Below are 221,257 nucleotides of genomic sequence, written 5' to 3'. Positions count from 1 at the left end.
TCGAGCACCTGGCCGCCGAAACGCTCGGCCACGACACCGGTGCGGATGCCCTTGCGCGCGGCATAGATGGCCGCCGAGGCGCCGGCTGGGCCACCGCCGACCACCAGCACATCGAAGGCTTGCTTGGCGTTGATCTTCTCGGCCTGGCGGCTGCCGGCGCTGGTGTCGATCTTGCCGAGGATTTCCTCCAGGCCCATGCGCCCCTGGCCGAACACTTCGCCGTTGAGGTAGATGCTCGGCACGGCCATGATCTTGCGCGACTCGACCTCGGCCTGGAACAGCGCGCCGTCGATCGCCACATGGCGCACGTTGGGGTTGAGCACCGCCATCAGGTTCAATGCCTGGACCACGTCCGGGCAGTTCTGGCACGACAGCGAGAAATAGGTCTCGAAGACGAATTCACCTTCCAGCGCCCGGATCTGCTCGATCACTTCGACACTGGCCTTGGAGGGATGGCCGCCGACCTGCAGCAGCGCCAGCACCAGGGAGGTGAACTCATGGCCCATGGGGATGCCGGCGAAACGCAGGCTGATGTGTTCCCCAGGGCGATTGAGCGAGAACGAAGGACGACGGGTATCGTCACCGTCCGCGCGCAGGGTGATCAGGTTCGACAGGCTGGCGATATCTACCAGCAAGTCATGCAACTCGCGGGATTTCGCACCGTCGTCGAGGGATGCAACGATCTCGATCGGCTGGGTGACCCGCTCCAGGTAGGCTTTGAGTTGCGATTTAAGCGTGGCGTCCAACATACGGGGCGATTCCTTCTTTCAAACGCTGTAAACGAAAACGCCCAGGCAGGTTCGCCCGGGCGTTCTGACGGGGCGGTGACAACTTCAGGTGTGGCGGCTGCTCACCGCCCAGATCTGGCGCACGGTCTTAGATCTTGCCGACCAGGTCCAGCGACGGAGCCAAGGTAGCCTCGCCTTCCTGCCACTTGGCCGGGCAGACTTCGCCTGGGTGGGCAGCGACGTACTGGGCAGCCTTGACCTTGCGCAGCAGCTCGCTGGCGTCACGGCCTACGCCACCGTCGTTGATCTCGACGATCTTGATCTGGCCTTCCGGGTTGATCACGAAGGTACCGCGATCGGCCAGGCCAGCGTCTTCGATCAGCACGTCGAAGTTGCGAGCGATCTGGTGAGTCGGGTCACCGATCAGCGGGTACTTGATCTTGCCGATGGTTTCCGAGGTGTCGTGCCAGGCCTTGTGGGTGAAGTGGGTGTCGGTGGACACGCCGTAGATCTCCACGCCCAGCTTCTGGAATTCGGCGTAGTTGTCGGCCAGGTCGCCCAGCTCGGTCGGGCAGACGAAGGTGAAGTCGGCCGGGTAGAAGAAAACGACGGACCACTTGCCCTTGAGATCGGCTTCGCTCAGCTGAACGAATTCGCCATTGTGGTAGGCGGTTGCGTTGAACGGTTTGACCTGGCTGTTGATGATAGGCATGCGAGACGCTCCTTCATGGGTTGAAAATCGTTGACGGGAGCAATCCTACCCCAGCATCAGCCCGGTGGCTCATTGGCAAAGCTGATGCCAATGATTGGTTTTGGCTATAGCAGAGGTTATTCCTAGAAACTTTTTGAATGAGTGACTGAGGGTCGATTTCGGTTGCAGGCTCGATTGCGAGCGGCCTCTGGTTCCATCCGTCCGGTGGACCCGTGAATCCATCATGCCCTATCAATGTTTGGCGCCAGCTGCCGATAGCCATCTTGCCAGGCCGTGTCCTCGCGCCGGCTACCGGCAAGCTCTTCCCTCCTCATCTGGCCCAAGGTCTGGAAGCATGAACCTGAAGTTTCGCCACAAGATTCTCCTGAGTGCCTGCGGCGTCGTCGTTCTGGCGTTCGCCTTGTTCACGCTCTACAACGACTACCTGCAGCGCAACACCATCGCCCAGAGCCTGGAATCCTCGCTACGCCAGTCCGGCGCGCTCACTGCCAGTAGCGTACAGAACTGGATGAGCGGGAAAATCCTGGCGCTGGAAAACCTGGCCGAAGATGTCGCGCGCCAAGGCACCGGCAATGTCGCCGGCCTGGTGGATCAGCCCTCCCTGACCAACAACTTTCTCTTCACCTACCTAGGGCAGGCCGATGGTGTCTTTACCCAGCGCCCCGACGTGCAGATGCCGGCAGGCTATGATCCACGCCAGCGCCCCTGGTACGCCGCCGCCAGGGGCGCTGGACAGACGGTGCTGACGCCTCCGTATCAGGGCGCCGTGGGTGGGCTGGTGGTAACGATAGCCGTTCCGGTGAAGCGCCAAGGTGGTGGCGAGCTGCTTGGAGTGATCGGCGGCGATCTGTCCCTGGACAGCCTGGTCCCGATCATCAACGCCGTGGATTTCGGTGGTATCGGCCACGCCTTCTTGGTCGATCGCCAGGGCCAGATGATCGTGAGTCCCGACAAGGGCCAGCTGATGAAGAACCTCAAGGACCTGTATCCGGGTAGCGCTCTGCGTGTCGAACCGGGCATGCAGGAGGCGACCCTCGATGGAGAGCAACGGATCATCGCCTTCGCGCCGGTCAATGGCCTGCCTTCGGCGCAGTGGTACATTGGCCTGTCGATCGACAAGGACAAGGCCTACGCTCCGCTCGGCCAGTTCCGGATATCGGCGATCATCGCCATGCTGGTCGCGGTGCTCGCCATCGCTGGCCTGCTGAGTCTGCTGATCCCGCTGCTGATGCGCCCGCTGACCACCATGGGCCGGGCCATGCGCGACATCGCCGAGGGCGAAGGCGACCTGACCCGACGCCTGGGTGTGGCCCACAAGGACGAATTCGGCGAACTGGCCGGCTCGTTCAACCGCTTCGTCGAGCGTATTCATGCCTCGATCACCGAGGTCTCCTCAGCCACTCGCCTGGTGCATGACCTGTCCGAACGCGTGATGAGCGCATCCAATGCCTCGATCAGCGGCTCCGAGGAGCAGAGCCTGCGCACCAGCAGCGTGGCAGCAGCGATCAACCAGCTGGGCGCCGCGACTCAGGAAATCGCCCGCAACGCCGCCGATGCCTCGCAGCAGGCCAGCGGCGCCAGCGAGCAGGCGCACGACGGACGCAAGGTCGTGGAGCAAAGCATCGAGGCCATGACTGCCCTGTCGCAGAAGATCAGCGAGTCGTGCCAGCGGATCGAAGCGCTCAACGCTAGCACCGACGATATCGGCAAGATCCTCGACGTGATCAAGGGTATCTCGCAGCAGACCAACCTGCTGGCGCTCAACGCGGCCATCGAGGCGGCCCGCGCCGGCGAAGCCGGCCGCGGCTTCGCCGTGGTAGCCGACGAGGTGCGCAACCTGGCCCATCGCACCCAGGAATCGGCCGAGGAGATCCATCGCATGATCACGGGCCTACAGGTCGGTTCACGCGAGGCGGTGCATACCATGAACAGCAGCCAGGTCGCCAGCGAGCAGAGTGTGCAGGTAGCCAACCAGGCCGGCGAACGGCTCAACAGCGTGACCCTGCGCATCGGCGAGATCGATGGCATGAACCAGTCGGTGGCGGCGGCGACCGAGGAGCAGACCGCCGTGGTGGAAAGCCTCAACCTGGACATCACGCAGATCAACAGCCTGAACCAGCAAGGCATGGAGAACCTCAACGAGACGCTGCATCATTGCGATGCGCTGGCGCAGCAGGCAGGTCGGTTGAAGCAGCTGGTAGGCAGCTTCCGGATCTGAACCAAGCCGCTCGAGCCGCGCTCCGCGGGGTGATCTGGCGGCTCTCTGCTGGGTCACTGCAAGCCTGCGACTGCCGCCTGGCAGCGCAGGCTTGCGGGTGCTTCATAAAAACTGATGGGTATAAACTAATAACCAACAAGTCTATTTAGCTATAAAAATTTCTATATGCTGGCTGCCATCCGATCACGGGCATGGCTGGGCAACGAGTAGCATATGGATGTAGGTTCTTTTGGTTTCACGGTTGCGGGATTGGTGGTTGGTTTCATCGTCGGCATGACAGGGGTCGGGGGCGGCTCGCTGATGACGCCGATCCTGCTATGGTTCGGCATCAATCCAGCCACGGCCGTCGGCACCGACCTGCTTTATGCGGCGGTGACCAAGGCCAGCGGCGTCTGGGTCCACAGCCGCAACAGGAACATCGACTGGAAGATCACCGGGCTGCTGAGCCTGGGCAGCGTGCCCGCCGCGGCGCTGACTTTGTGGTTCCTCGGCACCCTGCATGCCGACACCTCGGCGCTCAACGCGGTCATCAAGCAGGGGCTGGCGGTGGTGCTGATCATCACGGCGTTGGCGATCCTGTTTCGCTCTCGCTTGCAAGCTTTCGCCAATCGCCATGCCGGTGACCACTATCATTTGAGCGAGCGCACCCTCAACGTGCTCACCGTGCTGACCGGTACGGTGCTCGGCGTGATGGTCACTCTGACCTCGATCGGTGCCGGCGCGCTGGGCACGGTCGCGCTGTTCCTGCTCTACCCGTTCCTGGTCACCCGTCGGCTGGTGGGCACCGAGATCGCCCACGCGGTACCCTTGACCCTGGTTGCCGGCCTTGGCCATGCAAGCATGGGCAACCTTGACTGGGCGCTGCTGGGCTACCTGTTGCTCGGTTCACTGCCGGGCATCTACCTGGGGAGCCACCTGGCCGGACGCATCTCCGATCGCATCCTGCGCCCATGTCTGGCTGGCATGCTGCTGTTGATCGGCTACAAGCTGGCCTTCTAGGCTTTGTACCAGAAGTGCCTGCGCGACGATCAGGCCACGTTGAAAACAGGCTCGGAATGCTCATTTACAACCCGTAAAGTCGAGCGCGACCCCGGCCGTTCCTCGCCTGTTTTCGCCTTGCCTGATCGCCGCTCGGCGACTTTTGGTACATAGCCTAATCAGGTCGGCGTGCGCCGCCAGACTGAGCGAGTGCACGGCGGCGTCCTCCGACGGCAAGCGCCGGCCTTGCGCATGGGTGCGCGCGTGGCAGAGCAAAGCCAAGCGCACCGGTTTCATGCATGCTCTGCTGGCTGCGCGGCACGGCTTGCAAGCGATTTGCCAGCCCTCGAAAAACCAACGGGTTTTCCGCTTGTCTTCCTGTAGGATGGCACCTTGCCAACCAGGAAGGCGTCTGCCGTATCTGTCCACCTGCTCACGAGAGATCGCTCGATGCCTCTGGCTCCAACGCTCCCCCGTCTGTTTCGTTTCGTGCCCCTCGAGGCTTGCTGCCTGAAAGCCGCGCCAGTTTCTCGCGACCTCGTTGCCCAGGGGGTCGCCTGTGAAGGGCCTCGATGACGCCGCGTTCGAACGGTTGCTGGCCAACTGTGCCAGCGAACCGATCCAATACCCAGGTGCCATCCAGCCCCATGGCGTACTGATGACCCTGAGCGAACCGGCGCTGGACATCCTGCAGATCAGCGCCAATGTCGGGACCTTGTTGGGGATCGAAGCTTCCCAAGTGCTGGGCAAGCCGCTGCCCGCGCTGGTCGGCACGGGCCTGGCCAAGCAGGTATGCAAACTGGTCGAACAGGACCTTGCCGAGGATCTGCAGCCGCTCGCCGTCAAGCTCGACGGTATCGCCTTCGAAGGCTTCCTGCACCGCCATGACGGCCTGCTGATCTTCGAGCTCGAACTGCTCGCGTCCAGCGCCAGCGACCCGCACAGCCACCTCAACCGAATGCTGCAGCGCCTGCAGGCTGCACAAGATCTCGACACCTTGCATGATCTGGTCGTGCGGGAGGTACAGGCGCTGACCGGCTACGATCGCGTGCTTGTCTACCGATTCGAGGAGGAAGGCCACGGCCAGGTGGTCGCGGAGGCTTCATCACCGGGCATGGAGCGGTTCAAGGGCCTGTACTTCCCCGCCTCGGACATTCCGGCCCAGGCTCGCCAGCTCTACCTGAGCAACTGGTTGCGCATCATCCCGGATGCCGCCTACACGCCGGTGCCGATCGTGCCGGCGATGCGCCCCCAGGACGAGCAGCCGCTGGACCTCAGCTTCGCCACCTTGCGCAGCGTGTCGCCGATCCACTGCCAGTACATGCGCAACATGGGCGTGCTGTCGTCGATGAGCATCTCGCTGGTCTGCGAAGGTCGGCTCTGGGGCTTGATCACTTGCGGCAACCGTACACCCTTGCATGTTCCGAGCAACCTGCGCAGTGCATGCAAGACCATTGGCCAAGTGCTGTCGCTGCAGATCAGTGCCATGCAGGCGTTGCAACTGGCCGCCGAGCGTGAGGCCAAGATCGATAGCTTGGCACGCTTCGAGCAGGCCATGCGGGAAAGCGCCGCAAGCGTATTCGACGGCTTGGCCGCCTCTGTCGGGCAACTGCTGGAGCTGGTCGATGCCAGTGGCGTGGCGATCATCGACGGGGATCAGTTGCGCACTGCCGGCGCTTGCCCGACACCAGCGCAGATCCACGCGCTGCATCACTGGATCGAGCAGCAGCGCATGCCGGTATTCGCCTCGCATGAGCTGGGCAGCGTGTACCCGCCTGCGAACGAATATCGCTTGCTCGCCAGCGGTGTGCTGACCCTGTCCCTGCCCAAGCCGGTTACCAACGGCATCATCTGGTTCCGCCCGGAAGTCAAGGAAACCCTGTCCTGGAGCGGAGATCCACGCAAACCGATGCACCTGGATCCTTCGGGCGACGAATTGCGGCTGCGACCACGCTCTTCGTTCGAGCAGTGGAAAGTGGAGATGGAAGGCATCTCGCGCAAGTGGAGCCATGGCGACCGTTTCGCCGCCAATGACCTGCGCCGCTGCGCCCTGGAAATCGACCTGTCGCGCCAGGTGCTCAGGGAGCAGGCTGCCGTGCGTGCGCGCGACGAGCTGATGGCAGTCGTCTCCCATGACCTGCGCAGCCCCATGACGGTGATTGCCATGCTCTGCGGCATGATGCAGAAAACTTTCAGCAGTGATGCGGTCAACGCCTCTCGGCGCGTCACCTCGGCCATCAGCACCATGCAACAGGCGACCAGTCGCATGAATGCGTTGCTCGATGATTTGCTCGATACCTCCAAGATCGAAGCCGGACGCTACGTGATCGCGCCAAGACCACTGGATGTCAGCCTGATGCTCGAAGAAGCCCAAGCCTTGCTCGCCCCTCTGGCCCAGACCAAGCTGGTGCGGCTGGTGCTCGAAGCCCAGCCAGGCCTGCACATCAATGCCGATCCCGAGCGCCTGTTCCAGGTGCTGTCGAACCTGGTGGGCAACGCCGTCAAGTTCACCGACGCGCATGGCACGGTTGCGGTAAGCGCCCGGGCCGATGGCGCCAGCGTGGCCTTCACCGTGCGCGACACCGGCCGTGGCATCGCGCCCGAGCAATTGCCGCATGTGTTCGAACGCTACTGGACGGCGCGCGAAGGCAACCCGGACGGCACCGGACTGGGGCTATACATCACTCGGGGAATCATCAAGGCGCACGGCGGCGAGATCAGTGCCAACAGCGAGCCGGGCCAAGGCAGCACGTTCCGCTTCAGCGTGCCGCGGATCGAGACGAGCGGTATCTCGCTGGGCAGCGGGTGACCCGCAACTGCCTGCACCGTTGAAGGACCTGCCGCACGGGTGGCGGCGGGTGCGTCAACGGTGCAAAACCCTTTGCCGTGGATGGATAAGGCGCCTGGCTCGACCCTGTCATGGACTCGCTGGCGACGCGGGTACCAGCCCTGTCAAGACGTACCCGTCATTCACTGACGGGCCTGGACCCGGCCTGTGACTGCTCACCCGCCTCGGCTGCCCATCAGCGAGTTGGCGTACGCAGCGTGACGAACTCTTCCGCGGCAGTGGGATGTACCCCGATGGTCTCATCGAACTGCTGCTTGGTCGCGCCAGCCTTGAGCGCCACGCCAAGCCCTTGGATGATCTCGCCGGCGTCCGGGCCGACCATGTGACAACCGAGCACGCGATCGGTCTGGGCGTCGACCACCAGCTTGATCAGGGTCTTCTCCTGGACGTCCGTCAGGGTCAGCTTCATTGGCCGGAAGCGACTTTCGAAGATCTTCACCTCGTGTCCAGCTTCCAAGGCCTGCTCCTCGCTCAGGCCGACCGTACCGATCGGCGGCTGGCTGAACACTGCGGTGGGAATATTGCGATAGTCGACGGGGCGGTACTGGTCCTGCTTGAACAGGCGCCGGGCCACCGCCATGCCTTCGGCCAGCGCCACCGGGGTCAGTTGGACACGACCGATCACGTCGCCAATGGCCAGGATCGACGGCTCGGTGGTCTGGTACTGCTCGTCGACGCGGATGTAGCCACGCTCGTCCAGCTCGACGCCAGTGTTCTCCAGCCCGAGGTCGTCGAGCATCGGGCGTCGGCCGGTGGCGTAGAGGATGCAGTCGGCGAACAGTTCGCGTCCATCCTCGAGGGTCGCCTTGAGGCTGCCATCGGCTTGCTGGTCGATGCGCTTGATATCACTGTTGAACTGCAGGTGCAGCCCGCGCTTCTCCAGCTCGTCCTTCAGGTGCTGGCGCACCGAGCCGTCGAAGCCACGCAGGAACAGGTCGCCGCGGTAGACCAGGCTGGTTTCGGCACCCAGCCCCTGGAAGATGCCAGCGAACTCGACGGCGATATAGCCTCCACCGACGATCAGAACCCGCCGGGGCAGCGTCTTGAGGTAGAACGCCTCGTTGGAGGTGATCGCCAGATCCTTGCCGGGAATGTCCGGCACGAACGGCCAGCCGCCGGTGGCGATGAGGATGCGCTGGGCCGTGTAGCGACGACCGTCGACTTCCACTTCGTTGCTTCCGATCAGGCGGGCATGCCCTTGCAGCAAGGTCACTGCGCTGTTGACCAGCAGGTTGCGATAGATGCCGTTGAGGCGTTCGATCTCGCGATTCTTGTTGGCGATCAAGGTAGCCCAGTCGAAATGGCCCTCTTCCAGCGTCCAGCCATAGCCGGATGCCTGTTCGAGTTCGTCGGCGACGTGTGCACCGTAGACCAGCAGCTTCTTTGGCACGCAGCCTACATTGACGCAGGTGCCCCCCAGGTAGCGGCTCTCGGCCACGGCCACCTTCGCACCGAAACCGGCGGCGAAGCGCGCCGCGCGCACGCCACCGGAACCGGCACCAATCACGAACAGATCAAAATCGTAGGCCACTTGCGGCTCCTCAATGAAAAAAGCCACCCGAGGGTGGCTTTTTTTGGCACAAGGCGCAAGAGGCGTCGACCGCCCTCGGCGCGAGGCTCAGTGAGCCTTGCCGGTCTTGTAGTAGTTCTCGAAGCAGAAGTTGGTCGCGTCGATGTAACCTTCGGCGCCACCGCAGTCGAAACGACGGCCCTTGAACTTGTAGGCCAGGACACAGCCATTCCTGGCCTGTTGCATCAGGGCGTCGGTGATCTGGATCTCACCGCCCTTGCCCGGCTCGGTATTCTTGATGATGTCGAAGATGTCCGGAGTCAGGATGTAGCGGCCGATGATCGCCAGGTTGGACGGCGCGTCTTCCGGCTTGGGTTTCTCGACCATGTTGGTCACGCGGAAGATATCTTCGCGGATCATGTCTCCGGCGATCACGCCATACTTGTTGGTCTCCTGCGGATCGACTTCCTGGATGGCGACAATCGAGCAGCGGAACTGATTGTACAACTTGACCATTTGCGACAGCACGCCATCGCCGTCGGGGTTGACGCACAGGTCGTCGGCCAGCACCACGGCGAACGGCTCGTCGCCGATCAGTGGACGGCCGGTCAGGATGGCGTGGCCCAGGCCTTTCATTTCGGTCTGGCGGGTATAAGAGAACGAGCATTCGTCGAGCAGGCGACGAATACCGACCAGGTACTTCTCCTTGTCGGTGCCCTTGATCTGGGTCTCGAGCTCGTAGCTGATATCGAAGTGATCTTCCAATGCGCGCTTGCCACGCCCGGTGACGATGGAGATTTCATTCAAGCCTGCATCCAGCGCTTCCTCGACGCCGTACTGGATCAACGGCTTGTTGACCACCGGCAGCATTTCCTTGGGCATGGCTTTGGTAGCAGGCAGGAAGCGAGTACCGTAACCGGCAGCCGGGAACAAGCATTTCTTGATCATAAACGTCCTTAACAAGGGCTTGGCGGGGGTAGAATCGGGCGCAGTCTAATCAGGCGATAGTTACCTTACAACGCCTGATCGGACCGAGCGATCCCATGATAGAGATGACCCCAGTGTAGTTAGTTCAACGGGATCGTAAATATGCTGCACGGCAAATATTATCGCTGGGCAGGATGATGCAATACCGATCCGGTCGATTGAGCTGGCGCTGCCGTCAACTACCGGAGATGCACTCGGTCGCCGCCGTGCGCACATCGCCCGGGCGCAAGGGAAAATTGTTCAAGCGCTCATGCACCTTGATGCTGCTGCCATCGCCGCGCTTCTCGATATCGACCAAGGCGGCCGGGCCGGCGCCAGCGGCAAGTTTCTGCGGCACGATCAGGCGCAGGCCATCACCCCTGGCCTGTTCCTGCAAAGGTCCTCGCGAATCGGCCAGTTGGCTCTTCACGCAATCGGCATATTCACGCGGCGTCTTGCCGGACATGACATCCATAGTTTCGCGGGACTGTTCGAGTTCCGAGACACTTGCACAGCCCCCCAATGCCACCGCCAAGGCAGCCAGCGCCAATTTCATCTGCATCGATCCTCCTTCGGAAAACCCTTCAGACAACAGGCGGGCGGTTTTGCTCCCTGAGCTGGCGCAAATGCCCGGTCTTTTGCCAGCGCTCACGCGACGCACAGCGACATCGTGATATCTTTCGCCGTGCAGAACCTTTACCTTGCGGAGCCCTACATGAAATTCGTCCACCAGCGCGAGCACCTCAACGAAGACGACATCGTCGTGATCGAGTGTTCCCAGCGCTGCAATATTCGCCTGATGAACGATGCCAACTTCCGCAGTTTCAAGAATGGCGGACGGCACACCTACCATGGTGGCGCATTCGACCGTTTCCCGGCGAAGATCACCGTGCCGAGCACAGGCTTCTGGAACATCACCATCGACACCGTCAGCGCACGACCGATTTCCGTGACCCGCAAGCCAACCTTCTCCCACAAGATCAAGATCGTTCGTCGCTCCGCGTCGCACCTGAGATAAGCCCATGACCCAGACCATCAAATACGTGATCAAGTACAAGCTCGACGGCCAGCGCCGCTGGGACTTCGCGCAGCTGTCCGAGGCCTCGCTCGAGCAGGCCCGGCAGGCCTTGCGCAAGATTCATGGCGACGATGCCGAGAAGATCAGTGACATCCAGGTCAGCAAGGCTCTTTGAATCCTTTTCGCATCTCGGAGGAACCTGTCGATGACCCGTTGGCCAGACCGTCGCATTCTCGATCTGCTGGACATCGAGCAGCCCATTCTGCAGGCACCGATGGCCGGCGCGACCGGATCGGCCATGGCCATCGCGGTGGCCAATGCCGGCGGGCTGGGCGCCCTGCCCTGCGCCATGCTCGGCCTCGATGAAGTACGCGCCGAAGTCGAACGTTTTCGCCATGCTTGCCAGGCACCGTTGAACCTCAACTTCTTCTGCCACCAGCCGCCACCGGCCGACCCGGCCGCGCAGCAGCGCTGGAAGCTGGCACTCAAGCCGTACTACGAGGAACTGGGTGCCGATTTCGACGCGCCTACACCCAAGTCCGAGCGCGCGCCGTTCGATCACCAGGCTTGCCAGCTGGTGGAGACGCTGCGTCCGGAGGTGGTGAGCTTCCACTTCGGCCTGCCGCCGGAGCCGCTCGTACAGCGGGTCAAGGCTACCGGCGCGAAAGTGCTCGGCAGTGCCACCACGGTCGAAGAAGCGATATGGCTGCAAACGCATGGCTGTGACGCCATCATTGCCATGGGCTATGAGGCGGGTGGACATCGCGGCATGTTCCTCAGCGAGGACATTGGCACGCAGATCGGTACCCTGGCCCTGGTGCCTCAGGTCGTGGATGCGGTCGACGTCCCGGTGATCGCCGCTGGCGGTATCGCCGATCATCGCGGCCTACTGGCCGCACTGGCGCTGGGCGCTTCAGCCGTGCAGATCGGCACGGCCTACCTGTTCTGCCCGCAGGCCAAGGTCTCGCCAGCGCATCGCCGCGCCTTGGATGAAGCCTCGGCCAGCGACACGGCATTGACCAACCTGTTCACCGGACGGCCAGCCCGCGGCATCAACAATCGGCTCATGCGCGAGCTGGGGCCGATGAGCCCGTTGGCGCCGCACTTTCCCCTGGCTGGCGGCGCGCTCGTGCCGCTGCGCAAGATCGGCGAGGCGCGAGGCGACAGCGATTTCGGCAACCTGTGGGCAGGCCAGGCGTTGCGCCTGGGGCAGCATCGCTCGGCCGGCGACCTGACCAGGGACATTGCATTCAATGCATTGGCAGCGATGGGCCGGCAAGGCCGGGTCGACGACAAGCCCGAGGAAGGATAGCGACATCGGCAGCCGGCTCGGGCGAACCGGCTGCGTCGGATGGCATTCATTTCTCTTCGAGAACGGCTTTGCCCTTGACGGCTTTCGGACCCATGATCGCCCAGAAGATTAGGCCGGGAAGCGGTGCCCAGACCACGAACACGATCCACAGCATCTTGCGCTCGGCACGGCGCTCACTGCCGATGATGTGCCAGATCGCGAGGATCTGCAGCAGGATGACAACCACGGCGAGGATGATCCACATCGTTCCGATTTCCATGAGCTTTTCTCCGGTGTGCTGGTACCTCTTTTGTTTCCCGCACACGTCGAGGGTTCATTAAAATCTGGTCCGATCGGCAAATCCCGCGCCCTTCGACCGGCTGACCCGCAAGCACCAGCAACGCCGATTCCGCGCCAGCCGGCCGCCTGCAGGTGCCGTGGACAACCGCCGGACGAGCCCGCGATGCCCGGTCGCCAGCGACCTCAGTAGTAGGCGTTTTCCTTGATCGAGTGATCGGTCACGTCACGCACGCCCTTGAGCTCGGGAATACGCTCGAGCAAGGTCCGCTCGATGCCTTCCTTGAGCGTGACGTCCGCCTGGCCGCAGCCCTGGCAACCGCCACCAAACTGCAGTACCGCGATGTTGTCCTCGACCACGTCGATCAGGCTCACCAACCCGCCATGACTGGCCAGCCCCGGATTGATCTCGGTTTGCAGGTAGTAATTGATGCGCTCGTTGATCGGGCTGTTCTCGTCGACCATCGGCACCTTGGCGTTCGGCGCCTTGATGGTCAGCTGGCCACCCATGCGATCGGTGGCGTAGTCGACCAGGGCATCCTCGAGGAACGGCTCGCTGATCGAATCGATGTAGGCGGTGAAGCTCTTCAGGCCGACCGCGACGTCATCGGGCTTTTCCTCGCCAGGCTTGCAGTAGGCGATGCAGGTTTCGGCGTACTGGGTGCCCGGCTGGGTGATGAAGATACGGATGCCGATGCCTGGAGCGTTCTGCTTGGACAGCAGATCGGCCAGGTAGTCATGGGCGGCGTCGGTAATGGTTATAGCGCTCATGTAAGTTCCTCACAGACTTGCCGGCCAGTGTACGCCAAGCCGAGCCTCTAACAAAGTCCTAGTATTTGACTCGGGTTAGCGCCAGGGCCGGCGCCTGCTGCAGTCGTGCCTCGCACCAGGCCTTGCCGTGGTGATAGAACCCGCGCTCCAGCCACTGGTAGCTCAGCCAGGAAGCCGCGCCGATCAGCGGCACGCAGAAGGCGAATACCCCATAGGGATCGAGGCCGAAGCGCTGGCTGACGAACCAGCCGGACCAGAGCACCAGGACATGGACCAGGTAGACCGAGTAGGAACAATCGCCCATGGCCTTGAGAACCTGGTTACCCTTGAAGTAGCGCTCCAGGGCGATGAAGGCCAGCACCACCATGGCGCTGGGCAACCCCCAGTGCAGCAGCCGCAGGGAGTTGTCCAGTTGGTAGATGGCATAGCCGGCCGCCGCCAGCAAGGCCAGCGGCAGCCACAACCCCTCGCGTATCAGGCCGCGGCGATAGAGCACGCCGATGCCGATACCCAGGAGGAATTCGTAGATGATGCCGTTGTTGTAGAACCGGCTGAGCAGGCCGAACCGCCCTAGCACCTCGCTGGCGAGCAACAATGCCGCGGTGACCAGCAGCAGGTGATGACGCTGGCGTACCAGGAAGGCTAGCGAGAACAGCAAGTAGAAGAACATTTCGAAGTTCAGCGTCCAGCCGACGTTGAGAGTCGGGTACAGCCCATAGCCACCCGGGTTTTCCGCCGGGATGAACAGCAATGACAACAGCAAGTGCTGCCATTCGAACACCTGGTGCGGCATCCAGCGGCTGGCAGCCAGCAACAGCAGGCCCATCAGCAGCGAATAGAACCAGTAGGCCGGGACGATGCGCAGCAACCGGTGCAGCATGAAGCGTTGCGGCGCGATCTGCTTGTCGCGGGTCGAGAGGTAGATGACCAGCCCGCTGATGACGAAAAAGATGTCCACGCCGACCGCGCCCCGCTCGGTGAGAAAGCGACCGACAGGACCGTCGGCATGGAAGTCGAAGAAGATCTGCATGAAATGATGGCATACCACCACCCAGGCAGCGAACGCCCTGAGAGCTTGAAGCGAATACAGCATGAACAGTCCCGAGATTGCCGGTGCATTCAGGTTTCCCTCTCTAGAGCTCCAAGCTCCAAGCGCCGCGCTCTGCTCCTGGCTCGCGGCTTGCAGCTCCAGAGGGGAAGCCGCCCGGTGCTGGGACCGCGCGATCCCGCTAAAGCTCCCCTGCGCTGGTCAAAGATTCTGATAGCGGTTCATGTCCAGCACGCCGGCTTCGAGCGGATCGGTCTGCTCGATGTAGCGGCTCAGGTCATGGAAGTACTCCCAGAACCGCGGATGGCTACGCCGTATCCCCCAGCGCTCGACGATACGCTCGAAGCGCTCGTGATCGTCGCGCGCGGCTTGCATGGCTTCGACGAACTGCGCGACCTGCCCCGTTGGAATGTCGAACATGAAATTGGGATAGCTGCTTAGCACGCCTGGATACAGGGTCAAGGTGTCCAGGCCCGGCTGGTAGCGATAGGCCTCGCCCAGCAGGAAGGCCACATTGCTGTGGGCGCGGTTGCGCAGAAGGCTGTAGACCTGGCGCTGGCCATCCGGCGCTTCGATGCGCAGCATCGTCGCCTCAGGCAGCTGGCCGATGACCTTGAGTCCGGCCGCAGGACGCGAAACCAGGCGGCTCAAGGCCTGCTCGGCATCGGCGAAGGCCTCGTCGAGGCCCATTCGCGAGCAGTAGGCACCCAGGCAGCGATTGATCGGGTCGGGCGAAGCATCGATGGCGGCGCTGCGCTGCAGCAGCTTGCTGGCGAAGTCCCGGCGCGCATCGCCCTTGGCCAGGTGCAGGCCGCTCGGGGTCTTGGTGTCGATATCCTGGTAGTCGAGCCACATCTTCACCTTGCCACTGTTGCGGTACCAGTCGCCAAGCATGTCTGCGCGCTGCTGGGCAGGCATCAGCCGCAGAAAGTTGACCTCCGCGCCGTTGCGGATCAGGTCGAAGTACAGCCTCGTCTGCAACTGGTGCGAGACATTGCCGAACACATCGAAATTGACCGCCAGCTGATAGTAGGTGCGCTCGAGCAACGGATAGTCGAACAGCCAGAACGTCAGTGGCACGTCGCCAATCAGGCCCTTGGTCACCGAGGCGCTGTCGAAATGCCGGAAGATGCTCAGCAAGGCATTGTCGTTACCGGCCCAGAGCGAGTCCCAGCCAGGCGCCGGCGAACCGGCATAGGTGTCGCGCCGCAGCGCCTCGTAGGCGTTGCGCTTGTCCCGGTAGGCATGCCAGAGCGACAGCACGCTGCCGACATCGTCGATCTGTCCGGGCATGGCCAGCAGCGGCGTGGCCTCGCCACGGTAGCGCGCATCGGTGATGTAGCGGTCGTGCGAAGGGTCCTGGAACAATACCCAGAAATTGTCGCGGATCACGTCGGTGGCGATCTGCCCCCGGCACACCGGCCCACGGATGAAGGTGCGCACGAAGTACTCGGCATTGTCCAGCATGAACCGATAGCGCGCCTGGGCCGGAATCGCGGCGAAGGTCTCGAAGGGATTGGCGCGCCGCTGCGGACCGTAGCCTGGCACGCTGTCCACATGCCAGTCACCGCGGTAGAACAACTGCCTGACCCGCTCCAGCTTGCCCGGCCCTGCGGGGTAGGTGATGTGGGTCTTGTGCACGATCACGCCTTCGACCGGCCTCAAGCGATAGTAGAACGCGGTGCCCGGAGAATCGTTCGGCCGGCGTGTGGCGATCACATCGACCGGCTGGCCGCTGGGCGTGCGCGAACGCACCCATTGGAAGAAATGTCCCGGCTCGCCACCCTCGAAATGGACATGGGCGAGGAACAGGTGTTCGTAGAGCCAGCGCGCCACCAGCGTCTCGGACGGGCCGGCGCGATTGAGCAGCGCCTCCCATTCAGCGATCTGCCGCGCCTCGACGGGGCTGGGACGAAGAGCCTGGTGATCGATCGGCGCGCCGGCTGCCAGCCAACGCTGCAGGGTCTGGTACTGCGCCTCGGTCAGGCCGGTGACGGCCAGGGGCATGCCTTGGCCAGGATGACTGGCGACATATCCGTCGAACTCGGCGGGTAACGGACACATGTTCTGTCGATCCAGGCCCAGCACGATGCCTTCGGGAATCCGCGCATTGGGCGTGAGCGGCGTATGCTGGCCAAGCTCGAGCATGCGTGCCATCAGGGCCGCCTGGCTGCCTTGCGCCTCGAGCACGGAATAGAACCCCTTGCGCCGCCAGGCCTCTTCGCCATGGGCGTCCTCGAACAGCCGGGTGGTGGCCACGGCCTGGCGGCGCTCGCCCTGGTAGACCGGCACCTTGGACGCGCCGCGCTCGACACCTTCGGCGCTGCCGAGGTTGAGCTGGCAGGCGGCATCGTTGCAGGCATGACAGGCAACGCATTTCTCGGTGAAGATCGGCTGGATGTCACGGGTGTAGGAGATGGCCGAGCTGGCCTGGGGGGCTTGCCCGAGCGCCGTGCTGCTGACCAGCAGGGCGAAGACGGCGGCAAGTGAACGTTGCAGCATGTACGGGTTTCCTGGTTGCTTGGAGACTGTCGCGGGGCCTGGTTGATCGGGGGGTGTTGAACATGAGGGAAATTCATGAAAAAGGTACGAGCGCCTAAAAACCGCGCAGCTTTGCTATGATCCGCACCTTCTGATATTTGCCCGACCAGGTAGTTTCTATGTCCGATCGCAGCGCTCGTCTACAAGCACTCCAGCACGCACTCAAGGAGCGCATACTGATCCTCGACGGCGGCATGGGCACGATGATCCAGAGCTACCGCCTCGAAGAGCATGACTATCGTGGCACGCGCTTCGCCGATTGGCCAAGCGATGTCAAAGGCAACAACGATCTGCTGCTGCTCACCCAGCCAGACGTCATCGCCGCGATCGAGAAGGCCTACCTGGATGCCGGTGCCGATATTCTCGAGACCAACACCTTCAACGCCACGCAGATCTCCCAGGCCGACTACGGCATGGAGTCGCTGGTCTACGAACTCAACGTCGCCGGCGCGCGCATCGCGCGCCAGGTGGCCGACGCCAAGACCCTCGAAACGCCGGATCGGCCACGCTTCGTCGCCGGCGTGCTCGGCCCGACCAGCCGCACCTGCTCGATCTCGCCGGACGTCAACGACCCTGGCTATCGCAACGTCACCTTCGACGAACTGGTCGAGAACTACATCGAGGCCACCCGCGGGTTGATCGAGGGCGGCGCCGATCTGATCCTGATCGAGACCATCTTCGACACCCTCAACGCCAAGGCGGCGATCTTCGCCGTGCAGCAAGTGTTCGAGGATGACGGCATCGAGCTGCCGATCATGATTTCCGGCACCATCACCGATGCCTCTGGGCGTACCTTGTCCGGGCAGACCACCGAAGCCTTCTGGAACTCGGTACGCCACGCCAAGCCAATCTCCGTCGGCCTGAACTGCGCGCTGGGCGCCAAGGACCTGCGTCCGTACCTGGAGGAGCTGTCGACCAAGGCCGACACCTACGTCTCGGCCCACCCCAACGCCGGCCTGCCCAACGCCTTCGGCGAGTACGACGAAAGCCCCGCGGAAATGGCCAGGGTGGTCGAGGAGTTCGCCGCCAGCGGTTTCCTCAACATCATCGGCGGCTGCTGCGGGACCACGCCTGCGCATATCCAGGCGATCGCCGAGGCCGTGGCCAAGTATCCGCCTCGCATCATCCCGGACATCCCCAAGGCCTGCCGGCTTTCCGGCCTGGAACCATTCACCATCGATCGGCAGTCGCTGTTCGTCAACGTCGGCGAGCGCACCAACATCACCGGTTCAGCCAAGTTCGCCCGGCTGATCCGCGAGGAAAACTACACCGAGGCCCTGGAAGTCGCCTTGCAGCAAGTCGAGGCCGGAGCCCAGGTAATCGACATCAACATGGACGAAGGGATGCTCGACTCCCAGGCAGCCATGGTGCGTTTCCTCAACCTGATCGCCGGCGAGCCGGACATTTCCCGCGTGCCGATCATGATCGACTCGTCCAAGTGGGAAGTGATCGAGGCGGGCCTCAAGTGCATCCAGGGCAAGGGCATCGTCAACTCGATCTCGATGAAAGAAGGCGTCGAGCAGTTCAAGCACCACGCCCGCCTGTGCAAGCGCTACGGCGCCGCGGTGGTGGTGATGGCGTTCGACGAGGTCGGCCAGGCCGACACCGCCGCGCGCAAGAAGGAGATCTGCCAGCGCAGCTACGACATCCTGGTCGACGAGGTGGGCTTCGCGCCGGAAGACATCATCTTCGACCCGAACATCTTCGCGGTCGCCACCGGCATCGAGGAACACAACAACTATGCCGTGGACTTCATCGAAGCCTGCGCCTACATCCGCGACCACCTCCCCCATGCCCTGTCGTCGGGCGGGGTATCTAACGTGTCGTTCTCGTTCCGCGGCAACAATCCGGTGCGCGAGGCGATCCATTCGGTCTTCCTCTACCATGCGATCCAGAACGGCCTGACCATGGGCATCGTCAACGCCGGACAGCTGGAGATCTACGACGAGATCCCGCCGGCGCTGCGCGAAAAGGTCGAGGACGTGGTGCTCAATCGCACCCCCGAGGGTACCGATGCGCTGCTGGCGATCGCCGACGACTACAAGGGCGGCGGCGCGGCCAAGGAGGTCGAGAACGAACAGTGGCGCGCGTTGCCGGTCGACAAGCGTCTAGAGCATGCGCTGGTCAAGGGCATCACCGCCTACATCGTCGAGGATACCGAAGAGTGCCGGCAACAGTGCGCTCGCCCGATCGAGGTGATCGAAGGCCCGCTGATGAGCGGCATGAACGTGGTTGGCGACCTGTTCGGCGCCGGCAAGATGTTCCTGCCGCAGGTGGTCAAGTCGGCCCGGGTCATGAAGCAGGCCGTGGCCCACCTGATCCCGTTCATCGAGGCCGAGAAAGGCGATACGCCCGAAGCCAAGGGCAAGATCCTCATGGCCACGGTCAAGGGCGACGTGCACGACATTGGCAAGAACATCGTCGGCGTGGTGCTGGGCTGCAATGGCTATGACATCGTCGACTTGGGCGTCATGGTGCCGGCCGAAAAGATCCTGCAGACAGCCCGCGAACAGAAATGCGACATCATCGGTCTCTCCGGCCTGATCACCCCGTCGCTGGACGAAATGGTCCATGTGGCCCGCGAGATGCAGCGCCAGGACTTCCAGCTGCCGTTGATGATCGGTGGCGCGACCACGTCCAAGGCCCATACGGCGGTGAAGATCGAGCCCAGGTATACCAACGACGCGGTGGTCTATGTCACCGATGCGTCCCGCGCTGTCGGCGTGGCGACCCAGTTGCTCTCCAAGGAGCTCAAGCCCGCCTTCGTCGAGAAGACCCGCCAGGAATACCAGCAAGTGCGCGAGCGCACCGCCAACCGCGGCGCGCGTACCGAGCGCCTGGCCTACGACCAGGCGATTGCCCGCAAGCCGCAGTTCGACTGGGCGGCCTATGCACCCGTCGCGCCAACCTTCACTGGCGTGAAGGTGCTCGAGGACATCGACCTGCGGGTCCTGGTCGAGTACATCGACTGGACACCGTTCTTCATTTCCTGGGACCTGGCTGGCAAGTTCCCGCGCATCCTCGGCGATGAAGTGGTCGGCGAGGCGGCGACCGCGCTGTACCAGGATGCCCGCGAGATGCTCGACAAGCTGATCGACGAGAAACTGATCGGTGCCCGCGCAGTGTTCGGCTTCTGGCCGGCCAACCAGGTCGCTGACGACGATATCGAGGTCTACGCGCCGGACGGCCAGCCACTGGCCATGCTGCATCACCTGCGCCAGCAGACCATCAAGCCCGACGGCAAGCCGAACCTGTCGCTGGCCGACTTCGTCGCACCCAAGGCCAGCGGGATCACCGATTATATCGGCGGGTTCATCACCACCGCCGGCATCGGCGCGGAGGAGGTGGCCAAGGCTTACCAGGACAAGGGCGACGACTACAACTCGATCATGGTCAAGGCCCTCGCCGACCGCCTGGCCGAAGCCTGCGCCGAGTGGCTCCATGAACGTGTGCGCAAGGAGCACTGGGGCTACGCCCGGGACGAACAGCTCGACAACGAGGCCTTGATCAAGGAACAGTACAGCGGCATCCGCCCTGCCCCCGGCTACCCGGCCTGCCCCGATCACACCGAGAAGCGCACCCTGTTCCGCCTGCTCGACGGCACCGACATCGGCGAAACCGGCCCCAGCGGCGTGTTTCTCACCGAGCACTTCGCCATGTTCCCGACCGCAGCCGTGAGTGGCTGGTACTTCGCCCACCCGCAGGCCCAGTATTTCGCCGTGGGCAAGGTCGACAAGGACCAGATCGACAGCTACAGCGCGCGCAAGGGCCAGGATGCGAGCGTCAGCGAACGTTGGCTGGCCCCCAACCTGGGCTACGAGGGGTAGCTGGAAGCTGGTAGCTGGTAGCTGGAAGCTGGAAGCTGGAAGCTGGAAGCTGGAAGCTGGAAGCTGGAGCATGCGCCGATACCAGCGTATACGCCAGCTTGCAGCTTGCGGCGCCTACTGCTGGCTGACCCAGAACACGGCAGCGGTGACCGCCAGCACGATCAGGCAGAGGATCGCCCAGGCATCGACGGTACTGTCGGACTTGCGGCCCTTGCTTGGATGGCTCATGGCATCGCCTCTTGTAGTGATTGTCGGAATGCACTTCACCCCTGGCAGTTAAGCGCAGTGAAGCCCACAACTCAAGCAAGGGCTTTCAGTCGACGATGGGCTGTGTCAGAAACGGGTAACGATACCCAGGCGGGCGCCCTTCGGCGCTGTAGCGTCGAAAGTCGATGGCTGCCGCACCGCGCTCGGGCAGGGCCAGCCAGCGCCGAGCTCGATCCTGGTCGATCAGCCGCAGTACTGGCAGTTGGTAGTCTCGCTGACCGTCGCGGTCGATGGGGAGGCCGAGCGCGTCATCGTGCAGCATTACCATGGCCCAGCCGCCAAGCATGAACTGACCGCCCATCAGCACGCTGAGGCGACCGTCGATACGCGCGCGCAATGCTTCGGGCGAGCTGTTCACGGCGCTGAAGATCACGTCATGACCAGGTGTACGCCCCGCCTGTGCGAAAGCACGCATGGCGCCAAAGGCCATCTCGTCGTTCGCCGACCATACCAGGCGCGTATCGGGGTAGCGTTGCAGCAGGATCTGCGCCTGTTCATAGGCACGCTGCCGATCCCATCCGCCATATACCACCTGGCGCAGGCGAACCTGTGGAAAATCGGCCAGCGCCCGACGCATGCCCTGCTCACGCAACTGCGAAGCGGGCGTGGTCTTGATTCCGGCGAAGGCCAGCAGGTCGATCGGCCCCTCGAGCCTGGGCAGCTTGTCGAGCATGGCATGCAGCATCAGGTAGCCGGCCTGTTCGTCGTTGCCGGTCAGGGTAGCGAGCAGTGGCGCGAAGGTTTCCGGCTGGGCATCCACCGCGCGTGCCTGGGACTGGGTAAGCCCATTGCTCACCAGCACCAGCTTGACCCCAGTGCCATGGGCCAAGCGCATGATCGCCGGGGCCACGTATTGCTCGTTGACCAGCACCAGATAGTCAGGTCGCCGCGGCCCCAGCAGCAGAACGCGAGCCGTCGACAAGGCGCTGCTGGCGTCGCGCCCGATGTAATGCACCTGCAATTGCAAGCCGAGATCGTCGGCCGCGCATTGCATGAAGCGGGAATAGCTTCGCCAGAACACTTCCTCGGGATGTCCCGGATTGAGAAACGCCACCGAGGCGGCATGGGCACTGCCGAGCAATGACAAGCCCACCAGGCAAAGGCCGCGGCACAGGGTGCCACTGAGTGATCGGCAAAGCGCCAGGAGCATGCGAGGTGGTTCCTTCGAAACGAATGACAGTCTAAACCCGACCGCCCGGTGATCAAAATGCCAGGCAGTCTCACTTAGTCCAAATGCTTCTTTTCATATGCAAAAACATCACTTTAGCGCATAAACACAATCTGCTAACGTGCTCCGGCTCCGAACCGGAGTGCGCGGCCGTGCGCGCGATTAGCTGCATGCAGCCTGAGACAGGACTTTTATGTACGTATACGACGAGTACGATCAGCGGATCATCGAGGACCGCGTCAAGCAGTTCCGTGATCAGACCCGCCGCTACCTGGCCGGTGAGCTGAGCGAAGAAGAATTCCGCCCTCTGCGTCTGCAGAACGGCCTCTACATCCAACGTTTCGCGCCGATGCTGCGCGTCGCCGTGCCGTACGGCCAGCTGAACGCGACCCAGGTGCGGATGCTGGCGAAGATCGCCCGCGACTACGACAAGGGCTATGCCCATATCAGCACACGGCAGAATGTGCAGTTCAACTGGCCTGCCCTGGAAGACATCCCGGACATTCTCGCCGAACTGGCCACGGTGCAGATGCATGCCATTCAGACCAGCGGCAACTGTCTGCGCAACACCACCACCGACCAGTTCGCCGGCGTTGCCGCGGACGAAGTGATCGATCCGCGCCCCTGGTGCGAAATCGTTCGTCAGTGGACGACCTTCCACCCCGAGTTCGCTTTCCTGCCGCGCAAGTTCAAGATCGCGATCAACGGCTCGAAGCAAGACCGCGCCGCCATCGAGGTCCACGACATCGGCCTGGAGCCGATTTACAACGAAGCGGGCGAGCTTGGCTTCCGGGTGCTGGTCGGCGGCGGCCTGGGCCGCACCCCCGTGGTCGGCTCGTTCATCAATGAGTTCCTGCCCTGGCAAGACCTGATCAGCTACCTCGATGCCATCCTGCGCGTGTACAACCGCTACGGTCGCCGTGACAACAAGTACAAGGCGCGCATCAAGATTCTGGTCAAGGCCCTCACGCCGGAAGTGTTCGCCGAGAAGGTCGAGGCCGAGATGGTCCATCTGCGCGGCGGCCCCACCACCCTGACCGAAGCCGAGGTGCAGCGCGTTTCCCGCCACTTCGTCGATCCGGACTACCAGGCCCTGGAGGACGTCGACTACGCCGCCCTCGACCAGGACTACCCAGGCTTCGCCCGCTGGCGCTCGCGCAATACGCGCGCGCACAAGAAACCCGGCTACGTGGCCGTGACCGTGTCGCTCAAGCCTACCGGCGTCGCGCCGGGCGACATCACCGACAAGCAGCTCGATGCGGTCGCCGAGCTGGCCGAGCGTTACAGCTTCGGCTTCCTGCGCACCTCGCACGAGCAGAACATCATCCTCGCCGACGTCGAACAGCGCCAGCTACACGCGCTCTGGCTGGAGCTGCGCGAGCAAGGTTTCGCCACGCCGAACGTCGGCCTGCTGACCGACATCATCTGCTGCCCCGGCGGCGACTTCTGCTCGCTGGCCAATGCCAAGTCGATTCCGATCGCCGAGTCGATCCAGCGCCGCTTCGACGACCTGGACTACCTGTTCGACATCGGCGAGCTCGACCTGAACATCTCCGGCTGCATGAACGCCTGCGGCCACCACCACGTCGGCCATATCGGCATTCTTGGAGTGGACAAGAAAGGCGAAGAGTTCTACCAGGTCTCGCTCGGCGGCAATGCCGCGCGCGGCGCCAGCCTGGGCAAGATCCTCGGCCCGTCCTTCGCCCAGGAAGAAATGGCCGATGTGATCGAGAAGCTGATCGACGTCTACGTCGAGCACCGCACCGAAGACGAGCGTTTTATCGACACCTACCAGCGTATCGGCATCGACCCCTTCAAGGAGCGCGTCTATGCAGCGAATCATTAAGAACAACCAGATCGTCGACGAAACCTGGCACTTGCTGCCCAAGGACGTCTCGTTCGACGAATTGACCAACTGCGACGACTACATCGTGCCGCTGCAGCTGTGGCGTGACCACGCCCATGCACTGAAGGCCCGTGACGGCGGCCTGGGCGTGTGGCTCGATAGCGACGAGCAAGCCGAGGAGATCGGTGAGGACGTGGCCAGCTTCCAGGTCATCGCGCTGAACTTCCCGGCCTTCACCGATGGCCGCAGCTACTCCAATGCGCGCCTGCTGCGTGATCGCTACAAGTACACCGGCGAGCTTCGTGCGATTGGCGATGTACTGCGTGACCAGCTGTTCTACATGGCACGCTGCGGATTCGATGCCTTCGCGATCCGCGCCGACAAGGATCCCGAAGCAGCGCTGGAAGGCCTGAAGGACTTTTCGGTGACCTACCAGAGCGCCACCGACGAACCGCTGCCGCTGTTCCGACGTCGCTGAGCGACGAACCTGTACTCGACCGGCCCGCCAATTGGCGGGCCGGTCCGTTTTCAAGGCACCGAAAACCGCAAGGGCCTTGCTCGCGTCAATGGCGCCCCTGTCACTTGGCAGCCTTCGGTTCGAACAGGGCCACCCCCTGGCGCCACCGGCCTGGGCAGCAAGCCTTCGCGATGGAAGCATCGGCGATCTGCTGCCGTTCGTTCAGATTGTCCAGCCTCACCGACTGCACATCGTAGCTGCGCCGGGCATTGGCCTGCTGCACCATGGCGCTGCCAGCCGCCCCACAACGGCCCGAACAGCCGCGCCGTCGCAACCAGAGCGCAATAAATATGATTCATGAATAACTGGGATGGAAATTATAAGCTCGCGTCGACTTGAGTCTCGACGCGAGGTTCGCCAGCTCGCGCCTACAGACGCTCGAGCTCGGCCAGTGTCAGTTGCAGCAGCAGTGCACGTTCGGCCTGTTCACGCTCGGCGGCCAGCCGCTCGACTCTTTCCAGGTAGGCTTGCTCGCTGACCACCACGCCCCATCCGTCCAGCGCTTCCAGGCGCTCATGGAACGACGTGTTCATTCGTTCGAAGCGTTCGGGGAAACGTGCTCGCAGATGCTCGGCCCAAAATTCGCGACTGGCCAGGGACTTGGCCAGCGCTTGCGGGGTTTCGCCAGCAAGCACGGCATTGCGGGCGCCGTTGATGTGCTGCGGGAACACCCGGCTGTAGCGCTCGAAGTACATGTAGGCTGGTTGTTCCGGCAGCCCAAGAGGCCTGGCCAGATTGACCCGATAGGCCATGACCACTTCGATATCGTCCACCGGCATGTTGGGATTTTCCGTGCGCATGCGCTGGATATGTTCGGCTGCGATGCGATCGACCTGATCCAGGCGATACAACGACCGCCCCAGGCGCAGCAAAGTACGCGTGGCTTGGTAGCTGGTCTGACCGGCGCTCTGTTCGGCGATCAGCACACGGACTTCCAGGTCGCTGAGCACCAGCAGGAGCCGATCCGAACAGGAACGCGGACCGGAGGCCTGCAGGAAAATGGCCTGGCGTACTTCGTCACTACCTTCACATGCGCGCAGGATTCGCCAGACGCGTTCGCGCAGGTTGCGCGGCTGACGCAGGTATTCGTTGGAATCGGACAGGTCGGCCAGAAAGCGCAGCAAATCTTCGCTGCCAGGTTCGGCCGTCAGGCGGTTCCACAGAGACCGGCGTTGTTCGTACTCCTCGGACGGCCCGCCGAGCAGCCAGCGATCGCGCACGTTATCGTCGGCAACGGCATGAATGCGGGCCACGCTTTGCCGGGACGATTCCGGCTGCTCCACGCCTTGCGCCTCATTCACCTCCCTGACGCTCTCGCTGTCCAACGGGTTGTCGTGCAGCGTCAACTGCCGCAACGAGCGCCGCGCCACCGGCGTACCGCTTGGATTGAGGCGGCTTACCCGATTGTCACGCATGTCGACTTGCTCGATGAACGGGCGGTGCTGCAAATTCGAAGGCAAGGTTTCCAACAGCGTGCCGCGCAGAGAAATCTGGCGCAGGCTGCGCATGGGACGCAAATCCGGTTGCATGCGTAATGGATTGCCAGACAAGTCGAGGTAATGCAGGTGTGTCAGTTGCGCAAGCCGCTGGTTGGCGGCCGCGTCGAGACTGATGCGATTGCCGCTAAGGCGCAGGTCGATCAGCTGCGCAAGATGCTCGATACCAGGGGGAAGACGGGTCAAGCTGTTGCCGTGCAGGTCGAGGACACGCAGGTTGGGGAAGCGGCGCAGGAACTGTTCGGGCATCTCGGTCAGCCGCATGTCACGCAGGACCAGTTCTTGAACATGACTGAACTCGACGTTCTCCGGCAGGGTTGGCAGGCTTGCCACGTGCTCGCCCTCGATCACCAGGCGATGCTCGCCTGCTCGACCGTCAGGCTTGCGCCGCCAGCTACGACGAATGGCTGCGGCGACCTTGCGCCGCCTGGCTGCCTGGAGCACCCCGGATGATTCCAATCGCCAGGCCTCCAAGGCAGTGCGTAGGTCCGCCAACTGGCGATGCAGTTCATGCAGATGATTCCAGGGATCGACGTGCCGATCCCTCAGGCCATTGAGGTACTCCTCCAGCTCGGCGTCGGAGAGGGTCGGATAGACCTGGCGCAAGCCACGACGAAACGCTTCGCGGCTGCTTTCGCCGCGTCCGCTGAGCGGATAGCCCAAGCGCCCATTGCCCAGGCGCACCGGAGGCCGGAATCGGCCACCTTTCGGCGACAGACCGATCAGGCGTGCCGCCTCTTCCCGGTGCGTGCTGGCTCGTTCGGCAAGCCGAATGGCCAGCTCCTCGGCGCTCAGACCAGGCTTGCCGAGCAGAGTCTTTTGCAGCTCATCGAGCTGCGGCAACAGGGCCTCGGTCAAGGTGCCGGCCGATGCGCTGCCGGCAAGCGGCTGACCTTGCCCATCCAGGCACCGATAATGGCCCTCGCTGGCCAAGATCAGGCGCACTTGCGTGGCTTGCTCGGAGGTCGACCGCGCCCGCACCGGGCCTTCGATCGAGCCCTCGCGCACTTCGATTCGCACACTCTGCTGCCAGGGCGCCAGGGTATCGATCAGACCAAGGGCCAATGTTTCGGTATCGCGTATACAGGCCGCTGGCTGTCGCAGACCGGCACAAGCCCGGTTCAGGCGACTTTCGCGCAACCTCCAGCGCGCCTGCTGCGCCAATGCCATGGGCACGCGCTGCCCGTGCAGCAGGCTTTCCAGTTGGACCTGGTTCGCCTGTTCGACCAGTTCGTTGGCACAACGCGCCGTCAGCCCAGGAAAATCGCGCTTGAGCACCTGTGCGCCAGGTACCAGAGCAGGCTCGGCTGCGCGCACCTGGGCTTCGAACGCCTCGCCACGCAGGAGCGGGAACGTTTCATGCAAGCGGTGACGAGCCAGCGCGTCACGTAATAGCGCAGGCGCCGGGGCATTCTCCAGGTGCAACCTGCGCAGCGCAGCGGCGCTCATACCGCTTGCCTGCAGGACGCTGGCAGCCATTTCGTCGGTTGCGTCGGTGGTTTCCTGGTCGAGACGACGCAACAGCTCGCCGGTATCCTGCCAGTGATGTGGATGTTCGAGCGCGTGCCGGCGCCCGCCGACCAGGTTGTCTTCGACGTAAGGCGAGCAGGCCTGCGCTCGAGATGGATGAACAACGCGCCAATCGGCTCCCGCGCGAGTACGCTGCAAGCGCAGATCGCCGCGCGCAGAGCGCAGCAGGGCACTACGCTCGCCCTCCTCCAGCACCTGCCCGGCCTGCCAGGCATAGCCTGGCAGGCGTGGGTCACACAGGCGCAGCGCCCCCGAGCTGCTCAGCACTGGTGTCAAGTCATCGACGAACGCGACGCGTTGGGCGAGCCTGGCCAGCGCGACGGGCGCCCCGGCGATCAATGCATTGCCAGCGACGGCCTGGGCCACCTCAAACAGATGCTCCATGGCCGCTTCCCGGTCGCCGAGCAGCCAATCCTGGTACCCTTCGTAGACGGCCTCGCCCAGTTGCAGCGCAGCGATGCCAAGCATGGCTACCCCCAGGCCGGGTACGAAGAAACTCGCCAGCCCAAGCAGATCCAACCCCGCGTCGGCATAGAAAGCCAGCCGGGCCAGGCGTGCCTTGCGGTCCTCTTCGTCAGTGGGCACCGCCAGTACGCTGGCGTCGGCAAGCATCTTTTCCACCTGGCGGCGCCGCAGATGCGCGAACAGATCGCCCTCTATGGCCGCATGGCGGCCGTCGAGCTCGATCGGGGCGGTACCGTCGCTTTCCTGCTGCAATCGATCCAGGACACGATTGAACTCGACACGGTCTTTTTCCGCGATGAACCGCTGGAAGAAGGCCTTGTAGCCTGGCACGGCGAAGCGTCCGGCCATGGCGATGGACACGGACCGCCAGGATGGGTGCAGGGTCAAGGTTCGCACTGGGTCGTCGGGAATCCAGGTCACGATGCCTTCGAGCGAGGCTTGCGCCGAGTCATCCGAGAAAATCTCGATGGCCAACGCTCCCACGACCCGCTTGCCCAGCAACAGCAACTCGTGCCCCTTGAGCACGGTCCTGTCCGAAGGCACGACCGGCACGGGCGCGGCGACCCGTAACAGGCGCTGGCAACTGGTAGCGTCCAGGGTACCTTGCAGCCGCGCCAGGCTGATGTCGGCGGCCAATGCCGAACGGCACGCCTCTTCGAGCACTTGCTCGACCCTGTGTGCCGCCGTGCCCGTAGGGGACAGTACGGACTTCATCCGCGCCTGGTACTGGCCACCGATATCGAGCGTCCGGCAGAGCGCGGCGAAACGCTCTGGCTTCAGCGCGACGGGCCGGCCCTGCTCGTCGCGCAGCATGCTGCCAGCAGCAAAGGCTTCGGCACGCATATCGTTCGCGGCGAAATTGTGCAACGCCGCGGCCAACAGGCTTTGCGTGGATTCATGGCGGCTGTAGGCGACCGGCAAACTCGCGCTCACCGACGGCAAAGGGATGCGCATGACGGTGGTCAGCTGGCTGCGTCGCACATCCAGCCGCCGCCCGGTCAGCCCTTCGACGGCCTCGACCAGCAGCGGCTCGGCGAACTCGGGCAACGCCGGTATCGAACGCAACAGTCGGTGCGCGCGATCCTGGGCACGCTGCTGCCGAGACAGATGGGCGCGCAGCTGGGCGAGCTGGTCATGCGGTGCCTCGAGCAACCAGCGCGGCAATTGTCGGGCAATGAGGCAGTCGACGGAGTCGGCTGGCGAGAGATGATCGTTCATGGCTTGGTCCTTGCTGTGATGAAGCGGCCAAGCTCGCCTGAATCGATGCAGGCAAGGCGGTAGGTATGTCTGTCTCGGCCTCCTGCGCGTGCTGCGCCGACGAGCAGCGCCCTGGGGACAGAACTGCACGTCGAGCACGACGCTGTCGGTGCAGGCGCCGGCTGGCGGGGTGGGTTGGTCGGTGTAGATCCTGACGTTGTAGCTGAAGACCTGGCTGCCGGTGCCGCGACCTGGATTGACGTTGGCGTCGCTGCTGGTGCGTCGAGCGCTGCCGACTGCGCCCCAGACAGCGCCCGATCAGGCTGACGCCAGCACGATAGTGCCAGCTCCAGTTGATCGTCAGGGTTTACGGGTACAAGCCGGCTGCGACGTTGCTGCCGATGCTGGTTCGCAGGTACAGCGGGACGGACTTGGGCGTGGTGCCTTTCAACAGGCCGAGCCGGTCGAGCACGCCGCCAGCTTGACCATTCTTCTTGCCCACGTCGTCCTGCAAGCAAGCGTAGCAGCCAGCACGGGGGCCAAGTCCGACAGGCAGCGGAGCAAAGGGAACGTTCTTGCGAGACCGACCAGCAATTTCTACCGGGGTGGCCTTTTAGCGGCATTCACACAGGGTTTCTGATACCGTGATCGGCCATGTCCTGTGCCGACCTTGTCAGCGAGGCGCTGGCCCTACCAGGAGATTATCTTGACCACCGTCGACCAAGCCCTCGAACAGGCCATCGAACGCTGCGCCCAGGAGCCGATCCACATTCCCGGCAGCATCCAGCCGCACGGTTTCCTGCTGGTACTCGATCAAGACGACCTGAGCATCCTGCAAGCCAGCGAAAACGTCCAGAACTGGCTAGGGACGCCAGCGCTGGAGCTGATCGGCAAAAGCGCCACGCAACTGTTCGACCCAGGCTGCGACCTGCGCAGCCAGCTGGACAGGCTCCCGAGCGAGGAAGCCTTGCCGTTCCATCTCGGGGACGTGCGCCTGCGGGCCGGCGTGCTGCGTGATGACCTGCTGCAGCTGCTGGCCCATCGTCGCGACCAGGTGCTGGTGCTCGAACTGGAGCCATCCATCAGCCTGGTCAGCCAGAGCAGCTACTATTCGCTGGTTCGCGCCTTCGTCGGCAGCCTCAACCAGCTCGGCGAGATCGAGGACCTCCTGTCGCGTTCGGTCCAGGAGATCAAGCGCATGACCGGTTTCGGCCGGGTCAAGGCTTACCGGTTCGACGAAGACGGCACGGGCCTGGTGCTGGCCGAGCAAGCCGACCCCGGTTACCCGCGTTACCTGGGGCTGTGCTTTCCGGCAAGCGACATTCCAAGCCAGGCGCGTGAACTCTATCGCAGCAACCGCATTCGCCTGATCTGCGATGCCAACTACCAGCCTTCACGCATCGTGCCGCAAGACAATCCGCGCACGGGCCAACCGCTGGACCTGAGCTTCGCTTCGTTGCGCAGCGTCTCGCCGGTCCACCTGCAATACATGCGCAACATGGGCACGCTGGCGTCGATGTCGCTGTCGATCGTGGTCGATGGCAAGCTCTGGGGGCTGATTTCCTGCCATCACGAAGCACCGTGTTCGGTCGACTTCCAGACCCGCACAGCCTGCGAGCTGCTCGCTGGCGTGCTGTCGTTGCAGATCGAGTCGCGCGAGTCGCATGGCAAGACCAACAAACTGCTCGAACTGCGTCGCCATATCGTGCAGATGCTCTCGGCGATGGCTGACCACGACCACGTCAACCAGGGCCTGCTGGAGCTGCCGCAGGTGTTGCTGGCGTTTGCCGAGGCATCGGGTGCCGCCATCATCAGCGCCGAACGATGCGACCTGATCGGCACGACGCCGCCGGCCTCGCAGGTCACGGCCCTGGTCCACTGGCTGTCGCGGCGGGCTGACGAAACGATCTACCACACCGACAACGTACGCCGTGACATCGAGGACCTGCCCGAGCTTGCCGAGCACACCGCAGGCATCCTGGCGATAGCCATCTCGCAGATCCACTCGCACTACCTGGTCTGGTTCCGCCCCGAGCAGACGCGCCTGATCGAATGGGCCGGCCGCCCGGACAAGCAGGTGGATGCGCAGGGCGGCCTGCATCCACGGCACAGTTTCGAGCGTTGGCGCGAAGAAGTGCGCGGCTTCAGTCGCCCATGGGACCCATTGATCCTCGAAGGGGGATTGGAGCTACGCAACGCAGTGCTTGGCATCGTCCTGCGCAAGGCCGAGGAACTGGCGCAACTGGCCAGCGAACTGAAACGCTCGAACAAGGAGCTCGAAGCATTTTCCTATAGCGTGTCTCACGACCTGCGGGCACCCTTGCGGCACATCGCCGGTTATACGGAACTGCTTGGCGAAGGCGAGGCCCAGCGGCTGAGCGAGCGTGGCCAGCGTTTCCTCAAGCATATCGAGGAAGCTTCACGCTTCGCCGGCACCCTGGTCGACAACCTGCTCAACTTCTCGCAGATGGGCCGCGCCGCGCTGCGCCTGTCGGACGTCGACCTCAATGCCCTGGTCGAGTCCATCCGCCTCGAGCTGGCACCGGACTATCAGGGCAGGCAGATCGTCTGGGAAGTGGCCCAGTTGCCGAAGGTCATCGCCGACCCGGCATTCATCAACATGGCCTTGCACAACCTCATCGCCAACGCTATCAAGTATACTCGCGGCCGCGATCCGGCGCGCATCCAGATCGGCGCCAGGCAGAACGCCGAATTCACCGAATTGTTCATTCGCGACAATGGTGTAGGTTTCGACATGGCCTATGCTGGCAAGCTGTTCGGGGTGTTCCAGCGCCTGCATCGCATGGAGGATTTCGAAGGCACAGGCATAGGCCTGGCCAGCGTTCGTCGCATCATCGAGCGTCACGATGGCCAGGTCTGGGCCGAAGGCGACCTCGACAAGGGGGCGACGTTCCATTTTTCCCTGCCCCGTCACCCCGCGCACAGTTGAGGACACTGCCCTATCATGCTCAAACCTATCCTGTTGGTCGAGGACAACCCCAGGGACCTGGAGTTGACGCTACTGGCGCTCGAGCGCAGCCAGTTGGCCAACGAGGTCATCGTGATCCGCGATGGAGCCGACGCCCTCGACTATCTGCTGCGTCGCAACGCCTATGCCACGCGTGACGACGGCAACCCCGCGGTGATGCTGCTGGACCTGAAGCTGCCCAAGGTCGATGGCCTCGAAGTGTTGAAGACCGTGCGCGACACCCCGGAGCTGCGAAGCATCCCGACCGTCATGCTGACCTCCTCACGCGAGGAGCCGGACCTGCTGCGAGCCTACGAGCTGGGCGTCAATGCCTACGTGGTCAAGCCAGTGGACTTCAAGGAGTTCGTCGCGGCGATATCCGACCTGGGCATTTTCTGGGCGGTGCTAAACGAGCCACCACCGGGCTCGCTGCGCCTGAATCGCCGAGGCCAGGCCTGAGTTCCGCGAACATGTTGCCTACCCCGCTCAAGTTGCTGATGGTCGAAGACAGCTCGCTGGATGCCGAGCTGACGCTGTTGCGCCTGGAGCGCAACGGGCTGCAGGTACAGGCGCGTCAGGTCCACGATCATCTCGGGGCCGAGCAAGCCTTGCAGCATGAAACGTTCGACCTGATCCTGTGCGACTGCGTGCTCCCTAGCTCCTCCGGCACGCAGGTGCTGGCCACGGCCCAGCGTCTGGCTCCGGATGTGCCGTTCATTTTCCTCTCGGGCATCTATGGCGAGGAACATGCCGTGGAGATGATCCGCCTGGGCGCCACCGACTACATTCTCAAGAAGAACCTCTCGCTGCTGCCAAAGGCGGTCAGGCGCGCCTTGACCGAGGTGCAGGAGCGCCAGCGGCGCCGGCGTGCCGAAGAAGCCTTGGCGGATGTCGAAGCCCGCGCGCGCATCGCCCTCGACGCCGCTGGCATGGGCACCTGGGACTTGCGCCCGGAGCAGGCGCTGCTGCTCTGGGACGATCGCTGCAAGGCGCTGTTCGGCCTGCCGAGCACCACGGAACTGAGCCTGGAACTGTTCTTCTCGTGCATCCATGCTGAGGACAGGCCCCTGGTGAGGGCTGCCGTCGACCAGGCCATGCAGCCCTCTGGCGACGGCCATTACCGCATCGAATTCCGCGTGCTGCGGCCTGCCGAGCAGGAACCTCGCTGGTTGTTGAGCACCGGCCAGGCACAGTTCGTCGAAGATCGCTGCGTAAGATTCTCCGGCGTGCTGCAGGACATTCACCAGCAGCGCCTGGCGACCCAGGCGCTCAAGCAACTCAACGAGATGCTGGGAGAGCGGGTCGAGATCCGGACTCGCGAACGCGACCGTGCCTGGGACTTGTCGCAGGATCTGCTTGCCGTCCTCAACGCCGACCTGACACCGGTGGCGCTCAATCCGGCCTGGGAGGCCACGCTTGGCTTCACCCGCAATTACCTGTCGCGCAGTTCGCTGCTGCAATTGCTCCCCGAGCACGCCCAGGCGGCTTTCCGCACGGAGCTCGCCGCCCTGGAGAACGGCCTGGGCAGTGCCCGCTTCGTTGGCCAGGTACGGCACGCCAGTGGCCAGCAACGCTGGCTGTCCTGGGTCATCGTGCCGGAAGGCAGCCTGCTCTACCTGGTGGCCCGTGACATCACCAGCGAACGCGAAGCCACGCTGGAACTGGCCGAGGCCAACGCCCGCCTGCGCGAACAGATCGCCGAGCGCGAGCGCATCGAGGCAACCCTGCAGCAGATGCAACGCCTGGAAGCAGTTGGCCAGTTGACCGCCGGGGTCGCACACGACTTCAACAACCTGCTCACGGTCATCCTCACTGGCGCCGGTTTCCTCGAGCGGGATCTGGCCAAGCCGAACCTGGACAAGGCGCGAGTCCGCCTCAGGCATATTCGCGAGGCAGGGGAGCGTGGCGCCAAGCTGACCTCACAGTTGCTGGCTTTCTCGCGGCGCCAGCGCCTGGAGCCGGTCCCGCTCGAGCTCAACAGCACCCTTGGCGGCCTGGTGGAACTGTTGCGCCGCACCCTTGGCGGTAGCATCTCGGTGCGCCTGGACCTGGAAAAGGATCTCTGGCAAGCCCTGACCGACCCGACCCAGACCGAGATGATCATCCTGAACCTGGCGATCAATGCACGAGATGCCATGCCGGAGGGTGGCCAACTGGTCCTGTCGACCCGCAACAGCCTGATCGAGGCACGCCCACGTCGGCCCGAGGACCCCGAGCCAGGCGAGTACGTCTGCCTGTCGATCCGCGATACCGGTTGCGGCATGAGCGAGGAAGTGCTGGGCAAGGTCTTCGAGCCTTTCTTCACCACCAAGGATATCGGCAAGGGCTCCGGGCTCGGCCTGGCCCAGGTGTTCGGCTTCGCCAAGCAGTCCGGCGGCGGGGTGAGGATCCAGACACGCCCGGGGCATGGCACCGAAGTCAGCGTCTATCTGCCGGCCGTCAAGCGCACCCTGGCCACACCTTCCAGCGAGCCGCTCACGGCCCTGCCCCGCGCGCCAGCCTCGCCCGTCGGCGCCACGCAGCGCACGCTGCTGCTGGTCGATGACGATCATCTGGTCCGTGATCTGGTCGGCGAAGTATTGCGCCAGTACGGCTACCAGGTGCGCGAAGCGCATAGCGGCGAGCAGGCCCTGGCGCTGCTCGACGGCAAGGTCGACCTGTTGCTGACGGACTTCGCCATGCCTGAGTTCAACGGCGCGCAACTGGCCCATGCGGCGCGCAAGCGCTTCGCACGCTTGCCAGTGGTTTTCCTTACCGGCTATGCCGAACTCGAGGGCTTGGACCTGCCTGGCAGCCTGGTGGTGCAAAAGCCAGTGCAGCCACAGGTCCTGGCCGACGCACTCAACGAGCTGCTCGGAGCGGCCAACTGACGATAGAGGCCGCTTCGGCGGCACCTGGGACTGCAGCTGCAGGAGAACGGGCAAGGCTGAACAGGCAGGCCGTCTTGCCGGATGGTCGATCACCGGCGCAAGCCGGAAACAGGCCCCGAGCGAACCAGGCGACACGGATGGGATACGGATAACAAGAAAAATGGCAGGGGCGGCTGGATTCGAACCAACGCATGGCAGGATCAAAACCTGCTGCCTTACCGCTTGGCGACGCCCCTGTATCGACACGATCAGCATGATGCGCTGTCGCTGGTGGAATTCCCGACCATCAGAACCTGGCTGGCTCTGCAGGAATGGGCGCCAGTCTAACGAGTCCGCTGCATCCTGTGAAGCCCTCCAGCAAAAAAAATTTTGCAAAACAGCAAGTTAGTTTCAAACCAGGCCGGTCTGGCAGGGTGTGTGGGCAGGCGACGGCCGGAATCTTCCTGGCGAGTGCCTGCCAGCGGCCACTGTGCGACGCGACATCTCTACTCCTGCACGGCCCTGCTACCGTCCGTCGACCGACCGTGAGGCGATGCTCAACTTGGCGCCTGGCAGCCAATCGAAGAGGTATCAAGCCACTAGAAAGGAAATCGCCATGCCCGTTTCACATGACCTGTACCAGGACCTGCACTACCCCCGTGAAATCGTCCAGCAACGTCGCCAGGTCGACAAGGAGCTGGACCGGTTGCTGGACAGCTATACCGATATCGACAACCAGGTGCTGGCCGCCGAATCGATCTCGGCCGGCAACTATGAGGACGATGACATGCGTCGCCTGAAGGAGCGCCGCCTGGCGATCAAGTACATGATCGAGCGTCAGCTCGAGCGCAAGGCCTGAGCTGGCTCAGCGCCGCACCAGGCCTAGCGTGGCCTTGTCTGGCTCGCCATCGAAGAACTGCTCCAGCGCCAGTTGCCAAAGGGGATTGGCCGGATCGACCTGGCCGAACAAGGTGAGACAGGAACGCAGCTTGAGGTCGTCGGGCGTGCCCAGGATCTGGCGCGCGCTCTTGTCGGCATGCTGGAGCAGCACGCTGACGCAGCGCTCCAGACGATTGCCAAGCACCGCATGCGCCAGGTAGGCACGCCCTTCCTCGAGCCCGGAAAGCCCATAGCGCTGCGCCATTTCGCTATGCCCCAGGCCACGCAGCTGGGGGAAGACGAACCACATCCAGTGACTGGTCTTGCGGCCGGCCTGAAGCTCCTGGAAGGCCCGGACGTAGACAGGCCCTTGGGCCTCGACGAAACGAGCGAGGTTATAGGGATCCGACATGGCGACTGCTCTTTTCCGATCGTTCACCCGAGCCTACTGCAAAGCTCTGCGCACCGCCATCGCTGGTCAACGCGGCGAAGGCGATCGAGGTATCGAATTTTGCGATCCTCGCCTGCGAGTTTGTGAATTGCTCTAACCGCAACGCTTGCGTCAAGCTGCGCCACTGCTGTCACTATCGAGGAGCTGCATGTGCCCACCTGGTTACCCTCCCCCCTGCGTCAACAGCAACGACGCCTAAGCGACTCACCCGGTCAAGACCGGTTCATCGCGTCCTTCGAAACCCAGGCGCATGCTCGCGGCTATCGCTTGAGCGAGGGGCAGCGCCAGGTGGTCCGCTGCATGGCCGAGCAATTGGCAGCGCTCGAGCAAGGCCGGGGGCGCAGCCTTTATCTGCACGGCCCGGTGGGGCGCGGCAAGAGCTGGCTGCTCGATGGCTTCTTCCAGGTGGTCGAGGATCCAGCCAAGCGTCGCCTGCATTTCCACGATTTCTTCGCGCGCCTGCACCAGGGCATGTTTCGTCATCGAGCCAGCAAGGATGCCTTGGGAACTGCCTTGGACGAGCTGCTGGAAGATTGCCGGGTCTTGTGCTTCGACGAGTTCCATGTGCATGACATTGGCGATGCCATGCTGCTTACACGGCTGTTCGAAGCCCTGTTCGGCCGAGGCATCTTCTTGCTGGTCACATCCAACTACCCGCCCGAAGGCTTGCTGCCCAACCCGCTTTATCACGAACGCTTCCTGCCGGTGATCCGGCTGATCAACAGCCGCATGCAGGTGCTGGAGGTGACCGGCGAAGTCGACTTTCGCAGTCTGCCAGCCAATCGCCAGCACCAGCGTTTCGCCCAAGGACACTATGTCTGGCCAGGCAACGCGGTGCAGCGGGAACGCCTGGGAGTGCCCGCGCCACGCCCGATCGACCTGCGGATCAACAACCGCACCCTGCGAGCCCAGGCCAGCGAAGGCCGCCTGGTCATGTTCAGCTTCGATGACTTGTGCGAAGGACCGACGGCGGTCATCGACTACCTCGAGCTGGCCCCCCACCACGACCAGTGGTTCATCGATGGGCTCGACGACCTGGCGCAATGCTCGCTGGCCGCACAACAGCGCTTCGTCAACCTGATCGACGTCCTCTACGACCAGGACAAACAGCTGGTGGTCATCGGCAGGCATCCACTGGCACAAAGCCTTGGCGGGGCGATCACCGACCTGATGCGCACCCGCAGCCGGCTAGGGCAGTTGCGGCAAATGGGGCCGGAGCCGGACTGACGCGCTTGGCGCCCATGGCCGGGTTGCCGTTATCATCGCAGCTTCGCTCGCAATCTCGGCGCCGATTCTGCCATGCATGACCTCGAAGACCTCAAAGCTGGCCGCCTGCGCGGCATTACACGCCTGGACCTCAACCAGGGCCTGGAACACTTCCCGCCAGAGATCTTCACCCTGGCCGACAGCCTCGAAGTACTGAACCTGTCCGGCAATGCCCTGCACTCCTTGCCGGACGAGTTGCGTCGGCTGACTCGGCTCAAGGTCCTGTTCTGCTCCGACAACCGTTTCACCCATGTGCCGCGGGGCGTGGGCCGCTGCCCGAACCTGGAAACGGTCGGTTTCAGGAACAACCGCATCACCGAGCTGGATGCGCAAGCCCTGCCACCGAAACTGCGCGCGCTCATCCTGACCCAGAATCACCTGGAGAGCTTGCCCGAAGGTCTGGGCGATTGCCTTGCCCTGGAAAAGCTGATGCTCTCGGGCAATCGCCTGACGCACCTGCCGGCCAGCCTGGCCCGTTATCATAGACTCGAATTGCTGCGAATCGCCAGCAATCGGCTGAGCCACCTTCCTGACTGGCTGCTGCAGATGCCAGCCCTGGCCTGGCTGGCCTTTTCCGGCAACCCGCTGGCGACCCTCGAACCTTGTGGCAGGGTCACCAGCAGTTGCCCCAGCATCGACTGGAACGAAATCGAGCTGGGACAGGAACTTGGGCGCGGGGCGTCAGGCATCATTCACCTGGCGCACTGGAAGGCGCAGCCACTACCCGTGGCGATCAAGGTGTTCAAGGGCGCGATCACCAGCGATGGTTCGCCACTGGCGGAGATGGATGCCTGCATCGCTGCCGGAGAACATCCGGCACTGGTCGGCGTGATCGGTCGCATCGACAACCACCCGCAGGGGCTTCCAGCCCTGGTGATGCCACGGATAGCACCGCACTGGTCCAACCTTGCCGGCCCACCCAGCCTGGGCAGCTGCACACGCGACCAGTATCGTCCTGGGCGGTGGCTGACATCGGTCGCCATGCGCCGCCTGGCAGCGAGCATCGCCTCGGTATGCGCCCATCTGCATGCCCAGGGCATCTGCCATGGCGACCTGTATGCACATAATGTCCTTTGCGACGCCGAAGGCAATGCCTTGCTTGGCGACTTTGGCGCAGCGGCATTCTACCCGGCGCAGGACAGCCAGGCAGGGGTTGCGTTGGAGCGGTTGGAGGTGCGCGCGTTCGGCATTCTCTTGCAAGAGTTGCTGCAGCACTGCCCTGATGAGGATCCGCTGGTGCTCGCACTGGCCAGGCGCTGCATGCAGCCGCAGGCAGCGATTCGCCCTGGCTTCGCCGAGCTGGCCGCCTCGCTGGCCGCTTGAGCTGACGGTCTGCGTCACGGCCAGCGGAGCAACACGGGCTGGCGTCGAGCGCTGCGGACGGGGCAACCGCCCTATTTCAGCGCCAAGGCTCTAGAATGGCGCTTCCTCCTCAGCGAGCATCGTCATGGACATCGATCAGGCCCGGACCTTCCTGGAAATCGTACGCTGCGGCAGCCTGGTGGCCGCGGCGCAGAAACTGTGCGTGTCGCAGACAGCCATTACCGCCCGCGTCCAGCGCCTGGAGCAGCAGCTAGGCTGCCAGCTGTTCGTGCGCAGCCGCAACGGTGCCAGCATGACACCTGACGGCGAAGCCTTCGTCGTCTACGCCAACCAGCTGGTGGAGACCTGGGACGCAGCGCGTCGCGACCTACCGCTGCCCCAAGGCTATCGCCAGGTGTTGCACCTGGGTGGCGAAGTCAGCCTGGGCAACCCGATGATGCTTGACTGGATCAGCGCCTTGCATCGAGAACTGCCCAGCCATGCCATTCGCAGCGAGGTCGGCGAAGGACAGTCATTGTTGCGCAAGGTGGAAATGGGCTTGCTCGATGCCGCATTGGTCTATCAGCCACACTACGGGCCTGGGCTGCAAGTCGAACAGTTGATGGAAGAAAAGCTGGTGAGGATCCGTCGAGTCGGACGTCCCGAGCCGTACATCTACATCGATTGGGGCGAAGCATTCCGGCGCCAGCACGATGCCGCCCTGCCAGACTGCGCCAGCGCCGCGCTGGGGTTCAACCTCGGGCCGCTGGCACTGCAGTTCATCCTCGACCAGGGTGGCAGTGGCTATTTCCGAACCCGCGTGGTGCAAGCCTACCTGGACAGCGGTGCGTTCGAGCGGGTAGCGCATGCGCCGGAATTCACCTACCCCACCTTTCTCGTGCATGCCCGCGAGAATGACAGCCAGGCGCTGCAGCAGGCCTTGGTGATCCTGCGCAGGTTGGTGGCCGAAGGTTCCAGCGACTGGTCACAGCGCTGGGACCCGCTGGCTTGAGCGACGCGTGGCGCTGGTCAGCAGCTGGCGCTCGAGCCCGGCGATCAGGTCGGTCTGAGTCACGACGCCGACCAGCTTGTCGCCCTCGAGCACCGGCAGGCAGTGCAGGCCTTGCTCGCACAGCAGCGGCAACAAGCTTTCCAGCGGATGCTGGCTACTGACGCTGACCACTCGACGACTCATCACCTGTTCCAGGCGCACTGTCTTGCGCCTGAACAGGCCACGCCAGCTGAAGCGCCCCCGCGCCATGGCTGGGCCAACCAGGTCGCTGAGGCTGACGATGCCTGCCAGGCGGCCCTGATCGAGCACCGGCAGGGTCTTGAGGTGATGGCTGGCCAGCATTTCCCAGGCTTGCTCGAGAGTCGTGCCGGGCGTGGCGAACTGCACATCGCGGGACATGACCGACGCCGCGGTGATACCGCCAAGGCTACGCTGCAAGGCGTGTTGCTCGGTAGCCAGGATGATCCGCTCGAGCTCCTCACGAGTGACGTCGACGAACTCACCCAGCTCTTCGAGTGCCTGGTCCAGATCGTCCGCATTGATCCCGACACGTTCGGTCGGCAGCGGGTCATGGGTATGATGCAAGTCCTTGCGCGGTGCGACGCCCTTGGGGTAGCGCACCCCGGTCAAACGATTGTAGACCACGGCCGTGGTGACCAGGATCAAGGCATTGAGCAGGATTGGCTCGAGCAAGCGATCACCTAGTGCGAACAGCCCTGGGTCAGCCAGCACGACACTGGCGGCGACACCTCCGCCTGGTGGATGCAGGCAGCGCAACAGGCACATCACCACGATGGACAAGCCGAGCGCAGCGGCTGCCACCCACAGCTCCTGGCCGAAGCCATGACGCATCGCCAGGCCGACGATACCCGCCATGGCATAACTTCCCACCACGGGCCAAGGCTGCGCCAGCGGGCCGGAGTGAACGGCGAATACCAGCACTGCCGAGGCGGCCAGCGGGCCAAGCAGATGCAAGGCAACCGACCCCCCGAAGACCATGCCGCACAACCAGCCGGCGAGAAACAGGCCCAGCAGCGCGCCAATCCCGGCCCGCAACCATTCGCGAGGCGAGGTGTTCAAGGGCGCGGGCAGCAGGCGTTGCAACAACGATTGGGAAGAAGAAGACATCAAGCAGTGACTTACCTGGTGGAAAAAAGAAAGCCCAGCCGAAATGGCCTGGGCCCTGTATTGCCAGCGGCAATAGCCAATGGGCTCCGTCCATGGAGATGGAAACCTCGAGCGGCTTCATGGAGCGAGATTGTGCCTGCCAGGCGGCGGTAGCGACCAATTCAAAAAAATGCTCTTGGGGTGCAGTTTTTTTGAAGCCATCAACTGCATGCAAAAGCAAATCGTGCAGCCTTCGCGGTCTGCTCTTGCTAGCAGCTTGTGGCATGGGGCTATCGGCGGGGCAACTCGATGCTGACGCGCAGGCCGCCCAAGGGGCTTTCCAGCAAGCTCAAACTGCCGCCCCAGGCTTCGACGATGTCGCGCACGATAGCCAGGCCCAGCCCATGCCCATCGACCTGTTCGTCCAGGCGCAGGCCGCGCTCGAGCACGTTCTGGCGGTCGGCCTGCGCGATCCCCGGCCCGTCGTCGTCCACCAGGATTCGATAGCCGTCGACGTTCGGCTCGATGCTCAGGAGCACTTCGCCGTCGGCCCATTTGCAAGCGTTGTCCAGCAGGTTGCCGAGCAATTCCAGCAGGTCCTCTCGGTCCCAGGGCAGCAGCAGCCCTGGCGGGCTCTCCCGCCGCAGCAGCAGATCCTGGCCATGGATCATGCCCAGGGTCTGCAACAGGCCTGGCAGCTCGGCATCGCAGTCGAACAGCGCACCGGGCAGTGCGTCGCCAGCCAGGCGGGCGCGGTTGAGTTCTCGCGCCAGGCGTTGCTGGATCTGCTCCAGTTGCTCGTGCAACTGAGCCCGCACTTGCGGCAGGCCGGTCAGGCGCTCGCTCGCGGCCAGGCTGAGCAATACCGCCAATGGGGTCTTGAGTGCGTGGCCCAAGTTGCCCAGGGCGTTGCGTGATCGACGCAGGCTGTCTTCGGTATGGGCCAGCAGGTGGTTGATCTGTGTGACCAGCGGTTCCAGTTCGCTGGGCACCTGGTCGTCGAGCTGGGAACGCCGGCCTTGCTGCAACTGGGCGATTTGCTGGCGAGCCCGCTCCAGGGGGCGCAATGAACGCGTGACGGTGACGCGTTGCAGGATCAGGATGAGCAGCAGTGCCACCAGCCCGAGCCCCAATCCGATCATCTCCAGGCGTCGGAAGCCGTCGCGCACGGGTGAATAGTCCTGGGCCACACTGATCGAGATATCCTGTCCCAATCTGCGGTAATCACCCCTGAAGGCCAGCAACTGCTGGCCTTCAGGGCCTAGTTCGTAGCCGCTTTCGAGGCCTGGCCTGGCTGGCTTGGGCATATCCAGATCCCATAGCGAGCGTGAACGCCAAGTGCCCTGCTCGAAGTCGATGCGAAAGTAATACCCGGAAAAAGGTCGCTGGTATGCCGCGGAAACCCGGCGCTCGTCCAGTTGCAGCCCGGATGGCCCGCGCACCAGCGCCACCAGCAGGTTTTCACTCTCCTTGCGCAGACCGGCTTCCAGGTAGCGCTGCAGGCTGATCTCGGACAGCCACAGAATCAGGTGCGCCAGCGCGAGACCAATGATGACCAGGACCGCCACCAGCCCGACGCTCAGCCGCGCCTGTATCGATCTCACCCAGCATGCCCCGCATAGCGATAGCCCTGCCCACGCCGGGTCTCGATGACGCTGCGGCCCAGCTTGCGACGCAGATGATTGACATGCACCTCCAGCACGTTGGAGTCGCGCTCGGTCTCGCCATCGTACAGGTGCTCGGCCAGGTGACTCTTGGAGAGGATCTGCTGCGGGTGCAGCATGAAGTAGCGCAGCAGGCTGAACTCGGCAGCCGTGAGCTGGATATCGACACCATCGCGCGTCACGCACTGGCGCCCTTCGTCCAGGTGCAGGCCGGCAGCCTCGAGACGAGGCTGGTTGGCCAGGCCGCGGGCGCGCCGCAGCAGGGCCTGGAGACGCAGCAGCAGCTCCTGCGGATGGAACGGCTTGCTCAAGTAGTCGTCGGCACCGGCCTTGAGCCCTTCGATGCGCTCGGCCCAGGAGCCACGCGCGGTCAGGATCAGCACGGGCGTGGCCAGCCCCGCCGCGCGCCACTGACCAAGTACCTGCAGGCCGCCAAGCCCCGGCAGGCCCAGGTCGAGAATGATCAGGTCATAGGGTTCGCTCTGGCCCTGGTAGACCGCATCCCGGCCATCGGCCAGCCAGTCCACTGCGTAGCCCTGGCGTTGCAGGCTCGCGGTCAGTTCATCGGCCAGAGGCACATTGTCCTCCACGATCAACAGGCGCATTCAGTCGTCTTCCTCGTCTTTGAGCAAGGCGCCGGTACGAGCATCGAGCTTGATTTCGCGAACCACGCCCTGGGGCGTCAGCAGTTCGACTTCGTACTCGTAGCGTCCGTCGTCCTTTTCCAGTTCGGCCTCCAGTAGGCGCGCACCAGGGTAGCGCGCCATCGCGGACTCGAGCAGCCGTTCCAACGGCAGGATGATGCCCTCACGCCGCAGCTCGAGCGCTTCATCCTGATCCAGGTCGCGGGCCACGGCCAGCGAACAGCAAGCTGACAGCGCCAGTACCAGGCCGCGTGCCGTCCGCGAAAGATCCTTCATCAGCTATCCCGTTCATCCTTCAGCACTTCGCCGGTCCTGGCATCCATGTCGACGTCCCATTCGACGCCTTGGGCATCGCGCAACTCGACCTTGTAGATGTAGCGGCCGTATTCGTTCTCCAGTTCCGAGTCGGTGGCAGTCGAGCCAGGATGCCTGGCGACGGCGGTGGCCTTCAGTTCGTCCAGCGACTTGATGGTCTTGGCATTGGCCAGCTTGACCACTTCGTCGGGCTGGACATCCTTGGCCAGGGCGACGTTGGCACCCACGGCAAGCGCGGCGGCGGTGAACAGGGCAGTCAAGGTTTTCATGGGCATCTCCATCGGTTGCAAGTTGTCTACGCAGCCAAGATTATCGCCTGCGGCTTAATTCAACCTGAACAGACTGGCGCCATGATAGCGCAGCCGCTCGGCACCGGCTGCCCTATAATGGCCGGCCCGTCCATCGAGAGGCCCGGCATGAGCGCCATCCACATCAAGTATCCGGCCTTGACCTTCAAGGCCGGCCAACGCGCATTCAGGCAGGTTCGCGAGCATGGCCTGCAAGCGGCGCAGGTCGGCATCGTGCCGGGCGCCGCGGGCGGTCCAAAGCCGCTGGGTATTCAGGGGCTGGACCTGGCCCTGTTCGGAGAATGGCTGCCATCGGCGCCACGCCCGCGCGCCTTGATCGGCGCCTCGATTGGTGCCTGGCGCTTCGCCAGCGCCTGCCTGGCCGACCCGCTCGACGGCCTGCGACGCCTGGGCGAGCTGTATACCGAGCTCGACTTTCCCAAAGGCACCAAGGTCGACGACGTCAGCCGCAGTTGCAGGCGCATGCTCGACGACTTGCTGCAGGGACGTGATGCGCAGATTCTCGCCAGCACCGGCTATCGGCTGAATGTCCTGGTGGTGAAAAGTCATGGCTTGCTCGCGGATGATCATCGCGGCCGGTTGGGCATGGGGCTGTCCTCGGTGGTCGCCAACAACCTGCTCGGTCGCTCGCGACTGTCCCGGCACTTCGAGCGGGTCATCTTGCATGACAGCCGTGCCGCGCCACCGCTTGGCTCGCTGGAGGATTTCCCTTCGCGCTGCCTGCCACTCGATCTGGCCAACCTGCGCCAGGCCTTGCTCGCGTCAGGATCGATCCCCATGGTCATGGAGGGTGTACGGGACATTCCGGGCACCGGTGGTGGCACCTACCGGGATGGCGGCCTGCTCGACTATCACCTGGACCTGCCGTACGAGGGCAATGACCTGGTGCTGTACCCGCATTTCACCGACCGAATCGTACCGGGCTGGTTCGACAAGGCACTGCCCTGGCGCAGAGGAGACGCTACGCGCCTGCGCAACGTGCTGCTGCTCGTCCCCTCCCCTCAATACCTGGCGAGCCTGCCCTACGGCAAGCTGCCAGACCGCGGCGACTTCAAGCGCTTCATGAACGATGCACAGGGCCGCAAGCGCTACTGGTACAAGGCCATGGCCGAAAGCCGGCGCCTGGGCGATGAATTTCTCGAACTGGTCGCCACCGGGCGACTGCAGGAACGGCTGCAACCCTTGTAGCGGCCTTGCTGGTAGACTGTCTGGCAGCATCGTTCGCCACAGAGTCTGAAAGCTTGGAAATCTTCAAAGAGTTCACCTTCGAATCCGCCCACCGCCTGCCCAACGTGCCCGCCGGCCACAAGTGCGGCCGCCTGCACGGTCACTCGTTCAAGGTGGCCCTGTACCTGACCGGGCCGCTCGACCCGCATACCGGCTGGATCCGTGACTTCTCCGAGATCAAGGCGGTGTTCAAGCCGATCTACGACCGCCTGGACCACAACTACCTCAACGACATACCTGGCCTGGAGAACCCCACCAGCGAAGTCATCGCCAAATGGATCTGGGAACAGGTCAAGCCATTGCTGCCTGAACTGTCCAAGGTCCGCATCCATGAAACCTGCACCAGCGGTTGCGAATATACCGGCCACTGAGCCGGCGCAGGCCTCGCCTCAGCGCCGGGGGTCGCGATGCCTGGCTGCCGGATGCGGGGGCACGGGCGATTGCAGGACCTGGATGCCCAGATGGCCGCGCTTGCCGGTACGGTCGTTGAGATAGGCGCGACCGTTCTCGACCAGCCTCCTGACCACCCGGCCGCTCGGCCCGTACAACTGCAAGCCGGTACGGATGTCGCCTGAGGCCAGGCCGGCCGGTTCCAGGCCTTCGATGGTCCATATCGGCGAAGACAGGCTCTTGCGGTAGCGGAACAGCAAGCCTTCCGCTTCCAGCGGGGGATCGGTGGGCAGGTCGATACGCGTCTCGGGCACCGGATCGGGCATGTCCACTTCCAGCGACGCAGGCCTGGCCAGCGGCGAGCTGCCTGCCGGGTTGTCGGTTGGATACATGCCAAGATAGCCGCCACGGCTCACATCCAGGACGTACTCCAGTTCCGGCCAGCGCGCCGTGTTGGCCCCGGCGTAGGCTGGCCGCACTTCGTAGGCATGCAAGTCGCCGATCCGGTAGACACCGAACCACAAGTACTCGCAGTAGATCCGCTGGCGCGGCCCGAACAGCGGCAGGTGGTCATGCAGGAACGACTGGAGTTCCTGCGGGCTGTAGTCGCGACCGGACATGAGCCAGCCGTCGTCACCGTTCCAGTCGTTGAATTCCACCCAGATCGGCTTGGCCAGGTCGCCTCGTGCGCCAAGCAGATCTGCCTGGGACAGCGCACCCTCGGCGAATTGCCAGTAGCACCTGGCGACGAAAGACAACTGGGGTTCGAATACGTACTCGCTCATGCTTACATCGCTGCTCTCGATTCAATGGAGCAGCCACGCTAGGCCCTGGCGAGGTTCCAGCGCAGCGGGAAAGTCTGTCAGGGTTCGTACTGCGACTGCGCCAACCGCCTGCGACGTCGCCGTGCCGATGCTCGTCGCGCCCGCAGGCAGGCCAGCCGGTCATTCGGCCAGAGTCGAGGCTTGGCCGGTACGCGACTGCCCGGCATCGCTTGCTCTCCCTGGGTCGTCCTACCGTCCGGCGTGCTTGCCAGCCAACCGCCGAGATCATCCAGCAGCCGGCGATGTCCAAGGCTTGTTCTACATTCATTCAAACGGCGGGAGGCTTCTGCATGATGGCAGGACTGAAACTATATGACTTGGCAGGCGCTGACGACAGCTGGCGCTTTAGCCCCTATTGCTGGCGCGTGCGTCTGGCCTTGGCACATAAAGGACTGGCAGTAGAGACTATCCCGTGGCGGTTCGATGAAAAGGAGGCGATCGCCTTTTCGGGCCAGGGGAAGGTCCCCGTCTTGATCGATGGCGAGCGGTGCGTGACGGATAGCTGGGCCATCGCCGAGTACCTTGATCAGCGTTATCCAGAGCGACCTTCGCTCATGGGCGCCCCCTCGGCAATGGCGCTTACGCGCTTCATGAACCAATGGGCCAACGAAGTGCTACATGCAGCTTTGGCGCGCCTCATCCTCCCCGATGTCTTTGCGATTCTGCATGAAAAGGACAAGTCCTATTTCCGTCGTACCCGCGAGGCGGCGCTTGGCGTTTCCCTGGCAGAGCTGGAGGCTCGGCGCGGCTCTGCCAGGGAGGAACTGTCCAGGGTGATCAAACCATTGCGCAGCACGCTTGCAGGCCAGGATTACCTAGCCGGGGCCGCGCCAGCTTATGCTGACCACATTGCTTTCGCCGCATTCCAATGGGCACGGGTTGTCAGCTCGAAGCGCTTGCTGGAAGAGAGCGACCCCGTCATGACATGGTGCAATCGAATGCTGGATGCATACGATGGCCTGGCGAGAAGCGCTCCATGCGCCCATCCCCTTTGTGCCATCTAGCGCTGGGGCAGCCCCCGACACGCCTGCTGAAAGGCTGCTCGAGGACAGCGCCGCCTGCAATGCCAGTCGTTGCGGCACGACCTCTGGAGCCTAGTGTGGTGTTTCACAAGTACGGGCTTACCGCTTCCCCAGGTAACCCTGCGACTCGCACACATGACTACAAGCGCCATGGAACGACCGTTTCTTACTGCCCTGGATATGGCAACCGGTGAGGTGATCGGCCGACTCAAACGCCAGCATCGCAGTACTGGTTCCTCGCTTTTCCGCGGGAGATCGATGCGTGAGTGCCTGCCGACATGCCGGTTCATCTGATCATGGATAACTACGCGACTCATAAGACTCGGCGTCCTGGCTGAATCTGATTGAGCGGCTTTTCTCAACGCTGAGCGAGAAGTGGATCAAGCGCCAGGTACATGTCAGCGTCAAAGATCTGGAGGCATCGATCGAGTATTACCTGGACACTTACAAGCAAAACCCGAAGCCATTTCGATGACACAAAAAGTCCGAGGATATCCTTGCCCAAGTCGCTCGCGCAGCACGAGCGCTGGGTAAATGATATTCAGCGGTACTTCTGCAACACTACACTAGGACAGCTCGCCCCTGAGGAAGGCCGGGGCGATGTAACGCTGGTAGTGGGCCTCGGAGAGCAGGAAGAATTCCCGGTCGATGGCATCGCGCAGCTGCGGCAGGTCCCAGTCACGGAACTCCGGCAGCAGGGCCATGCCATAAGCCTCCAGGTCGCGAATCAGCCGCGCGCCGCGAGCGATCAGCTGGTAGGCCCAGCAATACTCGGACTGGTTCGGCAGGAAGCGGATCGAGCGTTGCTCGAGCTGCATGCGCAGGCGATCCCTGTCGAACACCTCGAGCTTGGCCATCATGACCTGCACCAGCAGTTTTTCCAGGCGCAGCCAGACCGCCCGCCTGGCCTGGTCATCGTAGCTGTTCCAGTGGATCACCTCATGGTGGAAGCGCTTGCAGCCACGGCATACATGATCGCCGTAGACGGTCGAGCAGAGGCCGACGCAGGGGGTCTTGATTGACTGGCTGGACATTGCGGGACAACGACTTGGCGGCAAAACGGAGGCCCATGTTAGCCCTTTGTCTAACGATGGTCACTGCTTAAAGTGGAACACCGCGCCTTACCTTCCGGCGCTTTTTGCCGTAGAATCCCATCGCCTTTCTAGGCACCGATGTCCGTCGGAAGCTGTTTTCAAAGCGTCACGAGCACAGTCCATCCGGTAGAACGGCGTTGGTCCGGCCTGGTGTTTCGCCAGGCCCGGGCCGGCCCTCATCAGCTCCCGTTCTGCAGGCGTAAAACTTTGAAAGCAGCTTCCGCATGGATGTCCCGCGGCCCTGGCTGGGCGGCCCATGAAGCCGTATTGCGCAGGTTCGCAGGATATCCGGATGAGCGTCCCGGACCCCTATATGGGACCACTGATGAGGGTAATAACTGTGCTTGAAGCCTACCGCAAACACATCCAAGAGCGTGCCGCCCTGGGTATCGTGCCCCAGCCGTTGAACGCCGAGCAGACCGCTGGCCTGGTCGAGCTGCTGAAGAACCCGCCGGCCGGCGAAGAAGCCTTCCTCGTAGACCTGATCACCAATCGCGTACCCCCGGGAGTCGACGAGGCCGCCTACGTCAAGGCCGCCTTCCTCTCCGCCGTGGCCAAGGGCGAAGCCCAGTCCCCGCTGCTCGACAAGAAGCGCGCCACCGAACTGCTGGGCACCATGCAGGGCGGCTACAACATCGCCACGCTGGTCGAACTGCTCGATGACGCCGAACTGGGCGCCGTCGCGGCCGAGCAGCTCAAGCACACCCTGCTGATGTTCGACGCCTTCCATGATGTCGCCGAAAAGGCCAAGGCCGGCAATGCCAACGCCAAGGCCGTGCTCGAGTCCTGGGCTGCGGGCGAATGGTTCACCAAGCGTCCGGCGATTGCCGACAAGTACACGCTGACCGTGTTCAAGGTGCCAGGCGAGACCAACACCGACGACCTGTCGCCGGCTCCCGACGCCTGGTCGCGCCCCGACATCCCGTTGCACGCCCTGGCCATGCTGAAGATGGCTCGCGACGGCATCGAGCCCGAGCAGCCAGGTTCGGTCGGCCCGCTCAAGCAGATCGAGCAGGTCCGCGCCAAGGGCTTCCCGGTCGCCTATGTCGGTGACGTGGTCGGTACCGGCTCCTCCCGCAAGTCGGCCACCAACTCGGTCCTGTGGTTCTTCGGCGACGATATTCCCTACGTGCCGAACAAGCGTGCCGGCGGCTTCTGCTTCGGCACCAAGATCGCCCCGATCTTCTACAACACCATGGAAGACGCAGGTGCCCTGCCGATCGAATTCGACTGCACCGACCTGGCCATGGGCGACGTGATCGACGTCTACCCGTTCAAGGGTGAAGTTCGTCGCCACGACAGCGGTGAGCTGGTCACCACCTTCACGCTCAAGACCGAAGTGCTGCTCGACGAAGTCCGCGCCGGCGGTCGGATCCCGCTGATCGTGGGCCGCGGCCTGACCGAAAAGGCACGCGCCGAGCTGGGCCTGGGCCCGACCGACCTGTTCAAGCTGCCCGAGGCACCGGTCGATACCGGCAAGGGCTACACCCTGGCCCAGAAGATGGTCGGCAAGGCTTGCGGCCTGCCGGAAGGCAAGGGCGTGCGTCCGGGCACCTACTGCGAACCGAAGATGACCACTGTCGGTTCCCAGGACACCACCGGCCCGATGACCCGCGACGAGCTGAAGGACCTGGCCTGCCTGGGCTTCTCCGCCGACCTGGTGATGCAGTCGTTCTGCCACACCGCGGCCTATCCGAAGCCGATCGACGTCACCACCCACCACACCCTGCCGGACTTCATCCGCACCCGTGGCGGCGTGTCCCTGCGTCCTGGCGACGGCATCATCCACAGCTGGCTGAACCGCATGCTGATGCCTGACACCGTAGGTACCGGCGGCGACTCGCACACCCGCTTCCCGATCGGCATCTCGTTCCCCGCAGGTTCCGGCCTGGTGGCCTTCGCCGCCGCGACCGGCGTCATGCCGCTGGACATGCCGGAATCGGTACTGGTGCGCTTCAAGGGCAAGCTGCAGCCAGGCATCACCCTGCGTGACCTGGTCCACGCCATCCCTTACTTCGCCATCCAGAAGGGCTTGCTGACCGTCGAGAAGAAAGGCAAGAAGAACATCTTCTCCGGCCGCATCCTCGAGATCGAAGGCCTGGACGAGCTGACCGTCGAGCAGGCCTTCGAGCTGTCCGACGCTTCGGCCGAGCGCTCCGCCGCCGGCTGCACCATCAAGCTGCCGGAAAAGGCCATCGCCGAGTACCTGCAATCCAACATCACCTTGCTGCGCTGGATGATCAGCGAAGGCTATGGCGATGCCCGTACCCTGGAGCGCCGTGCCCAGGCGATGGAAGCCTGGCTGGCCAACCCGCAGCTGCTGGAAGCGGACCAGGACGCCGAATACGCCGAGGTCATCGAGATCGACCTGGCCACCGTCACCGAGCCGGTGCTTTGCGCTCCGAACGACCCGGACGACGCGCGCCTGCTGTCTTCGGTCCAGGGCGAGAAGATCGACGAAGTGTTCATCGGTTCGTGCATGACCAACATCGGTCACTTCCGCGCGGCCGGCAAGCTGCTGGAAAAGGTCAAGGGCGGTATCCCTACCCGCCTGTGGCTGGCTCCGCCGACCAAGATGGATGCCCACCAACTGACCGAGGAAGGCTACTACGGCATCTACGGCAAGGCCGGCGCACGCATGGAAATGCCAGGCTGCTCGCTGTGCATGGGTAACCAGGCACGCGTGCAGACCGGTTCGACCGTCGTTTCCACCTCGACCCGCAACTTCCCGAACCGCCTGGGTGACGCGACCAACGTCTACCTCGCCTCGGCAGAGCTGGCCGCAGTGGCTTCGATCATCGGCAAGCTGCCAACCGTCGAGGAGTACATGCAGTACGCCAAGGATATCGACAGCATGGCTGCCGACGTCTACCGTTACCTGAGCTTCGACCAGATCGCCGAATTCCGCGAAGCGGCGGCGAGCGCCAATATCCCGGTTGTTCAGGCGTAAGATCAGCTGCAAGCGTCAAGCTTCCAGCTGCAAGAAAAAGCCCCGGCAGTGATGCCGGGGCTTTTTGTCAGTCTGGCTGCTTTTTCTGTCTCCGGTTTTGCCAATGCATCACACCCGCTGCGACGAATGAAGCGAAACTTAGCGTAGAAAAAAATACGATTCCTTCGAGGCATTTCCAGTTTTCCGTTTCGCGCACATATTGCCTGAGAGCAGAGTCATACAATACTTCATCACTTGTCGACAAGCTCCTGACTATTGGACCGGACAATGCATTTTCGACTTCTACAAACAAAGGCGTAGCCGCATTGATATTGGCTGCATCATAATGCGCCTTGCGCACATAAACTCGGCGCCTGGCTACGCGCCCATCTGGATCCTTGTAAGCAATCCAGAATGTATGAATCGACCTGTCGTACTCCCAACTCTCAGGTTTGGATACAAGAGAAGCTGGAACCCGCATCAACGATGCACCGATCGGCTCGGATTTTTTCTCCCAATTCATCAAGAACAAAGGTACGAAAAGAAGAAAAGCACAACCGGCAAAAAGCATGCACCTGACCCGCTTATGCGGCTCTAACGCCTGCATCATCTTAATCCAGGATTTCCAAGTCAACATCAACAAGCCACTCCTGATGGAATTTTACTCAGCGGTACTTATCCTGCTGGGGAGCAGAGCAGCAGGCATATTTGTCCTGACCCCCACCTACCACAGTAGTGAGTGAAGGCATTGGCCCGACTGGCGGCTGCCCGTTGATGCTTTCGATACCCATAGTTATCGCACTACGACCTCCATTGGCAAGAGGTGGCGCTACAGGTAGATTGATCCCGCCATGCGGTGTGGCCGGCGGGCTGATGACATATGACTCCAGCACTCTGGTATCCAACTTTATTTCCATGGTTTCGGGGTGCCATGTGACGACCCGTATCAGCCCACCAAAATGATGTTTTATGGACGCTGGGTCAGTCATAGTGTGGTTGGGTGCGAGTACGGGTGTCGAGACTTCTTTTGCCATATCGTGATTCTTCAGAGAATCGATTATCGGGAAACCGCATCTCTAATATTTTTTGCGAGTCCCGAATGGTATACCCCAAACAATGTTGCGCCTAAAGCTACCACTGTAAAGAAACCTATGAAACCAGGCGCACCCACCAATATTGCGAAACTCGCAACTACACCAGCAACATTACCTACAAGGCTGACAATTTTCCCTGCATTTAGCTTGCGGCCGGGCTTGTACTCGGCAACAATTTTCAAGAAGGTCACTGTGCCCGCAAGGGTATTGGTCACGATATTGATGAATGGTACCGCGCCTGCAGTCATCTGCGTAATCGACAATACAGCCGCGACGGCACTGCCGGTCTGAGCGCCTTGTACCACCAGTGAAAAGCCCTGATTGTCAGTATTGAATTGATCATGCACTGCGGCGGCTGCGCCTGCTTGAAACCCAGGCCTCCCAACCCTGTCCACCATGGCGACAAATATCTCGACCCGATTACTCATGGCGGAAATCCTTATTGACTGTCTTGAATGCAATGGTGATGCGAAGGCGATCGCAATCCATGGTTGGAGATTTGGCACGGCGTGGCATTTCACCATTGAAGATTGCGATCCGACCTGGCTTCGGTAGTACTGCAGCACTTATGTCAGTTTTTGCATCATTGCAGAACAAGAGCTCGCCTCCCCATGTCGTCGCCCAGTAGTCGTTGCAGAAAAGGACTGCGGTCTGCCCCGGCTCGCTTGGCAAGTTGTCGCGGTGAATCGGCTGTCTTGTCCAAAGCTCTGGCCATTCGCATACACTCCAACCAACCTGACGTCATTCATATGTACAGCACACAGACGCCTCCAGATGCCGAGAAGAAATCTCCAACGTTCATTTGCCTCCAACTCTTCCTCACAGCATGCCAACGATTCTCGCTTGCTACCCGCAATGAAGAAGTGCCAACAGGGGCGCGCGAAGGGCGTAGAATTAACCGGCCAGTCATATCTCCAAAGAGCACATGCGAACGCCTCGTTAAGCTTGACTTGCTCTTCGGGCGTAATGGCATTTTCCAAAACCCTCAAGTCCTCAGATGTAAATTCCTTCTTCATCAGCCACGTCTCCACTTGTGCAGATATGCATTGCTTTGCAAGCTGTCAATCAGCTCATGACTAGCTGGTAGACATTAGTGGAACAACGTTGCGCGATCGATAGGATGTGGGAGTTGCTGCTTGAGAAGAACGTCCGAAACAGATGTAGCCCTTCAACTAATTTAAAGTGGGAATATTCCATTCTCCGGGGCATGCCGGTGCAACAAGCTGCACGGGCGTGCAGCAATCCTCTCATGCCTGAAGGAATCGCCCATTGAGGGTGAGGTGTTCGCGTGCGAGATGCTGAAGCGGAATGACGCTGGCGAGGCTACCAAATACCTGCCTCCCGGGAGATGACGCCTATGAAAGCGAGTACTGCCGATCACCTGCCGAACGGTGATACAAGCGAACCACCTGGAAGTGCTCCGCAAGCGAAAGCGGAGGGTGACGTGGGTCTTGGTCAAATTAGGTGTATCGCTTGCCCTGCATCAGGCAACCGCGACGACCAAGCCCGGCATCGAATTCGGCCGAGCTGGTCGAAGAGGAGTCAGGCACCATTTGCTTGCACAGGAGCAGCGACCATCTTCTGTGCGGAGTGCCGAACGTGTCCAAATGCGGTGCGCTTACTCTCACGCCGCCAAACCCTCCATAGGCACGCGCACCCAGCCCTCCATGAGCACCCGAGCGCTGCGACTCATGATCGCCCGGGTGACCGTCCACTTGCCATCCACCTGACGCGCCTCTGCACCGACGCGCAAGGTCCCGGACGGATGGCCGAAGCGCACGGCGCTGCGTTCCCCTCCGCCTGCCGCCAGATTCACCAGCGTCCCCGGAATGGCCGCGGCGGTGCCGATGGCCACCGCCGCGGTCCCCATCATCGCGTGGTGCAGCTTGCCCATCGACAGCGCCCGCACCAGCAGGTCGATGTCCTCGGCCTGCACGGTCTTGCCGCTGGAGGCGGCATAGCCGAGCGGCGGCGCGACGAAGGCCACCTTGGGGGTATGCTGGCGTCCGGCGGCCTCCTCGAGCTTGCCGATTAGCCCCATGCGCACCGCACCGCAGGCGCGGATGGTCTCGAACAGTGCCAGCGCATCGGCGTCGCCATTGATCGCGTCCTGCAGCTCGGTGCCGTCGTAGCCGACCTCGCCCGCATCGACGAAGATGGTCGGGATGCCGGCATTGATGAGGGTGGCCTTGATGGTCCCCAGGCCCGGCACGTCCAGCTCGTCGACCAGATTGCCGGTGGGGAACATGTCGCCTCCCTGGCCATCGTCGTCGGCGGCAGGGTCGAGGAATTCGAGCTGCACCTCGGCTGCCGGGAAGGTCACGCCATCGAGCTCGAAGTCGCCGGTTTCCTGGACCTCGCCCTGGGTCATGGGCACGTGGGCGACGATGGTCTTGCCGATGTTGGCCTGCCAGATGCGCACCGTGGCGATGCCGTCGCTGGGGATGCGCGCGGCATCGACCAGGCCCGCGCTGATGGCGAAGGCCCCGACCGCCGCCGAGAGGTTGCCGCAGTTGCCGCTCCAGTCGACGAAGGCCTGGTCGATCGAGACCTGGCCGAACAGGTAGTCGACGTCATGGTCGGGGACACTGCCGGGCGAGACGATCACCGCCTTGCTGGTGCTGGAAGTAGCCCCTCCCATGCCGTCGATCTGCTTGCCATAGGGGTCGGGACTGCCGATCACCCGCAGCAGCAGGGCGTCGCGCGCGGCGCCGGGCACCTGCGCAAGCTCGGGCAGGTCCTGCAGGCGGAAGAACACGCCCTTGCTGGTACCGCCGCGCATGTAGGTGGCGGGAATCTTCACTTGCGCCGGGTAAGTCATGCTCTGCCCTCCAGGAAATCCTGGGCGAAGCGCTGCAGCACCCCGCCCGCTTCATAGATCGAGACTTCTTCGGCGGTGTCCAGCCGGCAGGTCACGGGGACCTCCAGGCGCTCGCCGGCCTTGCGGGTGATCACCAGGGTCAGCGTCGCCCGCGGCGTACGCTGGCCGAGCACATCGAAGGTCTCGCTGCCGTCGATGCCCAGCGTCTTGCGGTCCACGCCCGGCTTGAACTCCAGCGGCAACACGCCCATGCCCACCAGGTTGGTGCGGTGGATACGCTCGAAGCCTTCGGCGACGATCGCCTCGACCCCGGCCAGCCGTACACCCTTGGCCGCCCAGTCGCGGGAAGAGCCCTGGCCATAGTCGGCACCGGCGACGATGATCAGCGGCTGCTTGCGCTGCATGTAGGTCTCGATTGCCTCCCACATGCGGGTCACCTTGCCCTCGGGCTCGATCCGCGCCAGCGAACCCTGGCGCACGCTGCCGTCGGGCTTGCGCACCATTTCGTTGTACAGCTTGGGGTTGGCGAAGGTGGCGCGCTGCGCGGTGAGGTGGTCGCCGCGGTGGGTGGCATAGGAATTGAAGTCTTCCTCCGGCAGCCCCATGCGCGCCAGGTACTCACCTGCCGCGCTGTCGGCCATGATGGCATTGGATGGCGACAGATGGTCGGTGGTGATGTTGTCGGGCAGCAGCGCCAGCGGGCGCATGCCGCGCAAGGTCCGCTCGCCGGCCAGGGCGCCTTCCCAATAGGGCGGGCGGCGAATGTATGTACTCATCGGCCGCCAGTCGTATAGCGGCGCGACCTTCGGCCCGCTGTGCTCCTCGACGGTGAACATCGGAATGTACACCTGGCGGAACTGCTCGGGCTTGACCGAACCGCGGACCACCTGGTCGATCTCGGCGTCGCTGGGCCAGATGTCCTTGAGGCGGATTTCCCGGCCATCGACCACGCCGAGCACATCTTTCTCGATGTCGAAGCGTATGGTCCCGGCGATGGCATAGGCGACCACCAGCGGCGGCGAGGCCAGGAATGCCTGCCGCGCATAGGGATGGATGCGCCCATCGAAGTTGCGATTGCCCGACAGCACGGCCGTGGCGTACAGGTCGCGGTCGATGATCTCCTGCTGGATCGCCGGATCGAGCGCTCCGGACATGCCGTTGCAAGTGGTGCAGGCGAACGCGACGATGCCGAAGCCGAGCTGCTCCAGCTCGTGCTCGAGGCCGGCCTCGCGCAAATAGAGCTGCACGGTTCTGGATCCGGGGGCCAGGGATGACTTGACCCACGGCTTGCGCTGCAGGCCGAGCCGGTTGGCATTGCGCGCCAGCAGGCCGGCAGCGACGACGTTGCGCGGATTGCTAGTGTTGGTGCAGCTGGTGATGGCTGCGATGATCACCGCGCCGTCGGGCATTTGCCCTGGCACATCGTCCCAGGCCCCGGCGATTCCGCGCGCGGCCAGTTCGCTGGTGGCGACACGGGCATGCGGATTGGACGGCCCGGCCATGTTGCGCACCACGCTCGCCAGGTCGAAGCGCAGCACCCGGTCGTACACCGTTTCCACCAGGGCGTCGGCCCAGAGACCGGCAGCCCTGGCGTAGGTCTCGACCAGGCTGACCTGCGACTCGTCCCGCCCGGTCAGGCGCAGGTAGTCGATGGTCTGCGCATCGATGGCGAACATCGCTGCGGTCGCACCGTATTCCGGGGCCATGTTGGAAATGGTCGCGCGGTCTCCCAGCGTCAGGGCCCTGGCGCCCTCGCCATGGAATTCGAGCCAGGCACCGACCACCTTCTGCCGGCGCAAGAATTCGGTCAGCGCCAGCACCATGTCGGTCGCGGTGATGCCAGGCTGCAAGCGGCCGGCCAGTTCGACACCGATGATTTCCGGCAGACGCATCCAGCAGGCGCGCCCGAGCATCACGCTCTCCGCTTCCAGCCCACCGACACCGATGGCGATCACGCCCAGCGCATCCACATGGGGGGTGTGGCTGTCGGTACCGACGCAGGTGTCCGGATAGGCGATGCCGTGGTCGGCGTGGATCACCGGGGACATCTTCTCCAGGTTGATCTGGTGCATGATGCCGTTGCCCGGTCGGATCACGTCGACGTTGCGGAAGGCTTTGCGAGTCCAGTCGATGAAGTGGAAACGGTCTTCGTTGCGCCGGTCCTCGATCGCACGGTTCTTCTCGAACGCCTGCGGGTCGGCACCGCCGCATTCCACCGCCAACGAGTGGTCGACGATCAGCTGTACCGGTACCACTGGATTGACCTGCGCCGGGTCGCCACCCTTGTCGGCGATGGCATCGCGCAGGCCGGCCAGGTCGACCAGCGCGGTCTGCCCGAGGATATCGTGACAGACCACCCGCGCCGGGTACCAGGGGAAGTCCAGGTCACGCTTGCGCTCGACCAGCTGGGCCAGCGAGGCTTCAAGGGTGACGGGATCGCAGCGGCGCACCAGGTTCTCGGCGAGCACGCGCGAGGTATAGGGCAGCCTGGCGTAGGCGCCAGGGCTGATGGCCTCGATGGCCGCGCGGGCATCGAAGTACTCCAGGCCGGTGCCTGGCAGGGGCTTGCGGTAGGCAGTGTTCATTTTTCTGGCTCGATCACGGTTTCTGTTGTCGACTGGCTGGGCCGGCCCGGCCCCCCTCACCGCTCCCCGATCGGCACGAACGCCCGCTGTGCGACCCCCACATACTCGGCGCTGGGCCGGATGATGCGGTTGTTGGCACGCTGCTCGAAAACGTGCGCGGCCCATCCGGTCAGGCGCGAGCAGACGAAAATCGGGGTGAACAGCTTGGTCGGTATGCCCATGAAGTGGTAGGCCGAGGCATGGTAGAAATCAGCGTTTGGAAACAGCTTCTTCTGTTCCCACATGGTCTTGTCGATGGCTTCGGATACCGGATACAGCAGCGTGTCGCCCACCTGCTCGGCCAAGCGTTTCGACCAGCCCTTGATGACCTCGTTGCGCGGATCCGACTCCTTGTAGATCGCATGGCCAAACCCCATGATCTTGTCCTTGCGCTCGAGCATCGCGAGCAGTTCGGTAGTGGCTTGCTGCGGCGAGGAAAAGCGCTCGATCAGTTCCATCGCCGCCTCGTTCGCCCCGCCATGCAGCGGGCCACGCAAGGTGCCGATGGCGGCGGTGATGCACGAGTACAGGTCGGACAAGGTCGAGGCGCAGACCCGGGCGGTGAAGGTCGAGGCGTTGAATTCGTGCTCGGCATAGAGGATCAGCGAGACGTTCATCACCTTGACGTGCAGATCGTCCGGCGCCTTGCCATGCAACAGGTACAGGAAGTGCCCGGCAAGGGTGTCCTGGTCGCTGTCGCAGTCGATGCGCACGCCATGATGAGTGAAGCGATACCAGTAGCACATGATCGCAGGAAATATCGCCAGCAGGCGATCGGTCCGCTCGTGCTGCAGCTCGAAGGTGTATTCCGGCTCCAGGGTTCCGAGCAGCGAGCACCCGGTACGCATCACATCCATGGGATGGGCATCCTTGGGGATGCGCTCGAGCACTTCCTTGAGCGCCTGTGGCAGGCCACGCAGGCTCCTTAGCTTGTGCTTGTAGTCAGCCAGCTCGCCCGCAGCGGGCAACTCGCCATGCAGGAGCAGATAGGCGACCTCTTCGAACTCGGCCTGGGCGGCCAGCTCCCGGACATCGTAGCCACGGTAGGTCAGGCCGGCGCCGGCCTGGCCAACGGTCGACAGCGCGGTCTGCCCGGCCACCTGGCCACGCAGGCCAGCGCCACTGAGTGCTTTTGCTTCGGCCATGGTGTTTCTCCTTTATTGAACTTGTTATGGGAATGACTGGCTGGACATTCGAAGCGCGGCCGCCTCAGCCTTTCTTCTGGGCGAACAGCGCATCGAGGCTCTGCTCGAAGGCGTGGTAGCCAATGGCTTCGTAGAGCTCCATGCGGGTCTGCATGGTATCGATCACATGTCTTTGCGTGCCGTCACGACGCAGCGCGGCATAGACGTTTTCCGCGGCCTTGTTCATGGCGCGGAAGGCCGAAAGCGGATACAGGGCCAGCGAGACGTCGGCCGAGGCCAGCTCTTGGGTGGTATACAGCGGCGTCGCGCCGAACTCGGTGATGTTGGCCAGTATCGGCACCCCTACCCTGGCGGCGAACGTCCGATACATGTCCAGCTCGGTGATGGCTTCGGGAAAGACCATGTCGGCACCCGCCTCGACACAGGCGGCGGCCCGCTCCAGCGCTGCCTCCAGGCCCTCCACGGCCAGCGCGTCGGTACGCGCCATGATGACGAAGCTGTCATCGGTACGGGCATCGACCGCTGCCTTGACCCGGTCGACCATTTCCTGCAGCGGAACGATTTCTTTGTTGGGCCGATGGCCGCAACGCTTGGCGCCCACCTGGTCTTCGATATGGATCGCAGCCGCGCCGAACTTGATCATCGAGCGCACGGTGCGGGCCACATTGAAGGCCGAGGCGCCAAATCCGGTATCGACGTCGACCAGCAACGGCAGGTCGCAGACATCGGTGATGCGCCGGACATCCGTGAGCACATCGTCCAGGCCGCTGATACCCAGGTCAGGCAACCCCAGCGACCCGGCAGCGACGCCGCCACCGGACAGGTAGATGGCCTTGAACCCGGCGCGCTTGGCCAGCAGCGCATGATTGGCATTGATGGCACCGACCACCTGCAATGGACGTTCGGCGGCGACCGCCTCGCGAAAACGCTGTCCGGGCGTGCTTGTCACAGTCATGACTCACCTCGTGTTGGCATGGGCGCCTTGGTGATGGCGCTCGATGTTGCGGCGCGAAGCACCGATATGGCGGCGCATCAGCAGTTCGGCGAGCTCACCATCGCCATCGGCGATCGCATCGAGGATGCGGTGATGTTCGGCGAAGGCCTGGCGCGGCCGGTTGGGCGTGGCGGAGAACTGGATGCGATACATGCGCACCAGCTGGTAGAGCTCGCCGCACAGCATCTTGACCAGGGTCTGGTTGCCGCTGCCCTGGATGATCCGATAGTGGAAATCGAAATCGCCTTCCTGCTGGTAATAGCCCACACCGGCCTGGAAGGCAGCATCCTGCTCATGGGTCTGGAGCACGCGCCGCAGCTCGTCGATCTCGGCGCGGCTCATGCGCTGGGCAGCCAGACGACAAGCCATGCCCTCCAGCGACTCGCGAATTTCATACAGCTCGACCAGCTCGGCATGACTGAGGGAAACCACCCGGGCCCCGACGTGCGGTACGCGCACCAGCAGCCGCTGGCCTTCGAGCCGGTGGATCGCCTCGCGCAGCGGACCACGGCTGATACCGTAGGTGCGAGCCAGCTCGGGTTCGGAAATCTTGCTCCCCGGTGCGATGTCGCCACTGACGATAGCGGCCTGGATGCGCCGAAACACGTGCTCGGACAGGGTCTCGGTGTCGTCCTGGGGCAGGACCGTGGCGGGCGTTGAGTCAGGCATATTGTCGACAACCTTGAAAGATCATTGCCCTACCCTAGCGATCCATCTAGGCTTGGTCAAAGAAAAAATTTAGATTGTCGACAATAGTCGAAGCCCGAACCAGGACCGCCCTGGCGCTGTCTGATCGCGGCGCGCTGGCGTCAATGAACCAGCATGCTAGAATGCCGCGCCTCCTACGGAGTATGGACAGAGATCTGTCGCCTGATTTCATGCTGTCGACAGATGAACGAGGAAGCTTGCGCAGTACATGCCAGTCGCCTTGCCCCGAACACCGCATAGCACCGCGCCAGGATTATGAGACTTTCGCCCTATCTTTTGCTGTTCTGCCTCGCCTTGCTGCCGGCCCTTGGCCACGCGGCGGAAAAGACCGTCTATGGTCTTAACGAATACGCCCGGCTTGCCGACCTCGACCTGGAGCTGGCCGCCAAACTCGACACCGGCGCCAAGACCGCCTCGCTCAGCGCCCGCGACATCAAGCGCTTCAAGCGCAACGGCGAGAGCTGGGTGCGCTTCTACCTGGCCATCGATTCCGCCCATTCGCATCCGATCGAACGCCCGCTCGCGCGTGTCAGCAAGATCAAGCGTCGCGCCGGTGACTACAATGCCGAAGAAGGCAAGGCCTTCACCGCCCGGCCGGTGATCGAACTGGATGTCTGTATGGGGCGCCAGCGGCGCGCCATCGAAGTCAACCTCACCGACCGCAGCGCCTTCCAGTTCCCCCTGCTGATTGGCTCGGAAGCGCTCAAGCACTTCGATGCCATGGTCGACCCAAGCCTCAAATACGCGGCCGGCAAACCTGCCTGCGCCCCCGTCGCTCACTCCGCAGAGTAATTCCGATGCGCTCTCTTACCCTCCACCTGAAAGTCCTGATCACCGTCCTGGTGCTGCTGGGCGTGCTGATCACGGCCTACCAGATCTTCTTTCTCGGCATACCGGTGACCGAGGACGAGACCGACGACCTGTGGAACATCGATGCCAAGGTCGAATTCGTCGCCAGCGCCAAGGACCCGGTCAAGGTGCAGATGTTCGTGCCTCCGCTCAACCGCGACTATGTCAGCCTCAACGAAAGCTTCATCTCCAACAACTATGGCGTGAGCGTCAATCGGGCCGATGGCAACCGCAAGGTCACCTGGTCGGCACGGCGTGCCAGCGGCAACCAGACCCTCTACTATCGCCTGGTCCTGACCAAGCGCTACAGCACCGAGAAGACTGCGCTCAAGGGACCGACCTTCCGCGACAGCCTGGCAGTCGAAGGCCCGGAGAAAATCGCCGCCGAGGCGCTGATCGCACCGATTCGGCAGCACTCGGCCGACGTCGAGACCTTCGTCAGCGAAACCATCAAGCGTGTCAACAATCTCAACGACGACAACGTCAAGCTGCTGCTGGCCGGCGATACCTCGCCACTGAACAAGGCCAAGGTCATCGACCTGCTGCTGTCCATCGCCCATGTGCCGATGGAAAAGGTGCACACCATACGCTTGCTCGCCGACACCCCGCAGACGCCGGAACTCTGGCTGCGCAGCTTCAACGGCAACGACTGGCTCTACTTCAATCCCGACACCGGCGAGCAGGGCCTGCCCAGCGACCGGCTGCTGTGGTGGACAGGCGACGACAACCTGGTGACCGTCGACGGCGGGCGCAAGGCCAACGTCACCTTCAGCCTGAGCAACAGCGAGATGAACGCCATCCGCCTGGCCAAGCTGACCGACGAGAACACCGACGCGGACTTTCTCGAGTACTCCCTCTACGGCCTGCCACTGCAGACCCAGCAGACCTTCATGATCATGGTCATGATCCCCATCGGCGTGCTGGTGATCCTGGTGCTGCGCAACCTGATCGGCATCCAGACCTTGGGCACCTTCACGCCGGTGCTGATCGCCCTGGCCTTCCGCGAGACCCAGCTGGGCTTCGGCATCATGCTGTTCACCGTGATCACCGCGCTGGGCCTGTCGCTGCGCTCATACCTGGAGCACCTGAAGCTGCAGATGCTGCCGCGCCTGTCCGTGGTGCTGACCTTCGTCGTGGTGCTGATCGCCGCGATCAGCCTGTTCAGCCACAAGCTGGGGCTGGAGCGAGGCCTGTCGGTGGCGTTGTTCCCGATGGTGATCCTGACCATGACCATCGAGCGACTGTCGATCACCTGGGAAGAACGTGGCGGCGGCCACGCCATGAAGGTCGCCATCGGCACGCTGTTCGCCGCCTCCCTGGCGCACTTGCTGATGATGGTGCCGGAGCTGGTCTACTTCGTCTTCACCTTCCCGGCGGTGCTGCTGATCCTGGTGGGCTTCATGCTGGCGATGGGTCGCTATCGCGGCTATCGCCTGACCGAGCTGGTACGCTTCAAGGCATTCCTGAAGAAGGCTGACGCCTGATGTTCGGACTGATCAAGACCTGGAAAGCCCTGGAAGCCCGGGGCATCATGGGCATCAACCGGCGCAACGCGGACTACGTGCTCAAGTACAACAAGCGCCACCTGTATCCCATCGTCGACGACAAGATCATCACCAAGGAGCGCGCGCTCGCGGCAGGTATCCATGTGCCGGAGATGTACGGCATCATCGAGACCGAGAAGGAAATCGACAAGCTCGACCAGATCATCGGCGGGCGCAGCGATTTCGTCATCAAGCCGGCCCAGGGCGCTGGCGGCGATGGCATCCTGGTGATCGCCGACCGCTTCGAGGATCGCTACAGGACCGTATCCGGAAAGATCATCAGCCATGGGGAGATCGAACACCAGATCTCCAGCATCCTCACCGGCCTGTACTCGCTCGGCGGCCATCGCGACCGGGCCCTGATCGAGTACCGGGTGACACCGGACCAGATCTTCAAGAGCATCAGCTACGAAGGCGTGCCAGACATCCGCATCATCGTGTTGATGGGCTATCCGGTAATGGCCATGTTGCGCCTGCCTACCCGCCAGTCGGGCGGCAAGGCCAACCTGCACCAGGGGGCCATCGGCGTTGGCGTGGACCTGGCCACTGGCGTCACGCTGCGTGGCACCTGGCTCAACAACATCATCAGCAAGCATCCCGACACCACCAATGCGGTGGACGGTGTGCAACTGCCGAACTGGGACGGCTTCATGAAGCTGGCTGCCGGCTGCTACGAGTTGTGCGGCCTGGGCTACATCGGCGTGGACATGGTCCTGGACCAGGACCGTGGGCCGCTGATCCTGGAACTCAATGCCCGCCCCGGCCTGAACATCCAGATTGCCAACGACTGCGGCCTGACCCAGCGCACCCACGCCATCGAGGCGCATATCGAGGCACTGGCCAAGGACGGCATGACGGAAGATGTCGAGCAACGCGTGCGTGTCGCCCAGGACCTGTTCGGCCACATTCGCCACCCATGAGCCATGGCGGCCCCAATGCCGACACGGCGTGGGGCCAAGGTGCCGATGTATCGCCATGCTAGGCGTGGGTCCGGCCGGGGACTACAATCGGCCACTCGATCCCAGCACCGCTCATTCGCATGCAGACCTGTACGCTCCATCCCCTGACCTACCAACCCGACCCGGCGTTCCATTTCGCCCGCCTGCGCCAGGCACCTGGCGCGATCCTGCTCGATAGCGCTCATCCCGGCGCCGAACGGGGTCGCTTCGATCTACTCAGCGCCTGGCCCATCCGGCAGCTCCAGGCAGGGCCGGGAGAAACCGGTACGGCCTTTTTCCAGCGCTTGCGCGCTGCCTTGGCCGAGCTTGGCCCGGCCACGCTGCCCGAAGGTTCGGAATTGCCTTTCGCAGGCGGATTGATCGGCTACCTGAGCTATGATTTCGGTCGACGCCTGGAGCCGCTTCCAGAACTGGCGATGGATGACCTGGCATTGCCCGATGCGAACCTGGGGCTGTATGCCTGGGCGCTGATCAGCGATCACCGCCAACGCAGCAGCCAACTGGTGTTCCATCCACGCCTGGCACACGCCGAGCGGTTGCGCCTGGTAGCGCTGTTCGAAGCCGGAGCCGCCCCAGTGCCAACCCGCTTCCGCCTGCTCGAGCCCATGCGTGGCGACCTGGATGCGACGAGCTACCGCCTGGCCTTCGAGCGCGTCCAGGCCTACATACAGGCTGGCGACTGCTACCAGATCAACCTCACCCAGCGCTTCCGCGCGCCCTGCCAAGGAGATCCGTGGCAAGCCTACCAGGCTTTGCGTCGCGCCTGTCCAACGCCTTTTTCCGGGTACCGGCACCTGGCCGATGGCAGCGCTCTGTTGAGCTTTTCCCCCGAACGCTTCGTGCAGGTCCGCGAAGGCAAGGTCGAGACCCGGCCAATCAAGGGCACGCGACCACGGGCAGCCGACCCCGTGGAGGATCAGCGCAATGCCGCGCAGTTGCAGGCCAGCCCCAAGGACCGCTCCGAGAACCTGATGATCGTCGACCTGCTACGCAACGATCTGGGCCGCAGTTGTCGGATCGGCTCGGTAAAGGTGCCGGAGCTGTTCAGCCTGGAAAGCTATCCGAATGTCCATCATCTGGTCAGTAGCGTCACTGGCCAGCTCGAGTCCGGCAAGGATGCGCTCGACCTGCTCGCCGGCAGTTTTCCCGGTGGCTCGATCACTGGAGCCCCGAAGATCCGCGCCATGCAGATCATCGACGAACTCGAACCGACGCGCCGGGCCCTGTATTGCGGATCGCTGCTGTACATCGATGTGCGTGGCGAGATGGACAGTTCCATCGCCATTCGCAGCCTGCTGGTCAAGGACGGCCAGGCTTGCTGCTGGGGTGGCGGCGCGGTCGTCGGCGATTCTCGCTGGGAGGATGAATACGAAGAATCGATCGCCAAGGTGCGAATACTGATGGAAACGCTGCAAGGACTGTGAGCGCGACAATTCGACAGCGCAGGAGGAACAGTCGGTGCGCTGCCAACGCCTGGCCAACGCCTCGAACCAGCTGTTTTTTGTTACCATTTGTCCACTACGAGCGCGCAGCGCCAATCTATCTGCATGGATACCGTCTGATGAGCCAAACCCTCGATGTCGCGACCCTGGCCGCGACTTATGCTGACAAGTCCCCGCAGGATATCCTCAAGCTTGCCTTCGAACACTTCGGCGACGACTTGTGGATCTCCTTCAGTGGCGCCGAAGACGTGGTGCTGTTGGACATGGCCTGGAAACTGAACAAACAGGTCAAGGTCTTCAGCCTCGATACCGGCCGCCTGCACCCGGAAACCTATCGCTTCATCGACCAGGTTCGCGAGCAGTACAACCTGCCTATCGAAATCCTCAGCCCCGACCGCGAGCAGCTCGACCCGTTCGTCAAGGAAAAGGGCCTGTTCAGCTTTTACCGGGACGGTCATGGTGAGTGCTGCGGCATCCGCAAGATCGAACCGTTGCGCCGCAAGCTCTCAACGGTGAGCGCCTGGGCGACTGGCCAGCGTCGCGACCAGAGCCCGGGGACACGCAGCCATGTGGCGGTCATGGAAGTCGACACGGCCTTCTCGACGCCGCAGCGTACGTTGTACAAGTTCAACCCGCTGGCGCAGATGACCAGTGCCGAGGTATGGGGCTATATCCGCATGCTCGAACTGCCCTACAACAGCCTGCACGAACGTGGCTTCATCAGCATTGGCTGCGAGCCCTGCACTCGCCCGGTGCTGCCGAACCAGCACGAGCGCGAAGGCCGCTGGTGGTGGGAAGAATCGACCCAGAAGGAATGCGGCCTGCACGCTGGCAACCTGATCGCCAAGGCCTGAGCTGCAGGCTGCAAGCTGATCGTGGCGATCTTGCCGAGGATGCGGGTCCGCAGGATGGAGTCGCTTGCAAAGCAACTCGGTCTGCTTTGGCTTGCGGCTTGTCAGTGGATGGGCAGTTCCACGCCCTCGAACAACGCCTCGAGCTCCTGCTTGTTGTGGCACTGGATGGCCTTGGCCATGACCTCGCGGGTCAGGTGCGGAGCGAAGCGCTCGATGAAATCGCACATGAAACCACGCAGGAAGGTACCACGGCGGAAACCGATCTTGGTCACGCTCGGCTCGAACAGCTCACTGGCGTCCAGGGCCACCAGGTCGCTGTCGAGCTTGGCATCGACCGCCATGCCAGCCACGATGCCCACGCCCAGGCCTAGGCGAACGTAGGTCTTGATGACGTCGGCATCGGCGGCGGTGAACACCACCTTCGGCGTCAGGCCACGGTGGCTGAAGGCTTCGTCGAGCTTGGAACGTCCCGTGAAACCGAACACGTAGGTGACGATCGGATAGTCGGCCAGCGCTTCCAAGGTCAGCCTGGGCAGCTTGGCCAAGGGATGCCCCTGGGGCACCACCACGCAGCGATTCCACTTGTAGCACGGCATCATGATCAGGTCGCCGAACAACTCCAGGGCTTCGGTGGCGATGGCGAAATCCACGGTACCGTCCGCAGCCATCTCGGCGATCTGCATTGGCGAGCCCTGGTGCATGTGCAGCGCCACTTCGGGGTACTGCTTGATGAAAGCGCCGATCACTGGTGGCAGGGCGTAGCGCGCCTGGGTATGGGTGGTGGCGATGGACAGCGTGCCCTTCTTCTCGTTGGAGAACTCCTGGGCGATCTGCTTGATGCTTTCGACCTTGCGCAGGATCTCGCCAGCGGTATTGATGATACGCTCGCCGGCTGGCGTCACGCGGGTCAGGTGCTTGCCGCTGCGGGCGAAGACCTCGACGCCCAATTCGTCCTCGAGCAGGCGGATCTGCTTGCTGATGCCGGGCTGGGAGGTATACAGACTCTGCGCCGTCGCGGAGACGTTGAGATCGTGGTGCGCCACTTCCCAGATGTAGCGCAGTTGTTGAAGCTTCATAGAAATCCCTCGGATCAGCGATGTGTCACCGGCGCCTGGCAGCAACGGTTTATAACTATATTAGTGGATCCAGGCGAAAATCTAGAACTACTTTGTTACATCTGCGCCGAGCGAACCTCCCGCGAGGAACGCCTTGCACGCACTCACGCTTTCACATTAATGCGTCAACGGCACCATGTAGACCGGCACGGGCGATAGTTGCAGCAGGCGCACCGCCGTGCGACCAATCGGTAGCTCCTTGTCGACCCCCTGGCTGCGGCTGCCGAAGACCAGCAAATCGACCTGCAGACGCTGCACCTGATCCAGAATGACCTGGGCGGGATCACCCTGGCGCACCCGCACGGCCCGGATCAATGCAAGATCCGCCTGATCGCCCAGCTCTTCGCGAAAACTCTCCAGCACCCGTTGTTCGATGTTGGCCAGCACCACGCCTACCCCCTGGCGGTGCAACTGGTCCAGGGTGCGCTCGTCGAGGTAGCTCTGCAGCAACGACTCGGCGAACTGCCCCATCGGCTCGACCGCATGGATCACGTAGAGGTCGGCCTGGAAGGTACGCGCCAAGGCCAACGCGTGCTGCATGACGAACGGCGCGTAGGCACCAAGGTCGGTGGCGTACAGCATGGAACGAATCATTCGACCTCCTGGACTGCCGCTGCGGCAGGGCATGCTTGAGCTTAGCAGCGAGAAGCTCGAGTGCCCGGCTCGATTGGCGCGCGGGCGAAACGTTTCACCTGCCGTGGACGCACTTTGCGCCTCGAGCAAGTACCCCGAGCGTGGCGAAAACCCTGGGCAGGCCCGCGCAACCATTGTCGCGCCCCCCTCTAACGCGCTAAGGTGCGGCTCCCCGCCGCGAACAATCCAGCTGCCGGGCCGCACGGGGTTTGCTGGCGGCCGGCACCCGTGACCTGACGAGTAACACGATGGCTGATTTACCGATCGATGACCTTAACGTCGCTTCCAATGAGACTTTGATCACGCCTGATCAGCTCAAGAAGGAAATTCCTCTCAGTGCCAAGGCCTTGCAGACCGTGACTGCCGGCCGCGAAGTGGTCCGCAATATCCTCGACGGCAAGGATCATCGCCTGTTCGTGGTGGTCGGCCCGTGCTCGATTCACGATATCGAGGCAGCCCACGAATACGCCGACCGCCTCAAGGTACTGGCCGAGGAAGTTTCCGATACCCTGTACCTGGTCATGCGCGTGTACTTCGAGAAGCCGCGTACCACCGTGGGCTGGAAAGGCCTGATCAACGATCCGTACCTGGATGACTCCTTCAAGATCCAGGATGGCTTGCATATCGGCCGCAAGCTGCTGCTGGACCTGGCCGAAAAGGGCTTGCCCACTGCCACCGAGGCACTGGACCCGATTTCCCCGCAATATCTCCAGGACCTCATCAGCTGGTCGGCCATCGGCGCCCGGACCACCGAATCCCAGACGCACCGCGAAATGGCCTCCGGCCTGTCCTCGGCCGTTGGCTTCAAGAATGGCACCGACGGTGGCCTGACCGTGGCCATCAATGCCCTGCAATCGGTTTCCAAACCGCACCGGTTCCTGGGCATCAACCAGGAAGGCGGCGTGTCCATCGTCACGACCAAGGGCAATGCCTATGGTCATGTCGTGCTGCGTGGCGGTAACGGCAAGCCCAACTACGACTCGGTCAGTGTTGCGCTGTGCGAGCAGGACCTGGCCAAGGCCCGGATCAAGGCGAACATCATGGTCGACTGCAGCCACGCCAACTCCAACAAGGACCCGGCCCTGCAGCCGCTGGTGATGGACAATGTCGCCAACCAGATCCTCGAAGGCAACCAGTCGATCATCGGACTGATGGTCGAAAGCCATCTCAATTGGGGCTGCCAGGCCATCCCCAAGGATCTGGCGGAGCTGAAGTACGGCGTATCGATCACCGACGCGTGCATCGACTGGGCCGCTACCGAAAAGGCCCTGCGCAGCATGCAAGCCAAGCTCAGGGACGTCCTGCCCAAGCGTCAGCGGGGTTGAACGCTGGAACAGAAACGCCGGGCATGGGCCCGGCGTTGTCGACATGACGCACGAAGCGCGTCCGGGCGTGGCTCAGCCCTTGTGCGCCTGGCGCTGGTGTCGCTCCATGTACCTTTCCACGTACGAGCATGAAGGGATCACGGTATAGCCCATCTGTTCGGCATACTCGAGGGCCTTCTCGGTAAGCGCGGCGGCGATTCCGCGTCCGCGCAGGGCATTGGGGACGAAGGTCCGATAGATGTCGAGGGTCTGCTTGCCCAGGTCCATGTAGGTCAGATAGGCCCGATGACCGTCCACGCTGGTTTCGAACTGATGACCTGCCTGGTCATGGTGAATGGTCAGCGCTTCGTTCATCACTACTCCTCGCAGGCCCTGCAGGTAGGCCTTGTCTTATCGATTGATGCGCCGGCGCAGGGCCCCTACGCCACCTCGATGCCCGTTGGACAGTGGGGAGATGCGATTCGTTCTGCCGAGCGGACGCTTGCAGATAGTAGGCACGTATTGCCTGGTTGCTCAAGCTGGAGTTTGAAAAAATACCGCAACATTTGCTACCCGGCGAAGGGGAAAAGGACTCGGCAAGTGCGTCCACCGTTAATGCCCGAGACGAATGACGACACTTGGAGTCACTTTTGGTTCCGCAAAAAGTTCAATTGCTAGTGGCAGACAACAGGCAGAGTGCAAAAAACCTAGTGTCTTCGTTACAGCACCGCCAGGCGCGGCGTGCAGCAACATTTTTTTTGCAGTTCTTGCGCTCAGTCAGTTTACTTACTACAAGTAATGAGTACTATGTACAGCGGCCAGTTTCTTTTCCGAAGAGATGGCTACTTAAATGGAAATTCCTTTAAAGGGGAACACGATGAACAACGTTCTGAAATTCTCTGCTCTGGCTCTGGCCGCCGTTCTGGCTACCGGTTGCAGCAGCAGCGCATCCAAGGAAAGCGAAGCCCGTCTGACTGCTACCGAAGACGCAGCAGCTCGCGCACAAGCCCGTGCCGATGAAGCCTATCGCAAGGCTGATGACGCCATGGCTGCCGCCCAGAAGGCACAGCAGACCGCTGACGAAGCCAACGAGCGCGCCCTGCGCATGCTGGACAAAGCCAGCCGCAAGTAATAGTCCATACGGATTGTTAGGGCCGGCCCCTTCGTGGGTCGGCTTTTTTATGGTTCTTCACGGATTGCCGTGAGTGCGCCCACGGCGAGCGATAGCGCATAGCCATTACTACGCGCCATGCAAGACACTACTAGCGAAGTTCTTCGGGAATACTGGAAACCATCGGTGCGCCCGCCGACCCCGCGACCGGCTCGGCGATTTCGACCGGCATGCCATCTTCGGCGGCGATGACATCCCGCAGCATGTCCCAGTTCATTCTTACATTGTTGGCCAAGTCTTCGCGCTTTAGCAGGGTATTGATCAGCGCGGTGTGCTTGTCGACCACCGAAGGATCGCCATGATCATCCAGCGGCGTATGCGCCTCGAGATAGACCTTGCCAGCGCTGACACCGAACTTGTAGGGCTCGTTGATGATGCGCACGGGCGTCCCCACCGGGACCATCTGCGAGAGTTCCAGCACATTGTTGTTGAACATGCGGAAGCAGCCATGGCTGGTGCGCATGCCGATGCCGAATTTCTTGTTCGAACCATGAATCAGGTAGCCAGGCAGGCCAAGCGTGAACTTGAACGGCCCCAGCGGATTATCCGGTCCGGCAGGCACGACGGCAGGCAGGACGTCCCCATCGGCGGCATGCTCGGCACGGATCGATGCTGGCGGGGTCCAGGTCGGATTGGCAGTCTTGGCGATGATCTTGGTATTGGCGATCGGCGAACCCCAGCCTTCCCGGCCGATACCCAGCGGATAGGTATGCACCACCGCCTCACCCTTCGGGTAGTAGTACATGCGGTATTCGGCCAGGTTGATGACGATGCCTTCGCGCGGTCCCGGCGGCAGGATGAAGCGCGTCGGCAGGACGATCTCGGTGCCTTCGCCCGGCAACCACGGATCGACGCCCGGGTTGGCGGCAATCATCTCCAGGTAGCCAAGGTCGTTGGCCGTGCCGATGTCGGCGAAAGTGTCTTCGTAGCGGGCCTTGATCACTTGCACTTGCCCGACCACGTCCTCGCCTGGAGGCGGCAAAGGCAGCTCCAGCGCGGCAGCAGGACCTGCGGCCAACAGAACAGCCAGGGACAGGCTTCGGGTGACGGCGGGAAAGTGCTGCAACATCTGGTAAATCCTTCGAAATGGGAAAAGCAAGGGACAGAAATTCTACACCGCGGCCTGACGTAGCGGGAGCGATCGGCGAACCATTAGGGTTTCAGATGATGAAAGGCCTTCAGAGTTCCGGCCATACCGGCCGTGTACCACGGCGCTGGGCGTCGAGAATGGCACGACACAGCGGGCAAAGGCGCTCGTCGCGCTGGATAGCCGACGGCACGGCCGACCAGCGCGGCTGTGCTGGGAGCAGGCTGCCACATAACGTGCGATCGGCCGGAGCACCTAGCTCCAGCTGGCGAGCGATCAGATGCAGGCGACTTTCCTGGCAGGCGAACAGGTCGAGCTGTTCGTCGGGCTCGATCAGTTGATAGGCGTACAGGGACCAGGCGGGGCGCGGCATCGAGGGGTTCCAGATCGGGGGGCGCAACATTAGCTGAAACCCGCAGCCGATAAAAGCGTCACAACAACGGTTTTATCGCAGGCCAGGCATTTTCCAACAGACGTGGTTGGGCGCCCTGGGCCGGGTGGATGCCATCAGCCTGCATGAGTTCGGGCACCCCGCCCACGCCTTCTAGGAAGAACGGCACCAGGGGCACTGATTTTTCGCTTGCCAGCCGTTCATAGACCTGCGCGAAAGCCGTGGTGTAGCGCACCCCATAGTTCGGCGGCAGGCGCATGCCGAGCAACACGACCTTCGCACCCGAGGCGCGAGACGCGTCGATCATCGAAGCAAGATTTTGTTGCAATTGCTCGGGCGGCTGCCCGCGCAAGCCATCGTTGCCGCCCAGCTCGAGCACCACCAGGTCCGGCTTGTACTGCTCGAGCAGCCCCGCAAGCCTGGCCTGGCCGCCAGCGCTGGTATCGCCACTGATCGAGGCGTTGACCACCTGATCATCGAACCCTTCGGCCTCCAAGCGCTCCTGCAGCAGTGAAACCCAGCCCTGACGGGTATCCAGGCCAAATCCGGCGCTGATACTATCGCCGACGACCAGCAGCGTGCCCGCCGCCGCGCTCTGGGCCAGGCACCACATGGCCAGACCGGCACCCAACCATCCCATTCGCATTGGATTCTCCATGGTTCCCAGTATTCTCGTTGCGCAGAACCTTAGCAAAGTGGTCCCTAGCGCGGAAGGCGACCTCACGATCCTGCATTCGTTGTCCCTGAGCCTTGCCACAGGCGACAGCCTGGCCATTGTCGGCGCTTCCGGCTCGGGCAAGTCCACGCTGCTGGGCCTGCTCGCCGGCCTCGATCGACCGACCGGAGGCAACGTGATCCTGGCCGGGCAGGATCTGGGAACGCTCGACGAAGACCAGCGCGCCAGGGTGCGGGCCGAGCATGTCGGCTTCGTGTTCCAGTCGTTCCAGCTGCTGGACAGCCTTGATGCCCTGGAGAACGTCATGCTGCCGATGGAATTGGAAGGCCGACGCGATGCGCGCGAGCAGGCCCGCCAGTTGCTCGAGCGGGTCGGCCTGGGCCGGCGCCTGAGCCACTCGCCGCGCCAGCTCTCCGGCGGTGAACAGCAACGCGTGGCCATTGCCAGGGCCTTTGCCGCGGAGCCGGCCGTGCTGTTCGCCGACGAGCCGACCGGCAACCTCGACAGCCAGACCGGCGAACGCATCAGCGACCTGCTGTTCGAACTCAACAAGGAACGTGGCACCACCTTGGTGCTGGTCACTCACGACGAACGCCTGGCCCATCGCTGCCGTCGCCAGATAAGACTGGATGCCGGCCGCCTGGTCACGCCGCTGGAGGCCTGATGAACCGCATGCCCCTGCACCGCCTGTGCAGCCTCGCGCTGCGCCAGTCGATGCGCGATGCCCGCGCCGGCGAAGTGCGAGTGCTGTTCTTCGCGCTGCTGGTCGCGGTCGCCGCCAGCACTGCGATCGGCTACTTCGGCGCCCGTCTCAATGGCGCCATGCAGTTGCGTGCTACCGAATTCCTAGGTGCCGACCTGGTCCTGCAGGGAACCTCGCCGGCCACCGTCGAGCAGATCGAAAGCGGAACCCGGCTAGGGCTGCTGCATGCTCGCGTGGTGGAATTTTCCAGCGTGGTGGCTACCGACCAGGGCATCCAGCTGTCCAGCATCAAGGCCGCTGACCAGGCTTATCCGTTGCGCGGCGAGGTTCGCAGCGCAACGCAGCCGTATGCGGCAGAAACGCCCGGCGGCGGGCCGGCGCCGGGCGAAGCCTGGGTCGAAAGTCGATTGCTGGCGAGCCTGGGGCTGGCAATCGGCGATCGCATCGAGGTCGGCATGAAGAGCCTGCGCCTGAGCAGGGTGCTGACATACGAGCCGGATCGCGCCGGCAATTTCTACAGCCTCACGCCGCGGGTACTGATCAACCTCGAGGATCTGGCCGCCACCGGGGTCATCCAGCCTGGCAGCCGTGTCACCTACCGCGACCTTTGGCGAGGCGAAAGCGCGCGGCTGAGCCAATACCGCGAAGCGGTCGAGCCGCAACTGGGCGCCAACCAGCGGCTGCGCGACACTCGCGATGGCAACCGGCAGATCGGCGGTGCGCTGGGCAAGGCCGAACGCTACCTGAACATGGCCAGCCTGGTGGCCGTGCTGCTCGCTGGCGTGGCCGTGGCCCTGGCGGCCAGCCGCTACGCAGCCAGACGCCTGGACGCCAGCGCCCTGCTGCGCTGCCTGGGCCTGTCCCGCCATGAGGCGCTGGGGCTGTTCTGCCTGCAACTGGCGATGCTCGGCGCGCTGGCAGCAATGGCTGGCGCACTGCTCGGCTGGCTGGCCCAGCTCGGGCTGTTTCGTCTGCTGCACGGCCTGCTGCCGACCGTGGTGCCGGCTGGCGGCATCGCTCCGGCACTGGCCGGTATCGGCACCGGCCTGGTCGCGCTGGCCGGTTTTGCCTTGCCGCCCCTGGCCGCGCTGGGCCGGGTACCTCCGCTGCGCGTGCTGCGCCGTGACCTGTTGCCGGTGCCGCCCAGCAGTTGGCTAGTGTATGGCGCTGCGCTGCTGGCTCTGGGGCTGATCATGTGGCGTCTGAGCCTGGACCTGCTGCTGACGTTCGTCCTGCTCGGCGGCGGGCTGGCCGTCGCGCTGGTGCTGGGCGGCCTGCTGCTGCTCGGCCTGCGCGGCTTGCGTCGCGTGATGGGCGCTGCGCCATTGGCGTGGCGCCTGGGCCTTGGTCAGTTGTTGCGCCACCCGCTGGCGGCGGCGGGTCAGGCGCTGGCCTTTGGCTTGATCCTGATGGCCATGGCTCTGGTGGCGCTGCTGCGCGGCGAGCTACTGGACAACTGGCAGGCGCAGCTGCCGGCGGATGCACCGAACCATTTTGCGCTGAATATCCTGCCGGATGATCGCGAGCCCTTCGCCAGGCACCTGTCCCGGATCAATGCCAGTTCCGCGCCACTTTACCCGGTGGTGCCTGGACGGTTGGTGGCAATCAACCAGCAACCGGTGCGAGAACTAGTGAGCAAGGAGTCAACCGCGGAGCGTGCAGTGCAACGCGACTTGAGCCTGACCTGGGCCGCCGAGCTGCCCGAAGGCAACGCGCTGAGCGCCGGCCGATGGTGGCAGGCCATGCCGGCCGCACCAAGCCTGCCGGGCGTCTCGGTCGAGGCCGAACTCGCCGCCAGCCTGTCGCTCAAGCTCGGTGACGTGCTGACCTTCGATATCGGCGGCGCGCATCGCCAGGCCAGGGTCAGCAGCCTGCGCACGGTCCATTGGGACAGCTTCCAGCCAAACTTCTACATGATCTTCCAGCCGAACACCTTGCAAGGCTTGCCGGCCACCTACCTGACCAGCTTCCATCTGGCGCCTGGCCATGACGCCGATCTCGTGGCGCTGTCGCGGGCTTTTCCAGCGGTGACCATTCTCCAGGTCGACGCATTGCTCGAACAACTGCGCAGCATCCTTGCACAGGTGACCATGGCCGTGGAGTATGTGCTGCTGTTCGTCCTGGCCGCCGGCCTTGCAGTGCTGTTCGCCGGTTTGCAGGCCACCCTCGACGAGCGCATACGCCAAGGCGCCTTGCTGCGGGCGCTGGGTGCAGGACGCGCGCTGCTGGTCAAGTCCCGGCGGATCGAGTTCGGCCTGCTAGGCGCGCTGAGCGGCCTGCTCGCCGCGCTGGGCTGCGAGCTGATCACCCTGGTGCTGTATCGCCATGCATTCGATTTGCAGTGGGCGCCACACCCTTGGCTTGCGCTGTTACCGGTGCTGGGTGCCGTTCTGGTGGGCGGCGCTGGTGTGCAGGGCACGCGGCGCGCGCTCAATGCCAGCCCCTTGACGGTGCTGCGAGAGGGGTAGCATGACCGGGGCTGAGCCGAGATCTTTGCGTCACCGCGCAAATGTCGGTGACAATCCAGCGCCCATGCATCGCTGCCGGCGACGAGCGGCCCCGGGATGAACCGGTTACGCCTCGGCCTGTTCGTACCAGATGCGCTTCACGTACCAGACGGCTTGGCCGGATGGTGTCTGCACCACCACCTCATCGCCCTCGCCTTTTTTCAACAAGGCGCGGGCCATGGGTGAGTCGATCGAAATGTAGTCGTTGCGCCCGTGAATCTCGTCATAGCCGACAATCCTGAATGCCAGCGTCTGTTCGGCATCGTTGTCGATCTCGACCCAGGCACCAAAGAAGACCCTGCCCTCCTGCTCGGGCGCATAGGCCACGACCCTGACGTCTTCGAGCCGCTTGCGCAAGTAGCGAACTCGACGGTCGATCTCGCGCAGCAGCTTCTTGTTGTACTGGTAGTCGGCATTTTCGCTGCGATCGCCCAGGGAGGCCGCCCAGGCGACCTTCTGCGTGATCTCTGGGCGGTAGACCCGCCACAGGTGATCCAGCTCCTGCTTGAGCGCCTGGTGTCCGGCAGTGGTGATGATGTTGGTGCTCAAGCCGCAGTCTCCTTCATGACGTCACGACAGGCGCCCATGCGCCTGCCACGCACGCCGAGCATTATGATGAAAAGCCCCGTTCTTGCGTCAACCGCGGGTGATCAAGCCCTGGCGGGCGACCCGGATCAATTCGCCGATCGTCTCGGCCGCGGCATCCCGACTGGGGGACTGGATCACCGCCAGATCGAAATGATCGTCGCGATATCGAGCCAGGCTTGCGGTGGCTTCGACGAATTGGACCAGGAATGCACGTGCCTGCCCCTTGCGCCGCGACAGACCGTCGAGATGACGCAGCAGGCTGGGCTGGTGACGACCGCCAAGCAGGATGCATGGCGTGTGGGTGGCCTGGGTGGCAGGCAGTGGGGTCAGGCAGACACTGGTGCGCGGACAGCTCATGATGTTCTCTTCGCCTCGCAGATCCCGCTGGGCAGCGGTGGGAGGCGTCACCGAACCAGCGCTTTAGCGGAATTTCGGACGACATGACGAGGCGTCCCGCGCCCCGCAAGTAGCTGTTTAAATCGGCGCGAACTCCATGCTAGAGCGACAAGCGGCAGTTTACAAGCGTCAAAGGCAAGCAACTGCAAGCGGCTAGCGCCTGCTGGTGCGCTCGAGCGAAGAGCGCTCGCGGTTGAACGCCAGGTAGTACTTGTTCACGCTGTTGACGAAGTTGACCGGCCCCATGCCCACTTGCTCCATGGCGATACGTTCGGTCTGGAAGAACCACTGGTTGCCGTTGAGCCCACGCCTGCGCGCCTCGGCCCGCATGGCCTGGACCCGCTCCGGGCCGAGATTGTACGCAGCCAGGACGAAGGCCATGCGCTCGCGCTCGTTGAGTTGGGCGCTGGCGAAGAACTTGCGGCGGATCAGCGCCAGATAACGGGCACTGGCCTTGACATTGCCATCGACCGTGGCGGTATTGCGCACCCCGACTCGACGGGCGGCCGATGGCGTGATCTGCATCAGGCCATGGGCGCCGCCGCTGGTGCCTGCTGCCGCAGGGTTCAGCGTGGATTCCTTGAAAGCCAGTGCCGCCAGGCTCAACCAATCCATCTGTTGCGCCCGGGCATGCTTCTGCAATACCGGCCTGACCGACTCCAGGCGCCTGCGCTGGGCCAGCGGATCATGAATGCGATACTGGCGCTTGTAGATTCGCTCGAAGACTGCATCCTGGTTGGCCGGGGGTCGATAGTTCCTGAGGAACCCGTTGACCACGCCCTGAAGCGCTGGCGCATCCTTGCGCAGGTACCAGCGCATGGGTCGGGCAGGCGCCAGCTTCAGGCGGGTTTGCAGCTGCAGGCGTGGCATCACCCGGGCCCAGCGCCGCGCGATCGGGCGTTCCACCACGGTCAGCGGATAGATACCGGCCTGGACCATTTCCAGCACATCCTCCACCGCCAGGCTAGGATCGACCCACTCGATCTTGATCGGAGCGCGCTTGTGCCTGGCCAGGCGCGCATTGACCTCGCGCAGTACCGGACCCGCCGCGCTCGCGCTGGTCAGGGCGATGGTGCGACCGGACAGCTGTTCGACCCGGGTGAAACTGTGCCCGCCCTTGCGTCCTACCAACTGCAACGAGACCTGATCGACAACCGGCTCGCTGGCGACCAGCCCTTTGACCAAGGCAGGATCGAGCAGCTCGCCCGGCGCGGCGATGTCGCCTTCGCCCCGCAGCAACGCGCCGAGCAACTGCTCCTTGGCACGCGGGATGATCTTCAGCCGAACGGCCTGACCAGCGCGCGCATGGGCATTGAGAGCGTGTTCCAAGGCCTGCAGCCGATGATATTCGACCCCGACAGGTTGCCCCTTGACCTTCCCGGAGCTGTTGCGGCTCTGGTTGACCAGTACGCGCAGGATCTGGCTGGAGCGGATTTGCGCCAGATCACGTGTCTTGATCACCGGCGCGCCTTGCTGCGGCCCCGCCAGACGCGCAACGGACGCGCCCGGGACCAGCAGTGCAGCCATCAGAAGGATGGTCAGCAAGCCATGCAGCGTGCGGTTGCCTCGCACGGGGCGCTGGGCTGATGCCATGGATGGACCCGATCAGTGTCAATGGACGCCAACAGACCACGAAACTCCCGCCAAGTTCTTCACGCCGAAGCGATCCTGCTATGCTGGCCGACCTGCGGTACCTGCAGCGACAGGCAAGGATCCGGGTCTAAGCCCAGCGACGAGCGGCCGATCCTGTCGTCCGACACCTCAGCCAGGCCGTATGCCATCCGTCGAATACCCTCACCAGCGCGGAAGACCTTTGCCCCCATGCAACTCATCGATATTGGCGTCAACCTGACGAACAGCAGCTTCAAGAATGAGCATTGCGCCGTCGTCTCGCGAGCAGCCGAGGCTGGCGTGGTGCAGATGGTATTGACCGGCACCAGCCTGGCGGGCAGCGAACAGGCCGCCGACCTCTGCCGGCAACTGGATGCCGATGGCAACGTGCTATTTTCGACGGCCGGCGTCCATCCCCATGATGCCAGCGAATGGGGCCCCAGCATCGATACCCGCCTGCGTCAGCTGCTCGAGCAACCTCGGATCAGGGCCGTGGGTGAATGTGGCCTGGACTTCAATCGTGACTTTTCCCCTCGTGCGCAGCAGGAGAAGGCGCTCGAAGCGCAACTGGCCCTTGCCGCCGAGTCGGGCCTGCCGGTATTTCTCCACGAGCGCGATGCCAGCGAACGATTGGTGGCGATTCTCAAGACGTACCGCGATCATCTGTCGGCAGCGGTGGTGCACTGTTTCACCGGAGAACGGCGGGCACTGTTCGACTACCTGGACCTTGATTTGCACATTGGCGTCACCGGATGGATCTGTGACGAACGTCGCGGCACCCACCTGCATCCTCTGGTAGGCAGCATTCCAAAGGGGCGCCTGATGCTGGAAAGCGATGCCCCATATCTGCTGCCACGCACCTTGCGGCCCAAGCCGAAAGGCGGGCGCAACGAGCCGGCTTTCCTGGTGGCCGTGCTGGAGGAAGTAGCGCGTCATCGTGGCGAGTCCGTGCAGCAGACGGCCGCGCATACCACGGCCTGTGCTCGTGCATTCTTCGGCCTTCCGGAAATAGCTTGATCCAGGTCAACGGCGGCGCAGACATGAGCGACGAAAATAGTGGCACATTGCCAAGATTGTTTTCGCTCAATTCCGAGACTTCCCGCCATGGCTGCCTGGTTCGGCAACATTTCCCTGAAATACAAATTCTGGTGCATCAATGCGGTGGCCTTCGCCATCAGTTTGCTGCTGGTGCTGTACGCGGCCTACCTTGAACAGCAGGCACGCGTTGCCACCCTTCGCCAGCAGGCACAAGCCCAGGCCGAGCTGCTGACGGCCTGGCCTGTGTCGACACGTACGCCACGCTTGCCCCGATTGCTCGAATGGCATGCGGGGCAGATCCCCAGCGTGGCCGGCCATCCCCTGCCCGCCCTGGCCCAGGCACGTGGCTGGGTGACACTGTCCGGCGCCTGGATCCTGGGCCAGGACCCGTTGCTCGGCGCGCACGTCATGCGTCGCGGCGACCATTATCTGGCGGTACTGGTCAATGCCCCCAGCATGCGCCAGGTCCTGGCTGATCGTTTCGCTCGCTATGCCCTGTGTGTCCTGATCTTGATGTTGGCCATGCTGGCCGCCTCGCAATTGCTGATCCGCTTCCTGCTCAGTCAGCTCGATCGGCTCAAGGACATCATGCTGCACGTGGAAAAGACCGGCGACCTCTCGGCTCGGGTGCCACACGTGCGCGGCGACGAAGTCGGGCAGATGGCCGGTGCGTTCAATGCCATGCAAGCCACCTATCAACGGATCGTCGCCACGGTGACGCAGACGGCGCGAAACCTGGACCTGAGCGCGGCTCGATTGGCCAGCGGCATGCTCGAGGTTCGTCGCGGCATGCTTGAACAGCAAAGCGAGACTGATCAGGTCGCCACTGCGATCAACGAAATGACCGCGACGGTGCATCATATCGCCGAGCATGCCGGCGCCACCCGTGACCTGTCGCAGTCGGCCGATGGCCTCGCTGGCCGCGGCCAGGTGGTGGTTGGTCGCGTGCAAGAGTCGATCACCGGCCTGTCCACCGGGGTTGACCAGACAGCCCAGATGATTCGCCAGCTGGCCGAGGATAGCCAGAAGATCAATGGCGTGGTGGGCGTCATTCACAGCATCGCCGAGCAGACCAACCTGTTGGCGCTTAACGCTGCCATCGAAGCCGCGCGCGCCGGAGATCTGGGCCGGGGCTTCGCGGTGGTCGCCGACGAAGTACGCAACCTGGCCCGGCGTGTGCAAACCTCGACGGACGAAATCACTGGCATGGTGGCGTCACTGCAGGCGGGTACGCGCGATGCCGTCGAATTCATGCAGGAAAGTTCGTTCAAGGCCGGCGATTGCGTCATTCAGGCGCAGGAGGCTGGCGTGGCCTTGGCGCAGATCACCGCGGCCGTGGCGCAAATGCGTGAAAGCAACACGCAGATCGCGGTCGCCGCCCAGCAGCAAAGCCAGGTCGCCGAAGAAATGAATCGTGCCGTGGTGAGCATTCGGGACGTGACCGAGGACACCGTGCAGCAGACCGTTGCTTCTGCGACCACCAGCACCGAACTGGCCAGCCTTGCCACGGACCTGAACAAAGCCATTGGCCAGCTCAAACTATGATGATGATAGGCATGCTTGATTGGCTGAAGGATAAAGACCTCACTAAGCTTCTGGATAAGGTCCAGAGGAGCGTGCCATGAACAAGCGTCTGCCCAACCTGCCAGCCTGGCAGTGGCGAAGTTATCATCACAATCATCGACATCCGGCCAATCTCGCCTTGCATCTGATTGCCGTACCGCTGTTCGTTCTTGGCGTGCTGCTGGTATTGTCCGGCCTGTTCGGGCTCGATATCGCGCAGATCGCCGTCGGCATCATCGCCGTCATTGCCGGCTTGGGCCTGCAACGCCAGGGCCATCGCCTCGAAGTCGAGCAGCCCGAACCGTTCACGAACCGCAGCGACGCGGTCAAACGCCTGCTGACCGAACAGTTCATCACCTTTCCCCGCTTCGTTCTGAGCGGTGGTTGGTGGCGCGCCTGGCGCGAACATCACAAACGTCACCGGTGACCTGTCCGGCAGCGCTTGCATGACACACGGCGTGCGCGTTTGACTAGCGACGCCTCAAGACAGCCTGCAACTGCCCCAGCGTGACATCCGCTTGTCGCTCCGCTGCTTCCAGCTCCTTCTGCCAGTCTGCCCTCAACACCGCCAGTTCCCGCTGCTGCCCTGCCTGCAGCAGCCACTGCACCCGGTCATGCCAGTTACCCAGGTCCTGTTGGCCCTGCTTGAGCAGTCGCTGAAGCTTCTTGTCGGCATGATCGAGCTGCGGATACGCTTCGGCAGCATAGCGAACCCGCTTGATCAGCAGACGCAGGCGGTGCCGATCATGGGCCGGGTCCTTCAGCGCCGCTTCGAGCCGGCGCCACTGCTTGAGCAGGCGTTTATCGATACGGCGTGCCAATCCGCTGGTCACCCCTTCGCGGTTCGCCGCGCGCAGCAGCGGCGGGAGTGCGTCCAGCACGGCCAGGACCCGCTTGAGCTGCGCACTGGAGGCCACGCTGGCAAATGTCCCCGGCCTGGCCTCCAGGCGCTGCCGGCCGGCCTCGGCATATCCCCTGTGCATCAGCTCGCCGGCCAGTACTTCCTGGTCGCGCAGAGGTGTGGTCAGTGTCCCCAGGGACCTGGCGGCCTGTTCCAGCTCCTCGATCCCCGGCAAGCCACGCAAAGGGCGTAGCAGACTGCGCAAGCGCCGAAGCGTGGTACGCAGGTCATGCAGCGCCTCAGCGTCGGTATCGGCAGCCAGACGCTGCCGACAAGCCTGCAGACGAACCTGCAATGCCAGCATTCGTGCTACCACATGGTCGAGCATGACCGCCATCGATTACTCCTCGACTCACCGTCCCGCACGGGACTCGCGAATGTAGAAACGGGCCTTCTGCGCCTTGCGCGTGCATCCTTCGAAAGCCTCGAACTGTTGCTGGGTCTTGGCTCCGGTAAGCAGCGACAGCGCCTTGGAATAGCTCACCGTACCGGCGAAACCTTCCGCCTTGGCCAGATCCAGCTCCTTCCAGGCGCCATCGAGCTGGCTAGCGCAGCTCTCGCGGTAGGCCGTCTTGCCCGCGCAACCGCCCAGGGCCAGGACAAGAATGGGAAGGAAGATCCATGCTTTCATGGAAGATTGCCTCGGAAACGAAAGGAGAATGGCTGTTCGACGGCACACCGCTTGAAAAGTGCCCCGGCCTTGGCTCGGGCAGGATAGGATTGAGGCACAGGTAACACCACAACAAGCGATATCCGGCAACGGTGCAGGCAAGAGGATAGCGGATGGGCAAGCGGGTAGCACTGGTACTGGGTTCGGGCGGGGCCCGCGGCTATGCGCATATCGGAGTGATCGAGGAAATCGAACGGCGCGGCTACGAAATCGCCTGCATCGCGGGTTGCTCGATGGGCGCTGTCATTGGCGGGATCTACGCCGCGGGCAAGCTGGACGAGTACAAGCACTGGATCGAAAGCCTGGACTACCTGGACGTCCTGCGCCTGGTCGATGTGAGCTTCCGCCTCGGCGCCATCCGTGGCGACAAGGTCTTCGGGCAGATTCGCAAGATCGTCGGCGAGATGAACATCGAGCAGCTGCGCATCCCTTACACCGCAGTGGCTGCCGACCTGACCTACCAGCAGGAAATCTGGTTCCAGGAAGGCTGCCTGCACAAGGCCATGCGCGCCTCGGCGGCAATCCCGAGCCTATTCACGCCGGTGGTACAAGGCAATCGCGTACTGGTCGACGGCGGCATCCTCAATCCCCTGCCGATCATCCCGGTGGTTTCCAGCCACTGCGACATGATCATCGCGGTCAATCTCAACGCCACTAACCAGCGGCATTACCAATTGCCGGTGATCGAGCGGCCCGCGGCATTCAGGATGCGCTTCGACAACCTGATCAGCTCGCTGGGCGCGCATCTGCCGTTTCGGCGCAAGCCGGCAGAACAACTGGTCAGGATCGAGCAGGCGATCGACACCCAGGGCGAACCGGCCATCGACCCCTGGCTTATCGATGAAGCGGGCGTACCGACGACGGACCAGGAGCAAGCCGCCCCTAGATCGGCCACCGGCTCGGTCATCATCGACAACGTCGGCCCGGCTTCGCTGCTCGACCTGATCAACCAGAGTTTCGAGGTGATGCAGACCTCGCTTGCCCAGTACAAGATCGCCGGTTATCCCCCTGACGTGCTGATCAACGTACCCAAGCGGGTCTGCCGTTTCTTCGAGTTCTACAAGGCACCGGAGCTGATCGCCCTCGGCCGCGAGATCGCCCGCGACAGCCTTGATGCCCACGAACAGGAACGACGCTGAAAGCGCACATCAGGCAGGCGCCAGCAACTCGGCGAACGCTTCGCACGTGACCGGCCTGCTCAGGTAGTAGCCCTGGCCTTCGTCACAGTCGACCGACTGCAGGAGCCCCAGATGGGCGGAGCTTTCGATGCCTTCGGCCGTCACCGTAAGCGAAAGTGCGTGGCCCAGCCCTATGATCGCCTGAACCACGGAGCGGTCGCTTTCGCTTTCGCCGAGCCGGCTGACGAAACTTCTGTCTATCTTCAGGCCGTCGAACGGGAACGAACGCAGGTAGCTCAGTGACGAGTAGCCGGTGCCGAAATCATCCATCGCCAACCTGACCCCCAGAGCCTTGAGCGACTGCATGATCGCCAGCGCACCGGCGGGATCCTCCACCATCACGCTTTCAGTCAGCTCCAGCTCCAGACGGCAGGGCGCCAGCCCGCTGGAAGACAGGACGGCCTCGATCCGTTCGATCAACTGCAGGGATTGGAATTCCTTGGGCGACAGGTTCACCGAAACGAACAGGTTCTGCGGCCAGCCGGCTGCATGCTGGCATGCCGTTTCGAGCACCCAGTCGCTCAGTGCCGAAATCAGCCCGGTATCCTCGGCAATCGGGATGAAAATGTCGGGACTCACCAACCCACGGTCGGGATGCTGCCAGCGAACCAAGGCTTCGGCCCCGACCATCTGGCCGTTGCCGATGCGATAGCGTGGCTGGAAATGCAGGCGCAGCTCACCGTGCTGGATACCATAGCGCAGATCGCTTTCCAGTCTTCGACGCTCGATGATCCGGGCGTTCATGTCGCTGGCATAGAAGCGCCATGTTCCTCTCCCGCTGGCTTTCGCCTCGTACAGGGCGATGTCGGAATAGCGCAGCAGGTCCGCCGCCTCCACGGCATCATGCGGCGCCAAGGCGATACCGATGCTGGCGCCGATGAAAATATCCTGCTCTTCGAGCTCGAGGGGCTGCTCGACGCAGGCAATGATCCTGCGGCACAACCTTTCGATTTCGTCATGCCCGGACAAGCCGGACAGGATCATCACGAATTCGTCTCCCCCCATCCTGGCGACCAGATCCCCCGACCTGACGCACTCGGCCAGGCGCCGGGCAGTTTCGAGCAATACCCTGTCACCTACCGCATGGCCGAGCAGGTCGTTGACAGGCTTGAAACGGTCGAGATCGATGCTGAGCATGACCAGCGAGCCGGCATGCCCGGCGAGGGTACGCAGCTTGCCATCGAGATAATTGCGCAGCTGCTCGCGGTTGGGAAGCCCGGTCAGCACGTCGTGCTGCGAGAGGTACTCGATCCGCTGACGCGTGGCCAGGTCCTCGGTGATATCGGTCGCGGTTCCACGCAGGCCGTGGTCCGGCAAGGCTCTGGCGGTCACGCGGATGACCCGCTCGCTGCCATTGCGAGTCGAGCAGGTGCATTGCAGCGTCGTGCTGGCGCCGTTGTCTTGATGGCCCACGCGGTCGAAAAGCGATCCCTGGGTGGTGCTCAGCAAACCGCTCGCCTGGGCTCCCAGCCAGTGCTGGCGGGAGAAGCCGGTAATCGATTCGAATCGCTCGGAAAGAAACGTGAAGCGTCCCTCGGCGTCCGTTTCCCAGATCCAGTCCGAACTCGCTTCGGCCACATCCCGGAATCGCGCCTCGCTGATCGCCAGCGCGGCCTGGCTGTGTTCCAGGGCCGCATGACTCTGGTCAAGCGACACGGCTGCCGCGGTCGCGCGCCTGAGAATGACCCAGACCATCAGGTAGACGACCATGGCGAACAGCGCTACCAGAGGCAGCATGAGCTTGAGCATGTCGCGGCCCGGTTCGGGCGGGCTCCAGGCGAGAATGCGCAAGCTGCCGGTGGCTTCGGGTAGCTGCTGGAGTTGCGTGTCGGAAAGACCGGGCTCCAGGCGCAGGTGCCTGACGCCGAAGCCTTCGCCCACGGCTTCGAGACGCTCACGGTCGAACAGCTGCACGAACAGCAACACCGAGGCCGCGCCTTCCTCGCGCTGCACCGAAGGATCGGTTCCGGGCGTGAGCGGCGCGGCAGCGATGAGCGCCAGCTTGCCGTCAAAGGTGCCGAACCAGCTGACTGGCTTTTCCTGCGCCTCGCTTTGCCTGGCTTGCTGCAGCAACTCGTTGACTGGCTGTCCTAGCCAGGCGGATAGCCTGACGTCCGAGAGCTGGCCGTCTATGACCGAATAGACCGTGTGGTCTGTCTCATCGACCACGAAGACACCGTTGATATCGAAGTCGTGGTAGAGGGTCGGGCCGAGGTTTTCCCTGACAAAGGCCCAGTCGGTGCTCACCGTCAGACGCAGGTGGCGATAGGCATCGCCCCAGAACGCATAGTCCTTGGTAGTGGAGACCAGCCTGGCGCGCAGCGATTCGAAAGCCTTCCCCAGCAGGAATTCGCTCTTGGCCGCCTCTTGCCTGTCCAGGTCGCGGGCCAGGTATATCGCAAACGCCGTGGCCAGCGCGAGCACAAGGGTGAGCAGGCCGGTAAAGATGAACAATGAAGTGCGGGTCACGCCTACGCTTCGACCCTTGGAATTCGAAGAACCACTGTCTGCCATGAAAGCCATCGTAATCAGCCTGGAGAAACGTCTCGATGCAAGGTTATCGGCAAACGAGTGGTTTTCCGCAGCCGGAAAATGCGGCTTCGCAACAACGAAGCAGGCCGTGCAGGCCTGGAACTTCCAGGACCTGCACGGCCTGCTCATGGACGTGGCGGTAGCGGATACCTGCTCAATAACGAGTGATGTCCGCCTTCGATTCCAGCAGCTTGCGGTAAGCGGCGAAATCCTGCTGACCGGCACGCGACGCAAGGAAGCGGCGCATGGCGGCCTTTTCCTCTTCGGTGGCGGCAGCGCCTTCGTTGACCCCCTTCAGTTGCAGGACGACCAGGCTACCATCACCCAGCACGACACTACCGAATACAGGCTTGTCCTTGGCTTGTGGCTTGCCCAGGCGGAACACGGCCTGCAACTCGACCGGGTCGATCCCCTCCTGGTCACGCTTGACTGCCTCGCGGACCGTCCAAGGCTGGCCGTCATGTGCCGCATCGGCAGCGACAGAACCGTCGCGCAGGCTCGCAACCAGCTTGTCGGCCTTGGCCTTGAGCTCGGTGGTTGCCTGTTCCTTGGCCAAGTGTTCGCGGATGCTGCTCGCAACCTGCTCAAGCGGCAGCAGCTCTGGCTTGCGATGCTCCTTCACGCGCAGCACCACGACAGTTTCCGGATCCAGCTCGATGGCGTTGCTGTTGGCGCCTTCCTGAAGCACTTCTTCGCTGAACGCAGCCTGGATGACCGCGCGGTTGGCGGTAATGCCCTTGCCACCTTCACGTCCGAACGGCTCGGAGGTCTCGACCTTCAGGCCCAGTTCCTGCGCCGGCTGGGCAAGATCGGAGGCTTCGAAGGAGGAATCTTCCAGCTGCTTGGTCGCTTCGACGAAGCGCTGCTCTACCTGCTGGGTCTTCAGCTCGCGGGTGAGTTTCTCCTGCAGGCTGGCGAAGCTCGGTACGTCAGGCGCCTGGACCCCAAGCAGCTTGATCAGGTGATAGCCGTACTCGGTGCGCACTGGCGCCGAGACCTGGCCGTCGTCGAGCTTGTACAGAGCGTCCTCGAAGGCAGGGGCATATACGCCAGGCCCGGCGAAACCAAGATCACCGCCGTTGCTCGCCGAACCAGGGTCCTGGGAGAACTCCTTGGCCAGCGCGGCGAAATCCTCGCCCTTGTCCAGCCGCTGGCGGATCTGTTCGATGCGCGCCTTGGCCTGCTCATCGTTCACCTTGTCATTGACTTCGATGAGAATGTGCGCGGCATGTCGCTGCTCGGCCAGGTTGGCCACTTCCTTGTCATACAGGGCCTTGAGTTGTTCGTCGCTGACCTTGACCTGGTCGAAGTAGGCGGACTTCTTGAGCTCGATGTATTCGATGACCACCTGGTCGGGGCTCATGAACTCCTTGGCGTGCTCATCGTAGTGAGCCTTGATCTGCTCCTCGGACACCTTGATCGAGGCAGGGTCGGCCTTGAAGGTCAGCGAAGCGAAGTCACGGGTCTGGTTTTCCAGGCGGGCGAACGCCTCGACTGCCTGGTCGGTGGCGAATGCGCTTGCGCCCAGGCCATTGCGCAACTGGCCAATCAGCATCTCCTCGGCCAGCATCTGGCGGAACTGCATGCGCCCGTAGCCCAGCTGACGGATCACCTGGTCGAACTGCTCGGCATTGAACTTGCCGTCGACCTGGAACTCCGGCATTTGCAGGATCAGCTGGTCCATTGCCTGTTCGGAAAAGGAGAACCCGGCATCCTTGGCGCCTTGCAATAGCAGCTTGCGGTCGATCAGCCCCTTCAGCGCGGCCTCGCGCAGCATCTTCTCGTCAAGCAGCGCCGGGTCAAAGTTCTTGCCGAGCTTTTCCATCAGCTGCCGACGTTGCATGTCGACCGCCTGGCTCAGTTCGTTCTGGCTTATGGTGTCGCCATTTACTTTGGCAGCATCCTGGCTATGGTTGGTGGCCTGGAAGATGGCGTCGAAGCCGGTCAACGCCATCAGCACGACAATGAGGCCGATGATGGTCTTGGCAATCCAACCTTGTGAATTGTCCCTGATATTCTGCAGCATGCGTCCCCCAGAAACGGTTGTACCACTGCGTCGACAACCGCGGAGCGTGGGTAGAGTCCTGATAGAAGAAAGGCGCATCCGAAGATGCGCCTTCTCGAAACGTGCGTACGGGCAACGCTGTCTGCGCCTGCCGCGACGCGATCGAGCCCGGCCAAGCCAGGCCCGGCTGAAGAGACGGCTTAGTTGACGGCGTCTTTCAGGCCTTTGCCTGCCTTGAAACCTGGAACCTTGGCAGCGGCGATCTTGATCGCTTCGCCGGACTGCGGATTACGACCGGTGCGCTCAGCGCGCTCCTTGACGGAGAAAGTGCCGAAGCCTACCAGCACGACGTCATCACCTTGCTTCAGGGCGCCGGTGACGGATTCGATGACTGCGTCCAGTGCGCGGCCGGCCACGGCTTTCGGGATGTCAGCAGATGCGGCGATAGCGTCAATCAGTTCCGACTTGTTCACTCTAAGTCCCCTTGTTTCTCTAGTGATATGTTTCTAAGTATGTAAGAAGCTTCAAAAACGGGCGATGGGCGGCCCCGTGACACTAGCGTGCCGCTTTATAGCAAGGGCCTGAAAAAACTGTCAAGGAAGGCCACCCAGTGGAATGCGTACTAGTGCGTGCTGATGCGCTCCTTGGCATCGCTGTCGCGTTTGTCGTCCTTCGCGACAATCTCCGGAGCCACATCTGGCAAGGGCTCCGGCGCGTATTGCAGCGCAATTTGCAGGACTTCGTCAATCCATTTGACCGGTTTGATCTGAAGATCTTCCTTGATGTTTTCGGGAATCTCCTTCAGGTCACGCACGTTTTCTTCTGGAATGATCACCGTCTTTATCCCGCCACGGTGCGCCGCCAGTAGCTTCTCCTTCAAGCCTCCGATCGCCAGCACCTGGCCCCGTAGAGTGATCTCGCCGGTCATGGCCACGTCGGCCCGTACCGGGATCTGGGTCAGGGCCGATACCAATGCGGTACACATGCCGATGCCCGCGCTCGGACCGTCCTTCGGCGTGGCGCCTTCGGGCATGTGGATGTGCACGTCATGCTTCTCGTGGAAATCGCTCGGAATGCCCAGGCTACGGGCCCTGCTACGCACCACGGTCTGGGCCGCGGTGATCGACTCGACCATGACATCGCCCAGCGAGCCGGTCTTGATCAGCTGCCCCTTGCCCGGTATGACCACCGCCTCGATGGTCAGCAGTTCGCCGCCTACCTGCGTCCAGGCAAGGCCAGTGACCTGACCGATCTGATCCTGCTGCTCGGCCAGGCCATAGCGGAACTTGCGCACGCCAAGCAGATGCTCGAGCTGCTCGCCAGTGACCTTGACACGAACCTGCTTCTGACCTGCATGCTCCTTGACGATCTTGCGGCACACCTTGGCGATCTGCCGTTCCAGGCCACGTACGCCAGCCTCGCGGGTGTAGTAGCGAATGATGTCGCGAATGGCCGCCGTGTCGATCTCCAGCTCATCCTCCTTCAAGCCGTTGGCCTTGACCTGCTTGGGGGCCAGATACTTGATGGCGATGTTGACCTTCTCGTCCTCGGTGTAGCCCGGCAGACGAATGATCTCCATCCGATCGAGCAACGCCGGCGGGATGTTCATCGAGTTGGAGGTGCAAAGGAACATGACGTCCGAGAGGTCATAGTCGACCTCCAGGTAGTGGTCGTTGAAGTTGTGGTTCTGCTCCGGATCGAGCACTTCGAGCAGTGCCGAAGCCGGGTCGCCACGCATGTCGCTGCCCATCTTGTCGATTTCGTCGAGCAGAAACAGGGGGTTGCGTACCCCGACCTTGGTCATTTTCTGAATAAGGCGGCCCGGCATCGAACCGATGTAGGTACGGCGATGACCACGGATTTCCGCCTCGTCCCGCACGCCACCGAGGGCCATGCGAACGAACTTGCGATTGGTCGCGGCGGCGATGGACTCGGCCAGCGAGGTCTTGCCCACTCCGGGCGGCCCTACCAGGCAAAGTACCGGACCGCGAATCTTCTTCACGCGCTTTTGCACAGCGAGGTACTCGAGGATGCGTTCCTTGACCTCATCCAGCCCGTAATGATCGGCATCGAGAATCTGTTCCGCCTTCGACAGATCGAGGCGCACCTTGCTCTGGGCTTTCCATGGTACTTGAACCAGCCAGTCCAGATAGGAACGCACCACGGTGGCTTCGGCCGACATGGGCGACATCTGCTTGAGCTTGTTCAGCTCGGCCTGGGCCTTTGCCAAGGCATCCTTGGGCAGGCCGGCCGCATCGATGCGTTTCTTGAGCTCCTCGGCCTCGTTGTGGCCTTCTTCGCCATCGCCCAGTTCCTTCTGGATGGCCTTCATCTGCTCATTCAGGTAGTACTCGCGCTGGCTGCGTTCCATCTGTTTCTTCACCCGACCGCGAATGCGCTTCTCGACCTGCAGCAGGTCGATCTCGGCATCCAGCAACGCCAGGACGTGTTCGACCCGGCTCGACAGGTCGACGATCTCGAGGATTTCCTGTTTCTGCTCGATCTTCAACGCCATGTGAGCGGCCATGGTGTCGACCAGGCGGCCTGGCTCGTCGATGCTGTTGAGCGACGACAGCACTTCGGCAGGCACCTTCTTGCCCAGCTGGACGTACTGCTCGAACTGCGACAACAGGGTACGGACGAAGACCTCCGACTCGCGCTCGGCCGCGTCGACCTCGTCGATCAGGGTCACTTCTGCCCGAATATGCCCGTCGACTTCCACGAAGCGCTCGACGGCGCCGCGCTGCTCGCCCTCGACCAGCACCTTGACGGTACCGTCGGGTAGCTTGAGCAGCTGCAGGACAGTGGCGATGGTACCGACGCGGTAGAGAGCGTCTTCGCCCGGATCATCATCGGCTGGATTCTTCTGGGCCAGCAGCAGGATCTGCTTTTCGCCCGTCATCGCCGCCTCGAGGGCTTCGATGGACTTCTCGCGCCCCACGAACAGCGGGATGACCATGTGCGGATAAACTACGACATCGCGCAATGGCAACAGAGGCAAGTCGAGGGTTGTCTTCATGATTTCGCCTCTACAGCGGCCTTGCGGCCGGAAACCGGTGGAAATGATGCTTGGGGCTAATGTGGGGGCAGCCCTGGAAAATTACAAGCGCTCTGCTCAGGAAATGCAGAAAGGGGCCCTAGGGCCCCTTGCTTGCAGCACAGGCATCCGACTCAGGCGTCAGGCGCTGCCTTGGCTTGCGGTTCGCTGTTCTCGTAGATCAGCAGCGGCTGGGACGAGCCTTCGATGACGCTTTCGTCGATTACCACCTTGCTGACATCCTTCTGCGAAGGAATCTCGTACATGGTGTCGAGCAGCACGCCTTCGAGGATCGAGCGCAGGCCGCGGGCGCCAGTCTTGCGTTCCAGAGCCTTGCGAGCGACAGCCTTGAGCGCGTCGGTACGGAACTCCAGATCGACGCTCTCCATCTCGAACAGCTTGGAATACTGTTTGGTCAGCGCGTTCTTCGGCTCGGTGAGAATCTGCATGAGGGCAGCCTCATCGAGTTCGTCGAGGGTCGCCAGAACCGGCAGACGGCCGACGAATTCCGGAATCAGGCCGAACTTGACCAGGTCATCCGGCTCGACCTCGCGCAACGACTCGCCGACCTTCTTGCCTTCTTCCTTGCTGCGCACTTCGGCACCGAAACCGATGCCACCCTTGGTGGAACGGTTCTGGATGACCTTTTCCAGGCCCGAGAATGCACCACCGCAGATGAACAGGATATTGCGCGTATCGACCTGCAGGAACTCCTGCTGGGGATGCTTGCGCCCACCCTGAGGCGGTACCGAGGCCACGGTACCTTCGATCAGCTTCAACAGCGCCTGCTGTACGCCTTCGCCCGAGACGTCGCGGGTGATCGACGGGTTGTCCGACTTGCGCGAGATCTTGTCGATCTCGTCGATGTAGACGATACCCATCTGGGCCTTTTCCACATCGTAGTCGCACTTCTGCAACAGCTTCTGAATGATGTTCTCGACGTCCTCGCCTACATAACCAGCCTCGGTCAAGGTGGTGGCGTCGGCGATGGTGAACGGCACGTTCAATAGGCGCGCAAGCGTTTCGGCGAGCAGGGTCTTGCCCGAGCCGGTCGGCCCGATCAGCAGGATGTTGCTCTTGCCGAGCTCGACTTCGTCGCCCTTCTTGTCACGCTGATTCAGGCGCTTGTAGTGGTTGTACACCGCTACGGCAAGCACCTTCTTCGCTCGCTCCTGGCCAATGACATACTGGTCCAGGATGGAGCTGATTTCTTTCGGCGAAGGCAATTTGTGCGCGTTGCTCTCGGCCTGGGCTTCCTGCACCTCCTCGCGGATGATGTCATTGCACAGGTCGACGCACTCGTCGCAGATAAATACCGAGGGTCCGGCAATCAGCTTGCGTACTTCATGCTGGCTTTTGCCGCAGAAGGAGCAGTAGAGCAATTTGCCGTTGTCCTCGCCGTTACGGGTGTCTGTCATTCGATCGATCCAATCCGGTAGGCTTGCAACACAAGATGAAGGCAATTGCGGGCTTTTTCAAGTCCGCAGACAGGCGAGCACGCCTGCCTGCCCTGGCATCCGGCATCAGGACGCCAGGAGCCGCTTGTCATAGACCGAGTCGACCAGACCGTACTCGGCGGCGCGCTGGGCGCTCATGAAATTGTCACGCTCGGTGTCACGCTTGATGGTTTCCAGGTCCTGGCCAGTATGGTAGGCGAGCAGCTCGTTCAACCTTGCCTTGATGGACAGGATCTCCTGGGCATGGATCTCGATATCGGTCGCCTGCCCCTGGAATCCGCCCAGTGGCTGGTGGATCATGACGCGCGAGTTGGGCAGGCAGTGACGCTTACCCTTGGCCCCCGAGGCCAGCAGGAACGCACCCATGCTGCAGGCCTGACCGATGCAGATGGTCGAGACGTCCGGCTTGATGAACTGCATGGTGTCGTAGATCGACATCCCCGCGGTGACCGAGCCACCCGGAGAGTTGATGTACAGATGGATATCCTTGTCGGGGTTTTCCGCCTCAAGGAACAACAGCTGCGCCACTACCAGGTTGGCCATGTAGTCCTCTACCGGGCCGACCAGGAAAATCACTCGTTCCTTCAACAGGCGCGAGTAGATGTCGTAGGCACGTTCGCCGCGAGCGGATTGCTCGACAACCATCGGGACCAGGCCGCCTGCGGCCTGGATGTCAGAGCTCTGCTGAATATAAGAATTGCGGGACATGTCCTGCGCTCACTCCCAAATAGTCATGGCTTGAATACACACAAGCCAGCGCGAAGGCTGGCTTGTGTGGGCTTCCTACGAAAGAAGGAAATCACTCAGCGGCGGCAGGTGCCTGGGCTGGCTTGACGGCTTCCTCGTACGAGACCGACTTGTCGGTCACAGTAGCTTTCTGCAGAACAGTATCCACAACTTGCTCTTCCAGTACAACCGAACGCACTTCCTGCAGCTGCTGGTCGTTCTTGTAGTACCAGGCGATGACCTGCTCAGGCTCCTGGTAGGCAGAAGCCATTTCCTCGATCATGGCGCGAACGCGGGCTTCGTCCGGCTTCAGCTCGTACTGCTTGACCACTTCGGCGACGATCAGACCCAGCACCACGCGACGCTTGGCCTGCTCCTCGAACAGTTCGGCAGGCAGCTGCTCCGGCTTGATGTTGCCGCCGAACTGCTGGACAGCCTGGACACGCAGACGGTTGACTTCGTTCTCGATCAGGGCCTTTGGCACTTCCACCGGATTGGTGGCCAGCAGACCATCCATTACCTGGTTCTTGACCTTGGTCTTGATCGCCTGGCGCAGCTCGCGCTCCATGTTCTTGCGAACTTCGGCGCGGAAGCCTTCCAGAGAAGATTCCTTGATGCCGAACTGGGCAAAGAACTCCTCGTTCAGCTCGGGCAGTCGAGGAGCGGAAATGCCGTTGACGGTAACGGTGAACTCGGCGGCCTTGCCGGCCAGGTCGAGGTTCTGGTAATCCTCGGGGAAGGTCACGTTCAGCACACGTTCCTCTTTATCCTTGGCGCCGACCAGACCTTCTTCGAAGCCAGGGATCATGCGGCCGGAACCGAGCACTAGCTTGGTACCCTTGGCGGAGCCACCCGCGAAGGTCTCGCCATCCACCTTGCCGACGAAATCGATGTCCAGCTGGTCTTCGTTCTGTGCTTCGCGCTCGACGGGTTCGTAACGAACGTTCTGCTTGCGCAGCACCTCGAGCATATTGTCCAGGTCGGCATCGGTCACCTCGGCCTCCAGGCGCTCGACGCTGATCGACTCGAAGCCGGCAACGGTGAACTCGGGGAAGACTTCGAAGGTGGCGATGTATTCCAGGTCCTTGCCCTTCTCGAACACTTTCGGCTCGACGGCAGGCGCGCCGGCGGGATTGAGCTTCTGCTCGACGACAGCTTCGTAGAAGGTGGCCTGGATCAAGTCGCCCAGGGCTTCCTGGCGAGCTGCGTCCTCATAGCGCTGGCGGATCACGCTCATCGGCACCTTGCCTGGGCGGAAGCCAGGGACCTTGGCGCGACGGGCAGTCTGCTGCAGACGCTTGTTGACTTCGGTCTCGATACGCTCGGCAGGGACGCCGATGGTCATGCGACGCTCGAGAGCAGAAGTGTTTTCAACAGAAACTTGCATGGATATTCCTCGTTGCACAGACGTTAGCCGGCGATAGCCCGACTCCAGAATCAAGGGCAAGCATTCTAGTGATTCACGCACCAGAAGTCACCCCACCCTGCTTGCCGGAAAATCATGCCGGTCGATTTCATTGCCGGACCCGTCCATCCCATGGCAGGCGGGCCCTGGAGTGTCCTGACTCAGGATGACCTGGAGCCGGCAGCCGCCCGGCTCCGCTGGTTGCAAGAACTTGTCAAACAACCGTTGCACTCAAACACTTGCGAAACATCAAGCAGATGAATCGTCGATCTCGTTGGCGTCGCAATATTCGCCCCAGCCCATGCCAAGCGCATCGGCAACTTCGCGATGGACTTCCAGGCGCATCGCCTGCAACTGCCGCGGCGATTCGGCGACCAGCTGCAGCGTCAGTTCCCAGGGCTCCAGTCCCTGCTCCTGCGCGGCATCCTCGAACGCCCATTCGATCTGCCGAGCCTGCTCGGAGGCATCCAGCTCGCGGATCTCCTCGAGCAACTGTGGATTGGCCTCGGCGAAACGCTGCAACGCCAATGCCTGGCGAGCTTCTTTGGCAATCATGTGGATTTCCCGTGCCGGCCAACCGGGCCGGTGCTTCAACCGGCTGAAATCTATCAGCTTTTCCGGCCAGAGCGATAGAGGAAGCTCCACTGACGGCGAACAGGTGCTACTGCGCTGCCTCCAAGATCCTCATGCCGACAAAGTCGAGGTCACGGACTCGGACGCCAGCGTGATCACGCCCGTCGTGGCAGCAAGCCCGAGAACCAGGAACGCAACCATCCAACCCGCGAGGCACCCCAACAGGTGCCGCCAGACGAAGCCCCTACCACTGCTGCGCAACGACCTGGCAAGCCCCCACCAGACCAACAGTCCGGCGCCGAGGGCGAGCAGAACCAGCAAAACTGTCATTTTTCGTTTCCCTTCGCTACAAAGAATCAGTGCCGAACTCATCGGCTGGATATGTTCGCCCGCCCCAGACACCGAAGCGGGCTTGCCCGGCCTGGAGGCACCGGCATGCTTCATTCATCGGCCATCTGCTTTCTGAACCAATCAGCCACGACCGCCAAGGCTGGCGCTTGTCGCGCCTTGCGCGGCCACACTAGATAAAAAGCCTCGTCGAGCGTGAGCTGTTGAGCGAACACCTGCACGAGCCGGCCGGCGGCGATGTCATCCTTCACGAAAACACGACTGGCCAGTGCAATCCCCTGACCACCGATCGCTGCCTCGATGGCCAGTGAGGTCTGGTTGAAGCGCATGTGCTTGAGCGTGGGTTGCCCTTGCCCTGGAAACAGCGCGGCAGTGAACTGCGGCCAGAAATCATGCGCATCATGAAGCATCAGCAAGCCTTGAAGCCCTTCGAAACCAGTCGGCCGGCCCTTCTGCGCCAACAGACCCGGACTGGCGACAGCGACGACGCACTGCTCCATCAACAGTTCGGCATTGAGGCCCGCACCAAACGGCGGCTTGCCATAGCGCACCGCGATGTCGACACAATCATTCTGAAAATGCGCAAGCCGCTCGGTTGCCAGCAGACGTAGATCGATGTCCGGATTGGCCTCGGCAAAGGCCCCCAGCCTGGGCAACAACCATTTCGAAGCGAAGGTCGGCGTGACGCTGACGGTCAGATACGCTGCGACCGGCTTGAGCAGCCGGGTAGCCTCCTCGATCATCGCCAGCGCAGCGCGCACGCTGCCACTGTAACCACGCCCAGCGTCTGTCAGCGCCAAACCACGGGGCAACCGTTCGAACAGACGAACCTCCAGGCTAGCCTCGAGATTACGGATCTGCTGGGCAACAGCCGCCTGGGTGACCCCCAGCTCTTCAGCAGCCAAACGAAAATTCAAGTGACGCGCAACCACTTCGAACATGCGAAGCGCGTTGAGCGGAGGTAGCAAGGGTAAACCTGCAGGCATGAGAGTAATGGACTTCCTTCGATCGAGCAGATGCACCCTTCGAGACGGCAGAGGCACGAACCCGGCCTAGAGCCATGAAGCCAAGGCCAGCCGCCAGACACTGCCAGCAAAACCCGTGCCGCCAATCGATACTGTTGCGCCGCGCCCGATGAGCGCATGGGCGTACCTGTTGCCTGGCCCGCAAACGCCTCGGCGCTACAGACCAGCTGGCAGTCCATCGCGCGAGCAGCCTGCCACCGCCAGCTTCCGGCTTCCATTGTACCTGGCAAGTGGTTACTGGCGAGCCCGAATCCGCTCGACGAGCCCCATGATGACTCTGCGCAATCGGCTCAGCACAGGCCCGGCGAGGCCAGGCTTCTCTCCTCCCAATGTCTAGCGGCTCGAAGCGCGGCCAGGATCCGCATCACGTCGTCTTTCTGCTGTCGCGTCAAAGCTCGGAACAGCTCGATCAGGTCACGTTCCCGTTTGTTGATTTTTCTCACAACCGATACTCCGGATTCGTCATTACTCAGTGCCCTGTGGCTGGGCACTATCGAGATCACGCCGGCGTATGGGTGTCGTGTGCTTAGTCGCGCGCAGGTGGTGCTTTGAATTGCGGCAGGTGTGCGTACTTGCCGTTGCTGCTCCAGCCTTCCAGGTCACCATTGGGGAGCAGCACGTAGTATTCGCCGTTTTCGTCGTCGGGCTGCTGCAAGCGCAGGCGCTGGCCGTCGAGGTTCTTGGCGAGGTAGGTCTCGGTCCGTTTGCCACCGTCCGGGAAGATACGATCGAGCTTGTAGGCGTTCTTGACCTTGTAGAGCACCATCAGGTGGCCCAGGCTGCCATCCTGCAGCCAGCTGCTGACCAAGGTCGGATACGGGCCGAGATCGAGGTCTGTCAACGTTCGATAGGCCTCGGCGTCCAGACCGATGATCGACGCTTGATAGTCGGGCTGGAAGCTGGCGTTTGCCCAATAGGCACGGTCGACCTGGCCTTCCACACGCAGACCGATGAACGTACGCGGCGGCATGGCGCTAAAGTCGTCGCGGATGGCACGTGCTACTTTTTCGAGTTCTGCTTCGGACACGCGATGCGATAACACAGCCTCGACCTTACGTGGCATGCCATTGCGATGGTCATCTTTGGTGATCGTATAGGTAACGGGCGATTCGATGGCCTCGACGGCCGCCACTTCGGGCGCTAGGTCAGCTCGCGCTGCCGCTGATTCTGTAGGTGTAGGCGCGGACGGTTTGTCGCCGTCATGAACCAGGATTGCCCAGACAAGCATCACCAAGAACCCAGCGACTGAACCGCTGATACACCCCAGCGCATGACGGGTGAAGACACCCTTGCCCTCTTGTCGCAACTTTTTGACCGAGCCCCACCAGACCAGCGCGGTTACCGCCAGCACTAACAACATTCCTAGAACTGCCATGCCAATGGCCCTCCACAAATCACCGACCCCCATGGCCGGTACACTGGATCCGCGCGTCGTCCTGGCCCGTCATGGGCGAGGCGACCGGTCCACTCGTTTTCTCAAGCGTGGGGTATCGCGAATGCAGTGGCGGTACGAATTAGAAACGCTAGAGCTGCATGCTAGTACGCTGGAATGGTTTCAGAATCCGTCGACTGCAAGATCATCTTGCAAATGCGGCGGCTGTGCGCAGGAGGATGGCCTGATCTGAGGGGTCGATTCTGGGCAGCAGTTCGAGCAGCTGTGCTCCCTCGGCAGACAGACCGTCCAAGCGGATTTGCCTTGTGCCAGTGACTACGTAAAGGATGTCGACACCACGCTCGGCAATGGCTGCCAAGTAGGCCGCATCAGGGCTGCGCTCACCTTTTTCGTAGTTCAACTGAGAGTTTTTAGTTACGCCAGGAATCGCAGCGAAGTCCGTCTGGTTGAGCCCCAGACGTGTGCGCTCTTCCCTCAATCGGTCACCGATGGTCAACAAAACATCACCTTTTCGATTGACAGGTCATCATTTGATGACTTGTCTCACACGAAATCACACGAAACGAGACTATGCCGAACTCATACCCCAGCGAGCAAGCTTGTGCCGAGGCACGGGAACGCTTGGCCAGCCAAGGGTTGTCTGCCAGACAATGGGGCAGATGCACGGACTGACACCCTCGACCGTGTATGCCGTGCTGAATCGCCAGAAAAAATGCTTGAGAGGCGCGTCGCATCGAGCAGCCGTACTGCTCGGTATCAAACGCGGCGAAACCGCACGGTAGACGACCCGGCCTAGGGAGAAAACCAGAACATGAAACGCCCCGTGCTAGAAACCTTTCGCCAGGTCGTCAGCGCCGTGGTCTGCGCTTTTCCAGGCGGTCGCGAATGCGCTGCGGCGCGCCTGCCAGTGTGAATGGGTTAACCAGTCCAGCGACGTAACCGCCTAGGGCGCGTGTCGCCGGCCCAACTCCGCCAAACATATCCTTGAGCTGACCGCCCTGCTGGAGCAGAACGGTAAACGGGTTCATCCCACCCTGTAGGGAGACCACGATGTCTGTGAACTGTGCGGGGACGCCTCGCAGCGCGGCTGTGTAGGCCTTCGTGGATAGACCCGCAGCCTGGGCCTGGCGAGAATATGCATCCAGCGCCTGCTCAGCCTCTTTTCCGCTCGCGGCGAGGCTTTTGATAGTCACGCCAGACGCCTTTGCCTGAGAGCCGACGCCAGCGGTTGATTTCTCAGCCCGATCTCCAGCCTGAGCCAGCTTGTCAAGGTCTTGGGCAGCTGCTGCAGCCTCTCCTGACTCCACCTTGATACCAAGGACGGCAATATCACCCTGACTCATGGTTTCTCCGGGCATAAAAAAACCCGCTCATGGCGGGCTTGGTCGCATTCAGGTTCTCACTGGATTCCGCAGTTTATACGGTCCACTGAGGTTTCGTTTTCCCCTTCCAGGGCAACCACATTTGTGCCATCCGGCATCCACGTGACGGTGTAGCGCTTGAATCCAACGTAACCGCCCATGACATTTTTCGAGTTGACCTCACCACAGACCCATCCATCCTTTTTGCTCCACTCGTTGCGAAACTGGGCTGACGATGGATCGGTGAGCTGCTCCGATACCGCCTCTCGTGCCCTTTCGATGTCGCTATTCCCGCAGCCGGCCAGGATGACCCCAGCCAGCGCAACCAATGCCAAACGCCTCATGCCTGCCCTCCTTGATTGATGGGGGCAATCTACCATTGCAGCGGAGAAGCGCCAAAACCCCGCGCAGGACCCGGGAATGTTCAAAGCTGCAGCGCCTTGTGAGAATCTGAGAAAATGGTCACTGAACACGCACCGTCCAGCTGTTTCCCAATTTTCGTCGACTATGGCTTCAGCCCGGACACGTCGATTTTACCTATGCCCACCGGAGTAAACGCATGAAGCTGATGAGGAAGATGGTTACCGCGTTCCGTAACCGGAAAAAGTACACGTACACAGAGCTAAGCGACTGGACGCTCGCGCTCATCGGAGCTCTCAGCTTCACCGTAGGAGCGTATTACTTGTGGGTATCGGGAAGCGTGACGGTAGAGATGCTCGAATGGTCCAGCAGTCATGCGCTCACGGCTGATGCAGCTCTCGCTTTTGGTTTCTTGGGCTTGCTCGGTCTGAGCGGCCTATATTTCGCTACCGTCGCACGCCGCTGCTATGACTTAATTGTGGAGCGGAACTTTAGATAACTCCAAGCCCGGCCAAGCGCCGGGCTTTCGCATCTCAAAGGACTATCGGATGGCTATCACCGAAATCGGCTGGATGGCCCATGCTCGCCGCAAGTTTTTCGACCTGCATGTGGCGAACATGTGTTCGTCGGACGCTTACCTAGTACCCGCTAAGGGGTAATGTTCAATACGGCACTCATGGGGATGACCATCGCCTTTACACGTCCCATCCAGATATCGGTAGTTGATGTGCATCAACTGGCCTTTTTTGGGCCACTGCCTGCGCGGGAGCGTGCTTTGGTAATCAGCAGCTTCCGGTACGAATGTGATAGTCGCCCCCTTTTCCGGGCATTCTGCCGTGGTCGATGCCTGGCTTACCTTCACAACCTGGGCCTGTAGCTTTGGATAGGGAATCTTCAACACATCAGTGATGTGTAGCTCCATACGGCAAATTTGCCACGTCGATGCTTGTACTGGCTGGCACATTACGAAGAAGGGAAAGGCAAATAGGGCGTAGCGAGTTGCACGGTAGTCCATTATTGGCCCTGCCTTGAATATTGATATCCGAGGCATTATCAGACGTGGACTCACCGAATCATAGGGCGATCCTGCCTCGCGCGCATTCAGCCAAGTCGATGCGCGCCCAAGCCATGCAAGGTGACTTGAGCGAACGCTTACGGTTGATACGCACACCTCTGCTACCAGGACACTCAGACCTGGGATCTTCATTCCGAGGCGTACAACCCTTAGCTAGGCTGCATCTGGCGCCAGATGCAAAAAGCCCAGCGCGGGGCCGGGCTCTATTCACTTTCGATGTCACTACATCAGAGCGACTTCAGCTCGGTGAAAGCTTTCGCAATGCAATACGGGATCACTGCCCAAGCCAGGCCCATAGCTGCAGCTGCAGCCTCTTGCGGCGCGCTCGTAGCTGCCTGCATCCCACTGAACCCAATCAAGCCACCGATCAGCGACATGATGATGGTTACGACCCACATAAATTTAGCCAATTACATCCCTTCCTTTGGTTGGTAAAAGCTGAAAAAGCTCGGCTTCAACTAATAATGGCGGCGGAATCTACGGATCGAAGACAGGAATGTCAAATGGCCAGCTATGCAGGACTACCCATCCATCCACACTGGACGGAAAGCCAGTAGCGCGATACGGATCGGTGCATTAGCTTTCGGCACTCACCCACAAGGAGCTGTGAGATGGCTAAGCAACCCACCAACGGCGGCAAAGAATGGACCGTAGCTCAGATAGCGGAGCTGAGGAAATTGGCTGCTGGCAACACCCCCACCCGCGTTATTGGCCTCAAGCTAGGGCGCAGTGAGGCGTCCATTTACAGCAAAGCGGCCGAGCTTGGAATCAGCCTGAAGCCGACGAACCAGTCTCCCTACAACCGTCAGAAGTGAGCAGAGCCACCGCCTCCGCGTAATCCTGACGCTGCTGAGCGCTCCACTGGTGCCCGTGCTCAGCGAGTGAAACCGCCAATGAATCCAGGCAGCCCAGGATGACCTGCTTGCTCGATGAGTCCATATAACCTCCGATTACGGTCACTCTTGAGATTCAGCCATGACGGCCAAGGCCTCGACCTCGAAAACCCGCAGGTCAGGGAAAATGTCGACTAAATCCCGCCGCTTGATGCCCAGCATGGCAGCGGTGACCGGCACAGCGGTGTAGTCCAGGCCGGACGGCCCGCCCTGCCCCAGGCGCCATTGCGTTCCAAGCGCCTCGAACAGACGAAAGGCTGGCCAGATATCAGGCCAGACCTCGACCTCTTCTTCCGGAATGTCAGCCAGGGTCAGCCCCAGCGCCGCCAGCTGCTCGGCGGAAGGGCCACGCTCATAGATGGCCCTGGCCGCCGCCCTCAGTTTCCCAAGCGGGCCGGGTTATAGGCGTTCTGGAAGGCATCGGTGACCGCCTTCGGCGCGCCGGTGCAGGTTTGCACGAGCTGAAGGACGGCTTCATCGCTGAACTTGTCGTCCAGGCCCCAGCCCACCACGATTTCTTTCAGCTGATCGGCCTGCAGCTTGATTTCCTTGGCGGTCACGTCGGACCAACCGATGCCTTCTCCCTTGGCCTGCTCGGCCAGCTCATCCCGGGCCTTGTTCCAGCGGTCGAACATCTCCGCCAGGGCAATGCGGTCCAGGTAGCGGAACTCGAAATCGACCGGTACGGGCTCGGCGCCGATGCGCGGCAGCTGCACCACTGCGCTGAACGTGGGGTTCTGCGCGATCTTGATCTTTGCCATGGTGGTTCCTTATGCGGCCGCTGGGTAGCGGACGGGGCGGCCAGAGAGGCCGAAGCTGATGGTTCGAGTCATGAGCTGGTTGCGCTCCATGGTCGGCGTGCTGGTGATGCTCAGGTAGCCAGGGAACAGGATCTGGTCGCCGCCGGAGAGCTTCAGGCGCAGCACGGTCAGCACCTTGGATTCGTCATACCCTTCAACGATCGTCACGTAGGGAGCTGCGGGCTGATCCTCGACAGTGATCGCCAGGCTGATCGGGTTGCGGTTGGTCGGGAACTGGATGTCGTCATCGTTCTCCAGGTAACCCACGGTCAGGAATTGCTGCTCGCCACCGGAGACAGTGAAACCAGTCACCTTGGAGATTTGCGCCCAGTTCGAGACGGTCACGACAGAGCCCGCGCCGGCGCCGGCGGTGAACTTGTCCAGATTGCTGGTGTTGAGCCCTGCCAGAGAGAACTTGTCAGCGGCCACGCTGGCGGCGCGGACAGCGCGGTCGGTGATCAGGGACCAGCCGGAGTTGACCAGTAGAACGTCGCCGTTCTTGATGGTGTGGCCTGCGGCAGTGGCCACCGGTGGCGCAGCATTGGTCAGGGCGGTGAAGGCAACGGCATTGCCCAGGGCGCTGGCGATCTCCAGCACGGAGCCGTTCGGCAGCGGGAAGCGTGCGGCCATGGTGTTTTCCTCTTGGGTAGAAGCGAAAAAGCCCGCACGTGGCGGGTTTGGTGGATGCTTTGGGGTTAAGTCGCACTGCGATCGTTAGCTTTCTGAAGAGCTCTGATGTATTCGGTTAGCTCTGGAGTCTCTTCAAACCATTCGCCATGCTTGTGCAACTTTGAGAACTGCTGATGTAGGCGGCGTTCAGCCCCCATTGAGCCTGGCACAGAGGCCAATAGCGTTAACGGCTCGCCAGCACCGGTCTCCAAGGACTTGATGCGATTCGTTGTATCCATGCTGGAGCCGATCTTTATCAAACCACGACCGTTTTTCGCAAAATAGATATGCCGGCGAATGACTTGGCCGTCAGGAGTTATACGGATTTCGCTTTCACCAATTCCCGCAAGATGAAGCGCATGCCTACACAGTCCAGGAATTCGGCGATCGCCCCCTGAGGCCAGGATGCAAAGCTCAATCGCATTGATAGCCTCAAGTACTGCCAGTTCATCAAGCAGGCTCAATGCCCTTGAGGCACTGCATTTCTCAAACACATCACCTATTCGGTCAATGAGGTACTCGTATGCTTCGTTCGCTCGTACGGATACGCTCAGTGAGTCGACAAGGCTTTCTACGCTGCTTGCATTCATCTGCGACACCTCGTTCATCAGGCGAAAAGGAACGCAGCCGGGGCGGACGGATGAACGAACATCCACCGTTCGGCTGTACGGGCCTAGGCTGCGTGTTTGGTTGGGCGCCAGATGCGCCCCTTGAAGATTTACCGGTCCGCGACACCGCGGTAGGTGAAGCTAGCCGGGACCGTATAGGTCGCCGACTCGGTGATAGTGGGGCCCTGCTCTACTGGCTCGGTGATCAGGCCTTCGAACCCATTGCGGTTGAGCTCGGAATCAACACGAAACAACGCGGACAATTCGTCGATCAGCGTCTCGGCAGTGTTCAGGGGCTGGCCTGCAGGGCATACGATGCTGACCTGGTACACGCCGGTGTACTCGTACGCCTCGCCGCCCAGGTAGCGGCAGGTGGTGCTGGCCGGCAGCTGGAAGGCGCGGAGGTAGGTTTCGCCGGGTTCGGCCTCGAACTCCTCTTCGAAGTTAGCGACCCGGATCGGGCGTGCTGTAGCCCAGGCCATCAGCTTGATCTCGATGGCCTGACGGGCTCTTGCTTGGCTCATACGCGGTTGTTCCTGATGGCTTCGTCGACGATGCGCTGGAAGTTGGCCAGGGTCACTCGGACCATGCCGCTCGGAGCTTGGCTCGAATGGCCGTACTCGAGTGGAATCGCGTATTCCAAGTTGTTCACGATGTAGGCCGTCTGGCCGATTGTCAGGGCCTGCACCTGGGTCAGTAGATCAGCGATCGCCTCATTACCAGACGGGTCGATGCGATCAAGCTCGCCGCTGGCCGGGGAGTCGATGGAGAATTGCCAGTTGCCCCGGAAGCGGCCGCCCACATAGCCCTGCCCGGTCGCCAGGCCGTTCACGTAGAAGTTCTGGTCTCGCTCAGTCTTGGTCAGGGGCTTGGCGTACTTCACTCCGCGCTTAAGGTTGCCGGACTTGGTGAAGTTGCCCGGGTCCTGGCGAACCGACTCGTTGCGTGCGGCGACCCGAGCGTCATATCGATCGGCTTCTGCCGTTCGCGCCTGTCGGTACGCCACGTTGGCCGCCCAGATCTCGGGATTACCCACCGGCGACATGCGGATGACGCTGCTGCCGATCTCGATCACGATCTCGCGGAAGGTGGCGTCCAGCGCTTGCTCGGCCTTCTCGGCGAAGGCCCGGATGCTTTCGGCGAATCCGCCCTCAAGCCCGCCGTACCGCTGCGTCATGTGCGCGCCGCGTGGCATGGTCACTTCCTCAGTTGAATAGTCCAGGTGGCCTGGGCAGGATCCTCGGACACGTTGAGGACTCGGTAGCCGCTGACTTGGTCGCCGATCTTGGGAGCGGCAGGAATTTCACTGGCCTGCCCGCCCCGCTCTTCGAACAGCTCGTTCTGCAGCACCAGCAGTTTCACGTCCTCGGTCTGGATGCGAGACCCGTCGATCTCCTTGGCAAGGTAGCTGCCGAACACGCCGCGGCCTGAGTAGCGAATGGTCGAGGCAGGCACTGTGCCGCCGAGCTCCGGGTCATATCCGCCCTTCACCGTGCGACTGCCGAGAACCGGCTTCACCGCATCGGCCAGACCATCGGGATCATCGAAGGCTTCGGCCAGGTCGGCCTGTAGCTCCTCACGCATGCCCATGGTCAGATCCTCTTGAGCATCACGGTGCCCGACCGGCGGGTCCAGGGCGCGATGAGGTCCAAGGCGAAGTTCTCACCGGTGGAACGCTCGACGGAGCCCGCAACGTAGGTCTTGCTGGTCGAGGTGCCGGACTGGGCCGATACGGTCTTGCTCTGCACCTCGCGCTGCGTGTCCTTGTAGAGCTTGCCTTCGGCGGCCAGCTTGGCGACCTGCGCGCCGGCGGTCACGATTGCGTCCGGCACCGCCTCGGGCACCGTGCGCTTGATCTTGGCCGTGAGCCAGGCATTGGCCATGGCCACGGCAAGGACCGCATCACCGGTGCCAGCCCAGCCCGCCCCGAGCTTCTCGTTCACATCGGCAACGGTGATGAAGTCAGTCATGGCTTACTCCTGCGGGATCAGAGCTTGCAGCTCGGGCTTCTTCGCGCTGGCGTCGAACTCGATGCCCTTGGCGGTGAGCCACTCCTTCAGCTCAGGCACGTTCATCTTGTGCGGGTCGGTTTCCTCGGGATCGCTATCGGTCTCGACTTTGATGCCTGCCTTGCGGTACGCCTCGACGATGTTGGGATGATCACCCTCGACCGTCACGTGTGTTGCGCCGGAGATGACGCCGAAGAAATTGCCGGTGGAGCGGTACAGCTTGCCCGGCTTGCGTTCTTCGCTATCCGAATAAACGACTTCCATAACTCTTCTCCCGAATGAAGAAGGGCCGCCTAAGCAGCCCTCAAGGATCAACCGCCAGCGGGTGGCGTTACGGTGCCGCCGCTGATTACAGCAGCGAACGGAACCTGCTTGCGGTCGAACACCCGCTCCCAGTTGCCCGCACTCGCGTACTGCGTGGCGGTCGGGCTGAGGTTCTGACTGTTCGCGCCGACCCAGCTGAAGCCCGCAGGCTGCAGGATGTAGGTCTTGCGCTCCCACAGGACTTCGGCACCACCACCGTTACCGCCATCAGGCTTTCGCTGCAGCTCGACCGGCACCTTTGGAGTGCCTTGGCCGTAGCCGAACGCGCCTTGGCCGAAGAACACCGACAGATACTGGTCAGAGCCGTACACCAGGCTGTCATCCATGAACACCGGCTTACCCAGGTAGGTCGCCAGGATGATGCGGCCGGTGGAGTCGCGCAGGTACTCGATCAGATCCTGCTTGACCATCTGGTTCATCACCACCGAGTGAACGCCGATTGCGGAGAACACGTCGGCAGCATCACCAGCGGTGAAGGCCGCATCCTGGAATGCACTTGCGCTGATGGCTGCGCCAGCATCAACGACCATGTCGCCTCCATCGTTCGCGATGTTCGAAGCGATCACGCCGCGCGCCGCGCCGAGGAGGTAGCGCTGCCACTGGCGGTTCCAGTAAGTGCCGAAGCGGTTGCGGATGTGCTGCATTGGCTCGCTGTTTGCGAGCTCAGCAGTCAGGTCGGAGACGCCATAGCCTTTGTTGAGGTACAGCACGCGGGCACGCATGCTTTCCTGCTCGGCCTTGCCGACTTCACCCAGGTCGTCGGGATCATCATTGCTGATGTTCGGCGCCTCATTCGGGTCGAGGTCCTGCCAGTAGCTGACCTCGGCAGTGCCCTGGCTGCCGGAGGCGATGGCATCCAGCACAGGGGAGCGGGTGACAATGCCGGATTCGTATACTGCGGTTTTTTCCGGGCTGTTTACCGGGTCAAGAGACGCGTAGTACTCGCCGACGAAGACGTCGGACAGCTGGGTAGAAGCCATGGGTTAGGTTCCTTTGGTGGCCAAGAGTTTTTTAAATGCCTCGGGGTTGGACGCGGCCAGCGCGGCGCGCTCGTTCTCCGTGTACTCGCCCCATTTCTTTGTGGCCTTGCCACCGTTGTCGCCGGTCTGTCCGGCACCCTGGGCCCTTGGCCACAGGTGAGTAGCGGTTTCGCGCAGCGATTCCGCCCATTCGAAGGGAGACAGCGGGGTCTTGCCGTCCTTGCCGTAGATGACCTGGCCATCACGGTCGGTGGCGATCGGCTCGCCGTCTTCGCTCAGTTTGAAGGTGCCCCGGGCTCGCAGAATGATGTCTTCGGCGGCCTCAGGCAGCGCACCAGCCTTGATGGCGGCAGCGCGAATGGAGTCGGCCAGGACCTTGTCGCTGTATTTGGCAGCGAAGGCTTCGGCCTTTTCGGCGCGATCATTGGCCGCCTTGAGCTGCTTGTCGTAGTCGCCGCGCAGGCGCTCGGTACGGCGGGTGACGACTTCGTCCAGCTTGCCCTCGGCGATCAGCTTGGTTTCTTCGTCCTGGCCGGCCTTGGCCAGCAGCCCCTTGACCGCCTCGATGTCCAGGCCGTCGAACTGGCCTTTCAGCTTGTCCAGCTCGCCCTTGATGGTCTTGTTGGAGCCGAGTAGCTCCTGGTTCTTGGACTTGAGGCCCGAGACCTCGCCATCCAGATACTTCTGCACCTCTCCGCCGAGTGCCGCTTTAAGCGCCGCAGCTTGGGTGTCGTCGAGAGTGAGGCCGTGGGCGGCCGGGTCGAAGTCGAAAGGCATGTGGCTATCCCCTTGGGATTGGTTGGCCCGCCTGGCGGGCATAAAAAAACCCGGCATTGCCGGGTTATGTTTGATCCGCAGAGCTTAGGAACTAAGAGTGAGGAGGTTTTTGTGGATTGCTCCTTCAAACTCGCGCAGCGTCGTACCGACAACAAACTTGAGGCCCTTTACTCTGCCCTGGCAGTGGTCATGCACGAACTTGGCGATTTGCCGGTCGGTACCAGGCGGCAGGTGGAGCGAAGCGTTGTCTCCGTAAGACATAGAAACGGGCAGAGAATCACTTCCCCACCAAAACTGCGTGAACTGAATGTAGTTTTTTGCAAACGGTGAGTGAACCGAGAGTGAGATCACCTTCACCGGGCGTCTTCCGTCCGAGGTTAGATTCACAGCGATAAACCAGCCTCCCTCACCGGTATCCGCAATGGCGGATCGGACAGAGACGCGGATATTCTCAACATCCTCTCTTCGCTGCTTATCTGCGAGCCACAAAGTTGTGATCACCGCGGCCAGCGCCCCGATGCCCGATACCCATCCGCCGAGCATGGAGAGGACAGGAACCGCCTCATTTACGAACGGCGCACTGCTTCCACTAAGACCAAACGACAAGCCCAAAAGAAATGCGAATCCCACGAGTAGAAAGATTACGGGTATCCATAACAGCTTCAGCATTGTTCTTCCCATGACAGTGAGGCGCAACGCGCGCTACTGCAATGATCTCCGAATTGGGTCTCGTGTACCAAGATGAAATAAATGACTCATAGCCCCGCCCGCTCGAACGCCAACGGCTCCAGCTCCTTGAGCTGGTCCAACGTCAGCGGCTTGAAGTTCTTGTCCAGCTGCAGCGCGGCGAACCGCTCGGCTGTCAGGCCGCCGTCGCGGAACAGCTTGCCGCGCACTGGCCCCAGCGCGGCGTCTTGGAAAGCCGCTGGCTGCGTCTGGAGCCATTGGTAGTAGCTGAGCCTCGCCGAGACCTGAGCACCGCCAGCAGCGCCCACCGAGGCGCGCGTGGTTCCATCGGCAAACAGCCCTGACAGCTTGGTCACCGGTACAGTGGTCGACCGGCAGTTGACGTGCGCCGGCGGCAGCGGACCCTTCCCTAGCTCGAACACCCGACCGTCCAGGCTCTTGCACAGGGCGCTGGTCTTGCGGTCGAGTGTGGACACCCAGCGATAGCCCGGGATGACATCAGCATTCGCCTTCAGCGTTTCCATACGCGCCGTGGTAGCCACGTGCTGGACAGCGGTCTGCACCACTGAGCGGGCATTGCGGTTGCTGACTGCCAGCACGCCGTCGGTGAAGTTCTGCGCCGCGGTACCGCGTATAGCCTGGGTGATCTCGGCGTTGGTCTGGCCCTGCACCACGCCGAGCCGGATGGCATTGGTTACCCGTGTCGACTCGGTGCGCGTCCAGCCGCTGAGGAACGACTTGAGCAGCGTGCCACCGTCGATGCCTGACACCTGCAACGGCTGCGTGTTGATCGCCGCTCGGATCAGCGCATCGGTCGGGATGACCGCATCGATCAGCAGCGCCTTTGCCAGGCTGCGCCCTTCGAACGCGGCTTCGTACAGCGCGATGTCGACCAGGTCAGCCTGCATGCGGTCATTGAAGGCCTGGTAGATCTCCAGCAGCTTGCCGCCCACCCGGCTCAAGAACTCCTCAAGCCTGGAACGGCTGTAGGTCGTCAGCTCCTTGCGGGTGAGTTTGTCGCGCACCTGGGTATCCACCTGGCGTAGGACCGTCTCGAACTTCTTGACCTCGCCGGCCTTGAGCCGCTCAAGCAGCACCGAGTGGCGGCTGACCTGCTCCAGCAGCTTCTCGTCCGCCGTCTGCTCCGGTTTCGTCGTCATCGTCTCTGTCCAGGTTGAGGCCGGCCGACTCGCGCTCGTCGCTGATCAGCCCGGCTTCTTCGTCGTAGGCCCGCTCGGGCAGCTTGCCGGTAGTCAGGTATTGCCAGTAGGTCTCGGCGCTGATCGTGCCGGCCATGACGCTCTTCTGCAGCTCGGCCAGCACCTGGGCGTTGACCTCAGGGATGACGAACTCAGGCTTGACGGTGAAGACCACCTCGTCTGGGTTGTAGCCAGTCCACTCGGCCGCGTAGCGAAGGGCCTGTTCGATGGCAGCGGCAGCGGTGATGACGATGCTGTGCAGCGTGGCGTGCTGGTCGTTCTGCCGCGTCTTGCGCGCCTCGCCTGACTCGGTACCGGACACGTCCATGACCTTGGCACCCGCCTCGAGGGCGGCGTTCTTCTGGTCTTCCATGGCGGTCCGGACAGCTTCGATGCCGGCGCCCTGGAACTCCAGGTAGCCGCATGAGCCATTCGGCCCGAGATCCCAAGCCGCCGAGGGGCCAGTGACGCTGAGCTCGACGCTTTCGTCCAGGCCGGACACCCACGGCTGCGGGTGGCTGGTCTGGTGCAGCGCCGTGAAGTAGTCGGCGCTGAGCTGGTACGACTTCAGTGCCGCCCGCGCCATCGTCAGCAGCGGGATTTCGTCCACGTCTGGCGAGTTGTCGGTAGAGCCACAGTAGATCACCGGAATGTACTCGAGACCGCGCACCAGCTGGTTGTCGGTACCGACAGTACCCAGCGGGCGGTCCTGCTCGATCAGTTCGCCAGCCTCGTTGCGCACGGCGGTATAGCAGATCTGGTCGAGCATGTAGAACTCGCGGAAAACCGTCTCGCAATCGTGGCTGTAGCGGTCCTCGGCTTTCTTCCTGAACTCGCGGAACACGGCCAACACCAGATCCTGGCGCCCGCCTTGGTCGGCAGTGTCCCAGTTGATGGCGTTGCGCACCGCGTAGGTGGCGAAGTACGGCTGGCCGGAGTCATCCACGTTCACTACCAGCGGCACTCGGCCATGGGAGATAGCCTGGCGCACGACGCGCAGGAACAGCTGGGTCAAGCCGAATCCGTCGGCCGTAGCGTTCTCTTCCAGGTCCTTCAGCCCGTTGGGCAGCTTCACCTCGGGAATGAGCCGGGAGACCAGGCCCATCATCGAGCGCAGCGAATCGCGAACCCAGTGCTCGTACTGGGCCCGATCGGTGTAGTTCCGGTAGAGGTAGGCATTCCCCTGGCCGTCCAGCTTCTCCGCCTCGACCATGCCGCTGGGCTTGGGCAGATTGCGCGGGCTGCGCTTGATAGCGCCCTCGCCCTCCAGGGCGTCGTCCATCATGCGCCACTCTTCGATGTGAGCGTCGTAGTCTGGGTTCGTGGATTGAACAGGCATTACGCCAAACCTCCGATGCGGCGTGTGCCGGCGGACTGGGTCTTGATCGGGAACCGCTTGGCGATGAAGTAGCCGGCGGCGTCGTTCATGTGGTCGTGGCCGCCCTTCTTGTCAGGCTCGCCCTTATCGTCGTAGACCTGTCGCTCCAAGCACTGGGTCAATTTCGGGCACTGGTCGATGTTGACCTTCAGCCGGCGTTCACCATAGGTGTTCAGGAACATGGCGTTGACCGCATTCACCCGGTCCTTGACGCTCGGGTTCGTGGAGTCGACGACCACGGTGAAGCCGGCCTTCTTGAGCAGTGACAGGTCCGATTCGCTGGCATTCTTGCTGCTGGTGTTCTGGCCGCTGGCGTCGGGGTACACGGCGATGCTATGCCCAGGGAATCGCTCCTTGATCTTCTCGATCATCTCCGGCGTGTCGCGCACGGAATGGAACTCGTCCAGTGCCAGGGGCAAGTCGTCGCGGACGACGTATACCACCGCGCTCATCTTCATCACGTTGAAGTCCATGCCGATGTGCAGCGCCTCGCCCCGCTGGATTCTCGCAGTGGTTCGGCACTCGTTGCGGTTGAACGTGTAGTAGACGACACCGGCGTAGTTTTCGAAGCTCGCCTCATACTCCTGGCGGAACGTCCGGGGGTCCATCTTGCGCCGGGCCGCTTCCAGCTCGTCCGCTGGCACGTTGCCGCCCTGCAGCGAGGTATAGAGCCAGCTCTTGTGGTCTGGCTCGCCGCCGGCCTGGCCGTCACGGAACGTGTCATAGCAGTGGTTGAAGCCCTTCGGCGTGCCGATCCGTAGCGCGTGCCCCCCCTTTCGTGTGGGGCCGCCAGGGATTGTGTACTGACAGGTCGAGAGCATCGGCCGCAGGACTTCTTCCCAGGCTTCCCACGGGCAGTCGGCCCATTCGTCCACCAGGACGAAGAACAAACCGGAGCCGCGCAGGTTGTCGTAGTTGTCCAGGCCGACCACACGCATGATGTGGCCGGACTTGAGCGTGATCGAGCATTCGGTCTCGTTTGGTCGAGCAGCGCGCCAGGCCTCGGGGATGGCCTGCTTTAAACGGCGCCAGAAGACCCGCTTGGCCTGCTTGAACGTCGGCGCGCCGTACCAGATCTCGTCCTCGACGCTGACGCCCCACTCCGCAGCCAAGCGGGCCGCGCGGCGCATCTCAGCCTTGCCGAGGAAGGTCTTGCCGAATCGCCGACCGCATACCGCATCACGAAAGCGCGCCTCAGGCTGGAAGCCCCACACGTAGATGTTCGCCTGCTTCGGCGTCAGCTTCACCGGCGGGTCATAGGTACGGGGTAGTCGGGACATTCTCGTCTGGCTCCAGCGTGTACTCAGCAACGGCGTGCTGCTGGTCTGCCTGGGAACCCAGGGGCTTGTCAGGTTCGATCTTGCGGTTGACGTACATGTCGCCGCACTCCTTGGCAGCCTGCTCGTACAGCTGGGCAGTCAGCGCCAGGTTGCGCATGTTCTCGGCCTTCTCAGCCATACGGCCAAGGCCGCGGAGGCGATAGGCTCGATTGGCGATCGGGATGTCTGCTGTCTCCTCGCGAAAGCGCTTGCGGGTCTCATGGAACAGGTCTGCCCACTTCTGAGCCAAGCCGCGCCCGGCGTACTTGGTCGGGTCGTGGCCTTCGCAGACCTGGCGGCTGACCTCCAAGCCGAATTCCTTCTTGACGGCCTCCACCACCTGGGACGGTGTATCGAAGCAGGCCAGAGCCTGAACAATGAAGGCTTTGACCTCGCTTCGTAGTGTTGCCATAGGGTATTCGCTCGTCAGGACCTGTCAGGATTCAGGCCGACTTGAGCAGGCAGGTTCCGCAGGCCCTCGCAATGTTGATCTTAGCCACCTCGGGCGGCCGGCTTGCAGCGTCGATCAGCTGCTGTACGTCGTTGCTCGCACCGTAGCGGCGGACTACACCGATGAACTCTTCGACGTCGTGCCCACGCATCTCCAGCTTGGGCATGCCGTCCTGCGTGAACTTGGGCGCACCGTACTGATCGGTCGCCTGGGCGATGTGGTACAGCTCATGCTCGACCAGGGCGCAGAACTCGGCGTCAGTGCACTGAGCGCAGTAGTCAGCGGCCAGCGTGATGAGGAACTGGGGCTCCTCGCCGAACCACTCCCGCATCTGCTGCTCTTGGCGCGCCTTCTGCCAGCCACCAGCGCGATGCATCACTCGCTCGGCCTGACCCAGCACTGTGCGGCCCTGCTTGGCGAATGACTGTGACGCCCAAAGCACCTGAACGTTGGCATCCAACAGATGGGCGTGGTCGGGGTTACGCAGGCTGCCGACGTCGGCCAGTATCTCGGCGTTGACCCAATCCCATACCTCGGGAGCTGGACACAGGGTCAGAAACACCTGATCCAGCAAATGCGGCGGCGGTATTGGTCTGCTCACGCTGTGCTCGCTTCTGAACAGGAGTAACTACATCGAGTTGAGATGAACGCATAGCCGGATAGTGGTTGAATCCATGTGCACCCAACAAAGGAGACTTGCAATGGAATTTCTCAAACCACTATCCATCTTTACGCTTGGCTTCTACTCCCTATGCGGGATTCTCGCGCTCATGGCGCTCTACATGCTGTTTTACGGAGCCAGATGCATGGACGCGTGGATGAAGCGGGAGCCTATGCCCACTGACAGAGTGCTGGCCTACCTGGTGATTGCAGCTTTGCTCGGTCTCTGCATCGGTAGCTTTGTTCAAGGGCTCGCTGAAATCCATGAAGGCTGCGCTAGCACAGGTCAGCCGGTAGGCGCCTGCTTCTTCCAGCAGATCAGTCAGTAGTCACGCGGCTAACTCGGCTGAGAAGCACGCTCAATCGCCTCCCAGTCGGGTTGCTTGGTTGTCATGGCTATTCCTACTTACCATCCCAGCCCAGCTGCTGCAGATCTGAGTTGATGGAGTTGATTTTCTTGCGCAAAAGATCCAGCACCGGACCTCTGGCGGCTGCTACCACGTCATCTTCCTGGTAGGTTCCGCACACCTGAAGGGTGATTCCGCCTTTTGCTGAAGCCTTGTCGAATAGGCTTTGCAGACGGTCACGCTCGCCGAAAAGTCTCTCAGCCGTTGCGATTTGTTGTCGGTTCATCTGGTCAGCTCCAGCCACTCCTCAACGATGCGCCGCACGACAGGCTCGGTCAGGATCTCTGACGGCTTGGTGCCCTTGGCTACATCCTCAAGGAGGGAGAGGGGTAATACGTGGATGGCGTCGGACGCCTGGATAGCGACGTGAGGCCGCCGATCCGCGATGTCGTGGATCTGTGCAGTAGGCGGCATGGGAAAACCTCGCGCCACGAAACGGCGCATCTCGATTTTGTGGCGCGGATCACTCAGCCTTGCAGCGCTCGCAGTCCAGGTGCCGGCAGATCCAGCGCTTAACCCGAGGCCAGTAGGTGAGCACGAACATGTGACGCATACCCGCCAGGGCTAGCGCGACCATCAGCGTGGCCCAGGCCGTGTTGGCGGTGAAGAACATGCGCTCGGATCGGGCCAGGATGGCATAGCCGCTGATGGCAATGACCGCATACAGGATCTTGCCCAGCACCCCGTCACGCACCTTGCCGCTCAGCACGCACCAGGTCGCCCAGATGGCGATCAACCCGGCCGCGATGGCGTTGATGTATTCGTATGTCATGAGCTAGGCCCTCCGAACTTGGACCTGATGACAGACCATAGATCGGCGGCTTTGATCGCTCGGTTGATGGCGGCAATGAGAGAGCCACCGAAGGTGCCGAGAAGAAAACCCACGCCCGCAACGCTGCGGGGCTCGGTGATACCGAAGTAGTTGCTGACCATGCCGGTGAGGTAGTGGGCGCAGGCCATGCCGGTGAACAGGAAGAGCAGCCAGGCCTTTCGGTCTGTCAGGTCATCCTTGTGCCAGCGGGTGGCGACTAAGGCCCCGAGCAGGCCCGCAATCATCCAGTCGAATTTCTCGAGCAGGCGGTGAAAACTCTCCATGCGCTCGACTCCAAACCGGGGCAGTAGAAATACCACAAAAGTGTTGTAATACCACAAATCTGTTGTATACTGGACTCATCCAAACAACAGAGACGAGGTGATGAAGTTCAGCGAGTTCAGACGATGGTTGAAGGCCCAAGGGGTGACCTTCGAAGCAGCTAAAGGCAGCCACTTCAAGATCACGGCCCCAAACGGCAAACAGACTGTCTTCGCGGACCACGGTGCCAAGGAAATGCCAGAACCGACCCGCAAGGCGATCATTAAACAACTGGGGCTCTAGAGCCCCCTTCGCCATGCTGCGAGCTGAACCATCACCGTAGGGAGTGACCATGTACAACTACGCTATACGCTTCGAAACCAATACTACGCCTGGCCTGGCAGTCTTTTGCCGAGATTTACCTGAGCTGAACAGCTACGGTGACGACCGCGAGCACGCCATCAGCGAAGCTGTTGACGCCATCGAGACAACGCTGTCGATCTACGTCGACCAGCGCAGGGCTATTCCTGAGGCAACCCCCCCAAAGGACGGGGAAGAAACTATCTATCTGCCGGCTGTGACTGTGGCCAAAATTCACCTATGGAACGAGATGATGGCTCGCGGCATGCGCAAGGCTGACCTGTGCCGTCTGCTCGACGTATCTCAAACTCAGGGGGACCGCCTGGTGGACTTCCTTCACACTTCCAAAATGGAACAACTGGAAGTCGCTCTGGATCGCCTAGGGCTGCATCTGACGGTAGAGGTCAAGCGCTACCACTCCGTCGCTGATGAGTCAGCGCCGGTCTATGGGTGAGGACGAAAAAGCCCATCGCGGCGAGTTGTCTTTGAATTAGCGCAGATGGCCGGTGCTGATCTCCGGCACAGTCTTCGACCACTGAGGCGCATCAGCCTGCGCATTCATCTGCATATGCGAGGGTCTCTCCCCTCCTGTCCGCCATAGGCAGGTACAGCGCCAACGCCCGTACGCATCGGTCTCGCCTTCCCCGCCTCAAGCCGCCCGCATAGCAAGTGAGGTGCAGGCGCCTGGGCTGCCGGTGTTTTACAGCGTCGCGGCACTACCGGCTTATCCGCGTCCAGGCATCCCGATTGGGCCACCCTGGCAGTGGTCTCTGCACATTTTCCGGGCACAAAAAAACCCGACGCGGTGGCCGGGCTTTTCGGGTCACTCCTCAACGTGCGCAGGAATGACAGGATGGAGCGATATTGGCTCAATGGCTCACTGCATGTCAAGCAGCATGTGCCACCAATAAGCCTTCATCTTCGAGAATGTGTTGAACCTCAATCAGGGCCAGGCTCACGGTGTTCTCCAATGACTTGCGGATGTCCCGCCTCCACCGCTCCTGCGTCTTAATAGGGTGTGGCTCGTTCGACCAGTTGTCCATTTCGTACCAGGCCGCCGGGAGAACATTTGTGCTCCGCTTTCCGTCCACGCCGGGCAGCTTGGGCATGGCCCAGGTGACAATTGCGCAATGCCGAAAACGCTCGGGCGCTGGCGAGCGGAATGCCCGAGTGATCTCTTCGATGGCGGCATGCTTGCGGTCGACGTGGGTCGAATACTTCGCCACCAAGTGCCGCCAGTGATCTGCGGAGAGGGATTTGTGCAGCCTGCCGAACACCCAGCAATCCGTTAGGAAAGCCTCTTCCTTCCCGACAATGGCGCCCTTCTGCTTCGCGGCCTGCACCTTCGGCTCGAAGTCGCACCCGCCGGCACTGTTGATCGTCTCAGCCGCCAGGGCGCGAACCACTGCGGAAATCACGTTTTGGTATTTCATTTCCGGCCCTCACTGCGGCTGTCGGTGTGTTCGAGAATGCGTTTGATGGCCAGGTGCGTCATGACGTTGTAGATCAGGCCTGTCAGGTAGAGCCCGAGGATCAGCAGGCCGATGACCAGGTGTTCAGGGTTCATGCAGCCTCCTTGATCGGCTCGATACGGACGCGGACGGCGCCGCCCTTGGTGACTTCCCGGCGCACGATGCGCAGGTCGTCGATCTGTTCGTCGTCTCCCCAAACGCCAGCGTGCGACAAGGCGTCTAGGAGGCCCTTGGCGACGTTGTCTAGGTCACGCTTGCGCCTGTCAGGGGGAAAGCACTCAATCGTCACAGAGAGGCGGCAGGCGAGCCCCTGGGCGGTATCGCGGATCGACCGGCACACCTCGGCGCGGTACTGGCGCCCCTTCTCGCTGATCAGGTGCCGACCGGCGAGCTTGCCCGTGGCGGGATGGCGCCAGTAGGTGTTCACGCTCGGTGGGTATGGCAAGTTCAGTTCCATCAGGCGGCTCCCTTCACAGTCAGGATGCCGGCCCGGATGAGGGCCTCATGAGTCTCGGCGATGGCTCGAGGCATGTCTGACCAGTCCACCTCGCCCCGCCCACGCCCGTCGAGGACGTCGTGGCAGGCGCTGCAGGCGTAGACCGCCACGGTGTCGAATCCCTTCATGCCCATGCCCTTCTGGCCGCATGGCAGGTGAGCCAGGACGGTGGTGGCCGGGTCGAAGTTACATTTGCCCGGGATGCGGACTGTGCAGTCCTGGCCCTTGGCGCTCTCGCGGACCTTCTTGCTCACGACTCTCATGCCGCTGCTCCTATGCCCCAATGATCGGCCGTGGTGAACCTGACGCCCCTTTCTGCCGCGAACGCCTCCATGACTTCGAACATGTCGTTGAACCACTTCTTGGACTGGCGGCGGGTGGAGATGCCCAGAACGACGAACCCGCCATCCAGGCCGGGCACGGCGCGCTGCTGCTGTACCGAGGCGCTGAATACGTGCTTCCAGTCCTCGTCGCTCAGCTTCTGGCCGTACCACTCAACCTGGCGGGCGATGTCGCGCAACATGGCCCACATGCGGCGGTTCTGAGCGTCGCTGCGGACCTCCTCGCGCATGGACCAGGTGATGCCCCGGGTCAGGTCGACCCGGTTCAGCATCTGGATGGCTCGGGCGCGGTCTTGCTCGGTGCGGAGTGGGAAAGATGGGAGGGTCATTTCTCACCCCCTTCGATCTTGATGCACTCGAAGGTGCGCTTGCCCACGTAGAACTTGCCCAGGCGCTCGCACTCGTCGGCGACGGTGTAGTGCGCGTGAGCCCATCCGATCGATATACCCAGGATCAAGGCCAGCAGAGCAATGAAGGCGGTCATCGGCTCACCTCCCTGGCCAGGGCCGCGTCGATGTTTTCATCCATGATCTCAAGCGAGGTCCAAGCCTTAACTTGGCGCTGTTCCTGCCATGGCATGCGAAGCCACCGGTACCGCTCGGCATCCTTGCGCAGCGCACCGATTACCAAAGCGATCTCGCCCGGCAGGTGCTGCATGAATTCAAGGCTGCACTCGACCGATACGGCAGCCCCGCAAGCAGTCGCCGACTCACTGATAATCCTGCGCAGCGCCTCGTTCTCGGCCTTGAGACGGTCAATCTCATCACCCATGGCGGTGGCGGAGCAGTTCAGGCTTGCCGTGGATGCACACAGGGATCTGTAATTTTTGAGAACACTTTCGAGCTCTCCCTTGAGGTGATTTAGCTCCCGTTTCGCATCATCCCTTGCCTGGCACAGCCTTCGCAGTTCCGCGCTGTCGCGACCATGCTGTGCGGTAAGGCCTTCGATCTCCGCGAGCAGGGCCAGGATCAACTCAGGCGTCAACTCGCTGTAGAACTCGGCCAGTCGCCGGCTCTCCTCGGCTTCGTCTGCGCACTTGGCTGGGTCGCAGGCCAGGGCCATAGCCTTGATTTCTTGCTTGTCGATGTTCATGGCTTCACCTCGACCTTCAGGCCCTGGGCCTCGAGTGCTTCACGGACATCGGCGGACCACATCACGTCACCAGCCATGGTCTTGAAGTGCACGGGAAGTTCCACCACCACGGCCTCGCGGCTGGCCTGCCAGGCCCACATTGCTGCGCCCATCATCGCCATGCCGCTTTCATCCTGTGCTGCGGCAACCTCTGCAATGCCACACCCAAACTTGACTCGGAACGCTGCGTCGAACTGCGCCAGCATCTCCTCGGGCATCATCTTGGTGGTGTCCATCAGTGCTTCTCCTCGGCTTCCGCTCGCTCAGCCAATTGCCCCAGACGCTGCCTGGCCAGGTGCATCAGGTCGGAATGGTCGTTTTCGCTCATGACTGGCACGCAGACGAAGGTGATTCCTGCTTTGGCCAGGGCATGCGCTGCGTCAAGGGGATGGCGTAGCTGTGCTGGGGTTGCGCGCTTCATGAGTGCTGCTCCTGCGCAGTGAGCTTGGTTTCGGCTGCAACTCGGATGGCGAATGCAACGGTTGCGTACAGGGCTGCCAGAACCGGGAAACCGGCATAGATCAGCGCGGCCACATACGCGCAGTGGAATGCGACGCCGACTGTCTTCTTGAGCATCGACCGACCGTGGATCTTCTCGGCGAGGACTGCATCCATGGCAAACACGCCCAGGAACAGCATCGGCACCATGATGGCGACAACCCAGAAGGCGAAGGTGCGCACGTCAGATCCGCCGTACACCAGCGCCACGATCAAAGCGGCATCCAGCAGTCTCGAGAAAATCTTCTTCATCACTTGCACTCCTTGCCGGCCACAGGACCGCGCTTGAACTCGACGTGGTGGCCGCGCTTCTGGCTGCCGTCGGCCATGACCACGCGGCGGTCGGAGCCTTTGGTCATCCGGACGATTTCCCGGCCTTCAACGACCTGCTCGAAGCCTTGGCGCTTGAGCTGGGCCACGGTCATTTCTTGTGCTGGAGTCATCAGAAACCCTCCTTTCCGCGCTGCGATTCCCACTCAAACGGCACAACGATCATCCCACCCTCGCGCAGGCGGTCGACACAGCGCTCGCCCATGGCCATTGGCAGCTGCTCACCGTCCAGGTTGGAGATCACCACCGTGGGCCTCATCTGCTCGTACCGGCCATTGATGATCGCGAACAGGGTCGTCAGCTCGAAGTCGCTGGGCTGCTCCTTGCTCACCCCGACCTCGTCCAGAACCAGCAGGTCTGGGCCGATCAGGCTGGCCAGGATGTCGCCCTCGCTGCGCTCGCTCTTGCGGTCGTAGGTCGAGCGAATGGCCTGCAGGATAGAACCCACGGTCCGGTATACGGCCGTGCGGGCGGTCTTGTGCAGCAGCTCGTTGGCAATGGCCACGCCCAGGTGGGTCTTGCCGGTGCCAGGCTTGCCGATCAGAACCATGCAGCGACCCGTCTCGGCAATCTCGTCGAAAACCTTCACGTAGTGGCGGCAGAAGCTCAGGGCCTTGCGCTGTCCTTCGTTCTCGACGCTGTAGTTCTCCAGGGAACGCTTCTCGAAGCGTTTCGGGATCAAGGCATCCCCTAGCTTGCGGGAGAGCGACAAACGCTTCAGATACGCCTCCTCCTCCTTCTCGCGCTGCTCACGCTCCTGGGTGGCGATGCGATTGCATTCAGGGCATCCGCCGCGCAGCTCACGATCGAGGATGGAGATCACGGTCTGCTCATACGGGCCATGCTTCTCGCAGTTGGCCGGCTGGGTGCTCAGCGGCTTCTTGGGCTCTTTGGCATTCACGGCTTTCTCAGAGCGCATAGCTGCCATCCTCCCGACGCTTCAGGCCGGCGGTGTAGTCGCGGTCAGCGAAGCCGTGGTGGCGGCTGGCAGATGGCGCCGCCTTGCTTGGGAACTGGCGAACATTGCTTGCTCGGTCTTGGTCGTTCTTCACCCACTTGACCAGCATCTGCACCCATTTGGATTGGGTTTGCAGCCCACCACTTGATTCGTGGTGCGCAGTGAATGGGGCAATGGCCTCGGGGGTGAACAGGGCTACGGATACGCCGTAGTGAACGCAGTAGGTCTTGAGCGATTTGGCATCAGGCATCCAGTCCAGAGTCATCTCAACTGGCGCTTTGGGATCGACAGGCTTGGGGTCGGCTGGCTGGTCTTCCGCGTCAGCACCACCTTTCGAGGAATCCGCGCCCGCGGAGAGAGAGTTCTTTTTATCTTCTCTTCTCTTCTCTTCTCTAGGTAACGCACTTTTAACGCTGCGAGCGTTACCTTCACCGTTACCATTCTTGTGGTTGGCGACGCGGCGAGCCGTCAAGGCCCTGTTTTTCGCGGTCTTGCCGTTATGGCGCTCGAAATGAGGAAGGGAGATCAGGCCGTCCGCCTCAACCATCCAACCGACCGATTTCATGTGATCGCAGAATCCGAGAACGCCAACAATGCGATCTAGCAACTTTTTGCTAACGCTCGGAGCGTTACCTTCTTCGGTCTGCTGGTCGAACCAACCCCACACGCGCATTAGTTTGCCGACCACTGCATCAGGATCAATGCCCGCAAGATCTGCGATCTGGCAGACCTCAGGCTTATCCATGGTGGTGAGCTCGAATTTGATCCAGTCGCCAGCCATTACGCGACCTCCTTTGAATGGGCAGCAAGTGCCCGAATTGCCGTTTCATGACGACGCCTGGCGTTGTATTCGGCCTTCTTGGCCGTCTGCACGCGCTGGAATTGGGACTCGGTGAAGTTCATCACCGGCAAGAAGGCGTCACTCTCAGGATCGAAGCGGCCTTCGGGGCGCCCATGAGCAGCAAAGAAGGTGTCGTACATCGAGCTCAGCTCGGCCTTGAGCGCCTTCTTCTGGGTGGATATCTGGTGCAGCTCAAGCGCGGTCAGTGCGGCGCGCTCGATCAGCTTCTGGTAGGTGTTCTTCGGCATGATCAGAACTCCAGTCGCTTGATTTCGGAGAGAAGAGCTCGGCTGTGCCGCTGGATATAGATCTGGCTCAGCTTCTCCTTGCGCGCCTCGAAAGGCATGCCGACGTCGATCAGCGAGGCGTTGACACGCTGCAGGTGCTCAATGCAGCGGATTTCGCACGGAGTCAGGTGGTCGCGGATGGAGTCGGAAGGACTGATGCAGTGCGCTGCACGGTAGGCCTTGGAAGGCATGCCCAAGGCGATTCGGTTGATCAGGTCGAACTCGTTGCTGAAGTGGTAGTGCTTCACTTCTTTGCCGATGGAGAGGCGACCATGCTTGATGGCATCGGTCAGGGCTGGAGCCTCAAGACGTGCACGCTCACGGGCCTGGCGTCCCTCCACCAATTGGATGTGGCCGATCACCACGGCATCGAAGGTACGGATTACGTGCAGGTGGAATGCAGGACTGATCCACATGGCATAGCTGTAGATGAGATCGCGACTGGCATAGGTGCCGCCGTATCGACCTGCTTTCGACTCGACAGGTTTAAAACCCGGATTTTCCGTAATTAGAAAACCCTCAATTTCCTTGGTTGCTTGAAGGCTGAGCCATTCGTTCGGCCTGATGTCCTTCGCAACCCCGTCAGCCTTCGCGGCTTTCTCAAGGTCATTGAGGGAGTAGCGGCCCTCGCTATCCTGGCGGATCTTGACGCCGCAGATAGCGATAGCCTTATCGCGCGCCACGAAATCGTGGTTCGCATTTTGTGGCGCGGGGTGCGCCGTATTGCTTTGGATGCTCTGGTGCATATATGATGTGCCTCGCACAAGCGTTACGAATGCAGTTGAAAAAGCCACCCTTGCCCGGTGGTTTTTTTGTGCCTGCGATTTGGTACTGCGTACTGCATTGGGTGTCCGGCGCATCCGTGGTAGCTTTTTGCTTCCACACGAAAAGGCCATCGGAGGCCGGACATATGCGTTACAAGCCAAGCGCTGAATATCTTTGGGCTGTATGCGTCAAAGAGGCAGAGGGGGTTGCTAAGCAGATAAGCGAGAATCGCTTTTTCGGAAGTCGTGAAGATGCGGTCTATCACGCATACCCGAGGTATCTGGTCCACTGCCTGAACATGCAAAAACTTGAGGATCTCTACTTTCCGTGGGAGAACGCTGACGGTTTTGAGCCGCTGCATGTTCACCTCGCCAACAGCCGAAACCAGCCGCTCATCAATTTTCGTGGGATGGGGATAGAGGACTTGCTTGTCGCCCTTCGTCCTGATATCCGCCGGATGCGGTTGAGCCAGGATCAGATCGATGCTGTTCTGAGCAGTGGCGGTGTTCCGGAAGAGGTGAAGGCTGATCTGGAGCTGAAGGCCGACCTGCCTTATTGAGGTGGCCGAATTTCTCAGCGATAGCGCGAGCGCTTGACGCCTGTGAGGACAGCCAGTCAGCGCTCTCCTGAAGCGTCATCTCTGGCGGGAACTCCAGACGTGGCACTTCAGGTGGACTGAAGGCGCTCATCATCTTCATGCAGCATGAAGAATGCAGTGTCGCAACCGCCTCGATTACCTTTGGGCGGTCTTTCTCATGCGTAGAAAGCACGTGCCCAATGGCTGTGTGCAGGCTCTCTGCGCAAGCTCGCGCAAAGATCAGCTTGAGTTCGTTCTGTGCTGCTTGATTGTTCATGTCCTACTCCTGCTCTTTTGAGGCCCTTTCGAGGCCCTTTTTGTGATCCGCCAGCGATAGCAGCGGGGCTGTATGCCGCATCTGCTTCAACTGGGCCTGTACCGCCAGGGAGCGACCTATCTCTAGGTAGTGGTTGGCGGTGTATTCGAGGCTCCATCCAAGCTCGGCGCTAAGCTGCCGAACCTCCTCCTGAGCCCCCTTCTCCATCGAGTTGAAGGTCGTGTCAGGCATAGGCCCTCCATAGGGGCTTTAAGCTGATTTATCCTGCTCGCCGATGCCGTGCATTTCCCGGATGAGCTGGGCGGCACCGAGGCGCCTGGCGATCATCGACAGCTCGTGAACGTAGGTCGCCAGCTGCATCCCAGCCGCGCGGGCCTCCATGCGCAGCATCCGCAGGTCTTCAGGCTTGTAGCGGGACTTCACTACTTCGCTGCGCTTGTGGGCGGGGTTGTCATAGGCCATACGGGTACTGCTCCTTGCTGGGGTTGGTGGGTTAGGCAGCGGACTTCTGAGATGGGAACGGGCGCTGCTCGAGCGCCACGAAGCTGCCGTCAGGCAGTTCAGAGACACGTATGTCGCGCTTGGCCGTCAGCGCTTTGTGAATTGCAGGGGCCGTCACACGAAGAAGCCTGGCGGCTTCGGACTGCCCTTTTTCGGCAACGAATTCTTCAAGGGGGGTCGCGTTTTCTTCGAGGAGGGTCGCGTTCATGGTCAGGCCTCGGTTGTTCATGAGTCAGATATTAACCATCGGTTGATTATTTGTCCATACCGATGGTTTCTGCCCTTTCTTTAACCGTTGGTATATGTTCGCGCCATGACCAAGAAACGAATTCTCCCTCCAGACCGCCTGGCTGAATGCGAGGCGGCGCACGCACTTTTCCTTGCGCGCAAGAACGAGCTGAAGCTCAGCCAGAAGAAGATCGCTGATGAGGCCGGCATGACCCCGGCTGCGGTGAATATGTACTTCAAAGGACTGAACCCGCTGAATGCAAAGTTTGCCGCTGTGCTGGCCAGGCTCTTAGGCGTTCCGGTGGAAAAGTTCAGCCCACGCCTGGCAGACGAGATCCGGTCCCTTAGATCGCTACCCAGTGGCGATCCGGCTAACAAGAAAGGCGCTGCCGAAAAAGTGATGGAGATGCTGAAGCAGCACGCCGGCAAGAAGCTGGACGAGGATGCCCAGCAGAAGATTGCGGCGGCCGTAGCCGACTCGCTGGAGGAAGAGCGCCGGAGCAATGTCGTCTCGGCCGATTTCTCAGGGCTGAGAGTGAAGAAAGACGAGATATTCATCCCCCAGTACGATATCCGCGCCTCCATGGGGCACGGGCAGGTCCCTCCGGACTACACCGAGGTAATGCGGAACGTGATCGTCAAGGAGTCAGCGCTCCAGGAGAAGGGCGTCACCTATACTTCCCAGTCAGCGCTGGCCATGATCTTCGGCTGGGGCCAGAGCATGGAGGGCACGATCAACGACAAAGACCCGCTCATCGTTGATCGAGGCGTGAATGAGTTCGTTGGCGACGGGATCTATGTCCTCACCTGGCACGGCCATCTCTACATCAAGCGCCTGCAGTTCTTTGACGAGGAACATTTCTGGCTAATCTCCGACAACGAGAAGCACAAGGATCAGCAGGCAAGGATTGACGACGTTACAATCCATGCCAAGGTTTTGCTCATCTGGAACGCGAAGAAGGCGTAGCCGGGCCGGGACTTATATCACTGCTGAGAGGGATCTTTTGTCATTCATCAAGAAGCTTGCCTTTGTGCTCGTCGTGCTCGCCGGCGCAGGCTATCTCGCGATCATATGGGAGGCGCATCAACAGCTCGTCAGGACAAGTGAAAACCTGGCCAGACAGCTCGGTGCGGAGATCGTCGACGGCCTAGCGGGCGCCAGCCAAGATTGTCGATCCGCAAAAATTGACTCTATCGTCGTCAAGACCGACTCACCGTTTTCGGATACGGGATCTGCTTCCATCTACATCTCGGGAGCAAATGATCGGGCCCTCGCTCTTGATTACTCCATCGCGGTCGCGGGCCAAAAGGTTTATCTCAAGCCGCAGGATCATGCGTCCAATCAGGGGCAAATCATGCAATTTGCCCTGAATGGATGTCGCTAGTCTCAACTGGTTATGATTTGAGCCCGCGCTGAGCGGGCTCTTTCGTTTCAGAACGAAGGCTCCTCCTCCAAAGCCTCAAGCTCCTCAACCGGGGCCACGCAGTCCTCATCGACCTGCATTTCCCACTCGATTTTTACCCCGCCCTCTTCAAGGTGTGCGATCTCCAGGCCGTCAGTCTCGCCTAGGAGTCTCATAATCTCCTCCCACTCTGCATCTCCATCTGTGTCCAGTCGATTAATCACCACCCAGCGCTGCTCCTGCGCTTTTGGATGATTGATCATGCTGGACACCCTCAAGCCTAGCCGCTCTAACGCGGTCATTCCTTGGCTCTGCTGCGTTGATGCTGTCTTTTTTTGCTTAGCCATGACACCTCCTTAGCGACTGTACATACATCCAGTAGTTCGGATCATAGCGCACGCCCTCGAAAAATAAATTAACCATCGGTATTGACGACAAATCTATACCGATGGTTAACTACATCCATCGAGGCGCTACACAGCCCCTCGGGAGGCCCTCAAGCCTCACCCGCTCTTTAACAACCAAGACCGCCGAGCCTGCAGGCATAGCAGGCCACCATCCCCGCAGGGCTCTGGTGCGATCAGGTGTGCCGCAATAGAGCGGCATCCAAGCGGCGCGCATGCCTCGACAGATGCAGGAAGCGCGATACCGGGTGAGCGACCGGGGCCTGAGAGAACGATTTCACTGGCTGGCCTTGGCGACAGGGCCAGACGGGAAATCAACCCAGCAGAAAGGAGCTCACCATGAGCGGATTTACCAAAGGCCAGGACGTAATCCTTACCAACCCACGCGGCACCGAGAAGGCCGGCAAATACCTGCGTACCGAAAACCTGGGCCACGGCCGTGGAATGGGCGAGTACCTGGTCGTTGACGTCGACGGCAAACCGCTCAGAGCGCGAGCCAGCAAAGTTCGCGCCGCCTGAACAACCAGCGCCACGTCAGCCTGACGTTAACTGCCCGATGCCCTGCTCCCCATCGCAGGGTTCATCGGCCTGCATCCTCGCCGGAGCGTGAACACCGGTTACCTGCCAGCCCGTCACGGGGCATCGAATACGGCAGGCTGAGGGGTTTCCCTCTGAGGATGAAGACCGATGCATCCCGCATCCCCTTCCCTTCACATACGACCGCATTAGGCAGGCGCCAGGCCCGCGCTCTCGGCTGCGCGGGGGTTTGGTCACCCGCCCTGACGCCTGACCAATGCGGTTGGCCAAATCAACGGAGCTCACCATGCACGAGCAGTTCGAAAAGCTGATCGACGCTCTGGGAAAAGCAAGTCACCTGGCTTATCTGAAAAGCGAGCGATCTCGAATCCAGGCCAGGGCCAGGCCGCGGTGCGGCAATTGTGACTTCTGGATGAAGTCTCGCGAATGCCCGGTGGAGAAAAACGTGAACGGTATGAGCCGCGGTCCTTCCTGCGAAGGCATTGCCTGCTCGAAGTTCAAGCAATGCCCGAGCATGCAGCAGACCTTCGAGAAGCTGCTCTCCGAAAACGAAGCCGCTATCAGCGCGGTTACCGCTTAACCCACCGCCACCTGGAGGCGATCATGCAAGCACTACAAGCAGCACAGTTTGAGTTCGACAACCGCCTGCCGCCTCAGGTGAGCGAGACCGCTGAGGAAGTGGCCCAGCGCGCCTGGGTCGACAACGCGATCGAGACCCTGCTGGACCGCCAGGACGCGACCTTCCAGCGCCGCTTCCTCAAGCGCGGCGTGACCTACAAGCAGTTCGCCGAGGCAGTGGACCAGCACCTGTCCGAGCTGCTGATCGGCACCGCCGGGCTCAGCGCTCACGCCCTGGGCGACCTGTTCCTGGCGGCCCGCAGCGGCGTATCCAGCGACTGCAAGACCACCGCAGCGAACATCCTGGGCGACGAGAAGCTGCGCGAGATTGCTCGCGAGCTGCTCGAGCCATTCGCGGCCGAGGGCGTGCTGGCCGATGCGGAGGACGTATGACCAGCCGCCTCGCCCCTGCGTACATCGAGCTGGAGATCTCCAAGATGGCCCGCTCGATCCAGCCGGCTCAGGACCGGACGTTCATCGAAGGCATGATCGAAATGGCGGCCTTTCTGAGCCAGATCAGCCACCAAGAAGCCGAGCGGTACCGGGACAACCTCGCAATAAAGTCCGGCACCCGCATTGTTGAGTTGAGGAGTGCAGCGTGAGCACAGCACCAGTGAAATCCCTGATCGATGAACAGCTCGAGGAGATCGAGCGCAGCCTGGCCGTGCTCAGCGTCGGCTTGCCCCGCGAGTTTCCAGTCCAGAAGCTCAACCCCAAGATTGCCGCGGCGCTTAAGGCCGGACAGATCGCAGTGAGGCCTGCGCCATGACCATGATCTGCGACAACTGCGGGCAATACGGCATCCGCTGGATGGGCCCGGTCAGCAACCTCACCCATACCGAGTGCCCGCATTGCGGCGGCCAGAACTGCCAGCGCGAAGACTCTGATCCGGAAGAAGATCCGGAAATGGCCGCCTGTGGTTGCGGCGCTCGCGGCGAGGTCAACTACGACGACGGCACAGATCGTCGATTCTACTGCTACAGCAGCTTAGGGATGTGCTCGCCATGACTCGCTACCAGCGCGCCCGCCGCTTCGCCCTATGGCGGGGAGCATTCCCCATGATCTTCGCCTGCACCGTCTTCATGATGGCCGGCGCCCTCGCCGACTGCATTACCCAGTAACCAACACATCAGCGCCAGTCTGGCGCAGGAGAAACCATGCAATCCGGCTACTACCGTGACCTCAGCAATGAGGCCTACCACGGCGGCGAAGGCGTGTCCAAGTCGCAGCTCGACCTGATCGCCAAGGCCCCGGCATTGTTCCAGTGGAGCAAGGCGGCGCCGGAAGATCCTGAGAAGAAAAAGGCCCTGGACTTGGGCGATGCCACGCATGCCTTGCTGCTGGAGCCTCACAGATACGCCGCTGAATACGCGGTGGGCCCGGCCAACGCACCGCGGAACACGAACGCAGGCAAGCAGAAGTGGGCAGAGTTTGAGGAAAGTTTGTCCGGACAGACCGTCCTGACTGCCGAGGATGGACGCAAGCTTTCCCTGATCCGCGAAAGCGTTATGGCTCACCCTCACGCAAGGTGGCTGCTGGAAGCGTCTGGGGACGTCGAGGCCAGTATCTACTGGAATGATCCGATCAACGACGTGCTTTGCCGCTGCCGTCCCGACAAGGCCATCCCGCAGTACGGCTGGCTGATGGACGTGAAGACGACCGCCGACATCAACAAGTTCGAGCGCTCCTTCTACGAGTACCGGTACCACGTCCAGGACTCCTTCTACAGCGACGGCTACGCCAATCACTTTGGCGAGGACCTGCAAGGCTTCGTGTTCCTGGTGGTCAGCACCAGCATCGAGTGCGGCAAATATCCGGTTCGCCTGTTCATCCTCGACGCCGAGGGCAAGGCTGTCGGCCGCACCACCTACCAGCGAGACCTTTCTACCTATGCCGGCTGCCTGCGCAGCGGTGAGTGGTCAGCCTTCGAAACCATTTCCCTGCCCTACTGGGCCAAGGAGCGCATATGAGCAACGCACAGGAAAACGTCGCGCCATTCTCTCAGGCGGACATGGAGAAAACCCAGCAGGTGAGCAAGAAGAGCCCGGCTGGCGAGCTGGCATCTTTCCTGGCCAGCAAGGCGATGAAAAGCCAGCTGGCTGCCGCCCTGCCACGTCACATGACGCCAGAGCGCATGGCGCGCATTGTGACTACCGAGGTCCGTAAGACGCCGCAGTTGCTGAAATGCGAGCGCAACAGCTTCTTGGGCGCCGTCATCCAATGCGCCCAGCTGGGACTGGAGCCGGGTAACTCGCTCGGCCATGCCTACATCCTCCCGTTTGACAAGAGGGAAAAGCAGAACGGCCAGTGGATCACTGTGCGCACCGATGCCCAGCTAATCATCGGCTATCGCGGAATGATCGACCTGGCACGCCGGTCCGGGCAAATCATCAGCATTTCAGCCCGCGCTGTCAGGCTCGGCGACGAGTTCAGCTACAAGTTCGGCCTCGAAGAAGACATCACGCATGTGCCGTCCGACGAGGCAGGCGAAGGCGAAATCACCCACGTCTATGCGGTGGCCAGGCTGCGCGATGGCGGCGTTCAGTTCGAGGTCATGAGCCGCCAGCAGATCGGCGCTGTTCAGGCTCAGAGCAAATCCAAGGATAGCGGACCTTGGAAGACGCACTGGGAGGAAATGGCCAAGAAGACGGTCATCCGCCGACTGTTCAAGTACCTGCCTGTTTCCGTGGAGATTCAGCGCGCCGTGACGCTTGATGAGAGCGCCGAAGCCGGCCTGCCGCAGGGTAACGAATACGTGCTTGATGGCGACTTCGAGGTCGTCGGGGATGGCGAGCAATGATCGACAACTACATCCTCGCCGGCATCGCCCGCCAGGCCGAGATCGAGGCGGCCAAGCACGCCTTCTTTGCCCAGGGCAAGCGCATCCAGATCCTGCCGCCGGCAGGCGATGGCTTCCCGCCCGAGCGCTCTGACAAGATCGACCCCGAGACGGTGCTCAAGCGCAAGCGCAAGAAGCCCACGCTGATGGAGCGCGCCATGCTGCGGCGGATGGCGGACGAGCTATGAGCAAGGTCCGCAAGCCTCACAACCTCAAGGCGCGCATGGACCGCGCTTGCCGGGCCCTGCTAAAGACCAACCACGCCGCCGTCGCCAACGTCGAGCCGCGCGACCAGCAGATCATGATCAACTGGAAGCACTGCACGCAGATCCGCAGCGTCCCGGTAGCCAATGCCCTATGCGACGTCGCCCACCACTGGACGATCTACATCAGCGTGTTCTGCCAGATGCCGGACGGCCAGCAGTACAGCAAGTCGACCGAGTTCACGACAATCGGCATGCACCTGGTGGCGAAGCTCGACAGCACGATCGAGGCGGCGCACGCGGAGCTGGTCGCCCAGGCCAACCCCAATCACGTTATCGGCTCAGGGTGGATCGCCATTCCTGACCAGGTGTCACTGGAAGAGGCCCAGGCAAATCGCATCTTCAAGGCCATGGGCGCCTGGCCCGACAAGAAAGCAGCATGAAGCGAATCAGCATGAAGGTCCGCGCGCGTCGCCGGGCCGAACAACACAACCTCCCACCGAGCGGTATCCAGCATGACTCCACTCTGGCGTTTCCTCACCAGGCCGACCGGCATGACGGCCCAGGAACTGGCCGAAGCCACCGGCATGACCATCCAGGCAGTACGCGCTGACCTGGTCAAACTCGAATCACAGGGCAAGGCAGCCCGCGAGCGCGGTCCGGTTGGTACGCCGCATCGCTGGTGGCGTGCCGAGAAGCGGCCGCTGACCGGTACTGATGCGCTGTTGATCATCGGCCTGGCTGCCGAGCTGCATCCCTCTCCCGCCAAGCTGCGCGAGATCCTGGCCAAGGTCGGCATGCGTGTGAAGCACAAGGGCCTGCAGAAGATCATCACCATGTGCGCCATGTCCAAGGCGCCGCATCAGATTGTCAGGCTGGCCATTCAGGAGCACGAGCCCGAGGCGTTCCAAGCAGCGCAGCAGGCGGCGTGATGGCGGCCAGCACTCAAGAAAGATCGGAGAAGACCGCGAAGAAGCGTCGGGATGGTGGTGAAACGGAGCTTCGCATGTGGACCAAGCCAGCAACGCGCACCGTGCTAGCCGAGCTGATGGAGTGGCACGGCATAACTGAGCAGGCCGAGGCGATCACGCTGTTTCTGCACCACCTGCACGCCCTTGGCCCGGAAGGGTCTCGCCGCTTCCTGACTCCGCCGCGCCACGAAATCACGGTATCGCCAAACGTGGCGCGCAAGCTCGAGCAATTCCGCATTGGCCGCGAGCTGCGGGCGACCGACCTGCTGCTGGGCGACGACCCGAAAGAAGACGAAAAAGGCCTGTTGCTGCTCTGTCGGCGCTGATGCTACTGGTCAGGGTTATCGGAAAATTTGCTGTCCTTCAGCAGGAGATCAATCTGAACCTTCGCCATCTGCTGCCCTCGCTGTACGGCCTCTTCTAAGCTGGAAAATTCCGACTCCTCGCGAGACGTCATCACTACGCCATCAGGATGCTGAACGCTAACCCGCAATCCTCTTGGAATTGGGTTTTCAGGCCGACCCCAAACGAAACCGATCTTGGATGAGACACCCCGGTATTCATAATCAACAGGCCACGGTCGATCAACGATCAGCGACATAGAAACTCCTTGATCCGGCCCCATGCCGGTCACCCGTAATACCCCATCCAAAACCAAATTGCCACCATGCCGCATCCGGCCACGGAGGGCGGCGCATGCATGGAGAAAGCCATGGACAAGAACACCAAGATCCTCATCGCCGAGATCCCGGGCGAATGGACCGAGCGCACCCGCTCCGGCCACACGAATATCTGGAATGGCAAGGATCATGACCGTCCGCATCGTAACGGCCTGCCCGAGGTGAAGCTTGAGCCGCCAGAGAAGGGTTTGTATGCCGAACGCATCGACGGCGCCTGGTATTGGGTCTCAGGTTGCAATAAGTGCAACGGCGAAGCAGGCAAGTGGAGCTACATCGTCTGCGACGCGCACAACGTATGCAGCTGCTGCGGAACTCACCGCTCCCAGTTGACGGACACCCCATGGGGCACCCGCGACGGGTTCAACTGCAAGCCTTGCCAGGAGCGTCTGGACGCTGCTGCCAAGGCAGAGGCCCTGGCCAAGTTTGCTGAAGCGGAGTACGACGACTCGGACTTCGAGTATCAGGACGAATGCAAGTGTCCGCATTGCGCCTCAGTCATTCACATCGAAACCGAGGATTACGGCGACAAAACGATGGCCTGCGACGTGTGCGATGGCCAATTCGAGCTGACCCTCAACTACGAGATCACCTTCAGCACAAAGGTCATCGGCGAGCGCGTTACGGCCTGACCCTCCGGCGCTGCCCTCCAGCGCCTTCCCCCATCAACAGCCAGCAACACGCTTCGCCTCAACGATGATCGGCCAGACCCACTGGCACAGCTGAATGATGTTCAGCAGCAGCTCTACAACGCTGTTGATTATGGCGATTTTGCTCATTCGGTGGATCTCCAAGAAGCTGTGTCCCTGTATGTCGCTTCAATCATCAGGGTCTAGGTGAACCACTTCCACTTGGGGTTTTTCCAGGGCTCGCGCCCACCAGCGCCTTTCCCTATTCAACGATAACGCCACCCCGGCGAGGTATCCCATGCCCACAGAAAACCGATCCAGCAACACAGAGATGGTCAGCGAGCTGCTGCCTTGCCCGTTCTGCGGCCAGCAGGACTTTCTAATCGAGCGCCTCGACAGCGACGCCTCAGTGGTGATCTGCCAAGGACTGACCGGACCACATGAGGCCTGCCTGGCCCGTGGCCCGGTGGGAGTGGCGCAAGATGAAGGTGAGGAGCAGCCAGGCCGCGATAAGGCGGTCGAGCTGTGGAACGCGAGAGCCGAGCAGCACCGGGGCGAACCGGTGGCGTGGCGCGTGATCGGGAGGCGCAATGTATGTGTAGGGCCGGAATATCCAGGCTGGGCGGAAGGGGATGCAAGTCTGCGCATCGAACCCCTCTACACCCACGCCGACCCTGCCGAGGTGGCCCAGGCCAAGGCTCTGGCAGAGACCGCTGCTGATCAAGTCGTCAAGCTGCTTGCGCAACTGCGCGATGCCAATGACAAGCTGGCCGAGCGGGATGCGCTGCTGGGCTCAGCATTGAGCATGTTCTACTCGATAAATTCTAGACTATTGGATTTCCATGCAGCGAAATCCGAGCGGTGGTGCGGTTACCTGGACGATGCTCTTGGCGGAACAAAGCACCAGATCAACGAAATAGAAAACGCCCTATCAGCCAGCGCAGAGCCAGCCCAGGACGCGAATGCGGGCGAGGTTGAGCGGCTGCGCGCAAATGCAAAGGAGCTGACTGTCGATCTAGCCGAGGCACTGAAACAGCAATGCGCGGACATGCGGACTATTGACGCCCTTCGCGCCCAGCTGGACGAGCTGGTCAGCGCTGTTCGCTCGATCAACTACGGTCCCGCTCATGCAGTGCAGGTGCCGGGTGATGACGAACCCTGCTATGCCCAGCGCAAGGAATGGATCGATTGGCTGCTCGGGCTGTGCGTTGCCGCCAGCGCAGAGCCGAGCACGCCGAAGTGCAAAGGCTGGACGTGCTTCCACTGCGACGAGCACTTCACGAATGCCGAAGCGGCTTCCATTCACTTCGGCACCCATGAAATTCAGAGACCCGCATGCCTGATAGACGCTGCCGAATACCGCTCCATGGAGGCGCGGGTGCGCGAGTTCGCCAATGAGGATTCAGAGCTGCACCGGCAGATGCATCGCCAAGCAAACGGGCACAGGCTTGAGTTGCGGCGCGCCGAAGAAAGTGGCTACGCCAAGGGTCTAGCTGATGCGAGCGCGCCGGTTGAGCGGGACGAGCTTCCACCTTTTGCGAAAAAGGTGCTGAGCAAACTGCGCCGCACACAGGAATGCTTCGAGGACAGTCAAGGCACAGATATTGGCCGGGAATGGCTCGACGTCTTGGTGAAACTTGGGCTTCTTAACCGAGTTCAACGCAGCCCAGCGCTTTGGGAAATCAGCGATGCTGGTGACGAACTCTTAGAAGCCCGCGCCGCCCTGGAGCGCAAGCCATGACCCGCCTCGCCCTCTGCCTCCTGCTGCTGGCCACCGGTGCCAGCGCAGAGCCTTTGCCATATGGAGTTGGTGTCTTCCATGACGATGAGCGTGGAGCCAGTTGCTGGCTTTACCAGATGGGGGCGCCGGCGGCATCAGCTGCATCCCCGACAGCCAGCTGCAGGCCGGCACCGAGCGCCAGCTCTCCCCGCACGAACAAGAACCCGAACCTACACCCGCACTGGCGCCTGGGCGGCAGATTGATGAGAGGTACCGCCTGTGAGCGAAATCAAAGAGCGTCTGCGCGCTTCCCTGTCGGCGATGAAGCGCACCGGGAAGCGGGATATTGGCCTGCACCTGTTCATGATCGTCTTCTGCCTGGGCGCGATCGCCATCGCTATTCCTTTGGTGCTCCTGCTGCAATACCTGCCTGGCTGGGCATGGCTGCCGCTGGGCATAGCCTTCCTGATCTGGATGCTGTTCGGAGACACCATCGCTGCTGGCTACCGGGCGTTTCGAGGTTATCAGCCATGACCGACCTGATCGAAGTGAAGACCTGCACCTGCCCATCCGGCGACGGCTCACTGCGCTGGCCGTGCCCGGTTCATCCGCCTAAGCGCTGATCCTGCTGTAACTCAACCACGACTCAAGCCCGCCGACATGCGCGGGCGAGGATTCCTTATGCCCGAAATCAAATGCGAGCACGGCCACACCATGCGCGTCGGCACCGACCAATGGGTGGAAACCCTGACCCTGGATCAATTGCGCTATGCCCGCGACCAGATGGCCCTGAAGATCCAGGCGGCCGAGGCCCAGCCCAAGCGCTGCGTGTGGAGGGTATGCCGCGGCGGCCTTGCCGAAGGCAACTACCGCGAGGAGGACTTCGAGAAGGCAGCCGACCACCTGGTTCGCGTCTTCAAGGAGCACTTCGTCGAAGAGGCGCAGACCTTCATCACACGCCATTACGGGACGCTCCGATTCGAGCGCGAGATCCCCCACATCGCCGTCGAGCTGGTGACCCAGTTCGAATACGACAACGAGTGGTTCCCGGCCAAGGCCTGATCACCAACCTGCCGCCGCCGACGGCGCGGAGACTCCATGAGCCTGCGACTGATATCGGTCACCCAGGCCGCCGAGATGCTGGGCATAGGCCGGTCAACGGCCTACCGCCTGGCGAAGGCCGGGACCATACCTTGCGTGCGCGGCTTCGGTCCGCTGCGCGTTCACTACCAGAAGCTCGTCCAGATGATCGAAGCGGGCATCCCTGATACGCTCGCCGCCGCGGGCGTCGTATCCGAGGAGAGGATATGCCGTACAAAAGAGGAAGGACGTGGTGGATCAGCTACACCGCGTCAGACGGAACGTATGTTAGACGCTCTGCTGGCACCGAGGACTACGCAGCAGCCAAGGCCCTAGAGCAGGAGCAGCGCAGCCAGGCGTGGCGCGAAAAGGAAATGGGATTCGATCGGCAGCGCACCTTCGAAGAGGTGATGATCGAGTACCTAGGCCACGCCGCGCAGACCCAGCGCAGTTTCGATACCACGCAGCATCGAGTGAAGGCGCTGCGCGAGTACTTCTCCGGCCGGGTCATGAACGACCTGGCGGGAAAGGACATTCGCGAGTACACCGGCATCAGGACGAAGGCCGGCAAGTCAGCAGCGACGATCAACCGGGAGCTGGCTGCGCTGTCGGCGGCGATCAACTGGTGTTCGGTCGAGCTGGAATGGAAGCTGCCCAACCCGGTGAAAGGTCGAACGCTGCGAGAGGCGGAAAGCAGGGTGCGATGGATCACCCGGGCTGAGGTGGAATCGCTGTGTCGATCGGCGCGCACGCAGCGCCACGGCGACATGCTCGAGGACTTCATCAGGCTGGCAGTGAATACAGGATGCAGGAAGGAGGAAATGATCGGCCTGGAATGGCGCCGCGTTGACCTGGTGAGCCGGCTGGTCTACCTGGAGGGGCAGCACACGAAGGCAAAGAAGAGGCGGAGCATTCCGCTAAATGAGGGAGCGTTGTCAGCGCTGAAAGGCAGGATGGCGTTTCGCGCACAGCATGCGCCGGACTCGCCATGGGTCTTCGCGCGCAAGAGCGGCGAGAAGGTGATCGATCTGTCGGATGGATTCGAGAAGGCCTGCGAGAAGGCGAAGATCAAGGACTTCCGCATTCACGACCTGAGGCACACATGCGCGGCGTGGTTGGTGAGCGCTGGCGTGCCTTTAATAGAAGTGAGGGATCTGCTGGGGCACTCGACGGTTCAGATGACCGAAAAGTATGCGCACCTCGCACCGGCCAGGGTGCGAGATGCGGTCAGTGTGCTCGACAAGCCAATGTCACAATCTCGCTACACTGATAATCCAGCGGGTCGAGGGGAGGCAGCTCTAAAGCTCGTAACCCCTTGATTTATAATATGGTGCGGACGAAGAGACTCGAACTCTTACAGCTTGCGCCGCTGGAACCTAAATCCAGTGTGTCTACCAATTTCACCACGTCCGCATGAACCACTTAAAGCAAAGGCGCCAGATTATACAATCAGGCGCCTTCTTCGAATATGGGGTGGACGATGGGAATCGAACCCACGACAACTGGAATCACAATCCAGCGCTCTACCAACTGAGCTACGCCCACCATATTGCGGTACTGCGTTCACTTGTGCCAAAGCTGCCTCATGGCGCACCCGGCAGGACTCGAACCTGCGACCATCCGCTTAGAAGGCGGATGCTCTATCCAGCTGAGCTACGGGCGCATATTCAATCTGCTTTCCGTAAAGATTGCAAATCAACTTTCAGTCCGTACTGAACAAGCCAACAAATCCGCTTATTCTGCCTGACCTTGCTAACCAGTGCTAGGCTCTGCCCGACAAGTGCGACGAATGTTATAGACGAGCCGGCAGTTCGTCAACACTTTTTTCAAAAAAATTTAGTTTATTGAAGGGCTTAGGGGATTTGCCCGCCCGCCTGCCTTTGCCCTGGGGCCATGTCGTGCGAGAATGCGCGCTCTTAATGTTTCCTTTCTCGATGGTTAATCACGCGTCTATGACTGCACACCTTATCGATGGCAAGGCGATCGCCGCCAGCCTGCGCCAGCAGATCGCCCAACGTGTCGAGGAGCGGCGCCAGCAGGGCCTGCGCACGCCCGGCCTGGCGGTGATCCTGGTCGGCACCGACCCTGCTTCCCAAGTCTATGTTTCGCACAAGCGCAAGGACTGTGAGGAAGTCGGCTTCATCTCGCAGGCCTACGACCTGCCCAGCGATACCACGCAGCAGGCCCTGACCGAGCTGATCGATCGTCTCAACGAAGACCCGGCGGTCGATGGCATCCTTCTGCAATTGCCGCTGCCGGCGCACTTGGATGCTTCGCTGCTGCTCGAGCGTATCCGTCCGGACAAGGATGTCGATGGTTTTCATCCCTATAATGTCGGTCGCCTGGCCCAGCGCATTCCCCTGCTGCGTCCGTGCACGCCTAAGGGCATCATGACTTTGCTGCAGAGTACCGGACAGGATCTGTACGGCATGGATGCGGTAGTGGTCGGCGCTTCCAACATCGTCGGCCGTCCGATGGCCATGGAGCTGCTGCTGGCCGGCTGCACCGTGACGGTCGCCCACCGTTTCACCAAGGACCTGGCCGCGCATGTCGGTCGGGCCGACCTGGTCGTGGTGGCTGCCGGCAAGCCGGGCCTGGTCAAGGGCGAATGGATCAAGGAAGGTGCCATCGTCATCGATGTAGGCATCAATCGCCAGGCGGATGGTCGCCTGGTCGGCGATGTGGTCTACGACACTGCCCTGCCCCGTGCCGGCTGGATCACTCCGGTGCCTGGTGGGGTCGGCCCGATGACCCGCGCCTGCCTTCTGGAAAACACCTTGTACGCGGCAGAAGAGCTGCACAAGTGATCCGCCAAGGCATGGCCCATCGCTGACGCTGCACAAGACGGCACCCATGAGGTGCCGTCTTGCTATCTGCGACCTGCAAGCCGGAGCGTCAGGCGGCACATAAGTCATCCGTTCACGCCCAGCACGCCCGCTAGGCTCGCTGTTTCTTGACCAAGGAGCAGCGCATGGCCCGAACATCGCATTTCACGTTCATCCAGAATCGCTTCCCCGCCTGGCTTCAGGCAGCCACACCCGCCCAGCGTTCGCAGCTGCGCGAAAGAGTGATCGAAAGTCATCGTGCCAGCCGCGGCCTTGCCCAAGCACTGGCGTCCTTGCAGCCAGCGGATGCTTTTTGCCGCCCGAGACTGCAGCAGGCATTGACCCGATGGTTTCCCGATCAGTCACTGCCCAGCGTGGATGAGGGCCGGCTATGGAATCATGCCGAGAAACGCGTCATGTCCTGGCTCGAGGCTGCGATGCAGAACTTCGACGCGGATACCCAGGTCACGCTGTACGCCAGCGAAACTGCCGAGCAGCCACTGGCCATCGATCCGGCGCGCTTCGTCAAAGGCGTCCGTAACCTCGATGTAGGACTGCTTTATCGGTATCACCTACTGGATATCGTCGACAATGATCCGTTTCGTGACCGGCTGGCCCATCACGACCGTGCGGCCTTCGCCGCTGAGCTGAGCATGGCCAGGCTCCAGGGACGGATCGACAGCCGCGGAGAGTGTTTGGGCGAAGCCGCGCTGGCCGGCCTCGATGAGCTGACCCTAGCCAATGGCGCACGCCGCAAGATCAACTGCAGCTACCTCACCATCGCCGGTGTCGCCCTTAGAGGCCCCCTGGTGATCGCCCTTGAACCGGACGCTCGTGTCGAGCCCTGCCTGGTCTATCTGCCAGGTCATCCACGCTTGCCGCTACGCCAGTACGCTTCGATGCGCGCCGTGGCCAAGACGCTTACCCGCTGGCTATGGCAGGAGCAAGAGCGAGTGTTCTTCAGCCGATACGTCGGGCATGCCGACAAGCCGCGTTTCGTCTCGGCCCTGCGCCAGACGCTCTACCCGCTCTATCCATACGACCAGATCCACGCGCGTGTACCGGTGCTGGAGCCAGGCGAGCATGTCAGCTGGATCAAACGCCTTTTTCCTGCCGCGAACGATCTCTACCAAGCCACCTTGGACAAGAACGCCCGCCTGCCGATGACGCTGACCACCTGGCGTGAAGAGTGCTTCGCCGCTCGCGCGCGCAGCCTGCTGGAGGGTCAGATCCTGGACGCCGCCAGTGTCGCGGTACCGGTGGCACAGCGTGACGCCGTCGCTCAGTTGGGTCTGATCCAGCACTGGCTGGGAATCGGCCTTTCGGTACTCAATCTTGCTGGTTTTGTGGTGCCTGGCCTGGGCGAGGCGATGCTGATCGTTGGCGGCGCGCAACTGGTAGACGAGTTCCTCGAGGGTGTCCACGCCGCCAACGAGCACCAGGCCGAGGCAGCCATCGCGCACCTGTTCGACGTGTTCGAGAATCTGGCGCAGCTGGCAGCGCTGGGCGCAGCGGCGGGCCATGCCGAACCGGCCGGGCCCCTGCATGAGTGGACGCGCGTGGACTCGAACGGCACGACCAAGCTATGGCACGGCGGCACGGAAGCTTTTGCCCAGCCAGGTCCATGGCCAATGGACGCACCTGTGCCAGGCTGGCAACCACTGCAATGGCAAGGTCGCCAATGGATCTGCCTGGATGGCCGGCGCTATGCGGTACAGCGCGCCAGCACCGGAGCGTGGCGGCTCGCTCCGGCACACGGCCACGTTCACCAACCCGCACTGCTGGGCTCGGAGGATGGACCATGGCTGCTGGCACACGAGCGGCCACTGGCCTGGGATACCGTACGGCTACTGCGCAGGATCGACTCGCTGTCCAATGGCCTGGATGATGCCACCCGAACCATGGCCTTGCGTTGCAGTGGCTATGATGCAGCCGCGTTACGCCAGGTGCTGCTGGATCATCGTCCGGTCCCCGCCCTGTTGCTGGACAGCCTGGAAGCCTTCGGCGCGACCGTCCCCACACCGCTGCCGAACCCGGACGAGGCCTGCTTGGCCTCGGCGTTTCCCAGCCTGAGCCCGCGCATGCGCGGCGAGATCCTCGCCCAGGCCCGGGCGGTCGACCGGATCGAGCTGCGCCGTAGCGCAAGGCTGCCATTGCGAATCGCCGAAACGGCACGCCTCTATCTGCGCGAAGCGCGTATCAATCGTGCGCTGGCCCACTTTCACCTGGATGCTTCGTCCCAGGCTGACCGCGACCTGCTGGTGATCGCCGGTCTGCAGCGGCTGCCAGGCTGGAGTGGCGAAGTGCGCGTGGCCTTGCTCGAACAAGGGCGCCTGGTCAGCGCCGCCGGCCCCGCCGGCAGCGTGACCAAGAGGCTGGTTCGCGCCGCGCAGGGCTACCAACCGTTCGACGAAGCCGGTCAGTCGCTGGCCAATCACAGCGACATCTACCAGGCGATCCTGCAAGCGCTGCCCGATCAAGAGCGCGACGCCCTGGGCCTTGGAATCGATGACGCACCGCGTCTGCGCGAAATGCTCTTCACCCAAGCCGCGAACGACCGTCGACGCTCCGCGCTGGACCTGGGCATGGTGCCTGTAAGGCCATGGTATCGCCTGCCTACCCGACTGCCAGGAACACGTGGCATCGGCTACCGGCTCAGCGGCCGAGCCAGAGGCTGGCTTAGCCCGGACGAACTGTTCGACCAACTGTATCCCGCCGGTCCGGAGGAGGAACGGGAGTTGCTGCGTGCATCGTTGCGACATGAAGCCGGTCCGCAGCCGGACGCATTCATGCGTCTGATGCAAGACCTGCATGCCCAATACCAACGCCTCGACACCACGCTACAAGCCTGGGAAAACGATGCGACGGGCGTTGCACCTGAGCGCCTGGTCCTGCGCCGCGCCGCGCGCCGAGAAGCGGCGCAGTGCATTCGCCAGGCATGGCGGCGCGAGCGCGTCGATGGCCCACCCGGCGCGATGGCTCATGTCGCGCTGCGTATAGAAGGCGTCGACCTGGATGCGCTGCCGGTATTGCCTGATCCGATGCCCCATATCCGTCATCTCGAGATCACTGCCTTGGCGAATGTCAGCGACAACAGGCTCGACGAGTTCCTGCAAGCCTTTGCGCAAGTCAATATCCTGGATCTTTCGAACAATGCCCTGACAACCTTGCCAACACACATTGGCAACCTGAGCGAACTCGAATGCCTGTCGCTGGCGGACAACAACCTGGACCTCAATGACGAGCGCAACCTCGGCGTGCTCACACGGATCAGCACGCTGCAGATCCTCAACCTGAGCGATGCGGTGGTCGACCTGTCTGTCCCGGCTTTGCAACGGTTGGGGCAACTGCCTGCCTTGCGTGTCTTGATGGCTGACCTCAACGAACTGTCGCTCGGGCCCGGGCATTTCCTGGCCCTGCAACAATGGCCTGCACTGGAAGAACTGCACCTGGGCCAGAACCAGATTACCCTGGACGAAGCGAGCCGCGCCGCGCTTGCGGGACTCAACCGCCTGCGCCGGCTATCGCTGTACGAAAATCCGCTCGACCTGTCTCCAGACCTGACCGGTTGGACGCACTTGCGCCAGCTCGACCTGGAGCAGAGCGCAATCGTCGACTGGCCGACCGGCCTCACTGAACTGCTCAGGCAACGCCCACTGGTCCTGCGTACCCTCGATCTCGGGCGCAATGCCATTCGCGACATCCCGTCCCTGAGCGACACCCACTTCGCCGAAGCCGTGCTTGCCGGTGAACCCGATATCTACGCTTCGTTCGCCTACAATCCGCTGACGGAGCAAAGTCGCCAACACCTGCGAGACATTGGCCTGGACGTGTGGGAAATGAGTGGCGAGACGGACGACTGGCACGTCGACTGGCCGCAGGACCTGCAACGCCATATCGAGGTGACACGTGATGATCCCCAATGGTCGCCGCTGTACGACCTGTTCCGGCGCCTGACCGAGACCGCGGAATACCAGCGCAGCGGCATGGCCATGCGGCTGCGCATGCGTCGGATGGTAGAGGCGCTCAGTACTCAGCAAGCGCAGGAAGAAGCGACCGGCTGGGGTCGAGCCGAGGTACTGCAACAGATCATCGACCGACTCGCCGATGCCGCGCAGGAATGCATCGACCAGGCCAGGCTGCTGTTCCAGGAAGCCGAGACCGATGTCCTGCTCTGGCGAGCCGTGTCCCAAGCCGCGCCAGGCGCAAGCGACGAACAGGTGGCGATGGACAGTGCCGCCTCGCTGTACCGGCAGCGCTTGCTGGACGAGCGGATCGGCGCGATCTACCAGGCCCGCGTCGCCAGGCGCCAGGCGCTGGCCCACGCGCGAGACGAAGAGGAACGGGCGGCGGCACCGGCGCTGCACCCATTCGATGACATCAGCGATGGCACGCTCACAGACCCGAGCTACCCGCTCGATGAACTGGAAATGGCCCTGCATGCGCGCATACAGCTACATGACCGTCTGGATTTGCCAGCACAGCCCTCGGAAATGAGTTTCGCCTACCTGGCACGCCTGAGCGATGCGACCTTGCAGCGTCTGATGACCGATGTGTCGCAGCACGCAGGCCTGGAGCAGGTCGTCAACTGGGCGAGCGAACAACGCTTCTGGCAAGGCTGGCTGCGCCGGCTCTATCCAGGCCCCCTGGCCGACCTGGCGGTTCGCTGGGAAGGCGCTTCGGCGTACTTCGACCAGTTGAGCGAGGCTTCATCCGAAACCGGTGCCTATAGAGGTCCTGAAGTACCGCCCGCCTACATCGAAGCCCTGGAGCGCGATCTGGGAGACACGCCAGGGCTGAATTGGCGACAGGACGGCGTCTTGCAACGCATCGACCTGGTGTCTGGCCGCTATGCCAATGAAAGCATGTTATACCAGCGCGCCGCGCAGCTGCTGCTGGATACCCGCCGAGCTGCGGAGATGGCCCTCTATCGCGACCTGAGCCGGGCGCTGGCCCGCGGCCAGCAGCACTGACACCGCTAGCGGCACCGGCGCGCCACCCGCTAGCCGCGCGCCGCCGGCGATTCCGGGCACATGATTCAGGCTCAACCCAGCAACCGGACCACCGCCCACAGCGGTGCCGCCAGCCCCAGGGCCGTGGCGCTGCGCGGCCAATAAGGCAACAACATGACCAGCGCCAGGCCGCTCAGTGACAGAAGCCCGAGCCAGGCAACCGGCCCCATTGCCCAGCCCCATGCCTGGGCGCACAGCAACAGGCTGACCAGCAACGCGGCCCAGCCCATCCCCCTCAGGGCCAGGCGCTGCCAAAGCAGACAAGGCCTGCCCCAGACCTGCTTGAAATGCCGCTCCAGCCCTTGGCACAGAGCCAGCATTGCGCCATAGGCGAACAGCATCGCACCGATCACCAGGCCGCTCACACCTGGACCTCCACTGCCTCGGCGCGCCCCTTGCCGCCTGCCATTTTTATTGGCGCAGCCACCCGCCACGCGACCAGGGCGAGCAGCATCCCCAGCACCAGGCTGCAGACCTCCAGCACAATCCGCACCTGGTCGACGTGCTCGGCGAAGGCGCCCAGTACACCGAGGCCACAGCACAGCAAAGCAGCGGCCGCCAACTGCTCCGCCCAGGCCCTGTTGGCCGGACGCATGCCTGCATGCACAAGGCTGGCTACCCAGAGGGCAAAGAACACACCTACCTCCCAGGTTCCACGCTGGGCCAGTTCGACCGGCAGCAAACGACTGGCCCAGAACAGGCCAACGCACGCCACCAGCAGGCCGGCAACGAACGTCACGTTGCAGGCCTCGGCCAGCCGATACCAGCGCTGGGCGCCGCTACGCACAGGGGCATTGGCGTACTTGCGCCCACGCTTGATGGAGAACAGCACCAGCCCGCTGGCGATCATCGCGCAACTGACCAAGCCACAGAAGAAATACAGCCAGCGCATCGCATACCCACCGAACTGGGCGAAATGCAGGCCGGCCATGGTCCGCTGGGTCAGCAGCGCCGGGCGCATTGCCGCGGGCTCGGCGAGCAATTGGCCAGTGATACCGTCGAATACCATGGCTTGTCCCTTGCTCAGGGCGATCCGGTTGCCCAGTTCCGGACCAATCTCGATGCGCGCCGCGGCGGTGTTCGGATGCCGGACGTTCAGGCTGGCGATCGGTCCCAGGCGTGCCTGGGCTTCGACCAGCAGCGGCCCCACATCGATCAGCCGCGCCGGCTCCCGGCCAAGCGGGCGCGGCGCCTCGGCGCGCGGCGAGGCCTGGGACTGGAAATAGGCCCGACTGTCGCCAGCGAACAAAGCATCCACCGCCGCCGGTACGTAGATCAGCATGAAGATCACCAGCCCGGTATAGGTGATCATCAGGTGGAACGGCAACAGCAGCACGGCACTGGCATTGTGGAAATCCAGCCAGGAGCGCTGGCCCTTGCCAGGCCGGAAAGTGAAGAACTCCCTGAAGATCTTCTTGTGGATCACGATGCCGCTGAGCAAGCCTGCAAGCATGGCCAAGGCCAGCGCGCCGACCACGAAGATGCCCCAGTTGCGCGGCAGGTTCAGCGTGAAGTGAAAGCGGAAGAAGAAGTTGCCGCCTACGCTTTCGCGCACATCGATGCGCTCGCCGCTGCGCGGATCGAGCTGGATGCCAGCGCCATGTCGGCGCTCGCCGGTCGAAACCACCAGGCCCGGGGAACGTTCGGTCGGCAGGCGGATCGCCCAGTTGCCGGCGGTGGGTTGATGGGCCTGGAGAAAATCGATGGCGCGGCGCGCGGCGTCGGCCTGGCTGACCTTGGTAGCGGCTATTTCCGGATGCATCCAGTGGTCGATCTCCTTGTCGAACACGGCCAGGGTGCCGGTGACGAAGATGGCGAACAGCAGCCAGCCGAAGACCAGCCCCGCCCAGGTATGCAACCACGCCATCGACTGCGTGAACGTGTGTTTCATGCCAGCCACTCCATGAACTGCGGCCAGAAGCCGATCAGCCCCAGCGGTAGCGCCAGCCAGGCAGGCGCCCAGGCGCCCAGTGCATCGCGACTGGCGAAGGCCCAGAGGATGGCCAGCGTATAGAGGACAAAAGCCGGCAAGGTGGCGACGATCACCGCATCACCCGGCGCCAACGGCAGCAACCGCGCCAGGCAGGCTGTCGCCGCATAGCAGAAGGCATAGCCACCCAACAGGGCCGCGGCACTGCGTGAGAGGATGGCCAAGCAGACAGGAACAGAGCTCATCGATGACTCCTTGGAAAGGTCAGGCCGCTGGCAGACGCAGGTTCAGGCGCAGGCCAGGGCCAAGGTTTTCCGCCCACAGTGCCCCACCCTGCAGCTGGAGGCGACAGCGTGCGATGCTCAAGCCAAGGCCGAAGCCATCCCCGCCAGGGCGCGCATTATCCAGACGGGTGAAAGGCTGGAAGATGACTTCCAGCGCCGTTTCGGCAATGCCAGGCCCCTGGTCGTCGATCCACAGGTGCCAGCTCAGGCCATCGCGGCGACCACCCAGACGGACCCGCCCATCGGGCGGGGAGTGGCGGATGGCGTTGCGCAGGATGTTTTCCATGGCCTGGGCCAGGTCGTTGAGCTGTCCATGCACATGGCAGTCGCCCGGCAGGTCGCAGGGCATTCGCTCTGGCATCCAGCCATACTCGAAGCAGGCGTTTTCTCGCAGCACCTCCCACAAGGCTTCGACTTCGACGCGGTCGGTCGGCCGGCGTGGTCGCTCGTTGTCCAGCCACGCCAGTTCCAGGGTATCGTCCACCAGCTGGCGCATGCCATGCACTTCTCGGAGCAGGCGGTCGCGCAGCACCTTGCAGTCACGCTCGTTCTCGGCGGCCAGGTGCAGACGGGTCAGCGGCGTCCGAAGCTCGTGAGAAAGATCGGCCAGCAGCCGCTGCTGCAATACGACGGTGCGTTCCAGGCGCTGGGCCATGTGATCGAAGGCCCGGCCAAGGTCGCCAAGTTCGTCGGCGCGGCTGCTGATCCGGGTGTCTACCCGAGTCCCCAGCCTGTCGGCACGCAGCGCGTTGGCCTGGCTTTGCAGATGGGCCAACGGATCGATCAGCAGGCGATACAGGACGATGCCGACCAGCAACGCCAGGATGGCCGGCAACAGGCCATGCACCAGCAGCCGTACCAGAAGCGGCAAGGTCGACGGCATGTAGCGCTGCGGCAGTTGTACCACCAGCCGGCCCTCGCCCGAGGCGAACGGCACGCTGATGGCCGGTAGCTCCATTGCGCGCTTGCTCATTGGCCAGTCGAGTTCGCGCATGAAAGTCACACGACGCTGGTCGTCCTGGCTGAGCGGCACGCTGCCCAGCGACTCCAGCGCTGGCCCGATCACCCGGGCCCAACCGCCTTCGCGGCGCTCGTACGCATCGAGCCAACGGTCGACCCCGGCGCGCCCAGCTTCTTGCCAGGCTACCTGCGCCTCGGCGGCATGGCCGCGCAGAACCTGGCGCGCCTGATCGTCGAGCCGATAGCTTTGGCGCTCCAGCTGCTCGCCACTGAAGCGACCCAGCCAGATCAACGACAAGCAGAACACGACCAGCAGGCCACACAGCTTCCACAACAGCGAATGCCGTCCTGGCAACTTGTGCCGGACGGCATTCGCGCAAGTGCTACCTTGTCGCAAGCCTGGTTCGGTCGAGACCACGGTTCACCCATTATCTGGTCGGCCGCGCACCCCGGGCGCTGCGGACGGAGATTCGAAAGCTACCTCGGGCCCACGAAGAGCCCGTCATGGCTGCCGCCGTGCCCAGCGGACCCGGTCGATGCGCGACCAGGCCGAGGCAGTTGCAGGTGAGGACAGGTCAGAAGGAAATGTTCAACGAGGCAAAGACGGCGCGCCCTGGCTGGTTGTAGGTGTTGGCCCCCGAACTGCTCGCGTTGCCGCCACGCAGGATCTGCTTGTCGAAGAGGTTGTTGACCCCGACCCGCACGTCATAGTGCTCGTTGAACTTGTAGCCGCTGCTCACGTCCACCAGTCCGTACGCCTCGACGTCCTTCTGGGCCACCTTGTCGTAGCTCTGCTGGGTACGGTAGTTGTAGGTCGGCGACTCCTGCTTGCCGTAGTAGGTGCCTGCCAGTTGGAACGACAGCTTGTCGGTGGCGCGCCAGTCCAGGGTGGTATTGAGCGTGTACTCGGGAATCACGCTCAGCGGCTCGCCAGTCTCGCGGCTGTCGTTGTCCAGCATCCAGGTCAGGTTGGTGTTCCAGTCGAGGTTCGGGGAGAGCTCGATGAAGAAGTTGCCTTCGATCCCCTCGACGCGCGCCTTGCCTGCGTTCTCCCATTGGGTCACGCGACGCCCCCCATTGATCGCGTAGCGCACGTCGGTGCCACCGATGATCTTGTTCTGGTAGTCGTTGCGGAAGTAGGTCGCGCTGGTACGCCAGGTACCGCGATCATAGAGCAGGCCGATTTCCTTGTTGACGCTGATTTCCGGATCGAGATCGGCGTTGCCTTGCAGGTAGCAGCCGTTGAAGTTGGTCTGCTGCACGCTGCAGCCGTTACCACGGCTATACAGCAGGTAGTTGGAATTGTACTGGTACAGGTTCGGGGTCTTGTAGGCGCGGGCGATGCCGCCCTTGATCGTCAGGTCATCGGTCAGCTTGTGCGAGACGTTCAGGCTCGGGCTGAGGTTGTCGCCGAACTGCTCGTGATGGTCCAGGCGCAGGCCTGGCGTGACGGTGGTGGCCCCGACCACGATGTTGTCCTCGGCGAACAGCGCGTAGCTCCTGGCATCGATCTTCGACTGGCCCGGCTGGAAGCCAGGGATCGCATCGCCGGGGCCACCCGAGGGGTTGAAGCTCTGGGCACTGAACGATCCCTGGTCGTTGAGCGTTTCATACAGGTATTCGCCACCCAGGGTCAGTACATGCTCGGTGGCGCCCATGGCAAACGGCAGGTTCACCTCGCTGGCTAGGCGCGTGTTGCGCAGCCGCGACATCGACGAGCCGCTGCCCTGCGGGGCGCCCTCGGTGCGCCCGGCCAGCCCCTCGTTCATGCGGAAGTTGCGCACGTACTCGTAGGCCAGGCTGGTCTTGCTGGTGCCCCAGTCGAAGTCGCCCAGGTGGGTCAGGTCGAAGGTGCTGCGCTGCATGAGGTTGGTTTCGTGGCCGTACAGGCTGGACACGAAGTCAGGATTGCCGCCGCCGTTGCTGTTCATGGTATCGCCAGCGAAGATGTTGCCCTGGCGACTGTAGCCGGCACTGAGGTCGAAGCGATGCTGGTCGTTGAGCTTCCAGCTCAGCAAGCCATTGATGTCCTTGTTGCGCACGCCTTCGCGCCCGGCGACCAGGTCGCTGTTGGCGTGTCCGGCGTTGATGTCCAGGTCGTCGGCATCGGTCTTGGCCAGGCCACCGTACAGACGAAAACCGAGGTGCTCGCTCAGGCCGCCGCTGAGGTTGAAGTTGGCGCGGCGGCTGGCGCCCTCTGCCTTGTCCTCGGGCAGCTGGGTATAGAGGCTGACGCTGCCCTTGAACTCGTCGGTTGGCCGCTTGGTGATGATGTTGATCACGCCCCCCATCGCCCCCGATCCGTACCGCGCTGCCGCCGGGCCGCGCAGGATCTCGATGCGCTCGACCGCCTCGGCCGGCACCCAGTTGGTTTCGCCGCGGGTATCGCGATCGCCGGTCCAGCCATAGCGCACTGCGTTGCGAGCGCTGGCAGGCTTGCCATCGATCAGGATCAAGGTGTTTTCCGGGCCCATGCCCCGCAGGTCGATCTGGCGGTTGTTGCCGCGCGCGCCGCTGGCACTGTTGCCGGTCAGGTTGACGCCCGGCTCGCGACGGATGATGTCGGACAGGTCGTTGGCGGGGGGCCGGCGCTTGATGTCCTCCTCGGTGATGATCGACGTACCCAGCGCCTGACGCGCCTCCTGCTCGGCGGTGACCATGGTGTTCTCGATCACCAGCGCATTGTCGCTGAGCGGAACTTCCAGCACCTCACCGGAAAGGGTCTCCTCGGCCTGGGCCGAGGTGGCGAGCACGGCAGGCGAAGCCAGCGCGACGAAGGCCAAGGCCAGGCCATGGGGTGAGGTTCTGGATTGCATCGACACATCTCCTGGTGTTCATGAGCGAAAGGCCCGTCCCGTCCAGGACATCGAACGGTTGCCCCGCCGATATCCCGCACGAATGCTTGGGTAGCCACTAGGGATGGTGAATATAAGGATTCTCAAATGTGTTTAAATCTTATTTACGAAATTTACACCTTGACCGGGAACTTGGACGCACCGCCCCTGATTCTGCTACAACCATCGGCAGGCAGCCTGACGACACCCGCCTACCTGCAAGCTGTCGTCGCTGCGTCCAGACCCGCCACGGAGCCAGCAGCATGAGTTCGTCACCCGCAAAGCAGCCCCTGCATTTAGAAGACATCGCCGTCGGTGACCGCTTCGAAAGCGCAAGCCACGAAATGACCGAGGAGCGTATCCTTGCCTTCGCTCGCGAGTTCGATCCACAGCCCTTCCACACCGATCCGCAGGCCGCCACCGAGACGTTCTTCGAAGGCCTTGCCGCCAGTGGTTGGCACACTGCCGCGGTGGTGATGAAGCTGCTGGTCGCGAGCATTCCCGTCGCTGGGGGGCTGATCGGCGCAGGCAGCGAGGTCAGCTGGCCCCGGGCAACCCGGCCGGGCGACCGGCTGCGAGTGGTCAGCACGATCAAGGAGATCATCCCGTCCCGCTCGAAACCGGACCGGGGCATCGTGCTGGTGGAAAGCCTGGCCCTGAACCAGGACGACCAGGTGTGCCAACGCTCGGTGGCACGTGTGCTGATGTTCCGGCGCGACGCGCAGCGATTCGATGCGGCCCTGCAGCCGGACTTTGCCAAGGAATGAGCCGGCCAGGCGCAAGGCAAGCCCTGCATAGGCGCTCGGGACGGCCCTGCCCGCTCGCCCGGCGCCGTCTGCACCAGCGACGGTCTTTCAGAGCCTGCTAGGTCTTGAGGCCGCTGCGCGCTCTATCGCGGCACTGCGGCCGCCCCCACAGTTTGGCCGTGCTTGCAGGACCCATCATGGAACTGCAGCTCGGTGTCGATGCCGTGGAATTTGACTGCTGTGACGCTTCCAGATCTGGCGCTGGGATCTGGTGTGCCATGTAAGGCACACCACATTCATTTGCAGATCAGGCGCGGCTGCGCCATGCCCCTCAGCGCAGAATATCGAGCTGCTGCTGGGCGCAGGCGGCATCCCGGTAGGCCGTGAGCAGATCGATGATCTCTGCGCAGCTCAGTTTCCGGCCGTCGGTCATCAGGCCGGCAGAGTGGATGCAGATGTGCGGCTGGGGTTTCTTCAGCGCCATGGCCTGGTTGCCGAACAGCTGCAGCCTGGCGCGGTGGGTCGGCAGCGTGGCGGTCGGAGTGAGCATCAGCTTCTGCTGGGTCACCAGACCTTCGTCCTTGACCTGGATGGCCATGATATCGGCCAGTTCCACCGGCGCGCTCAGCGAGTCGACGATCAACTGGCGACGAGTCAGGCGCATGAACACATGCTGGCCGGCCTCGCGGTGCTGCCAGGTCATCAGCGCGAACACCAGCACCATCACCGCGCCACATACCGTCAGGCCGGTCGAGCCCTGGTACAGGCCAGCCACACACAGGCCGAGCGAAAACAGCGTCAGCACCGGCCCCCAGACCTTGAAGCGGCGGCTGTTGGTGAATTCGGTCTGCTCGGGCACGCGTGCGATCACTTCGTCGAGTTCGCCGAGTATCCGCTCGCGCTGGGCGTCGCGGGACTGGTCATACTCGCTGCCAAGCGCTTCGGACAGGCGCTGGAGCGGATCAGGTTGCTGGGATGTGCTCATGAAAGAATCCTTTGCTGTCTATCGATCTACGCTGCTCGCCCGGTGCCAGTCATGGCTTGGCGTTCAGGTAATCGGTCAGAAACGCTTGGGCATTGCCCTGCTCGGACAGGTATTGGTCATAACGCACGTGCAGGGGCTGTGCTTCACCGGGCAGGTACAGTTCGCCCCAGTTGCCCTGCACGAGCAAGGTGACGAACTTCTGACCGTCCACTTCGGTGGAATAGCGGGTGTCCTTGCTGGTCTTGGCGACATCCATCTTCTGGATACGCATGTCCCAGTCGTGATCCACGCCTTCGATCTGTACCAGGGCCTTGTGCTCGCTGCGCTCGCCGATGCGCAAGGTCCAGACCTTGATGCCCTGCTCGGCGGCGTAGGCCACTACCTTGTCCGCCACCGCTGGGCGCTCGTCGGCCTGTGCCTGCATGCCCAGCAAGGCCAGGATCATGACGGCCAGCACCATCCATACGCGAGAAATCTGCATCATTTGTCTTCCTTCAAGGCAGGGGGCATCCATTGAAGTCGGCATCGGCCCTCCTGCCAAGTGTGGCGAGCCCCGCGCACAATAGAAAGGCCACCGGTCACAATCGCTGACGCCAACAAGGTGATCGCGTTAACATCCCATGTCGTGCCACTGTGTACCCACGGATATCTTCTGTAGATGGAACGCTGGAACCCTTACCTGGACACCGATTTTTCCTTCGACGAACCCCAGGCGCTGTCGCGCGCGAGCGTGCTCGACCATGCCGCCGGGCGCGTGCTGGGCAGCGCTACCGGGCATTACCGCGCACGTAGCGTGCGTCACCAGGTGCAATATTTCGATTGTGACCTGCGCTTTGCCGAACCCCTGCACATCCAGAAAGTGCTGCCCGCCGGGCTGTGCATCGTCCAGGTGCTCGAGGGTCATTGGCAGCATCGGATCGACGGTGCCCTCAATCGCTACACACCAGGCATGCCCAGCGTGCTTGGCCTGGCCGAGAGCATGGAGACGGTGGACCGGCTGCCGGCTGGCAGCCATGCGCGCATGGCCGGGCTGCGCATCGCCGCGCACTACCTGCAAGAGCTCGTCGAGCAGGACCCGCAACTCGAGCCACTGCTCGGCCTGCTCGACGATGGCATGCGCCTGACGGCGCTTCGTCATTGCCGGGTGCTGGGCGGACTGCTGGAGCGGCTCTATCATTCGCCATACCACGGCGTGCTCGAGCGTCTGCACCAGGAAAGCCTGAGCCTGGCGGTGCTGGTCGAACTGGCCGCGCACCTGCGCGGTCACGCCAAAGTCGCGCAAGTGCCGGTACGCGGACAGCGAGACCTGGCCCAGGAAGCGCGCAGGCTGCTCGATGCGGACCTCGCCCAGCCACCGGGCAGCCAGGCGCTGGCCCGGCAGCTGGGCGTCGGCGAATCGACCCTGCGCCGCGCGTTCAACCAGGTGTTCGGACAGTCGATGCTGCAGTACATTCGCCAACAGCGCATGGAAGTGGCACGCGACCTGCTGCGTCAACAGAAATGGCAGGCGGCGCAGATCGCCTATCGCCTGGGCTACGCCAACCCGGCGAATTTCAGCAATGCCTACAAGCGCCATTTCGGCCACCCGCCCGGAGCCGAGCGCTGACGGCTGGCCGAAGCACCCCATTGCTCGCGTACTGTCGCACCGGAGGAATCGCCAATTCCGCGTATAATGCGCGCTTTCTCCTATAGCGATTCATCTAGCCATGACAAGACTGCTGTACGCCCTGCTGGTTTCCCTCTCGTTTTTCAGCCTCGCTCACGCCTCGCCCCCCTCGACCTTCAGCGAAGCCAAGGTCGTCGCCAAGCAGAAGATCTACCTGGACCAGGCCAGCAGCGACATGGGCGAACTCTACTGCGGTTGCAAATGGACCTGGGTAGGGAAGTCGGGCGGGCGGGTAGACGCCAAGTCCTGTGGTTATGAAACACGCAAGCAGCAGAACAGGGCCGAACGGACCGAATGGGAGCATATCGTGCCGGCCTGGACCTTCGGTCACCAGCGCCAATGCTGGCAGAACGGCGGACGCAAGCATTGCGTCGATACCGACCCGGTCTTTCGCGCCATGGAAGCCGACCTGTTCAACCTCTATCCCTCGGTCGGCGAGGTGAACGGCGACCGCAGCAACTTCAACTACGGCATGGTGAGCGGCGTCGCCCCCCAGTACGGGCAGTGCAAGACCAAGGTGGACTTCCAGCAACGCACCGCCGAGCCGCGCGACGAGGTCAAGGGCCTGATCGCACGGACCTTGTTCTACATGTTCGATCGCTACAAACTCAACATGTCACGCCAGCAGCAACAGCTGATGATGGCTTGGGACAAGCAGCACCCGGTAACCGCGTGGGAACGCCAACGCAACCGGCGCATCGCCACGGTCATGGGCCACGCCAATCCATTCGTGACCGGCGAGCGCCACTGGACCTTGGGTTACAAGCCGGTGGGCGACGGCCTGGCCAGCGTCCCAGCCAGCCAACCCGCGAGCAAGGCCACCAAGCCAAGCGCGGCCCAGGCCGTGGCCGAAGGTGCGATCCGTGGCAACCGCGCCAGCCATGTCTATCACTTGGCCAACGGTTGCCCAGGCTACTCGCGGATCGCCGAGAAGAACCAGGTCATCTTCGACTCCGAAAACCAGGCCAAGGCTGCCGGGTATCGCAAGGCCGGCAACTGCAAGTAGCCAGCGGCCCGAACGCAGGGCGCCAGCGGATCACGGGATGCTGATCCGCACCGACCTTGCGCGCTCGCGATAGCACGCCTGCAACTGCTCGGCCAGGCATTGCTTGGCCTGCTGCTCGCCGTGGATGAGGCGAATCTCGCCCGGCCACTCCTTCATCCGCGTCACGAAACCGACCAGGTCCGCCTGGTCGGCATGCGCCGAGTAACCGCCTACGCTGTCGATGCCCGCGCGAATCTCGACGCGCGTACCCTCGAGCATGACGAAGCCGCCTTGCCGGCCGTGCGTCTGGATATCCCGTCCGGGCGTGCCCTCGCCCTGATAGCCGACGAACACCACGTTGTGGCGCGGGTCGCCCAGCATGGCCTTGAGGTAGTTGACGATGCGCCCACCCGAGCACATGCCATTGCCGGCAATGACGATCGCCGGGCGCGCGGTCTGTGTCAGGTGCTCGACGATGCGCAGATGTTCCTCATGGCTGTCGACGGTGATCAGCTGCTTGAAGGACAGCGGCTTGCGGCCTTCTTCCAGCCGCTGCCGGGCATCTTCGTCCCAGAACCCCTGTAGTTCTTTGTAGGCTTGGGTGAAGCGGCTGGCCAGGGGAGAGTCGAGGATGATCGGTAGCCGTGGCCAGTCGACGTCGGGTGCGCCGTTGCGGGTCGACTGCGCGGGCTCTTCCTGGGCCGGCGTATCCGTCGCCTCGCTTTTCTCGTGCAGGATCTGCTCCAGCTCATACAGCAGATCCTGGGTCCGCCCGATGCTGAACGACGGAATCAGCACGCTGCCCTGGTCCGCCAGGGCGCGCTCGATGGTCGCCTGCAAGCGCTCGCGACGGTGCGCGCGGTCTGCATGGCGGCGATCACCGTAAGTGCTTTCCAGGATCAGCAGGTCGGCGCGCTCCGGCGGGACGAGGTCGGGCAGGATCGGCGAATGAGGCGCGCCCAGGTCGCCACTGAAGACCACGCGCCTGCCATGCGGGCCGAAAGCGCCAAGCTGCAGCTCGACGTAGGCCGACCCCAGCACATGCCCCGCCGGCTGTAGGCGAACCTGACAGGCGCCGTCTGCGGCATCCTGCAGGGTGAACCAGGTACCGTACGGCAAGGCGATCAGACGCTGTTCCAGCACCTTAAGGTAGCGCTCAAGCTGCGCCTGGTCCCGGCTGATGGACAGCCGGAACGCATCCTCGAGCACGATCGGCAGCAGCCGGGCGGACGGCTCGCTGCACAGGATCGGCCCCTCGAACCCGGCTGCCAGCAAGTTCGGTATGCGTCCGACATGGTCGAGATGCACATGCGTGACGATCAGCGCCTTGATGCCATCGATCGGAAAGTCGAGGGCAAGCTCATCGGTCTCGCCCTCCTGCTCGTCCATCCCCTGGAACTGACCGCAGTCGATCAGCAGGCTGTGATCATCGTCCATCCAGAACTGGTGGCAGGACCCGGTGACACCCTCGTGTCCCCCCCGGTGAACGAGCTTTGGCTGTTTCATCTGGCTTCCTTGACTGAGCAACGCTGCGCTGGCGCAGGTCTGGACCGGGGAGCGCGCTGGCATTGGCGCGCTGAAGCTTCTTTGGCAACGGGTTGCACGGCGAGGTTCAGCGTTTGCGCACAAGCTGGCCGAGCGTGTCTCTGCCAGCTGTCATGCAGGACACGCGAAAAGCTCGCGAACGAGGCCTGCGCATTCCCTGGAGAACGGAGCCATGGCCTGGCGGCTACAGGAGAGCTGGGCAGGCCCCGGCCCTGCGCTCAGCGGGAGAACATGATCTTCAAGCCCAGGCCGATGAACACCGTGCCAGCGACCCGATCGAGGAGCTTCCCTGCGCTCGGCCGGGTGCGCAGCCATTGCCCGATGGCGCCGCAGAAGTAGCCCAGCAACCCGAACAGCAGCGCTGCCTGCAGCGTGAAGACCAGGCCCAGGCTGGCCATCTGCATTGCCACATGGCCGTTGGCCGGCATCACGAACTGGGGCAGGAAGGACAGGAAGAACAGCACCACCTTGGGGTTGATGGCATTGGCCAGGCAGCCCTTGAGGAACAGCCTGCCAAGTGAAGTTTCCACAAGCCGCATGCTGGCCAGGTCGATCGAGCCTGAGCTGCGCCAGGCATTGTAGCCCAGCCAGACCAGGTACAGCCCGCCGACGATCTTGAGCAGTGTGAAGGCCATCGGTGACGCGGCGATCAATGCACTGACCCCGATCACTGCCAGCAGCGTATGGCTGAGGCAGCCGAACGCGCAGCCCAGTCCAAAGGCAATGCCTTGGCGCCGCCCCTTGGACACGCCCATGCCCAGGACCATCAGGTTGTCCGGGCCGGGCGTGGCGGTGATCACCAGTGCCGCGGCAAGAAATCCAAGCAGTTGATGCAGTGTCAGCATTGTAGTCGTCCGTCCTTGAGCCGGCTTGAAGTGGAGGTCGGCCAGTGTAATGAGGGCGTGACGGTGCGTATACCTTGCCGTCGCGACGCCTAACCTATCCGCGACTCGCCGCGACCATGGCCAAGTCCATGTAGGAGCCGCAGGGCCGCGATGGCCGCACGGCGGCCCCGAAATCCCAGCGAAAGCGCACAGCTGCCTTTCCTCGGGGCCGCCTTGCGACCCATGGCGGCACCAGGGTCGTCCCTACGCCAGGGCTGAACATTCGCCCCAACCCGTCGGTCATAGCAGCAATCACCCAGACGAGATACGCCCATGGGCCTTATTCCCGGACTGCCTGGCAAAGCCAACGTGCTGGTCTGCGGCGCCAGCCAGGGCATCGGCCTGGCGCTGTGCGCGGCCTTGCTTGCCCGCGACGACGTCGCTCGCCTATGCGCCGTCTCGCGCCAGGCTCGCGGCAGCCCGGCGCTCGCCACCCTGGCCAGCCAGCACGGCGAACGTCTGCTCAGGGTCGATTGCGACGCGCGTGACGAACGCGCGCTGGCGGCGCTGGGACGCCAGGTCGGGCACCTTTGCCAACATCTGCATCTGGTGATCAGCAGCGTGGGCGCGCTGCATCACGATGGTACCCGCCCGGAAAAGAGCCTGGCCCAGCTGGACCTGGCCAGCCTGCAGGCCAGCTTCCTCAGCAATGCGGTCGCACCGGTACTGCTACTCAAGCACCTGTTGCCGTTCCTGCGTACGCACCCTGCCACCTTCGCGGCGCTGTCCGCCCGGGTCGGCTCGATCGGCGACAATCGCCTCGGTGGCTGGTACGGCTATCGGGCCAGCAAGGCGGCGCTCAACCAGTTGCTGCGTACCGCCAGCATCGAGCTCAGGCGCCTGAACCCCGCTTCGACGGTGCTGGCGCTGCACCCAGGGACCACCGCGACCAGGCTGTCCGAACCCTTCCAAGGCAACGTGCCGGCCGGGCGGCTGTTCGAACCAGCCCATGCCGCCCAGCGTCTGCTGCAACTGGTCGAGCAGCGCGGCCCGGCGCACAGTGGGACATTCTGGGGCTGGGACGGCGAGCCGATCGTCTGGTGATCGACCCAGGACCCGGTCAGCAGTATCACAAGGGGACACCTCGGCCAGCACGCTTGCCGACTCGAGCGATCATCACGCTTTGTCGTCGGGCAGGGCCGACAAGACCACAGCTCGCTTCGCAGACGCATTGACCGGTTGTGCACATGCGCATTGACCCGCCCCCACCGGCCATCGACGATACGCAGCCGGATCGATCATGGAGACCGCCTGCTGATGTGGAGCGAACAAGCCGTACTCAAGCTTTCCCTGGTACTCACCCTCCTGCTGGCAGTGTTCGGCATCGTGTTCGGCTTGCTGTCGGGTTCCTTCTCGATCGTCTTCGATGGATTCTATTCCCTGATCGATGCGGGCATGAGCGGCCTGGCGCTTGCCGTCACCGTGCTGATCAAGCGCCATACCAGCAGCGAAGAGGCCAGCCGGAAACTGGCCGAGCGCTTCAACATGGGCTTCTGGCACCTGGAACCGATGGTGCTGCTGCTCAACGGCACCCTGCTGTGCGCGGTGTCGTGCTATGCCTTGGTCAATGCCGTGGCCAGCCTGCTCGCGGGCGGCAAGCCGCTGCAGTTCGACTACGCCATTCTCTACGCGGTAGTCGCCGTGCTGGTGTGCTCGGGCATGGCTGTGTACGCCTCCAAAGCCAACCGGCGGCTACGCTCGGATTTCGTCGCCCTGGACATCCGCACCTGGATCATGTCCGGGAGCATATCCGCCGCCTTGCTGGTGGCCTTCGGCATCGGCCTGTTGATCGAGCACACTGCGCTGGCCTGGCTGCTGCCCTATATCGATCCCGCGGTCCTGCTGGTGATCTGTATCTGCCTGATCCCGCTGCCGCTCAGGACGCTTCGCCAGGCCTTCGCCGACGTGCTGCTGCTCACGCCGGCGGACCTCAAGCGACATGTCGGCCAGATCGCCGCCCGGGTCGTTGCCGAGGAAGGTTTTCTGGGCTACCAGGCCTACGTGGCGAAGGTCGGCCGCGCGCGGCAGATCGAAATCTACTTCATCATCCCCAGCGGCTGGCCGGCCCGTACGCTGGAACAATGGGACGCGCTGCGCGACCGGATCGGCGAGGCCATTGGCGACGACAATCCCGATCGATGGCTGACCATCGCCTTCACCACCGATCCGGCCTGGACCCGCTGAGCGGCGCGGGCGACGGCCCAAGGCTCTCGTTGCAGTGAGACAATCGGCCCTTGCCGCGGTGCAACCCCAGTGGCGTCCATGCCGTGGCTGCATGGTGTTAACCTGCGCGGGCCGCCTGCTGGCAGGCAGCACCTATAACAACAACACGGATCAGGTGACTCTGATGATCGACAGCCGCAACGCCCCCCGCGATGGCGAAGAACAACTTCGTCGCGTCCTCAAGCTGCCAGCATTGATTTTCTTCGGGCTGGTGTACATGGTTCCGCTGACCATCTTCACCACCTACGGCATCGTCACCGAGACCACCGGCGGACGTACCGCCGGCGCCTACCTGGTGACCCTGGCGGCCATGCTGTTCACCGCGGCTTCCTATGGGATCATGGTACGTCGGTTCCCGGTGGCAGGTTCGGCCTACTCGTACACCAACATCGCCTTCGGCACCCATGCCGGTTTCCTGGCGGGCTGGTCGCTGCTGCTCGACTACCTGTTCATTCCAATGATCAACTACCTGTTGATCGGGCTGTTCCTCAACATCGCCTTCCCCGCCATTCCCGCCTGGGTATTCATTCTGGCGTCCATCGCCCTGGTCACCTTCCTGAACATTGGCGGGATCGGTTCGGTGAGCAAGGCCAGCAACCTCATCGTGGGCGGGCAGTTCGTCTTCATCGCGGTATTCGTCGCCTTGTCCTGCGTCTCGGCAGGCACCGACGGCCCCTTGGACTACCTCGGCCCGCTGGTTGGCGACGGTAGCAAGCCAGGCTTGGCCCCGCTGATGGCCGGAGCGGCGATACTGTGCCTGTCGTTCCTGGGGTTCGACGCGGTCTCCACGCTGGCCGAGGAAACCCGCGAGCCACGCCGCGACGTGCCCAGGGCGATCATCCTGACCACCTTGATCGCGGGTATCCTCTTCGCCTTGCTGGCCTACCTCAGCCAGCTGGTCATGCCTGGCAGCCATTTCGAGAATGCCGATGCGGCAGCGAACGAAGTGATGCTAAAGGCTGGCGGACAACTGTTGGCCAACTTCTTCATCACCGCCTATGTGGTCGGCAACCTCGGTTCTGCCCTGGCCTCGCAAGCGGCCGTCTCGCGGATCATCTACAGCATGGGGCGGGACAAGCTGCTGCCGGCGCGTCTGTTCGGCACCCTGTCGCCGCGTTTCGGCACGCCGGTCAACGCAACGCTGGTGGTCTCGGGCGTCTCGTTGATGGCGCTGGTCATCGACCTGTCCACCCTCGCCTCGCTGATCAGCTTCGGCGCGCTGGTGGCCTTTTCCGCGGTCAACCTGGCCGTGCTGCGCACCCATCTGCTAAGCACGACCACGCCCGCGCAGCCACGGAGCCTGCTGTTGCACGGCCTGGTCCCGCTGACCGGGCTTACCCTGACGCTGTGGCTATGGACCAGCCTGTCGAGCCTGACGTTGCTCATCGGCCTGGCCTGGTTCGTCGCGGGCGTGGTCTACCTGTCGGTGCTGACCGGCGGCTTCAGGCGCTCCGTGCAGGTCACGAGCTTTCCCGAGTCTGGCTGAGCAGGCCGGCCGACCGGCGAGGACGAACGCGGCTGATGAGCTGGCATGGCACCGTGCCGTTCAGGCCAGCAGTTCGATGATCCACCTGGCCTGGCGAGCGATGTCCCGCACCTTTTCCTCCGGCACGGCCTGTCTGGCCTGGGTGAAGTTGGCCAGGGTCTGTTGCTTCTGGCCGAGCATGCGGCGCCACTTGTGCAGAAACGCGGCGCTGCGCGTCTGTAGCTGCAGAGGTCCGAAATACAGCTCTCGGGGGCTGTAGAACACTGGCCCAGAGCGCTCGGCGACGATGATCTCGTAGTCGAAACGGTTCTCCCGCAGCACTTCCTCGGCAACGATGCGGTAGCCCTGCTGCATCAGCCATTGCCGCAGCGGGCGCTCGCCGCCGTTGGGCTGCAGCACCAGACGCTCCTGCCCGCTCAGACGCGCCTTGCCAGCCTCGAGGATGTCGCGGATCGTCTCGCCGCCCATGCCGCAAACGGTGATCGCAGTGATCGCATCCTGCGCCTCGATCGCCGCCAGGCCATTGGCCAGGCGCACGCTGATGCGCCCTTCCAGGCCGCTTTCACGCACCGTGCGGACGGCCGAACGATAGGGCGTGGATGCCACTTCGCCAGCGATTGCAATGCTGATGGCGCCGCGCCGCATCAACGCTACCGGCAGATAGCCATGATCCGAGCCGATATCGGCCAGCCGTGCCCCGGCTGGCACATGCGCCGCCACGCGCTCCAGGCGCATGGACAATGTCTGTTCGTTCAACTGCAACCCCTGCTTCCCGAGTGCCCGGCACTTTCGGCCGAACCAGGGCGCGATTCTGCTCTCCCGCGCGACCGACTTCAAATGCCGACTCGCTCCGGTAAGTCCGGGCCATTGCGAACCCGGCGCAGATCGCCGGCCCATGGTCTCCCATCCCACCGCCAGCACTGGCGCCAGGACGTTCCCAGTTTTTTTAAGGTGCTTGGGCACATATTTACTAATTTCCCGATCCAGGCGCGCCACGCATCATCGCGGCAACAACAACGCGTGCCCCTTGTCGGCCGCAGTCGGGCGCCAACGCGCCCTATTCGCCTTGGAGTCAGCCATGACCAATGCAGTCGCACCGGCACCGCTCGTCGAGAAACACACCATCGGCTACGTGCCACCGCAGGACCGCCATGGAAAGGTAAGGGACCTGTTCACCCTGTGGTTCGGCGGCAACATCGCGCCCTTGCCGATCGTCACAGGGGCGCTGGGTGTGCAATTGTTCCACCTGAACCTGATGTGGGGTGTGATCGCCATCCTGGTCGGCCACCTGCTCGGCGGCGTGCTGATGGCGCTGCATTCCGCCCAAGGCCCGCAGATGGGGATTCCACAGATGATCCAGAGCAGAGCCCAGTTCGGCTCGCTCGGCGCCCTGCTGGTGGTGGTGATAGCCGGTGTCATGTACATCGGCTTCTTCGCTTCGAACATCGTGCTGGCCGGCAAGTCGCTGCACGGTGTGGCCGAGAGCGTACCGGTGTCCGTGGGCATCGTCATCGGCGCGCTCGGCTCGGGCATCATCGGCATCATCGGCTACCGCTTCATCCATGTGCTCAACCGCATCGGTACCTGGGTACTGGGCATCGGCATCGTGCTGGGCCTGGGCTATATCCTGACCCATGTCCAGAGCGATGACTTTCTGACACGCGGCGGCTTCAACCTGGCCGGCTGGCTGGCCACGGTATCGCTTGCCGCGCTCTGGCAGATTGCCTTCGCCCCCTACGTCTCGGACTATTCACGCTACCTGCCGACGCACGTCAACGTCTCATCCACTTTCTGGGCGACCTATCTGGGCTCCACGCTGGGCTCGAGCCTGTCGTTCATCTTCGGCGCGGTCGCGGTCCTGGCGATTCCCGCCGGCATGGAAACCATGGACGCAGTGAAGGTGGCCACCGGTTCGCTCGGCCCGTTGATGCTCGTGCTGTTCCTGCTCAGCGTGATCAGCCACAACGCACTCAACCTGTACGGTGCGGTCCTCTCGATCATCACCTTGGTACAGACGTTCGCCCACCGCTGGATCCCGACAGCCATGAGCCGGGCCGTGCTGTCGCTGCTCGTCCTGGCGGCCTGCTGCCTGGTGGCGGTATTCGCTTCGGCTGATTTCATCGGCCATTTCGTCGACATGGTGCTGGTGCTGCTGGTGGTGCTGGTGCCTTGGACTGCCATCAACCTGATCGACTTCTACGTGATCCACAAGGGCGACTATCACATCGCCTCGATCTTTCAGGTCGATGGTGGCATCTATGGTCGCTACAACCCCCAGGCGTTGCTGGCCTATGCCGTCGGCATCGTCGTGCAGATACCGTTCATGAACACGCCACTGTATGTCGGGCCCGTCTCGGCATACATAGAGGGCGCCGACCTGTCCTGGCTGGTCGGGCTGGCGATCACCTCGCCGCTGTATGCCTGGCTGGCCAGTCGGGACAGTGCCTATCGCCGCCGGCAGAACGAAGCCTTGCTGGCCTCGCAAGCCTGAGACGCCCGCTCGCCAGGCCACTGCGCTCATCAAAGGCCGAGCATTTGCTCACTGGCGCAGCGGCTCGCCCGCAAGCGCGCCGGCGAGCATCGGCGAAACGGAGGACTAGGTGGTTCGCATATCCTGCGCTCGGGCCTTGAGGTCCAGGCTCGCCACACACTGGATCAGCCCTTCCAACGCGAACGGCTTGGTCAGTACCAGCATGCCGGGCTCCAGGGGCTGATCGTCGAGCACTTGCGGCTGGACATACCCGGTCATCAGCAAGATCGGCAGGCCGGGCCTGGCGGCGCGCGCTGCCGCTGCCATTTGCCTGCCATCCATCCCGCCGGGCAGGCCGACATCCGTCACCAGCAGGTCGATGCGCGTGTCCGAGCGCAGCAGTTGCAGCCCGGCAAGGCTGTCGGCGGCCTGAACGACGACGTAGCCGAGGTTGCCCAGCGCCTCGCTGACGAACATGCGCACCGACGGCTCGTCATCGACCACCAGCACCGTCTCGCCCGAGACGACCGGGCGCAACCGGGGCGCGACCTCACGGCGCACCGGCGCCTGCGTCTGGCTGACGTGACTCGGCAACTGCAAGTACACCTGGGTGCCCTTGCCCTCTTCGGAGTGGATCCGCACCTGGCCACCCGACTGCCTGGCAAAGCCGTAGATCATGGAAAGCCCGAGTCCGGTGCCCGCGCCCACGGGCTTGGTGGTGAAGAACGGTTCGAAGGCGCGGGACAAGGTCTGCGGGCTCATCCCCACGCCATCGTCGCTGACGCAGACGGTCAGGTACGCGCCGGGTGTCAGCTCCGGATCGAGGTCCGGGCCGTGCTCGAGCCTGCGATCAGAGGTACCGATGGTCAGGCTGCCACCGTTGGGCAGGGCGTCGCGGGCGTTGATGCACAAGTTCAGCAGGGCGTTTTCCATCTGTGCTGGATCGACCAGGCAAGTACCGGACTGGGCCAGCAACTCGATCTTGAACGTGATGGCAGGCCCTACCGTGCGCCGGACCAGCTCTTCCATGTCTTCGATCAGGGCGTTCACGTCGGTGGGTACCGGAAGGAGAGTCTGGCGACGCGAAAATGCCAGCAATCGGTGGGTCAGCGCGGCGGCCTTGCGCGCCGCGCCATGCGCGACCTCAAGGTAGCGCTCAAGGTCCGCGGTACGCCCCTGGCTCAGGCGCAGCCTGATCAGTTCCAGGCTGCCGGTGATGCCGGCCAGCAGGTTGTTGAAGTCGTGGGCAATGCCGCCGGTCAATTGTCCGACCGCCTCCATCTTCTGCGACTGACGAAGCGCGGCCTGGGCCGCCTCGCTTTCAGCGATGGCGCTACTGATGCGGGCTTCGAGCGTGCGGTTGAGTTCCACCAGCGCGGATTCGGTATTCTTCCTGTCGGTCACGTCGATGGACGAGCCGATCAGCCCGATGATCTCGCCATGGTCATCGCGTAACGGCGCCTTGACCGACAGCCAGATGGCCGCCGAGCCATCCGGCATGTCGACCTGCTCCTCGATCTGCTCGACCTGGCCCGCCTGCATGATCCGCTGGTCCGTCTCCATCACCCGGCGGGCCTGGGCCTTGTCCTCGAGAAATTCCAGGTCAGTCTTGCCCAGGTAGAATGCCGGCGGCTTGCCAATCAGCCGGGTGGTGCCCTCGTTGGCCACCAACATGCGGCCCTCGCGGTCCTTGGCGTAGACGACCCCCGGCACGGCCGCGGTGAAAGTGCGCAGCAAGGCCGACATCCTGTCGCGCTCGGCTTCGGCCGCGCGGCGTGACTCGATGTCCATGAGTATTCCCGGAAAACGCACGGCCCGACCGTCGACATCCAGTTCGGCGCGCCCGCTCGCCTCGACCCAGCGATAGCAGCCGTCGGCCTGGCGCACGCGATACTCGCAGCGATAGGCACCGCCACGAGCCATGGCTTGGCCGATATCGCTCGACACGCGCTGGCGGTCATCCGGGTGAATCGAGGAAAACGCCTGCTCGATCGGCATCCCGGCCAGGCACTGCTGCAGCGGCAGGCTGAACGACCGGGAGAAGCGTTCGTCGGCCCTGACGCAGTCGTTGGGTATGTCCCACACCCAGGTACCGATGATGGCGCCGGCATCCAGTGCCAGTTGCAAGCGCTCGACGGCATCGGCCGGAAACGTCTGTGCATGCAGCGGGAGGGAATCAGTGGCCGTGCCGTGGGCCGGGAAGTCGGGCGTGTCTCGATCCATTGATGCTCTCGGGGGTCCTGGCAATCTTCTCGTACGCAGCCATGCGATGGCCATCCATAGTGTATGGATAGGGAAAGCCGGCAGAGTTCAGTGCACGGTATCACGTACCTGACGGAGGCATTCTGGACGCGATCGGGCGCGGGCGAAAGCACTCGCCTCCCGCAAGCGTTCGACCACCGCGCCGCAAGCTGGGCATTCCACAGCGTGAGGCATCGTACTCCTCGGTCGTCACGCCCGAGCCTGCTGCCCGCTTTCCCGCCTGAACGTATCGAAGAACGCCACGCTGGTTTCGACCGCCTCGATGAGCGTCGTCTTGTCGCCCCACAGCGAGTCGTCCACCGCTTCGGAGAAGATCTCCAGCACATAGTCACCGGCATAGCCGGACTCGGCCACTTGGCTGAGCAATGCCGGCAAGGGGATCGCACCCTGCCCCAGGGGCCGCCGATCATGCAGTGAACGTGGCCGACGCCAATCCGCCAGTTGCACCAGAAACAGCTTTTCGGCCGAAATCGACGCGCTCAGCCCTGGGTCCTGCCAGCTGTTGTACAGGTCCAGGCACAGGCCGAAGCTGTCCCTGGCTACCTGCTCGACCATCTCGTGCGCCTGATCGAAGGCGAACAGGATGGAGTTCCTGTTCATCAGCGACGGCCCGAGCGCTTCGAGCGCGATCTTCATCCCACGCGCCTGGGCATGCTCGGCCAGCGTCTGGTAATGCATCAGGCAAGCGTCCCAGACGCGCGCCTCGTTGCCTTGGGGATCGGCACCGGTATTGGTCAGCAGTGGCAGGCCCGGCCAGTATTCGCTGAACAGGTCGACGGAGGCTGCCAGCTCGGCCAGGCGCGCCTGCGGGTCCCGTGGATCCGGTGCAGAGGCCGAAGGAAAGAGGGTCAACGTGGCCGGCTGGATGGAGCTGATGCGTACGCCGCTCTGCTGGATGCGAGCCAGTTGCTCGCGAACCTGGCCCGGGTCGCTGGACAGCTTGCTCTGAGCGATTTCCAGAGCGCACCCCAGCCGCTGGCACAGTAGCAGGTCCTCTTCGAGGGTGAGCGGTCGGGTGGTGACCTGACTGATGGCCAATCTCTGCATGGTGATCCCTGCGATGGAGTGAGGAGGAGCTGTCTGGCTCTGAGAACCGAAGGCGTCAAGGGAAGTTCAAGTGCCGGTGAAGCGCCGCCCGGCTCGTCGTGGCGCAATGCACCGCGGTACCGATAGCGCCTGGAACCGTACTGAACGTCTGTCCTGGCCTGCCCTCTGACATTAGACCTTGTACGAAAAGTGCCTGCGCGACGAACAGGCTGCGTTGAAACCAGGCTTGTACACACCTGCCGCAGGACGACCCGCGCACGGCCCTTTCACCCCTGGAGGAGAGGCTCACATGAAGATTCTGATGGTGCTGACATCCCACGATCAGCTGGGCAATACCGGCAAGCAGACCGGCTTCTGGCTGGAAGAGTTCGCCTCGCCCTATTACGCTTTCATCGACGCTGGCGCGCAGGTCACCCTCGCCTCGCCCAAGGGTGGCCAACCGCCGCTGGACCCCAAGAGCGACGAGGACGATGCCCAGACCGAAGCGACTCGCCGCTTCCGGGCCGACGACAAGGCCAGGCAGGCTCTGGCCACTACCCTGCCGCTGGGTGAAATCGATCCCTACAATTTCGACGCGGTGTTCTATCCAGGTGGCCACGGCCCGCTGTGGGACCTGGCCGAGGATGTGGATTCGAAGACCTTGCTCGAGTCCTTCTATGCTTCCAACAAGCCCATCGCCTTGGTTTGCCACGCCCCTGGCGTACTGAAGCATGTCGATGCGCCCGACGGCCATCCGGTGGTGAAGGACAAGCAGGTGACCGGCTTCAGCAATGCCGAAGAGCAGGCCGTGGGTTTGTCCGAGGTGGTGCCGTTCCTGGTGGAAGACATGCTCAAGGCCAAGGGCGCGCGGTATTCCAAGGGCGAGGACTGGGCCAGCCATGTGGTCGAGGATGGGCACCTGATCAGCGGACAGAACCCGGCCTCGTCCGAGGCGACGGCCGAGGCGCTGATCAGGCGTCTGCGGCAGGACCCTTCCTTCTGAACGTGCGGCAGGCAAGGCGCTCAGCGACGAACCGCCTTGCCTGCGCGTGGGGCCAGGCGCGCGGCCCAGTTGCCGCCATGCGTCGAGGCGCAGCGCTCTTCGCAGTCGAACCGCAGGTGCTTGGCGATATCGTCGACGACGATACCGATGGCCTCGAACGCCGCCAGCGTCAGTGCCTGCATCCTTGCGTTGCCCGAGCCGGCGGCCGCGGCCTGCATGTTGCGCTCGTTGTCGAAGATCCAGGTGACGATCAGCGTGTCGGGAAAACGCGTATGGTCCACCCGATGGGTCAGCCATTCGAAGCCTGTGATTTCATGCTTGGCCAGCTCGCAGGCCCAGGTGAGCGCGCGGGCGAGCTCACGCTCGATGTTCGAATGCTTGCTTTTGGACGAAGCCATCGTGGTTCCTTTACGGGATTGAAAAATGGTCCCCTCGATCAGGGCGAACATGATGGGTTTCCTAAGGGACGGCATCAACCCCGGCAAGCCGGATCTTGAACGGCCGCGGCCGGCGCGCCGGACCTGCCGCGATAGAGCGCGCAGCTCAGTTTCAGGATTTGCCAGGCTCCAGAGACAGTTGCCCCTACGCGCGGGCCGTGCCAGTGAAGCGAGAGCGATGGTCGCCTGGCAGACCCTGGCCCCATGTTGCCGGCCATCGCGGCCGGTCCGGCACCGCCGCAGCGGCGCTTCCACGAGCTGGAGGCACGACCAGGCCCTGCCTTCACACCGGGCCCATTCACAACAGCCGGCGTATGTCCTCGACGACCTGCCGGTTCACCCATACCCCTTCGGCCAGCGAGCGCCGGCGCGCGTCGAAGCGACGCTGCGAAGGCAGGCGCGCGCCTTGGCCGGTGATCGCGTCGAACAAACGTTCGGCCCGCTGCATGCCAGCTTCGACCTCTTCGCCCAGAAATGCCTTCGGATCGAAGGCCAGCAGCAGTTCCCCATGGCATGGCGTCGCCCCTGCCCCGCCGTCGAAGGCCATGGACTCGACGCTGGTCAGGTCGCCGATCAGCGCCCCGGCCAGCAACTCGATCATCGCTGCCAAGGCTGAACCCTTGTGCCCGCCGAAGGTTTGCATGGCGCCTGCCAGGGCTGCCGAGGCATCGTTGGTCGGCAAGCCGGCGCTGTCCAGCGCCCAGCCGTCGGGGATCGGCTTGCCCTGGCGGGCATGCAGCTCGATGTCGCCGCGGGCGATCGCGCTGGTGGCGAAATCGAACACGAACGGCTCGCTGTCCGGGCGGGGCCAGGCGAATGCCAATGGGTTGGTACCGAACACCCCCTTCTTGCCACCGGCCGGAGCCACCCAGCTATGGCTGGGCGTCATCGCCATGCCGACCAGCCCATGCCCAGCGATGGCTTCGACTTCGGGCCAGAGCGCCGAGAAGTGGAAGCAGTTGCGGATCACCAGCGCGGCGATGCCCTGGCTGCGCGCCTTGTCGACCAGCATCGGCAGGCCGGTCCGCAAGGCCAGGAGTGAATAGCCATGATGCGCATCGACCTGGACGATCGCCGGCCCCTTGTCATGGACGCTAGGCAGGACACTTGGATCGACCTTGCCCGAGCGCAGCGAGCGCACGCAAACCAGCACTCGGTACAAACCATGCGAGTGGCACTCGTCGCGCTGCCCTTGGGTGATCACCTCGGCGATGGCCTGGGCATGCGCCTGGGACATGCCATTGGCGAGCAGCGCCTGGGTCGCCAGCTCGTGAACCTGTTCGAGGCTCATGTGGATCGAATCGTTCGTGTTCATGTCGGCTTGCTCCCTGGATGAAACCACGGCAGCCCAGGGCTGCCGCGATGGATAGGCAAGTAGCGGGTTGCTGTCGAGTCGAGCGGCGACTCAGCCAGCGTGGGCGGGGGCCAGGTGAGTGGCGCTGGAGTGCGCGCTGGCCGGTTCCTGTTCTTCGTCGCCATCCAGACGAACCAGGTGCGCCGGCACACCGGTACGCGCGCCCCAATAATAGATCCCCAGCGAACAGACGATGACGATGACGTTGTCCAGCGGATGGGCAAGCACGCCCAGGCCACCGAAGCTGCCGAGCCAGGAGAGCACGATGATCATCGCGTAGAAGCCCACCAGCCAGAGCGACGAGCGCACTTGCTGCTTGAGCGACAGGTGTTCGGTAGGGACGAAGCGACCGCACGCCAGGTACACCAGGAACATCAGGATCTGCAGGCTCAGCAGCCAGGACACGGTGCTCCACCCCGACCAGTAGACGATCAGCGAAGCGATGATGAACGATACCGGGCCGAGCAGGCCCATGGCCTTGACTCGGAATGGCCGAACCAGGTCCGGCGCGCTGCGGCGCAGGGCGGCGACCGAGACCGGCGCGACCGCATAGCTGAGCACCAGCGCAGCGGATACCACGTTGATCAACGCCTCCCAGGAGGGGAACGGCAAGGTCCAGAAGATCGACATGGCGAAGGTCAGCCACAGCGCCGGACGGGGAATGCCGGACTGTTCGTCGATGCGCGTGAATACCTTGAAGAAGGTCCCGGTGCGGGCCCAGCCGTAGATCACTCGCGGTGTGGCGTTCATGTAGATGTTGCCGCAGCCGCTTGGCGAGACCACCGCATCGGCCACCACCAGGTAGGCCAGCCAGCCCACGCCCAGGGCGATGGCGATGTCACGGTAGGGCAGGGAGAATGCCTGGCTGATCTGCCCCCAGCCGTCGACCAGCATGTCGGTCGGCACGCTACCTAGGAACGCCAGCTGCAACAGCACATAGATGGCGGTGGAGAGCAATACCGACAGAATCAGGGCGATCGGGATGGTGCGTTGCGGGTTGCGCACCTCGCTGGCGACCGAGATGATCGGGGTCAGCCCCAGATAGGCGAAGATGATCCCGCCACCGGACACCGCCATTTCGATACCGGACATGCCGAATGGCGCAAAGCCCTGGACCTGGAGGTTCTGCGGCTGGAAGAAGCTGTACAGCACGACGATGACCAGCAGCGGCACGATGAACTTGAAGGTACTGATCAGGTTGTTGGTCTTGGCGAAGGTCTTGACGCTGCGGTAGTTGACCACGAAGAACAGGCACAACAGGGCGAACTGCACCAGCCAGCCGGCCAGCGTCGCGTCGTTGCTGCCCGGCTGAGTCAACTGGGGAAACCAGGCCGCGGCGTACTGGCGCGAAGCCACGACTTCGATCGCCACCAAGCTGGAGAAGGCGATGATGGTGATGAACCCCATCAGGTAACCCAGCAGTGGACCATGGGAAAACACCGGGTAGCGGACCACACCGCCCGCCCGAGGCAGCGCGGCACCCAGCTCGCAATAGACGATGCCCAGCAGCAGCACGGCGAAACCGCCGATTAGCCAGGACACGATGCCGGCAGGTCCGGCGATGGCCGAGACGTGACTGGCGGCGAATAGCCAGCCGGAGCCGAAGATCGCGCCCAAGCCGATGAACGTCAAGTCCATCAGGGAAAGTTGTTTCTTGAATTTGCCTTGGCCTGACATAGCTAAGCCCTATTTTTGTGGATTATTGAAACTAGGCAGCACTGTGTTGGAGATGGTCTTTGCAGGGAAAGCAGGAGCCTCCCATGCTCGAGGACGCAGGCTCAGCGCAGCGCGGTGGGCGGTCCTCGCGGTTTTCGACAGTCCTCGACGCTCCGTCCCAACCCGCCAAGGAACACTGGCGCATTACCTCCAGGTGGTCCGCTGGCGTGTCTGGCACGCGGGGTCTTTTTCTAGGTTGAACCGATCCCGACGCCGAATGCTTGATGCTTTTCGCCAGTCTCGATGACGAATTCAGCACAATTCCCCCTGGACGCTTGACGTTTGCCCCACGCCCGGAGGCATCCTGCCATGCCTGCGCGCACCTCCCCGGACGCCGCTAAATACCTTTTCACCGAGCAGGATCCCCAGCATGGCTGCACAGAACTTGTCCCACGTGAGTGAAGGCCTCGCCACTCATCGCCCCAGGAACATGCAAGAGCTCATGGGTTGCATCTCGCTGATGCAGCCCATGCTCGACGCCATTCCCAATGCCGTGGTGTTCGTCAAGGACGCGCAGGCTCGCTACCTGATGGCCAACCGAACCCTGGTGGAGCGTTGCGGCTTGAAATCGCTCGCCCCCCTGTTGGGACGTACCAGCGCCGAAGTCTTCCCGGCGCAACTGGGGCCTGGTTACACCGAACAGGATCGCCGCGTGCTGGAGAACGGGCTGGTGCTGCAGGACCAGCTGGAGGTGCACCTCTACGGCAGCCAGGAACCCGGCTGGTGCCTGACCCACAAACGGCCGATCCTCGACCGGCGCGGCGAGGTCATGGGGCTAATCGGCATCTCGGTGGACTTGCAGTCTGCGGCCCAAGCCCATCCGGCCTACCAGCGACTGTCGGCGGTCGACCTCTACATACGCCAGCACTACCACCTGCCGATCACGCTCGAAGACCTGACCCAGGTCGCCGGCCTCTCGGTCGCCCAACTGGAACGCTACTGCAAGCGCATCTTCCACTTGACGCCTCGCCAGATGATCCACAAGGCCAGGCTGGAACAGGCCCATCTGCTGCTGCGCACGCAGCTGCCGATCACCGAGGTGGCGCTGCGCTGCGGCTATTCCGACCACAGCGCTTTCTCGCGCCAGTTCAAGACCATGACCGGCTTCACGCCGCGCCAGTATCGCCAGGCCACGCGGGCCTGAAAACGCTGACAGCCGACCTGGGCGAATCGCTGACAACGCACGGAGGACTTGATTGTATAAAATCTACATTGTATAAAATCTTCAATCCGCCCGGACGAAGCCCTGCCGGCTCGTACCGCCAGGGCTGCCCATGCCATCGAAGGACCACGATTACAATGAAAAGCATTCACGTCATCGACTCCCATACCGGCGGCGAACCCACCCGCCTGGTCATGGGTGGCTTCCCTGCCCTTGCCGGCCAAACCATGGCCCAGAAACGCGATGCCTTGCGCAGCGACCATGATCGATGGCGTCGCGCCGCCCTGCTCGAGCCACGCGGCAACGATGTGCTGGTAGGCGCCCTGTACTGCGAGCCGGTATCTCCAGACGCCACGTGCGGCGTGATCTTCTTCAACAACACCGGTTACCTGGGCATGTGCGGGCACGGCACCATCGGGCTGGTGGCCTCGCTGCATCACCTTGGGCTGATCTCGCCAGGCGAGCACAAGATCGATACCCCGGTCGGCCCGGTCAGTGCCCTTCTGCGCGAGGACGGCTCGGTAACCGTGCGCAATGTCCCGGCCTATCGCTATCGCCAGAACGTCCCGGTCGAGGTTCCCGGCTACGGTGAGGTACGTGGCGACATCGCCTGGGGCGGCAACTGGTTCTTCCTGATTTCCGAACACGGCCAGCGACTGGAGCTGGACAACGTCGAGGCGCTGACCCTCTATACCTGGGCGATCCTGCAGGCACTGGAGGCCAACGGCATCTTCGGCCAGGACGCAGGCCTGATCGACCACGTCGAACTGTTCGCCGCCGATGCACGGGCCGATAGCCGCAACTTCGTGATGTGCCCCGGCAAGGCATACGACCGCTCGCCATGCGGTACCGGCACCAGCGCCAAGCTCGCCTGCCTGGCTGCCGACGGCAAGCTCGCCCCGGGCCAGACCTGGGTGCAGGCCAGCATCACCGGCAGCCAGTTCGAAGGCAGTTACCAAACGGAAGGCGACCGTATTCGCCCCTTCATCACCGGCCGTGCCTATGTCACAGCCGACAGCCGCCTGCTGATCGACGAGCAGGACCCCTTCGCCTGGGGCATCTGCAAGTGATGCCGGCCAACAAGCCTTTTCCAAGACCGACCGATAGCATGCTCGAGGAGCTTACAATGACTGACAATATCTTCACCGGCTGCATTCCTGCGCTGATGACCCCCTGCACCGCAGAGCGCAAGCCTGACTTCGACGCACTGGTGAAAAAGGGCCGCGAACTGATCGAAATCGGCATGAGCGCGGTGGTCTACTGTGGCTCGATGGGCGACTGGCCGCTGCTGACCGAGGCCGAACGCCAGGAAGGCGTGGCGCGCCTGGTGGCTGCCGGTATCCCGACCATCGTCGGCACTGGCGCGGTCAACTCCAGGGAAGCCGTTTCGCATGCCGCCCACGCCGCCAAGGTTGGCGCCCATGGCCTGATGGTCATTCCACGGGTGCTGTCGCGTGGCAACTCGATCCCTGCCCAGAAAGCCCACTTCAAGGCGATCCTGCAAGCCGCCGCGAACCTGCCGGCCGTGATCTACAACAGCCCTCACTACGGTTTCGCCACCCGTGCCGACCTGTTCTTCGAACTGCGCCAGGAGCACCCGAACCTGATCGGCTTCAAGGAATTCGGCGGCGCCGCGGCGATGAGCTATGCCGCCGAATTCATCACCTCCAAGGACGACCAGGTGACCCTGATGGCAGGTGTCGACACCCAGGTCTATCACGGCTTCGTCAAATGCAACGCCACTGGCGCCATCACCGGCATCGGCAATGCCCTGCCACGCGAGGTGCTGCTGCTGATCAGGCTGTGCCGGCAGGCCGCCGCAGGCGACGCCAAGGCCCGCCGTCTGGCCAAGGAGCTGGAAGAGGCCTTGGCGATCCTGTCCTCATTCGACGAAGGCGTGGACCTGGTGCTGTACTACAAGCACCTGATGGTCCTCAACGGCGACACCGAATACACCCTGCACTTCAATGAAACCGACGCCTTGAGCGAGTCCCAGCGACGCTACGCGGAAGATCAGTACGACCAGTTCCGCAAGTGGTACGCCAGCTGGTCGAGCGAGAACAACCTGGTCTGATAGACCGGCCTTGCCTCTGCGCGACGGCATGCCGCCAGCGTGCCGTCGCCCCTCAAGGCCCAGACCGCCACGGCGGACCGGGCCCATGCTTTCTCGACTCCAGGAGAGCCCATGAATCTTTCAGGTCACATGCTGATCGGCCAACGTGCCGTCATCGGCACCCAGTCCCCCATCCGTGCCATCGACCCTGCCACCAACGAGCCACTCGAACCGGCCTACCCTGGCGGCAACCGCGAGCACGTCGAACGCGCCTGCGGCCTGGCCTGGGCGGCATTCGACCCGTATCGCGAAACTTCGCTGCCAACCCGCGCTGCCTTTCTAGAACGTATCGCCAACAACGTCGAAGCGCTGGGCGATACCCTGATCGACCGCGCCGCGCGAGAAACCGGGCTGCCTCGCGCGCGCCTGCAGGGCGAACTGGGCCGGACCTGCCAGCAGCTGCGTAGCTTCGCCCGCACCGTGCGCGCTGGCGAATGGCTGGACGTGCGGGTCGACGAGGCGTTGCCCGAACGCCAGCCGCTGCCCCGTCCCGACCTGCGTCAACGGCATGTGGCCCTTGGCCCCGTGGCCGTCTTCGGCGCCAGCAACTTTCCCCTGGCGTTCTCGGTCGCTGGTGGCGACACCGCTTCGGCGCTGGCAGCCGGTTGCCCGGTCATCGTCAAGGCGCACAGCGCCCATCCCGGCACCAGCGAACTGGTAGGCCGGGCCGTCCAGCAGGCGGTGCAGGCGTGCGGCCTGCCGGAAGGGGTGTTCTCGCTGCTGTACGGCTCGGGTAACGAGATCGGCATCGGCCTGGTCAGTGATCCGCGCATCAAGGCGGTCGGCTTCACCGGTTCACGCACCGGTGGCATTGCACTGACCAAGGCCGCCCAGGCACGCCCCGAACCCATCCCGGTCTACGCCGAGATGAGTTCGATCAACCCGGTGCTACTGTTCGAATCGGCGCTGTGCAGCCGTGGCGCCGCGCTGGCCGAAGGCTTCGTCGCCTCGCTCAACCAGGGCGCCGGCCAGTTCTGCACCAGCCCTGGGCTGGTCATCGCGATAAAGGGCCAGGCACTGGACACTTTCCAGCAGACTGCCAGCGCAGCCATCGCTGGCAGCGCCGCCCAGACCATGCTCACGCCCGGCATCCACGCGGCCTACGACAAGGGTGTGCAAGCCTTGCGCGGCAACGCCAAGGCGCGCCTGCTGGCCAAGGGCATCGAGGGTGAAGGGTACAACCAGTGCCAGGCCCACCTGTTCGTCACCGCGGCCAGCGACTTCATGAGCGACCCGGCCATGCAGGAGGAAGTCTTCGGCTCGGCATCGCTGATCATCGAATGCGACGACCTGGCCCAGCTCCGCCAGGTCACCGAGTCCCTCGAAGGCCAGCTGACCGCCACCGTGCAGATGGACGACGCCGACGCGGACGCGGTCGCCACGCTGCTGGCGACCCTGGAGCGCAAGGCCGGTCGCATCCTGGTCAATGGCTGGCCGACCGGGGTGGAAGTGTGCGACGCCATGGTGCATGGGGGCCCGTTCCCAGCGACCTCCGACTCGCGCACCACCTCGGTGGGCACGGCGGCAATCCTGCGCTTCCTGCGTCCGGTGTGCTACCAGAACTTCCCCGACAGCCTGCTGCCAACGCCGATCAAGCGGGACAACCCGCTGGCACTCAGGCGCCTGCTCAACGGTCAGCGGGAACACTGACACAACGCTGTGGCGCGGCGGTCGACGCTGCGTCACGGCTTCATACCGGGCCCACCTCGGTGGCTGCCTCAGCGCCATTTGCATACAATATGCAAATTCCAACCGGGGCCTCGAACAGTATCATGGCAAGCTTCAAGACACGTGCGCAGCATGTCGCAGACGACCTGCGCAAACGCATCCTCAGCGGCGAATTCAAGGGCGTCACCCAGCTGCGCCAGGATGCCCTGGCACGCGACTACGATGTGAGCAGGATTCCGGTACGCGAGGCGCTGCTGACGCTCGAAGCCGAGGGGCTGGTCGAATTCCATCCGCATCGGGGTGCCTTCACCACCGAGCTCTCCACCACCACCATCCGCGAGCTTTTCGACCTGCGCGTGCTGCTCGAATGCCGGGCCCTGGGCGAAGCGATCCCGAAGCTGACGCCCGATGAGCTGGACCGGGCCGAACGCCTGCTCGACCAGTACGACGCCGCGCTGGATTCAGGCCGCGACATCGACAACTGGAGCGACCTGAACTTCGCCTTCCATACTGCCTTGTACGGGCCAGCCCAGTTGCCGGAAACCCTGGCGATGATCGGCCAGCTCAACACCAAGTGCGACCGCTACATCCGCATGCAGCTTCTTTATACCCAGGAAATCCAGAAAGCCGAGAAGGAACACCGCGAATTGCTCGACCTGGCACGGACCAAGGACATCGACACGGCCTGTGCCCTGCTCGCCCGGCACATCCGCGATGCCTGCGACGGTATCGTCACCGTCCTGGAAAACAGCTTGAACAGCTTGAACAGCTGACGCGCAGCGCCCTGGCCTGCGCGCAGGCCAGAGCTGCATGCAAGAAACGACGCTGAGCACGGGCCTGGCGGCACGAGACCGAGGCCATGGACCGAACAGAACAATTGTATAAAATCTACGATTAATGAGGTTGAGCGGATGCCTTCACACGAACTTCATCGTTCCAGCGGTCATGCCTGCGACATCGCCGTCGTGGGAGCCGGCATCGTCGGGGTCGCCTGTGCCCTGGCGCTTTCCCGGCAAGGGCACCAGGTGCTGGTACTGGACCGGGACGAACCGGGTCATGGCGCGTCGTTCGGCAATGCTGGCCACCTGGCCACCGAACAAGTCTTCCCGATTGCCGACAGCGCCATTCTCAAGCGCTTGCCCAGCATGCTCCTGGACCCGATGGGCCCGTTGCGCCTGGACTGGCGCTACCTGCCGCGGGCGCTGCCGTGGTTCACCCGGCTGCTGCTGAACCTGCGCCAGCGCCCCTATCAGCACAGCGTCGCCGCGCTGCGCGCCTTGAACGAAGCAAGCCTGCAAGCGTGGCGGCGTCTGCTGGCGTCGATCGACCAGCAGCGGCTGCTCAAGGAGGACGGCTCCCTGCTGGTGTTCGAGCGGCCCGAGTCCCAGGCCGCGATCGACCTGCTCAGGCAAAAGATGCAAGCCCAGGGCGTCGCCGTGGACACCTGGACGGCGCAGGCCATCCAGCGCAGCGCGCCCGAGCTGTCCGAATCGATCCAGGGCGGGCTGTTCTTTCCCGCCACCGGGCATTTCATCGACCCCTATCTGGTGCTGGACAGCCTGGTACAGGCCGCCCGGCAAACCGGCGTGCGTTTCGTTCGCCAGCGTGTCGAGGCTGGGCACCTGCGCGATGGCGTTGTGCTCGATACCGACCGCGGCCCGGTCGTGGCTGGCAAGGTGTTGATCGCCTGCGGCGCCCATTCGGCCGGTCTGACCCGACAGTTGACCGGCCGGGCGGTGCCGCTCGACACCGAGCGCGGTTACCACCTGATGCTGCCCCATGAGCATGATCGGCTGCCAATGGCGGTCACCTCCCTGGAGCGGCGCTTCATCATGACCCCCATGCGCGATGGCTTGAGGTTGGCAGGCACCGTCGAGTTCGCCGGCCTGGAGCGGGCCCCGGACATGCAGCGCGCCTGGCAGCTGCATCGCCTGACCCAGGGCCTGTTCAAGCGCGCCCTGGACACCGAGGCCGCGACCACCTGGATGGGCTTCAGGCCTTCGCTGCCCGACTCGTTGCCGGTGATCGACCAGGCTTGCGAGGGCCGTGTGTTGCTGGCGTTCGGCCATCAGCATCTGGGGTTGACCCAGGCTGCGGTGACCGCCGAGATGGTGGCTTCCCTGACAGGCCCGGCGCCGGCCGGCAGGCCACCCATGCCTGCCCTGGCGCCCTACCGTCTGGATCGGTTCTAGGCTTGCACGAAAAATGCCTGTCCGATGATCAGGTTGTGTTGAAAACAGGCTCGGGAGGCTCGTTCACCTCCAGTCAACCGCGCTGGCCCGCCTGTTTTCGCCGGGGCTGATCGCCGCTCTGCGGGTTCTCCTGCCCTCCCGGGATGGCCCAACGCGTCAACGCCCGGCCAGCTCCTGGTCCACCTCGCGCAGCGACTTGCCACGGGTCTCGCGAGTCGCCGCGACGGCCACGATCGAAATCACCGCCGAGGCCACCAGGTACCAGGCGATCGGCGTCGAGCTGTTGTATGCCTTGAGCAGACTCACGGCGATCAAGGGCGCCAGGGATCCGGCCAGGATCGGTGCCACCTGGTAGCACAGCGACAGTGCGGTGTAGCGGACATGGGTCGGGAACAGCTCGGCCATCAGGGCCGAGTATGGCGCATAGGTCATCGACTCGATGGCCAGCCCCAAGGTGATGGCCGCCATGATCAGCCAGTCGTTGCCGGTGTCCATCATCGGGAAACCGACGAAGCCCCAGAATGCCGTGAGCACTGCCCCGATCAGGTAGACCGGCTTGCGCCCGATGATGTCCGACAGGTAACCCATGGCGGGGATCATGAAAAAGTGCAGCAGATGCGCGCCGAACATCAGCATCAGGATCTGCGACGTGTCCTTGTGCACCACCAGCTTCAGGTAGGTGATGGAGAAGGTCACCACGGTGTAGTAGAGGATGTTCTCGGCAAAGCGGGCGCCGATGCCGACCAGCACCTGCCGCCAGTACTTGCTCAGGACCTCGACCACGCCCAGCTGGGTCTGGGCGACCTGCTGCTGGCGAGCCTGGGCTTCCTTGAAGATCGGTGCATCATCGACACGGGTGCGGATCCAGTAGCCAATCAGCACCACCACCGCGGAGAACCAGAAGGCGACCCGCCATCCCCAATCCAGGAACTGCGCTTCGGACAGGCTGGAGGACAGAATCAGCAGGATCACCGTGGCGACCAGGTTGCCCGCCGGTACGCCCGCCTGAGGCCAACTGGCCCAGAAGCCTCGACGATCGTCCGGGCTGTGCTCGGACACCAGCAGCACCGCCCCACCCCATTCGCCACCGAAGGCGAACCCCTGGATCAGCCGCAGCACGACCAGCAATAAAGGCGCTGCATAACCGATCTTCTCGAACGTTGGCAGGCAGCCCATCAGGAACGTGGTGATACCTACCACGATCAGGCTGATCTGCAGCAGATACTTGCGCCCTAGCTTGTCGCCATAGTGCCCGAACACCAAGCCGCCCAGGGGCCGGGCCAGGAAGCCGACGGCGTACAGGGCGAAGGCGGCGATGATGCCGTCCATGGCGCTCCCGGTCTGGCGGAAGAACAGCTGGCCGAACACCAGCGCCGAGGCTGTCCCGTACAGGAAGAACTCATACCATTCCGCTACCGCGCCGGCCATAGCCGCGGCCACCACGCGCTTGATACCGGCCGGGGCCTGTGCCGTCGTACGTCCTGCTTGCGGGGCTGTCGCAGAGGTCGTGGAAGTCATCGTATCGTGCTCCGATTGCTGGATGAGGTAACCAACCAAGTGCCTGCGTGACTGTCGTGCTGCCGCTCGAGAGCCAGTCAAGACGCCTGCCTGCTTCTTATATAGTATTTCGTATACGATTTTGCATGAAGCAAGATGGAGGCCAGGTTCTCGATCTGCTGATCGATGCCTGTAGATCGCGGCATTGGACACGAACGGGCACCTTGTCGAGTGACGCTTCGGTGCCAAGCTGTTACCTGAGGAAGCACCGCTGCCACATAACGGAGCACAGGTCAGAAGGCCTGCTCAGGCGCGAGGCAGGTGCTCGTACAGGCTCTGGCAGACGCCGTTGATGTGATCCTCGATCAGCTTCGCCGCCGCCTCGACATCCCTGGCGCGACAGGCCGCGACGATCTGCCGATGCTCATGATCGGCGCGATCCTTGCCTGCCGACAGACTCATCTGCATACGCAGGTAACGCTCGACCTTGTCATGGATCGACCGGATCAGCCCGACCAGGAACGGCCGCTGGGCCGGCTCGTACAGGCACGCGTGCAAGGCCCAGTTCAGCTCGGCCCAGCGACCAATGTCATCCTCACCGACGAATTCGGCACAAATGCCTTCGGCATGGCTGAAGGTCTGCTCCGTCATGTTCGGCACCGCCAGGCGAATGGCCTGGACCTCCAGCAACACTCGAACCTCGAAGAACTGCGCGAGGTCCGGCTCCGACATCTTCGTCACCAGCGCCCCGCGGTTGCGGTGGAAAGCGACCAGCCCTTCGGCCTCCAGGCGTTTCAAGGCTTCGCGAACCGGGATCTTGCTGACGTTGAAGGCCTGGGCGATATCGTCCTGGCGCACCGGCTCGCCTTCGGCGAGATGCCCCGAAATGATCGCATCGCGCAGGTGCCTTGCAATGATCTCGGAGGTAGAAGGCGCGACCCCGAGGTTGGGCGCTTGGCTAGGGAATGGCACGGCTGGATCCGATGAAAGGCAGGTGCGGATATCTTATACGATAGGTGGCACGCCTCCAAAAGGCTGGACGATGCATGACATCCGTTCATCCATGGCCTGATGAATCATCAGTTGTCCGCCCCAGCCCGCTCGAATCTAATCGCAGCGAGCGGCCAGCCAGCAGGGGTCACGGTCGCTGGCGAGCACATGATGGCCAGGTAGCGCGCCGCGAGGCTCGTCTTGCGCAAAGACGCTCAGATAGCTACGGAGATGAATCGATGATCCATGGGAAAACGTTCGAGGCCTGGAAGCTGAGCCACCCGCTCTTGGCCGACCTGGTAGCGCTCAAGCCAACCACCTGGTTCAACCCAGGCATTGCCGAGGCTTCGCAAGGCCTGGCCGACGTGGGCCTGAGCGCCGAAGACGTGAAAGCTGCCAGTGCCAGGCTGCAGCGCTTCGCCCCTTATCTGGCCGCGGTGTTTCCCGACACCAGGCGCACTAGTGGCATCATCGAATCGCCGATCGTCCGGCTGGAGAAGCTGCGCCAGCAGCTCGTCGAACCGTCCTCGCTCGACCAGGCGGGAGCCTTGTGGCTCAAGGCCGACAGCGAGCTGCCGATCTCCGGCTCGATCAAGGCCAGGGGCGGCATCCACGAAGTCCTCAAGCACGCCGAGGAACTGGCGCTCGAGGCCGGCTTGATCACGCTCGCCGACGATTATGCCCACCTGGCCAGCGACGCGGCGCGGGCTTTGTTCGGCAAGTATCGGATCGCGGTAGGCTCGACCGGCAATCTCGGTCTGTCGATCGGCATCATGAGCGCCAAGCTTGGCTTCCAGGTAAGCGTGCACATGTCCGCCGATGCCCGGCAGTGGAAGAAGGACAAGCTGCGCGCCAACGGCGTCACGGTCGTCGAGCATGCCTCGGACTACAGCGTCGCCGTCGAGCAAGGTCGCCAACAGGCAGTCGGTGACCCAAGCTGCTACTTCGTCGACGACGAGAACTCGCCGCATCTGTTCCTCGGTTACGCCGTGGCGGCCGAGCGCCTGGCTCGCCAGTTCGACCAGGCCGGCATCCAGGTCGATGCCGAGCACCCGCTGTTCGTCTATCTCCCCTGCGGCGTGGGCGGCGGTCCGGGAGGCGTGGCGTTCGGCCTGAAGCTGGTCTTCGGCGATGCCGTGCGCTGCATCTTCGCCGAACCTACCCATTCGCCCTGCATGCTGTTGGGTGTCTATACCGGCCTGCACGATGGCACCTGCGTGCAGGATTTCGGCATCGACAACCTGACCGCGGCCGACGGCCTGGCCGTGGGCAGGCCGTCGGGGTTCGTCGGCAGAGCCATGCAGCGGTTGATCGACGGCTACTACACGGTCAGCGACGACGAATTGTATCGGCTGATGGCACTGGCCCACGACCAGGAAGGGGTCAAGCTCGAGCCCTCGGCGCTGGCCGGGATGCCTGGCATGGTCCGGGTGTTACAATCGCCCCACTATCTGGAACGCGTGGGCCTGACGCCGGCGCAGCTGCGCCAGGCCACTCATCTGGTGTGGGGTACCGGCGGCAGCATGGTTCCGGCCGACGAATTCGATGCCTACCTCGCCAGGGGGCGCAGCCTGCAAGCGGTTCCGTAGCCTGCGTACCCGAGCGCGAAGCACTTCCAAGGACTGCATGGATGGACAAGCCAAGCGCCACCGCCCCGAAGCTCAGCGGCACCCACCTGGGCAGCCTGCATGTCTTCCTGGTCGCGGCGCGTCACCTGAGCTTTGCGCGCGCGGCCGAGGAGCTGTGCCTCAGCGCCAGCGCGGTCAGTCACCGGATCAACCGTCTCGAGCAGGAGCTGTCGCTGCGGCTGTTTCGGCGTATGCCGCGCAAGGTCAGCCTCACGGAAGATGGCGAGCGCCTGTTCGAGGTCATGCAGCGGACCATGGAGGAACTCTCGGCGGCCGTACGAGCGCGCGCCCATGACCAGCTCGCCGGCCAGCTGACACTGCACGTTCGCCCTTCGATCGCCCAGTGCTGGCTGGTCCCGCGCCTGGCGCGGTTCACCGCCAGGTATCCCGATATCCAGCTGGACATCCGGGTCGGCAACGAGAACATCGACTACCGCACCAGCAAGGTCGACTTGCTGTTGTGCTATTGCGACGGCCACCACCCGGGCCTGGTCAGCCTGCACTTGATGAACGAGCGAATGGCACCGGTCTGCTCGCCTCGCTATGCCGAGGCGCTCGGGCTTTGTGGCGACGCCGGCCAACTGGGCGCCTGCACTGCCCTGCATGACATCGCCGCCTGGAACAACGCGGCCTTCGACGCGGAATGGCAGCTATGGGCGTCGTCGACCGGAGCGGACGTGCAACTGCCGAAGCGTTTCCTGACCTTCGATCGTTCCGACCTGTGCACCCTGGCGGCGTTGAATCACGTCGGGCTGGCCATCGGCCGTGAGCGACTGGTCCGCGCGCACGTGGCGCGTGGGGAGCTGGTCCTGCCGTTCGGCGGCTTCGTCGACACGCCTGGACATGGCTATCACCTGGTGCATCGGCTGCACGACCCGATGCCAAGGCGACTGCAGGCGCTGATCGACTGGCTGCTCGAATGCGCCCGCGAAACCACCACGGCCTGCTGATTGCAAGCCCGCCTGGTTTCGAATGCGATCGCAGTCAAAAAATCCGGCCAGGCGCAATCTTCTGACGAGCGCTTATTGCACGCTCACGTGGCACGCCGGCCATGAAACCACAGCGAAAGGTCGCTCACAAACAGTGCGCCTGCACCATGCGCGTGCCTTGCCGAACAGGCAACTCTGCGCTCTGAATTAATCACTTGTGGTGCCCCCTGCATCTGCCCACCATAGCCCTCGGACAACCGACATCACACGCAGGGCAGATAATAATGAAAATATTCAGCGCTTCCCGCACACCGTTGTTTGTATTTGTTCTTCTCTATATAGGTTACGTCATTTCCTATATCGACCGCGCCGCCATCACGCTTGCGCTCGCGCATATCGGCGAAGACTTCAATGTCGGCCCGGCGGAACTTGGCATCGTTCTGAGCGCCTTCTTTCTTGGTTATGCCTTGATGCAGATTCCGGGCGGCTGGCTGGCCGACCGTTATGGCAGCAAGGTGGTCATCGTGATCTCCGTCACGTTGTGGTCGCTGTTCACCGTCATGACCGGGCTGGCCTGGTCCCTGGCCTCGCTGCTGCTCATCCGGTTCCTGTTCGGGCTCGGTGAAGGCAGCTATCCCTCCTCGGCGATGAAAGGCGTGGCGGAAATCTACCCGCGCCAGGACCGTCCGAAGATGGTCGGGTTGATGATTTCGTCGAACTATGTCGGCAGCTTCATCGCCCCCCTGATCATCGCGCCGCTGATCCTTTGGCTCGGCTGGCGAGACGTGTTCCTCGCCATCGGCCTTGCCGGGATCGTGTTCGCCGTCTTCTATGCCTTGAGCGTGCAACGCCCGGCGGCAGCGCTCGAGCCACGCGCCGGCACTCTCGGTGCCAAGGAGAAGGTCAGCGTCAAGGAGCTGCTGCGCATGCCGCTGATCTGGAAGATCGTCGTCGTGTGGTTCTGCCTGAGCCTGGTCAACAAGGGCCTGGATGCGTGGATGCCGATGTATCTGCTCAAGGCTCGCGGGCTGGATCTGAAGACGGTCGGCATGCTCGTGCCCCTGCCCTTCATCGCCGCGAGCATCGCCTCGGCGTTCGGCGGCTGGCTGATGACCCGCTATTTCGATGGAAGGGAAAAATTCCTGATGATGGGCAGCTGCGTCCTGACCGGCATCTTCGTCTACGGCATGTACACCAGCCAGTCGACCACCCAGGTGATCGCCTTCCAGACCGCCGCCTACTTCTTCAAATCGTTCGTCTTCGCCACGGCCTTCGCCCTGCCGACCAAGATCCTCTCGCAGCGACTGGTGGGAACGGGGATCGGGATGGTGAATTTCGGTGGACAACTGGCCGGATTCGTCTCGCCGATGGTGATCGGCTTCCTGGTCGCCTATTTCGGTACCTATGACTCGGCGTTCCTGTTCCTGCTGGGGGCCATCGCCGCTTCGATCCTGGTGAGCCTGACCATCAGCCCACGCAAGATCCGCGACGTGCAGTTGGCCAATGCGCATGAGGCCTGAGCCGGCAGGTCAATTCGGTCAGGCCCAGGCGGTTCGGCTAAGATCGACCGCTTCCCAGGCAGAGAACCACTCGTTCATGAGCGCTCGAATCCTTAGCGAAACAGCCGTTCGCTACTTTCTTCAGGTGGTCAACAGCGGCTCGATCAGTGAAGCGGCGGCCCGCCTGCATGTGGTGCCTTCGGCCGTCAGCCGGCAGATCAGCCGGCTCGAGCATGAGCTCGGTGCCCCGCTGATCGAGCGTCAGTCGCGCGGCGTGGCCTTGACCGCCGCCGGCGAACTGCTCGCCAGCTATGCACGGCGCACGCTGCTCGACGCTGAGGGGGTGACCCACGAAATCGCTGCCCTGGGGCATGCTACCGATACCCTGGTCAAGGTCGCCTGTACCCAAGGTTTCGCTCCGTACTGCCTGCCCGATGCCATTGCCGGTTTCCGCGCGGCCGGCAAGCCTGGCAGTTTCCAGGTCCAGGTCGCCGCGGCCCAGGAGGTGACCCGGCTGGTGCGCGAAGCCCAGGTCGACATCGGTTTTTCGTTCAGCCTGGGCGCGGCGCGCGACATCAACGTGGCCTACAGCCAGCCGGCGCCGCTGCTGGCGCTGGTGGCGCCGCAGCATCCACTGTCGGCCAGGCCCTGCGTATCGCTCTCGGAAATCGTCCGCCATCCGCTGGCCCTGCCAGGCCCGCAGACCACGCTACGCCAGCTGCTGGACATCTATTGCAGCCGCGAGGGCCTGGCCTACAAGAGCATCCTCGAGACCGATCACCTCGAAGCACTGGTGCAGTTCGCATGTGCCGGGACCGCGGTGACCTTCACCGGCGAACTGGTCGTCAGGCCTCGCCTGCGCGCCGGTCAGTTGGTCGCGCTGAATGTACCGGAACTTGCCGACAGCGACAGGTCCATCGAAATCCAGACCCTGGCCGGGCGCCAACTGTCATCGACGCTGCTGAACTTCATCGAACACATGAAACTGGCCTTGCCGGGATAACGCACTTACAACGGATCCGGCAAGTCATTCAGTTAATGGCAAACCTCACCTCTAAATAAGTTAGTTGTTCGGGCAGGCCTGGGCTTCTACCCTTTTTTCAAATACTCAGCGGGGTTCGAACATGCACAAGAGAAATGAACTGGCGAGCCAGGGCGCGGTAGCACTCAAGGCCTTGATCGACCGTCGGGAAGTGTCGCCGGTAGAAGTCGTGGAAGCCTGCATCGCCCAGATCGAAACCTATGATCCGAAGATCAATGCGTTCTGCGCGACCTCGTTCGAGCGCGCCCGCGAAGAAGCCATCGCGGCCGAAAAAGCCATCATGCGCGGCGAGCCTCGCGGGCTGCTCAGCGGGCTGCCGATCGGCATCAAGGACCTGGAAGAAACCGAGGGCCTGCTGACCACCTATGGTTCGCCGCTGTACCGTGGCAACGTGCCGACCCAGGACAACGAACTGGTCAGGCGCCTGCGTCAGGCTGGCGCGATCATCGTCGGCAAGACCAACGTTCCAGAAATGGGGGCTGGCGCCAATACCCGCAACCCGGTCTGGGGTGCTACAGGCAACCCGTTCGACCCGCGTCTCAACGCTGGCGGTTCCTCCGGTGGCGCAGCCGCCGCGCTGGCCGCCGACATGGTGCCGCTGTGCAGCGGCTCCGATACTGGCGGTTCCCTGCGCATTCCGGCGGCCAAGTGCGGCGTGGTCGGTCTGCGCACCTCGCCGGGCCTGGTGCCCAGCGAGCGCAAGTTGCTGGGCTGGACACCAATCTCGGTGGTCGGCCCGATGGGCCGCACTGTCGCCGATACCTGGCTGCAGCTGGCTGCCACCGCTGGCGTGGCGCCGAACGATCCGCTGAGCTACCCGTTCAGCATGTCGAGCGCCATCGCTGCCGAGACGCCGACGGACTTGTCGCGCCTGCGCATCGGCTACACCGAGGACTTCGGTGTCTGCGAGGTGGACGACCAGATCCGCGCGGTGTTTCGGCAGAAGATCGCCCAGCTCAAGGGCCTGTTCGCGGTATGCGAGCACATCGAGGTGGACATGCGGCATGCCCACCGCTGCTTCGATATCGTGCGCGCCGAGGCCTTCGTGGGCAGCCTGCAGGCAGCCTACGAGAAAGACCCCGATGCGCTCGGCCCCAACCCCAGGGCCAACTACGAGATGGGCGCGCGCATGTCGCTCAAGGACTGCGTCTGGGCCAGCGCAGAGCAGACCCGCATCTTCCGGCGCTTCCAGAAGCTGTTCGAGCGCTACGACCTGATCCTCTCGCCCACCACGCCCGTTTCGGCCTTCCCCTGGGAGCAGCCCTACCTGGCCAGCGTCAACGGTATCGCCCTGGAGAACTATTACCGCTGGCTGGCCCTTACCTATGTGGTGACGCTGGCGACCAACCCGGCGCTGTCGATGCCCATGGGCGTCGATCATCGCGCAATGCCGTTCGGCATGCAGGTGATCGGCCGGTTCCGCGGGGATCTGGAACTGCTGCTTGCCGCCCAGGCGCTGGAGCAGCACTGCCAGCAGAGTGCCGAATTGCGTCGCCCGCTCCCGGATTTCGACGCCTTGCTGGCCAGCGATGTAGACCTGAGCACGCCAGTGACCCACCCACCACTGGCAGCCAACGACCCCAACCTGGCGCAGGAGAGCCGACCGGCAGTGTGAACGCACCCCGGCGTGGAAGAGTGCACGGTCGATACGGGAGGCCTGCCGCAGCACCGCGTCAGGCCAGGCAGCTCCCGGAGCCGCTGCGCGCCCCGGCGGCGGCCGCTGCCCGCAGTTCCGTGAGCCATGCTTGCAGCACCATTGCCCGATGTGGCAGGGCCAATGCCACCACTGCTCGACGCCCTGCCCACCAGGCTCTAACATCACGCCTTTATCGTTTCACCATATTTCGAAAAGGCGCCCGATGTCCGTTCACGAAGCACCACCCTCCACTGTCCCGAAAAGTACCGCCACCGGCATGGAAGCCTCCATGGCCGTGGGCAGCTTCGCCATTGGTACTGGTGAATTCGCCATCATGGGGCTGATGCCCGATATCGCCCACAACCTGCAACTGAGCGAGCCCCAGGTTGGGCATGCGATCAGCGCCTATGCCCTGGGCGTCATGGTCGGCGCCCCGAGCCTGGCCATCCTGGGTGCCAAGCTGCTGCGCAAGCACATGCTGCTCTTGCTGATGGCGCTCTATGCCATCGGCAACCTGGCCACCGCCTTCGCACCGTCGTTCTCCGGCCTGGTCGCCTTCCGCTTCATCAGCGGCCTGCCCCATGGCGCCTACTTCGGCATCGCTGCCGTGGTGGCCTCGAGCATGGTGCCGAACAACCAGCGGGCCGGCGCGGTAGCGCGGGTGATGATGGGCCTTACCTTGGCCATGCTGCTGGGCAACCCCATCGCCACCTTCCTCGGCCAGTTCTTCGGCTGGCGTTCGGCTTTCGTCCTGGTCGGTCTGATCGCCCTTTGCACCATCGGCCTGGTCTGGCGTTTCGTGCCACAGCCGCAGGACGAGCCGCGCAGCAACCCGCGCAAGGAGCTACAGGCGTTCAAGCTGCCGCAAGTGTGGATGGCGCTGGCGATCGCCTCGGTCGGCTTCGCCGGGATGTTCTGCGTGTTCAGCTACCTGGCACCGACCATGCTCAAGGTGACCCAGGTCTCGCCGCAATGGATTCCGTTCGGCCTGGCAGCCTTCGGGCTCGGCGGCATCATCGGCAACATCGCCGGCGGCAAGCTGTTCGACCGGCTGCAGTTCCGCGCCGTGGGGCTGGTACTGGTGTGGTCGATGGCCGTGCTGGTGTTCTTCTCCTTCGCCGCGCATGCATTGTGGAGCCTGCTGCTGGGCATCGGCCTGGTCGGCACCATGATCGCCCTGGCCGCACCCTTGCAGATCCGCCTGATGGACATCGCCCACGAAGCGCCGAGCCTGGCCGCGGCGTCCAACCATGCGGCTTTCAACCTGGCCAACGCGCTCGGTCCGTGGTTCGGCGGCATGGCCATCAGCGCCGGGCTGGGCTGGACCAGCACTGGCTACATCGGGGCGGCCACTGCGTTCGTCGGCTTGGGAATCTACTTGCTGGCGCGGCGCATGAAAGGCGGCCACTGACCCAGGCCTCGCCCTGTCTCGCTGAAGCTCGGCACTGGCCAGCTGGGCCAGGTTGCGGCTGCCGCAGACCAAGGCAGACACCTTGTCCCACAGCACTGCATTGAGCTGGACGGGGTAGGCGCAGCGGCCGAGGCGCCACGGCAGCACCCATGGGTCAACTCCTCGCGGCCAGGGCGGTGGCGACCTTCGACGCGCAGGGCCGGCCCAGCAGCCTGGATATGGCCTGGCCTGCCTGGGCCAGCCGCTGCAGGTCGATGCCTGGATCCAGACCCAGGCCGTTCAACAGGTACACCAGGTCTTCGGTGGCGACGTTGCCCGAGGCGCCTTTGGCATAAGGGCAACCGCCGAGACCGGCGACCGAGCTGTCGAAGACCGCGACACCTTCGAGCAGGCTGGCGTAGATGTTGGCCAAGGCCTGGCCATAGGTATCGTGGAAGTGGCCGGCGAGGCGCTCGCGCGGGACCTGCCGGCCGACGGTTTCGATCAGGTCGCGCGTCGCTCCGGGGGTACCGACGCCGATGGTGTCGCCCAGCGACACTTCGTAGCAGCCCATCGCGCTCAGCTCCCGTGTCACCGCCGCGACCTGCTCCGGCTCGATGGCGCCTTCATACGGGCAACCCAGGACACAGGAGACATAGCCGCGCACGCGCATGCCGTGAGCAGTCGCGGTCTGCAGAACCGGCTCGAAGCGGGCCAGGCTTTGCGCGATGGAGCAGTTGATGTTGCGCTGCGAGAAGCTCTCGGAAGCGGCGGCGAACACCGCCACTTCCTCGATACCGGCCTGCATCGCCGCCTCCAGCCCCTGCATGTTCGGTGTCAGCGCCGAATAGGTCACGCCCGGCCGGCGCTCGATGCCTGCAAATACCTCGTGGCTGCCGGCCATCTGCGGCACCCAGCGTGGGGAAACGAAGCTGCCGACCTCGATATGCCGCAAGCCCGCGGCGCTCAGCTGGTTCACCAGGCGGATCCTGGTCGCCGTGTCGACCAGGCCCGGTTCGTTCTGCAAGCCGTCGCGCGGCCCGACTTCGAAGATCCGCACCTGTGCGGGCATGTTCATGATACGGCCTCCACTTCCACGAGCACGGTGCCTTCGCCAGTCAGTTCGCCTTCGCGGGCATGGATGGTCGTGACGATCCCGGCCTGCAAGGCGCGGATGGTGTGCTCCATCTTCATGGCCTCCATGACCACCAACGCCGCGCCCGCCTCCACTGCCTGGCCTTGTTCGACCAGCACGCGCACGATGCTGCCATTCATCGGCGCGGTGAGGCCGCCGTGCTGCGCCTGCGCCGTCTCGGCTTCGGCGATCGGGTCGAAGCGGCTCACCGCGTGCCATTCGACACCCCAGCGCACATGGGCCACGCGGCCCTGGCGCACGACAGGCAAACCCGCGCGGCAGCGCAGCGCATCGCGCGGCAGCCGCACCTGGCGCCGCACGCCTTCGCACACCAGTGTCAACGACAGGTCCTGCGCCAGCCCCGCCCGCCAGGCTGTCAAGCTCGCCCAGGGCGAGCCAGGATCGTCACCACGCACCTGCGCGGTATCGGTGGCCAGCAGTGCCAGGGCGGCACCTTGCCAGAACGGCTCGGGCAACTGCGTCGCGGCAGGCAGCAGCGCCTCGTGGTGGCGCTCGATGAACCCGGTGTCCAGGCACTGCGCCGCGAACGCCTCGTGCCCGAGGATACGCTGGAGAAACGCCAGGTTGGTCCTGAATCCGGCGACCACGGTCTCGGAAAGCATCGCCAGCAGTCGTTGGCGAGCCTCTTCGCGGTCCTCGCCCCAGGCGATGAGCTTGGCGACCATCGGGTCGTAGAACGGCGATACCTCGTCGCCTTCTTCGACCCCGCTGTCCACGCGACGCCCCGGCCCCGCGGCAGGTTCACGGTACAGCTGGAGGTGACCGCTGGCCGGCAAGAAGCCTGCCTCGGGATGTTCCGCATACAGGCGCACCTCGATGGCGTGGCCATGCAGCGGCACCTGCTCCTGGGTGATGGGCAGCGGTTCGCCACGCGCGACACGGATCTGCCAGGCCACCAGGTCCAGCCCAGTGATCGCCTCGGTGACCGGGTGCTCGACCTGCAGGCGAGTGTTCATCTCCATGAAGAAGAATTCACCACGGTCGTCGAGCAGGAATTCCACCGTGCCGGCACCCACATAGCCGATCGCCTTGGCCGCGCGCACCGCCGCTTCGCCCATGGCCCGCCGCAGCGCCGGTGCCAGGCCTGGCGCGGGCGCCTCCTCGACGACCTTCTGGTGACGCCGCTGGATCGAGCAGTCGCGTTCGTGCAGGTACAGGCAGTTGCCATGCTGGTCGGCAAACACCTGGATTTCCACGTGGCGCGGCTTGAGCAGGTACTTTTCCACCAGCATGCGTGGATCACCGAAAGAGGACTGGGCCTCGCGTTGCGCCGAAGACAATGCCTCGGCCAGGTCGTCCTCGTGCTCGACCACCTTCATGCCCTTGCCCCCGCCACCCGCGGTGGCCTTGAGCAGCACCGGGTAGCCGATGCGCCCGGCCGCTTCCCTGAAGGTCTGCAGGTCCTGCGCGTCGCCATGGTAGCCTGGCACCAGCGGCACCCCGGCCTGTTCCATCAGCGCCTTGGCCGCCGACTTGCTTCCCATCGCATCGATCGCGCTGGCCGGTGGGCCGAGGAAAATCAGGCCCGCCTCGGCGAGCTTGCGGGCGAAGCTGGCGTTCTCCGACAGGAAGCCATAGCCGGGGTGCACCGCTTGAGCGCCACTGGCCAGCGCGGCCTCGATGATCTTGTCCATCACCAGGTAGCTCTCGCCCGGCTTGGCGCCGCCCAGATCGACGGCCAGGTCGGCTTCGCGCACATGCCGCGCGTGGCGGTCGATCGCGCTGTGGACCGCGACCGTGGTCAGGCCCAGCGCCTTGGCGGTACGCATGATGCGGCAGGCGATTTCACCACGGTTGGCGACCAGCAGCGTGGATATCGTTGTTCTTTTCATGATTGTCTGCTCTGTCATTGTCGCATCCTGTCGGTCACAGCCACGCGGGCTTGCGTTTTTCGAGGAAGGCGTTGAGCCCTTCCTGCCCCTCTGGGCTGACACGGATCCCGGCGATCACTTCTTCGGTCCGTGCCCTGAGCCCGTCGCTCAGGACGCCACTGCCGACCTCCTGCAACAGGCGCTTGCACACCCGCATCGCCTGGGGGCTGTTCTGCACAAGCGAGGCCGTCCAGCTCGCCACGGCATCGTCCAGCTCGTGAGCCGGGCAGGTTTCGGCGAGCAGCCCGATGCGCCGCGCCTGCTGGCCATCGAAGCGCTCACCGCTCAAGGCATAGCGGCGGCTGGCCCGTTCGCCGATGGCCTGGACCACATAGGGGCTGATGACCCCCGGCACGAGGCCGATACGCACTTCGGACAAACTGAACAGGGCATCGCTGGCGCCGATGGCGATATCACAGCAGGCAGTCAACCCCACCGCGCCGCCGAACGCAGCACCGTGGACCACGGCGACGGTGGTGAATGGCAGGTGATGGAGCAGGCTCATCAACTCGCCAAGCCGGTGGGCGTCGCGCAGGTTGGCGGCATGGTCGAGCGCGGCGCAGGATTGCATCCAGGCCAGATCGGCGCCGGCGCAAAAATGCTTGCCACGGCCCCGCAGGAACAGAAAGCGCACGTCGTCGCGGCTGTTCAGCAGGCCAAGGACGGCGATCAGCTCGTCGATCATCTCGGCGTTGAAGGCGTTGTTCCTGGCGGGTCTGTTCAACCAGAGCGTGGCCACGCCCTTGGAATCGATATGAAGCTCGATGGTGCTGTAAGCGCTCATGTGCATTCTCGGCAAAGGTGAATTCGGGCGCCGGTGGTTTCCTGCAAGCGCAGGTGCCAGCGCAGGGCGAGCTGACCACGGCCTACATGCGCAAGACGCCGAAGCGGGTCGGTTCGATGGCCGCGTTGAGGCTCGCCGACAACGCCAGCGCCAGCACCTCGCGTGTCTGCGCCGGATCGATCACTCCGTCGTCCCACAGGCGCGCGCTCGAATAATAGGCATGGGCCTGCTGTTCGTACTGCTCGACGATCGGCTGCCTGAGACGTCGCTCGTCCTCCTCCGAGAAGGTCTGTCCCGAGCGCCGGGCCTGCTCCTGCTTGACCTGCACCAGCACGCCAGCGGCCTGCTGCGCGCCCATCACGCCGATCTTGGCATTGGGCCACATCCACAGCAGGCGAGGGTCGTAGGCCCGTCCGCACATGCCGTAGTTGCCCGCGCCAAAGCTGCCGCCGATGATCACGGTGAACTTCGGCACCTGGGCACAGGCCACGGCCGCCACGAGCTTGGCGCCGTGCTTGGCGATGCCGCCAGCCTCGTATTTCTGTCCGACCATGAAGCCGGTGATGTTCTGCAGGAACAACAACGGTATCCCTCGCTGGCAGGCCAGCTCGATGAAGTGCGCGCCCTTTTGCGCGGCTTCGGCGAACAGGATGCCGTTGTTGGCCAGGATCGCCACCGGGTAGCCATGGATGTGGGCGAAGCCACAGACCAGCGTGGTGCCGAACAGCGCCTTGAATTCATCGAAGTGCGAACCGTCGCCGATCCTGGCGATGACTTCGCGTACGTCGAAGGGCTGCCTGGGATCGGCCGGGATCACCCCGTACAGCTCATCTGGGCAGTAGCGCGGGGCGACCGGCGCGATCGTCTGCAACTGGCCGAGCTTGCGCCAGTTGAGGTTGGCGACACAGCGGCGAGCGATGGCCAGGGCGTGACTGTCGTTCTCGGCATAGTGGTCGGCGACCCCCGAGACCTTGCAATGCACGTCGGCACCGCCCAGCTCTTCGGCAGTGACGACCTCGCCGGTGGCCGCCTTGACCAGCGGCGGCCCGGCGAGAAAGATGGTGGCTTGCTCGCGCACCATGATGGTCTCGTCGCTCATGGCTGGCACGTAGGCGCCGCCGGCGGTACAGGATCCGAGCACCACGGCGATCTGGGGAATACCCTGGGCACTCATGTTGGCCTGGTTGAAGAAGATCCGCCCGAAATGCTCGCGGTCGGGGAACACTTCGTCCTGGCGCGGCAGGTTGGCGCCGCCGGAGTCGACCAGGTACAGACACGGCAGGCGGTTCTGCTGGGCAATGGCCTGGGCGCGCAAGTGCTTCTTCACGGTCAGGGGGTAATAGGTGCCGCCCTTCACCGTCGCGTCATTGGCGACGATCATGCATTCGACCCCCTCGACGCGTCCGATTCCGGCGATCACTCCGGCGGCCGGAACGTCTTCGTCATACACCTGGTGCGCGGCCAACTGGCCAATCTCGAGAAAAGGCGAGCCGGGATCGAGCAATTGGTCGATCCGCTCGCGCGGCAACAGCTTGCCGCGCGCGGCATGTCGCTGCTGCGCCTGCTCGCCGCCGCCTTGGGCGACCTGGGCGAGCAGCGCGCGCAGGCTTTCGACTTGCACCAGCATCGCCTCACGGTTGGCGAGATACTCAGGCGAGCGCGTGTTGATCTGTGTAGTGAGCGTGCTCATGGATCCCTCTTGTCGTTCTGTCTGCCATGGCGCGCGCAGCTGGGCCAAGCTGCGCGCCCCGGTTGCTCGAGCGCCGACCTTCAATGCGTCTCGTTGAACAGCTCACGGCCGATCAGCATGCGGCGTATCTCGCTGGTGCCGGCGCCGATCTCGTAGAGCTTGGCGTCACGCCACAGCCGCCCGACCGGAAACTCGTTGATGTAGCCGTTGCCACCAAGGATCTGGATCGCCTCGCCGCATAGCCAGGTGGCCTTTTCAGCAGCATAGAGGATCACCCCGGCGCAATCCTTGCGCACTTGCCGGACATGCCCGGCGCCCAGGGCATCGAGGTGCTTGCCAACCGCGTAGAGGTAGGCGCGACAGGCCTGCAAGGTGGTGTACATGTCGGCGATCTTGCCCTGGATCAGCTGGAACTCGCCGATGCTCTGGCCGAACTGGCGGCGGTCATGGATGTACGGGATCACCACGTCCATGGCCGCCTGCATCAGGCCCAGCGGCCCACCGCTGAGCACGGCGCGCTCGTAGTCCAGGCCGCTCATCAGCACCTTGACGCCCTCGCCGACCTTGCCGAGCACGTTTTCCTCGGGGACCTCGACGTCCTGGAAGACCAGCTCGCCGGTGTGCGAACCGCGCATGCCGAGCTTGTCCAGTTTCTGCGCCACGGAGAAGCCCGGCGCGCCCTTCTCCAGGATGAAGGCCGTCATGCCCTTGGCCCCAGCGCTCGGGTCGGTCTTGGCGTAGACCACCAGCACGTCGCAGTCCGGCCCGTTGGTGATCCACATCTTGGTGCCGTTGAGAAGGTAGCGATCGCCCTGCTTCTCGGCGCGAAGCTTCATGGAAACCACGTCGGAGCCGGCATTGGGCTCGCTCATGGCCAAGGCGCCGACGTGCTCGCCACTGACCAGCCTGGGCAAAAAGCGATCCTTCTGCGCCTCGGAGCCGTTGCGGTGGATCTGGTTGACGCACAGGTTCGAATGGGCGCCATAGGACAGGCCGATGCCGCCAGCTGCCCGCGAGATCTCCTCCATCGCGACCATGTGCGCCAGGTAACCCATGCCCGAGCCGCCATAGCGCTCGTCGACGGTCAGCCCCAGCAGCCCCATGTCGCCGAACTTGCGCCATAGGTCCATGGGGAACTGGTCGTCACGATCGGCCGCCTCGGCACGCGGGGCGATTTCCCTGGCGGCGAAGCCGGCCACCGAGGTTCTGAGCATGTCGATCTCTTCGCCCAGGAAGAAATCCAGCGTTGGCAGGTTGTTCATGTCACGTCCTCACTCTTGTGAAAGGTGCTGTTGTCCGGGCCCGCGCGGGCTCGGAAAATGGCGAGCCTGCGCCAGCTCACACCAGCCTGGCGGGTATCGTCGAGGGGCGTTCGGCGGCATCGGCGAACGCCGGCGCGTGCAGCCGGCTGGACAGTTCACGCAACCGCTCCCTGGCCTTGGAAAGATAGCGGTCCTTGACCGCGCCGTAGCCCCGTACCGCCTCCGGCAGGGCCGCCAGTTCCACGGCCAGCGCCTGGTGCTCTGGCGCGAACCCGTTTTCCAGGTCATCGAGCAGCGCCTCGTATTCGCGCAACCAGCCCAGCTCGACGGTGCGCTCATGGGTTCGGGCGAAAGGATCGAGCCAGCTGTTGCGAACCCGACGCAGCCCGGCAAGCATCCTGAAGACCCGTAGCATCCAGCCGCCGTAGGTGGATTTCCTGCCGCCGCTGAACAGTGGAGGCGCCAGGTGGAACTGCAGCTTGTAGTGGCCTTCGAACTGGCTGGCGATCTTCTCGAGGAATTCCGGACGGGTGTAGAGGCGCGCCACTTCGTACTCGTCCTTGATCGCCAGGACCTTGAAATAGCCACGCGACACCGCCTCGCTCAAGGCGCCAGGCTGGCCGAACATCCGTCGCTCCAGCGCCTCGAAGCGCAGTACCCGCTGGCGATAACGCTCGGCATAGCGGGCATCGTGATATTCGGTGAGGAACTCGACGCGCCGCTCGATGATCTGCTGCAGCGTCTCGGACAGCTTCGACGGACCTTTGGCGCCTGGCCCACTGGCGGCCTTTTCGGTGACCCTGGCCAAGTCCACCGCGGCCCGTCGTCCCCAGGTGAACGCTGTCTTGTTGGCGGCTACCGCCGTGCCGTTGAGTTCCACTGCCTGCATCAAGGCGGCGTGGCCCACTGGTAGCCAGCCCTTCTGGCAGGCGTAGCCGAGCATGAACATGTTGGTGGCGATCGAGTCGCCCATCAGCGCCGTGGCCAGATGGCTGGCTTCGATGAATTCAGCGTTGCCAGGGCCGGTCGCTTCGCGAATCTGCTCCTGGAGCTGGTCGGCGCGCAAGTCGGGCTCGGGGTGGCGTTGCAGGTCGCCGGTCTCGGCCTGGCCGGCATAGCTGCGCACGAAGGCGCTGGTAATGCTTTGCTCGAGATTGACCAGCGCCTGGGTGACGTTCTGGCGCAGCTTGACGAGGGTCTCGCTGTTGGCGCTGACTACCAGGTCGCAGCCGAGCAGCAGCTTCGCTTCGCCTTCGGCGATGCGTGGCGCGTCGAGGTCGGCCTGCTGGCTCGCGATGCGGATGTGCGACCACACCGCCCCGCCCTTCTGGGCCATGCCGGCCATGTCGAGATTGACCACGCCCTTGCCTTCGATGAAAGCCGCCATCCCCAGCAAAGCGCCGATGGTCACCACGCCGGTGCCGCCAACCCCGGTCACCAGGATGTCGTAAGGGTGTCGCAGCGGCTGGAGCACAGGTTCGGGCAGCAGCCAGACCTCGCTGGCCTCTGCCTGCTGGGCCGTCGGCTTGCGCAGCTTGCCACCTTCGATGGTGACGAAGCTCGGGCAGAAGCCGTCCAGGCAGGAGAAATCCTTGTTGCAGGAAGACTGGTCGATCTGGCGCTTGTTGCCGAATTCGGTGACGAGATTGGTCACCGACATGCAGTTGGACTTGCTGCTGCAGTCCCCGCAGCCTTCGCACACGGCCTCGTCGATGACCACGCGGCGGGCCGGATCGGGAAACTTGCCGCGCTTGCGGCGCCGGCGCTTCTCCGCCGCGCAGGTCTGGTCGTAGATGATCGCCGAGACCCCGGCGAACTCACGCAGCTCGCGCTGGATGGCATCCATTTCCTTGCGATGGCGTACCGGCACGCCTGGGGCAAGTCCCTGGACATGCTGGTAGCGGGCCGGATCGTCGGTCACCACCAGGACCCGGCCGACACCCTCGGCGAGCAGTTGCCGGCTGATCTGCGGCACGCTCAAGGTGCCGTCCACCGGTTGCCCGCCAGTCATCGCCACGGCATCGTTGTAGAGAATCTTGTAGGTGATCGAGACCTTGGCGGCGACCGCGGCGCGAATGGCCAGGATACCGGAGTGGAAATAGGTGCCATCGCCCAGGTTGACGAACACATGCGCGGTGTCGGTGAACGGTGCCTGGCCGATCCAGGCCACGCCCTCGCCACCCATCTGGCTGAAGGTGGCCGTCTGCGGGTAGATCCATTTGGCCATGTAGTGACAGCCGATGCCCGCCAGGGCCCGACTGCCTTGCGGGACCTTGGTGGAGGTGTTGTGCGGGCAGCCCGAGCAGAAATGCGGCAGCCGCTCGACCAGGTTGGCGAATGCGCCGCGCGCGGCAGCCTGACCTTCGAGCAGCGCCAGGCTGACCTGCAACTGGGCATCGGGCAGGTGCTTGAGAATGCGCGTGGCGAGGGCCCGGGCGATCATCGCCGGGGTCAACTCCCCAATCGCTGGCAGCAGCCAGTCGGAATGCGGCAGGGTCCACTCGCCTTTGTCGGCGAACTTGCCGACGATCCGCGGCCTGGCGGTTTCGCGCCAGTTGTAGAGCTCTTCCTTGAGCTGGTATTCGATCAGGTGGCGCTTTTCCTCGACCACCACGATCTCTTCCAGCCCTTCGGCGAACTGACGTACGCCCTCGGCGTCCAGCGGCCAGACCAGCCCGACCTTGTAGACCCGCAGGCCCAGCTGCTCGGCGCGCGCCTGGTCGATGCCCAGCAGCTTCAGCGCCTGGCAGACGTCGAGATAGGATTTGCCCGAGGTGATGATGCCGATCCTGGCCTTGCTGGAGTCGACCGTCAAACGGTCGATACCGTTCTTGCGGGCGTAGGCCACGGCGGCGTACAGCTTGTGCTCGAACAGACGTTTTTCCTGGGCCAGGGGAGGGTCGGGCCAGCGGATATTCAGGCCACCGGGCGGCAAGGGAAAGTCTGGCAGGAGCGTTTGCACACGGTCGTGGCCGACATCGACGATCGCGCCGCTTTCCACCGTATCGGCCACCGCTTTCAAGGCGACCCAGCAGCCGCTGAAGCGCGACAGGGCGAAGCCATGGATCCCGAAATCGAGGTATTCCTGCACGCCCGAGGGCGCCAGGACCGGCATCATCACGGCCTTGAAGATATGCTCGGTCTGGTGTGGCAGGGAGGAGGACTTGGCCCCGTGGTCGTCCCCGGCGATGACCAATACGCCGCCATGCGGCGAAGTGCCCGCAGCGTTGGCATGCCTGAAGACATCGCCGCAGCGGTCAACACCCGGGCCCTTGCCGTACCAGATGCCGAATACGCCATCGTAGCGCGCGCCGTCGAACATGGTCACCTGCTGCGTGCCCCACAGGGAGGTCGCGGCAAGGTCCTCGTTCAGCCCCGGCTGGAACTTGACGTGGTGCTTGCCCAGGTGCTCCCTCGCTTTCCAGAGGGCTTGGTCGTAGGTCCCCAGCGGTGAGCCGCGGTATCCAGAAATGAAGCCTGCCGTGTCGAGCCCCGCGGCCTGGTCGCGCTGGCGCTGCATCAGCGGCAGGCGCACCAGTGCCTGGACACCCGTCATCAGCACCTGGCCCGAGGTCTGGACGTACTTGTCCTGCAACGACGGAAGCGACGTGGTCATGGCTAATCCTCGCGTCTTGTTCTTATGTTCGAGGGCCGAAGCGATCGGCCGGCGATGTGCCAAGAGAGTATTCAGAGACAGCTGGTATCGTATATTTATAAAAACAGAGACCAGGTATAAGAAAAACAGATGCCAAATCCACGTGATCTGTCCCTGCGCCAGTTGCGCTACTTCGCCGCGGCTGCCGAGACCGGCCAGTTTTCCCAGGCCGCGCTGAACAACCATGTTTCCCAATCGGCCATCACCAATGCCATCGGCCAGCTCGAGTCGACGCTTGGCGTGAGCCTGTTCGAGCGGGTGCCCCACGGCGTGCGCTTGACGCTTGAAGGCCATCGTTTCCTGGAGCGTACGCAAGCCATCCTGCACGCGGTCCAGGATGCGGTGAGCGAGCCATTGGCAACCACCCGGGCGCTCGAAGGCACGGTGAAGATCGGGGCGAGCTACACGGTGCTGGGTTACTACCTGCCGACCCTGCTGGCGAGGTTTCGCCGCACCCATCCGGCCATCGTCTTCGACCTGCATGACCTGGATCGCGAGGCGATCGAGACGGGCGTTCTGGCTGGCCAGCTGGACCTGGGGATCATCATCAGCTCGAACTCGGCCAGCGACCTGGCGCTGGAGAAGGCCGTGCTGATGCGCTCACGCCGCCAGGCCTGGCTGTCGGCCGACCATCCGCTGATGGGCAAGGCGTCGATCAGCCTGCAGGATCTGTGTGCCTATCCGTACCTGCTGTTGACCATCGACGAAGGCGAAAGCTCGACGCTGCGCTACTGGCAGGAGTCCGGCCTGTGCCCGCCGATCGCCTTTCGCACCGGCTCGATGGAAGCGCTGCGCGGCCTGGTGGCCAACGGCTTCGGCGTCACCATCCTCTCGGAGATGGTGTTTCGTGCCTGGTCGCTGGAAGGTCGGCGCCTGGAAACCCGTCCGGTGGTCGATCCGATTCCGGACCTGGAGCTTGGGCTGGTCTGGAACAAGACCACGCTGACAGCGGCCCCAGCCAGGGCGCTGCAGCAGTTCCTGCTGTATGCCAGCCACGCATGCTAGCCGTGGCGCCGCTCGGCCCTGGCCCGGGCAAGGCGATGCAGCGGGTATCCTCGATGCCCTGGCGCCCCATGCAGCTTCAATCGGGCGCTACGCTGTAGCCGTTGCGCCCTTTGCGCTTGACCTCGTACATGGCCTTGTCCGCGCGGGCCAGGACATCGGCGCCGGCCATGGCGGCATGGCCGGCGTGACTGACATGCACGCCGACGCTGGCGCCGATGTTCACGCAACGCCCCTCCAGCTCGAAAGGCGCCGCCAGCGCTTCGCACAGCTTGCGGGCGATGTCTCTGGCCGCGGCCTGGCTCGCCACCGCCTGGGCGATGACGACGAATTCGTCCCCGGCCAGCCGGGCCACCGTATCGTCGGTGCGCATGACGGCAAGCATGCGCCCGGCCGCGGCTTGCAGCAGCAGGTCGCCGAGCTCGTGGCCATGCGCGTCGTTGACCTGCTTGAAGCCATCCAGGTCGATGAAGTACAGCGCGAACGCCTGTCGCTGGCGCAGCAGGCGTTCGAGTTCACGGTGCAAGGCCGCACGATTGGGCAGGCCGGTCAGCGGGTCCAGGGTAGCCTGGTCCAGCAGGATCTTTTCCCTCTGCTTGCGCTCGGTGACGTCCAGCGACATCACGAAGAACCCTTCCACCTTGCCGTGACGGATGTCCGGTACATAGCTGGCGTGCCAGAGGCGTGGGTCGGCCGTGCTGTAGCGCACGTTGTCGGCCTCCACGCGCTTGCCCGCCAGTGCCGCCTGGAAGTAGGGCAGCAGCTTTTCGAAGACCTGCGCCGGTAGCACATCGGCGACCTTGCGGCCCTTCAGCTCGGCAGGCGCGAGCCCGAAGATCTGCTGATAGACGGCATTGTTGAAGCGGTACTCGAGCTCGGTACCGATATGGGCGATCAGCACCGGCAGGTTGTCGGCGATCGCCTGCAAGGTCTCCTGGCTGCGTGCGAGCTCTTCGGTGCGCTGGGCCACCTGGCGTTCCAGCGTCGCCTGATAGCGCTCGAGCTGCGACTGCCGACGCTTGCGTTCGCTGATGTCGCGGGCCGATGCCAGCACCTGGACGAGCGAGCCGCGTTCGTCACGTTGCGCGGCCAGGTTGAGCTCGACCCATAGCGTGCCTCCGACTTGACGAAGACGCACCTGCACGACCTCGGCTTCGCGTGCCCCGTCGAGCAGAGCCTGCCAGGAGCGTTCGAGCGTTTCCCGGTCGGCGGGGTCGACGAGCTGCGGCAGGTGAACCAGCACTGCGGCCTCGTGCTGCAGACCGGACAGCTGGCAGAACTCGCGGTTGGCTTCGAGGATCCGCCCGTCCGGGGCCAGCAGTGCCTCGCTCAGCAGGCGCTGCTTGAACAGCTTGCGATAGCGCGCCTCCGACGATTCCAGGGCCGCGCGTTCGGCCTGGCGAGTGGCATGGGCATCGATGGCCAGGCTGCGATGCAACATCTCCCGCTCGACGATGCGCGCCAGGTCGCGCAGGCTGCCCAGCTCGGCCGGGGAAAGCGTCCGAGGTCTGACGTCGAGCACGCACAGGGTACCGACGGACAGGTCGCCGACGAAACGCAGCGGCACCCCCGCATAGAAACGCACGTGCGGCTCGTTGACTACCAGCGGATTGCCGGCGAAACGCGGATCGGCCTTGGCATCGGGAATCACCAGGACATCCTCTGCATGCAGTGCATGTGCGCAGAACGCCACGTCCCGCGAGGTCTGGGTGATCTGCAGGCCGTGCCGCGACTTGAACCACTGGCGGTTCATGTCAACCAGCGAGACCAGGGCGATTGGCACTTGCAGCAGTGCGCTGGCCAGCCGGGTAACCCGGTCGAAGGCTTCTTCGGGGGGCGTATCGAGGATGTTGAGACTCTCCAGGAAACAGAGTCGCGCGGCTTCGTTGAGTGGTGAGGGTGCGGTCTGCATGACTACTCGCTCTGGAGGACCTTGATCTGCGACTGAGGAAGCACGTGCCGTGTTCCCCGACGCCACGACCCAGACTCCCTGCCCGGGCCCGGTACACGGCTTCGCGCTGCAATTCTCATGGTTTGCGAGCGGGCCGTCCAGGCCGCCGCGAGGCGCCGCGACCAGCTGTCGCGACCTTTGCCTGCGCTGGCCAGGCGCTCAGACGGCGTCTCGCACCTGTTGTTCGAACCAGCGCAGCACGGCCGCACAGCCAGGATGGGCCGCCCCGCTGTCGCGCAGCCACAAAGCGTAACGCGCCCCGGTAGGTTGCGCCGTACCGAAGGGGACTACCAGATCGCCTCGGACGAGCGCATCGTGCGCCAGGATCCGGTCCGTCACGGCGATGCCCAGGCCCCTGGTCGCAGCATCCAGGGCGAGGTCGTCGAGATTGAACAGAATATGGTTGATATCTCCAGGCGCGGTCTCGCCCTGAGCCTGGAGCCACTGCATCCATTCGGTGCGGCCCGGTGAACCATGCACCAGAGCGTGCCCACGCATCTCGGCCACCGAGCTGGGCAGCGGGCCGCCATAGTTCAGGGTCGGGGCACAGACCGGAAGCAGGTATTCATCGAACAAGGCGGTCAGCGGCCACGCCTGGCGCTCGTCGCCCTTGGGCAGGTAGAGCACATAGGCATCGCAGTCGCCACCATCATCCACCACCTCGCCGCCAACGCTCTCGATCGACAGGCACAGGCCTGGATTGGCACTGTAGAAGGTGCCCAGCCTAGGTAACAGCCAGCGGATGGCGAGCGAGACGAAGATCCGGATGCGAAACGGGCGCTCCAGGGGAACCGGGGCCAGGCGGGCATCGAGCGCGCTCATCTGTTCGAGCACGCTGCTCGCCACGGCCCTGACCTCATGGCCCGCCGCCGTCAGCAGCGTCTTGCGGCTGGTGCGCTCGAACAGCGCCTGGCCATAGTGCTCTTCCAGTTGCTGGATCTGCCGGCTGATCGCGCTCTGGGTCAGGTGCAAGGCCCGGGCCGCTTCGGTGAAGCTGCCGGTCCTGGCCACCTGCACCAGCGCTTGCAAGGCTTGGAACGGGGGAAGCCTCAACAGTTTGTCCATGCGAATCCGGAATGGCTGGATGAAAAATGAGCGTTCGAAATTCCGTGCCGATGACCGTAACTTGAACCGCGACAGACCAGCACAGGGCTACCAATACCCCTGGCCGACAGAGAGTTCAAGGAGGGTCGCTTGATCAACCGATGTGGCTGGATCGAAATGGCCGGACAAGCGCCCCGCTACCCTCGGATGAGTGGCGCGCATGGGGCCGACTGGGTGGTGATAGGTGCGGGCATCACTGGCCTGGCCGCCGCGCATGCCATCCACGAGCGGTTCCCCGGACACAAGGTCGTGGTTCTGGAGCGCCAGCGCGCCGCGCAAGGCGCATCCGCCAGGAACTCCGGCTTCGTGGTGGCCCATGAATTCCCCACGCTTGGCCAACGGCTGGGCCAACCAGGCTACGCGGCCTATGCCCAGGCCGCCAGCATCAGCATCGCCGCAGCCCATGAGCTAAGACACCGGGTAGAACGCCATCGGATCGCCTGCGAGCTGGACTGGAGCGGCTATTACCTGGCGGCCCGTCGCCCCGAACGCCTGGGCGACACCCAGCTGCTGGCGCAGACGCTCGAATCGGTCGGCGCCAAGGCTCGGGTCCTCGACCGGCAGGCTGCAGCGAACCGCCTGGGCACCGACTATTACCAGGCGGCCCTGCACTGCGCAGGCGGCAATGGGCTGCTGCAGCCAGCCCGCTATGTACGCGGCCTGGCTGACGCGCTGGCGGCCTCGGTAGCGGTCTACGAACACACGCCGGTGGTCCAGCTGCGTCGCGAAGGACGAAGCTGGGTCGTGTACACGGCCAACGGCGAGGTCCGCTCGTCCCAGGTGCTGGTGTGCCTGGGCGCGTTCCTGCGACGGGTTGGCATCGACGACAGCGGCGCGTTCGCGCTCGAGCTGAGCGCGAGCCTCACCCGGCCGCTGACCCAAGCCCGCTGGCGCCACCTCGCTGCGCTCCAGCCCTGGGGCGTGCTCGCGCCCTTGCCTGGGGGCGCGACGCTGCGCCTGCTGCCGGGGCGCCGGCTGTTGATCCGCAATACGCTCGAGTATCGACTGCAGGATATTGGCGCGCGTGCGCTGGCCGTGAGACGGCGTCGCCATGTCCAGGGCCTGCTCAAGCGGTTTGCGATGCTTGGCGAAGACGACATCGAGTACAGCTGGACCGGGCACCTGAGCGCCACCCGCTCTGGCGAGCCCTTCTTCGCGCGCCTGGATCAAGGCCTGCATGCCGTTTCCGGGTGCAATGGCGCAGGCGTTGCACGCGCGACCTTGTGGGGCCGCCTGCTGGTCGAGCTGGCCAGCTCGCAAGACTCGCCGCTGCTGGCCCAGGTCATGCGCCAGGCGGTACCCGGTGCCTTGCCGCCCAGGCCGTTCTTCGACCTCGGCGCGGCGTTGCGCCTGCGTTGGGAGACGTTGCGCGCAGCTACCGAAAACTGAACGACCAGCCCATCCACTTCCCTATCGGTGAGAACACAATGAGAAGAACAATCTGCGCCGCTGGCCTGTCACTGGCAGCGATGATCGGGGCCGCCCAAGCCGACCAGAGCGTGACCATCGCCAACTGGAACCACTACATCGCTTCCGACACTCTGGCCAACTTCACCAGACAGACCGGCATCCAGACCACCTATGACCTGATCGACAGCAACGAGACCACCGAGGCGAAGCTCATGACCGGCGCGAGCGGCTATGACCTGGCCAGCCCGTCCAACCACTTCCTGCCGCGCCTGATCCGGGCCAACGCCATCCAGCCGCTGGACAAGCCCAAGCTGCCCAACTGGCAGAATCTCGACCCCAAGCTGATGAAGATGCTCGAGACCAGCGACCCCGGCAACCAGTACGCGGTGCCTTACCTGTGGATGACCGTCGGCGTGGGTTTCAACAAGCAGAAGATCGAGGCACTGTTCGGTAGCGACGAAGTCACCCGCAGCTGGGCGACCCTGTTCAAGCCAGAAAACCTGGAAAAGCTCCAGCAATGCGGCATCAGCATGATCGACAATGCCACCCAGATGGTTCCGATCATGCTCAACGCCCTCGGGCTGGACCCGCACAGCGAGCGCCCGGAAGACTTCAAGCAGGCCGAGCAAGCCCTGCTCGCCGTGCGTCCCTACGTGCGCTACTTCGACCAGTCCAAGTACGTCATCGACCTGGCCAACGGCGATATCTGCCTGGCCATAGGGTTCAGTGGCGATGTCCTGCAGGCGATGACCTCCGCGAGCGAGGCCGGCAACGGCATCCAGATCCAGTACAGCATTCCCGTCGAAGGCACGACCTTGGCCGTCGACACGGTGGTCATTCCCAAGAACGCGCCGCACCTGGACAACGCCTACCGCTATCTGAACTACCTGCTCGAGCCCCAGGTGATGGCCAACATCAGCAACGCGGTGAACTACCCCAACGGCAACCTGGCCGCACGGCAGTACCTCGCGCCGGAAGTTCGCGACAACCCGGCGGTCTATCCACCGCAGCAGGTGCTCGACAGCCTGTTCACCATCAAGACGCTTTCCCCCTCGGCCATGCGCGCCAGCACGCGGCTGTGGACCCGAATGAAGAGCGGCGTATGAGCACTCGACACGCCAGCACGACAAATGCCGTGGTGGTCGGTGCCGGGGTGGTCGGCCTCTCCACCGCCCTGTACCTGCAGCGCCACGGCTGGCGCGTCACGCTGCTGGACCGCAACCCGCCCGGCCTGGGCACCTCGTTCGGCAACGCCTGCACCTTCGCTACTTACGCGGTGGAGCCGATCGCCACGCCCGGCATCTGGCGGCAGGCGCCGGGCATGCTCTTGCGCCGCGACAGCCCGCTGTCGATCCGCCCGTCCTACTTGCCCGCGCTGGCCCCTTGGCTGATCCGCTTTCTGGGCGCATCGGCCAGCGCGCGCGTGGCCACCATCAGCCGCGACCTGAAGACCTTGCTGGCGCCGTGCATGCAAGCCTGGACGACCCTGCTCGATGACGCCCAGGCCCATGACCTGGTACGGCACGACGGTTCGCTGTACATCTTCGAGGCCCATCGCCGCCAGCAAGCCCTGGCGATGATCGACTATCACCACCGGTTCGAGGTGCCGATGCGCCTGGTCGAGGAGCCGGAGCTGCGTATTCTGGAACCGGCTCTGAACCGGCGCGCGGCGTGCGCCGTGGAGTTGCCCGAAGTCAGCCGTACGCTCGACCCCTATGCCTTGAGCCTGCGCCTGTACGACAGGTTCATCGCGGCCGGTGGCGTGTTCCGTCGCGGCGAACTCACGCGCCTGGGCGTCTCGCAGAACGATTCGGTGACGGCCATGCTCTCGGGCGGCGAGCGGTTGCAGGCTTCGCGACTGGTACTGTGTACTGGCGCCTGGTCGCGCGACCTGGCGAGGCAGCTGGGTGACGACATCCCCCAGGATACCGAGCGCGGCTATCATGTGCTGTTCGACCAGGCAGGGGCGGCGCTGCACAGGCCGGTCTGCTGGCCCGACGGCGGCTTCTACATGACACCCATGGCCCAGGGCCTGCGCGTCGCCGGTACGGTGGAACTGGCAGGCCTGCACGCGCCGCCCAGGCCAGCGCGCTACGACTACCTGGCCCAGGGCGCCCGCCGTTTCCTGCACCTGCTGCACGAGCCCTCCTCGCGCTGGATGGGCTATCGCTCCTCGATCCCCGACAGCATGCCTGTGCTGGGCCCATCCCGGCACTTTGCGCAGGTCTTCTACAACTTTGGCCATGGACATATCGGGCTGACCCTGGGTGCCATGACTGGCCTGCTCACGGCCCAGGCGATGTCGGGCCTCGCACCACAGGTGAACATCGAGCCGTTCCGCGCCTCGCGGTTCGACCGGCGCCTGCCTGCGCGCGGCCCGGCAACGTGATGCGAGCACAGCACGGCCAGGAGCTGTATGCGCGGCCGTGCCAGTACGTTGCAAGCGGCAGCGCAACGAAGACGGGCAAGCGATCAAGAGGCTCGTCCGTGGCTTGCCACTTCGATCCATGGCGCAGGATGTAAACGCCAGGCCCATTCCTGGAGGCGCTTCGCTGCACACACACCGAAGGCAAGCTCATGGTGGGGTTGTGCCTGACCGCAAGATGTTCTGCCAGGACCGCACGACTCACGCGCAAGGCACGCGCCAGGACAAGACATGCCTGACCAGCACCAGCGACTGAGACAGACGAACCACCCGCGCAGCCACGCTCGTCAGCCATCCCAGTCTGCCGCCAGCAATCAAGCCCAACGCCGCATGTTCGAGCCCAGCGGCAGTCGCCGCCATGGGCTTGCTTGCGTGACCTTCGAGACAGCGCGGTTCAACGCATCCCGAGCGTCGCCAGGTACGATCCATACAAAGCCAGGATGATCAGTAACTAAGCGGCTGGCCCACCCCACTATCGAGGCGATAGCCGCGCTCGACTGGCTCGGTCGGCGCTTGCATGGCACAGTGCCATTTCCAGAATTGTACAAATAACACTAATGTGTACAACATTTCTGCCGATTCATAGTATCCCTCTCCTAGCCTCCGTCCTGGTGCGCGATATGTTCTTCAACAGGCAAGACAAAACCGAATTGGCCGCCCTACGCGATAAGCTCGCTTCCATCGAGCAGATTCGCCAGGGCCTGGATAACGACATGCTGGTCATGCATCTCGCTCCTGACGGCCAGGTGGCGTACGTGAACGCTAACTTCGAACGGGAAATGCGCTATGCCATCGGCGAGGTTCGAGGCCGCTTCCTGGTCGATCTGGTACCCGAAGATGCACGCCAGGACCCGTTCCACCGCCGGATCTGGGCATCGCTGCGTGCAGGTGAAAACTTCAGCGGTACGCTGCGCATGTTGCGCAAGGATGGTAACGAAGCCTGGCTCCGGGTGCTGCTGCATCCCATTCATGCCTGTGATCGGACAGTGACTTCGTTCGTGATCTACGCCAGCGACCTGACCCGCACCATCGAGGCCTCGCGCGAACATGAAGCCTTGCTCAAGGCCTTGTCACGCTCCACCGCGGTGATCGAGTTCGATCTGCAAGGCCATGTGCTCACCGCCAACGAACGTTTCCTCGAGGCGATGGGTTTTCGGCTCGAACAGATCAAGGGCAAGCATCATCGCCAGTTCTGCACCGCCGAGGAGGCCAGCTCGCAGGCGTACCACGACTTCTGGGAGCGCCTGCGCCGCGGCGAATTCATGGCCAGCCGGTTCAAGCGCCTGGATGCCTTGGGCCGTACCGTCTGGCTGGAGGCGTCCTACAATCCGGTCTTCGATGCGCGCGACCGGCTGGTGAAGGTCGTCAAGTTCGCCACCGTCATCACGGATCAGGTCAACCAGGAGCTGGCCGTCGCCGAAGCCGCGACCATGGCCTACTCCACTTCGGTAGCGACAGACGCTACTGCCCGGCGTGGCGCGGACGTCCTGCAGCAGACCGTCGCGGTCATGCGTGACCTCGCCCGCCATATGCAGGACGCCGTCGACGGCATCGAGGCGCTGGATCAGCAGAGCCAGGTCATCGGCAACATCATCAAGACCATCAGCGGCATCGCCGAGCAGACCAACCTGCTTGCCTTGAACGCCGCCATCGAGGCGGCCCGTGCCGGCGAGCAGGGACGCGGTTTCGCGGTGGTGGCCGATGAGGTACGCCAGTTGGCCTCGCGTACCACCCAGGCGACCGTCGAAATCGCCGCGGTGGTGCAACAGAACCAGCGCCTGGCCTGCGACGCCGTGGGTATGATCGGTAACGGCCGGCGCCAGGCCGAGCAAGGACTCGACCTGGCCAACCAGGCCGGCTCGGTGATCGTGCAGATCCAGGACGGCGCTCAGAAGGTGGTGAGCGCGGTGGGACAGTTCGCCACCCGGCTCAACCCGTGAGGCTAGCGCAGCCGCGCGGCTGACCGACCGGGACCAGCGCAGGCAGCAAAGGAAGGCCGCCGCTATCCGCCGACGCTGTTCAGGGGTGGTATATGATCTCCCCTCTGGCGGCGCCTTTCAGGGAATGCTCGGTCTGCGCTCATGTGGCGCCGAGCCCTAGCGGCACACCTGCATTCGCAACAACGCTGTTCCCAGGGACTTGCCATGGGCATCCAGCGCCACCGACCGGGTCACCCCGCCGCGCAGCAGCCCAGGCAGCACGAAGTTCAGCGCGTGCAACTGCGGTAGTTCGTATCGTCGTACCGGCCCGGCATCGACATCGCGCAAGTGGGCAAACCAGGCCTCGACCTTTTCCTCCGTCACTTCACGTACCAGGATCGGGTAGTCCTCGGGCCTGAACGCGATCAGCGAGATATTCGAGGTGTCGCCCTTGTCTCCGGTACGAGTGTGGGCCAGCTGATGCAGGGCAATGCTCATGGGCAGATCTCCAGATGGACACGGGGCACGGCCAGTTCGCGGGGCAGGTACAGGCTGGCCACCGCCAACACTTCGCGGACCTGCCGGGTGGCACCGCCACCGCCAGCAGGGCCATTGGTGTACAGCGTCTCGACTTCATTGGCCAGGGCCTGGGCAAACTCGCGTGTCACGCAGCGTCCGGCGACTCGCAAACGCACTTCCCAAGGCTCGCCGGGCTGCGCGAAGCTGCTGCCGTGCAGCGAGTCGACCCCCATCAGTTCGCAGCGCAGTTCCTCCACCGCAATGCCCGTGAGGGCCAGCCGCTGCTCGACCACTTGCCCGGCGAGGCGCGCACGCGCCACGGCGTTGGGACCACCGTAGGAGATCTGCCCTTCGCCGATCCAGCCATCGCGGTAACCCACCGTGACCTTCAACTGGTCGGGACGCTGGGTGCCACTTGCACCGCTGACCAAGACCCGATCCTGCCCCTGCTGCTCGAAGCGCACCGCGGAAAAATCCGCCACCACGTCCGGCGTCAGGTAACAACGCGGGTCATGCACTTCGTAGAGCAACTGCTCGGTACAGGTCGCCACGTCGATACGGCCACCACTGCCAGAAACCTTGGTGATCAGTGCCAGTCCCTCGGCATCGATCTGCGCCAATGGGAAGCCGAGCCGCGCCAGGTCAGGCACTTCCTTCAGGCCAGGGTCGGCGAAATAGCCACCACTGACCTGCCCGGCACACTCGAGCAAGTGCCCAGTCAGGGTGCCCCGGCCACGTCGCAGCCAGTCATCCTGTCCTGTAATTGACACTGCACATTGTATACTGGTATACAATGCACAATCCAAGTTACCCAGGCTTTCTCCCGAAGGAACGTCATGAAGAAATACAGTCGTCATTCAACGGCTTCACAGGTCGCTGACCATTTGCGCGAAGCGATTGTCTTCGGGGACTTAATGATGGGCACCCCCCTGTCCGAAGCTCAATTGGCCGACCAGCTAGGCGTTAGCCGAACGCCAGTGCGTGAGGCCCTGCGCGAACTGGCGCAGGAAGGGCTGGTAAAGCTGCGCCCCTATCTGGGCGCGTCAGTGTTCGTACTGTCCTCGCATGAGTTGTCGGACATGCTCGCTTTTCGCGAGTTGCTGGAGATGCAGGCTATGCGTCTGGCCATCCGGCAAAACCCCGGCGGCCTCGTGAAAGACATGCGGTCTGTCGTGAACCGCATGAACGATGCTGTAAACCTCGGTGACGCGAAGCATTACCTCGCACTCGACACAGAGTTCCATGATGTGATCATCGATACATCGGGTAGCGCCTACATTCGCGATGCGTACGCACTGATTGGCTCCAAGCTTTCCGTCTTGAGAACATTCATCCCGAAAGATCCAAAGCGGTTGCAGCATAGCCTTGATAGCCACCGCGAAATGCTTGAACTGCTGGCTAGCAATCAAAGCGAGATTGCACTTGAACGCCTGCGCGGTCATTTGAGCAATGCGGCCAAAGCGTTCAGCGCCGATTCCGCACTGCTGATTCATAATCTTGGCGACATCATGGGCACGGAAACAATAAAACAGGTTTAGACACCCCTTCACTTAATTCATCTATTGAACAGGAAGCTCGAATGAAAATTACAAAAATTGAAATATTCGACTGCGAACTGAGTAAGCGGGACACCTCAATGTCAATGTTCAACCCTGTTCTGCTCAGGGTGCAGACTGATGAAGGTATCAGTGGAATTGGGGAAGTCGGTTTGGCCTACGGCGCCGGGGCGAAAGCCGCAGTAGGTATCTTGCGTGATTTTGCCCCTTACCTACTGGGCCAAGATCCGATGAACGTCGAAGCCATGTGGGAGAAACTGTTCCGCGCTACCTACTGGGGGGCTGGCGGCGGCCCGGTCGTTTATGGCGGAATCAGTGCCTACGATATTGCACTGTGGGACATTCGTGGCAAGGTCATGGGCCAGCCGCTCTACCAACTGCTGGGCGGTAAGACCAACGACAATCTTCGTACGTACGCCAGCCAGCTTCAGTACGGATGGGGTGATGAATACACGCGTAATACACGACCAGAGGAATATGCACACAGTGCACTTGTCGCAGTGAGCGAAGGTTTTGACGCTTTGAAAGTTGACCCGCTTCAAATCGGTAAAGATGGGTCGAAAACCGGAGCGGAAAATCTCAACCTCACACGATACGGCCTGCTCCGTAACGAAGAGATTCAAATGGGAGTCGAACGCATTGCAGCCATGCGAGAGGCCGTTGGTCCTCAGGTCGACATCATTTGCGAAATCCACTCCCTGCTGGGCACTCAGTCAGCCATCCAGTTCGCCAATGCACTTGAGCCTTACAGCATCTTCTTCTACGAAGAGCCGGTAAACCCCCTTAATATTGGAAATTACGTAAAAATTGCGAGCAACACCTCCATTCCGTTGGCTACAGGAGAGCGCTCCTATACCCGCTGGGGCTATCGAGAGCTACTCGAAAAGCAGACACTGGCCGTCGTTCAACCCGACTTGTGCTTGGCAGGCGGCATAACGGAAGGCAAGAAAATTTGTGACATGGCTCACGTATACGATGCTGCCGTACAAATTCATGTATGTGGTGCTCCTATTTCGACTGCTGCGTCATTGCACATGGAAGCAGCCATTCCAAATTTCATCATCCACGAGCACCATACCTATGCTCTCAAAAACTGTGTCCGCGAGCTTTGTACCAATGATTACCAGCCTCGACACGGTCGATTTGAAATACCAAACGAGCCCGGACTTGGTCAGTCGCTTAACGATGACGTAGTAAAACACTACCTGGCCTACACACTTACCTGAGCGACTCACACCCTCGTAATCCCGCTGGTTTATCATGCTATTAAACTAATACTCAGGCGTCTGGCGCTACTTCATCAGCGAGCGCGCCATTGCCTGAATATTATGAGAGAAAAATAATATTTGAAATTGTCCGTTACTCGATGCAGATTGTCTGTTACTCGAAAGCTCTACACACGGAAACCCGCTTAAATCAAACTCATACTAATTTTTCACCAGTGCACAGCTCACATCTACAGGATCGTACTCATTCGCAATAGACCTTAGACACAAAGCAAAGTGATCTTGGAGAACAACAATGACAATGACTCACACAATCGCTGAACTATCGCCTCCGCGTGAAACACTGAAGATTCCATTTACCCGATACGATGCCGGCTGGGTAGTCATCTGTATTGGCATGGCCATAGGCGCTGGCATCGTCTTCATGCCTTTGCAGATGAGTGTGAAAGGTTTTTGGGCTTCTGCTATTGCTTTACTCATCACCTACCCTGCTGTCTATTTGCTTACTCAACTTTACATTCGATCCCTGTCCAAGACTGAAAAATGTGAGGACTACGCAGGCATCATCACCCAGTACCTTGGAAAAAACTGGGGGGCAGCATTAAGTGTCATCTACTTCATTACCATCTTGAAGGGCTTGTTGGGGTATTCTGCAACCATTACCCACGATACTGCTACCTACCTTCATCATTTCAATGTCACAAGAACACAGCTTTCCGATACCGCCTGGTATCCGCTACTTCTCTTGGGGGCTCTAGTCCTGATCGCTGCCCGAGGTGAGCGTATGCTGTTCAAAGTTTCGGGTCCGCTCATCATCTTCAAACTGTTGACCATCATCGTGATTGGTGCACTGATGGTGCCTCAGTGGCGACTTGATAACGTTGACTTTTCCCTTATGCAAAGTCCCTTGGAACTGGCACGCGATGTGTTGGTTTCACTGCCTTTCGCACTCTTCTCTATCGTGTTCATCCACGTATTGAACCCGATGAATGTGGCATTTCGAAAAATAGAAAGCGACCCGGCCATCGCCACTTACCGCGCGCTACGCGCTAGCCGTATAGCCTATTTTGTTTTGATTTCTTCCGTCCTGTTCTTTGCTTTCTCGTTCTTCTTTTCCATCACGCCGGATCAGGCCAGGGCTGGTATTCATCAAAACACCTCCGCACTGGCATTGGTCGCACAAGTCATCCCTGGCAATGTCTTGGCTGGGCTTTCGATATTGCTGAGCATTTCTGCGATAGCCACATCCTTCCTCGGTGTCTATCTCGGTTTCAACGACGCCCTGACTGGCATCCTTTTAAACCTAGCAAGTCGCTACGTTCCTGCACATGTCGACCTTCAACGCATCTTGCCCCATATAGTCAAAGGCATCGCCATATGCATCCTATGGCTTTGGGTCATGGCCAGTATCAACACGATGGCGCTCTTTCAGTGGACAGTTGGCACCTTTGGACTAGTGTCCTGCCTGATACCTTGCTACCTAATTTATCGCGTTCCATCGTTGCAACGCTACAAGTCATTCAGCGTACTTTATGTCGCACTCATGGGCGCGATGCTAGTGGTATCGCCACTTTTCAAACTTCTTGAAAATTAATGTATTTACATGCGAAGGGAGTCGTGTAAATTTCGCCATGCCCGTGTGCACCTCGTGTGCAAATCGGTGCCGACATATTATGGAGACTATTTTCACCGCTCCCCTTCGTGTCCACCCCCTGTGCACCAGATGCACAATCACGGTAAAATCACCTAATTTGAGGTGCTAAATACCCTTATGAATCAAGAAGTTATGTCGCGCCGATTTTCCGTTGCACCGATGATGGATCGGGTCGATTAAGTGACAAGAACCAATGAATACTAGGCCTGCAGGACGCTTTAAGATTTGCTGTAGCAAAAGTTAAGCAGAGAGGCGGGAATGACTACAGAAGTGGTCATTTTTTAGTCAGGTAGAAAGTGCCACTCCGGGCTGGCACTGAAGGTTCTTCTTCGGGCACAACTCGTCAGTCAGCCCTTGGCCAATCCGGCTTCAAGCTATACTGTACGCACATACAGTATTAACCGGACCGCCGCTCATGGACATCGACACCACCGGCTTCGAGCTGGGAATTCCAACCCGAGAAGAGATGCTGGAGCACCAGATCACCTTGGTACAGGCCGAGTATGAAACTGCCAACGAAGCACTGACCAAGGCGCGGGCCGACATCGAGAATCTGGTCTGCATGCTGGACGAAGCAAACTGCCAGCGCGACCAGGCCAAGACGCTCAGCGCCAGGAACGAATATATCCTCAGGGACTTTCGGGCAGAGAATGCCCGCCTCGAGAAACGCATCGAGGAGCTACAAATGGAGATTCGAGGCCTTCGCCGAAAGCTCAGCGGCAGGCAGTAACGGCTGTCTCCAGCCATCTTTCGCATCCGATCTGCTGCCGTCAGGGTCAGTGCAAACCCGCTCAGTGGGTCGTCACGGTATGAACGCCCGCTTTATGCAGGCCATAGTCGTTCGCGGCCTTGAACTGCGCTTCGCAGATCGCTCGCAGACGCGCCACTTCTTCCGGCGGATCGCCGCGCTCTTGGGCTTCGAGATACTCCCGGTGCGCTTCTTTGGCCTGCAGGTAGACCGGATGGTCTGGCATGACGAGATCGTCGCGATTCACGGCGGCTGCTCCTTGCGATTGGTTAGAGCAGTATAGGACGCTTCTGGTGCCAGTCCGGCTATTCGGAATCAGCCATACGGTTCGACAGTTCTCCCGCTCGCCCATTAACCCATGCGAGCAGGTCGGAGAGCACCGGCCACAGGCCGAGCTACATACAATCGTCATACTGATATAGGTACCTAAGGAAGGTCTGAAAAAGACTTCCTGAATCTGGTGAAATACGCCGATCCCGCCAGCCGAGTTTTTCCATGAAGCAGATGACCTTCGCCGACGCCGAGTACGCCGGCAAGCGCAAGCAGACCCGTAAGGAATTGTTCCTGATCGAGATGGATCAGGTGGTGCCGTGGAAGGGATTGATTGCCCTGATCGAGCCACACTACCCAAAGGGTGAAGGTGGTCGTCCAGCCTATCCGCTGATGGCCATGTTACGTATCCATCTGATGCAGAACTGGTTCGGCTACAGCGACCCGGCCATGGAAGAAGCGCTCTACGAGACGACCATCCCGCGTCAGTTCGCCGGGCTGAGCCTCGAGCGTATTCCCGACGAAACCACCATCCTCAAGTTCCGTCGCTTGCTGGAGAAACATGAGCTGGCAGCCGGCATCCTCGGCGTAATCAATGGCTACCTGGGGGATCGCGGCCTGTCGCTGCGCCAGGGCACTATCGTCGATGCCACACTGATCCACGCGCCCAGCTCGACCAAGAACCAGGACGGCAAGCGCGACCCGGAAATGCACCAGAGCAAGAAAGGGAACCAGTATTACTGTGGCATGAAGGCGCACATCGGCGTGGATGATGAGTCGGGGCTGGTACACAGCGTGGTAGGCACGGCAGCCAACGTGGCGGATATCACCCAGGTCGACAAATTGCTGCACGGTGACGAGAACGTCGTCTGCGCCGATGCCGGCTACACCGGCGTCGAAAAGCGCCCCGAACATGCTGGCCGCGAAGTGATCTGGCAGGTCGCAGCACGCCGCAGCACCTACAAGAAGCTCGATAAACGCAGCGCCCTGTACAAAGCCAAGCGCAAGATCGAGAAGGCCAAGGCACAAGTGCGAGCGAAGGTCGAGCACCCGTTTCGAGTGATCAAGCGCCAGTTCGGTTACGTGAAGGTGCGCTTCCGTGGCCTGGCCAAGAACACCGCTCAGCTGGTGACGCTGTTCGCGCTGTCGAACCTATGGATGGCGCGCCGACATTTGCTGACTACCGCAGGAAAGGTGCACCTGTAATGCGGAAAATGGCTGCTGCGAGGTGCTCGCGGCGGCCAAAAACGGAGAACTGAGCGGGTTACCTGGTCGAATTTGATCGACGGCCCGCTTTCAAAAGCAGCGAGGGCTGAAGTCGACCGGAAATACAGGGCTACTTCAGACCTTCCCTAAAGAGCCTCATTGTCCAGCGACCTCCTATCTCCCAATGTTTTAATTATATATTCGCGCACCTTGCTAAATCGCTCAAGCTGTATACTGTATCTTTCAGAAGAAATGTATGACTCACGTTTCTGATCGTCGCTTAACTGGTATCCCAATTCATTAAAAATCTTATCCATCATATCAACGTGTGATTCAGGAGCCTTGCCCTCCGACAGCATGCGATCAAGAACGGCTGGATATTCATTATATGCGTTTAGAGCATCCTGGTATATATTGATAAGACCGGAAGCTAAGGCTGAAATACGGCGCTCTACCACAGCACGCTGTGTAGCATTCATCTCCGTAAATTCATATTCCGAAAATTTTTTACGCACACATGAAATTACTTTGCTTGGCGAGTAACTCTGGAGCTCCGACCGGGGCTTGTCAACAAGCAATATCTTTGGCAAGCCACTGCATTCGGCAGCACTTATAGCAAACTGTCCATACTCCCAACTGTTGATTTTGCTCAGCGTTTTATTTGAACGCAACTTTAAAGACTCGTACTCCAACTCTTTACGAGCCAGAGATTCTTCGAGCTGAGCATTTTTATAGAGAGGTATAACAGTATAGTAAAGGGTGAACAGTGTAGTTACAAAAAGCCCTACCTGCACAATTTGCGAAACTCGTGACAAGTAAAGATCTATTTTATGCATGACCATCGATCCTACTGACAAGCATTAATTGATGCTATCAATTGTCTCTCATAGCCAATCCGCTGTCGACGCTCAGCCAGCAGCGCCCGGACCTTCACCTCTAGGCTATCGCTCTTGCGCAAGCTGTCGGTAGCCCATGGCGGTACGGCGACGTCCGGCGTGCGGCAAGGCACCTGCACGGGCACCTCGACGCGCACGATGCGCACTTCCGGCTCTACCTGGGTTGCGCAGCCGCTCAAAAGCAGGCCGGCCAGCAGTAGGACCTGGGTCCTCATAAGCCAAGCTCCGTGTCGATGATCGAGGTGGCGGCCGCGCACTGATCGCCACCCGTGCGCTCCTGCTGGAGACGGTTCGCGGCAGCGTAGTCGGTCTGGGCCTCGGTTCGCGCATCCTTCACCGCCTGCTCGGCCTGCGCCTGGCGCTGCTGGGCGGCCAGCTGCAGGTCACCCAGCGCCTTGCCCTGCTCGTTCACCAGACCGAGCAAGCTGTCGCGGGCCAGCTTGCACTGGCCGACCAGGTCGGACTGGTCGCGGATATCGGCGCGCAGGTTCTGGATCTCGCTGTGCTGCCACCAGATGACGCCGGCGGCGGCCAGGAACAGCCATATCCAGGCCGGGATGGCCTTGAGTGCCGCCAGCGGCCAGCTCATGCCAGCGCCCGCCGCACGCCTTCATCGATCACCGCCGCCGGGTACGGGTTGCCGCCGTTCTCATGGATGATGATGCCCAGCACCATGCCGCGCAGCGTGGCCGGGTCCTTGATCTTGATCGGGTCTTCCGGCTGCACGCCGATCCGGCGCGCCACAGCGTAGGCATAGGCGCGGGTATCGTTCTCGGTCGAGGGCGCCCAGCGGTTGATGGTCTCGAGCACGGTGTCGATGCCCTTGCCGCCGACACCAGGCAGACCGTCCTTGCCGCGGTAGTTGATCAGCAGCTTGCCCAAGGCGCGGATGCCGTTCTCTGGCGAGTCGAACCGGGCAAAGCGCGGCTTGGCCAAGCCCTCCTCCAGGCCCAGCTGGCCGACCCAATCGTTGCGAGGGTTGAAGTCGATATTTCCAGGATTTTTGTTGCGTATACCGCGTGCGGTCATGGGTTTTCTCCAGGCATGAAAAAGCCCGCACTGGGCGGGCATGGGAAATATTAGATTTAGGATTTATGAAAGCTTTAGTTGCAGTCCCTGCCCTCTATGGCAGAATATTCGAAGAGCCTATGGAAACGGGGCTTGCAGGGCTTAGCCACTCAATTTAAATTTATAGGATATAGTTAAATGAATAAAAGCAAACTAATACCAGATGAAGTTTGGACATTTTTTGAATCAGAACATGGAAAGAATTAAGAGAAGATGTGGATTTCTGGTCAAAACACTATAAATCCTCCCTCGAATCTAACTGGGATATTACCTCTCCACATGCGTGCTTCGAAGCTCTAGCTCTTAATTGGGCAGAATTCCGAAACCTTTTCGACTATAGAGTAAGAGTATCAGGTCAGTTTACAAAAAATACCAAATTTCTGAAAGAAAGGAATCGAGTCAATGACCTCCACTTCAACTTAAGAAAACTAGGTGGAGGCGCCTTCGTTCAGCACGGAAGCTCAACCTGGATCTTTGCAAAATCTATAGGAAAAAACCTTTTCATCAGTCAGAACGTTACGATCGGCTTAGGAAAAGGCGGCACACCTACCATTGGTGACAATGTAAGCATCCGAACTGGAGCAGTTGTTGTTGGAGCAATAAAAATTGGCTCCAACGTTATGATCGGCGCAAATGCTGTTGTAAACTTCGATGTACCTGACGGAGCCCGCGTTTATGCTCCTCGGTCAATCGTAGTGCTGCCTGACGAAGCATGAACTTAAAACGGTTCACTCGTCAGATTACTGAGTGAACCGCTAATATAAATCTGTTAGCGCTCAGCTTTAAATCTACCATCCGAGCCTATCTAAACCGAATGAGTGCGGCTTGACATCGTTACCCTGCGACAGGACGACTGCCCAACCAAAGTGATTGCTATATCTTACAACCCCCTAGCTGCCTCCGATATTTGACCGAACTAAATTGGCAACCTATACTTTAAAAACAAGCTAATCATTTAGTATAGCTAAATGCTCACAAGGATGAAAAATGGCCAAAACCGCAATAAGTAGGCGAATCGGAGATGCTATTTCCGCCATGCGCAAAGGTGATTTTGAAAATGCAGCGCTAAACTATTTCGCCGCCCTCGACAAAACCGCTAAAGACAACTATCCAAATGAAAAAAAAGTAGGGAAAAGAATAAGGAAATTCATTGACGAACATGAAGGACTAATCACCTTTATTGCAACCGAAAACGTATTCATCGACTGCACACTAGGCGGAAATAAATTTTCAGACGTAATTTACACATTCGGCAGATGCTCCATCATGCATGAAGGCGAGCTAGACCCTCGCCTAACCTTTGACTCAAATGGTTGCATAACCATGGGCGCAAGCGGATGGAAACTCACTCCTGACTTCTTAATAGCCTTGATAATTGCCGTCATATTAGCGCCAACCAACCACGACGAAAGCCTACCTAATGACTTAGGGGTAGTATTGCTCGGCAAACAACATCAGGCTAACAACCTATGGGGCCAAAGAGAAAAATTCCTAAAAACCCCCCCGTACTCCGAGTTCAATGACCTGTATAGAAAATTGTAAAAACCTAAATCTTAAGAACAGTTCCAACGGCATTTAATCAATGTGAAATTTATAGCTGCTCTACCCTGAGAGGCTTGTCGCTTTTCTTGGTCTTCTTGCCCTTGGCTTTCGCCTTGCCCTTCTTGCCGCCGTTGCACTCGACGGAGGTCGACCAGCCGGCTGGGGTGAACAGCTGGTCCACCGAATCCACCAGGTACTCGCCATCGAGCCCGGGCTTGATGCCCTGCAGGTCGATGAGCACTTCGGCAAACAGGTCGGTGCGTCCAGGCATTTCCAGGCGCACGCCGGCGGTGCTGCGATTGAAGGCGTTGAGGCGGGCCCTGGCGGCCTGCTCGGCGGCGGCCTTGTTAGGGTGGATATGCCGATCGGTATGCACTGGCGGCAGGCCGTCGGGGCTCTGATCATTGCCGAGCTCGACCACCTTGAGCTCGCCGGTCTTCTTGTCTTGGTGAGTGGCCTTGACCGCCTTGTGCGTGCTGCGATCGCCGAGGCGGAACTGGTAACGACTGAGGTCGGCACGGGCCAGCGCAACCCGGCCCAGCGGCTTTCCCTCGGCGTTCTTGCCCGCCTCGCGCGGCAGCACCAGCAGCTTGCCGTCCGCGACCTTGGCCGTGCAGTCATACTGCTTGGCCAGGCGGGTGATGAAATTGAAGTCCGATTCGTTGCGCTGATCGGCCCGGGGCACCTTCTTTTCGACTGGGCACACCGGGACCCAGCCATTGCGCTCAGCCACCTCCCGCACGATCTGCGACAGCGGCACGTTCTCCCAACTGCCGCTTCGGGTGGTCTTGCCGCTGCCGCGCATGTCGCTGGCCTTGCCGCGCACCTCCAGCGTGTCGGGCGGGCCGGTCACCGACACCTCGTCGACCGTGTAACGGCCCAGGCGGGTCAGCGGCTGGTCCTTGTAGCCCATGAACACCTCGATGCTGGAACCGCGCGCCGGCAGCGCCACGGCCTGATCGCGATCATCGATGCGCAGTTCGAACTCGTCCGACTCCATCCCAGGCTTGTCCGAGGTGCGCAGGCTCAACAGGCGGTCATTGATCAAAGCAGTGATATCGTTGCCGTCGGCAACAATGCGAAAGGTAGGTTGCATGCGAACTCCCAAAGAAAAAGCCCCGTGCGGGCGGGGCTTCGTTACGCGTCACGCACGGTCACCACAGCTGGATCATTTCCGCCGCTGGTGCCGGCAGATCCGGCAGGGTGATCAACAGGCCCGCCCGGTACGGCTGCGCCTGCCTGGCCAGCCCTGGGTTGGCGTCCAGGACCGCCTCGACGCTGCCGTTGAGGTGGCCGTAGTGGTGCTGACAGATCACGTCCAACAGATCCCCGTCAGACGTTCTGCAGGTCGTTGCCATAGCTCACAAACTCCAGGGAAAAGGCTTGCTTGCGGGGGATTCCGCCGGCGAGCAGGTTGCTCTGGTCTTCCTCGACGCTCAGCAGGCACCAGGTGCCGAGGACCTGGCCGTAACCGGTGACCAGGTTCAGCGGCTGCAGGGCACGGCCGATGCTGCGCAGGGTGTCGAGCTGCTTGATGCCGCCCTTGTGCCCCGGGTAGATCACACCCTTGAGGCTCAGCTTGTCTTCGCCTTGGCCGACTGCCTGCTGAGCGATGCTGCGGGTCAGGCGCTCCTGCCCGGCCCAACGAAAAGCCGTTTGCCGGCGCAGCTCGTCAAACGCGGCCGTGTCCAGGTTGAAGTAGTACGGCTGGGTGTTGGGCTGCAGCGGCTGGACGATCAGCAGGTGCGGGTATGGTTTGACCGCCTCGGCCGCGGGCGTGGCCTGCGGAGCGAGGCTGCCAGTAGACACTACGTTGGCCAGCGATGGACTGACCTTGCCAGCCACCCGGCCGACCTCGGCGCTGACTCGGCTGGCCTGTTCCTTGATCGAGCCCAGGCGCTCCTGCACTTGCCCGGCGGCCGACACGGCCTGGCCATAGGTGGCGGCGACCTGGCCGGCCCGGGCCTGCGCGGCATTGATCCCGCGCATCACCCGGCCGAGCTTTTCGCCGATCACCGGCCCCACGAACGGCACGTTTTCCAGCTCCGTGGCCGCACCGGTCATGTCACCGATGACGCCATCGAGCGGGCCGAGCATGCCGTCCAGGCTCTTGCGCCCGACTTCACCGGCGCTGACCAGCGACTTGAGGGCCGACTGCAGTTGTTCCATGTACGCCATCGGCGCATTCCTCAGTTGACGTGGGGTTGGTCATACAGCTGCCGGGCCTGAGCTTGG

221 protein-coding genes, 4 tRNA genes and 9 pseudogenes (2 of these 234 only partly in view) are annotated in these 221,257 nt (G+C 62.6%); 98 read left to right on the top strand and 136 right to left on the bottom strand.

Translation table 11 applies throughout. The features are described from left to right. Together ahpF and ahpC are read right to left on the bottom strand one after the other, a co-directional pair. On the bottom strand, positions 1-749 hold the 5' portion of the coding sequence (ahpF, locus tag ACY8GK_RS03630) for an alkyl hydroperoxide reductase subunit F (protein WP_462402328.1). The gene continues 814 nt to the left of window position 1, outside the view; the window shows 749 of its 1,563 coding nt (coding positions 1-749); the start codon lies at positions 747-749; its stop codon lies beyond the left edge, outside the window. A gap of 127 nt (positions 750-876) precedes the next feature. After that, positions 877-1,440 (bottom strand): alkyl hydroperoxide reductase subunit C, encoded by a 564-nt coding sequence (gene ahpC / locus ACY8GK_RS03625; RefSeq protein ID WP_196179812.1) that lies wholly within the window; start codon positions 1,438-1,440, stop codon positions 877-879. 334 nt (positions 1,441-1,774) lie between these two features. Between ahpC and ACY8GK_RS03620 the strand changes: the two genes are divergently transcribed. The 3 genes from ACY8GK_RS03620 (at position 1,775) to ACY8GK_RS03610 (ending at position 7,445) form a co-directional block, all read left to right on the top strand. Next, positions 1,775-3,658, top strand: coding sequence for a methyl-accepting chemotaxis protein (locus tag ACY8GK_RS03620; protein ID WP_462402327.1), 1,884 nt, complete (start codon positions 1,775-1,777; stop codon positions 3,656-3,658). Positions 3,659-3,871: 213 nt separating this feature from the next. Then, complete coding sequence (locus ACY8GK_RS03615) at positions 3,872-4,657, top strand: sulfite exporter TauE/SafE family protein (RefSeq protein ID WP_462402326.1); 786 nt, start codon at positions 3,872-3,874, stop codon at positions 4,655-4,657. Positions 4,658-5,195: 538 nt separating this feature from the next. Continuing rightward, on the top strand, positions 5,196-7,445 hold the full coding sequence (locus ACY8GK_RS03610; RefSeq protein WP_462402325.1) for an ATP-binding protein: 2,250 nt from the start codon (positions 5,196-5,198) through the stop codon (positions 7,443-7,445). Between the two features lie 214 nt (positions 7,446-7,659). Here the strand turns inward: ACY8GK_RS03610 and gorA are convergent, their stop codons facing one another. The 3 genes from gorA to ACY8GK_RS03595 form a co-directional block, all read right to left on the bottom strand. Next, a complete protein-coding gene (gene gorA, locus ACY8GK_RS03605) occupies positions 7,660-9,015 on the bottom strand; it encodes a glutathione-disulfide reductase (RefSeq protein ID WP_462402324.1) in 1,356 nt (451 codons plus the stop codon). Positions 9,016-9,102: 87 nt separating this feature from the next. Next, on the bottom strand, positions 9,103-9,942 hold the full coding sequence (gene galU, locus ACY8GK_RS03600; RefSeq protein WP_196179805.1) for a UTP--glucose-1-phosphate uridylyltransferase GalU: 840 nt from the start codon (positions 9,940-9,942) through the stop codon (positions 9,103-9,105). A gap of 214 nt (positions 9,943-10,156) precedes the next feature. Continuing rightward, positions 10,157-10,516 carry a hypothetical protein gene (locus tag ACY8GK_RS03595; protein WP_462402975.1) on the bottom strand — a complete coding sequence of 120 codons (360 nt, stop codon included), beginning with the start codon at positions 10,514-10,516 and terminating at the stop codon, positions 10,157-10,159. Between the two features lie 159 nt (positions 10,517-10,675). Between ACY8GK_RS03595 and ACY8GK_RS03590 the strand changes: the two genes are divergently transcribed. From ACY8GK_RS03590 to ACY8GK_RS03580, 3 genes are read left to right on the top strand one after another with little or no spacing between them, the layout of a single operon-like run. Further along, positions 10,676-10,978 carry a DUF1883 domain-containing protein gene (locus ACY8GK_RS03590; RefSeq protein ID WP_196179804.1) on the top strand — a complete coding sequence of 101 codons (303 nt, stop codon included), beginning with the start codon at positions 10,676-10,678 and terminating at the stop codon, positions 10,976-10,978. Positions 10,979-10,982: 4 nt separating this feature from the next. Then, on the top strand, positions 10,983-11,153 hold the full coding sequence (locus tag ACY8GK_RS03585; protein WP_196179802.1) for a hypothetical protein: 171 nt from the start codon (positions 10,983-10,985) through the stop codon (positions 11,151-11,153). Positions 11,154-11,183: 30 nt separating this feature from the next. Further along, entirely contained in the window at positions 11,184-12,290 is a 1,107-nt protein-coding gene (locus ACY8GK_RS03580) for an NAD(P)H-dependent flavin oxidoreductase (protein WP_462402323.1), read from the top strand. 46 nt (positions 12,291-12,336) lie between these two features. Here ACY8GK_RS03580 and ACY8GK_RS03575 read toward each other — a convergent pair whose 3' ends face one another. The 4 genes from ACY8GK_RS03575 to ACY8GK_RS03560 all read right to left on the bottom strand — a co-directional run bounded on the left by ACY8GK_RS03575 (position 12,337) and on the right by ACY8GK_RS03560 (position 16,887). After that, complete coding sequence (locus tag ACY8GK_RS03575) at positions 12,337-12,549, bottom strand: PLD nuclease N-terminal domain-containing protein (RefSeq protein ID WP_196179798.1); 213 nt, start codon at positions 12,547-12,549, stop codon at positions 12,337-12,339. 203 nt (positions 12,550-12,752) lie between these two features. Next, positions 12,753-13,337, bottom strand: coding sequence for a Fe-S biogenesis protein NfuA (gene nfuA, locus ACY8GK_RS03570; protein WP_196179796.1), 585 nt, complete (start codon positions 13,335-13,337; stop codon positions 12,753-12,755). Positions 13,338-13,395: 58 nt separating this feature from the next. Next, on the bottom strand, positions 13,396-14,430 hold the full coding sequence (locus ACY8GK_RS03565) for an acyltransferase family protein (protein ID WP_196179794.1): 1,035 nt from the start codon (positions 14,428-14,430) through the stop codon (positions 13,396-13,398). A 156-nt stretch (positions 14,431-14,586) separates the two neighbouring features. Next, positions 14,587-16,887, bottom strand: coding sequence for a fatty acid cis/trans isomerase (locus ACY8GK_RS03560; protein ID WP_462402322.1), 2,301 nt, complete (start codon positions 16,885-16,887; stop codon positions 14,587-14,589). A gap of 158 nt (positions 16,888-17,045) precedes the next feature. Between ACY8GK_RS03560 and metH the strand changes: the two genes are divergently transcribed. Then, positions 17,046-20,753, top strand: coding sequence for a methionine synthase (metH, locus tag ACY8GK_RS03555; RefSeq protein WP_196179790.1), 3,708 nt, complete (start codon positions 17,046-17,048; stop codon positions 20,751-20,753). 313 nt (positions 20,754-21,066) lie between these two features. Here metH and ACY8GK_RS03550 read toward each other — a convergent pair whose 3' ends face one another. Then, on the bottom strand, positions 21,067-22,170 hold the full coding sequence (locus tag ACY8GK_RS03550) for an ABC transporter substrate-binding protein (RefSeq protein ID WP_196179788.1): 1,104 nt from the start codon (positions 22,168-22,170) through the stop codon (positions 21,067-21,069). A gap of 211 nt (positions 22,171-22,381) precedes the next feature. Between ACY8GK_RS03550 and ACY8GK_RS03545 the strand changes: the two genes are divergently transcribed. Next, positions 22,382-24,034, top strand: a complete 1,653-nt coding sequence (locus tag ACY8GK_RS03545; RefSeq protein WP_196179786.1) for a nitrite/sulfite reductase — start codon at positions 22,382-22,384, stop codon at positions 24,032-24,034. Beyond that, the gene (locus ACY8GK_RS03540) at positions 24,018-24,512 is read left to right on the top strand and encodes a DUF934 domain-containing protein (protein ID WP_196179784.1); all 495 of its coding nucleotides are present in this window, start codon (positions 24,018-24,020) and stop codon (positions 24,510-24,512) included. The genes ACY8GK_RS03545 and ACY8GK_RS03540 overlap by 17 nt, the downstream gene beginning before the upstream one ends. A gap of 100 nt (positions 24,513-24,612) precedes the next feature. Here ACY8GK_RS03540 and ACY8GK_RS03535 read toward each other — a convergent pair. The 3 genes and pseudogenes from ACY8GK_RS03535 to ACY8GK_RS03525 form a co-directional block, all read right to left on the bottom strand. Next, positions 24,613-24,817 (bottom strand): annotated as a pseudogene (locus tag ACY8GK_RS03535) (ABC transporter substrate-binding protein); the annotation flags it as partial. 102 nt (positions 24,818-24,919) lie between these two features. Next, complete coding sequence (locus ACY8GK_RS03530) at positions 24,920-29,260, bottom strand: NEL-type E3 ubiquitin ligase domain-containing protein (RefSeq protein WP_462402974.1); 4,341 nt, start codon at positions 29,258-29,260, stop codon at positions 24,920-24,922. Positions 29,261-29,380: 120 nt separating this feature from the next. Further along, a pseudogene (locus tag ACY8GK_RS03525) lies at positions 29,381-29,714 on the bottom strand (hypothetical protein); the annotation flags it as partial. A 231-nt stretch (positions 29,715-29,945) separates the two neighbouring features. Here ACY8GK_RS03525 and ACY8GK_RS03520 point away from each other — a divergent pair. The 3 genes from ACY8GK_RS03520 to ACY8GK_RS03510 are packed head-to-tail and all read left to right on the top strand — an operon-like array spanning position 29,946 to position 35,077. Further along, complete coding sequence (locus tag ACY8GK_RS03520; protein WP_196179780.1) at positions 29,946-32,189, top strand: ATP-binding protein; 2,244 nt, start codon at positions 29,946-29,948, stop codon at positions 32,187-32,189. Between the two features lie 15 nt (positions 32,190-32,204). Next, positions 32,205-32,666 (top strand): response regulator, encoded by a 462-nt coding sequence (locus ACY8GK_RS03515; RefSeq protein ID WP_196179778.1) that lies wholly within the window; start codon positions 32,205-32,207, stop codon positions 32,664-32,666. A gap of 11 nt (positions 32,667-32,677) precedes the next feature. Continuing rightward, positions 32,678-35,077, top strand: coding sequence for a response regulator (locus ACY8GK_RS03510; RefSeq protein WP_462402321.1), 2,400 nt, complete (start codon positions 32,678-32,680; stop codon positions 35,075-35,077). Positions 35,078-35,238: 161 nt separating this feature from the next. Here ACY8GK_RS03510 and ACY8GK_RS03505 read toward each other — a convergent pair. Beyond that, positions 35,239-35,313 (bottom strand) — tRNA-Gln (locus ACY8GK_RS03505). A gap of 359 nt (positions 35,314-35,672) precedes the next feature. Between ACY8GK_RS03505 and ACY8GK_RS03500 the strand changes: the two genes are divergently transcribed. Further along, positions 35,673-35,915: a DUF465 domain-containing protein gene (locus tag ACY8GK_RS03500; RefSeq protein ID WP_196179773.1), complete on the top strand. Its 243-nt coding sequence runs from the start codon at positions 35,673-35,675 to the stop codon at positions 35,913-35,915. 6 nt (positions 35,916-35,921) lie between these two features. Here the strand turns inward: ACY8GK_RS03500 and ACY8GK_RS03495 are convergent, their stop codons facing one another. After that, entirely contained in the window at positions 35,922-36,347 is a 426-nt protein-coding gene (locus tag ACY8GK_RS03495; RefSeq protein WP_462402320.1) for a DUF1810 domain-containing protein, read from the bottom strand. A 189-nt stretch (positions 36,348-36,536) separates the two neighbouring features. On the opposite strand from ACY8GK_RS03495, the gene zapE reads away from it, so the two are divergent. The 3 genes from zapE (at position 36,537) to ACY8GK_RS03480 (ending at position 39,966) form a co-directional block, all read left to right on the top strand. Then, entirely contained in the window at positions 36,537-37,613 is a 1,077-nt protein-coding gene (gene zapE / locus ACY8GK_RS03490) for a cell division protein ZapE (RefSeq protein ID WP_462402319.1), read from the top strand. Between the two features lie 72 nt (positions 37,614-37,685). Next, entirely contained in the window at positions 37,686-38,975 is a 1,290-nt protein-coding gene (locus ACY8GK_RS03485; RefSeq protein WP_462402318.1) for a leucine-rich repeat-containing protein kinase family protein, read from the top strand. A 124-nt stretch (positions 38,976-39,099) separates the two neighbouring features. Next, entirely contained in the window at positions 39,100-39,966 is an 867-nt protein-coding gene (locus ACY8GK_RS03480; RefSeq protein WP_462402317.1) for a LysR family transcriptional regulator, read from the top strand. Here ACY8GK_RS03480 and ACY8GK_RS03475 read toward each other — a convergent pair. From ACY8GK_RS03475 to ACY8GK_RS03455, 5 genes are all read right to left on the bottom strand, one after another. Then, positions 39,940-41,094 (bottom strand): HPP family protein, encoded by a 1,155-nt coding sequence (locus ACY8GK_RS03475; protein ID WP_462402316.1) that lies wholly within the window; start codon positions 41,092-41,094, stop codon positions 39,940-39,942. The two genes, ACY8GK_RS03480 and ACY8GK_RS03475, sit on opposite strands and share 27 nt — an antisense overlap. Before the next feature lie 269 nt (positions 41,095-41,363). Beyond that, positions 41,364-42,677, bottom strand: a complete 1,314-nt coding sequence (locus ACY8GK_RS03470) for a sensor histidine kinase (protein ID WP_462402315.1) — start codon at positions 42,675-42,677, stop codon at positions 41,364-41,366. Then, positions 42,674-43,342: a response regulator transcription factor gene (locus ACY8GK_RS03465; RefSeq protein WP_462402314.1), complete on the bottom strand. Its 669-nt coding sequence runs from the start codon at positions 43,340-43,342 to the stop codon at positions 42,674-42,676. Before ACY8GK_RS03465 ends, ACY8GK_RS03470 begins: the two co-directional genes overlap by 4 nt. Continuing rightward, positions 43,343-43,657 carry a PepSY domain-containing protein gene (locus tag ACY8GK_RS03460; protein ID WP_462402313.1) on the bottom strand — a complete coding sequence of 105 codons (315 nt, stop codon included), beginning with the start codon at positions 43,655-43,657 and terminating at the stop codon, positions 43,343-43,345. It lies immediately after the preceding gene. Further along, positions 43,657-43,965, bottom strand: coding sequence for a PepSY domain-containing protein (locus ACY8GK_RS03455; RefSeq protein ID WP_462402312.1), 309 nt, complete (start codon positions 43,963-43,965; stop codon positions 43,657-43,659). The genes ACY8GK_RS03460 and ACY8GK_RS03455 overlap by 1 nt, the downstream gene beginning before the upstream one ends. Before the next feature lie 147 nt (positions 43,966-44,112). Here ACY8GK_RS03455 and ACY8GK_RS03450 point away from each other — a divergent pair, with 147 nt between their 5' ends. Further along, positions 44,113-45,192: a patatin-like phospholipase family protein gene (locus ACY8GK_RS03450; protein ID WP_196179754.1), complete on the top strand. Its 1,080-nt coding sequence runs from the start codon at positions 44,113-44,115 to the stop codon at positions 45,190-45,192. Between the two features lie 53 nt (positions 45,193-45,245). Further along, positions 45,246-45,602, top strand: a complete 357-nt coding sequence (gene queD, locus ACY8GK_RS03445; protein ID WP_196179752.1) for a 6-carboxytetrahydropterin synthase QueD — start codon at positions 45,246-45,248, stop codon at positions 45,600-45,602. An 18-nt stretch (positions 45,603-45,620) separates the two neighbouring features. Here queD and ACY8GK_RS03440 read toward each other — a convergent pair whose 3' ends face one another. Then, a complete protein-coding gene (locus tag ACY8GK_RS03440; RefSeq protein WP_462402311.1) occupies positions 45,621-46,406 on the bottom strand; it encodes a hypothetical protein in 786 nt (261 codons plus the stop codon). Between the two features lie 329 nt (positions 46,407-46,735). Here ACY8GK_RS03440 and ACY8GK_RS03435 point away from each other — a divergent pair, with 329 nt between their 5' ends. Next, positions 46,736-47,449: a glutathione S-transferase family protein gene (locus ACY8GK_RS03435; protein ID WP_462402310.1), complete on the top strand. Its 714-nt coding sequence runs from the start codon at positions 46,736-46,738 to the stop codon at positions 47,447-47,449. 113 nt (positions 47,450-47,562) lie between these two features. Then, positions 47,563-48,005, top strand: a pseudogene (locus ACY8GK_RS03430) (transposase); the annotation flags it as partial. A gap of 28 nt (positions 48,006-48,033) precedes the next feature. Here the strand turns inward: ACY8GK_RS03430 and ACY8GK_RS03425 are convergent. Continuing rightward, positions 48,034-48,501, bottom strand: a complete 468-nt coding sequence (locus ACY8GK_RS03425) for a DUF1289 domain-containing protein (RefSeq protein ID WP_196179749.1) — start codon at positions 48,499-48,501, stop codon at positions 48,034-48,036. A gap of 400 nt (positions 48,502-48,901) precedes the next feature. On the opposite strand from ACY8GK_RS03425, the gene acnB reads away from it, so the two are divergent. Beyond that, positions 48,902-51,511, top strand: coding sequence for a bifunctional aconitate hydratase 2/2-methylisocitrate dehydratase (gene acnB / locus ACY8GK_RS03420; protein WP_196179968.1), 2,610 nt, complete (start codon positions 48,902-48,904; stop codon positions 51,509-51,511). Positions 51,512-51,578: 67 nt separating this feature from the next. Here acnB and ACY8GK_RS03415 read toward each other — a convergent pair whose 3' ends face one another. From ACY8GK_RS03415 to ACY8GK_RS03380, 8 genes are all read right to left on the bottom strand, one after another. Continuing rightward, the gene (locus ACY8GK_RS03415; protein ID WP_462402309.1) at positions 51,579-52,127 is read right to left on the bottom strand and encodes a hypothetical protein; all 549 of its coding nucleotides are present in this window, start codon (positions 52,125-52,127) and stop codon (positions 51,579-51,581) included. Between the two features lie 420 nt (positions 52,128-52,547). Then, complete coding sequence (locus ACY8GK_RS03410) at positions 52,548-53,012, bottom strand: hypothetical protein (RefSeq protein ID WP_462402308.1); 465 nt, start codon at positions 53,010-53,012, stop codon at positions 52,548-52,550. Continuing rightward, a complete protein-coding gene (locus tag ACY8GK_RS03405; protein ID WP_462402307.1) occupies positions 53,005-53,256 on the bottom strand; it encodes a hypothetical protein in 252 nt (83 codons plus the stop codon). Before ACY8GK_RS03405 ends, ACY8GK_RS03410 begins: the two co-directional genes overlap by 8 nt. Positions 53,257-54,208: 952 nt before the next feature. Further along, positions 54,209-55,405, bottom strand: coding sequence for a 2-methylaconitate cis-trans isomerase PrpF (prpF, locus tag ACY8GK_RS03400; protein ID WP_462402306.1), 1,197 nt, complete (start codon positions 55,403-55,405; stop codon positions 54,209-54,211). Then, positions 55,402-57,990: a Fe/S-dependent 2-methylisocitrate dehydratase AcnD gene (gene acnD / locus ACY8GK_RS03395; protein ID WP_196176204.1), complete on the bottom strand. Its 2,589-nt coding sequence runs from the start codon at positions 57,988-57,990 to the stop codon at positions 55,402-55,404. The genes prpF and acnD overlap by 4 nt, the downstream gene beginning before the upstream one ends. A 56-nt stretch (positions 57,991-58,046) precedes the next feature. Beyond that, positions 58,047-59,174, bottom strand: a complete 1,128-nt coding sequence (gene prpC / locus ACY8GK_RS03390) for a bifunctional 2-methylcitrate synthase/citrate synthase (RefSeq protein WP_196176206.1) — start codon at positions 59,172-59,174, stop codon at positions 58,047-58,049. Positions 59,175-59,238: 64 nt separating this feature from the next. After that, entirely contained in the window at positions 59,239-60,129 is an 891-nt protein-coding gene (gene prpB, locus ACY8GK_RS03385; RefSeq protein WP_462402305.1) for a methylisocitrate lyase, read from the bottom strand. 3 nt (positions 60,130-60,132) lie between these two features. Then, on the bottom strand, positions 60,133-60,837 hold the full coding sequence (locus ACY8GK_RS03380; RefSeq protein WP_462402304.1) for a GntR family transcriptional regulator: 705 nt from the start codon (positions 60,835-60,837) through the stop codon (positions 60,133-60,135). Positions 60,838-61,131: 294 nt separating this feature from the next. Here ACY8GK_RS03380 and rloA point away from each other — a divergent pair, with 294 nt between their 5' ends. From rloA to ACY8GK_RS03355, 5 genes are all read left to right on the top strand, one after another. Then, positions 61,132-61,668 (top strand): retropepsin-like aspartic peptidase RloA, encoded by a 537-nt coding sequence (gene rloA / locus ACY8GK_RS03375; RefSeq protein ID WP_196176211.1) that lies wholly within the window; start codon positions 61,132-61,134, stop codon positions 61,666-61,668. Positions 61,669-61,673: 5 nt separating this feature from the next. Then, entirely contained in the window at positions 61,674-63,209 is a 1,536-nt protein-coding gene (gene rloB / locus ACY8GK_RS03370; protein WP_196176213.1) for an osmotic stress tolerance membrane protein RloB, read from the top strand. Next, a complete protein-coding gene (locus ACY8GK_RS03365; protein WP_462402303.1) occupies positions 63,209-64,189 on the top strand; it encodes an alpha-L-glutamate ligase-like protein in 981 nt (326 codons plus the stop codon). Before rloB ends, ACY8GK_RS03365 begins: the two co-directional genes overlap by 1 nt. Before the next feature lie 119 nt (positions 64,190-64,308). Then, positions 64,309-65,652 (top strand): aminodeoxychorismate synthase component I, encoded by a 1,344-nt coding sequence (gene pabB / locus ACY8GK_RS03360; RefSeq protein ID WP_462402302.1) that lies wholly within the window; start codon positions 64,309-64,311, stop codon positions 65,650-65,652. A 137-nt stretch (positions 65,653-65,789) separates the two neighbouring features. Then, entirely contained in the window at positions 65,790-66,524 is a 735-nt protein-coding gene (locus ACY8GK_RS03355) for a phosphoadenylyl-sulfate reductase (RefSeq protein ID WP_196176219.1), read from the top strand. 101 nt (positions 66,525-66,625) lie between these two features. Here the strand turns inward: ACY8GK_RS03355 and cysB are convergent, their stop codons facing one another. Beyond that, the gene (gene cysB / locus ACY8GK_RS03350; protein ID WP_462402301.1) at positions 66,626-67,600 is read right to left on the bottom strand and encodes an HTH-type transcriptional regulator CysB; all 975 of its coding nucleotides are present in this window, start codon (positions 67,598-67,600) and stop codon (positions 66,626-66,628) included. A 156-nt stretch (positions 67,601-67,756) separates the two neighbouring features. Beyond that, positions 67,757-68,233, bottom strand: a complete 477-nt coding sequence (locus ACY8GK_RS03345) for a universal stress protein (protein ID WP_196176223.1) — start codon at positions 68,231-68,233, stop codon at positions 67,757-67,759. Between the two features lie 287 nt (positions 68,234-68,520). On the opposite strand from ACY8GK_RS03345, the gene ACY8GK_RS03340 reads away from it, so the two are divergent. Next, a complete protein-coding gene (locus ACY8GK_RS03340; RefSeq protein WP_196176225.1) occupies positions 68,521-69,597 on the top strand; it encodes a 3-deoxy-7-phosphoheptulonate synthase in 1,077 nt (358 codons plus the stop codon). Positions 69,598-69,669: 72 nt separating this feature from the next. Here ACY8GK_RS03340 and ACY8GK_RS03335 read toward each other — a convergent pair whose 3' ends face one another. Then, positions 69,670-69,951, bottom strand: coding sequence for a GNAT family N-acetyltransferase (locus ACY8GK_RS03335; protein ID WP_196176227.1), 282 nt, complete (start codon positions 69,949-69,951; stop codon positions 69,670-69,672). Positions 69,952-70,453: 502 nt separating this feature from the next. Here ACY8GK_RS03335 and ACY8GK_RS03330 point away from each other — a divergent pair. After that, on the top strand, positions 70,454-70,708 hold the full coding sequence (locus ACY8GK_RS03330; RefSeq protein WP_196176229.1) for an Lpp/OprI family alanine-zipper lipoprotein: 255 nt from the start codon (positions 70,454-70,456) through the stop codon (positions 70,706-70,708). 130 nt (positions 70,709-70,838) lie between these two features. On the opposite strand, the gene ACY8GK_RS03325 is transcribed toward ACY8GK_RS03330, so the two are convergent. The 3 genes from ACY8GK_RS03325 to ACY8GK_RS03315 form a co-directional block, all read right to left on the bottom strand. Continuing rightward, entirely contained in the window at positions 70,839-71,816 is a 978-nt protein-coding gene (locus ACY8GK_RS03325; protein ID WP_196176231.1) for a L,D-transpeptidase family protein, read from the bottom strand. A gap of 109 nt (positions 71,817-71,925) precedes the next feature. Further along, entirely contained in the window at positions 71,926-72,207 is a 282-nt protein-coding gene (locus ACY8GK_RS03320; protein WP_196176233.1) for a hypothetical protein, read from the bottom strand. Between the two features lie 58 nt (positions 72,208-72,265). After that, entirely contained in the window at positions 72,266-72,871 is a 606-nt protein-coding gene (locus ACY8GK_RS03315; RefSeq protein ID WP_196176235.1) for an arylesterase, read from the bottom strand. 10 nt (positions 72,872-72,881) lie between these two features. On the opposite strand from ACY8GK_RS03315, the gene ACY8GK_RS03310 reads away from it, so the two are divergent. Both ACY8GK_RS03310 and ACY8GK_RS03305 read left to right on the top strand, forming a co-directional pair. Continuing rightward, positions 72,882-73,565: an ABC transporter ATP-binding protein gene (locus ACY8GK_RS03310; RefSeq protein ID WP_462402300.1), complete on the top strand. Its 684-nt coding sequence runs from the start codon at positions 72,882-72,884 to the stop codon at positions 73,563-73,565. Next, positions 73,565-76,072 (top strand): ABC transporter permease, encoded by a 2,508-nt coding sequence (locus ACY8GK_RS03305; protein ID WP_462402299.1) that lies wholly within the window; start codon positions 73,565-73,567, stop codon positions 76,070-76,072. Before ACY8GK_RS03310 ends, ACY8GK_RS03305 begins: the two co-directional genes overlap by 1 nt. A 105-nt stretch (positions 76,073-76,177) precedes the next feature. Here ACY8GK_RS03305 and greB read toward each other — a convergent pair whose 3' ends face one another. The 3 genes from greB to ACY8GK_RS03290 all read right to left on the bottom strand — a co-directional run bounded on the left by greB (position 76,178) and on the right by ACY8GK_RS03290 (position 78,622). Beyond that, positions 76,178-76,660 (bottom strand): transcription elongation factor GreB, encoded by a 483-nt coding sequence (gene greB, locus ACY8GK_RS03300; RefSeq protein ID WP_196176241.1) that lies wholly within the window; start codon positions 76,658-76,660, stop codon positions 76,178-76,180. Between the two features lie 87 nt (positions 76,661-76,747). Beyond that, entirely contained in the window at positions 76,748-77,056 is a 309-nt protein-coding gene (locus tag ACY8GK_RS03295; RefSeq protein ID WP_196176243.1) for a hypothetical protein, read from the bottom strand. Between the two features lie 192 nt (positions 77,057-77,248). Next, positions 77,249-78,622 (bottom strand): MltF family protein, encoded by a 1,374-nt coding sequence (locus ACY8GK_RS03290; protein ID WP_462402973.1) that lies wholly within the window; start codon positions 78,620-78,622, stop codon positions 77,249-77,251. Positions 78,623-78,916: 294 nt separating this feature from the next. Here ACY8GK_RS03290 and ACY8GK_RS03285 point away from each other — a divergent pair, with 294 nt between their 5' ends. From ACY8GK_RS03285 to ACY8GK_RS03275, 3 genes are all read left to right on the top strand, one after another. Beyond that, complete coding sequence (locus ACY8GK_RS03285) at positions 78,917-79,723, top strand: TatD family hydrolase (RefSeq protein ID WP_196176245.1); 807 nt, start codon at positions 78,917-78,919, stop codon at positions 79,721-79,723. A gap of 87 nt (positions 79,724-79,810) precedes the next feature. Beyond that, positions 79,811-81,289 carry a methyl-accepting chemotaxis protein gene (locus ACY8GK_RS03280; RefSeq protein ID WP_462402298.1) on the top strand — a complete coding sequence of 493 codons (1,479 nt, stop codon included), beginning with the start codon at positions 79,811-79,813 and terminating at the stop codon, positions 81,287-81,289. Positions 81,290-81,365: 76 nt separating this feature from the next. Continuing rightward, positions 81,366-81,734: an Mpo1-like protein gene (locus ACY8GK_RS03275; RefSeq protein ID WP_462402297.1), complete on the top strand. Its 369-nt coding sequence runs from the start codon at positions 81,366-81,368 to the stop codon at positions 81,732-81,734. A 43-nt stretch (positions 81,735-81,777) separates the two neighbouring features. Here ACY8GK_RS03275 and ACY8GK_RS03270 read toward each other — a convergent pair whose 3' ends face one another. Further along, complete coding sequence (locus ACY8GK_RS03270; RefSeq protein WP_462402296.1) at positions 81,778-82,545, bottom strand: CHAD domain-containing protein; 768 nt, start codon at positions 82,543-82,545, stop codon at positions 81,778-81,780. Between the two features lie 15 nt (positions 82,546-82,560). Next, entirely contained in the window at positions 82,561-82,839 is a 279-nt protein-coding gene (locus tag ACY8GK_RS03265) for a hypothetical protein (protein ID WP_196176254.1), read from the bottom strand. 152 nt (positions 82,840-82,991) lie between these two features. On the opposite strand from ACY8GK_RS03265, the gene ACY8GK_RS03260 reads away from it, so the two are divergent. Next, on the top strand, positions 82,992-84,017 hold the full coding sequence (locus ACY8GK_RS03260; protein ID WP_196176256.1) for a patatin-like phospholipase family protein: 1,026 nt from the start codon (positions 82,992-82,994) through the stop codon (positions 84,015-84,017). A 9-nt stretch (positions 84,018-84,026) separates the two neighbouring features. On the opposite strand, the gene ACY8GK_RS03255 is transcribed toward ACY8GK_RS03260, so the two are convergent. From ACY8GK_RS03255 to ACY8GK_RS03200, 12 genes are all read right to left on the bottom strand, one after another. Beyond that, on the bottom strand, positions 84,027-86,525 hold the full coding sequence (locus ACY8GK_RS03255) for a bifunctional diguanylate cyclase/phosphodiesterase (protein ID WP_462402295.1): 2,499 nt from the start codon (positions 86,523-86,525) through the stop codon (positions 84,027-84,029). 217 nt (positions 86,526-86,742) lie between these two features. After that, complete coding sequence (locus ACY8GK_RS03250; RefSeq protein ID WP_462402294.1) at positions 86,743-88,614, bottom strand: SurA N-terminal domain-containing protein; 1,872 nt, start codon at positions 88,612-88,614, stop codon at positions 86,743-86,745. 179 nt (positions 88,615-88,793) lie between these two features. Then, positions 88,794-89,066, bottom strand: coding sequence for an HU family DNA-binding protein (locus tag ACY8GK_RS03245; RefSeq protein WP_196176262.1), 273 nt, complete (start codon positions 89,064-89,066; stop codon positions 88,794-88,796). 149 nt (positions 89,067-89,215) lie between these two features. Then, positions 89,216-91,612, bottom strand: a complete 2,397-nt coding sequence (gene lon / locus ACY8GK_RS03240) for an endopeptidase La (protein ID WP_462402293.1) — start codon at positions 91,610-91,612, stop codon at positions 89,216-89,218. Between the two features lie 152 nt (positions 91,613-91,764). Then, a complete protein-coding gene (gene clpX / locus ACY8GK_RS03235) occupies positions 91,765-93,048 on the bottom strand; it encodes an ATP-dependent Clp protease ATP-binding subunit ClpX (protein ID WP_196176266.1) in 1,284 nt (427 codons plus the stop codon). A 105-nt stretch (positions 93,049-93,153) separates the two neighbouring features. Further along, complete coding sequence (gene clpP, locus ACY8GK_RS03230) at positions 93,154-93,795, bottom strand: ATP-dependent Clp endopeptidase proteolytic subunit ClpP (RefSeq protein ID WP_196176268.1); 642 nt, start codon at positions 93,793-93,795, stop codon at positions 93,154-93,156. A gap of 91 nt (positions 93,796-93,886) precedes the next feature. Next, positions 93,887-95,200: a trigger factor gene (tig, locus tag ACY8GK_RS03225; RefSeq protein ID WP_462402292.1), complete on the bottom strand. Its 1,314-nt coding sequence runs from the start codon at positions 95,198-95,200 to the stop codon at positions 93,887-93,889. 267 nt (positions 95,201-95,467) lie between these two features. Next, entirely contained in the window at positions 95,468-95,773 is a 306-nt protein-coding gene (locus ACY8GK_RS03220; RefSeq protein ID WP_196176272.1) for a DUF6388 family protein, read from the bottom strand. Positions 95,774-95,902: 129 nt separating this feature from the next. Then, complete coding sequence (locus ACY8GK_RS03215; RefSeq protein WP_196176274.1) at positions 95,903-96,235, bottom strand: hypothetical protein; 333 nt, start codon at positions 96,233-96,235, stop codon at positions 95,903-95,905. Further along, a complete protein-coding gene (locus tag ACY8GK_RS03210; RefSeq protein WP_462402291.1) occupies positions 96,232-97,125 on the bottom strand; it encodes a LysR substrate-binding domain-containing protein in 894 nt (297 codons plus the stop codon). Before ACY8GK_RS03210 ends, ACY8GK_RS03215 begins: the two co-directional genes overlap by 4 nt. A 565-nt stretch (positions 97,126-97,690) precedes the next feature. Further along, positions 97,691-98,539 carry a zinc ribbon domain-containing protein gene (locus ACY8GK_RS03205; RefSeq protein WP_462402290.1) on the bottom strand — a complete coding sequence of 283 codons (849 nt, stop codon included), beginning with the start codon at positions 98,537-98,539 and terminating at the stop codon, positions 97,691-97,693. Positions 98,540-98,741: 202 nt separating this feature from the next. Continuing rightward, the gene (locus ACY8GK_RS03200; RefSeq protein ID WP_462402289.1) at positions 98,742-99,053 is read right to left on the bottom strand and encodes a helix-turn-helix domain-containing protein; all 312 of its coding nucleotides are present in this window, start codon (positions 99,051-99,053) and stop codon (positions 98,742-98,744) included. 74 nt (positions 99,054-99,127) lie between these two features. Between ACY8GK_RS03200 and ACY8GK_RS03195 the strand changes: the two are divergent. Further along, positions 99,128-99,339: pseudogene (locus tag ACY8GK_RS03195) on the top strand (DNA-binding protein). Between the two features lie 29 nt (positions 99,340-99,368). Beyond that, positions 99,369-99,461, top strand: a pseudogene (locus ACY8GK_RS03190) (YmfL family putative regulatory protein); the annotation flags it as partial. Here the strand turns inward: ACY8GK_RS03190 and ACY8GK_RS03185 are convergent. Both ACY8GK_RS03185 and ACY8GK_RS03180 read right to left on the bottom strand, forming a co-directional pair. Beyond that, positions 99,454-99,669, bottom strand: a pseudogene (locus ACY8GK_RS03185) (phage tail length tape measure family protein); the annotation flags it as partial. The pseudogenes ACY8GK_RS03190 and ACY8GK_RS03185 sit on opposite strands and share 8 nt — an antisense overlap. A 287-nt stretch (positions 99,670-99,956) precedes the next feature. After that, positions 99,957-100,262, bottom strand: coding sequence for a hypothetical protein (locus ACY8GK_RS03180; RefSeq protein ID WP_462402288.1), 306 nt, complete (start codon positions 100,260-100,262; stop codon positions 99,957-99,959). A 215-nt stretch (positions 100,263-100,477) separates the two neighbouring features. Between ACY8GK_RS03180 and ACY8GK_RS03175 the strand changes: the two genes are divergently transcribed. Beyond that, the gene (locus ACY8GK_RS03175) at positions 100,478-100,777 is read left to right on the top strand and encodes a hypothetical protein (protein WP_462403050.1); all 300 of its coding nucleotides are present in this window, start codon (positions 100,478-100,480) and stop codon (positions 100,775-100,777) included. 803 nt (positions 100,778-101,580) lie between these two features. Here ACY8GK_RS03175 and ACY8GK_RS03170 read toward each other — a convergent pair. Further along, positions 101,581-101,763, bottom strand: a complete 183-nt coding sequence (locus ACY8GK_RS03170) for a hypothetical protein (protein ID WP_462402287.1) — start codon at positions 101,761-101,763, stop codon at positions 101,581-101,583. A 201-nt stretch (positions 101,764-101,964) separates the two neighbouring features. On the opposite strand from ACY8GK_RS03170, the gene ACY8GK_RS03165 reads away from it, so the two are divergent. Next, the gene (locus ACY8GK_RS03165) at positions 101,965-102,168 is read left to right on the top strand and encodes a hypothetical protein (RefSeq protein WP_462402286.1); all 204 of its coding nucleotides are present in this window, start codon (positions 101,965-101,967) and stop codon (positions 102,166-102,168) included. A 141-nt stretch (positions 102,169-102,309) separates the two neighbouring features. On the opposite strand, the gene ACY8GK_RS03160 is transcribed toward ACY8GK_RS03165, so the two are convergent. The 17 genes from ACY8GK_RS03160 to ACY8GK_RS03080 all read right to left on the bottom strand — a co-directional run bounded on the left by ACY8GK_RS03160 (position 102,310) and on the right by ACY8GK_RS03080 (position 114,048). After that, the gene (locus ACY8GK_RS03160) at positions 102,310-102,555 is read right to left on the bottom strand and encodes a DUF1799 domain-containing protein (RefSeq protein WP_462402972.1); all 246 of its coding nucleotides are present in this window, start codon (positions 102,553-102,555) and stop codon (positions 102,310-102,312) included. Between the two features lie 68 nt (positions 102,556-102,623). Continuing rightward, positions 102,624-103,007: a phage tail assembly chaperone gene (locus ACY8GK_RS03155; protein WP_462402285.1), complete on the bottom strand. Its 384-nt coding sequence runs from the start codon at positions 103,005-103,007 to the stop codon at positions 102,624-102,626. A gap of 9 nt (positions 103,008-103,016) precedes the next feature. Then, positions 103,017-103,676, bottom strand: coding sequence for a phage tail protein (locus ACY8GK_RS03150; protein ID WP_462402284.1), 660 nt, complete (start codon positions 103,674-103,676; stop codon positions 103,017-103,019). 65 nt (positions 103,677-103,741) lie between these two features. Then, on the bottom strand, positions 103,742-104,305 hold the full coding sequence (locus ACY8GK_RS03145) for a GIY-YIG nuclease family protein (RefSeq protein ID WP_462402283.1): 564 nt from the start codon (positions 104,303-104,305) through the stop codon (positions 103,742-103,744). 128 nt (positions 104,306-104,433) lie between these two features. Continuing rightward, the gene (locus ACY8GK_RS03140; protein WP_462402282.1) at positions 104,434-104,847 is read right to left on the bottom strand and encodes a phage tail terminator-like protein; all 414 of its coding nucleotides are present in this window, start codon (positions 104,845-104,847) and stop codon (positions 104,434-104,436) included. Continuing rightward, on the bottom strand, positions 104,844-105,518 hold the full coding sequence (locus ACY8GK_RS03135; RefSeq protein WP_462402281.1) for a hypothetical protein: 675 nt from the start codon (positions 105,516-105,518) through the stop codon (positions 104,844-104,846). Before ACY8GK_RS03135 ends, ACY8GK_RS03140 begins: the two co-directional genes overlap by 4 nt. A gap of 2 nt (positions 105,519-105,520) precedes the next feature. Next, positions 105,521-105,913 (bottom strand): hypothetical protein, encoded by a 393-nt coding sequence (locus tag ACY8GK_RS03130; RefSeq protein ID WP_462402280.1) that lies wholly within the window; start codon positions 105,911-105,913, stop codon positions 105,521-105,523. A 2-nt stretch (positions 105,914-105,915) separates the two neighbouring features. Next, entirely contained in the window at positions 105,916-106,293 is a 378-nt protein-coding gene (locus tag ACY8GK_RS03125) for a hypothetical protein (protein ID WP_261240301.1), read from the bottom strand. A gap of 3 nt (positions 106,294-106,296) precedes the next feature. Further along, on the bottom strand, positions 106,297-106,596 hold the full coding sequence (locus ACY8GK_RS03120; RefSeq protein ID WP_261240300.1) for a HeH/LEM domain-containing protein: 300 nt from the start codon (positions 106,594-106,596) through the stop codon (positions 106,297-106,299). 47 nt (positions 106,597-106,643) lie between these two features. Next, positions 106,644-107,636, bottom strand: a complete 993-nt coding sequence (locus tag ACY8GK_RS03115) for a phage coat protein (protein ID WP_462402279.1) — start codon at positions 107,634-107,636, stop codon at positions 106,644-106,646. 3 nt (positions 107,637-107,639) lie between these two features. Then, a complete protein-coding gene (locus ACY8GK_RS03110) occupies positions 107,640-108,413 on the bottom strand; it encodes a hypothetical protein (protein ID WP_462402278.1) in 774 nt (257 codons plus the stop codon). A gap of 84 nt (positions 108,414-108,497) precedes the next feature. Then, positions 108,498-109,082 (bottom strand): hypothetical protein, encoded by a 585-nt coding sequence (locus ACY8GK_RS03105; RefSeq protein ID WP_261240297.1) that lies wholly within the window; start codon positions 109,080-109,082, stop codon positions 108,498-108,500. A gap of 86 nt (positions 109,083-109,168) precedes the next feature. Further along, positions 109,169-110,260 (bottom strand): minor capsid protein, encoded by a 1,092-nt coding sequence (locus tag ACY8GK_RS03100; RefSeq protein ID WP_462402277.1) that lies wholly within the window; start codon positions 110,258-110,260, stop codon positions 109,169-109,171. After that, positions 110,187-111,638, bottom strand: a complete 1,452-nt coding sequence (locus tag ACY8GK_RS03095) for a DUF4055 domain-containing protein (protein WP_462402276.1) — start codon at positions 111,636-111,638, stop codon at positions 110,187-110,189. Before ACY8GK_RS03095 ends, ACY8GK_RS03100 begins: the two co-directional genes overlap by 74 nt. After that, positions 111,638-112,924: a phage terminase large subunit family protein gene (locus ACY8GK_RS03090; RefSeq protein ID WP_462402275.1), complete on the bottom strand. Its 1,287-nt coding sequence runs from the start codon at positions 112,922-112,924 to the stop codon at positions 111,638-111,640. Before ACY8GK_RS03090 ends, ACY8GK_RS03095 begins: the two co-directional genes overlap by 1 nt. 7 nt (positions 112,925-112,931) lie before the next feature. Further along, complete coding sequence (locus ACY8GK_RS03085) at positions 112,932-113,408, bottom strand: DUF2280 domain-containing protein (protein ID WP_462402274.1); 477 nt, start codon at positions 113,406-113,408, stop codon at positions 112,932-112,934. Positions 113,409-113,439: 31 nt separating this feature from the next. Beyond that, positions 113,440-114,048 carry a putative metallopeptidase gene (locus ACY8GK_RS03080; RefSeq protein WP_462402273.1) on the bottom strand — a complete coding sequence of 203 codons (609 nt, stop codon included), beginning with the start codon at positions 114,046-114,048 and terminating at the stop codon, positions 113,440-113,442. A 100-nt stretch (positions 114,049-114,148) separates the two neighbouring features. On the opposite strand from ACY8GK_RS03080, the gene ACY8GK_RS03075 reads away from it, so the two are divergent. Continuing rightward, positions 114,149-114,436, top strand: coding sequence for a hypothetical protein (locus tag ACY8GK_RS03075; protein ID WP_462402272.1), 288 nt, complete (start codon positions 114,149-114,151; stop codon positions 114,434-114,436). Between the two features lie 73 nt (positions 114,437-114,509). On the opposite strand, the gene ACY8GK_RS03070 is transcribed toward ACY8GK_RS03075, so the two are convergent. From ACY8GK_RS03070 to ACY8GK_RS03055, 4 genes are read right to left on the bottom strand one after another with little or no spacing between them, the layout of a single operon-like run. Then, positions 114,510-114,740, bottom strand: a complete 231-nt coding sequence (locus ACY8GK_RS03070; protein ID WP_462402271.1) for a hypothetical protein — start codon at positions 114,738-114,740, stop codon at positions 114,510-114,512. Continuing rightward, positions 114,737-114,958 (bottom strand): hypothetical protein, encoded by a 222-nt coding sequence (locus ACY8GK_RS03065; RefSeq protein ID WP_462402270.1) that lies wholly within the window; start codon positions 114,956-114,958, stop codon positions 114,737-114,739. The genes ACY8GK_RS03070 and ACY8GK_RS03065 overlap by 4 nt, the downstream gene beginning before the upstream one ends. Positions 114,959-114,977: 19 nt before the next feature. Continuing rightward, positions 114,978-115,286: a hypothetical protein gene (locus ACY8GK_RS03060; RefSeq protein ID WP_462402269.1), complete on the bottom strand. Its 309-nt coding sequence runs from the start codon at positions 115,284-115,286 to the stop codon at positions 114,978-114,980. After that, positions 115,283-115,609 (bottom strand): MFS transporter, encoded by a 327-nt coding sequence (locus tag ACY8GK_RS03055; RefSeq protein WP_462402268.1) that lies wholly within the window; start codon positions 115,607-115,609, stop codon positions 115,283-115,285. The genes ACY8GK_RS03060 and ACY8GK_RS03055 overlap by 4 nt, the downstream gene beginning before the upstream one ends. 100 nt (positions 115,610-115,709) lie before the next feature. Between ACY8GK_RS03055 and ACY8GK_RS03050 the strand changes: the two genes are divergently transcribed. Together ACY8GK_RS03050 and ACY8GK_RS03045 are read left to right on the top strand one after the other, a co-directional pair. Continuing rightward, positions 115,710-115,889 carry a type II toxin-antitoxin system HicA family toxin gene (locus ACY8GK_RS03050; protein WP_085598729.1) on the top strand — a complete coding sequence of 60 codons (180 nt, stop codon included), beginning with the start codon at positions 115,710-115,712 and terminating at the stop codon, positions 115,887-115,889. A gap of 49 nt (positions 115,890-115,938) precedes the next feature. Then, positions 115,939-116,400 carry a type II toxin-antitoxin system HicB family antitoxin gene (locus tag ACY8GK_RS03045; RefSeq protein ID WP_462402267.1) on the top strand — a complete coding sequence of 154 codons (462 nt, stop codon included), beginning with the start codon at positions 115,939-115,941 and terminating at the stop codon, positions 116,398-116,400. A 433-nt stretch (positions 116,401-116,833) separates the two neighbouring features. On the opposite strand, the gene ACY8GK_RS03040 is transcribed toward ACY8GK_RS03045, so the two are convergent. The 15 genes from ACY8GK_RS03040 to ACY8GK_RS02970 are packed head-to-tail and all read right to left on the bottom strand — an operon-like array spanning position 116,834 to position 123,046. After that, positions 116,834-117,379: a hypothetical protein gene (locus ACY8GK_RS03040; protein ID WP_462402266.1), complete on the bottom strand. Its 546-nt coding sequence runs from the start codon at positions 117,377-117,379 to the stop codon at positions 116,834-116,836. After that, the gene (locus ACY8GK_RS03035) at positions 117,376-117,513 is read right to left on the bottom strand and encodes a hypothetical protein (RefSeq protein WP_462402265.1); all 138 of its coding nucleotides are present in this window, start codon (positions 117,511-117,513) and stop codon (positions 117,376-117,378) included. Before ACY8GK_RS03035 ends, ACY8GK_RS03040 begins: the two co-directional genes overlap by 4 nt. Then, positions 117,510-117,875 carry a RusA family crossover junction endodeoxyribonuclease gene (locus tag ACY8GK_RS03030; protein ID WP_462402264.1) on the bottom strand — a complete coding sequence of 122 codons (366 nt, stop codon included), beginning with the start codon at positions 117,873-117,875 and terminating at the stop codon, positions 117,510-117,512. The genes ACY8GK_RS03035 and ACY8GK_RS03030 overlap by 4 nt, the downstream gene beginning before the upstream one ends. Then, positions 117,875-118,177 (bottom strand): nuclease domain-containing protein, encoded by a 303-nt coding sequence (locus ACY8GK_RS03025; protein ID WP_462402263.1) that lies wholly within the window; start codon positions 118,175-118,177, stop codon positions 117,875-117,877. The genes ACY8GK_RS03030 and ACY8GK_RS03025 overlap by 1 nt, the downstream gene beginning before the upstream one ends. Beyond that, entirely contained in the window at positions 118,174-118,584 is a 411-nt protein-coding gene (locus ACY8GK_RS03020) for a recombination protein NinB (protein WP_462402262.1), read from the bottom strand. Before ACY8GK_RS03020 ends, ACY8GK_RS03025 begins: the two co-directional genes overlap by 4 nt. Then, positions 118,581-118,739 (bottom strand): hypothetical protein, encoded by a 159-nt coding sequence (locus ACY8GK_RS03015; protein WP_462402261.1) that lies wholly within the window; start codon positions 118,737-118,739, stop codon positions 118,581-118,583. Before ACY8GK_RS03015 ends, ACY8GK_RS03020 begins: the two co-directional genes overlap by 4 nt. Then, positions 118,736-119,347 (bottom strand): hypothetical protein, encoded by a 612-nt coding sequence (locus ACY8GK_RS03010; RefSeq protein ID WP_462402260.1) that lies wholly within the window; start codon positions 119,345-119,347, stop codon positions 118,736-118,738. The genes ACY8GK_RS03015 and ACY8GK_RS03010 overlap by 4 nt, the downstream gene beginning before the upstream one ends. Then, positions 119,344-119,622 carry a hypothetical protein gene (locus ACY8GK_RS03005; RefSeq protein ID WP_462402259.1) on the bottom strand — a complete coding sequence of 93 codons (279 nt, stop codon included), beginning with the start codon at positions 119,620-119,622 and terminating at the stop codon, positions 119,344-119,346. Before ACY8GK_RS03005 ends, ACY8GK_RS03010 begins: the two co-directional genes overlap by 4 nt. Continuing rightward, positions 119,622-119,807, bottom strand: a complete 186-nt coding sequence (locus ACY8GK_RS03000) for a DUF1382 family protein (protein ID WP_462402258.1) — start codon at positions 119,805-119,807, stop codon at positions 119,622-119,624. Before ACY8GK_RS03000 ends, ACY8GK_RS03005 begins: the two co-directional genes overlap by 1 nt. Then, positions 119,804-120,136: a hypothetical protein gene (locus ACY8GK_RS02995; protein WP_462402257.1), complete on the bottom strand. Its 333-nt coding sequence runs from the start codon at positions 120,134-120,136 to the stop codon at positions 119,804-119,806. The genes ACY8GK_RS03000 and ACY8GK_RS02995 overlap by 4 nt, the downstream gene beginning before the upstream one ends. Beyond that, the gene (locus tag ACY8GK_RS02990; RefSeq protein ID WP_462402256.1) at positions 120,136-120,327 is read right to left on the bottom strand and encodes a hypothetical protein; all 192 of its coding nucleotides are present in this window, start codon (positions 120,325-120,327) and stop codon (positions 120,136-120,138) included. The genes ACY8GK_RS02995 and ACY8GK_RS02990 overlap by 1 nt, the downstream gene beginning before the upstream one ends. Continuing rightward, positions 120,327-121,133 (bottom strand): ATP-binding protein, encoded by an 807-nt coding sequence (locus ACY8GK_RS02985; RefSeq protein WP_462402255.1) that lies wholly within the window; start codon positions 121,131-121,133, stop codon positions 120,327-120,329. Before ACY8GK_RS02985 ends, ACY8GK_RS02990 begins: the two co-directional genes overlap by 1 nt. Continuing rightward, entirely contained in the window at positions 121,123-121,953 is an 831-nt protein-coding gene (locus ACY8GK_RS02980; RefSeq protein ID WP_462402254.1) for a DnaT-like ssDNA-binding domain-containing protein, read from the bottom strand. Before ACY8GK_RS02980 ends, ACY8GK_RS02985 begins: the two co-directional genes overlap by 11 nt. Beyond that, a complete protein-coding gene (locus ACY8GK_RS02975) occupies positions 121,953-122,261 on the bottom strand; it encodes a hypothetical protein (RefSeq protein WP_462402253.1) in 309 nt (102 codons plus the stop codon). Before ACY8GK_RS02975 ends, ACY8GK_RS02980 begins: the two co-directional genes overlap by 1 nt. 2 nt (positions 122,262-122,263) lie before the next feature. Then, a complete protein-coding gene (locus tag ACY8GK_RS02970) occupies positions 122,264-123,046 on the bottom strand; it encodes a KilA-N domain-containing protein (RefSeq protein WP_462402252.1) in 783 nt (260 codons plus the stop codon). A gap of 29 nt (positions 123,047-123,075) precedes the next feature. Here ACY8GK_RS02970 and ACY8GK_RS02965 point away from each other — a divergent pair, with 29 nt between their 5' ends. Further along, positions 123,076-123,624 carry a hypothetical protein gene (locus ACY8GK_RS02965; RefSeq protein ID WP_462402251.1) on the top strand — a complete coding sequence of 183 codons (549 nt, stop codon included), beginning with the start codon at positions 123,076-123,078 and terminating at the stop codon, positions 123,622-123,624. Between the two features lie 298 nt (positions 123,625-123,922). On the opposite strand, the gene ACY8GK_RS02960 is transcribed toward ACY8GK_RS02965, so the two are convergent. From ACY8GK_RS02960 to ACY8GK_RS02950, 3 genes are read right to left on the bottom strand one after another with little or no spacing between them, the layout of a single operon-like run. Beyond that, positions 123,923-124,150, bottom strand: a complete 228-nt coding sequence (locus tag ACY8GK_RS02960) for a hypothetical protein (RefSeq protein ID WP_462402250.1) — start codon at positions 124,148-124,150, stop codon at positions 123,923-123,925. Between the two features lie 18 nt (positions 124,151-124,168). Further along, the gene (locus ACY8GK_RS02955) at positions 124,169-124,381 is read right to left on the bottom strand and encodes a hypothetical protein (protein ID WP_462402249.1); all 213 of its coding nucleotides are present in this window, start codon (positions 124,379-124,381) and stop codon (positions 124,169-124,171) included. Positions 124,382-124,412: 31 nt separating this feature from the next. Further along, positions 124,413-124,628 carry a Cro/CI family transcriptional regulator gene (locus ACY8GK_RS02950; RefSeq protein ID WP_462402248.1) on the bottom strand — a complete coding sequence of 72 codons (216 nt, stop codon included), beginning with the start codon at positions 124,626-124,628 and terminating at the stop codon, positions 124,413-124,415. Positions 124,629-124,733: 105 nt separating this feature from the next. Here ACY8GK_RS02950 and ACY8GK_RS02945 point away from each other — a divergent pair, with 105 nt between their 5' ends. Both ACY8GK_RS02945 and ACY8GK_RS02940 read left to right on the top strand, forming a co-directional pair. After that, on the top strand, positions 124,734-125,615 hold the full coding sequence (locus ACY8GK_RS02945) for a LexA family transcriptional regulator (RefSeq protein WP_462402247.1): 882 nt from the start codon (positions 124,734-124,736) through the stop codon (positions 125,613-125,615). 37 nt (positions 125,616-125,652) lie between these two features. Then, positions 125,653-126,033 (top strand): hypothetical protein, encoded by a 381-nt coding sequence (locus ACY8GK_RS02940; protein ID WP_462402246.1) that lies wholly within the window; start codon positions 125,653-125,655, stop codon positions 126,031-126,033. Between the two features lie 47 nt (positions 126,034-126,080). Here ACY8GK_RS02940 and ACY8GK_RS02935 read toward each other — a convergent pair whose 3' ends face one another. Further along, positions 126,081-126,398 carry a DUF1654 domain-containing protein gene (locus ACY8GK_RS02935; protein WP_462402245.1) on the bottom strand — a complete coding sequence of 106 codons (318 nt, stop codon included), beginning with the start codon at positions 126,396-126,398 and terminating at the stop codon, positions 126,081-126,083. Between the two features lie 396 nt (positions 126,399-126,794). Here ACY8GK_RS02935 and ACY8GK_RS02930 point away from each other — a divergent pair, with 396 nt between their 5' ends. The 12 genes from ACY8GK_RS02930 (at position 126,795) to ACY8GK_RS02875 (ending at position 131,949) form a co-directional block, all read left to right on the top strand. After that, positions 126,795-126,974 carry a hypothetical protein gene (locus tag ACY8GK_RS02930; RefSeq protein ID WP_144938433.1) on the top strand — a complete coding sequence of 60 codons (180 nt, stop codon included), beginning with the start codon at positions 126,795-126,797 and terminating at the stop codon, positions 126,972-126,974. Between the two features lie 304 nt (positions 126,975-127,278). Then, positions 127,279-127,572, top strand: coding sequence for a hypothetical protein (locus tag ACY8GK_RS02925; RefSeq protein WP_462402244.1), 294 nt, complete (start codon positions 127,279-127,281; stop codon positions 127,570-127,572). Positions 127,573-127,595: 23 nt separating this feature from the next. Further along, on the top strand, positions 127,596-128,003 hold the full coding sequence (locus ACY8GK_RS02920; protein ID WP_462402243.1) for a hypothetical protein: 408 nt from the start codon (positions 127,596-127,598) through the stop codon (positions 128,001-128,003). Then, positions 128,000-128,212 (top strand): hypothetical protein, encoded by a 213-nt coding sequence (locus ACY8GK_RS02915; RefSeq protein WP_462402242.1) that lies wholly within the window; start codon positions 128,000-128,002, stop codon positions 128,210-128,212. Before ACY8GK_RS02920 ends, ACY8GK_RS02915 begins: the two co-directional genes overlap by 4 nt. Next, complete coding sequence (locus tag ACY8GK_RS02910; protein ID WP_462402241.1) at positions 128,209-128,379, top strand: hypothetical protein; 171 nt, start codon at positions 128,209-128,211, stop codon at positions 128,377-128,379. Before ACY8GK_RS02915 ends, ACY8GK_RS02910 begins: the two co-directional genes overlap by 4 nt. After that, on the top strand, positions 128,376-128,618 hold the full coding sequence (locus ACY8GK_RS02905) for a hypothetical protein (protein ID WP_462402240.1): 243 nt from the start codon (positions 128,376-128,378) through the stop codon (positions 128,616-128,618). The genes ACY8GK_RS02910 and ACY8GK_RS02905 overlap by 4 nt, the downstream gene beginning before the upstream one ends. Positions 128,619-128,767: 149 nt before the next feature. Beyond that, positions 128,768-129,580 carry a PD-(D/E)XK nuclease-like domain-containing protein gene (locus ACY8GK_RS02900; RefSeq protein ID WP_462402239.1) on the top strand — a complete coding sequence of 271 codons (813 nt, stop codon included), beginning with the start codon at positions 128,768-128,770 and terminating at the stop codon, positions 129,578-129,580. Next, complete coding sequence (gene recT / locus ACY8GK_RS02895) at positions 129,577-130,410, top strand: recombination protein RecT (protein ID WP_462402238.1); 834 nt, start codon at positions 129,577-129,579, stop codon at positions 130,408-130,410. The genes ACY8GK_RS02900 and recT overlap by 4 nt, the downstream gene beginning before the upstream one ends. Beyond that, on the top strand, positions 130,407-130,637 hold the full coding sequence (locus tag ACY8GK_RS02890; RefSeq protein WP_462402237.1) for a hypothetical protein: 231 nt from the start codon (positions 130,407-130,409) through the stop codon (positions 130,635-130,637). Before recT ends, ACY8GK_RS02890 begins: the two co-directional genes overlap by 4 nt. Further along, positions 130,634-131,095, top strand: coding sequence for a hypothetical protein (locus ACY8GK_RS02885; RefSeq protein WP_462402236.1), 462 nt, complete (start codon positions 130,634-130,636; stop codon positions 131,093-131,095). The genes ACY8GK_RS02890 and ACY8GK_RS02885 overlap by 4 nt, the downstream gene beginning before the upstream one ends. 72 nt (positions 131,096-131,167) lie before the next feature. Beyond that, positions 131,168-131,584, top strand: coding sequence for a DUF7740 domain-containing protein (locus tag ACY8GK_RS02880; protein ID WP_462402235.1), 417 nt, complete (start codon positions 131,168-131,170; stop codon positions 131,582-131,584). A gap of 74 nt (positions 131,585-131,658) precedes the next feature. Beyond that, positions 131,659-131,949: a hypothetical protein gene (locus ACY8GK_RS02875; RefSeq protein ID WP_462402234.1), complete on the top strand. Its 291-nt coding sequence runs from the start codon at positions 131,659-131,661 to the stop codon at positions 131,947-131,949. A 2-nt stretch (positions 131,950-131,951) separates the two neighbouring features. On the opposite strand, the gene ACY8GK_RS02870 is transcribed toward ACY8GK_RS02875, so the two are convergent. Further along, a complete protein-coding gene (locus ACY8GK_RS02870; protein WP_462402233.1) occupies positions 131,952-132,224 on the bottom strand; it encodes a hypothetical protein in 273 nt (90 codons plus the stop codon). A gap of 111 nt (positions 132,225-132,335) precedes the next feature. Between ACY8GK_RS02870 and ACY8GK_RS02865 the strand changes: the two genes are divergently transcribed. The 7 genes and pseudogenes from ACY8GK_RS02865 (at position 132,336) to ACY8GK_RS02835 (ending at position 137,048) form a co-directional block, all read left to right on the top strand. After that, positions 132,336-132,932, top strand: coding sequence for a hypothetical protein (locus tag ACY8GK_RS02865; RefSeq protein WP_462402232.1), 597 nt, complete (start codon positions 132,336-132,338; stop codon positions 132,930-132,932). Positions 132,933-133,227: 295 nt separating this feature from the next. Beyond that, positions 133,228-134,670: a Lar family restriction alleviation protein gene (locus ACY8GK_RS02860; RefSeq protein WP_462402231.1), complete on the top strand. Its 1,443-nt coding sequence runs from the start codon at positions 133,228-133,230 to the stop codon at positions 134,668-134,670. Further along, positions 134,667-134,932 (top strand): annotated as a pseudogene (locus ACY8GK_RS02855) (hypothetical protein). Before ACY8GK_RS02860 ends, ACY8GK_RS02855 begins: the two are co-directional and overlap by 4 nt. Further along, positions 134,929-135,183 carry a hypothetical protein gene (locus tag ACY8GK_RS02850; protein ID WP_462402230.1) on the top strand — a complete coding sequence of 85 codons (255 nt, stop codon included), beginning with the start codon at positions 134,929-134,931 and terminating at the stop codon, positions 135,181-135,183. The pseudogene ACY8GK_RS02855 and the gene ACY8GK_RS02850 overlap by 4 nt, the downstream one beginning before the upstream one ends. 147 nt (positions 135,184-135,330) lie before the next feature. Continuing rightward, positions 135,331-135,711, top strand: a complete 381-nt coding sequence (locus tag ACY8GK_RS02845; protein ID WP_230376040.1) for a hypothetical protein — start codon at positions 135,331-135,333, stop codon at positions 135,709-135,711. A 36-nt stretch (positions 135,712-135,747) separates the two neighbouring features. Beyond that, positions 135,748-136,065 carry a helix-turn-helix domain-containing protein gene (locus ACY8GK_RS02840; RefSeq protein WP_084859346.1) on the top strand — a complete coding sequence of 106 codons (318 nt, stop codon included), beginning with the start codon at positions 135,748-135,750 and terminating at the stop codon, positions 136,063-136,065. After that, the gene (locus ACY8GK_RS02835) at positions 135,957-137,048 is read left to right on the top strand and encodes a tyrosine-type recombinase/integrase (protein WP_462402229.1); all 1,092 of its coding nucleotides are present in this window, start codon (positions 135,957-135,959) and stop codon (positions 137,046-137,048) included. The genes ACY8GK_RS02840 and ACY8GK_RS02835 overlap by 109 nt, the downstream gene beginning before the upstream one ends. A gap of 9 nt (positions 137,049-137,057) precedes the next feature. On the opposite strand, the gene ACY8GK_RS02830 is transcribed toward ACY8GK_RS02835, so the two are convergent. From ACY8GK_RS02830 to ACY8GK_RS02820, 3 genes are all read right to left on the bottom strand, one after another. After that, positions 137,058-137,142 (bottom strand) — tRNA-Leu (locus tag ACY8GK_RS02830). 56 nt (positions 137,143-137,198) lie between these two features. Further along, a tRNA-His gene (locus ACY8GK_RS02825) sits at positions 137,199-137,274 on the bottom strand. A 41-nt stretch (positions 137,275-137,315) separates the two neighbouring features. Continuing rightward, positions 137,316-137,392 (bottom strand) — tRNA-Arg (locus ACY8GK_RS02820). Between the two features lie 289 nt (positions 137,393-137,681). On the opposite strand from ACY8GK_RS02820, the gene folD reads away from it, so the two are divergent. Continuing rightward, positions 137,682-138,536: a bifunctional methylenetetrahydrofolate dehydrogenase/methenyltetrahydrofolate cyclohydrolase FolD gene (gene folD, locus ACY8GK_RS02815; RefSeq protein WP_462402228.1), complete on the top strand. Its 855-nt coding sequence runs from the start codon at positions 137,682-137,684 to the stop codon at positions 138,534-138,536. Between the two features lie 164 nt (positions 138,537-138,700). Beyond that, positions 138,701-143,527 (top strand): dermonecrotic toxin domain-containing protein, encoded by a 4,827-nt coding sequence (locus tag ACY8GK_RS02810; RefSeq protein ID WP_462402227.1) that lies wholly within the window; start codon positions 138,701-138,703, stop codon positions 143,525-143,527. 71 nt (positions 143,528-143,598) lie between these two features. Here the strand turns inward: ACY8GK_RS02810 and ACY8GK_RS02805 are convergent, their stop codons facing one another. The 5 genes from ACY8GK_RS02805 to ACY8GK_RS02785 form a co-directional block, all read right to left on the bottom strand. Beyond that, positions 143,599-143,907, bottom strand: a complete 309-nt coding sequence (locus ACY8GK_RS02805) for a DUF3325 domain-containing protein (protein ID WP_462402971.1) — start codon at positions 143,905-143,907, stop codon at positions 143,599-143,601. Between the two features lie 20 nt (positions 143,908-143,927). Continuing rightward, entirely contained in the window at positions 143,928-145,457 is a 1,530-nt protein-coding gene (locus ACY8GK_RS02800; protein ID WP_462402226.1) for a PepSY-associated TM helix domain-containing protein, read from the bottom strand. After that, positions 145,454-145,741 carry an iron transporter gene (locus tag ACY8GK_RS02795; protein ID WP_196176298.1) on the bottom strand — a complete coding sequence of 96 codons (288 nt, stop codon included), beginning with the start codon at positions 145,739-145,741 and terminating at the stop codon, positions 145,454-145,456. The genes ACY8GK_RS02800 and ACY8GK_RS02795 overlap by 4 nt, the downstream gene beginning before the upstream one ends. Positions 145,742-145,760: 19 nt before the next feature. Further along, entirely contained in the window at positions 145,761-147,074 is a 1,314-nt protein-coding gene (locus tag ACY8GK_RS02790; RefSeq protein WP_329604751.1) for a histidine kinase sensor domain-containing protein, read from the bottom strand. A 241-nt stretch (positions 147,075-147,315) separates the two neighbouring features. Then, complete coding sequence (locus ACY8GK_RS02785; RefSeq protein ID WP_462402225.1) at positions 147,316-149,556, bottom strand: TonB-dependent siderophore receptor; 2,241 nt, start codon at positions 149,554-149,556, stop codon at positions 147,316-147,318. Between the two features lie 281 nt (positions 149,557-149,837). Here ACY8GK_RS02785 and ACY8GK_RS02780 point away from each other — a divergent pair, with 281 nt between their 5' ends. Then, entirely contained in the window at positions 149,838-150,341 is a 504-nt protein-coding gene (locus ACY8GK_RS02780) for a MaoC family dehydratase (RefSeq protein ID WP_462402224.1), read from the top strand. A 310-nt stretch (positions 150,342-150,651) separates the two neighbouring features. Here the strand turns inward: ACY8GK_RS02780 and ACY8GK_RS02775 are convergent, their stop codons facing one another. Together ACY8GK_RS02775 and ACY8GK_RS02770 are read right to left on the bottom strand one after the other, a co-directional pair. Beyond that, positions 150,652-151,305 carry a hypothetical protein gene (locus ACY8GK_RS02775; RefSeq protein WP_230375589.1) on the bottom strand — a complete coding sequence of 218 codons (654 nt, stop codon included), beginning with the start codon at positions 151,303-151,305 and terminating at the stop codon, positions 150,652-150,654. A 49-nt stretch (positions 151,306-151,354) separates the two neighbouring features. Continuing rightward, complete coding sequence (locus ACY8GK_RS02770; RefSeq protein WP_196176784.1) at positions 151,355-151,786, bottom strand: hypothetical protein; 432 nt, start codon at positions 151,784-151,786, stop codon at positions 151,355-151,357. A 177-nt stretch (positions 151,787-151,963) separates the two neighbouring features. Here ACY8GK_RS02770 and ACY8GK_RS02765 point away from each other — a divergent pair, with 177 nt between their 5' ends. After that, positions 151,964-152,911 (top strand): helix-turn-helix domain-containing protein, encoded by a 948-nt coding sequence (locus ACY8GK_RS02765; RefSeq protein ID WP_196176304.1) that lies wholly within the window; start codon positions 151,964-151,966, stop codon positions 152,909-152,911. 100 nt (positions 152,912-153,011) lie between these two features. Beyond that, positions 153,012-153,977 carry an endonuclease gene (locus tag ACY8GK_RS02760; protein WP_462402223.1) on the top strand — a complete coding sequence of 322 codons (966 nt, stop codon included), beginning with the start codon at positions 153,012-153,014 and terminating at the stop codon, positions 153,975-153,977. A gap of 30 nt (positions 153,978-154,007) precedes the next feature. On the opposite strand, the gene ACY8GK_RS02755 is transcribed toward ACY8GK_RS02760, so the two are convergent. Continuing rightward, a complete protein-coding gene (locus ACY8GK_RS02755; protein WP_462402222.1) occupies positions 154,008-155,462 on the bottom strand; it encodes an MBL fold metallo-hydrolase in 1,455 nt (484 codons plus the stop codon). Between the two features lie 257 nt (positions 155,463-155,719). Further along, positions 155,720-156,346, bottom strand: coding sequence for a LysE family translocator (locus tag ACY8GK_RS02750; RefSeq protein WP_196176310.1), 627 nt, complete (start codon positions 156,344-156,346; stop codon positions 155,720-155,722). 312 nt (positions 156,347-156,658) lie between these two features. Here ACY8GK_RS02750 and ACY8GK_RS02745 point away from each other — a divergent pair, with 312 nt between their 5' ends. From ACY8GK_RS02745 to ACY8GK_RS02735, 3 genes are all read left to right on the top strand, one after another. Beyond that, positions 156,659-157,429, top strand: a complete 771-nt coding sequence (locus ACY8GK_RS02745) for an SDR family NAD(P)-dependent oxidoreductase (protein WP_196176312.1) — start codon at positions 156,659-156,661, stop codon at positions 157,427-157,429. 213 nt (positions 157,430-157,642) lie between these two features. Beyond that, entirely contained in the window at positions 157,643-158,569 is a 927-nt protein-coding gene (locus ACY8GK_RS02740) for a cation diffusion facilitator family transporter (protein ID WP_196176314.1), read from the top strand. 163 nt (positions 158,570-158,732) lie between these two features. Continuing rightward, positions 158,733-160,094, top strand: a complete 1,362-nt coding sequence (locus ACY8GK_RS02735) for an APC family permease (protein ID WP_462402221.1) — start codon at positions 158,733-158,735, stop codon at positions 160,092-160,094. A 60-nt stretch (positions 160,095-160,154) separates the two neighbouring features. Here ACY8GK_RS02735 and ACY8GK_RS02730 read toward each other — a convergent pair whose 3' ends face one another. Continuing rightward, on the bottom strand, positions 160,155-160,850 hold the full coding sequence (locus ACY8GK_RS02730) for a tRNA (adenine(22)-N(1))-methyltransferase TrmK (protein ID WP_329604752.1): 696 nt from the start codon (positions 160,848-160,850) through the stop codon (positions 160,155-160,157). Between the two features lie 322 nt (positions 160,851-161,172). On the opposite strand from ACY8GK_RS02730, the gene ACY8GK_RS02725 reads away from it, so the two are divergent. Then, positions 161,173-162,585, top strand: coding sequence for a purine-cytosine permease family protein (locus ACY8GK_RS02725; RefSeq protein WP_462402220.1), 1,413 nt, complete (start codon positions 161,173-161,175; stop codon positions 162,583-162,585). Positions 162,586-162,690: 105 nt separating this feature from the next. On the opposite strand, the gene ACY8GK_RS02720 is transcribed toward ACY8GK_RS02725, so the two are convergent. Beyond that, positions 162,691-164,787: a hybrid sensor histidine kinase/response regulator gene (locus ACY8GK_RS02720; protein ID WP_462402219.1), complete on the bottom strand. Its 2,097-nt coding sequence runs from the start codon at positions 164,785-164,787 to the stop codon at positions 162,691-162,693. 228 nt (positions 164,788-165,015) lie between these two features. After that, on the bottom strand, positions 165,016-165,873 hold the full coding sequence (locus tag ACY8GK_RS02715; protein ID WP_462402218.1) for a sugar phosphate isomerase/epimerase family protein: 858 nt from the start codon (positions 165,871-165,873) through the stop codon (positions 165,016-165,018). 289 nt (positions 165,874-166,162) lie between these two features. Between ACY8GK_RS02715 and ACY8GK_RS02710 the strand changes: the two genes are divergently transcribed. Further along, positions 166,163-166,855 carry a type 1 glutamine amidotransferase domain-containing protein gene (locus tag ACY8GK_RS02710; protein ID WP_196176324.1) on the top strand — a complete coding sequence of 231 codons (693 nt, stop codon included), beginning with the start codon at positions 166,163-166,165 and terminating at the stop codon, positions 166,853-166,855. 20 nt (positions 166,856-166,875) lie between these two features. Here ACY8GK_RS02710 and ACY8GK_RS02705 read toward each other — a convergent pair whose 3' ends face one another. The 3 genes from ACY8GK_RS02705 to ACY8GK_RS02695 all read right to left on the bottom strand — a co-directional run bounded on the left by ACY8GK_RS02705 (position 166,876) and on the right by ACY8GK_RS02695 (position 170,323). Continuing rightward, positions 166,876-167,304 carry a hypothetical protein gene (locus tag ACY8GK_RS02705; RefSeq protein WP_462402217.1) on the bottom strand — a complete coding sequence of 143 codons (429 nt, stop codon included), beginning with the start codon at positions 167,302-167,304 and terminating at the stop codon, positions 166,876-166,878. A gap of 286 nt (positions 167,305-167,590) precedes the next feature. Continuing rightward, complete coding sequence (locus tag ACY8GK_RS02700) at positions 167,591-168,607, bottom strand: Ldh family oxidoreductase (protein WP_462402216.1); 1,017 nt, start codon at positions 168,605-168,607, stop codon at positions 167,591-167,593. A gap of 90 nt (positions 168,608-168,697) precedes the next feature. After that, positions 168,698-170,323: an APC family permease gene (locus ACY8GK_RS02695; RefSeq protein WP_196176328.1), complete on the bottom strand. Its 1,626-nt coding sequence runs from the start codon at positions 170,321-170,323 to the stop codon at positions 168,698-168,700. Between the two features lie 469 nt (positions 170,324-170,792). Here ACY8GK_RS02695 and ACY8GK_RS02690 point away from each other — a divergent pair, with 469 nt between their 5' ends. The 6 genes from ACY8GK_RS02690 to ACY8GK_RS02665 all read left to right on the top strand — a co-directional run bounded on the left by ACY8GK_RS02690 (position 170,793) and on the right by ACY8GK_RS02665 (position 177,497). Beyond that, positions 170,793-171,506 (top strand): helix-turn-helix domain-containing protein, encoded by a 714-nt coding sequence (locus ACY8GK_RS02690; RefSeq protein WP_462402970.1) that lies wholly within the window; start codon positions 170,793-170,795, stop codon positions 171,504-171,506. A 155-nt stretch (positions 171,507-171,661) separates the two neighbouring features. Further along, the gene (locus tag ACY8GK_RS02685) at positions 171,662-172,594 is read left to right on the top strand and encodes a 4-hydroxyproline epimerase (RefSeq protein ID WP_462402215.1); all 933 of its coding nucleotides are present in this window, start codon (positions 171,662-171,664) and stop codon (positions 172,592-172,594) included. 56 nt (positions 172,595-172,650) lie between these two features. After that, positions 172,651-173,598, top strand: coding sequence for a dihydrodipicolinate synthase family protein (locus ACY8GK_RS02680; RefSeq protein ID WP_196176334.1), 948 nt, complete (start codon positions 172,651-172,653; stop codon positions 173,596-173,598). Between the two features lie 111 nt (positions 173,599-173,709). Further along, positions 173,710-175,287 carry an aldehyde dehydrogenase (NADP(+)) gene (locus ACY8GK_RS02675; protein ID WP_196176336.1) on the top strand — a complete coding sequence of 526 codons (1,578 nt, stop codon included), beginning with the start codon at positions 173,710-173,712 and terminating at the stop codon, positions 175,285-175,287. Between the two features lie 122 nt (positions 175,288-175,409). Next, on the top strand, positions 175,410-176,078 hold the full coding sequence (locus ACY8GK_RS02670; protein WP_462402214.1) for a GntR family transcriptional regulator: 669 nt from the start codon (positions 175,410-175,412) through the stop codon (positions 176,076-176,078). 138 nt (positions 176,079-176,216) lie between these two features. Further along, complete coding sequence (locus tag ACY8GK_RS02665) at positions 176,217-177,497, top strand: NAD(P)/FAD-dependent oxidoreductase (protein ID WP_462402213.1); 1,281 nt, start codon at positions 176,217-176,219, stop codon at positions 177,495-177,497. A 156-nt stretch (positions 177,498-177,653) separates the two neighbouring features. On the opposite strand, the gene abaF is transcribed toward ACY8GK_RS02665, so the two are convergent. Together abaF and ACY8GK_RS02655 are read right to left on the bottom strand one after the other, a co-directional pair. Further along, on the bottom strand, positions 177,654-179,015 hold the full coding sequence (gene abaF, locus ACY8GK_RS02660) for a fosfomycin efflux MFS transporter AbaF (RefSeq protein ID WP_329604753.1): 1,362 nt from the start codon (positions 179,013-179,015) through the stop codon (positions 177,654-177,656). 285 nt (positions 179,016-179,300) lie between these two features. Continuing rightward, positions 179,301-179,966, bottom strand: a complete 666-nt coding sequence (locus tag ACY8GK_RS02655) for a GntR family transcriptional regulator (protein ID WP_462402212.1) — start codon at positions 179,964-179,966, stop codon at positions 179,301-179,303. Between the two features lie 257 nt (positions 179,967-180,223). Here ACY8GK_RS02655 and ACY8GK_RS02650 point away from each other — a divergent pair, with 257 nt between their 5' ends. From ACY8GK_RS02650 to ACY8GK_RS02625, 6 genes are all read left to right on the top strand, one after another. Next, entirely contained in the window at positions 180,224-181,573 is a 1,350-nt protein-coding gene (locus ACY8GK_RS02650) for a D-serine ammonia-lyase (protein WP_196176344.1), read from the top strand. A 41-nt stretch (positions 181,574-181,614) separates the two neighbouring features. Beyond that, entirely contained in the window at positions 181,615-182,562 is a 948-nt protein-coding gene (dsdC, locus tag ACY8GK_RS02645; RefSeq protein WP_196176347.1) for a DNA-binding transcriptional regulator DsdC, read from the top strand. A gap of 194 nt (positions 182,563-182,756) precedes the next feature. Further along, complete coding sequence (locus ACY8GK_RS02640) at positions 182,757-184,061, top strand: MFS transporter (protein WP_462402211.1); 1,305 nt, start codon at positions 182,757-182,759, stop codon at positions 184,059-184,061. A gap of 76 nt (positions 184,062-184,137) precedes the next feature. Continuing rightward, complete coding sequence (locus tag ACY8GK_RS02635; protein WP_196176351.1) at positions 184,138-185,043, top strand: LysR family transcriptional regulator; 906 nt, start codon at positions 184,138-184,140, stop codon at positions 185,041-185,043. A 121-nt stretch (positions 185,044-185,164) separates the two neighbouring features. Continuing rightward, positions 185,165-186,697 carry an amidase gene (locus ACY8GK_RS02630; RefSeq protein ID WP_462402210.1) on the top strand — a complete coding sequence of 511 codons (1,533 nt, stop codon included), beginning with the start codon at positions 185,165-185,167 and terminating at the stop codon, positions 186,695-186,697. A 244-nt stretch (positions 186,698-186,941) separates the two neighbouring features. Next, positions 186,942-188,129 (top strand): MFS transporter, encoded by a 1,188-nt coding sequence (locus tag ACY8GK_RS02625; RefSeq protein ID WP_462402209.1) that lies wholly within the window; start codon positions 186,942-186,944, stop codon positions 188,127-188,129. A gap of 154 nt (positions 188,130-188,283) precedes the next feature. Here the strand turns inward: ACY8GK_RS02625 and ACY8GK_RS02620 are convergent, their stop codons facing one another. The 6 genes from ACY8GK_RS02620 to ACY8GK_RS02595 form a co-directional block, all read right to left on the bottom strand. Then, the gene (locus ACY8GK_RS02620) at positions 188,284-189,186 is read right to left on the bottom strand and encodes a hydroxymethylglutaryl-CoA lyase (RefSeq protein ID WP_196176355.1); all 903 of its coding nucleotides are present in this window, start codon (positions 189,184-189,186) and stop codon (positions 188,284-188,286) included. Then, a complete protein-coding gene (locus tag ACY8GK_RS02615) occupies positions 189,183-191,096 on the bottom strand; it encodes an acetyl-CoA carboxylase biotin carboxylase subunit (protein ID WP_196176357.1) in 1,914 nt (637 codons plus the stop codon). The genes ACY8GK_RS02620 and ACY8GK_RS02615 overlap by 4 nt, the downstream gene beginning before the upstream one ends. 34 nt (positions 191,097-191,130) lie before the next feature. Then, positions 191,131-191,919, bottom strand: a complete 789-nt coding sequence (locus tag ACY8GK_RS02610) for an enoyl-CoA hydratase-related protein (protein WP_462402208.1) — start codon at positions 191,917-191,919, stop codon at positions 191,131-191,133. 82 nt (positions 191,920-192,001) lie between these two features. Further along, complete coding sequence (locus ACY8GK_RS02605; protein ID WP_462402207.1) at positions 192,002-193,609, bottom strand: carboxyl transferase domain-containing protein; 1,608 nt, start codon at positions 193,607-193,609, stop codon at positions 192,002-192,004. An 80-nt stretch (positions 193,610-193,689) separates the two neighbouring features. After that, positions 193,690-194,871, bottom strand: a complete 1,182-nt coding sequence (locus ACY8GK_RS02600) for an isovaleryl-CoA dehydrogenase (RefSeq protein WP_196176363.1) — start codon at positions 194,869-194,871, stop codon at positions 193,690-193,692. A 76-nt stretch (positions 194,872-194,947) separates the two neighbouring features. Further along, the gene (locus ACY8GK_RS02595; RefSeq protein ID WP_462402206.1) at positions 194,948-198,487 is read right to left on the bottom strand and encodes an indolepyruvate ferredoxin oxidoreductase family protein; all 3,540 of its coding nucleotides are present in this window, start codon (positions 198,485-198,487) and stop codon (positions 194,948-194,950) included. A gap of 129 nt (positions 198,488-198,616) precedes the next feature. Between ACY8GK_RS02595 and ACY8GK_RS02590 the strand changes: the two genes are divergently transcribed. After that, on the top strand, positions 198,617-199,531 hold the full coding sequence (locus ACY8GK_RS02590; protein ID WP_196176367.1) for a LysR family transcriptional regulator: 915 nt from the start codon (positions 198,617-198,619) through the stop codon (positions 199,529-199,531). A gap of 76 nt (positions 199,532-199,607) precedes the next feature. Here ACY8GK_RS02590 and ACY8GK_RS02585 read toward each other — a convergent pair whose 3' ends face one another. Both ACY8GK_RS02585 and ACY8GK_RS02580 read right to left on the bottom strand, forming a co-directional pair. Continuing rightward, positions 199,608-201,440, bottom strand: a complete 1,833-nt coding sequence (locus ACY8GK_RS02585; RefSeq protein ID WP_462402205.1) for a sensor domain-containing diguanylate cyclase — start codon at positions 201,438-201,440, stop codon at positions 199,608-199,610. Positions 201,441-201,638: 198 nt separating this feature from the next. Continuing rightward, positions 201,639-202,544, bottom strand: a complete 906-nt coding sequence (locus ACY8GK_RS02580; protein ID WP_196176371.1) for a LysR family transcriptional regulator — start codon at positions 202,542-202,544, stop codon at positions 201,639-201,641. A gap of 129 nt (positions 202,545-202,673) precedes the next feature. Here ACY8GK_RS02580 and ACY8GK_RS02575 point away from each other — a divergent pair, with 129 nt between their 5' ends. The 5 genes and pseudogenes from ACY8GK_RS02575 to ACY8GK_RS02555 all read left to right on the top strand — a co-directional run bounded on the left by ACY8GK_RS02575 (position 202,674) and on the right by ACY8GK_RS02555 (position 208,358). Continuing rightward, positions 202,674-203,972: an NAD(P)/FAD-dependent oxidoreductase gene (locus ACY8GK_RS02575; RefSeq protein ID WP_462402204.1), complete on the top strand. Its 1,299-nt coding sequence runs from the start codon at positions 202,674-202,676 to the stop codon at positions 203,970-203,972. A gap of 38 nt (positions 203,973-204,010) precedes the next feature. Continuing rightward, positions 204,011-205,099, top strand: coding sequence for a polyamine ABC transporter substrate-binding protein (locus tag ACY8GK_RS02570; RefSeq protein WP_462402203.1), 1,089 nt, complete (start codon positions 204,011-204,013; stop codon positions 205,097-205,099). Then, the gene (locus ACY8GK_RS02565; RefSeq protein WP_462402202.1) at positions 205,096-206,382 is read left to right on the top strand and encodes an NAD(P)/FAD-dependent oxidoreductase; all 1,287 of its coding nucleotides are present in this window, start codon (positions 205,096-205,098) and stop codon (positions 206,380-206,382) included. Before ACY8GK_RS02570 ends, ACY8GK_RS02565 begins: the two co-directional genes overlap by 4 nt. A 593-nt stretch (positions 206,383-206,975) precedes the next feature. After that, positions 206,976-207,812: pseudogene (locus ACY8GK_RS02560) on the top strand (PAS domain-containing protein); the annotation flags it as partial. Between the two features lie 36 nt (positions 207,813-207,848). Next, positions 207,849-208,358, top strand: coding sequence for a methyl-accepting chemotaxis protein (locus tag ACY8GK_RS02555; protein ID WP_462402969.1), 510 nt, complete (start codon positions 207,849-207,851; stop codon positions 208,356-208,358). 156 nt (positions 208,359-208,514) lie between these two features. On the opposite strand, the gene ACY8GK_RS02550 is transcribed toward ACY8GK_RS02555, so the two are convergent. Both ACY8GK_RS02550 and ACY8GK_RS02545 read right to left on the bottom strand, forming a co-directional pair. Further along, the gene (locus ACY8GK_RS02550; protein ID WP_196176789.1) at positions 208,515-208,829 is read right to left on the bottom strand and encodes an AtuA-related protein; all 315 of its coding nucleotides are present in this window, start codon (positions 208,827-208,829) and stop codon (positions 208,515-208,517) included. A 2-nt stretch (positions 208,830-208,831) separates the two neighbouring features. Next, a pseudogene (locus ACY8GK_RS02545) lies at positions 208,832-209,608 on the bottom strand (acyclic terpene utilization AtuA family protein); the annotation flags it as partial. 84 nt (positions 209,609-209,692) lie between these two features. Here ACY8GK_RS02545 and ACY8GK_RS02540 point away from each other — a divergent pair. The 4 genes from ACY8GK_RS02540 to ACY8GK_RS02525 all read left to right on the top strand — a co-directional run bounded on the left by ACY8GK_RS02540 (position 209,693) and on the right by ACY8GK_RS02525 (position 214,022). Next, a complete protein-coding gene (locus ACY8GK_RS02540) occupies positions 209,693-210,394 on the top strand; it encodes a GntR family transcriptional regulator (RefSeq protein WP_462402201.1) in 702 nt (233 codons plus the stop codon). Positions 210,395-210,435: 41 nt separating this feature from the next. After that, positions 210,436-211,638, top strand: coding sequence for a mandelate racemase/muconate lactonizing enzyme family protein (locus ACY8GK_RS02535; protein WP_462402200.1), 1,203 nt, complete (start codon positions 210,436-210,438; stop codon positions 211,636-211,638). A 295-nt stretch (positions 211,639-211,933) separates the two neighbouring features. Then, entirely contained in the window at positions 211,934-213,232 is a 1,299-nt protein-coding gene (locus tag ACY8GK_RS02530; protein ID WP_462402199.1) for an amino acid permease, read from the top strand. A 475-nt stretch (positions 213,233-213,707) separates the two neighbouring features. Next, positions 213,708-214,022, top strand: coding sequence for a hypothetical protein (locus ACY8GK_RS02525; protein WP_462402198.1), 315 nt, complete (start codon positions 213,708-213,710; stop codon positions 214,020-214,022). 61 nt (positions 214,023-214,083) lie between these two features. On the opposite strand, the gene ACY8GK_RS02520 is transcribed toward ACY8GK_RS02525, so the two are convergent. Next, positions 214,084-214,287 carry a hypothetical protein gene (locus ACY8GK_RS02520; protein WP_462402197.1) on the bottom strand — a complete coding sequence of 68 codons (204 nt, stop codon included), beginning with the start codon at positions 214,285-214,287 and terminating at the stop codon, positions 214,084-214,086. Between the two features lie 248 nt (positions 214,288-214,535). On the opposite strand from ACY8GK_RS02520, the gene ACY8GK_RS02515 reads away from it, so the two are divergent. Then, positions 214,536-215,516 carry an IS5-like element ISPpu18 family transposase gene (locus ACY8GK_RS02515; RefSeq protein ID WP_462402196.1) on the top strand — a complete coding sequence of 327 codons (981 nt, stop codon included), beginning with the start codon at positions 214,536-214,538 and terminating at the stop codon, positions 215,514-215,516. A 146-nt stretch (positions 215,517-215,662) separates the two neighbouring features. Here the strand turns inward: ACY8GK_RS02515 and ACY8GK_RS02510 are convergent, their stop codons facing one another. The 4 genes from ACY8GK_RS02510 to ACY8GK_RS02495 are packed head-to-tail and all read right to left on the bottom strand — an operon-like array spanning position 215,663 to position 217,441. Beyond that, positions 215,663-216,352: a hypothetical protein gene (locus ACY8GK_RS02510; protein WP_462402195.1), complete on the bottom strand. Its 690-nt coding sequence runs from the start codon at positions 216,350-216,352 to the stop codon at positions 215,663-215,665. Between the two features lie 11 nt (positions 216,353-216,363). Next, complete coding sequence (locus ACY8GK_RS02505; RefSeq protein WP_462402194.1) at positions 216,364-216,627, bottom strand: hypothetical protein; 264 nt, start codon at positions 216,625-216,627, stop codon at positions 216,364-216,366. After that, on the bottom strand, positions 216,624-217,001 hold the full coding sequence (locus ACY8GK_RS02500) for a hypothetical protein (RefSeq protein WP_462402193.1): 378 nt from the start codon (positions 216,999-217,001) through the stop codon (positions 216,624-216,626). Before ACY8GK_RS02500 ends, ACY8GK_RS02505 begins: the two co-directional genes overlap by 4 nt. Further along, the gene (locus ACY8GK_RS02495) at positions 216,998-217,441 is read right to left on the bottom strand and encodes a structural protein P5 (RefSeq protein ID WP_462402192.1); all 444 of its coding nucleotides are present in this window, start codon (positions 217,439-217,441) and stop codon (positions 216,998-217,000) included. The genes ACY8GK_RS02500 and ACY8GK_RS02495 overlap by 4 nt, the downstream gene beginning before the upstream one ends. Positions 217,442-217,695: 254 nt before the next feature. Between ACY8GK_RS02495 and ACY8GK_RS02490 the strand changes: the two genes are divergently transcribed. Continuing rightward, complete coding sequence (locus ACY8GK_RS02490) at positions 217,696-218,196, top strand: LbetaH domain-containing protein (RefSeq protein WP_462402191.1); 501 nt, start codon at positions 217,696-217,698, stop codon at positions 218,194-218,196. A 271-nt stretch (positions 218,197-218,467) separates the two neighbouring features. Further along, on the top strand, positions 218,468-219,022 hold the full coding sequence (locus ACY8GK_RS02485) for a hypothetical protein (RefSeq protein WP_462402190.1): 555 nt from the start codon (positions 218,468-218,470) through the stop codon (positions 219,020-219,022). 49 nt (positions 219,023-219,071) lie between these two features. Here ACY8GK_RS02485 and ACY8GK_RS02480 read toward each other — a convergent pair whose 3' ends face one another. The 4 genes in view from ACY8GK_RS02480 to ACY8GK_RS02465 are tightly spaced (at most 58 nt apart) and all read right to left on the bottom strand, a layout consistent with a single transcriptional unit that may run on beyond the window. After that, positions 219,072-220,118 carry a phage late control D family protein gene (locus tag ACY8GK_RS02480; RefSeq protein WP_462402189.1) on the bottom strand — a complete coding sequence of 349 codons (1,047 nt, stop codon included), beginning with the start codon at positions 220,116-220,118 and terminating at the stop codon, positions 219,072-219,074. A gap of 58 nt (positions 220,119-220,176) precedes the next feature. Next, complete coding sequence (locus ACY8GK_RS02475) at positions 220,177-220,380, bottom strand: tail protein X (protein ID WP_462402188.1); 204 nt, start codon at positions 220,378-220,380, stop codon at positions 220,177-220,179. Beyond that, positions 220,355-221,200, bottom strand: coding sequence for a phage tail protein (locus ACY8GK_RS02470; RefSeq protein WP_462402187.1), 846 nt, complete (start codon positions 221,198-221,200; stop codon positions 220,355-220,357). Before ACY8GK_RS02470 ends, ACY8GK_RS02475 begins: the two co-directional genes overlap by 26 nt. A gap of 11 nt (positions 221,201-221,211) precedes the next feature. Continuing rightward, positions 221,212-221,257, bottom strand: the end of a protein-coding gene (locus ACY8GK_RS02465; protein WP_462402186.1) for a phage tail tape measure protein. It continues 2,954 nt past the right edge of the window; 46 of the gene's 3,000 nt are visible here — the last part of the coding sequence; its start codon lies off the right edge, out of view — the gene reads right to left on this strand; it ends in the stop codon at positions 221,212-221,214.

It is taken from the genome of Pseudomonas sp. Marseille-QA0332 (assembly GCF_054950175.1).
This window is presented reverse-complemented; position numbering and strand designations above follow the sequence as displayed.

What these genes read in the sequence shown, in the direction of transcription:
- ACY8GK_RS03365 (WP_462402303.1), top strand. Translation starts at nt 63,209, where the DNA reads ATGTTCGGACTGATCAAGACCTGGAAAGCCCTGGAAGCCCGGGGCATC.
- ACY8GK_RS03550 (WP_196179788.1), bottom strand. Translation starts at nt 22,170, where the DNA reads ATGCTCCTGGCGCTTTGCCGATCACTCAGTGGCACCCTGTGCCGCGGC.
- ACY8GK_RS03500 (WP_196179773.1), top strand. Translation starts at nt 35,673, where the DNA reads ATGCCCGTTTCACATGACCTGTACCAGGACCTGCACTACCCCCGTGAA.
- ACY8GK_RS03075 (WP_462402272.1), top strand. Translation starts at nt 114,149, where the DNA reads ATGGAATTTCTCAAACCACTATCCATCTTTACGCTTGGCTTCTACTCC.
- ACY8GK_RS03565 (WP_196179794.1), bottom strand. Translation starts at nt 14,430, where the DNA reads ATGCTGTATTCGCTTCAAGCTCTCAGGGCGTTCGCTGCCTGGGTGGTG.
- ACY8GK_RS02680 (WP_196176334.1), top strand. Translation starts at nt 172,651, where the DNA reads ATGACTGACAATATCTTCACCGGCTGCATTCCTGCGCTGATGACCCCC.
- ACY8GK_RS02915 (WP_462402242.1), top strand. Translation starts at nt 128,000, where the DNA reads ATGACCAGCCGCCTCGCCCCTGCGTACATCGAGCTGGAGATCTCCAAG.
- ACY8GK_RS03110 (WP_462402278.1), bottom strand. Translation starts at nt 108,413, where the DNA reads ATGCCTTTCGACTTCGACCCGGCCGCCCACGGCCTCACTCTCGACGAC.
- ACY8GK_RS03340 (WP_196176225.1), top strand. Translation starts at nt 68,521, where the DNA reads ATGGCTGATTTACCGATCGATGACCTTAACGTCGCTTCCAATGAGACT.
- ACY8GK_RS02780 (WP_462402224.1), top strand. Translation starts at nt 149,838, where the DNA reads ATGAGTTCGTCACCCGCAAAGCAGCCCCTGCATTTAGAAGACATCGCC.
- ACY8GK_RS03130 (WP_462402280.1), bottom strand. Translation starts at nt 105,913, where the DNA reads ATGGGCATGCGTGAGGAGCTACAGGCCGACCTGGCCGAAGCCTTCGAT.
- ACY8GK_RS02740 (WP_196176314.1), top strand. Translation starts at nt 157,643, where the DNA reads ATGTGGAGCGAACAAGCCGTACTCAAGCTTTCCCTGGTACTCACCCTC.
- ACY8GK_RS03475 (WP_462402316.1), bottom strand. Translation starts at nt 41,094, where the DNA reads ATGTCTTCTTCTTCCCAATCGTTGTTGCAACGCCTGCTGCCCGCGCCC.
- ACY8GK_RS03260 (WP_196176256.1), top strand. Translation starts at nt 82,992, where the DNA reads ATGGGCAAGCGGGTAGCACTGGTACTGGGTTCGGGCGGGGCCCGCGGC.
- ACY8GK_RS02685 (WP_462402215.1), top strand. Translation starts at nt 171,662, where the DNA reads ATGAAAAGCATTCACGTCATCGACTCCCATACCGGCGGCGAACCCACC.
- ACY8GK_RS02735 (WP_462402221.1), top strand. Translation starts at nt 158,733, where the DNA reads ATGATCGACAGCCGCAACGCCCCCCGCGATGGCGAAGAACAACTTCGT.
- ACY8GK_RS03590 (WP_196179804.1), top strand. Translation starts at nt 10,676, where the DNA reads ATGAAATTCGTCCACCAGCGCGAGCACCTCAACGAAGACGACATCGTC.
- ACY8GK_RS03460 (WP_462402313.1), bottom strand. Translation starts at nt 43,657, where the DNA reads ATGAAGGATCTTTCGCGGACGGCACGCGGCCTGGTACTGGCGCTGTCA.
- ACY8GK_RS03085 (WP_462402274.1), bottom strand. Translation starts at nt 113,408, where the DNA reads ATGGCAACACTACGAAGCGAGGTCAAAGCCTTCATTGTTCAGGCTCTG.
- ACY8GK_RS02700 (WP_462402216.1), bottom strand. Translation starts at nt 168,607, where the DNA reads ATGAACACGAACGATTCGATCCACATGAGCCTCGAACAGGTTCACGAG.
- ACY8GK_RS02600 (WP_196176363.1), bottom strand. Translation starts at nt 194,871, where the DNA reads ATGAACAACCTGCCAACGCTGGATTTCTTCCTGGGCGAAGAGATCGAC.
- ACY8GK_RS03620 (WP_462402327.1), top strand. Translation starts at nt 1,775, where the DNA reads ATGAACCTGAAGTTTCGCCACAAGATTCTCCTGAGTGCCTGCGGCGTC.
- ACY8GK_RS02935 (WP_462402245.1), bottom strand. Translation starts at nt 126,398, where the DNA reads ATGGCTAAGCAAAAAAAGACAGCATCAACGCAGCAGAGCCAAGGAATG.
- ACY8GK_RS03485 (WP_462402318.1), top strand. Translation starts at nt 37,686, where the DNA reads ATGCATGACCTCGAAGACCTCAAAGCTGGCCGCCTGCGCGGCATTACA.
- ACY8GK_RS02965 (WP_462402251.1), top strand. Translation starts at nt 123,076, where the DNA reads ATGCAGTTGAAAAAGCCACCCTTGCCCGGTGGTTTTTTTGTGCCTGCG.
- ACY8GK_RS02950 (WP_462402248.1), bottom strand. Translation starts at nt 124,628, where the DNA reads ATGAACGCGACCCTCCTCGAAGAAAACGCGACCCCCCTTGAAGAATTC.
- ACY8GK_RS03065 (WP_462402270.1), bottom strand. Translation starts at nt 114,958, where the DNA reads ATGCGCCGTTTCGTGGCGCGAGGTTTTCCCATGCCGCCTACTGCACAG.
- ACY8GK_RS03265 (WP_196176254.1), bottom strand. Translation starts at nt 82,839, where the DNA reads ATGAAAGCATGGATCTTCCTTCCCATTCTTGTCCTGGCCCTGGGCGGT.
- ACY8GK_RS02990 (WP_462402256.1), bottom strand. Translation starts at nt 120,327, where the DNA reads ATGACTCCAGCACAAGAAATGACCGTGGCCCAGCTCAAGCGCCAAGGC.
- ACY8GK_RS02795 (WP_196176298.1), bottom strand. Translation starts at nt 145,741, where the DNA reads ATGAGCTCTGTTCCTGTCTGCTTGGCCATCCTCTCACGCAGTGCCGCG.
- ACY8GK_RS03215 (WP_196176274.1), bottom strand. Translation starts at nt 96,235, where the DNA reads ATGAAGCATGCCGGTGCCTCCAGGCCGGGCAAGCCCGCTTCGGTGTCT.
- clpX (WP_196176266.1), bottom strand. Translation starts at nt 93,048, where the DNA reads ATGACAGACACCCGTAACGGCGAGGACAACGGCAAATTGCTCTACTGC.
- ACY8GK_RS02615 (WP_196176357.1), bottom strand. Translation starts at nt 191,096, where the DNA reads ATGAAAAGAACAACGATATCCACGCTGCTGGTCGCCAACCGTGGTGAA.
- ACY8GK_RS03540 (WP_196179784.1), top strand. Translation starts at nt 24,018, where the DNA reads ATGCAGCGAATCATTAAGAACAACCAGATCGTCGACGAAACCTGGCAC.
- ACY8GK_RS02880 (WP_462402235.1), top strand. Translation starts at nt 131,168, where the DNA reads ATGACTCCACTCTGGCGTTTCCTCACCAGGCCGACCGGCATGACGGCC.
- ACY8GK_RS02485 (WP_462402190.1), top strand. Translation starts at nt 218,468, where the DNA reads ATGGCCAAAACCGCAATAAGTAGGCGAATCGGAGATGCTATTTCCGCC.
- ACY8GK_RS03275 (WP_462402297.1), top strand. Translation starts at nt 81,366, where the DNA reads ATGAACAAGCGTCTGCCCAACCTGCCAGCCTGGCAGTGGCGAAGTTAT.
- ACY8GK_RS03155 (WP_462402285.1), bottom strand. Translation starts at nt 103,007, where the DNA reads ATGGCAAAGATCAAGATCGCGCAGAACCCCACGTTCAGCGCAGTGGTG.
- ACY8GK_RS03040 (WP_462402266.1), bottom strand. Translation starts at nt 117,379, where the DNA reads ATGAAATACCAAAACGTGATTTCCGCAGTGGTTCGCGCCCTGGCGGCT.
- ACY8GK_RS03095 (WP_462402276.1), bottom strand. Translation starts at nt 111,638, where the DNA reads ATGCCTGTTCAATCCACGAACCCAGACTACGACGCTCACATCGAAGAG.
- ACY8GK_RS03290 (WP_462402973.1), bottom strand. Translation starts at nt 78,622, where the DNA reads ATGGCTGCACTGCTGGTCCCGGGCGCGTCCGTTGCGCGTCTGGCGGGG.
- ACY8GK_RS02635 (WP_196176351.1), top strand. Translation starts at nt 184,138, where the DNA reads ATGAGCGCTCGAATCCTTAGCGAAACAGCCGTTCGCTACTTTCTTCAG.
- ACY8GK_RS02800 (WP_462402226.1), bottom strand. Translation starts at nt 145,457, where the DNA reads ATGAAACACACGTTCACGCAGTCGATGGCGTGGTTGCATACCTGGGCG.
- ACY8GK_RS03270 (WP_462402296.1), bottom strand. Translation starts at nt 82,545, where the DNA reads ATGGCGGTCATGCTCGACCATGTGGTAGCACGAATGCTGGCATTGCAG.
- nfuA (WP_196179796.1), bottom strand. Translation starts at nt 13,337, where the DNA reads ATGAGCGCTATAACCATTACCGACGCCGCCCATGACTACCTGGCCGAT.
- ACY8GK_RS03005 (WP_462402259.1), bottom strand. Translation starts at nt 119,622, where the DNA reads ATGGACACCACCAAGATGATGCCCGAGGAGATGCTGGCGCAGTTCGAC.
- prpC (WP_196176206.1), bottom strand. Translation starts at nt 59,174, where the DNA reads ATGGCCGAAGCAAAAGCACTCAGTGGCGCTGGCCTGCGTGGCCAGGTG.
- ACY8GK_RS02975 (WP_462402253.1), bottom strand. Translation starts at nt 122,261, where the DNA reads ATGCCGAAGAACACCTACCAGAAGCTGATCGAGCGCGCCGCACTGACC.
- ahpC (WP_196179812.1), bottom strand. Translation starts at nt 1,440, where the DNA reads ATGCCTATCATCAACAGCCAGGTCAAACCGTTCAACGCAACCGCCTAC.
- ACY8GK_RS02835 (WP_462402229.1), top strand. Translation starts at nt 135,957, where the DNA reads ATGCCGTACAAAAGAGGAAGGACGTGGTGGATCAGCTACACCGCGTCA.
- ACY8GK_RS02750 (WP_196176310.1), bottom strand. Translation starts at nt 156,346, where the DNA reads ATGCTGACACTGCATCAACTGCTTGGATTTCTTGCCGCGGCACTGGTG.
- ACY8GK_RS02725 (WP_462402220.1), top strand. Translation starts at nt 161,173, where the DNA reads ATGACCAATGCAGTCGCACCGGCACCGCTCGTCGAGAAACACACCATC.
- ACY8GK_RS02535 (WP_462402200.1), top strand. Translation starts at nt 210,436, where the DNA reads ATGAAAATTACAAAAATTGAAATATTCGACTGCGAACTGAGTAAGCGG.
- metH (WP_196179790.1), top strand. Translation starts at nt 17,046, where the DNA reads ATGTCCGATCGCAGCGCTCGTCTACAAGCACTCCAGCACGCACTCAAG.
- ACY8GK_RS02760 (WP_462402223.1), top strand. Translation starts at nt 153,012, where the DNA reads ATGACAAGACTGCTGTACGCCCTGCTGGTTTCCCTCTCGTTTTTCAGC.
- ACY8GK_RS03280 (WP_462402298.1), top strand. Translation starts at nt 79,811, where the DNA reads ATGGCTGCCTGGTTCGGCAACATTTCCCTGAAATACAAATTCTGGTGC.
- ACY8GK_RS02920 (WP_462402243.1), top strand. Translation starts at nt 127,596, where the DNA reads ATGCAAGCACTACAAGCAGCACAGTTTGAGTTCGACAACCGCCTGCCG.
- ACY8GK_RS03180 (WP_462402288.1), bottom strand. Translation starts at nt 100,262, where the DNA reads ATGAGGCGTTTGGCATTGGTTGCGCTGGCTGGGGTCATCCTGGCCGGC.
- ACY8GK_RS02985 (WP_462402255.1), bottom strand. Translation starts at nt 121,133, where the DNA reads ATGCGCTCTGAGAAAGCCGTGAATGCCAAAGAGCCCAAGAAGCCGCTG.
- ACY8GK_RS02585 (WP_462402205.1), bottom strand. Translation starts at nt 201,440, where the DNA reads ATGCAGACCGCACCCTCACCACTCAACGAAGCCGCGCGACTCTGTTTC.
- prpF (WP_462402306.1), bottom strand. Translation starts at nt 55,405, where the DNA reads ATGACTTACCCGGCGCAAGTGAAGATTCCCGCCACCTACATGCGCGGC.
- ACY8GK_RS02995 (WP_462402257.1), bottom strand. Translation starts at nt 120,136, where the DNA reads ATGAAGAAGATTTTCTCGAGACTGCTGGATGCCGCTTTGATCGTGGCG.
- ACY8GK_RS02650 (WP_196176344.1), top strand. Translation starts at nt 180,224, where the DNA reads ATGATCCATGGGAAAACGTTCGAGGCCTGGAAGCTGAGCCACCCGCTC.
- ACY8GK_RS02620 (WP_196176355.1), bottom strand. Translation starts at nt 189,186, where the DNA reads ATGAACATGCCCGCACAGGTGCGGATCTTCGAAGTCGGGCCGCGCGAC.
- tig (WP_462402292.1), bottom strand. Translation starts at nt 95,200, where the DNA reads ATGCAAGTTTCTGTTGAAAACACTTCTGCTCTCGAGCGTCGCATGACC.
- clpP (WP_196176268.1), bottom strand. Translation starts at nt 93,795, where the DNA reads ATGTCCCGCAATTCTTATATTCAGCAGAGCTCTGACATCCAGGCCGCA.
- ACY8GK_RS03440 (WP_462402311.1), bottom strand. Translation starts at nt 46,406, where the DNA reads ATGAGCGAGTACGTATTCGAACCCCAGTTGTCTTTCGTCGCCAGGTGC.
- ACY8GK_RS03335 (WP_196176227.1), bottom strand. Translation starts at nt 69,951, where the DNA reads ATGAACGAAGCGCTGACCATTCACCATGACCAGGCAGGTCATCAGTTC.
- ACY8GK_RS02845 (WP_230376040.1), top strand. Translation starts at nt 135,331, where the DNA reads ATGCCCGAAATCAAATGCGAGCACGGCCACACCATGCGCGTCGGCACC.
- ACY8GK_RS02900 (WP_462402239.1), top strand. Translation starts at nt 128,768, where the DNA reads ATGCAATCCGGCTACTACCGTGACCTCAGCAATGAGGCCTACCACGGC.
- ACY8GK_RS03120 (WP_261240300.1), bottom strand. Translation starts at nt 106,596, where the DNA reads ATGGAAGTCGTTTATTCGGATAGCGAAGAACGCAAGCCGGGCAAGCTG.
- rloA (WP_196176211.1), top strand. Translation starts at nt 61,132, where the DNA reads ATGAGACTTTCGCCCTATCTTTTGCTGTTCTGCCTCGCCTTGCTGCCG.
- ACY8GK_RS02925 (WP_462402244.1), top strand. Translation starts at nt 127,279, where the DNA reads ATGCACGAGCAGTTCGAAAAGCTGATCGACGCTCTGGGAAAAGCAAGT.
- ACY8GK_RS03325 (WP_196176231.1), bottom strand. Translation starts at nt 71,816, where the DNA reads ATGTTGCAGCACTTTCCCGCCGTCACCCGAAGCCTGTCCCTGGCTGTT.
- ACY8GK_RS02580 (WP_196176371.1), bottom strand. Translation starts at nt 202,544, where the DNA reads ATGGACAAACTGTTGAGGCTTCCCCCGTTCCAAGCCTTGCAAGCGCTG.
- ACY8GK_RS03030 (WP_462402264.1), bottom strand. Translation starts at nt 117,875, where the DNA reads ATGGAACTGAACTTGCCATACCCACCGAGCGTGAACACCTACTGGCGC.
- ACY8GK_RS02495 (WP_462402192.1), bottom strand. Translation starts at nt 217,441, where the DNA reads ATGACCGCACGCGGTATACGCAACAAAAATCCTGGAAATATCGACTTC.
- ACY8GK_RS02500 (WP_462402193.1), bottom strand. Translation starts at nt 217,001, where the DNA reads ATGAGCTGGCCGCTGGCGGCACTCAAGGCCATCCCGGCCTGGATATGG.
- ACY8GK_RS02840 (WP_084859346.1), top strand. Translation starts at nt 135,748, where the DNA reads ATGAGCCTGCGACTGATATCGGTCACCCAGGCCGCCGAGATGCTGGGC.
- ACY8GK_RS03380 (WP_462402304.1), bottom strand. Translation starts at nt 60,837, where the DNA reads ATGCCTGACTCAACGCCCGCCACGGTCCTGCCCCAGGACGACACCGAG.
- ACY8GK_RS03150 (WP_462402284.1), bottom strand. Translation starts at nt 103,676, where the DNA reads ATGGCCGCACGCTTCCCGCTGCCGAACGGCTCCGTGCTGGAGATCGCC.
- ACY8GK_RS02630 (WP_462402210.1), top strand. Translation starts at nt 185,165, where the DNA reads ATGCACAAGAGAAATGAACTGGCGAGCCAGGGCGCGGTAGCACTCAAG.
- ACY8GK_RS02745 (WP_196176312.1), top strand. Translation starts at nt 156,659, where the DNA reads ATGGGCCTTATTCCCGGACTGCCTGGCAAAGCCAACGTGCTGGTCTGC.
- ACY8GK_RS02605 (WP_462402207.1), bottom strand. Translation starts at nt 193,609, where the DNA reads ATGAGCACGCTCACTACACAGATCAACACGCGCTCGCCTGAGTATCTC.
- ACY8GK_RS03355 (WP_196176219.1), top strand. Translation starts at nt 65,790, where the DNA reads ATGAGCCAAACCCTCGATGTCGCGACCCTGGCCGCGACTTATGCTGAC.
- ACY8GK_RS03140 (WP_462402282.1), bottom strand. Translation starts at nt 104,847, where the DNA reads ATGAGCCAAGCAAGAGCCCGTCAGGCCATCGAGATCAAGCTGATGGCC.
- ACY8GK_RS03495 (WP_462402320.1), bottom strand. Translation starts at nt 36,347, where the DNA reads ATGTCGGATCCCTATAACCTCGCTCGTTTCGTCGAGGCCCAAGGGCCT.
- ACY8GK_RS02565 (WP_462402202.1), top strand. Translation starts at nt 205,096, where the DNA reads ATGAGCACTCGACACGCCAGCACGACAAATGCCGTGGTGGTCGGTGCC.
- ACY8GK_RS02510 (WP_462402195.1), bottom strand. Translation starts at nt 216,352, where the DNA reads ATGCATAAAATAGATCTTTACTTGTCACGAGTTTCGCAAATTGTGCAG.
- acnD (WP_196176204.1), bottom strand. Translation starts at nt 57,990, where the DNA reads ATGAACACTGCCTACCGCAAGCCCCTGCCAGGCACCGGCCTGGAGTAC.
- ACY8GK_RS03345 (WP_196176223.1), bottom strand. Translation starts at nt 68,233, where the DNA reads ATGATTCGTTCCATGCTGTACGCCACCGACCTTGGTGCCTACGCGCCG.
- ACY8GK_RS03105 (WP_261240297.1), bottom strand. Translation starts at nt 109,082, where the DNA reads ATGCTGAAGCTGTTATGGATACCCGTAATCTTTCTACTCGTGGGATTC.
- galU (WP_196179805.1), bottom strand. Translation starts at nt 9,942, where the DNA reads ATGATCAAGAAATGCTTGTTCCCGGCTGCCGGTTACGGTACTCGCTTC.
- ACY8GK_RS03025 (WP_462402263.1), bottom strand. Translation starts at nt 118,177, where the DNA reads ATGAGAGTCGTGAGCAAGAAGGTCCGCGAGAGCGCCAAGGGCCAGGAC.
- ACY8GK_RS02515 (WP_462402196.1), top strand. Translation starts at nt 214,536, where the DNA reads ATGAAGCAGATGACCTTCGCCGACGCCGAGTACGCCGGCAAGCGCAAG.
- ACY8GK_RS03295 (WP_196176243.1), bottom strand. Translation starts at nt 77,056, where the DNA reads ATGAGCTGTCCGCGCACCAGTGTCTGCCTGACCCCACTGCCTGCCACC.
- ACY8GK_RS02905 (WP_462402240.1), top strand. Translation starts at nt 128,376, where the DNA reads ATGACCATGATCTGCGACAACTGCGGGCAATACGGCATCCGCTGGATG.
- ACY8GK_RS03135 (WP_462402281.1), bottom strand. Translation starts at nt 105,518, where the DNA reads ATGCCACGCGGCGCGCACATGACGCAGCGGTACGGCGGGCTTGAGGGC.
- ACY8GK_RS03480 (WP_462402317.1), top strand. Translation starts at nt 39,100, where the DNA reads ATGGACATCGATCAGGCCCGGACCTTCCTGGAAATCGTACGCTGCGGC.
- ACY8GK_RS02625 (WP_462402209.1), top strand. Translation starts at nt 186,942, where the DNA reads ATGTCCGTTCACGAAGCACCACCCTCCACTGTCCCGAAAAGTACCGCC.
- ACY8GK_RS03515 (WP_196179778.1), top strand. Translation starts at nt 32,205, where the DNA reads ATGCTCAAACCTATCCTGTTGGTCGAGGACAACCCCAGGGACCTGGAG.
- ACY8GK_RS02505 (WP_462402194.1), bottom strand. Translation starts at nt 216,627, where the DNA reads ATGAGGACCCAGGTCCTACTGCTGGCCGGCCTGCTTTTGAGCGGCTGC.
- ACY8GK_RS03305 (WP_462402299.1), top strand. Translation starts at nt 73,565, where the DNA reads ATGAACCGCATGCCCCTGCACCGCCTGTGCAGCCTCGCGCTGCGCCAG.
- recT (WP_462402238.1), top strand. Translation starts at nt 129,577, where the DNA reads ATGAGCAACGCACAGGAAAACGTCGCGCCATTCTCTCAGGCGGACATG.
- ACY8GK_RS03125 (WP_261240301.1), bottom strand. Translation starts at nt 106,293, where the DNA reads ATGACTGACTTCATCACCGTTGCCGATGTGAACGAGAAGCTCGGGGCG.
- ACY8GK_RS02970 (WP_462402252.1), bottom strand. Translation starts at nt 123,046, where the DNA reads ATGCACCAGAGCATCCAAAGCAATACGGCGCACCCCGCGCCACAAAAT.
- ACY8GK_RS03510 (WP_462402321.1), top strand. Translation starts at nt 32,678, where the DNA reads ATGTTGCCTACCCCGCTCAAGTTGCTGATGGTCGAAGACAGCTCGCTG.
- ACY8GK_RS02785 (WP_462402225.1), bottom strand. Translation starts at nt 149,556, where the DNA reads ATGCAATCCAGAACCTCACCCCATGGCCTGGCCTTGGCCTTCGTCGCG.
- ACY8GK_RS02570 (WP_462402203.1), top strand. Translation starts at nt 204,011, where the DNA reads ATGAGAAGAACAATCTGCGCCGCTGGCCTGTCACTGGCAGCGATGATC.
- ACY8GK_RS03585 (WP_196179802.1), top strand. Translation starts at nt 10,983, where the DNA reads ATGACCCAGACCATCAAATACGTGATCAAGTACAAGCTCGACGGCCAG.
- ACY8GK_RS03145 (WP_462402283.1), bottom strand. Translation starts at nt 104,305, where the DNA reads ATGAATGCAAGCAGCGTAGAAAGCCTTGTCGACTCACTGAGCGTATCC.
- ACY8GK_RS02475 (WP_462402188.1), bottom strand. Translation starts at nt 220,380, where the DNA reads ATGGCAACGACCTGCAGAACGTCTGACGGGGATCTGTTGGACGTGATC.
- ACY8GK_RS02945 (WP_462402247.1), top strand. Translation starts at nt 124,734, where the DNA reads ATGACCAAGAAACGAATTCTCCCTCCAGACCGCCTGGCTGAATGCGAG.
- ACY8GK_RS02955 (WP_462402249.1), bottom strand. Translation starts at nt 124,381, where the DNA reads ATGGCCTATGACAACCCCGCCCACAAGCGCAGCGAAGTAGTGAAGTCC.
- pabB (WP_462402302.1), top strand. Translation starts at nt 64,309, where the DNA reads ATGCAGACCTGTACGCTCCATCCCCTGACCTACCAACCCGACCCGGCG.
- folD (WP_462402228.1), top strand. Translation starts at nt 137,682, where the DNA reads ATGACTGCACACCTTATCGATGGCAAGGCGATCGCCGCCAGCCTGCGC.
- ACY8GK_RS03330 (WP_196176229.1), top strand. Translation starts at nt 70,454, where the DNA reads ATGAACAACGTTCTGAAATTCTCTGCTCTGGCTCTGGCCGCCGTTCTG.
- ACY8GK_RS03050 (WP_085598729.1), top strand. Translation starts at nt 115,710, where the DNA reads ATGAAGTTCAGCGAGTTCAGACGATGGTTGAAGGCCCAAGGGGTGACC.
- ACY8GK_RS03045 (WP_462402267.1), top strand. Translation starts at nt 115,939, where the DNA reads ATGTACAACTACGCTATACGCTTCGAAACCAATACTACGCCTGGCCTG.
- ACY8GK_RS02470 (WP_462402187.1), bottom strand. Translation starts at nt 221,200, where the DNA reads ATGGCGTACATGGAACAACTGCAGTCGGCCCTCAAGTCGCTGGTCAGC.
- ACY8GK_RS03580 (WP_462402323.1), top strand. Translation starts at nt 11,184, where the DNA reads ATGACCCGTTGGCCAGACCGTCGCATTCTCGATCTGCTGGACATCGAG.
- ACY8GK_RS03220 (WP_196176272.1), bottom strand. Translation starts at nt 95,773, where the DNA reads ATGATTGCCAAAGAAGCTCGCCAGGCATTGGCGTTGCAGCGTTTCGCC.
- ACY8GK_RS03020 (WP_462402262.1), bottom strand. Translation starts at nt 118,584, where the DNA reads ATGACCCTCCCATCTTTCCCACTCCGCACCGAGCAAGACCGCGCCCGA.
- ACY8GK_RS03455 (WP_462402312.1), bottom strand. Translation starts at nt 43,965, where the DNA reads ATGAAAACCTTGACTGCCCTGTTCACCGCCGCCGCGCTTGCCGTGGGT.
- ACY8GK_RS02690 (WP_462402970.1), top strand. Translation starts at nt 170,793, where the DNA reads ATGCAAGAGCTCATGGGTTGCATCTCGCTGATGCAGCCCATGCTCGAC.
- lon (WP_462402293.1), bottom strand. Translation starts at nt 91,612, where the DNA reads ATGAAGACAACCCTCGACTTGCCTCTGTTGCCATTGCGCGATGTCGTA.
- ACY8GK_RS02480 (WP_462402189.1), bottom strand. Translation starts at nt 220,118, where the DNA reads ATGCAACCTACCTTTCGCATTGTTGCCGACGGCAACGATATCACTGCT.
- ACY8GK_RS03015 (WP_462402261.1), bottom strand. Translation starts at nt 118,739, where the DNA reads ATGACCGCCTTCATTGCTCTGCTGGCCTTGATCCTGGGTATATCGATC.
- ACY8GK_RS03545 (WP_196179786.1), top strand. Translation starts at nt 22,382, where the DNA reads ATGTACGTATACGACGAGTACGATCAGCGGATCATCGAGGACCGCGTC.
- ACY8GK_RS03595 (WP_462402975.1), bottom strand. Translation starts at nt 10,516, where the DNA reads ATGAAATTGGCGCTGGCTGCCTTGGCGGTGGCATTGGGGGGCTGTGCA.
- ACY8GK_RS02765 (WP_196176304.1), top strand. Translation starts at nt 151,964, where the DNA reads ATGGAACGCTGGAACCCTTACCTGGACACCGATTTTTCCTTCGACGAA.
- ACY8GK_RS02710 (WP_196176324.1), top strand. Translation starts at nt 166,163, where the DNA reads ATGAAGATTCTGATGGTGCTGACATCCCACGATCAGCTGGGCAATACC.
- ACY8GK_RS03175 (WP_462403050.1), top strand. Translation starts at nt 100,478, where the DNA reads ATGAAGCTGATGAGGAAGATGGTTACCGCGTTCCGTAACCGGAAAAAG.
- ACY8GK_RS03035 (WP_462402265.1), bottom strand. Translation starts at nt 117,513, where the DNA reads ATGAACCCTGAACACCTGGTCATCGGCCTGCTGATCCTCGGGCTCTAC.
- ACY8GK_RS02960 (WP_462402250.1), bottom strand. Translation starts at nt 124,150, where the DNA reads ATGCCTGACACGACCTTCAACTCGATGGAGAAGGGGGCTCAGGAGGAG.
- ACY8GK_RS02875 (WP_462402234.1), top strand. Translation starts at nt 131,659, where the DNA reads ATGTGGACCAAGCCAGCAACGCGCACCGTGCTAGCCGAGCTGATGGAG.
- dsdC (WP_196176347.1), top strand. Translation starts at nt 181,615, where the DNA reads ATGGACAAGCCAAGCGCCACCGCCCCGAAGCTCAGCGGCACCCACCTG.
- ACY8GK_RS03165 (WP_462402286.1), top strand. Translation starts at nt 101,965, where the DNA reads ATGGCTAAGCAACCCACCAACGGCGGCAAAGAATGGACCGTAGCTCAG.
- cysB (WP_462402301.1), bottom strand. Translation starts at nt 67,600, where the DNA reads ATGAAGCTTCAACAACTGCGCTACATCTGGGAAGTGGCGCACCACGAT.
- ACY8GK_RS02805 (WP_462402971.1), bottom strand. Translation starts at nt 143,907, where the DNA reads ATGCTGTTCGCCTATGGCGCAATGCTGGCTCTGTGCCAAGGGCTGGAG.
- ACY8GK_RS02715 (WP_462402218.1), bottom strand. Translation starts at nt 165,873, where the DNA reads ATGCAGAGATTGGCCATCAGTCAGGTCACCACCCGACCGCTCACCCTC.
- ACY8GK_RS03115 (WP_462402279.1), bottom strand. Translation starts at nt 107,636, where the DNA reads ATGGCTTCTACCCAGCTGTCCGACGTCTTCGTCGGCGAGTACTACGCG.
- ACY8GK_RS02720 (WP_462402219.1), bottom strand. Translation starts at nt 164,787, where the DNA reads ATGGATCGAGACACGCCCGACTTCCCGGCCCACGGCACGGCCACTGAT.
- ACY8GK_RS02770 (WP_196176784.1), bottom strand. Translation starts at nt 151,786, where the DNA reads ATGCAGATTTCTCGCGTATGGATGGTGCTGGCCGTCATGATCCTGGCC.
- ACY8GK_RS03100 (WP_462402277.1), bottom strand. Translation starts at nt 110,260, where the DNA reads ATGACGACGAAACCGGAGCAGACGGCGGACGAGAAGCTGCTGGAGCAG.
- ACY8GK_RS03315 (WP_196176235.1), bottom strand. Translation starts at nt 72,871, where the DNA reads ATGCGAATGGGATGGTTGGGTGCCGGTCTGGCCATGTGGTGCCTGGCC.
- ACY8GK_RS02595 (WP_462402206.1), bottom strand. Translation starts at nt 198,487, where the DNA reads ATGACCACGTCGCTTCCGTCGTTGCAGGACAAGTACGTCCAGACCTCG.
- ACY8GK_RS02530 (WP_462402199.1), top strand. Translation starts at nt 211,934, where the DNA reads ATGACAATGACTCACACAATCGCTGAACTATCGCCTCCGCGTGAAACA.
- ACY8GK_RS03060 (WP_462402269.1), bottom strand. Translation starts at nt 115,286, where the DNA reads ATGACATACGAATACATCAACGCCATCGCGGCCGGGTTGATCGCCATC.
- prpB (WP_462402305.1), bottom strand. Translation starts at nt 60,129, where the DNA reads ATGACTGTGACAAGCACGCCCGGACAGCGTTTTCGCGAGGCGGTCGCC.
- ACY8GK_RS02870 (WP_462402233.1), bottom strand. Translation starts at nt 132,224, where the DNA reads ATGTCGCTGATCGTTGATCGACCGTGGCCTGTTGATTATGAATACCGG.
- ACY8GK_RS03530 (WP_462402974.1), bottom strand. Translation starts at nt 29,260, where the DNA reads ATGAACGATCATCTCTCGCCAGCCGACTCCGTCGACTGCCTCATTGCC.
- ACY8GK_RS03010 (WP_462402260.1), bottom strand. Translation starts at nt 119,347, where the DNA reads ATGAACATCGACAAGCAAGAAATCAAGGCTATGGCCCTGGCCTGCGAC.
- ACY8GK_RS02665 (WP_462402213.1), top strand. Translation starts at nt 176,217, where the DNA reads ATGCCTTCACACGAACTTCATCGTTCCAGCGGTCATGCCTGCGACATC.
- ACY8GK_RS03000 (WP_462402258.1), bottom strand. Translation starts at nt 119,807, where the DNA reads ATGAAGCGCGCAACCCCAGCACAGCTACGCCATCCCCTTGACGCAGCG.
- ACY8GK_RS02865 (WP_462402232.1), top strand. Translation starts at nt 132,336, where the DNA reads ATGGACAAGAACACCAAGATCCTCATCGCCGAGATCCCGGGCGAATGG.
- ACY8GK_RS03320 (WP_196176233.1), bottom strand. Translation starts at nt 72,207, where the DNA reads ATGCCGCGCCCCGCCTGGTCCCTGTACGCCTATCAACTGATCGAGCCC.
- ACY8GK_RS03575 (WP_196179798.1), bottom strand. Translation starts at nt 12,549, where the DNA reads ATGGAAATCGGAACGATGTGGATCATCCTCGCCGTGGTTGTCATCCTG.
- ACY8GK_RS03055 (WP_462402268.1), bottom strand. Translation starts at nt 115,609, where the DNA reads ATGGAGAGTTTTCACCGCCTGCTCGAGAAATTCGACTGGATGATTGCG.
- ACY8GK_RS02775 (WP_230375589.1), bottom strand. Translation starts at nt 151,305, where the DNA reads ATGAGCACATCCCAGCAACCTGATCCGCTCCAGCGCCTGTCCGAAGCG.
- ACY8GK_RS03250 (WP_462402294.1), bottom strand. Translation starts at nt 88,614, where the DNA reads ATGCTGCAGAATATCAGGGACAATTCACAAGGTTGGATTGCCAAGACC.
- ACY8GK_RS02890 (WP_462402237.1), top strand. Translation starts at nt 130,407, where the DNA reads ATGATCGACAACTACATCCTCGCCGGCATCGCCCGCCAGGCCGAGATC.
- ACY8GK_RS02525 (WP_462402198.1), top strand. Translation starts at nt 213,708, where the DNA reads ATGGACATCGACACCACCGGCTTCGAGCTGGGAATTCCAACCCGAGAA.
- ACY8GK_RS03465 (WP_462402314.1), bottom strand. Translation starts at nt 43,342, where the DNA reads ATGCGCCTGTTGATCGTGGAGGACAATGTGCCTCTGGCCGATGAACTG.
- ACY8GK_RS02590 (WP_196176367.1), top strand. Translation starts at nt 198,617, where the DNA reads ATGCCAAATCCACGTGATCTGTCCCTGCGCCAGTTGCGCTACTTCGCC.
- ACY8GK_RS02540 (WP_462402201.1), top strand. Translation starts at nt 209,693, where the DNA reads ATGAAGAAATACAGTCGTCATTCAACGGCTTCACAGGTCGCTGACCAT.
- ACY8GK_RS02555 (WP_462402969.1), top strand. Translation starts at nt 207,849, where the DNA reads ATGGCCTACTCCACTTCGGTAGCGACAGACGCTACTGCCCGGCGTGGC.
- ACY8GK_RS03310 (WP_462402300.1), top strand. Translation starts at nt 72,882, where the DNA reads ATGGTTCCCAGTATTCTCGTTGCGCAGAACCTTAGCAAAGTGGTCCCT.
- ACY8GK_RS03410 (WP_462402308.1), bottom strand. Translation starts at nt 53,012, where the DNA reads ATGAGTAATCGGGTCGAGATATTTGTCGCCATGGTGGACAGGGTTGGG.
- ACY8GK_RS03450 (WP_196179754.1), top strand. Translation starts at nt 44,113, where the DNA reads ATGAGCGCCATCCACATCAAGTATCCGGCCTTGACCTTCAAGGCCGGC.
- ACY8GK_RS03415 (WP_462402309.1), bottom strand. Translation starts at nt 52,127, where the DNA reads ATGTTGACTTGGAAATCCTGGATTAAGATGATGCAGGCGTTAGAGCCG.
- ACY8GK_RS03205 (WP_462402290.1), bottom strand. Translation starts at nt 98,539, where the DNA reads ATGGCAGTTCTAGGAATGTTGTTAGTGCTGGCGGTAACCGCGCTGGTC.
- ACY8GK_RS02755 (WP_462402222.1), bottom strand. Translation starts at nt 155,462, where the DNA reads ATGAAACAGCCAAAGCTCGTTCACCGGGGGGGACACGAGGGTGTCACC.
- ACY8GK_RS03615 (WP_462402326.1), top strand. Translation starts at nt 3,872, where the DNA reads ATGGATGTAGGTTCTTTTGGTTTCACGGTTGCGGGATTGGTGGTTGGT.
- ACY8GK_RS03425 (WP_196179749.1), bottom strand. Translation starts at nt 48,501, where the DNA reads ATGTCCAGCCAGTCAATCAAGACCCCCTGCGTCGGCCTCTGCTCGACC.
- ACY8GK_RS03435 (WP_462402310.1), top strand. Translation starts at nt 46,736, where the DNA reads ATGATGGCAGGACTGAAACTATATGACTTGGCAGGCGCTGACGACAGC.
- ACY8GK_RS02705 (WP_462402217.1), bottom strand. Translation starts at nt 167,304, where the DNA reads ATGTTCGCCCTGATCGAGGGGACCATTTTTCAATCCCGTAAAGGAACC.
- ACY8GK_RS03560 (WP_462402322.1), bottom strand. Translation starts at nt 16,887, where the DNA reads ATGCTGCAACGTTCACTTGCCGCCGTCTTCGCCCTGCTGGTCAGCAGC.
- ACY8GK_RS02885 (WP_462402236.1), top strand. Translation starts at nt 130,634, where the DNA reads ATGAGCAAGGTCCGCAAGCCTCACAACCTCAAGGCGCGCATGGACCGC.
- ACY8GK_RS02610 (WP_462402208.1), bottom strand. Translation starts at nt 191,919, where the DNA reads ATGAGCGCTTACAGCACCATCGAGCTTCATATCGATTCCAAGGGCGTG.
- ACY8GK_RS03070 (WP_462402271.1), bottom strand. Translation starts at nt 114,740, where the DNA reads ATGAACCGACAACAAATCGCAACGGCTGAGAGACTTTTCGGCGAGCGT.
- ACY8GK_RS02980 (WP_462402254.1), bottom strand. Translation starts at nt 121,953, where the DNA reads ATGGCTGGCGACTGGATCAAATTCGAGCTCACCACCATGGATAAGCCT.
- rloB (WP_196176213.1), top strand. Translation starts at nt 61,674, where the DNA reads ATGCGCTCTCTTACCCTCCACCTGAAAGTCCTGATCACCGTCCTGGTG.
- ACY8GK_RS02810 (WP_462402227.1), top strand. Translation starts at nt 138,701, where the DNA reads ATGGCCCGAACATCGCATTTCACGTTCATCCAGAATCGCTTCCCCGCC.
- ACY8GK_RS03210 (WP_462402291.1), bottom strand. Translation starts at nt 97,125, where the DNA reads ATGCCTGCAGGTTTACCCTTGCTACCTCCGCTCAACGCGCTTCGCATG.
- abaF (WP_329604753.1), bottom strand. Translation starts at nt 179,015, where the DNA reads ATGACTTCCACGACCTCTGCGACAGCCCCGCAAGCAGGACGTACGACG.
- ACY8GK_RS02695 (WP_196176328.1), bottom strand. Translation starts at nt 170,323, where the DNA reads ATGTCAGGCCAAGGCAAATTCAAGAAACAACTTTCCCTGATGGACTTG.
- ACY8GK_RS02675 (WP_196176336.1), top strand. Translation starts at nt 173,710, where the DNA reads ATGAATCTTTCAGGTCACATGCTGATCGGCCAACGTGCCGTCATCGGC.
- ACY8GK_RS02670 (WP_462402214.1), top strand. Translation starts at nt 175,410, where the DNA reads ATGGCAAGCTTCAAGACACGTGCGCAGCATGTCGCAGACGACCTGCGC.
- ACY8GK_RS03285 (WP_196176245.1), top strand. Translation starts at nt 78,917, where the DNA reads ATGCAACTCATCGATATTGGCGTCAACCTGACGAACAGCAGCTTCAAG.
- ACY8GK_RS02860 (WP_462402231.1), top strand. Translation starts at nt 133,228, where the DNA reads ATGCCCACAGAAAACCGATCCAGCAACACAGAGATGGTCAGCGAGCTG.
- ACY8GK_RS02930 (WP_144938433.1), top strand. Translation starts at nt 126,795, where the DNA reads ATGAGCGGATTTACCAAAGGCCAGGACGTAATCCTTACCAACCCACGC.